The sequence below is a fragment of the Priestia sp. SRI_019 genome, assembly GCF_057586255.1.
Genome location: NZ_JBYCZN010000002.1, coordinates 746585 through 977270 on the forward strand (window position 1 = coordinate 746585; position 230686 = coordinate 977270).

Sequence of the window (230686 nt, forward strand, 5' to 3'; positions counted from 1 at the left end):
AACCCTTCTACCCGTCCAGCATCAAAATCTTTTCCGCCATACATAAACCCTGTTACCGTAAATAATACTGCCGTAATGAGGTAAGCAGGAATATCTAACACTAACATTGCTTTTACGTGATCAATAACGTTCACTCGGGCCATTGACGCAGATAAAATGGTACTGTCAGAAAGAGGAGAAAGCTTGTCTCCAAAATAAGCTCCTGAAATCACAGCTCCAGCTACCAAAGGAAGCGGCATACCTAGGCCTTGTCCGATTCCCATCATCGCGATTCCGGCTGTACCAACCGTTCCCCAAGATGTTCCTGTTGAAATCGAGGTAATAGAGCAAATGATAAGTGTAGCAAGTAAAAAGAATGTTGGATTAATAAACTCTAATCCAAAGTAAATAAGAGAAGGAACAACTCCTCCGGCAATCCATGTTCCAATTAACGTACCGACGGCTAATAAAATTAAAATAGCTTCTAAGCCGTTTGATATTCCTCTTGTAATGGCCCCTTGCAGGTGATTATACGTATACCCAAGTCGTACTCCTAGCGCCATAACAATAAACCATGAAATAAATAAAGCGAGCTGAATAGGTAAATCAAAAACAGTTGCAAATGAAATAACAACAGCTAAAAATAAAGCAAGCACAATCATTATTTCCCACATAGATGGTAAACGGGTTGTGTTCAAACTAGCTCCTCCTAAACTGGTATGTAGATTCTGGAATGTGGTATCGTTTAAGAGCAAAACGTCCTTATTTTTTAATTGTTCCTCTTACTGCTCCAACGTATGTATTTCTATGAGTGCTTAAACAATAAACTGCATCTTTTTAAGAACATAAAATAAGGATACTCGCATAAACAATAAGCCATTTTTCTTTTATCCAGTGGTCATAATACCATAAGAGCGTGCTTTCTTACAAGACTCGTTATAAAGCGCTTTCTGTTTGTTTATACATTTTAATATATAAATATATTTTCATTTATTTTATTCAACGAAAAGAGGAAAGTAACATGAAAGAATATGCAACGTTTGCGGGAGGGTGCTTTTGGTGCATGGTCGCTCCTTTTGATCAGCTTACAGGAATCCTCAGTATCCGCTCGGGCTACGCTAGAGATGAACAAATCAGTTCTGAAGCTTCTGCTCTTGTAAAAAAGGAAAACGAGTACGTAGAGGCCGTACAAATTGTATGGGATCCTTCTCACATTACGTTTGAAGAGCTTCTTAACCTGTATTGGCAGCAAATTGACCCTACGGATTCCGCCGGACAGTTTTCAGACCGCGGACCGTCATACCGTGCCATTATTTTTTATCATAACGAAAAGCAAAAAGAAGCGGCTCTCGATTCTAAAAGAAAGCTCTCCCAAAGCGGACGTTTTAAGAACCCTATCGTCACACCTATTTTACCTTTTTCTTCTTTTTACGAAGCAGAAGAGCAGCAGCAGGATTATTATCGAAAAAACGCATTTCACTATAAATTATACAAAGAAGGCTCGGGTCGAACTGATTTTTTGACACAGCATTGGCCAAAGGACCGCTCCTATCTAAAAAAGGTCCTAACGCCCATGCAATATTTTGTTACGCAGGAAAACGGAACCGAACCTCCTTTTACAAATTTATATTGGAATAACAAAAACCAAGGAATTTACGTTGATCTTCTAACGGGAGAAGCACTGTTTAAAACGTCAGATCAACTCCTTTCCCATACAGGGTGGCCGGTTTTTAAACGCCCTCTTTTATACGGAAATATAAAAAAAGTTCCGATGCAGCATGAAACAGCACTAAAAAGCAAAGAAGGAAATAACTATTTGGGTTTACTATTAACCGAAGAAAACAGCGAATACTATCAAGTAAATTCCGCGGCTTTGCGCTTCATTCCAAAAGAGAAGCTTAAAGAAGAAGGGTATGAAGACTTTTTAATTTTGTTTTGATACTTATACTTTTTTAAAAGGATAAAAATAAGCCGTGACTTGATTCGCATAGTGCACAATTAAATCGCGATTGTCCGCCGGACGCAAAAAAGGCTGAGTAATAGAATCATCTCTTATTTCACACTCTCCTTTTTGCAGTTCCCAAGGATCATGATAAAGGTCTCCTCTGTAGACGTTTCCTTGATGAGTGGTAAATAAGCAGTAGCGCTCTGTAAGCCAATGAGCTAATTCTCCTTTTCTACTGCGATAGGACGGAGAAGTACCTCTATATGTAAGCTTTACTCGCTCTTTTTTTGAGTCTCTGTGCGTGCGAACTGACCGAAAAGAAATATGGTTCTGAGTTTTGTTGAATGTCATAGCAGCATGGTAATAAGGCAAATGAAAAAACTGACGAGCAATCCATACCCCTAGCGGATTGCTTGCGTCTAAACTAAAAAAATAAACGCCTTTTTCCCCTTTATATGTAACATATGTACGCACATTCAGCTCATATAGTCGTGAAAAGATGGGAACTGCGGGCGTTCCTTTAAATCGAATGTCTGTCATCGTAAAAGGCACAAGTGCAATCCATCCTTGACCATCATAGGTGTCAGGCTCTAACTGACTAGGCAATAAAGAAGCCAAAAATGCCGGATCTACAGGCCAATGAATAAACAGTAAATCTTTCCACGTTTGTTTCATTATCCAATTATTTTTCACTTCTTGGTCCCTCCTTTTTCTAGATGTTCTTTCCAATTAATTCAGCGGCTGCCGATTTCCCTGACAAATATGCGCTCTCTAACCGTGAGTGATTCGTCTCGTCTTCCCTTCTTAAAAAAGCATCTCCTGCCACCAGTAGCGACGGCATAATTTTAGCAAAGGGCTGATGAAGAACTTGTTCAACCTCTGCATAGCGCCATTTCTTTAACTGAATGCTTTTAATATGATTTGCACCTATCCATTCTTTTATTTCATTTTTTATTGCCCGCAGCAGCTCATGTTCTTGTTCATCAAAATGTTTTTCTGACCAGTCTTTATTCATATATACGCTAAGAACAGGCGTCTTTGATATTCCTTTTTGCTCATGATTAACGATTCTTTGGATTGTGCCAGAAGGATTCGTGATTTGACCATGATCACCATACAGCATCTCTGTGTAAAGCTCCACGATAGCAACCAAGCACGGACTAAATTTCAGTGTTCTAAGAATTGATTGGTCCGCTTGCAGCTTACTATTATTAAGTACCTCAATAACCTGAGGAGACGGAGGTGTAAGAATGATATCAGTCGCTTCAAACATCTCATTTTCTTCCGTATACAGCTGATACCTTCCGTTTTGAAAATCAATGGCTTGAACTTTTCGATTCACGTATACGCGTAGATCTTCAGCTAAATATTTAGCTAGCGCATTCATGCCATTCGGACTTTGATACCGAGGGTGATGGTCACCAAACCACTTCTTAACCTTTCTATCAGCTATCCATTTATTTACGTCTTGTTGAAATTCATCGGATCTCACTGTAAAAAATTGAGCTCCGTGATCTGCTTTTCCCTCTCCTACTCTTCGGGTAGCCATTCGTCCTCCTACACTTTTACCCTTATCAAGAAGAAAGACCTCTATTCCGTCTTTTTGTAATTCAGCCGCCGCTGTAAGGCCCGTCATTCCAGCACCTACTATTCCTACTCGTCTCATTTTTTCCTCCTTATTTAACGCATTTACTTACAGTATAAAAAAAGCGGAATGATTGAGCTAATTTAAACTGTCTTTTTCATTTAACTGCGTTTCTGCTTGTCTCAAAAAAGTAGTCTACGATTCCTTTCAGCTGAGTATACTTGTTGTATACAAATATACCTTTACCTGCTAGCACGTCTATAGATAGGAGGACTGTCATATGATGCTCTATGATATTAAGCACAAAGTATATTACGAAGTATTTAATACAGCTCGCCCTAAAATGAAGGACGCTCACCAAGGCCGAAGCTGGGGATATGTTTATAAAAATCTCAATGGACAACCTACAAAGTTTTGGATTGATTTTACGCACGGACGTTTTATGTACTTTCAAGTTGAAGACAAGTGGTATCGCGTGCAATATTTGCAGTCCAATGATAAGAAAAAAACAGCGGATGTCTTTAAAGGCGCTCTCATTGACTTGATTTTAGATGGAATGGATCTCAAGTTAGTACGAGGAAACTTTGAAAAGAGAAGACTTTTAGCTTTATAACACATAGAAAAACAGCCGTAAAAGCAGGACTGCTTTTACGGCTGTTTAATTGTACGAGGAGTAATCAATATTTCAACCCTTCTATTTTTCGCTTGCCCCTCTGCTGTATTGTTAGATGTCACCGGTTTGAACTCTCCAAATCCTTTTGCACTGAACATACTTGGATTAAGCTTATCGTTTTTTAAGATAACTTTCATAAAGTTAACTGCTCTCATCACGCTTAATTCCCAGTTGGATTCAAAACCAGCGTTGCGAATGGGTACGTTATCAGTATGACCGCTAATAATGATATTACGAGGAGGATCAATCACCAAAAGTTCTGAAATATCATTGGCGATTTTTGTATCTTCACTTCGAACCTGCGCTCTTCCCGAATCAAACAATACATTATCTCGAATGGAAATTAAGAGACCTTCATCAGTTAGCGAAGTCTGTAATTGATTTGTTAGGTTTTTCTTTTGAATATACGCATTAATTTTAGATTGAATTTGCTGAAGCTCTTCTTGATCAGCTTCTCGAATGGTTTGCTCCTTTTGTTCGCTCGTTAACGATTGTGAAGAAGCAGGAGACTGATTAGGAGCTGTCTCCACTTCATTTGTTTTTTCCGTACTTTTAGCTGCAGGAGTATTTGAAGGCTGAACCGCTTCTTCAGATTCCTCCAGAGATTGAAATTCCATCACGCCCGTTCCTCCAACGAACGCTTCATTAAATGCGCGAGAAAGATTCTTGAATTTTTGTGCATCCACTGAGCTCATTGCAAACAATACAATGAATAAAGCAAGTAAAAGTGTAAGCAAATCTGAGTAAGGAAGCAGCCAGCTTTCGTCAACATGGTCCTCTTCATGCTTTCGTTTTCTGCGTCTACTCATTTATGCCCACTTCACTTTCTTGAAGAAGCTTTTTACGTTCCGCTGTTGGCAAATAAGAAGCCAGCTTTTGCTCAATTACTTTTGGTGTTTCTCCTTCTAGGAGTGAAAGCACTCCTTCGATCATCATATACTTTACCTTTACTTCATGTTTCGATTTACGCTTTAGTTTATTTGCAAACGGATGCCATAGTACATACCCAGTAAAAATACCAAGAAGCGTAGCAACAAACGCCGCGCTGATCGCATGTCCTAGCGTATCTGTATCTTCCATGTTCCCAAGCGCAGCAATTAACCCTATAACAGCTCCAAGTACACCGAGAGTTGGAGCATATGTACCTGCTAAAGCAAAAATACTTGCACCCGTTTGATGTCTTTCTTCCATCGCATCAATTTCTTCAGACAACACGTCTCGTATATAATCCGCACTTTGACCATCAATAGCTAAATTCAAACCATTTTTTAAGAAAGGGTCATCTACATCAATAATTTGGGCTTCAAGTGATAGTAACCCTTCTTTTCGAACAACTTGTCCCCATTCAGAAAACATGGATACTAAATCAACGGGCTGCAGCATTTTTTGTTCTTTAAACAGGACACCAAACAGTTTTGGGACTCTTTTGATTTCATTTGAAGGAAATGCAATCACTACTGCTCCGACGGTTCCCACAATAATAATTAAAATAGCAGCCGGATTTCCTAACACAGATGGATTAACCCCTTTGAAAAACATGCCTACAATAAGAGAGGCTATTCCTAAAATCAGTCCAATAAAAGATGTTTTATCCATATGTAATTCTCCTATCCTTAACTTCCTGTTCTTTCTTTTTGTGTATTTTATCCTCATCTTTTATTTCGACTATTTCATAGAATTTTTAAGCTTTTTATGAATCATATTTACAATTACAGCTTTTCTCTTATTATAAAAACACTTTTTTCAACTTTTCATACAGAATATCTGAAGGTCCAGCTATAATCGCTACAATTTGATTTTCCACATAAATAGCAGCCGTCATCTTATTATCAATATCAGCTAAAATGGCAAATCCGACGTTAATGTTCAACTTTACTCACCTCTATCACGTTCTTGTTTATTCAACATATAAAAAGAACAGTCTTACCATTTATTTTTCCGTGTTTTATTGACATTTGTAAATTTTATATTAAGATTATGTAAATGAGTTGACAAAATGGAGGTGATATTATGCTATTAGAAAAATACTGTAAAGACACTGATTTAATGATTATCCAGTTTACAATCGAACTAACAAAAGACATTCACGCTAAAATCTCCGCACGTACTTTATTTTATGAAGAACAGGTGATACGTTATGCTGAAAAAAGAATACGTTCTTTCTTACATCCTCTTTCTCTTAAACATACGCTAAAATTTGTCTATCAATCTGAAATACTACAAACCATTCTATTCAAATTAAAACCAACTTTTGAGCAGCAGCATGTATTGCGCTGTATTTCATCTTAAAAAGGAGTTTCCTTTAGCGGAAACTCCTTTTTGATTTGATTCTACGATATAGACGATATGCTTTTCTGATCACGTTTAAAAGCGGATACGGCAAGCGGATATGGTACTTATCAATAAACGGATAAAAGGTGTAATAAGCTTTTACAAGGTCTGTCCATTTTTTATCAATACCTTCCTTATAAAAGTCAGAGATATCCACCACATACCCTCTTCCATCTTTCATCATGACATTTTTACCATGCACATCATACGGGTTTAAACCTTGGCTTCTTGCATAGTCCAAAGCTGCGTTCACATCTTTTATGACTTGTTCTGGAATCTTTATTCCCCGCTGGACGGCATCATACAAGGTAACGCCTGTAAGTCTTTTTAAAATCAAGTACGTCTTTCCCTCATGAAAAAGTTGAGAATAAGCTGGGTGAACGCCCAGCTTTCTATACACTTGCGCTTCTTTCTTTACACCATAAATTTCTCTTCCGTATACTTTTACGACAAATTCAGGATAATTTTCGTGCGTAAACACACCGGCATAGTTTCCTTTACCAATAAGTACCCACTCTTTTGTTTTGTTCGTAACTTCAACTGGATCATAGTCACTTTCACTTTGAATCGTAACTTGCGTTAGTAATGATGTTTCAACTAGCGACACCAACTGTTTAATTGTTTTATCCATAGTCCCCTCTAAAAACCCTTCAGTAATCTCTATCAAATATTACCCTATGATAAATCTCAATGCAGGATGTGTCAATAAATTGACAGCCTGATATAAAGAGGGAAAGTATTCCCGTTCATTCAAGACTGGGTGTGAACTTTGTGAACATTCACCTTCAGTTCTTCTTTCATATTCAGCATTACGCCCGCCATCGGAGCAATAGATTCGGGCTTAGTCAGCTGAAATAAAAAGCGCTTTGTCATTTCTGACAGAAAAATGGTTACTATTTCAGTGATATAGTCCATGCCCCTTTCCGCTTGATGCTCAATCCCAAGCGGCATATACATATAGCTTGGGACATCAATGGACCCTCCTTTTTCAAAACGGTCAGGTAAAAATTCACTTGGCTCTAAAAAATAATCTTCATGGCGATGCATCATATAAGGGCTAATTAACATAATCTCCCCTTTTTTAATACTGTAGCCATCTATTTGTATGTCTTCACATGCTTGACGCCCAAATAGCCAAAGAGGCGGATATAATCTCATGCTTTCAGCAATTATTTTGCGCATATAGGTCAGATTTTTGGTTGAAAGCGATTCGCCGCTAGCATAGGCTTGAATTTCTTTATGCAGCTGAAGGTGCTCCCTAGTATTTTGAGACAGTAAATGAATAGACCAGCTGCATACGTGCGTAATCATTTCATACATCGAAAGGAATATAGAATTTAGCTGTTCGTATATTTCTCTTTCATCGCTGTCTTCTCCGCAAGAATTCAATATATACTGCAGTAAATCATTTCCTTCGGTTTTGTTTTGAACACGCATTTGAACGCGTTCAAAAAGGAGTTGTTCTAGCTGCTCATCTAAGTCAGGCTGGTGCAAAGGCAGACGAATATAAATTTTGCCTAACTTTTCTTTTTTTCTCATAAGCGCTTGAACGTAGTGAATTTTATCTTCATCCTGAATCGAAATGCCAAATACAAGTTGAAGGAGTACAGCTACGACTATCTGTCTTATGTCTTTTACTATCGTTCGAAGCTGCCCTTCTTCCCACGTTTCCGTATGCTTTTCAATTATTTTTGCGATTGCTTCCTTATTATAAGTTAGATGTTGTTTAAGTTGTGAGGGTTGAATGGGGCTCATGTATAATGCTTCATCTGTCCATAACATTTCTTCGCCTAGCAGCGTTTTAAACATGTGCGTTAGTTTAATTTTTTGAAACGCCTTGCTGTTTGTAATGACTACATCTTTAATAAGTTGAGGGTCTCTCGTTACATAAAAGCGTTTGTGCGCAACTCTAAATGTTGCAATTTCTCCATACTGAGTCAAGTTTTCCAAAAAACCCAGGGGGTTCTCTCTAAACTTTTGCAGGTGACCGGTAAGCTTATACGACGAGGGGCCCTGTATAACCGGCAATGTTATCACTCCTTTTCTAAAAATGCGGGACTTAAACAAATAAAAGAGTAGTCCACTAAAGACTACTCTTTTTCACACAAAGATATGCTATTGATTTTCACAAAAATTCTTACTTATTATTCCATATTGATCCATACGCTTTTCACTTCAGTGTAGTTATCAAGCGCATAGCTTCCCATTTCACGGCCAATTCCCGACTGTTTATAGCCTCCAAACGGGCTTGCTGCATCAAATACGTTGTAACAGTTCACCCAAACTGTACCTGCTTTAATACCATGAGCAATATAGTGTGCTTTCTTTAAATCCTGTGTCCAGACGCCCGCTGCTAGACCATATGCTGTATCATTTGCTTTGGCAATCAAATCATCAAGATCGTCAAACGGCATAGCAGCTACAACCGGACCGAAGATTTCTTCACGAGCAATCGTCATTGAATGATCGACATCTGCAAAGATAGTCGGTTCTACGAAATAGCCTTGATCAAATGGAATGTTTCCTCCTGCGAGTACTTCCGCTCCTTCTTCAATTCCTTTATCAATATAGGTTTTCACTCGTTTTTGCTGCTGCGCAGATACAAGAGGACCCATTGTCGTCTCATCTGCTAATCCATTTCCTTGTTTAATAGATTTCGTTTGAGAAACTAAATCAGCTACGACATTATCATATAAGCTTTTTTGGACATACAGACGACTTCCAGCACAACATACTTGTCCTTGATTAAACATAATACCTGAAAGCGCACCAGGCACCGCTTTTGTTAAGTCTGCATCCGGCAGGATAATGTTTGGTGATTTACCTCCAAGCTCTAACGTCACACGCTTTAAGGAGTCGCTAGCTTGCTTCATAATTGCTTTTCCGACAGCAGTAGATCCCGTAAAAGCAATTTTATCGACAAGATCATGATGAACGAGCGGTTCACCTGCTGTTTTCCCGTAGCCTGGCACAATGTTTAGCACGCCTTTTGGGAACCCTGCTTCATCTGCTAGTCGAGCTAAGTAAAGTGCAGAAAGAGGGGTTTGCTCGGCTGGCTTGAGCACAATTGTACATCCAGTTGCCAAAGCGGCTCCGAGCTTCCAAGCGGCCATTAAAAGCGGGAAGTTCCACGGAATAATTTGGCCTACAACTCCTACCGGCTCATATCTTGTATAGTTAAAATACGCTCCTTGCACAGGAATAGTTTGTCCAACCATTTTAGTTGACCACCCAGCAAAGTAGCGGAAATGTTCGATTGCTAATGGAATGTCTGCATTTGATGTTTCACGAATTGGTTTTCCGTTATCAAGCGTTTCAAGCTGCGCAAGTTCCAATTGATGTGTTTCCATTAAATCAGCTAATTTATAAATAAGTCGGCTTCTTTCAGCTGCTGACATCTTTGTCCAAGGTCCATGATCAAAGGCTTCTCTAGCCGCTCTGACGGCACGATCAATATCCTCTGGATTTGCTTCAGCTACATCTGCCAACTTTTCACCCGTTGCTGGATTTACTGTTTCAAACGTTTTTCCTGAAACAGAGTCTACCCACTCGCCATTAATGTATAGCTGTTTAACTCCTTTTAAAAACTCCACTACTTTCGGACTCATTTCAACTTTTTTCGCTCCAAGATTTTGCATCAAATACATACCTCCCCACGAATTTCGAAAACGCTAACAATGAATATTTTACCATGTTATCTAGTAAAATCAACAATTTTACATACAATATTCTGAATTTTTCTACATGTATTCTAGCTATCTAAAACTTATCTTACTAGTACAAATGTCGAAAGAGGCGAAACGTTTACTGTATTTCCTTTCACCGTACGGAGCGTTTTTGTTCCTGCCTGCTCGCCGTCAACAAGTAATCTCCACGTTCTGTTAGAAGGCAGATGAACCGTTTGAGCTTGTTTATTTGCATTATGAATCACCATTATTTGGTTTGCTTTATCTTTATTGGCTTTAGCATTTAACGTATAGCCTACTACGTTTGCTGGTGCGTCAACAAAGCGTAAATTTTGATGAATAGCCTGTGCACTCGTCATTCTAAATGAGGAATATTGCTTTCGAAGCGCAATAAGTCCCTTCATATAATCTACTTCTTGGCTGAAAGCTGCTCGGCGCTTCCAATCTAGCTGATTGACAGAATCGGGTGACTGATAGCTATTATGATCTCCGCCTTTTGTTCTCATAAACTCTTGACCTGCATGTATAAAGTTCATTCCTTGAGATGTTAAAATAATAGAAGAAGCAAGCTTATGCATCTGCTTTCTCGTTTGCTCGGTGTCAGCAGGGTTCGTCAGCTGAAGCTTATCCCATAACGTATGGTTATCGTGGGCTTCTACATACGTCACAACTTGATCCGGGTCTTCATACGTGGCAGTTGAATGATCATAATCTATTCCAGCTGCTATACTTTGCTGTATGAGCTTTTCTTGACCCTGTTTTCCATTAACAAATCCGTTTTCACGATCAAAAAACACGCTGCCTTTAAGACCATCTCGCATACCATCATTGAAGTGAGCGATGCGCTTCATATCCTGAGCGTTTTTCTGATTAGCTTTTAGCTTAGCATCAAGCTCGGTTCCTAGATCCCAGCCCTCTCCTAAGACGATAATAGAAGGATCAATTTCATCTAATTTCTTTCTCACTTCATTCATTGTCTTTGTATCGTGAATCCCCATTAAATCAAATCGAAACCCGTCAATGTGGTACTCTTTTGCCCAATACGCAACAGAATCTACAATAAACTTCCGAACCATCTTCCGTTCAGACGCCGTGTCGTTTCCAACACCTGTTCCGTTGGATAAAGTTCCATCTTCTTTATAACGGAAGTAGTAGCCTGGAACTAGTTTATCAAAGCTATGCTCACTCACTGCATACACATGATTATAAACCACGTCCATTACCATACGAAGCTGCTTGTCATGAAGCGTTTGAATCATTTGTTTAAGCTCAATAATTCTCGTCTTAGGATTATATGGGTTTGTTGAATAAGAACCTTCTGGGACGTTGTAATTTTTTGGATCATATCCCCAGTTAAACTGCGGCTCGTTTAATTTCGTTTCATCCACCGTACGATAATCGTAAATAGGCAGGAACTGAACGTGCGTCACACCTAAATCTTTAATATGACTGAGTCCTGTTTTTACTCCATTTGGTCCTTTCGTATTCCACTCCGCTACGCCTAAATATTTTCCTTTATTTTTGATACCGCTCTCTTTTTGAGACGATAAATCTCGTACGTGCAGTTCATAGATAATCGCATCTTCTGGATTTTTAAAATTCGGCTTATTTGCACTCCACTTTCTCGGATTTGTCTTAGCCAAATCTACGACAACTCCGCGATCTCCATTCACCGTTGTTGCTCGTACATATGGATCAACCGCTTCGTTCCAGCTGTTCCCAATTTTTACTTTGTACGTATAAATTAGTTCATCTTGGTTTCCTTTTAACTCCGCTTTCCATGTTCCTTTTTCACTTTTAGTCATAGAAATTTCTTTTACAGCTTTGGAGTTCCAGGACGCATAAATCACTAGCTTGGCTTCGCTTGCAGTTGGAGCCCATACGCGAAAATTTGTTTGTTTCTTAGAATACGTGTTTCCTAAATCGTTTCCGCTATATGCATACTTTTCGTCAAATTCTTTCGTGCGAACGACATTTCCATTGACTACATCAGCTGAGCCGTAGCCTTTTTGCTTAACTCTATACGTTTTTGTAACATCCAAAGGCTGTTTTGTTATGATTTTAACTTTAGTAGTAGCAGCGTCTTCTCCCTCTTTATAAGGTATCACTTTCTCAATTTGAGCTCCGTCAATTTCAATGTCTCCTACACTCTTAGAAGAGTCAAACGGCACGTTTGTTTCTAAGGTGATTTGATTAAATGTATCCATAGTCGCTTTCGTGATTTTCCGAGTGATATCTACTCCTGCTCTATCATAATAAATTCGATTTTGTCCTTGAACAATCCATACTTCTACATTCCCATCTTTACCAACCTTGGTAATAAAGTGGTCTCCTCCATCTTTATTTTCCCAATCGCTGTCACTAGTAGAATGGCGTACAATAAAACCAATTTTGTCAAATAAATTGCCACTTCCACTGTTAATGGCGTAAGTCGCTCTCTTCCCAAAATTCGTGTCTTCCGTAAATTCGATTTGCTTGCCTGCTTTTTCATCACCTGGCCATGTCCAAATGTTCCACCCGCTGTAATCTCCGTCGTACCGATGATAATTTAAGGTAACGTTTACTTTATCAAACTTCGGTAAATCTCGGTATTCACCGTCAGGAGGAGACGTATATGTATGTTCATCTCCACTTTTCACCCATACTTCTCCTTCACCGTTCTCCACCGAAACGAAGCGGTCTCCTCCATCTTTTTCCCACGACTCTGTTCGAACAATAAAACCTACTTTGTCATAAGTACCGGGTAATTCAACTTCCGCTACTTTTCCAAATTGATCTTCCCCTGTAAATGCGTAAGGCTTCCCTTCTCCTCCTTCAGGAAAAACCCATAATCCCCATTCCTTTGTATCATTTGGAGCAGGCTGATAGTGAATCGTGATTTTTGTTGCGTCTGATGCAGATGCAAACGATTGCATAAATGGGCTAAAAAAAGAGCTTACTAGTAAGAGTAAAGCCGTCAGTACCATTGCATATTTAGTCCAACTACGTTTCAATGAAAACCCTCCCGTAAAATAAAGTACGTACACATTTTTCACTATAACCTTTTTTGGAAGCGTTATCATAAGTATTTTTTCCTATTTTATGTTGATAAAGAAAAAAAATCCATAGTTAACAATGTTAACTATGGATGACATATCTCTTTTACACTTCTGCTGTTTCAGATGAGATGGTTTGATCGTTGTATACGTTTGTATCTAGCTCTTTTGTTAATTTACTAGTGACGACTCCGGCTGTCATGCTTCCACTTACATTAAGCGCCGTACGCCCCATATCAATCAATGGCTCTACTGAAATTAATAAGCCTGCTAGCGCTACGGGCAAATTCATAGAAGATAATACAAGTAAAGCCGCAAATGTCGCTCCTCCGCCAACGCCTGCTACGCCAAACGAACTAATGGCTACAATGGCAATCAACGTGAAAATAAATGAAGGCGTTAAGGGGTCAATACCTACCGTTGGTGCAATCATAACGGCTAACATAGCTGGATATATTCCAGCACATCCGTTTTGACCAATTGTAAGACCAAATGAACCTGCGAAATTCGCAATTCCTTCTGGAACCCCTAACTGTCTTGTTTGGGTATTAACATTCAAAGGTAATGCTCCAGCACTTGTACGGGAAGTAAAGGCAAAAGCCAATACAGGAAATACTTTCTTAACATATGTGATCGGATTTACACCGATGATTGTTAGAATAACTAAGTGAACAATAAACATAGCTGCCAATGCGACATATGATGCTACAACAAATTTTCCAAGTTTAACAATTGCATCAATATCACTCGTTGCTACTGTTTTGGTCATAATTGCAAGTACCCCATAAGGAGTTAAACGAAGAATTAGCGTCACTACACGCATTACAATTGCATAAAGCGTATCAATAATTTTTGAAAATAACGCCGCTTCCTCAGCCTTTTTACGCTTCACGCCTAAATACGCAATTCCAACAAATGCCGCAAAGATGACAACGCCAATCGTGGAAGTTGAACGTGCGCCTGTTAAATCAAGAAACGGGTTAGCAGGCAATAATTCTACTACTTGCTGCGGGATTGTTTTTGCTTCTAAACTAGATAAATTGTTTTCTAAGTCCTCTCCGCGCTGAAGTTCTGCTTCCCCTTTTGTGATTTGGACAGATTCTAAATTAAAGCTCGTTGTTGTAAAAATACCAATTGCAGCTGCTATCGCTGTTGTGACAAGCAAAATCCCAATAATTAAACTACTAATCTTTCCAATATTGCTCGTCAATTTTAAGCGAGTGAATGCCGCTACAATCGATACAAATACAAGCGGCATAACAATCATTTGAAGAAACTTAACATATCCGCTTCCTACGATGCTAAACCAATCGGCGGTCGTCATCGTTACTTCATGAGTCGGACCATACACCCACTGAAGGGCAAAGCCAAAAATAATCCCTAGTCCAAGCGCTGTAAACACACGCTTTGAAAATGATACATGTTTTTTCTGCATCATAAACAGCCCCGCAAGCAATGCAAGCATAATAAGGATGTTTAGGATGACTAATAAGTTATTCATAGATGTTTCCCCCTGTAATTTTTTCCATAAATTATGTCTCTATTACTTATAATATAACAATACCAATAAGTCAACTAGGTTTTATATTTTTTCCTGAAGACAGTTTTTTTGAATAATTTTGACAAAATAGAAAGCTAAGGATTTTCCTTAGCTTTCTATTTTACGCCTGTATGTACTTCAGTGGTCTTTTGCTCCATTACCAGTGATGGCCTTTCTTTCATCAGACCAGATGTACTACAATTCATATACATATATAGGATTACATTTCATATAATTCATTTAGCCATTTTACAAACAAATGTCTGGGTAATTCTAGTTCGTGAAGCTCGACATATTGAATATCAGATAGCGTCGTTCCTCTAGCCATATAAAAGTACCACTGCCAGCCAATATCTTTAGCAATGGCATAGGATTTAGCTAGATCTTGCCTATTATCTGTCTGCTGCATATCATTCATCCACTGCGTTTCATCCGCTTCATACTCATAATAATGGAGAGTATATTTATCACACCAATACGTAAGGTCCTGATGGGAAAACGGATTTTCTCCGTCACATACTTGAAGCAATAGCATTCTTAAATTTTCCGGTGTATACGGTAATATAATTTTTTGATCTGCACGTCTCATTTTGCTACCTTCCTGACATGTTCGTTTCTTTTATTACATCATGTACGGCTGCGTTTAGCAATAAGAAATGGATGACGTTTTCATTACTTTTCGTGTACAACATTTCATTTGCTTGCAAAAACCGCCGTATCTTCGACATACAGAGGCAGTCGGATTTTAACAATCGTCCCTTTGTTTTGCTCACTCTCAATCTGCAGGGTACCGTGATGATCATGAATAATTTTGGAGCTGATTGTTAATCCAAGCCCCATTCCTTTTTCTTTTAAAGTAAAAAACGGTTCTCCTATATGTTCTAGACGGTCTTTAGAAATTCCTACTCCTTCATCTCTAACTTCTATAAAAATATAGTTATCCTGCGCTGTTTTGATTGTAATGTAAATATTTCCAGGCCTATTCATGGCTTCAATTGCGTTTTTAAAAACATTAAGTAATACTTGAATAAGGTGATTTTTATTTCCATACACACTAGCGTTATTTGTTTGTTCATCGTATAAGAAGTCAATGTTTTTCAATAAAGCTTCATGGGAAGTTAAACTCATTACATACTTAACCGCTTCTGTAAGAGAAAACACGCGAAAATGTTCACTTTCAGGTTTTGACAAAAGGAGCATTTCACTGACAATACCATTAACTCGTTCCAGCTCATCAAGCATGATGTTAGCATACCCTATTGCGGATCGGTCTGTTTCTTTCATGAGCTGAACAAACCCTTTAATACTCGTAAGCGGATTTCTAATTTCATGAGCAATTCCGGCAGCTAGTTCGCCTACTACAGAAAGCTTTTCCTTTTTTATGAGAAGCGCTTCTGCGAGCTTTTGCTGAGTGATATCTCGTCCAATCGTGATAAGGGCTTTTCTTGAGCCATCATCAAAGAACACAGGCACTTTAATAACATCAAATGTTTTGACCTCGCCGTTTGGTATTTCAAATGCTTCTTCCGTGCGTACCTTTTCCTTTTTTCTCCATGCTTCTTCATCCGATGAAATACAGTGTAAGAAAGCGGATTGAAAAAAAGGCACAAGTTCCCCAAGTTCTGCATCGGTTTTACCCCTGTAATCAATACCCTTTAAATGATAAAGTTCTCTTCCAAAATCATTCACCGCCACCCATTTGCCAGCTCCATCTTTAAAACAAATAAAATCTGGCATTGAATTTATTAATGTAGCAAGCTGATACTGTTCATCAGACACCTGGGTATGAACCGAACGCTTATGAAGTAAATAAAACGTGCCAGCCGTTACGCCCACTAGTAAACTATCTTTTATCAAACTGCTAAGAGCATATGCTCCTTTAAAAAATGCCATTGTTTGAAAGACGATGTACACCCCTACAAGCAGAAGACCCGCTACCGCCGCTGCTTTTCGTACACCCTCCCTATTTTTTATCAATATTTCCCACCAGCCTTTGTTTTTTACGTGAATACTCTCTATGTCTCATCAATTAAGTTCTGAATATTCTTCTTACTTTTAAACTAGTTTACCTTATTTTTTTATTCTTATCTAATACCTTTTTTTATTACTTTTGACACAGTTTCTTTTATCCTCTTTATTTGTTTTTGCATTTTCATTTTATTTGAATTATTTTCTCTATCAAAATAGGAATTTAGATACGGAATATCCTGGAACATTTAGGTAATAATACTCTTTTTTGTATTTTCTTAATATTGTAAATTCGAGTAGTACCAACTACATCGATAAATTTAGGGGGATTTTAATGAAAAAAACCGTGATTTCTTTGGCTGTAGCAACAAGTTTGACTTTATCTTTTACAAGTGTACAAGCTTCTACTTCTGCAAATGCTTCTCACCATCAAATTTCTGAACAAAAAGTATTAAAAAAAATCAATGCTGAGAAAATTTATCAAGACATTGCGTATCTCTCAAAAAAACCTCGTGTGGCAGGAACTGAAGCTGAACGCGAAGCTGCTACATTTGTTCAAAAGCGTTTATCTAAACTAGGCTATAAGAGCGCAGTAGAGCCTTTTACCTTTACCGGTTACACACCAGCAGCTAGTTTTTCACTAAGCGTAAACAGTACCAGCTACTCTCCAACAACTTTTACTTATAGCACCAATGGAAATGTCACAGCTGAAATTGTAGATGGAGGGCTGGGTACAAAAGATAATTTAGCAAACAAAGATGTGACAGGTAAAATTGTATTAGTTCAGCGAGGCACTATTACTTTTGGTGAGAAAGTATTAAATGCTGCTGAAAAAGGGGCTGCAGCCGTCATTATTTTTAATAATACAGACGGTGAGCTAAACGGAACGCTTGGCGGCGCTAATGACAACTACATTCCGTCTCTTGCTGTTACCAAAGAAGAAGGTGAAAAGATTCTTACTTCTATTCAAAAAGGCGAAAAGCCTTCAGGTACAGTAAAAATTGAAGGAGCTGTCGTAAGTGAGCGAACATCTTATAATGTAACCGCTACTAAACCTTCTACTTTTAAGAAAAAAAGAACAAATGATATTATTGTAGTAGGTGCTCATCATGATTCTGTGGCCGGAGCGCCGGGGGCAAATGATGATGCTTCTGGAACAGCAATGGTGCTTGAATTAGCTCGCGTATTTAAAACTCTTCCTACTGCTACAGAACTGCGATTTGTTACATTCGGAGCTGAAGAAGTAGGCTTACTAGGATCCGAGCATTATGTTAGTGAGCTATCTGAAGATGAGAAAAATCGTATTGTTGGAATGTTTAATTTAGACATGGTAGGAAGTCGAGATGCGGGAGATTTGGTGATGAATACAGCTGATGGAACACCAAATCTTGTCACAGAATTAGCTCAAGCTTCAAGTACAAGATTAAATGGATCACCTACGCCATTCCAAGCTGGCGGCCGCAGTGATCACGTTCCTTTTGCAGAAGCAGGAATACCGGCTGCTCTATTTATTCATAGTCCGTCTGAACCTTGGTATCATACGCCTGAAGATAGCCTTGATAAAATAAGCAAAGAAAAACTTCAAGATGTGGCTGAGATTGTTGGAACAGCTATTTACGATCGTTCCCGTCCCGACCAACAAGGTTCTTCAGTTAAAAAGAAAGCAACATTTAAAGCTCCTCATCTTTATCACGAGCAAGATGTTAAATAAGAATCTATCCCTGTTATTCATACATGATCAAAAAAAGAGATGTTTATGCATCTCTTTTTTTGATAAGCAGATTTCTCAAGGTTTTAAATCCATTATGCTACAATTATTATAGAAGAGCCTCACTTATTGCTTACATAAAAATTTTGAACAAAAGAGGTGTATTTTTTGGATTTTACGGTAGACCATTCAATTCTTTTACTATCTATTCTCCTTGTCATAGGGGTACTTACTGCAAAGTTCTCTACTCGCCTTGGAGTTCCTTCGCTTGTACTCTTTATTATTGTAGGAATGGTTGTTAGCCACTACATCTACTTTGACAATGCTCTTTTAACACAAGGATTCGGAATATTAGCGCTTATCATTATTCTTTTTGATGGGGGCGTGCAGACCAAATGGAAAGATGTTAAACGCGTTGTTCGCCCTTCCGTTTCATTAGCTACTTTCGGAGTCCTCATTACGACAGTTTTAACGGGTGTACTTGCCAAATATATTTTAGGTGTTACTTGGCTTGAAGGCTTTTTATTTGGGGCAATCGTTGGCTCTACAGATGCTGCAGCCGTGTTCTCTGTACTAGGGACACAAAATATCCGCCAAAAATTAAACTCCACGCTAGAAGCAGAATCTGGTTCCAATGATCCGATGGCCATCTTCTTAACCGTTTCTATTATTGAAATAATTCAACATCCGGACTCTCCTATCCTCTTGTTAATCCTTAATTTCTTTTGGCAAATGGGAATCGGGCTGGTACTTGGTTTAGTACTCGGAAAAGCATCCGTCTGGATTATTAATCGAATTAATTTGGATTCTTCAGGTCTTTACCCTGTGCTTACATTGTCATTGGCCGCCTTAACCTATGGAATTTCCACATTTGTAGAAGCAAGCGGTCTACTTGCTGTATATGTAATGGCAGTGGTAGTAGGGAATGCAGATCTAACTTATCGTCACACAATTGTCCGCTTTAACGAAGGTTTTGCATGGATGATGCAAATTTTAATGTTTATTTTACTCGGCCTTCTTGTATTTCCTAATCAACTGCTAGATATCATTTGGCAGGGTATACTGTTATCTCTTTTACTTATGTTTGTCGCTCGTCCACTCGGCGTATTTCTTTCGATGATGTTTGCTAAATACTCACCCAAAGAAAAACTGTTTATTTCTTGGGCCGGTTTAAAAGGGGCTGTTCCAATTGTATTGGCTACTTATCCTATGATGGCAGGTTTGGAGAACAGCACGCTCATTTTTAACGTCGTTTTCTTTGTTGTCTTAACTTCCGCTCTTCTTCAAGGAGCAACAATCGCTCCTTTAGCCAAATTTCTAAATCTTTCTCAAGGTGAAAAAGAGACGGTTCCTCACAGTCTCGAGCTTGTTTCGATGGGCAAAACCAAAAATGAAATGATTGAGCTGAAGCTCGTGGAACATGCAGATATATCAGGAAAATCGCTTGAAGAACTTCACCTCCCTGAAGACATTTTAGTGACTGCTGTTATTCGAGATGATAAACTACTTACTCCTAGAGGAAATACACAAATTTTTGCAGGGGATACATTATATATTCTTATTTCGAAGAAAAAACGGGATAAAGTAAAAGCATTTTTCCAAAAAAATACGTCTGATGGGGACGAAAGAGAAGGAAAAACCAGTTAAAAAATTGGTTAAAGTCTTTACGAGAAAAAATACAGCACCCGATTATTGAACGGAGTGCTGTTTTTGCTGTTGCATCAAATAAAGAGATTTATAATTGGGGTGATGTTTTAAAAGTTCTGAGACCGTTACAAATTTATACCCCTCTTCCTTTAACTTCGGTAAAATTTGTTTTAATGCTTCAATGGTTTGGGTTCGATCTCCTCCCGTATCATGAAACAATACAATATCTCCTGACCTGGCATGGTTAAGCACTTGACTTACAATTTTACCTACGCCTGGATTTCTCCAATCAAATGTATCTTGATGCCAAGACCAAAGAATAATGGTATACTGCTGATTTTTAGCAGCTTTTACTACCCTATCGTCATAATAGCCAGTAGGTGGACGAAACAGGTAAGGTTTTATTCCTGTAATAGCTTGTATACGTTCATCCGCTTTTTCGATTTCTTGTTCAATTCTCTCTACTTCCTGGCCCCTTACTTTCAAATGGCTATATGTATGATTGGCAAGTTCATGCCCTTCACGAACTTCTCTTTGAGCAAGCTTGGGAAACGACGTTACTCGATCGCCGACTACAAAAAAAGTTGCTTTGGCACCGTACTCTTGCAATAAGTTTAAAATGGTCGGCGTATATTTAGGATCTGGTCCATCATCAAATGTGAGCGCAATCAACTTCTCGTCTTTCATGGGAACTTCCCACACGATATCTCCTTTTTTTTCATAATAAAATCTGCTCTTCTTTGCAGCATCCGCCTGAATACCATAGAAATTAATGGAAACAATAATGATAATTGACAAGCACCATTTCACTCAATGACCTCCTTTTTTGTCTAGGTGTGATTCATGCGTATTGTCAATAAACGCTTTGATACCAACTGCAAATAATCGTTCATCACCCAAACACACGCGCTGTTGACGGCGATTAGCTGCAGAAGTTGATTTACGGTTTTTCATAGTCTTCTCTCCATTACTAATTGATTGTGTTTTTAGCTTTACCAAAAAGTCAAAAATAAACCTACAGGTTCTAACATGGCGAAAACATTTTTTTATAGTAACTACACGCTGTCTAGCGTTTTGAATAGGAGATATATACATGCGAAAATTTTATTTAGCGCTTCTGTTAATGATAAGCATAACCATGGTTATACTGCCTTCTGTTAAAGCAGTCAGTGAAAGCAATAAGGAACATCAGCAGCTCACCGTAAGCGAACAAGGATATTCTCTTTCATTGCCCAATGAATATACGCTTCAAAAAGAAGAGGATGGAAAAGATATTCTTTTTTCAACCAAGACTCCCTATACGTGGATGCGAATTGAAGTCCTTTCCGCGAAAGAAAGTACAAGCAAATCATATCTAGAGCGCTCAAAAGAATTGTTTGATGACCAGTTTGGAAAATCGTTAAAAATTTCTTCTACATCCCTATTTCTTCAACCTGTTATGTTTGCATCTACATCAGGGAGTAAAAAAGAAACGGCAAAGCTGTATGTACTAAGAGAAACAAAGGGGCACCCTGCTTTAAAAATCACGATGGTTACAGCTGAAAATTCTGATGATGAAAAAAAGTTAATTTCAATTGTGAACTCAGTAAAAACGCATGAATGAAAATAGATAAGGAAGCCAACTATGAAAAAAAAGATATTTCTTGTTTGCTTTATATGTTTGATGGGTGGCTGCTCAACTGCTTTTCGTGAAGAGCTTATTAACACACAAGAAGAAATTCCAAAAGAACGCTTGCCACAGCAAAAGTTCACCTATCCTTACAAAGGAAGCAGCAGAACAGATGCGGGTTATCTTAAAAGAAGCACCAATCAAAACTATACGCTTTACGTACTAGAAGGATACGAGTTTACAGAAGAAGAGCCACGAAAAGATGTCATTTACAACAAAAAAAATGATGCTTTGTGGATGCGGATTGAAGTGTTTCCCTCAAATAAAAGTGTAGAGGAGCTCAATAAAGAAACAAAAGAAATTTTAAGAGCTGGCTTTTCGGAAGTGGCTTCTCTTGATACACACCTCATTCACCATAACTTAGAGATAGAAGCTGCGTACAAAGCGTCAGATGATAAAAGTAACGCATACGGTTTTCTCGTTCGAAAGCAAAATCAACACCCTACTTTCCGGTTAACGATCTTTGCTCCTAAATCCGAAAGGGATTTAACGCCGTTTTTTGAAATGGCGAGAACGCTTCAAAATGCATAAAACAGAGAAAAAGTCGGTTTACAAAGTGTGTAAACCGACTTTTTCTTTATTTCATATCTAACAGTTTAGTTTTTAAATCTTTTTCCATTTGATACAGCTCTGATTCTGCCTCGGTACGCTTCGTACGTCCTTCTTCTTGTATCTTTAGCACTTCTTCTAACGTGGTAATCAAATCGGACTGCGTTTTTTTCAATGTTTCGATATCGACAATCCCCGCCTCGTTTTCACGAGCTACTTCAATCGTGTTCTGCTTGAGCAGCTCTGAATTTTTAGTAAGCAAGTCGTTTGTTGTCTTAGATACTTGCTTTTGGGCTTCCATTGCTTTCTTTTGGCGTAATAAAGTGGTTGCGATTACTACTTGATTTTTCCAAAGTGGAATAGCCGTTAAAATAGAGCTTTGAATTTTTTCAACAAGGGTCTGATTGACTTCTTGAATTAATCGAATCTGCGGTGCACTTTGAATGGCAATTTGACGGCTCAGTTTTAAATCATGCACTCGTTTTTCTAGCCTATTGATAAATTGATTTAAATCATTGACTTCCTGAGCCATCAAGTAGTCATTTTTTTGAGATGCTGTTTGCTGAAGCTGGGGCAGCGTTTCATTCTGCAGCCCCACTAACTTATATTCTGCCGCTGCAATGTAGACGTTAAGCGCCTCGTAAAACTGTTTATTTTTATCATATAAGCTATCTAACATCGTAATGTCTCGATACAGCATTTGTTTTGAGCGCTCTAACTTATCTGCAATTTTATCAATTTCAACATTAATGCTTTGATATTTTGTTAATAAATTTTGAATAGGCCTAGAGACTCCTGAAAACAATCGACCGATGACTCCTTTTTTCTTTGCAGAAAAATCATCGGGATTCACTTGGCGAATCTTACTCATTAAATCTCCTATAACGTCTCCTACTGGTCCCGTATCTTTCGTTTGAACATGCTGTAGTACAGATTGAGAAAACTGAGATAGTTCTGACTGAGCTGCTACCCCGTACTGTAAGATAGCCTGCTGATTTTTATAATCAATTTGATTTGCGATTTTCTGTGCTTTTTCCTGATATTCCGGTGTCAAATCATCGTATGTGTTTCTTTTTGCAGCGCGAGAGTCCGATTGTACCTGCGGGGTAGGCGACGCAAAAGGGTCATCAAGCAGCGCATCTAACGATTGATTTTGATTATATTCTTTCATCATAAAATCCCATCCTTTGCATTTACGTTACTTTGTGCGATTAGTAGCTGTCGGTATATACGGCTGCTCTTCTTCAAATGCTTGTTTTAGCACTTTAAGCTCTACATCTAACGTCAGCTTATCTTGTGAAAGAGCATTTGTTAATAAATGCTCATACTTTCCTGATAACCCGCGCAGCATGTCTTCCGCTTCATGAAGACTTTCTTTGACTTCTATGCTTTTCGTTGGTTTTGATAATAAAAACATATACCTTTCAATGACGGTAACCGTTGATTGTAAGTAGTTCGTAAAAAAGGGCTGAACATCTTTATATCGTGCGGGCTCTTTTTCTACCATTTCAATGATGCTTTTACCTACTTTGTATAGTTTAGAAAGTTCTGTCCACATATGAACAGATCGAATTTTAAAACGATAGCTTCCAATGGTTCTTAATTGCTTTCTTGCCTCTTTTACTTGATGACGAACGTATGCAATTTCTTCTCTATACGGATTTTGATAATGACGTCGAGCACTGCTCATAATAAAAAACAGGCTCATCACGACCATTACTCCTACACTAATGCCAAAGGATTGAATCATCGTGGTACTAAATCCAAAATAGCTGACCGGAACGGCTACTGCTCCTGTTACCCAAATGGCAAGAATCTTTTTTATAATTCGAACGACTTTCATCGCTTTCACTCCTATCTCAAATGTGACCGAACTTTTAAACGTATACATATTATACCATTGTCTTCCCGTCTCTTAAAACGATTACTGTTATAATTTATATACGGATAAAACCTTTAAAGGTTTCACAAAACAAAAAAACAGGCAGCTATTAAAAGCTGCCTGTTTTTTATTGATCTTCGCGCTTGTTGTAATCATACTTCGAGCGTTCAATTGGTTTGAACCCTTCTGGCGTATGAAAGCGGAGTAAATCTCCGTAAACAAGTTTATCTGATAGTTCTAGCTTTTTCTTAACTAGTTCATCATACTTATCATACTGTTTCGCTTCCTTATCTGAAAGCTGCTTGCCCGTTGCGTTGTCATACACTTTCTGATCAACTTTTGTTACCTTAGGTGTAACAAAGTCACCGTTACGGAAAGGTACAACTTGCTGATGTTCTTTTGATAATAAGTCTGTACCAAAGTCAATATAGTCTTTTGTATCAAGACCTAATAAATGCATCACTGTTGGACGAACATCTACGTCTCCACCATACGTATGATTTACGCCGCCTTTAAGGCCTGGTGAAGTAATAAATAATGGTACGCGCTGCAGCTGAGCTTGTTCAAAATCATTGATGTTTTTACCCATTACTTTGCCCATTGCACGCTTATGGTTTTCAGAAATACCGTAGTGGTCACCGTACATCACGACCATCGTATTGTCTGCTAAGCCAGAGGCCTGTAAATCCTCAAAGAATTGCTTGATTGATTCATCTAAATAACGAGCCGTTTGGAAGTATTGGTCAACTGACTTATCTCCTGTATTATGAGGTCCAATCGTTTGGTCTTCCTTATCTAGCGGATAAGGGAAGTGGTTTGATAACGTAATGAACTTCGCGCTAAATGGCTGCTTTAAGCCTTTTAGGTACGGCATTGATTCTTTAAAGAATGGCTTATCTTTTAAACCATAGTTCAACGTATCTTCGTCTGACATATTGTAATAAGCTGAATCAAAGAATTTTTCTACACCCATTGATTTATACATTTCGTCACGGTTCCAGAACGATTTTCCATTTCCGTGGAACACAGATGTTGTATAGCCTTGCTGATCTAGAATACCAGACAGCGACTGATAGGTGTTATTTGCTTTTGTTGTAAATACAGAACCTTGAGGTAAGCCGAATAATGAGTTCTCCATCATGAATTCAGCATCTGACGTTTTACCTTGCCCTGTTTGATGGAAGAAGTTATCGAAATACATTGTGTTCTGATCTTTTAATAGTGAATTTAAGAATGGCGTTACTTCTTCACCATTTAACTTATAACCAATCATAAATGACTGAAGTGACTCTAATGAAATATAGATAACGTTTTTGCCTTTTGCTTGACCGAAATATTCTTTGTTCGGCTCAGCATATGTTGCTTTTGCATAGTTCTCTACCTCAGCCACATCACTGCTATCTGCTAGCGCGCGCTGTGCTGAAGATTTCGAGCTCTGGATGATGTCATAGATCGTATAGTTATACGTTCCTAAATATTTTACTAAATAGTTGCGGTCAAATGTTCTTGTTAATAGTTGAGGACGATCCATTTCCGCTAGTGCGATGTTGGCACTTAAGAATAAAATCCCTGATAGAAATACACCTGTCACAGTACGTCGACTAATTGTTGCTGGTAAGTCAACTTTTTTCCATAGTACTAAAACTAAAAGAATAAAGAAATCTGTGAAGTATAAAATATCAGTTGGGCTAATTAAAGCCATGGCACTGCCGCCTAATTGACCAAAGTTGTTTGACTGAGTCAATACAGGAACAGTAATAAAATCATTAAAGAAGCGATAGTATACTACATTTGCGTACAGGATGAATGAAAGTAAGAAATTCATTCCAAGCAGTGCTCGTACTTTTCCGCGCCCTTTAAATAGTAATGCAATGGCAAAAAAGAAAATTGCCGAACCAATTGGGTTTATGAAAAGTAAGAACTTTTGCATAAAATTATCTAGCCCTAAGTTAAATTCGATACGATAAACGGTATACGTTTTAATCCAAAACAACAAAACTGCAATTAGAAATAACGGCAGCTGTTTCGAAAAAATATTTTTACCGTTTGTCATGAGCTGTTTCATATTCCCACCTCTGTCTCTATTGAAATTTAAGCTCACTTTTATTTTTATAGTAAATGTAAAAAGAAATCTCTCTTACAAAAAATGTAAGAGAGCTAATCTGTTCTTTCACATTTTAACTCTTTTAAAAAAATTGTCAACACCGTTACGTATAATTTTCACCAAACGTGAGAAAATAACTACTTTCTTATTCCCAGCTCTATCGGCTTTCAAACACAAATGTATTCTGTGCTTTTTTCTTCTCACTATTTAATACGGACAGCTTCTCTTTAAGTTTCACTATTTTATATTTATTTTTTATTTTGTCCACTATACATATAAATTTAACACTTGCCTTAGTTTTCCTTCTACTTTACAAGAGAATGCATAAAAGCACTTGTGAATATTTGTTATATCAATCCCTCTTATTTTCTTTTCTTTCTACAGTAAACCACATATTTTGAGTTATTTCTTTCTTTAAATATGAAAAAAATGTGTCAGTTTGCATCGAAAATTTTTATTTTTTTACCTTTTTGTTTATAATATAAATTATAAATATTATTTGAAATTTCAGATCTCTTTAACGTCTGATCTAGAAAGTGCATTTTTTATATAAAATTGGAATGAGTACGGGCTATGCATGCGTGTATGCCTAGCAGTTTAAACGTCTTACATTTTTATAAAGGAGAAAAAATGAAAGAATGTATTGTTTTCATTACAAATATTATTAATGTATTGCACGACGGATTAATTTATATTTTTTATTTACTAGGATTTTCTCTTTCAGATAAAGAACTTCACTTCTGGATTATCGGTATTATTGGACTGCTCACGTTTTTAAGCGTTTATATGATCTTTAAATTATTGTCAAAGTGGAAATTTAGTATTACAGCTATTTCTTTTATCTATACCCTTACCGTTATGCTTGTCTTAGTTTTTGCCATTGAAATTCAGCAAGGAATTACCACTCGGGGCAATATGGAATTTGATGATGCTATAGCAGGTTTATGGGGGTTTTTAGTCTTTTTTAGTATTTATATCGCCTTTGCTTCTTTTTTTCTTTTATCCAAGAAGTTATTGTCTTCGAATAAGGAGAAAAAAATAAAAACCGAGGCCCCTACTCGGAGCCAAAGGCACGTGAATTAATTTCATTTGAGTTTCAAAACAACTTGATGAATTCGTATTCGATTATATCGTTGAACCAAAATAAACGGGACGTTTGCGACAATCGCATAAATAACCATCCAAACACCTATAGAAGGAGAGTTCCATGTAAAAAAAAGAATAGAAGGAAGTATGCTGATCCAGTGAGTTAACTCTGCTCGATTTGTTTCAATTAAAAAAAGCTGTGCATATTCCTTCGTTCTACTCTCCCATTTCTTTTTATAAAATCCTCGTTTAAATAGCTTTCCTGCATCAGGAAGCCACGTTTTCCATCGGTGTACCCCGAATTTTTTATATATCCCAACTGTTTCCCAGCTTTGAACCTTAAACAGCGCAAGGTCCTTTTTTAAATAAAAGGCAGAAATTTTTGTGCATCTGTAGGCGATGAACATGTGAATCACAAACCATGCCATGATATTAATTAAGAGCTGAACACCTGTCATTTTATCACTTTCTTCTTTTTTTCTTCTTCTATAGATATGCTGCGTTCTTTCCATTTAACTTTCTTTCTCACCGCTGTTTGGATGAAAGACCATACGAATAGACCCAGAAAAAATAGCACATGAATAGGAAATAAGCATAAAGAAAAAAAAGGAAACGAACCTATTTTTCTTAAGCTATTAAATAAGAGACTTACATAGCAAACATAGCTGCTAATTGCCAAGCCTGCATGTTGATTCCATAGAGTAGGTAAAAAAAGGACATAATTAATCATGCTAGTAAGCCACAAACTTATTAGAAATAAATAAATGGCTTCCGTTTTCCCCGCACCTGAAGCAAAACTTTTACTCCACCCTCTTATAAGGCTTTTCATACCATTTGGATACATACGCATGGAAAGAGCTCCCTGTCCACTCATACACGTAATAAATTCACCTTGTTTGTTCATTTTCTCAACCAGCGCCATATTTTCAACCACTTCTTTTTTTACCCCTTCGTGGCCTCCGCTTTGAAAGTAGGAGGCTGCGCTGCAAAGCAAGCACTGCCCGAAACCGACAGAAGGACTTTTCCAATTTTTAAAGGGGTGAAACGCGCCAATCGATGCAAACGTAACATAGTGAAATAAAGCAGAAAACATTTCATAAGGCCTCTTAACAAGGTGATAAGGATGAACCGACAGCACACCCCCTTGCTGTTGGTAATAGAAAAATACTTTTTCAATTCCGTCTTTCTCTACTGTAATATCAGCATCTAAAAACAAAAGCACCGAGCCTTTTGCTTCTCGTGCTCCATTCCAGCATGCCCATGACTTTCCTAGCCATCCAGCTGGAAGTGCGCCCGGGTGCACTACTTTTACGCCAGATGCTTTGGCTACCCTCTCAGTATTATCTGTTGAATTGTCATCTACAACAATCACTTCAAAGTCAGCATTCTCTAACTGGAGTGACTGCAATAAAAAGGTAAGGTTTCTTTCTTCATTTCTAGCTGGAATAATAATGGACAAACATGACATATCGTTTTTTACTATTTTTACACGTTTAAATGTAGGGATAGTGATGACAAGCGTACCTGTCAAGACAAGAGCAACCAGTAAAAAGGACATCCTTTTCTCCTTTCCTTTACGTATGAAAATTAGCGAACTGGACAAAATAAAAAGTTGTAGACCTATTTTTATTTTGCGTGAAGTCATTTTATACACATTGTTGACAACTCGCTTTGGTTTTATAAGGAGGAAAAAGATGAAAAAGAAAGTAATTGTTGTAGGCGCAGGTTTAGGTGGTCTGTCAGCTGCTATTCGTCTGTCAGCTGATGGATATGATGTAACAGTCGTTGAAAAAAGCGAGCGAATTGGCGGTAAGTTAAATATTCGCAGCGGCAAAGGATTTTCTTTCGATACGGGACCTTCTATTTTAACGATGCCGTGGGTGCTAGAGCAGCTATTTGAAAGTGCGGGCCGCAATATCCACGACTACTTAACAATAGAACGAATTGAGCCTCAGTGGAGAACTTTTTTCCAAGATGGAACACAAATTGATTTGACCAGTGACCTTCCTGGCATGCTTCAGCAGCTTCAAGAGCTTGCTCCAGAAGACATTGAAGGTTTTTTTGACTATTTATCTTATGCAAATAAAATGTATGAATCGAACTTAAAAAGTTTTTATAAAAAAAGTTTATCTGGACTGCACGACTTACGAACGATGCACACAGTAAAAGAACTGCTTCAAATGGATCCAATGAGATCTATGGATGCTACTACACGCAAATATTTTTCAAACAAACATTTGCGTCAATTGTTTAATTTTTTAATTATGTACATCGGTTCTTCTCCTTATCATGCACCGGCTGTATTAACACAGCTTGCTCACGTTCAGCTAGGATTAGGTATTTATTACGTAAAAGGCGGAATGTACAAAATCGCTGAAGCGATGGATAAGCTTCTTCAAGAACTTGGCGTCACTGTGCATCTAAATACGCCGGTAAAAGAAATCACAACAAGCGGAGCAAAGGCAACTGGAATTACACTAGAAAATGGCGAGAATCTATCAGCAGATATTGTGGTATCTAATCTAGAAGCAATTCCAACTTACCGCTATTTATTAAAGAATCATGCGCAGGCAGCTAAGCAAACTCAGCAGCTTGCTAAATTCGAGCCTACTGTTTCTGGGCTTGTTCTTTTATTAGGGGTTAACAAACAGTACAAGCAGCTTCAACATCATAATTTCTTCTTCTCAAAGGATCAGAAAGAAGAGTTTGATACAATCTTTAACAAAGGTCAAGTAGCTATGGATCCGACAATTTACATTGGCGTATCGTCTAAATCAGACCCTACGCAAGCTCCTGAAGGAAAAGAAAATCTGTTCGTTCTTACTCATGTACCTCCTTTAAAAGAAGGCGACGACTGGGCTGCATTAAAAGACCGCTACCGGGATGTCGTATTGAAAAAGCTTGAGGCAATGGGATTAGAAGACTTACGTTCAAGCATTGAGTTTGAATATACGTTTACTCCTAACGATATCCAGGAGCTTTACGGTGCTAACGGCGGGTCCATTTATGGCGTAGCGACTGACCGTAAGAAAAATGGAGGTTTTAAAATTCCGGCAAGAAGTCAGCTTCTTTCTAACCTTTATTTTGTAGGCGGCTCTACACACCCTGGAGGCGGGGTGCCAATGGTGACATTATCTGGTCAGCTTACAGCGGACGCAATTAACGAAGATTTTCAGATTCCCCGTATGCAAAAAGATATTGGATAATGAAAAAGTGCAGGAAATTCCTGCACTTTTTTTAAAAGTTCATTTTTGACTGCCCACCGTCTACGTTTAACGTCGCACCCACTATCCATGAAGCTTGAGAAGATGCTAAAAAAGCAACGGCGTTTGCCACTTCTTCCGGCTCTCCAAAGCGCCCTGCTGGTATTTCGTTTTCAACAAACTGCTTAATCTTTTCCGGATTTTCATCCATTCTTTTTTTCCAATTACCCGTTTCATGCAAAATGCTTCCCGGCGCTACTCCATTTACACGAATTCCTTTAGAAATCATTTCATCTGCAAACGACTTTGTAAAGCTGATAAGCGCTGATTTTGCGTTATTGTACGTGACTTTCCCTCCACTTTCTCTCCCGAAAATAGACGTCACATTAACGATTGCCCCATCTTTTGTCATACGAGCTGCTGCTAGCTTGCTCAAGTGGACAGCTGAAAAATAGTTAAGCTCCATCGCTTCTTTGAAAAGGGATAAATCTGTTTCCATTGCCTTGCTTCCATTACTTCCTCCAGCGTTATTAATTAAAATATCGATGCTTCCAAAGTCTTTAATGAATTTCTCGATTAATGCAACTCTGTCTGATTCGTTTGTTAGGTCTGCTGTATATGTACGTACGTTTTCTAATTCTGACTGTGCATCCTGTAGCGCTTCCTCTCCTCTTGCCGCAATTCCAACGTTTGCTCCTTCTTGAATAAACAAGGCAGCAATAGCTTTCCCAATTCCTTTTGACCCGCCGGTAATAAGTACATTTTTATTTTGCAACTGTAAATCCACACGTATCCCTCCACGCTAAATGATAATTACTATACTTTCTATCATAGCTCACTGCATGTCAAAATTAAAATCATATACTGTTTTACCTTTTTACTCCTTTTAAATCGCTGCGTTTTATGGATACGTTCTTTGAATTTATTGTCAGAACTCTTAGCAAAAACAAACCACGGCGTGATATAATGCTTTTTGGTGTAAATGTTTTCAAATTGGGGGTTTTTTAATGCAACAAACGTTTTCAACGTCTCAAAAAGTTAAGCAGTTCGTTTTTATTTTATTTCCGATATTGGTCACCCAGTTTGGAATGTTTTCAATGACTTTTTTTGATACGATGATGTCAGGAAGAGTTAGCGCAGACGACTTGGCAGGGGTAGCAATTGGTTCAAGCTTATGGGTACCTGTTTTTACAGGGCTAAGCGGAATTTTAATGTCTATTACGCCAATTGTTGCACAGCTTGTCGGAGCTAATCAAAAGAAAAAAGTTCCGTTCTCCGTCATTCAAGGGCTTTATGTCTCCATTTTAATGGCCGTTGTGATTATTTTAATCGGCTTTTTTGTTGTTGATCCTATTTTAAAAGGGATGAATTTAGAAGCAAACGTAATGCGCATTGCCAAACAGTATTTAATTGCTTTATCTTTTGGTATTATTCCGCTTTTTATTTATACGGTTTTACGAAACTTTATTGATGCTTTAGGGCAAACTCGTACGTCTATGCTTATCACCATTTTAGGGCTTCCGGTTAATGTAGCTTTGAACTATGTATTAATCTTCGGTAAGCTAGGCTTCCCCCACTTAGGTGGAGTAGGCTCTGGTTATGCAACTGCCGTTACGTATTGGTGCATACTCATTGTATCCATTGTAATTATTCATAAAAAAGAACCTTTTTCTAACTTCGATTTATTAAAAAGATTTCACCGTATCTCTTTTTCTAATTGGAAAGAAATATTAAAAATTGGTTTACCTATCGGTTTTTCGGTCTTTTTTGAAACAAGTATTTTTTCAGCCGTCACGCTGTTTATGAGCTCATACAATACCATTACAATCGCTTCTCACCAAGCAGCTATTAATTTTGCCTCATTTCTCTATATGATTCCGCTGAGTATTTCTATGGCTTTAACAATTGTTGTAGGATTTGAAGCGGGTGCTAAACGGAATCAAGATGCACGAAGCTATAGCAGGATCGGTATAACAATTGCTGTTGGCATGGCTTTTGTTTGCGCATGTCTTTTATTTACTCTTCGAGAATCTGTAGCATCTTTATATACAAAAGATGCAGAGGTACTCGCATTAACTTCTCACTTTTTGATTTATGCAATTTTCTTTCAGCTTTCTGATGCTCTTCAAGCTCCTATTCAAGGCGCTCTGCGAGGATATAAGGATGTAAATGTTACCTTTTTAATGTCCTTGGTATCTTATTGGGTAATTGGTCTACCTTTAGGGATTGTTTTAGCAAAATACACCGATTTGCAGGCGTTTGGCTATTGGGTTGGACTAATTGCGGGGCTCGCTGCAGGAGCAACAGGACTTGCGTATCGTTTGATAAAAATACAAAAAAAGCAGCTGCTAGAGGAGGATAAATCTTCTCGAACGGCTTAAACAAAAAAAGAACGTTCTCAAAAGAACGTTCTTTTTTTGTTTAAAGATGGATCGATATTCTTCCTTATACTAAGGCCTAAAACTTCTTATTTATTTAAGGTACGCTCTAACTCTTGTAAAAGCTGTTCCGCACCTTTTTTACTTAACACAACGTTTCCATTCCCAAAGGTTAAGTTTTCACGCGTAATTTCCCCAGTTACTAAGCAAGCACCATACGGGCTATACTTTTGTAAAATAATAATATCTTCATCAACATATATTTCTACTGGATCACCTGTGTTGATATTTAAAATGCGGCGCAATTCAATAGGAATTACTACGCGACCCAATTCATCTACTTTTCTTACAATTCCTGTAGACTTCATAAAATCCATTCCTTTCATAGTAAACAAATAATATCTTCTCGATACAAATCTAGTCAAATTCGTCAGAGTTGCTAAAACCAAAATGCTTCAATGATGGTCTGATAACGGTTTATAAGTTCTTAAAATATGGCAAATAACGCATTAAATAGATTTATATACACTTTGTATCATATCAATTCGTACACTATTTATGAATAGTGCATAATCTTTAAAATCGAATTCATCCATATATGTTAAAAGTGTGTATTTTATCCATAATATAACTATATATCCATCTTTTACACTACTTTGTACCCATTTTATAACTTTTATTCCGACATAAGACGACAAAATCAGCTATAGAAAAAACGTGTCTTTTCTAACTAAAGACACGTTCATTTGGACCCGAAGTTGTCACGAATAGCTTTTTGAATCATAGCTTCACACCGCTCCAGCTCTACTTTTAATTGTTTTTTATATAGTTTAGCTTTCTCTTCTCCCTCATTTGTAAATGTATAATAAACCACTTCTTGAAGCTTCATTCCTTCTTTTTTACGCTTCACCTGTTTGAGGACACCGTCTTCAATCAAGTCATGAAGGGCTTTGTATACTTCAGAATGATTAGGTTTGAACCCAAAAGGTCGAAATTCATCTCTCAACACATCTAATAACCGAAGGCCATACAGACGCTCTTGTTCTGTCATCGTAATCATATATAATTTTAAGAAAGCACGTTGTTTTAATAGAAAACCACTGGATGTACGCTTTTCTCTCATCTCAACTTCCTCCTTCACATACTTGCTTTCATTCAGGAAAATAGAAAGCTCTATACGTAATTATACTTTTTTTATTCTACATAATCCTTCTTTTTCACTCAAAATCTCTTTTTTTTTCTCACATTTTTTCACTTATTTACGCGTTTTTCTCATTCTTTGTAAGCAGGCATTGAATTTTCTTTTTTTCATATATATAGAAGGAATTTACGTGAATATAAGGAGGGGTTCCTTTGAGTAAAAAATATGAAGAGATTGATTGGGGTTCGATTCAGCATAAGGTAGAAGATATGCTTGGAAATCACTTTTGGAGCGATTTAAATCACATCTTACCAAAGCGATTTCCAAACGTCGACTTATATGAAACCGATAAAGAAGGCATTATCGTCGTTGAGGTTCCTGGACTGCATTCAACTAACGACATTCAAATCAAGTTGGACGCAAATATATTAACAGTTGAAGGGAACATTCCTTATGCTTATGAAGCATCTAAACAAAAGTTAAAGCTCAACGAACGCCATACAGGCGTATTTTCTCGCACGGTCAAACTTCCTTTTCACTACACAGACGAACCAGTTCGCGCTAAGTACAAAAATGGATTATTGGAAATTCGACTGAATAAGATAGAAAATGACCAAACCATTGCCATACAATTTGAAGATGATTAACTGCACGTAACAAAACCCTTCTGTTAGCAGAAGGGTTTTTGTTAGAGCGCTGAACTTAACACAATGTTTCCTTTTGGCGTCTTGTTATTCGCATTCGGTTCTAAAGTAATGGCCATAACATCCCACTTTTCAGTCTGTTCTTTTTGACTCATCGTATAGACCACTGTCCCGTTTCCATTTTTATCTGTTACAAAAGCACCTGCCGGATGAGGCTTATCACCTTTTATGAGCCACACCTGATAAACTTCATTTCCCTTTACGTTTTTCAAGTTATTCGCTTGAATGACCACATTTAAATTTCCACCTTTTTTCGTAAGAGATGCTGTTGCTTCACCAGAAACGTTCGGCTCCGCCTGCAGCTTCATTGTTTTTTCAGATGTAAGAGGTTCGTTTTGAGGAGCAACCGAAACATTTGGTTCTTGTTTGCCTTTGTCTCCATCTTTCAACAGAAAGTAGCTGTTTCCTGCAAGGGATAAAAGAAGTGCCGCAGCTAATCCAATAATGATGGATTTTTTATTTGATTTCTTAGACGCAGCATGTTGTTTTTCACTTTTTAAAGCGATTGGTTCTCTCTTTGTCTCATCTTGATCTTCTTCAAATACGTTCGCAAGTATTCGCTGTTTCATTTCTGGCGGAGGAGATTGTGCTGGTGTCAAATACGTTAGATCTCCAAGAACTTCCTCCAGCTCTCTTAGTTCTTCTTGACAGCTTTGACAGTTTTTTAAGTGCATTTCAAACTCTTTTTTCTCATGGGAAGTCAACTGATCATTATAGTAATCAATTAGTTTATTGCACATACTCATGAATCAGCTCTCCCTTCTGCATCAGTACCTAAATATGTTTTTAATTTCCGCAACGCTAATCGCACCCTACCCTTTACTGTTCCTAATGGGATTTGCTGCTCTTCTGCTACTTTTTGCTGCGTTAATCCCTTAAAATAAACGGATTGAATAATCTTTTTTTGGTCTTCAGACAATTTTGATACAGCGTGCCGTACTCTCTGCTGTTCTTCTTTCCACTGAAGCTGCTCGTCAATCTGAGGATGATCATCTTCAATAAAATCAAAAATTTCTTCTGAGAACATAGGATCGTTTTTTCTTTTTCTTACAATATCAATCGCGGTGTTTCTTGTAATCGTAAACAGCCATGATGAAAACTTCCCTTTTTCATCGCTGTAAACTCCCTTTCCTCTCCACAGCTTAATAAACACTTCTTGAACAGCTTCTTCAGCAATATCAGAGCTATTTGTTAACCGGTATATAAACGAATAAAGAATTCGCTCATACTTGTCATACAGCAGTTCAAGGGCTTTTTTGTCTCGTTCTTTTATTCTATTGTATAAGACAACGTCGTTTTGCTCTTTCATACCCTTCTCCTTTAACTCTTATGAGTCCTTATTGTATAATCGAATTACCTTTGAATTTGGATCACTTTCACATCTTTTAAACGTACCTTTATTTTTCAAAAATGACAAGTAATTATACTTTTTTTATGGAATAGGAGCGAAATCGTCCAATGAAACATTTAATTCTTTTTGATGGTATATGTAATTTATGTAATAGCAGTGTTCAATATATTATTAAACATGATGAACAAGCTTTGTTTTCTTTCGCTTCTCTTCAATCAGATTTCGGAAAGCAGCAGCTAGCCTCTCACGGTTTACTTCCTGAGCAATTAGACAGCATTGTATATATTCATGGAAACCAAAGATATATAAAATCAACGGCTGCTTTAAAAATCGCCAAGCGCTTAGATGGACCCGTTAAATTTTTATATGCTTTCATTATCATTCCTGCACCTATTCGAGATATAGTATACAACTGGATCGCTCGCAACCGATATAAGTGGTTTGGTAAACAGCAGCACTGCATGCTCCCAACTTCTGATATGAAAAAGCGGTTTGTTGATGACTAAAAAAATTTGGGACATAGAGAAAAAACAGCTCCAAAGAGGAATATATGTATGTTAAGGAAGTCTATTCATTAAAAAATCCGAACTGATTCAACATTCTAATGAAAGAATGCTGAACTATAGTTCGGATTTTTCAGCTAACATATGGTTGTACGAGTTTTTTAATTTCCACCCATTGCTTTTTTATTCGTTGCTTCAATTGCCTGTTTCATTATTAAAGAGAAGTCCTGTTCTTTCATCACTTTTAACCCTTCGGCAGTAGCGCCGCCTGGAGTTGTTACTCGCTCTCTTAAAGACGCAGGATCTTTGGTTTCATGCAGCATTTGTACAGAGCCATACATCATTTGAATAACTAAATCTTTGGCTGTTTTTTCATCTACACCGTAAGCAGTAGTTGCATCAATTAACGATTCTGCAAAATAATATAAAAACGCAGGTGCACTGCCAGTTACAGCCGTTAACTCATGTACTTCTTTCTCTGAACACTCATGCGCTTCACCAATTCCTTTTAAAATCATGTGAAGCACTTCTTTATGCTCTTTTGTGGCAAAAGTTCCAAGTGTATACAGTGACATCGATTGTCCAATCATAGCAGCTGTATTTGGCATAATCCAAGCGACAGGCGTATCTTGCGGAAGGTGATTTTCTAAGTAACTCGGACCAATTCCTGCCGCTAACGTTACGACAAATTGTTGATTTAAATGAGTTGAAAGTTCCTTGAGCACGGAAGGATGGGCCTCAGGAGGCATCGCTAAAATAATAACATCCGAATTGTCAACTTCTTGGCGCCAATTTTGCGTCGTTTGTACGCCGTACGTTTTTTCAACACGCTGTAACCGCTCAATATCTCCGTTGTTTGACATCACCACTGCCTCAATACTGTCAGCGCTGCTCGTAACCAAACCAGCTGCTACAGCTTCAGCCATTCGTCCTGCTCCAATAAATAAAATTCGCTGTTTTTTCATCTGTTACTCCCAGTTATATGTCCAGAATTCTTCTCTAGTTAATAAACGTTCCATTTGCGGATAGTCAGATAAGCGGTCGAAGTCAATTGCGTTCATCATTCCTTCTGTTTGAGAACGATGGGCTTTTAACGCTTCAATTTTTTTATCTTTCATCGCTGTTACATCAAAAATAACATCTGGTTCTCCAATATGTTCAATACGATCTTTTGAAAACGCATGACACCAAACCACCGGACGCTTTTCTTTTGGCATACGTTTTACTGCTTGAATGGTAGCTGCTCCTGTAGCATTATGATCAGGGTGTACCGCAAAGCCAGGGTAATGCGTTAAAATGTGAGTCGGCTTTACATCGTTAATGATTTCTTCAATTTTATCTGCAAAAACATCAATATCAAGAAATTCCAGCGTTTTATCACGAAGCCCTAGCATACGCAAGTCTTGAATATCTAAAACGTTCGCTAAATCCAAAAGTTCTTTTTTTCGGATTTGAGGTAAAGTTTCACGGTTAGCAAACAGCGGTCTACCCATATTTCGTCCCATTTCACCTAGCGTAACACAGGCATATGTAACGGGCGTTCCTTTTTGTCTCGCTTGCGTGATCATTCCTGCTGCTCCATATGCTTCATCGTCAGGATGCGGAAATACAATTAATAATCTTTCTTCCATGTTCTATTCTCCTCTCTTTTCTGTTATGAAAACGGATGTTCACTTAATTGAAGGGCAACTGCTAAACGACCTTCAAAGTCATGCCCAGCTAGAAGAAGTCGGCCTTCTTCATCAATTTCCCAATCTGTTAATCCCTCTGCATAAATCCATCCTAAGTCAATTTGAAGACCTACACGATAAGGACCTTCTCCAGTTATCTTTCCGTTTGAAATAGTGACTTTACCATTGCGAATAAAAGCCCCAACTGTCATTACTTTTTCATTTACGTGTGAAGCATATGCACCGTTTGTCGTTTCAAGGTGTACATATACGTCTTTATTTAAAAATGTTTGTATTTTTTTTTGGACTGTTTCTTTATGAATTGGTTGCACGCTTGTTACTCCTTTCTCATGTTCATAAATTGTATTGTACTAAAAATCATGAGCGAATCCTAATGTTTAGTTCTAGACTTTGAATTTCTTTATTCCATCGTTCATAATCATACATAAATGTTAATTCTTCCCAAGTAAACATGCTGATTTCTTGAATGTCTATAATAATCTCAGCAAGTTCACGACTAAGCATACCTAGTTCTTTTCCTTCGACCAGCTTTTTTTTGTACCGATTAAAAGCTGGATCTAATTGTTCAATTTGTGCATAAATTTCATGGATAGAGCCATATTGTTGAATAAGAGGCAGTGCGGCTTTTTCTCCTACACCAGGAACGCCCGGAATATTGTCAGATTTGTCACCAAGCAATGCTTTTACGTCCACCCATTGACGAGGATGAATATTGTATTCTTCTTGAAAGTGCTTAAAGCCATAAACAAGATCTCCCACCTGCTTTTTAGCAATAATTTGTGAAATATGTTGATCTAGGAGCTGAAGCAAGTCTCGGTCGTTGCTGTAAATATATCCTGGGCTTTGCTTTTCTTTGCTCCACTTATTTGCCAGTGCGCCGATTAAATCATCTGCTTCATAAGAAGACAATGACATTTGATAAATCCCGACGGTGTCAAAAAACTGCTTTAACGTTTCGTACTGCTGAATCAGCGGCTCAGGCAGCTCTGCTCTTGTTTGCTTATATAGGGCGTATGTATCTTTACGTTTTGTATCCTCGCGCTTAACATCCCAAGCGACGAAAATATGGGTTGGCTCATATTGGTGAATCAATGCATGCATTTTTTGAATCGTTACTCTCAGGGCATTCGTAAATTGACCCTTACTGTTTCTTGTCAACGCTGCTTCATCTCTGCCATAAGAAGTAGCAAAATAACAGCGGCTTAATAAATTAAATCCATCAATTACTAATAGTGTTTCGTTCACATAGTCACGTCCTTTGAAAACTTTGCTCCTTTAGCTTTTAGAGCAAACATACTATAGCACTTGTTCTTTGCACGCGTCAATGAAGGGCACAAAGCTCAAAACACGCCCATTTTTTTCTCTCAATGTAAATGTAGTATAAAGATGTTAAATTGTTGTTATGATTTATTCGTTTGACTTTTAGAACTTTTGACTATCCTATAAAATGAGGATGAAAGATCAATCCTACAAATGAAGGTGAAAAAAGTGAATAAAAACACGATGATTAAAACATTAAAAGTTATATCTGTTGTGTCGCTTCTCGCTTTGTTATTTATCATTGCTTATGATCGTTCCATGTCTACATCCATGATTATTTTGTTCAGTTCGCTCATTTTCTTTGTATTTGTACTTAGCGACTTTTTTTTCGATCGCAAGCCATGGGGATTAAAAGGCCTTCAATTATATATATCACTGATGTTATTCATCATTGCCATTTTTGAAATGCATCAAGTTGTCAGTTCACTTTGCGTTATTTCCATTATGGCTCTACCAAAAGTTATTGACGAATTAGCTTAAGTGTGAATGATAAATGATAAAATCCATGATCACAATGATCATGGATTTTATCACGTTTTGAGTAATTTTTCAGAGATACGAAGAGCTTCTTCAATGCCAAATTTACGCACTAAACTGATGGCTTCCTTTATTTCTCGTTTTTTCAAATCATGGATCGGATTTAAATTTAACAACACTTGAATAACAACTAAATCCCGCATCGTAAACATTATATTCTTTTTCATATCTCGCTGAAATGTATACTGCTCTTTTAAGAGCCGGTCACTTATTGCTAACACTTTCGACTCCGGAAGATGTAGCTGCGCTCCTGCTTCTTGACAAGACCACAATTTTTTCACTCGATCTTCAGCATTCATATTTGCCACTCGTGCATATGTAATATCGCTGTTTTCTTGACGAATCTCTATCTCTTTTAACGTTGGCTTTAGCACCGTTTTTCGCTTGGAGGCTTTTTTCTTATCAACTCCTGTATCCTTGAGGCTTCTGCCGTGAACGGTGTAAATGTCGTATTCATTTTCTCTTTTTACATCTTGTTTATTGTATTTTGGAAAATAACCATTTACAAGCATCGTTCTCAGCATATCCAATTCTTTTTTTAATCCATGAACTTCAATATATCCAACAGCATAAATCTCTTTGTGAAATTTTTTTGTGTTGCTAACGCCTTTTCCTGCAACGTGAGCTCTTACTCTTTCTAATAGAGAGCCCGTCGTTGTTCCGATATACAAAAGCCTGCCGGGTTTATCAAAGAAAAAATAAATGCCGGGAGCGGAAGGCAATTGTCCTATTTCTGCTGTACTTAGCAGCTTCTGCAGTACCTGCATGACTGCTAAATCAATTTTCACTGTCATTATTTTTGATAACCTTTTAACATTTCTTCATACACTTTTAGATGCGTATACACAGTTTGAAGAAGAGGTACGTGTATAGACGATTTTTCAGCTAATGTCAGCAAATATCCTTGAAGGTGGTCTCCTTCAATTTGAGAACTTTTTTCCATATCACGCTGCATCGATGACTTCATGTCATACGTCATTTTGTCCATCGTATTCATATGCTGTTCAATAATCCCTTCAGCTAATGGGGCATCGTATGCCATCATAATATTTTCAACTTCTTTAAAAAGCTCTTGTACGAATTGACGCCCTCCTTTTGCCGCTAGCACTGGGCCAACAGGTGCGCGCATAAGAGTAGTCATGCCTGACATAACCGTAATAAATAAATACTTATGCCACATATCCTGTTCAATATATGAACTTTTTACAAACGAAGCTTTTGTACCACCGAACGCTTGCTCAATCAGTTGTAATCTTTCTGTTTCCTTCTGCTTAAATTCACCAAATACAAGTCTGTGAGCAGGACTCGTCTGGACGACATCTCCATCTTTGTTTAACGTTGTCTCAATAAAGCACAGTCCCCCAATGACTTTTTCTTCCCCAAAAGCTTCTTGTAAAGGACCCACGTGAGCCATACCGTTTAACAAAGGTACGACAACTGTCTGATTCCCTATAAAAGGACGCACATCCTCAATTGCTTGTTTAAGATGATAAGCCTTAGTTGTGAACAAAATAACATCATAAGGCTCTTTCATCTCAGATTTTGTAATAGCTTGTACAGGTGAAGTGAAGTCACCGTGTATGCTCTTGATAACAAGTCCATTTTGTTCCAGCTCTTTTTTTCTGCGATCTCTGACAAGGAAAGTCACATCCTCTCCTTTTTCCACAAGCCTGCCTCCAAAGTAACCTCCAACGCCGCCTGCGCCTAAAACTAATATTCGCATAACTTTTGCTCCCCTTTTTCTTTTTCTTTTATTGTAGCACAGCTAGTTTGAAATTTTATAATATTCTTATTTCATTGTGTATTTTGAGTTTTTTACAAAAGATAGCCATAGCGCTTTTAAAGTTGTTATAATGAATACAAAAAAGCATAAAAATTTACTCTTAGATATTTATCCCCTCTTGGATATACTATTTACCAATCGGTAATCGGAAAAGTTTCGATTTAAACAATGTTATTTACATAGGAGAGACTGAAATGAAAACAGAAATCTACATTTTATCTGGATTTTTAGGCAGTGGAAAAACAACGTTACTTAAACAGCTGCTTCAGCAAGAAAAAGATCGTAATCGCAACATTGCTGTTGTGATGAATGAGCTTGGCCAAGTTTCGATTGACTCAAATGAAGTAGAAAAAGACACGCCGTTAAAAGAATTGCTAAACGGCTGCGTGTGCTGTACTATTCAAGGTCAATTTGAAACTCAGCTTCATTCACTTCTACAGGAGAACACATTGGATGCTATCTATATAGAAACAACCGGAGTTGCACATCCCATTGAAGTGTTGGATGCCTGTATGTCTCCTCTTTTTGCGCATCAAGTCACGATTAAAAGTATTATCACCACACTCGATGCAACAAGGTGGGAAGAACGTGGGTCCTTAAGCATTCAACTTCAAAAACTTCTTCAAGAACAAGTAAAACATGGGGATGTAATTTTATTAAATAAAACGGACATGCTGTCTGAGTCAGAAAAGTCTTCCCTGCTTTTTGAGATTCAATCCATTAACCCAAGTGCAAGGACGTTATTAACGGCATTTTCCCGCGTGAAGCTTGATGTGATTCAAAAAGCTCAGCTGTCTCAAAAACAGCCGCACCATAAGGCTCATGTTGAAGATCATCTTCATTTGAAAACATTTGTATATGAGTTTACAAAAAAAGTGGATCTTGAATTATTTGAAAATTGGCTGCGCCAAATGCCAGATACCATCTATCGTATTAAAGGCTATATGCGCTTTACTCATTCGAACGATACGTATTCGTTTCAATATTCATACGGCATGCCTCTATATATGAAAGAAATGATGAAGCTGCCCACCACTCTTGTCTTTATAGGGGAAAACCTCAATCATGCTAAGATGAAACAAGAATTATTTACTCTTGAACAGCAATCTCATTAAAAAATCCCGCTCTAGGCGGGATTTTTTTATTACTTATAAACAGGCATTTTGTACTCTGCGCAAAATTTCATATGCATGATTTCCGGCTAACTCTGTCAATTCTTCAAATTTTTCATCTCTTTTCAAATCAAGTTCAATAATTTCTTTTGCCAGCTCAATAATCTCTTCTTTTTTCAATTGTTGCACAGCCATTTAAAACGCCCTTCCCTTTTAGAATTTATGTATATTCTCACATTTATTTTCTATTCATCATTTTGAAAGCAAGTGATTAACCACAAGGCTTTATCCTGTATGGTTAACCACTTGGGATCGAGTTAATCATTAGTTTATAGGACTCTTTTCCCTATTTCATTATTTATGTCACTTTTTCTCACATAGTAATTCAAAAATATAACATATATATGTTAGAATGTATTACATGTTATAATTTTTTGTATTTTTTTCCTTTATAATAATAACATACTACTACGTACTCAGGGGTGAGGGAGATTGTCTACGAATGAAGCGTCATATCGAGATAAAAAAGTCATGTCTATTGGGATTGTAAAAGAATTAACCGGTTTATCAGAAAGGCAAATTCGCTACTACGAGAAAAGAAGCCTGCTCTTTCCGGACCGAACCAATACGGGTATCCGGAAATATTCGTTTTCAGACGTCGAACGATTAATGGATATTGCCGATCGCATAGAAGAAGGAGTTCAAACAAGTGAAATACGCACAGAACTGGCCAAAAAAGATGAAGCGAGAAAAATGAAAGAAGTAAAAAACCAAATGCTTCAAGGTCAGTTGAACGCTCATTTCAAGCGGAAGCTATAAAGTATACATACGGTGACTTTCCCGTCTCCGTTTTTATTTCTTTACGGCAGACAAAAAAGCGCATATCTAAAGATATCCGCTTTTTTGTCCGTTAAGCTGAGCGCCCTTTAAAGAATTTCGGCTGATGAGAACTCATGAACTTAGTTTTAGATAAAATGAACATAACCGATCCGCCCCAAATGAACAAAAAGGCAATCATCTCTACGCTAGAAAACGGTTCATGATACACGAATACCCCTAATAAAAGCGTCATGGTAGGAGCAATGTACTGTAAAAAACCGACCATCGATAGCGGAATAAGCGGCGCTCCTTTAGCAAAATACAGTAGTGGCATAGCTGTAGCGACACCGCCGCCAATTAAAAGAGCGCTCAGATCAAGCGACTGAAGAGAAAAACTTGAAGATCCTTTCACTAAAAGAAAAATAAAATAAATAACCGCAATAGGTGCAACCATCATCGTTTCAATCGTTAATCCTACTTTTGCTTCTAATTGAATCGTCTTTTTTACAAGACCGTACAAACCAAAGCTAAACGCTAAGCTTAATGATACCCATGGGATATGCCCGTATGTAACTGTCATAACGATAACACCTATAGCAGCCAATCCAACAGAAGCACCCTGCCAAAAATTAAGCTTCTCTTTTAAAACGACTATACCAAGCAAAATACTAACGAGCGGGTTGATGTAGTAACCTAAACTTGTTTCAATAATATGATTATGGTTAACCGCCCAAATGTAAACGAACCAGTTGATGCTGATCAGCACTGAAGCCACAAATAAAATGACCGCTTGTTTCGTATTACGAAATAATAAACCAAGCATCTTCTTTAAAGCACTCATTTGCTTTGTCACAAGCAAAAGTAAAAGCATAAAAACAAATGACCATATGACACGGTGAGCGAGTATTTCATTCGCATTCACTTCGCCAAGAAGCTTCCAGTAAAGCGGAAAAAGCCCCCACATAACGTAAGCGCTGGCTGTATAAACAATACCTGCTCGTTTAGAATCTTGATTCATTTCTCAACCTCTTTTCTTTATCTCTCTGTCTCTTATCATTATAGATGCATTTACCTCTTTTTTATAGCTTTATTTTGCCTATCGAAATAGCTCATAAAAAAAACGATCGCTTTTAGCTCGACCGTTTTTTATACCTTATTTTTTAGGCTGTTTAAATACTTTAGCACTGCGAATATACTCTACATCCTGTACATTTTCTCGCGCGTTAGCGATTCGAGCCGCAGCAAAAAAATAATCGGATAAACGATTTAAATACTGAAGCACCGCCACATTAATTTTATGCTCACGCTGCACGCCAACAACAAGCCGTTCTGCGCGGCGTGTAATCGTCCGGCAAATATGAAGCGTTGTTGCTGCAGGTGTGCCTCCAGGTAAAATAAAACGCTCAATGGCCGGCGCTTCTGACATATAGACATCAATGCGTTTTTCAAGTACTGATATCATGTCGTTTGTTACTTTGTACGGATGATCATCTTTTGCAAATGCTAAATCACTTCCACAGTCAAAAAGCTCATGTTGAATCGTAATTAGCTCTTCTTTTACATCTTTTAATGCTGCTTCATCCAGCTGATAAATTGCTTGACCTACAAAGCCATTTAGCTCATCAATCGTACCGTATGCTTCCACTCGAATATCGTCTTTATTTACTCGTCCTCCAATTAAGCTTGTCTGCCCTTTGTCCCCTGTTTTTGTGTAAATGTTCATTGTATTTCCTCCTTCAATCGATTAGCAATTCCGTACCAAATGTGATCTACTTTCCGGGCATGCGCTGCTAAATACTGATACGCATACCCGCACTCATCTCTCCACTGCCGCTCTGTTGGATCTAAAGGAACAATCCCTCTGCCGACTTCAGTTCCAATCACTATCAACTGTTCCCATACACCGCTGTCTCTCCACTTCTGTATCAACTTTTCAACAACAAGGTGCGGAGACTCCAGCTCGCTATGTATTAATTCCTTAACATAGTGCTCAAATCCTTCTAGCACTATGTAACTTTCTTCGAACTCAAGCGCTGGTAAAACAGGGTCTTCATACAAACAATGCCATTTTACCGACTCACTGGCATAATGCTGCTTCACCCATTTTCTTTTGCCGGTAAATGCACCGCCGAATACGAAATGCATGCTCTTCTCTCCTTTGCCTGTTTGTATGTACACGCTACTGAAAAACCTTCTCCATAAGAAAAAGAAACATCCCAAAGCGACGCTGTCTGTTTAAAATGGGATGCAAGTAAACGCAGTGGTCCGCCGTGCGAAACAATAGCAATGTGACGCAAATGCCGACTGGCCGCCAAATCGACCGCTTCTTCCCACGCTCCCCAAACTCGGTTTGAAAAGCTTGAGAAGCTTTCACCCTTCGGAGGCGTATGTTCTGTCCAGTGATCAATCCAATTTCTATACGCCCGTATGTTTTTTAAATCTTCATACGTCTTCTCTTCCCAATCTCCAAAATGCAGCTCACGCCAATTTTTACTTTTAACCACCTGAGATTTTGGAAAAACAACTGCACTTGTTTCTAGCGCTCTTTTTAAGTCACTGGAAATAACGAGCTGAGGTTCTAGAAAAAGCTCTTTTAATTCATTTTTCCCTTCTGTACTTAAAGACGGATCACTCCACCCTATATATTTTTTCTGTTGATTTTCAAGCGTCATGCCGTGACGAATACATGTGATAACCAAAGAATTATCCATAAAAACGTTTCTCCTCCTTCAATGGTTGCCCCTATAACATCTCCTGTTACGCCCCCAAACTGCGAACGATAAAACCGTATCCACAGCCATAAAAAACCGGCAAAGAAAAGAATAATGAATTTATTGTCCATAAAAACAGCGAAAATAGCAACTAAGAATAGGCTCATGACGATAAATACATAAATAGACCGTTTGGTGACTCCTTTTTGAAAATAAGCAGCCAGACCCGTATCTTTAGCGGGCTTATCTCTCATCAACAAAAAGGCTGCTCCAATTCTTGGAAGGGTAAAGACAACTAAGCATGCCCAAATTGATAAAGAAGAAAGAGACGCTAATTCATAGATCGCACTAAAACGCAGCAGCAGAAGAACCATAAGAGAAAGAATAGCAAAAGACCCAACGTGCGGATCACTTAAAATCTGCAGTTTTTTTTCCTTTGACTGATGAGAAAAATACGCATCGCTTACGTCCATCCAGCCGTCTAAATGAAGACCACCCGTTAAGATAAGCGGTAAAAGCAAAACTAAAATACTATCAACAATCGTAGTGATAGGTGAAGATTGAAGCAGCTGTAAAAAGCTATAAAGCATCAAGCCTAGTAACATACCAATCCACGGCAGCACAAAAAGTGAGCGTGCCGTTCTTTTTTCAGTCCATTGAACCGTTTTAGCCAGCGGTAAAATCGTAAAAAACTGGAGAGAAATTCGTAGTATGGCTATCCATTCTTTCATATATCTACACATTCCTTTCCTTTTTTAAAACGATAAATTCCCGCTTCTACACAAATAGCCACATCTGCTTTTTCTACAATATACTGATGTAATTTCCCTAACATCTTCATATAGCTATATGTGGGCTCCTCTAATACGCCCGCTTCAAACAGTTCATTAGATACTAGCACAACCGTCTGAGACTGCGCAAACAGCTTATCGAGCGCTTTGATCATATGACGAAAAACCTCTTGTTTGCCCTCTTTTGTTTGCCACCTTTTTTCTGTTAAAAAAAGCTCATTGGCAAGCCAGTTCGTGACACAATCCAAAAGTATAGCATCATCACTTTGAAGATTTGGCAGAATTTGTTGTAAATCTACAGACTGTTCGATCGTTACCCAAGGCGTGTTCGCTGCTTGGCGTTCTGTTTGATGAAGCTGGATACGTTTTTGCATTTCCTTATCTGTTTGCCTGCTTGTGGCAATATAAACAGCGCGCTTTGTACAAAAAGTTTGAACCATATTCTCCGCTGCACGTGATTTTCCACTTCGAACGCCTCCGCTAATAAAGATGATCATATTTCATCAAGTCCTTGTTTGATTACGTTAAGTAAATAGTCATTTTCTTCTTTCGTTTTCACAGCCAAACGGATATAGCGTCCATTTAAAAATGGGAAGTTTTCAGTATGCCGGGCTACCACACCGTGGCTTGCTAAATAGCCAAGCCATTCACGCGTTTTAATAGAAGACGGAACGCTGCAAAGATAATAGTTTGTTTGAGAAGGAGAAACCAAAAGCCCCCATTCCTCTAGTTGACTCAAGATTCGTTTTCGTTCTTGTTTAATATAATGTACGGTGTTTTTCACAAAATCTTTTTCATCTACACATATCATCCCTACTTGCTGCGACAATCCATTTACACTCCAAGGAGGCTGTTTTTTAGACATCTCGCTAATGATTTTTTCATTTGCCAAAATATAGCCAAGGCGAAGCCCGGCAATATTAAACATCTTCGTCATAGAACGCACAATAATGATATGTTCATAATCCAGAATAAGAGAATCAAATGAAGGCTGATGTTCGACAAAATCAACAAATGCCTCATCAATCATTAAGTATGTACCATGATGAGCAGCAGCTTTTACTACTTTCATCCATTCCTCATGACTATACATAACGCCTGTTGGGTTGTTTGGATGACAAATCCAAAGTACTTTTATATCCGGAAGGATGCTCATAATTAACTCTATATCCCAGCTCCAGCCGTTTTCTTCAGCTAAAGGAATGTACGTCACTTCACATCCATAAGCTTTACTTGCCTGTTCATATTCAACGAAAGTCGGCTGTACAATCCCTGCTTTCTCTCCTGAAAATAACGAAGCAATAAGGAAAAACGCTTCAGCGGCGCCATTTGTAGGCAGCACTTGAGCAGCTGAAACATCATGATGAGCTGCTAGTTTATTTTTCAGCTCTGTTACTTGAGGGTCAGGATAGCTAAACGCAGCATCCTTGAATTCGTTCCACTTTTCGTGAAGCACAGGGGGAGCCCCTAAAGGATTTGTGTTCACACTAAAGTCTTTTATGTGTGACAAATTCTCGGTCCCTATTGCTTTTAAAAAGACAGTAGGATTAGCTCCATGTGTAGGTAATAGCACTAATAACTCCTCCTAACAAAAGATATAATAACCACGTAGCATAGACCGTCCTTTTCATAATGAAAACAGCTTGTTCAATATGACCGGCTTGCAGAGGAATGAACGGTTCGCCCATTTTTGCACGATTAGATTCTATGCCTTTGTATGTATTAAGTCCGCCGAGTTGAATACCTAAAAGAGCAGCTACTGCACTTTCCCCGTATCCGCTATTTGGACTTGGATGCTTCTTAGCATCACGTTTAATCAAACTCGTTACATGCCCAAGAGAATACTGGCTTTTTGCTACATTAACAGCCGTCATCACCACTGCAGTTAACCGACTTGGAATATAGTTTAATACGTCATCGGTTTTTGCACTAAAGTAGCCGAACAGAAAGTAGCGGTCATTTTTGTACCCAACCATCGAATCACATGTGTTAATAGCCCGGTAAAAAAACGCTAGGGCTCCTCCTCCTATAAATGCATAAAAAAGCGGAGCTGTAATACCATCACTTGTATTTTCAGCCACGGTCTCTACCGTGGCTCTGGCAATTTCTCCTTCTGACAAACGATCTGTATCTCGTCCCACAATCATGCTTACTTCATATCTAGCTTTCTCCATATCTCCTAGCTGAAGCGGCTTTTGTACCTTATAAGCAGCTTCGCTTAAAGAACGAGTGGATATAGTAGTCGCAATCATTACGCCCTCTACTAAAACACCTGCTATAAAATGAACTTCGTATAAAGCATGAAGGAACAAAAAGGGAACAACTCCTGCGAGCACAGCCATACTTATCACAAGAAGCAATCCTTTGAATCGTTTTCCTGCACCTTTATTTAATCTGGAATCCATCCAATAAATCCATTTGCCAAACCAGCGAACGGGATGCGGCCAATTTTCAGGGTCGCCTATAATTCGGTCAATTAGTAAAGCAATCGTCATGGCCGTCATGTGTGCAATTATCGCTTGTGTAATACTCACTTCTTCACCTCTTTCCCTTAAGTCCCTGCTCTAAGCTTATTTTCACCAGCTTGGCTACCGCTTGCCCTAAAGCGGTCATAGAGCCTGCATATTCATATAATGGTCCTTGCTGAGACGCTGCAACTGAGATGCTGTCCGTAGATGTTCCCGTAGCAATCGTCTTTGTAGCCGGATCTATGACACCCAGCTGTGACAGCGTTTTTGTTTTAGCTTCTGTGGCCGCAACAAAAAGCTGTAAAAACGCTGCATCCGTAAGCGTACCTTCCACGAAAAAAAACATATTAATTGTACCGGGAGAGGAATAGAACGGGACAGCTTCGTCAGCTATAATATCTACTGCGTTTCCTACTCCAGCCGTTATCACGGAAGCTACTCTTACTCCGTAGCCTTCATAACAGTAAACCGCTCTTTCTTTTAACCAAACGGCTGTCATCAACCCTACGATTTGCTCATGGCGCACATTTTCTTTCATCAAATATTGCTCATACTCCAAAGAAGGAGTATCTGAATAATAGTCTTTGTGAACAAATCGATTGTAAAAGGTGTCCGTTTCCGTAATGCCTGTTCCTAAAACCCCTGAGCTGTATGTTTTATAAGAAGTCTCGGTTTTCATGATTAAAAGCTCAGGCCGTTCTTCAATTTTAAGATGTGAAAAGGGACCAATCCCCTTTTCAATTCGAACTGGAATATGGTCCCTCTTCTTATTTATTGTACACCTCAGGGTATACTGCTTTTGCTAAGTCCTCTAAGCCATCTACAATACGAGGTCCTAAGCGGTTGATTTTGTTTTGATCAACCTTCTCGATGTTACCCTCTTTTACAGCAGTCATGCTGCTCCAAGCGGGACGCTTCATAATCTCATTTTTGTCTGCATCATACGTTGCGATAATAACGTCAGGGTTTAACTTAACAACTTGCTCTTCAGAAAACTTAACCCAACCCTTTTCACTAGCCGCTACGTTATCAGCACCGATCATAGTAAGCATTTCGTTCATGAACGTACCTTTTCCTGTTGTATAAATCTCAGGAGCTCCTGATACCTCTATCCATACTTTTTTACGATCTTCTTTTGAAATCGTTTTTGCTTTTTTCTCAATTGAAGCTACTTTTTCTTTCATGTCTTTAATTGTTTGATTAGCTTCTTTTGTTTTACCCGTTAATTTACCGATTTGGGTAATAGAATCATAAACCGTATCAAACGTTGTTGAATCTTTTACAACAAATACCGGAATCCCCGCACTTTCAATTTGTTTAAATACTTCATCCGAAACGCCCATACTTGAAGCGTGTGCCAGCACTAAATCAGGATTTAAAGCAATAACTTTTTCTGCATTAACGTTCATATCTCCTACCTGCGCTTTTTTCTTTACGCTTTTAGGATAATCATCGTTGCTTGTGACACCTACTAATTCTTTTTCAAGGCCAAGGGCATATACAATCTCCGTATTACTTGGCATTAGTGAAACAATTTTCTTAGGCTGTTTTTTCAACGTAATTTCTTTATCACGCGCGTCTTTTACCTTCACAGGAAATGCAGCTTGTGACGTTTGTGCTGTATCTTGCTTCGTTTTTTTATCACTGTTGCTTTGGCTGCCTGCACCGCATGCAGCAAGTACGATGACTAACAGTGCAATAATGGAATACGAAAGCCATTTTTTCATCTAAATACTCCCCCTATATATTGTTCATTGTGAATACGAAACCTCCACGTTAAAGAAAAAGCAAATGATCATGCAAAAAGCAGCGCTATCCCGTTTTTCCGCTTTGACTATGTATACTGCTCGCAGGCAGCTTCAAAATAAAAAAGCTTTACTTTCAATTGAAAGCAAAGCAGGTAACGTCAAGATAAGCAGGAAAAGAATCCGTTCACTATACTTGATATGTATGTTCATTACCCTGCTTCACCCTTCCTCGAAGGTTTCACAGTTAACAATAAGGCAGGTCTCCTGACTTACGCACAAAGCGCTTACAGTGGCGGGACCGCGCTGGCTTTTCACCAGACTTCCCTTTTCACTCAATCTTTAAATTGAGACCTTATTGCTTTACGATTATTCACTTGTCCTAGTATACCCCACTCATGGAAAAATGGAAATAGCCATTCTCACAAAAAAAAGCTGCAAGAATGCTCTCGCAGCTTAGGGAATTAAAGAGTTGCTAAAAATTCACGGACCGCTTCAGGCGTTTTAGCATTTGCACTGTGCAAGTGTGCAATTTTTTCACCGTTTTTATATACAAGAAGAGAAGGAATACCCATTACATTGTTTTCAGCAGAAAGTTCTTCAAACTCATCCTTGTCAATTTTAAACCATGCTTTATCTGTATTTTCGTCAACGATTTCATCAATGAACATATCCAAACGTTTGCAATCAGGACACCACGTTGTCGTAAAAATCCCAACGCTTAGTGTTTCGTTCTTAATTTGTTCGCGAAATTGTTTTTCTTCCGTAAATTGTTTCATTGTGTTACCTCCAGCATCTATTCGTTCCTTCTCCCTATTCTATGGTAAGAAGTCTGACTTCATTATAAACGATTTTTTTATCGTTGTGCTAATGTTTCAGCTTATTTAGACCATAACGGTTTTAGACGTAAAAAAATGCTAGCTTAAAAAAGCTAACATTTCGAAATCACAGAATGTTGTGTCTATTATCAGCTAAACCATTTAGGCGGCATGTTTCGGTTCCAATAAATTTTCCCTAAATCATAATGCTTCTGAAAATTATCTGCAGCCGCATGATAGTGAAAATTAAACCAGTATCCATCTTTTGGAGGATTTTCACGCCGTACATGAAATCGTATTAAGTCCTGACCGGTTTCCCGGTCATATACATGGAAAATCTTTTCACCGTAGCCAGCAGCAGGATGCTCGCTTATCTCGAGATTCTGAATCGACTGTTCACGCTCAGTGCCAATGTCGGTCAGCACTTCTTCAATTTTAGGTAACACTGCTTGACGAAATTCATCTTCAATGACAGGTCCAATTTTTGTTCCGAATTTTTCCACTGACTGTTTTTCAGCTGATTCCATTGCATACGTAACAAATGATGAAACGTCTTCATATTTTGGTTCTTCATATGGCAAATGAATATCTTCTATAACAGCTGTGACAGGAGTTGTTTCTCTTACATACCCTGCTTTATGTTGCTTGTCCGCTTTTGCATCATCAACGTATAAATATTCTGGTGGAGTGACAAGCCCAAATGTAAATACTGTAATAAATACAATTAGCATTCTTTTTATCCATCTAGGCATTCGTATCTTTCCTTTCTCATCTTTTCCCATATGGTCTTTTCATATCGTAAAATTCATTGTTATAACTCACTAGGTATTGTAACATACTTATTAATTTTTTACCTATATTTGCTTATTCATTTATGCTGCCTACGGGCATTCGACGACTTTTTAGTTAGCACCTTCCTTCTTCTGTTTGAGCTTGTCACACCGAGCGGAAACCTATACAAGATATTCCTTTTTTGCTGGATGCTTAAACACAAAAGTATTTTTATGTTCAAAAATATATCATACTTTTATGAACTTTAGATGAAATTCATAAAAAAAACTTCCAAAACTTTTTAATCCCTAAAAGGTTTTGGAAGTCTTTTCAATGATCGGGATTCATTTTACTTTTTTGTTTATTATTGTATATCAATTGTCCCGTAATGAAATTTTGATGTTTTTCGTTTTTGTACGGTAAATCCATGTTCTTCAAAACGAGTGCTTTTCCAATGATCTTTTAGCACGATCTTTTGTTTGGCTACTCTTTTTGCTTCTTGTATAGCCATTGGCGTCAGCGTAGTATAAAGTGCTATTGCTTTAATACCGTTAATTCCATTCGATTCATCAATTTGCTCTTGAAACATAGGATCAAAGTAGACAACATCAAAAGAATTATCTTCACAACAAGCCAAAAACGCTTCAAAATTTTGATGAACCACGTTTATACGCTTCATTGCATCGTTCAACTCTTGTACGTCACTTTCCCAATTTAAAAGCCCTTGTTTGACTAAATAAGCTACATAGCGGTTGCCTTCTAGTCCGACAACTTTCCCGCTTTCCCCTACCGCTGCGCTCGCCATCATACTATCCGATGCAAGACCAAGTGTACAGTCAAGCACGCTCATTCCTTTTTCTAAACCAGCAGCTTCAATAAACGGATCACGTTCTCCCCGCAGCCATCTCTTCACTCTAAACATAGCGGAGTTTGGATGAAAAAAAATAGGTTCCTCTTCGTTTTGAACGTGCAACTCTACTCTATTCTTACCGACAACCAGCACATCTGCAGCTTGAAGATTCTGAAGATCTGCAACGGATTTCTTCTCTCTTACTACAAAAGGTATACTTAAATCAGCGGCTACTTGTTTGGCTTTTACAATCATCTGTTCATTTGTTCGACCAGCAGTCGTAACAATCACTTTCATAACTCCCCCTACACTGTTTGGCTATTTACATAAAGAAAAAGGATGCCGATAGACATCCTTTTTCTTATAAAGTATATGCGATTTTTCTCTAAAAATCTATATACTAGATGTGACAAAAGCAGGACATTTTATGAACAGTGCTGCTTAAAGCCATTTAAAATGTTTTCAAAAATAACTTCTAACGGCTGACCTTCAATTTCATGTCGAGGAATAAAATGAACGACTTCTTTTCCTTTTAAAAGCGCCATAGACGGTGATGAAGGCTCAATGTCCCCAAAATATTCACGCATTTTAGCTGTTGCTTCCTTATCTTGGCCAGCAAAAACAGTTACCACTTGATCTGGTTTTTGCTCAGACTGTAAGTACGCTTGCGTTGCTGCAGGACGTGCTAAACCAGCAGCGCATCCACAAACTGAATTAACGACAACAAAAGTTGTGCCTTCTACGTTTTCCATAAAATCAACTACGGCTTCCTCTGTTGTTAATTCTTCATAACCAGCTTGAGTTAATTCTTGACGCATTGGTTTAACTAACTGACGCATATATTCTTCATATGCCATTGACATATTAACATTCCTCCTAACAATCATTCACGCTAAAAGCATACTATAAAAACCAGGAAAAATCTAGCTACTCACTCTTCAAATCCTTATCGCTGTCCCGTTCTCCTTTTCCATTTGACAAAAAAAGATTAAAACCGGGTCATATCATCTAATTTTTTTCCATAAAAATGTCGATTTTTACTATTAATATTCCATTTTTTGTACTATAGTAGTAAATAGTAGTTTAGTAGAAAGGATTTTCAAATTGAACCAGCGATTTAAACCGAACAAGCGATTTAAGCCAAACAAACGATTTTATGCATTTTTGTCTTTAGTGTTAGTGATCGTCGCTTCTTTGTTTTTTATTACAGAAGCCAAAGGAAGTGAATCCGCTGCATCTCAGCAAGTATTAGCATCTACTGCGTTGCCGCTGAAAGAAGCTACATCTTCAGCACAGCCTGAGAAGCTGCTTAATACACTTCATCATAATATGTATGTAGGAAATACGGTGAACGATCAAAATCAAGCTCTTACACAGCCTGTTTACCTTACGTTTGACGATGGTCCAACACCTGATACTCTTCATATTTTAGATGCTTTGCGTCAATATAACGTAAAAGCAACTTTCTTTATGTTAAAGCATCAAATTGACGCTCACCCTGAAATTGCTAAAAAAGTAGCACAGGAAGGACATGCCATCGGCTGTCACGGCGTCTCTCATGATATTCATGTCATGTATAGTGAAGACGGCGCCGCGTTAAAAGAAATGCAGGAGTGTCAAGCGACAGTGAAGAAAGTAACCGGTGTTGACAGTAAGTTAATCCGCGTTCCTTACGGCAGCGTTCCTTATTTAAAAGAGCCGCACCGTACAGAGTTGCTAAGCCACTTTAAATTATGGGACTGGAATGTAGACAGTGAAGACTGGGCACTTCGTTCTGCACCTAGAATTATTCAGGGCCTTGAACCTCATATTCAAGGGGTTAATTCCAATGGAAGAACACCAGTCATTTTATTTCATGATAAATCCTTTACGGCACAATCCCTTCCTGCTATTTTGACTTACTTAAAGCAGTCGGGCTATCAGCCTATTAAAATTGATAACACCATGCAGCCTATGCAGTTTCCAATTCCCGCTGCAAAACAGTCGTAAAAAAAGATCATTCAAGTGAATGATCTTTTTTTTATGCTTTTCTGCTTTCCGTCATTTGTTTCCAAACAGAACCTTTTGCTTCTTCTCCCCCTTCGATACGTTCAATTGCTAGCTTGATTTGTAAATCTACCTCAAATTCTTTATCATTCTCTGCTGCTTTTAATGCAGAAAGAGCCGTCTCGTCCCCTACCTCGTATAAATACATAGCTGCACGCCAGCGAACAAGCTTGTTTTTATCACCAAGAGCTTCACACATTGCCGGAATACCTTCTTCAAAACCTAAATCTGACATGCAGTCTCCAGCAGTACGGCGCACAGTGACTGATTTGTCTTTTAAGGCTTTGTATAAATAAGGCAGTACCGCTTTTGATTCAATCATTCCTAAGTAGACCGTAGCTAAGCGGCGAATAGATGCTTTTTCATCATCAAGCGCTTTATTTAAAACGTCTAAATCAGCTTCTGTTGGATCCATTTGTTCTAAATGGGCATAGCGCACTGACCAATCGTTGTCTTCTAGCATTTCTTCTGTAACTTTATAGGTTTTACGCGGTTGTACAACTTTTCCGCCTTCTTTTTCTTCTTGTGCATTAGCCACAAGGCGAGTTAATCTTTCTTGCGGATATGCTGCTGCTAGCTCTTCCACTACTTCGTCTCCGATAGCCGCTAACTCTCCGTAACGAACGCCTTGTTCTTTCCATTTCCGTTCTAATACCACATTATCTGAAAAACGTTGAAGTTCTGCTACCGCTTTTGCGAATCGTTCGGGGAGACCAAAGCGCTTTTCTTCATTTCCGTCCGTTAGCTTGACTTGCATCGGTACATTTTTGAACATTTGAACTGACACATTGACCTCACCAAAATGCTCATTCATTTTGTGCTGCTCGCTGCTGCTTTGCAAATCTTCACCAAACGCTGCACGAACTTGCGGCAAAATTTGCTTCCAGTCATATTTGGCATTTCGCTCTACTGCTAAGAAGTCCGCTACGTGGTAGACTCCTTTTACCCCTTCTACTTTCAAGATGTCTTGAACAACTTCAGGCGCTGCTTCAGCATTTTTTTCCGTATAGTTATTGCTTTTTCCGCCTGATAGCACTTCGTCTAAATTAATTTTCATTGTATTCGGACTTGGCGTTGGCTCAATTGATTTAATGTTCATATCGTATCGTACTCCTCTCATTAAAATTGTAGCATGTGCTTTATACTCAGTCTAACGACTTGTTTACGCGTTTTCAATTTCTTCAATCAGCTCTGAAAGCTCTGCCCAGCGATCAAGCAGTGCATTTAATTCTTCATTTGCTTTTTCTTGTTCTAACGATAGGTTATGCGCTTTTGTATAATCGCTGCCCACCTGTTCAATTTCACTTGTTAAGCGGTCAATTTCTTCTTCTTTTGCTGCAATATTATCTTCGATTTCTTCCCATTCTTTTTGTTCTTTATACGTTAAGCGACGCTTTTTTGTTTTCTCCGGCTGTTTTGGCTTTTCTTCTTTCACTTTAGCCTGCTGAACCATTGCCTGCTTCTTCTTCATCGCTTCTTCCAATTGATCTGTATAAGCGCCAAAATAAATCGAAATGTTTCCTTCTCCTTCAAAAACTAGTAAGTAATCTGCTACTTTATCCAAGAAATAGCGATCATGCGATACCGTGATCACAACACCTGGAAATTCTTCGAGGTAGTCTTCAAGCACCGTTAGCGTTTGAGTATCCAAATCATTAGTCGGCTCATCTAGAAGCAAAACATTTGGCGATGTCATTAATAATTTCAATAAGTATAAACGACGGCGCTCTCCTCCGGACAATTTTTGAATCGGTGTTCCGTGCGTATGTGAAGGAAATAGAAATCTCTCAAGCATTTGCGACGCAGAGATCATTTTTCCATCCGTCGTATGCACAACTTCTGCCGATTCTTTAATATAATCAAGCATGCGTTGATTCAAGTCCATATCATCGCTTTCTTGGGTATAGTAAGCAACTTTAACCGTTTGTCCTCTGTCAATTTCACCGCTGTCCGGCTCAATGCGTCCTGCAATCATATTCAACAGGGTAGACTTTCCGCTTCCATTTTTTCCGACAATTCCAATTCGATCTTGTTTTTTCACGATGTGCGTAAAATCTGAAAGAATGATTTTATTTTCATACGTCTTAGACACATCTTTTAATTCAAACACTTTTTTCCCAAGGCGACTGCCTGCTAAACTTAAATCCAGTGATTCTTTTTCAGAGGAATCGATTTTCCCTTCTAATTCATCAAATCGCTGGATACGCGCTTTTTGCTTAGTCGTACGCGCTTTTGCTCCTCTGCGAATCCAAGCCAATTCATTGCGGTATAAGTTGCTTAATTTTGCTTGAGTTGCTTTTTCCTGCTCTTCTCGAATCGCTTTTCCTTCTAGAAAAGCACCATAGTTTCCTTTATAGCTATATAAATTCCCACCGTCTAATTCAAAAATTCGGTTTGTAACAGCATCCAAGAAATAGCGATCATGAGTAACAAGCAGCACGGCTCCTTGATATTTGGATAAATATTCTTCGAGCCATTTAACGGTCTCATAATCTAAGTGGTTAGTCGGCTCATCTAAGATCAGTAAATCAGGTGTTTGAATTAGGCTTTGCGCAATGGACACGCGCTTTTTCTGTCCACCTGAAAGCTCACCAATTTTTGCACTCATATTTGAAATTCCAAGCTTTGTTAAAATCGACTGTGCGTTAGAATTGGCTTCCCATGCGTTCATCGCATCCATTTTCTGCTGTAAATCATACAATGTTTGCTGATTTCTTTCGTTTGCAGAGTCTTGCTCTAACGCATACAGAGCTAGCTCATAGTTTTTTAATAAGTTAAGAAGAGGCGTATCTCCGCTGAAAACTTGCTCCAGAACCGTTAAGTCTTCATCAAAATCCGGATGCTGCGGTAAATATGTCACGCTGTAGTCTTTAGCATGAACAATATCTCCTTCGTCTCCGAGCTCTAAACCTGCGATAATTTTAAGAAGCGTTGATTTCCCTGTTCCGTTTACACCGATTAAGCCGATTCGCTCATTTTCCGTAATGGTAAATGTTAGTTGATGAAACAGCTCTTTTTCTCCATACGTTTTTGTTAAGTTTTCAACAGTCAGCATTTTCATAATGATAATTCCACTCTTTCTTAAATTGAACTAAAAATTCTTTCATATATGTATGTCGCTCTTGCGCTAGAGACCGTGCTGTTTGAGTATTCATTAACGCAGTGAGCTTTAATAACTTTTCATAAAAGTGTGCAATAGCCGTTGATTTGCCGTGTCTATATTCTTCTTCCGTCATCTCACTTCGTACAGCAATGTTTTCATCATACAAAGCCGTGCCTTTAGCACCTGCATACGTAAACGTACGTGCGATACCAATTGCACCAATCGCATCTAAACGATCTGCATCTTGAACAATTTCACCTTCAAGCGTATCCATAGCCGGACGGTTTCCGCCTTTAAATGACATCGTTTGTAAAATGTGAACGATATGCTTGCAGTTCTCTTCTTCTACCTGATGACTCTTCAGCCACTCCCACACTTCTTCGTACGCCTTTTCAACATCTTCCACTAGCTTATCATCTACAACATCGTGTAAAAGTGCGGCTAGTTCGATAACTTCCCGATTGCCGCCTTCTTTTTTATATAAAAGCACTGCATTTCGACGCACGCGATCGATATGCTGCCAGTCATGACCCGTTGTGTCATGCGCAAGCTTTGCTTGAACCCACTTTTCCGTTTCCACTATTTTATTCATTTGCTCACCTCAATTATATCCACCATTATTTTAGCACAAAGTGAGGCGCTCGTCTCACTGACAGCGGATCACCGTCTGAAAACCCTTGCTTAAAAATAAAAAACAGATGGAGATCCACCTGCTTTTACAGCAATTCTTTTATATCTTTTTGAATATCTTTTGGTGCAGTTTGAGGTGCGTATCGCTTCACAACTTCACCTTGACGATTCACTAAAAACTTTGTAAAATTCCACTTTATCCCTTTGGAACCTAGTAGGCCCGGTGCTTGTTCTGCTAAGTATGTAAATAACGGGTGTGCATGCTCCCCTTTTACATCTACCTTTGCAAACATCGGAAACGAAACGCCATAGTTTAACTCGCAAAATTGTTCAATATCATTTGAACTTCCTGGCTCTTGACCACCGAACTGATTGCAAGGAAAACCTAGAACCGTTAGACCGTTTTCTTTTTCTTCTTCGTACAGCGCCTGCAAATCTTTATATTGAGGGGTGAAGCCGCACTTGCTAGCTGTATTTACAATCAACAGCACGTCACCTTGATAGTTAGATAGCGATACGTTTTCGTCTTTAATTGTTTTTGCCGAGTATTCATACACGCTCATCAAAACGCCTCCTTTTCCCTATTGTAATTCACTTTATTTCGGAAATACAACTGAAACGCTCTTATGATTTGTCGTAAAGAACCTTTAGCTGATCAGTCGTTTGCAGCATGTAATCAATCATCTCGATTAAATCTCCTACTTGGTCTTCGTAAATAAACCGGTTAAAGGTTACCTCAATATTGTTTTCATATTCGCTTCCTCCGACTTCATGAGTAATACGCTGCTTCACAACTCTTGTTGTTCCCCAGATCCGCTCACACATTTCCTGGATGTTTTGAAACTCAGCTTCTTCAAACGGTTTTTGTTTTTTTAGCTGAAAGTGAATATAAACTGTACACCCTGGTTTTTCTACACGGGAAGGCGTTAATTCAGCATGAATGTTGTCTAAGTCGGTTGATAAAGTTAGCGACGCGGTACAGCAAAAATGCTGTTGAAAAGAAATGCGGTACGTTCGAGTAAACTGAGCTAAGTCTACAAAATCTTCGCGATTCGTAACAGATACTTGCCCAGACAAGTCAAGATCATAGATCTCTCCTTCTACAACAACTTTTAAATTATCAAATACAATTGGATCAAACATTTCAACTACTTCCTTTTTTATAAAATACGAACAGTCAGCTCTTCTTCTTTCTTGCCAAATTAATTCATAACATACCTGTTATTTTGTTTTATATTGCAAGAAAGAGATTGAGACACAACTAAGTCCACCCAATCTACATCTAGAAGCCACTACACCCATGAAACTTCTTTTTACCATAACTATGAAAAAATCCGAACGAGTTTGATTCTTCATCAAGAATCTTGCTTCATCGTTCGGATTTTCCTTCAACTAAAACACTCTTACCCTAGCCTCTTCTCTTAAAAAATCCCTAGTGCATGTCCATTCTCGTCAATATCCATATTGAGCGCAGCAGGTTTTTTTGGAAGGCCAGGCATTGTCATAATTGAACCTGTTAGCGCCACGAGAAACCCAGCTCCGAGTGAAGGACGGAATTCCCTTACCGTAATCTTAAAATCAGTTGGTCGCCCAAGCTTCGTCTGATCATCACTTAACGAATACTGCGTTTTGGCCATACAGATTGGCAGGTGATCCCATCCGTTTGCTTCAAATTGCTGTATTTGCTTTAACGCTTTTGGAGCAAAATCTACGCCTTGTGCTCCGTATACGGTTTTAGCAATAGCTTCTACTTTTTCTGGAATCGAAGCTGACACATCGTAAAGAGGAGAAAACTGACTTTCTGTCTCGTTCATGACTTCAAGAATTTTTTCAGCAAGCATGATGCCGCCTTCTCCACCTTTTTCCCATACTTCTGTTAAAGCAACTGGAACATTCTTTGAAGCACACCAATTCATAAGCGCTTCTACTTCACCTTTTGAGTCCGTCACAAAACGGTTCACGGCTACAACGTAAGGAACGCCGAATGCCTGAATCGTTTCAATATGTTTTTCAAGATTTTCAATTCCCGCTTCTAAAGCCTCAATGTTTTCTTCATTTAAACGCTCTTTAGGAACGCCCCCATGCATTTTCAGAGCGCGGATTGTCGCAACGATTACTACCGTTTCGGGTTTAATATCTGCCATACGAGCTTTAATATTTAGGAATTTTTCTGCGCCTAAATCTGCCCCAAATCCCGCTTCTGTTACTACATAGTCGCCTAGTTTTGCAGCCATTTTTGTGGCAATGACGCTATTGCAGCCGTGGGCAATATTAGCAAAAGGACCTCCGTGAATGAGGGCTGGAGTGTGTTCCAACGTCTGTACAAGGTTTGGTTTAATCGCATCTTTTAAAAGAAGAGTAAGCGCTCCTTGTGCACCTAAGTCTGCAACCGTTACAGGCTCATTGTCCATGTTATAAGCTACCACAATAGACGCTAAGCGACGCTTCAAGTCTTGTAAATCTGACGCTAAGCAGAAAATAGCCATAATTTCTGATGCCACCGTAATATCAAATCCATCTTCTCGAGGAACACCCTGCATCGGACCGCCTAATCCAATGACGACCTGACGCAACGCGCGGTCGTTTAAATCCACCACTCGTTTCCAGGTGATTTTACGTGTATCAATACGCAATTCATTGCCTTGATGTATATGGTTATCTAAAATAGCCGCCAGCGCGTTGTTAGCTGTTGTGATGGCATGCAGGTCTCCAGTAAAGTGTAAGTTAATATCCTCCATCGGAAGCACTTGAGCATAACCGCCGCCAGCGGCACCTCCTTTAATTCCCATTACCGGACCAAGAGATGGTTCACGCATGGCGACAATCGCTTTTTTACCTAATCTATGTAATGCCTGAGCTAAGCCGACTGTCACTGTCGACTTCCCTTCTCCTGCTGGAGTTGGATTAATAGCTGTAACTAAAATCACTTTTCCATCTTGTTTTGTGTGTAAACGTTCCATAACGGACAAAGAAAGCTTGGCTTTATAATGTCCGTACGGCTCTAGCTCGGTCTCTAAAATATCCAGCTGCTCGGCAATCTCTTTAATCGGTTTAATGGTTGCCTCTTGTGCAATTTGCAAATCACTTTTTATTTGCTTCTTAGTTGTCATATAAAAACCCCTTTTCTGCTGAGAATTCTTTTTAAACACTTCATCAAAAAAGGATAAAATCCATTTTCTGGGGGAGATATGAAGTTTAATGAATACAGGATGCGCTGTAAATTTTACTGAGTTTCAGTCAAGCAAAAAAAGCACAGCGACGCTCCAGTTTAACCTTATTGTACCATTTCATTTTAGCCATTACGCACATTAATGCTCTTTTTTTTCAAAATTCAATTGCTTAATATTCTGTATATTCCTATAATAGTATATTGTACATAAATGTTGAACCTCATTTTCACGTGAGAAAGAACATTTATACGCGTCATTACTTCGAAATCGAATAGGAGGAATTTTATTGCCTATTAATATTCCACGTGATCTTCCGGCAAAAGAAATTTTAGAAAAAGAGAGAATTTTCATCATGGACGACGTGCGCGCGGTTAACCAAGAAATTCGCCCGCTTAATATTGTTATCCTAAACTTAATGCCGGAAAAAGAAAAAGCTGAAACGCAATTATTACGTTTACTCGGGAACTCGCCGCTGCAAGTGCATATTACACTTCTTTACACAGCAAGCCATAAAGCAAAAACAACGAGTAAAAATCACCTAGATCAGTTTTATAAAACGTTTGAACAAATTAAAGAACGAAAATATGACGGAATGATTATTACAGGGGCACCTGTAGAACATATACCATTTGAAGAAGTAAACTACTGGAAAGAACTTCAAGAAATTATGGATTGGTGTAAAACAAATGTGACTTCTACCCTTCATATCTGTTGGGGAGCTCAAGCCGGACTTTATCATCACTTTGGCATTGACAAGCGACCTCTTTCTGATAAATGCACGGGTGTATTTACGCATGTGGTATCGAGTGAAGAACCGATTAAGCTGCTGCGAGGATTTGATGATGTCTTTTATTCTCCTCATTCTCGTCACACCGACGTCGACATGAATGAAGTAAAAAACCATCCTGGGCTTGAGCTTCTTTCCTACTCTGAAGAAGCTGGTGTTTATATGGCGATGTCTAAAGACGAAAAGTTTGTTTTCGTTACAGGTCACCCAGAGTACGACGTTCAAACACTGCAGGAAGAATTTCTTCGAGATACAGAAAGAGGGCTAGAACCAAAGCTTCCGGAACACTATTTCCCAAACAATGATCCTGACAAAAACCCTTTAAAAACATGGCGTTCTCATGCCAACCTGCTGTTTATGAATTGGTTGAACTATTATGTTTACCAAGAGACTCCATATCTGTGGGAATGAAAGAACCGATCTGTCCCAGTATTCAATTAAATTACGCATGCTCTTTTTTGTGTTAAAACTGCAGCAGCCGAGAAACAAACTAAAAAACCTGCTACTCCAAACAAGTAGCAGGTTTTCTATTACTAATTCTTCTTTATTCCGCAATTAAAGCTTCCTTTCAGAAATTCAGCATCAACAACACTGCTTTTGAAATCCAACATTCACATACTATTTCTTATTCCCCCTTTTCATCTTCATTTAGTTTTGTTTCATCCATTTCCTTCGTTTGTTCTTCTATCATTGTGTCCAGCCACTGGGGCGGCTTACCGTCTTGGCTTTCATTGTATACTTCCGATATACCTTTTTCTTCCAAAGAGGATAAGATGTCATGAATGTCATTTTGATTACCTAAAATATTGCCGAATCCTTGACTCACTTTTTTATGACTTCTAAAGTTTGTCGGAAAGTTATTGCCAAAATTCACAGCTGAAGCATCTTCGATTGTGCCAATGTGGATGTCACCTATGCTAAAAGTGGATTCTAGAGCTTGATCAGGCTCCCTCATTTCTTCCGTATGGATTAGTCTGTAAGGAACGCTTCTTTCATTAATTTTAACTGATATTTCAGAAGGGCCCTTTTCTTTATTTTTTGCTTTATTATTTTGACTACCCGATTTCCCATTAACATCAGAGTCATTTGTTGTTTGTTTACCTTTCTTTACCGGCGCTTGATATCGATTCGTTTGCGCAGGAAAAGTATTACCAATATTCAACGTTCCACTGAGTTCCTTTACATCAATATGTTCTAAATAATAAGACAGTTCGTCCAAGTTCAGTGTTTCAACGTTCTTTATATCCAAATGAAAAGAGTGGACCTTTTCTTTTGAAAGTTCATGCAGGTTTTTTTCTAAACTTGTGAGCCTTTTTTCAATGTTTTGGAGTATATTCAGCACCTTTTCATCCATAGAGTTTGACCCCTTATTTGATTTAACACTTTTAGCCCATTTACAACATATAGTAGTGTATTAGATAACTTGAACTAATGTCTCATATGTATCGGGAGGAATTATGAAAATACACCTTTGTTCTCCTCAAATCGTTTTTGATGATCTCACCGTAAATGCGGTTAAAAACAACGCAGGAGTTTTTATAGGGAAGAATGTTCAACAAAATTGGGAAACTACGATCAGCAGCAGTAATTCAGGTTTCGGCACAATTTCGGGAGATGATAATCAACTATCCTATAACACACATCTTGTTCTTGGTGAAGATGATGTAAATGATTCTTTTGAGCAAGTCGCAAAGAAAGCTTAACTCTACGTTCTTATTCATCATTCTTTTTAGGGATTTTCGCCACGGTGGTATTATTTAAAATTTTATTAGAATCACCAACTATTTTTCCGAAACCGTCAGAAATTCGACTTTTATGACTCCATTTATATTGAATATTAACGCCATAAAATAGGCCTGAACTGTTTTGAATTTTATTTACTTTGATGGAATGATAGTGAATATTAGACATAAAAACACCTCACAGACAGCAGTTTACTTCATCACATTCAATATAAAACTGAAAATACATTATCTTATGTTTAAATTCTTATCTGTTTACCTCAAATTGAACGTCTCTTTAATCATTTGAGCTTTTACGTCTTTTCTATGATACTTACTCCGTTTACGATAAAAGTATTCCTGTCATTACCTTTTGGTCTATGTTAATAGCTGCGATTACATCCTAAAATAAGCTAGCAAAAAACCATCTGTATAAAAGATGGTTTAACTCTATTACTAATCTATTCTCGCCACTCTGACAGAATAATAAGAGTGCTTAAAGGGGTATTTGCAGAACCCGTTTTTCCTCATTTAACTTTGTGTAACAGGGGCGTTGTTGACATCTATATTTTCAGAAAAATAGGAATCAACGACGTCATTATCGTTAATAACATTTACCATTTGAGAGGCAAAGTTATTATAGCCAATTATTTCACCAAACCCCGTATTACTTTTCCAATTCACTTCCCAATCTGATTGAGTATTTTCTCCTGTGAAAATACCAGAGTTATTAGAAATATACGTAACATTAAGATTAGTAAATTTTATAATCAACTTTTCTCAACTTCTTTCATCTTCTTTTCCTAGAACTGAGAAACTGGCTGAGGATTAATATTTTCCGGCTGAGTAATTGGCGTATCACAAACATCCTGATCATTAATGATATTTGTGCTGCCCAATATAGCTGAATTTATAGCAAAACCGTTTCCTAAGTTAAATTTACCTTGGGAATTCCAATCTGGCTGGCTATTTTGACCTGAAGCAATTACTGAATTGGACACCATACTTACCACGTTTATTTGGTTGAAAATGACGGAAACAGGCATTAGTCAATTCCTCCGTTTTCTAAAATTTTAATATAGTGTATGCTTCCTTTTAAAGTATGGTTCAATCGATTTTCTGCAATCAAAAATGTTAGTTAGGTCTTACAATTAGTCATTATACCTACTCTTCTTATAAATCGTTTTGCACTTGCCCTAATCAGCAAGCCTGAAGGGCGAAATTTATTGATTATCCTTAGGAAAAAAATTATTTAGCTATCTTTTTGCACAGCTATGTTTTTCTTTTTAATTTTCATTTAGAACATAGTTTTATCAAATAAACAGAGAGATTGAGACATAACGAAATCGATCTACAGACAAACAAATGAAATAAATGGTCTAATATGGATCGCTTGTTTCACCACTGTTGATTTCCGTACAAGACTTCGCTTTCCGCGGGCGGCCGATGAGCCTCCTCGCCGCTTCTGTTCCTGCAGGGTCTCACCTTTTCCGCTTTTCCCCAGAAGTCTTCACCTTACCCTCCAATCAACAGCTAGAAGCACCTACATACTGCCTACGTTCACTCTACCAATGAAAAAATCCGAACGCGTTTGATTCTTGGTGGAGAATCAAACGCGTTCGGATTTTCTTGTCCCAGCTTTTTTAAAGTTCTTTAATATATTCAATGACCGAATCTGGAAATTCGTTTCGAATTCCGCAATTCCCACAATAAAATCCGCTATATTCGTCTGTCGCAACGTACTGTCTTAAAAGAAACAATGTTAACCTGTTTGGGAGACCGCATTCTGTGCAAAACGCCAGGTATTTGCTGCGCTGTCTGTTTGCTGACATACGTTTCATCCTTTCGATTAACTATAGAAAGCGTTTTCTTATTTATATGGAGCTTTCTTGTTAGTTTATGACAGCAATTACGGTCTATCTCCAATTATTGTCGCGACGAGAAGGGCGGAATAAACGCAGAATTAAATTAATTATAAGCACAATAGCTAAAATGTTAATTAACAACCCAAAAATCCCGCCCAGTGCACCCATATGACCAAGCAAACCGCCAAATAACATCCCTGCCAGGCCGCCATAAAGCAGTCCACGAGCGAATCCTCCTCGTTTTGAACGGGTAACGCCTCGATTTACAGTTCCATTTCTGCGGTTTGAAAAATTAGACCTCGGCTCATTTTGTCTAACACTTGGCTGTCTATTAAACGACCGCTTCCCCGAACGATACGACCTTGCACTTGCGTTATAGTCATCATGATAGGAAATATATTCAGCTAAGGGAGATAAACTTAGCGAAAAAATCAATGCTACGGCAATCATTATTTTTTTCATCTGCTTTTTCCTTTCTTCACCTAATAGTAACTGTTTATTATAGTACGCTGTTTCATTCATATCATACGCTTTGACACAAAAGGGAAATTCAGCTTCATACAAAATTTTTAATCGGGTATCATAACGTTATACTTTGCCCTAGAAAGGAGCGTGCATGTACATGATACGAAAAATTAGCGTACTGCTTTTCACACTGTGTTTCTTATTTAATGGAGCCCTTCCTGCACTATGTAAAGCGGAACAAGTAAAAAATGTAGCTGTGCGTGACCGTTTGCTTTATCAAGGTAATAACCAACTAAAGCAAACCGCCCTAACATTTGATGATGGACCGGATCCGCGCTTTACTCCACATGTATTGGATCAATTGAAAAAGCATGGTATTAAAGCAACCTTTTTTCTTATTGGGGCAAAAGCTCACGAACACCCTGAGCTGGTGAAAAGAATGGTAGCCGAAGGTCATGCTGTTGGGATTCATACCTATTGGCACCCCAATTTACTAAAGGAATCTACTGAAAAGTTTCACTGGGAAATTGCCAAAACTCAGGCTATTATTAAAAACATTACCGGTTTTGAAACACAGCTGTTTCGTCCTCCATATGGAAATTTAACGAAAGAAATGATCAACGAGCTGCCAAATGAAAATGTCTATGCGATTAACTGGTCTTCTGATTCATTAGACTGGAAGCAAATCCCAGAAACAGAAATCACCAATAATGTATTTAAGAACATGCATGCCGGAACAATTGTTTTGATGCACGACGGCGGCCATTGGACCATGGACCTTTCTAACACCGCAAAGTCACTGGATACCATCATTCCTAGACTTAAGCAAGAAGGATATCATTTTGTGACCGTCCCAGAACTTTTGCACATCCCTTATCCAAAAAATTAAGCTCCAAAGAGTTTCTGATTTAGAAACTCTTTGGAGCTTTACGATTTCCCTTGATAGAAAGTAAATATGCCTCTCCTACAAAAAGAGCGTGTCAAAAGATCTAATTCAAATCCATCTTAACACTCAAAAATATGCCTTATTTCTTCAAAACATTATCATACTAAAGATACAAAAAGAGACATTCTTTTTTTGTTCCATCCCTCTACAATAGAGGGAATTTACGGATAACCTCTAAAATAGGTTTTAAGTTGCATGATTAGGAGTAAATATTACTATAACTACTCTCATATTTTTAGACAAGCTGCATATATATAAAATGAGAGAGTCGAACGCATTCCACATATCCCTAAATTTCTTCTTCTCACAAAAAAATTGACGAACTTTTTTTGTCAACAGGTGCGTATAGATATGATAGAATTCCTATATAATGACCTGGATTCATTTCTAAACAAGGAGTTTTGACTATGATTAATGAACAAGAGACGTTGTTATTTATTAAAGAACTTGGCCGCTTGTTGAAAGACTATCAAAACTGTTCAAACGCCTCTGTAAAAAGTGAAATATATAAAGATATCGTGTTGTTGAGCAATGTTATCCAGTTAGATCACGTGAACGTTTCTTACGCTTAGAAAATCCTTTTTATTTCTTTATAAATTTCAGTTTTTCTACTATAACTACAGAAAAGGAAGAAAGGAGACGATTTCCATCCATCTCCTTTCTTCCTTTTCTCGTTATCGGTTTTTATGGTTATTTAGAACATAGTTTTATTAAAATTATTGTAGAGCTTTTCGAGTGTTTTCGGTCCAACTATTCCATCTACCTGCAGATAAAGTGCTTGTTGAAAAGCTTTTACCGCTTTGAAAGTGGAAGACCCGAATATACCGTCTGCGCCTCCAAAAAGAGAATAACCTAAGTGAATAAGCATACGCTGAATTAACTGTACGTGATTTCCTCGATCTCCGTATTTAATTAACATGCTTGAAGCCTTTGGCGTCTGTTTTTTAGGTCCTTTTCCACTTCGAAGCTCCGACAAAGATAAACCGAATGTATATTGAAAATGAGGGTAATCTTTTAAGCTTGTCCAATCTCCTCCCCATTCCAACCCAATCCTTTTTCCTATCTCTCCCGCTTTGTCCCATCTTCGATCAATGGTCCAGTCAACTTTTCCGTCGTTATCGAGCAGCGCAATGTCAAAAGCTAGTCCATAGTTGTGATAAGAATACCCGCCTTTGGCATTAGTCACAATACTTCCTGGTGTTGTTCGGCCTTGTGAATATAGTTTGTGCTGATGCGCTATCGATCTAAATCCTTCAGTGATACTAACAAATATGCTTTCTTTATATGCTTGCCCAATGAGCTCGTACGCTTTTTCCTGCACTATTTCATGTACATCTTGCAACTTATTTTCTGCTTTTTGTAACAGCTTGTCTAATGATAAATCACTCATACTCCCCACTCCTTAACTAGATGGCTTCTCCTTATATATACGTATAAGACGAACTCTAAGGGAGGCATCCAGTATCAGTTTATGCGGGAAGCAGTTAAGTTGTGCAACATGGAGAGCTGCTGTTATTTCAGCACCCAGTGGCTGATAGCCTTCGCTACTCCGTTATTGACATTTGTATCTGTCACCCAGTCCGCTGCTTCTTTTACAGCTTCCTGAGCATTTCCCATGGCGATTCCACACCCTGCCGCTTCAATCATAGCCATATCATTTAAGCTGTCTCCCATGGCAATGACTTCATCCATTGAAATGCCCAAACGTTCACATACGGTCATGATCCCTTTTGCTTTGTTAATACCAAGTGCATTAATTTCTAGATTCGTTAAACTAGAGTTGCTAATTTCAAAATCTGAAATGCCTGCTATTTGTTTCAGCACATCTTCTCGTAAAGCATCATCTGGAATATCGTAGCCAAACTTCAGCCATTCCTGTGAGGCAATATCTTCTGGAAATTCGTCTCTCCATACTTTATCCGTAGTCACCGCCCAAAAGTTAAGCTTATGCTCTTGCGTTAAATTCCACATCTTCTCTATATAAGCAGCATCAATTAACTTTCGTTCTACAAGCTCTCCAGATTCATCCCAAATTTCACTTCCGTTTACTGTAATAAGGTAAGAAGATAGCTGAAGAGACTGCGCATATTCACGGCATGTTAAAAGAGATCGTCCCGTGCTTAGCACCACATGAACACCTTGTTCTTGAGCTTTAGCAATGGCATCACGATTTTCTTTAGAAATTTCTTGCTGATTGTTCAGCAGCGTTCCATCCATATCTAGTGCGATCAGTTTAAATTCTTTCTTTTCATTTGTTTGCATCTTTCTCTCTCCTTCTCTTCAATAGTAGGTATGACATTACGCTGAGCATTTGACTTACACTATGTAACTCTTATTATAACTGTAGCACAGGAGCATTTCGCTCTGCATCAGATAAGCGTTAAAATGGTCAATTATTCTACGGGGAATAATTGAAGGAAAACAAAATAGCTTTGCCGTAATTTACATATAACGCTTTTCATTTTTAGTTATTTCAACTAGAATTTTGGTAAAAGGATGTGAATGTTATGAATACTATTATTTCACCAGCAGACTTACATACTGCATTACAGCAACCTCAACACTCCATTGTGTTGCTTGACTGCCGATTTACCCTTGGAAATTCTGAGGCAGGCGCAAGCGCTTATCAAAAGGAGCACCTCCCGCATGCTCATTACTTGGATTTAGAGAAAGATTTGTCTTCTGCAGCTGCTTCTCCCGGAGGCAGACACCCGCTGCCTGACGTTCAAAAGCTAGCTCAAAAGCTCGGCAGCTTAGGAATTAATGCTGATTCAAAAATCGTCGTTTATGATGAACAAAACGGAATGATGGCTTCAAGAGCATGGTGGCTACTGCGATATATAGGAATTGAAGACGTGAAAATTTTAAATGGAGGTTTTAATAAATGGAAGCAATCGGGATATGAAACAACGAAGAACGTACCAGAAGCTTCTCCTCAAACGTTTGTACCTTTCGTTCAACAAGATTGGGGACTCGCAGGAGTTGAATACGTAAAAGAGAATCTTCATAACCCTAATGTTGTTCTTATCGACTCTCGTGAAAAAAGGAGATATCTCGGCTTAGAAGAACCCATTGATTTTGTAGCAGGACATATCCCAGGCGCCATTCATTCTTTCTGGCAAGATGTGTTAACTTCAGAAGGTTTGTGGAAAACAGATAAAGAGTGGAAGGAAATGTTTTCAGCTATTGATTCTCACGCTGAAATCATTGTATACTGCGGATCGGGTGTATCTGCTTGCCCGAACGTTTTAGCTTTAAAATCAGCAGGTTTTCCAAATGTAAAATTATATGCCGGCAGCTGGAGCGATTGGATTAGCTATCGTGACAATCCAATCGAGAAAAACAGATAGACAAAGAAGGCTCAGTCTCACCAAAAGTATAGAGGCTGAACCTTCTCTTTTTGTATTCTTCTTATTAGGCGCATGTTATTTACTAAGCCTTAACATAAAATCATGAAGCCGCTCTAAGGTAAGCAAATTTTGATTACATGCTTCGCTATCTTGACAAATATAATTTCCTCGTTGTGTAAATGTCCCTTGAACAGTTCCTTTGATTTCAGCAGTGAACATACCGACTTCCTCGTAGCTGTGGCAAAGTGTGCATATTCCCTTCTGGTTGATAGGTTTAAACGTTCCTTGAATACCTTTTAACTTCTGGGTATCCGGATCCTGCGCTACGATAAACTTTCTGTTTGAGCCTTTATCGATCCAGCTGACATAGGAAATGCTCGTTAGATCAATGCTATCAGCAGAAGGGACTTTTAACTTTTTCACTTTTGGAAACAGCTTTTTCACGCCAGCTTCTGTAAAAGATTTAAATGGAATCACGTAAGGCTTTATCGTTTCTAAAAACACCTCTGCTTGCTCCTTATTTCTAACCTCAGCAACTGACAGCAGTAATTCTTCCTGTTCATCGCTAAGAACATCAAACACATTTAATACTTTTTCTTTTGCAAGAGCTTTTAAAGCCTGCAGCACATCAGAATTGTTTACTGTTCCATGCCCATTGATAAGAATTTGCGCTTGGCTTTTGATAAAATTATATTGATCATTTCTTATAAACGCTTCCACGTTCTTCACTCCTTCTTCATTTAATCAGCTACTTTTTACTTTACCGTACGGATTCCTTTTATGAAATGTAAAAAATAAATCAGAAATAAACTATACCTAAAAAAGCGCAGGCATTCAGTTGCCAGCGCTTGATTTCTACCGTTGCTTTTTATATACAATTTTTTTGATGGTTTCGGTTGATAAAAAGTATTCACGGGCTAGTTCCTCAATTGAAGTTCCTTTTTCAAACAAATTCTTAATCCGTTCGTTTCGCTCGTCAATCAACTTTCTTCCACCAGAGCAAGTTCCCCATTTTCTTTTTGCCTTCTGCGGCTTTGGAATATAAATGGTTTCTCCTTGAATGTATTTTTGAATTTCACTAATCAGCTCTTCAGGTAAAATATTTGTTGCTTTTACATACGTCATTTCTGCCAGCTCCTTATGTGGTTTTGCTTATACAATAAGGGGCAAAGCCGTATATATTAGAAATGAGATATGCGCGGTTAGGCGATGTCTATTACTAAACCGTCCACCCCATGCAAAGTATCGCCTTTCTAATATCAGGCTTTGCATGAGACGCTGCAGTATCCGGTAAACATCTTTTATTTACCATTTATTACACCTCCACTTTACATCGAATGTAAACCAAACTTGTATAAAATTACAATTATTGGCTCAGATTTTATTATAAGCTATCTATAATCTTGCACACAATACCTTCTTATTTATAAAACTGACCCCATAAATAAAACGAACTTGCAGGGAGCTCGTTGTTCTCCCTGCAAGTTCGTTTTATTTTTGTTATGAACGCTTCTGCTTTTTGTTAGCTGAACTGCTTTGAACACCTTGTTCAGAAGTGGTCGTCCCTTGTCCTTCTACATTTGGTGAACCCAGCTCTGATTTTGAGCGGTCTTTTTTAATTTTACTCATGTCACTCACCTCCAGTTTGTAGTGTACCCTTTGTACAGCTACATATAAGGAGAGGTGTGCTGTTTTTATTGTTTCTTGAGCATAAATAGCCATAGAAACGTTAAGGCTTGCTTTAATTCATTTGGGAGCTGTCCAATCAGTTTATCTGTAACATTTCGCTTATATACACCTTCGCCATCGATTACTTCCCATCCATTTTCTTTTGCAAGCTGTTCAAACTCCCACGGCATCATCGTATTGCAAATAACGTCTTCACCATATAGTCTTTGAAAACTATTGGTACGAGGCTGAGCAGTTGGTCCAAGAATACCTACACATGCATATCCTCCTGTTTTTACAACTCGGTGCAATTCCTTCAAAGCTAATCGCGGGTGCTCCGTCCATTCTAGGGCGTTGATTACCATAACCCCTTCTACTGATTCAGAAGACAGCGGAAGCTGCATAATATCAGCTTGAGCGAACGACAAATTTTCACTTTTATGCAGCTGGGATGCTTTTTGAATCATTTCTTCTGATAAATCAAGACCGACTGCTTTATATCCAGAAGCAGCTAGAAGAGACGTTCCAAACCCATCACCGCAGCCCACGTCTGCCACTATACCACCTGATTTAAGATGTTTTTGAATAAATGGAATCACTGTTTTCCGACTTCCGTTTTTCCACATCTCTTCACTTCGGCTATTCCAAAATGAGACTTTTTGATTCCATTCGTCTTGAGCTTGATCATGCCAATTAAATGTTGTCATTTTTTATCCCCTTTGCACTCTTTTCTTTACCTTATCACTTTTTATAATGAATAAAAACGACTATTTCAGCAACCATATAGATGTAAAGGAAGGTGTTTATTTGTATGAAAGAACGTTTCGTTGCAGTACGTAAAAATGCAGACGGTGACCTCTTAGAATTCCAAACGGCTTCAGGAGACGTTTTAACCTATGAAGAAGCGTTAAAGAAAGTAGAAGCCGGGGACGTTGAGCATGTGAGTACCTTTGTAGGGAAAGACGGCGGTACGTATATTCGCAGTATTCCTGATCATGACAAAACAAATAATCTCGATGCATTGCCATCGTTTTAAAGGAGAATGAAGATGACTAAAAAGAATAACAAAGGAAGCGCTAATCAAAGTAATCCAAAAACGCAGCACCATCTTGTTGAAATGGGTGAAGAAATTTCAAGCGGGGATAATTCAAAAGGAAACAAACGCAACAAAGATCAGTCAAGTAAAACACAATAAAAAAAGCCGTGCTTCTTAGCACGGCTTTTTTTATTAATGTTGGCTTGGAAGACCTAATGTTGAAAAATCTCCTGTTGCTACGCTTGTTCCAACTGAAGCAACACCTGCTACTAATGTAAACGCTAATGCCATACCGACTAATACTTTTTTCATAATTATTTCCTCCTCTTTCTTTGATTTGACTCTAGTGTATCACAGGATAAAAGTAGATGAATTCCTTTCTATCAGCATTTATCCCCTTAAAATCATGGATTTCCTCCATTTTAATAGAAATTTCTCAAAAATTATAATGATAGGAATATTTTAAACAAATAGAGCTTCAAGTTCTTTTTCTACTAGCTTGACAAATCGCTCATTTCGTTGCAGGGTGAAAATGGTCATAGACTTTTCCATATATTCTTTACCTTGTTCAATTTTACCTAATTTGATTAAGCTCTCTCCTGCTTGGTAATGAAGTTCTCCAAATAAATACATTGATTCATTACTAATGCACAAATCGATTCCTCGGTTGCTATATATTAATGATTCATCATAGTTACTCATATCTCCAAGCGTTTTGGCAAGTGCATTTAGAATTCTAATTTTTATATTTTCGTCTTTTGTTTGGGGCAACTCATTTAAGCTTTTGAGTGCTGTTTGATATGTATCTAGAGCCTGTTCATACTCTTTCTCTTCATAAAGAATAATTCCAATGCTATTTAAAATTTCAATTTCTCTTTCTTTATAAAACGTTGCCGATTGCTTAGTAAGCTCGATCGCTTGGTACATTTTAGATAGCGCATCTTCTTTGTTATGATGAATGTAATACACGCAAATACCTTCGTGCCACATTAAAAATTGCTTGTTCAGCGGATTTTGAAACAGCGGACTTTCTTTTTCTTTTACAATGATATTATGAATAGCATCATAATCTCTCTGACGAATATATTGACGAATTAACGATTGAACCGCATCTACGTAATCAAGTCGAGGTGATTCGACACTATCAAAAAAGTAGTTAACATCTACGCCAAGGCGCTTAGAAATTTTATAGAGGGTAATGCTTGATGGATATTCTTCACCGTTTTCAATTTTGCTGATTTGCGCTTGTGTACAAATGTCTCTTGATAATTCTTGTTGTGTCAACCCTGCCATTTTACGAAGGTCTCTCATAACACTCCCAATTCTATACTCTCTCATCTCTTTTCTCACCCTTACTTTCACATAATATATTCTCTCTATAAACATATAGTGCTTTTATTTAGATAGTCAACTGTAAACACGTTAAAAATTTATACGATGTTTCGAAATTGACCATTCCCTATAATAGCAAATTAATCTATAAGAGTAAAATAGTGTATGATTCCTCTTATCCAAAAAACCCCATAAAAAAACGAGATTGAGACATAACTACATCAATCCAATCTAAAGACGAACAAATAGGATAAATAATCTGGACTACTTGTCACACCACCGTTGATTTTCGTGCAAGACTTCGCTTCGCCCTCCAATCAACCGCTAAAAGCATCTGCATCCATGAAACCTATGTTCACCATAACAGCAAAAAATCCGAACGATAAATCGCTCGGACCTTCCTTCAACTAACATATTTTTGTTCCAGTCTCATTCACATTTTTATTTATAAACAGGATATCCAACAAATTTAAAGTCTTTGCCGATTGACGTCACAGAAAGACGCTCCACGTCCACTGCGTCCCACATTTTCTCTACGCCTTTTCCTTCTAGGAAAGTAGGAGCTTCTTTTCCTCCTGAAAGCTTTGGAGCCATATACAGCACCAATTTATCAATTAAACGATTTTCCACGAATGCGGCATTCACTTCGCCCCCTCCTTCAATTAAAAGAGACGACACAAATTTCTCACCTAGTATAGAAAGCATATCTTCAAGATTTACTTTGTCCTCACCGCTTGTAACAAATACTTCGACGCCTTGCTTTTCGAGCTGTTCTTTTTTTTCTTTTGAATAGCCCTGACTTGTAAATATCCACGTTGGAGCTAAAGAATCCGTTGCTAGCTTAGATTCAAGCGGCATGCGCAGCTTTGAATCCATCACAATACGAATTGGACTGCGGCCGCCTTCAATGCGAGTTGTCAGCTCGGGGTTGTCCTTAATGACCGTATTCACCCCTACTAAGATACCCGCTGTTTCATGACGCAGCTGATGTACATCCAAACGAGCTTCCTCAGACGTAATCCACTTGCTGTGAGAAGAAGCAGTTGCTATTTTACCGTCTAACGTAATCGCTGACTTTAATGAAACAAACGGCTTCTTCGTTACAATATACTTATTGAAGACTTCATTCATTTGACGTGACTCTTCTTCACATACACCTGTTATAACTTCAATGCCTGCGTTTTCTAAAATTTCAACTCCATTACCTGCTACTAAAGGATTCGGGTCTAAAGTTGCTATGACCACTTTTTTTACACCGGCTTCAACTAGCGCTTCAGCACAAGGACCTGTACGTCCGTGGTGTGAACAAGGCTCTAGCGTTACGTAAGCAGTCGCTCCTTTTGCTTGTTCGCCAGCCATTCGCAGCGCGTGAATTTCAGCGTGCGGTTCGCCAGCTTTTAAATGCGTACCAATTCCAACGATTCGATTATCGTTTACAATGACCGATCCTACAAGCGGATTTGGCTCTGTTTGTCCTTTTGTTGATTTTGCGTTTTGTAAAGCTATATTCATATAAAATTCGTGATTGATCAAAGAAGAACCTCCTCTTTTAAATGTCCTGAACGTTTAACTTTAGTATCCAAATACTTTTCATTAAACTGCGATACATCTCCCCAAAGTGGAACGCGCCCTGATAAAAGTGCGCCGTTTTTCTCAAGCGCGATTAGCTTTTTTGGATTATTGGTAATCAGCGTAACCGGTTTTTGGCGCAGCACTTTTAACACGCTGATGGCATCACTATAGCTGCGAGTATCATCTTCAAATCCTAACCCTTCATTCGCTTCTACCGTATCAAATCCGTTTTCTTGAAGAACGTATGCCATTGCTTTGCTGAATAGGCCAATGCCGCGTCCTTCATGATTTGCTAAATAAAATAGCGCTCCGCTCCCATTTTCGACGATCATTTTCATTGATTGTTTTAATTGAAAACCGCAGTCGCAGCGTTTGCTTCCGAATATATCTCCCGTATGGCAGATACTGTGCATACGAATGAGTGCCTCATGCGATTCTTGAAAATCTCCGTACACAAGAACACTCGATTGCTGCATGTCAGCTAAATTAGCTCCTTGCATTTTTTCAATAAGCTCTTCCGTACTTAAAGATCCTTCTTTTACATTATCAGAACGCAGCCATGAATACCAACTAAATACTTGTGTCTCACCATCCAGATTCACAGGGAGCGTAATAGGTCCTACTATATAAATAAAATGGTCTTCATTTTTTACTACGTTAATTTTATCTTTTAAAATTGAAACAACTTTTTGGTTAATCACAGTCATTTCCTCCTCTTATGTGTCTTTCACTTATCTACTATTTTCACATTGTGCTCAATCTCTCACATGAACAACTGTTTTTTTTAGCACTTCACTACATTTATCTTTTTTAATTGATGTATTAGCTTACTAAAAGTAAGTAACTTTACTTGCTTAAAGTATTATATGACGATACATTTATCTTGTAAAGCTTTTATGCTCTTTTTGTTACTTTTAGTAATTAACTTTTATAATTATATAAATTATATAATCAAAATATAAATACGTAAAGTGATTTATAATCTTTAAGTAATTAAATTACATAACACTAGATAAAATGCTGACTTTGTTTTATAATAATAGGAAGAGAATGGAGGTAATAACATGGACGGTTTAGCACTCTGCCCACGTTTTGAAAAGGCTGTTACTATACTAACGAAACGTTGGACGAGTTTGATCATTTTTCAGCTGCTTTCCGGCTCACAGCGGTTTTCTCAAATGCAAGAAGCACTTCCAGTAAGCGGAAGGCTCTTATCCGAGCGCTTAAAAGAATTAGAGCATGAAGGAATCGTCATTCGTACGGTTATTCCGGAAACTCCTGTTCGAATCGAGTATTCATTATCCGACAAAGGATTAGCACTAGCGCCGGTAATTCAGGAAATTCAGACATGGTCCAGTGAGTGGATTACAAAAGAAGAAGTGATTACAAAAGAAGAAGTGGAATAAAAGAAATCTCTAAAGAAATCAGGAGGCTTCTATATCGATATGCTCACAGCCGTTTTCGTTTTCTTTAGAGCTCCATAAATAAAAAAGGCATGCTCCCCTTGAGCACGCCTTTTTTTATTTATGTTATTTTCCTAATGATTCATTTTGAGAAATAATGCGCTGTTTCTGGCTTTTTCGACCGTGCAATACAAGGTATACTGCTATAGCTAAAAGAGCAACAATGGAACAGAATACATACATTCCTTTATACCCGGCTGCTGTGGATAAAATGCCTAATAAAAAGGACCCTAAACCCATTCCAGAGTCAAAAAACACAAAAAACGTAGCTGTGGCGACACCTCGGCGATGAGGAGAAGCTTTTTTTACAGCAATGGATTGAAAACTTGATGTAATCGTTCCAAAGCCTAATCCAATCAATGCTCCAGCTAATAAAAACACCCAGCTTGTCGTCGCTTGGCTAAGCAAAAAGATACCGATGGCTAAAGATAAAATGGACGGATATACCACGCTGTTTTCTCCGTATTGATCAAACCATTTTCCAGTAAAAGGTCTAGAAGCTAATAAGCACACCGCGTAGACAACAAAGAAAAAGCTTGAAGCTTGCGTAAAGCCCATTTCTTTTGCATAAATAGACACAAACGAAATAACACTTGCATATGAAAAAGCTACCACAAGCCCAGCAACAGAAATAGGCAGCGAACGGTATTCAAAGAACGCCGCAAGACCTTTAGCTGGCTGTATTTCATTTGTTGCAGAAGAAGCTTGCACCTCAGGTACACGAAGTACTAGACTGCATAATACTGCTAAAACAGAAGATACAACCGCAACGGTAAAAACCGCTGTATGACTCAAAGTATTTGTTAACGTTAAGCCTACAAACGGACCTACTACCATCGCTAAGTTCATGAACGTCGCATAGTACCCCATCCCTTCGCCTTTTCTCTGTTCTGGGATTACATTTGCAACGATTGCTCCTGTAGCAGTTGTGCTCATTCCAAAACCAATACCATGAAGCACACGCAGCAGCAGCAGCGCAGATAATGAGTGAACGTTCATATATAAAATAGAACCAATTAAAAAGATAAAGACACCTATCAATAGCACTTTCTTCTGTCCTAATGTTGTCATCCACTTACCGGCTAGCGGTCTGAACACAATACCGGACACTAAAAAAATTGTCACAATTAACCCTAGGCTTTGTTTACTTGCATGAAGTTCATCTGTTGCAAACAGCGGCAATGTGACAGTTAACATATAAAAAATGACAAAAACAAAAAAGCTGGTCAATGAGACCGCTAAAAAATCTTTTGTCCATAATTTCGATTTCTGCATGATTTTCCTCCTTTTATTTGTTTATTCGTATCTATTTATTAAAACAAACTAAATCATAGTCTAGAAATAATATGTATACGAATTATCTCAACTCAAACTATTATAGGGTTCATATATGTAAGTGTCAACATGTATTTATCGATTTTGATTTCCGGGCAAGACTTCGCTTTCCGCGGGAATATTCGCCTTGCCCTCCAACCAACTGCTAGAAAGACCTACACACATGAAACCTACGTTTACCACAAAAAAACAAACCATGAATCAAACACTTTGATCAATGGTTCGTTTTTCACTTCGTCTAATATTCTTTTGTCCTAGCCTCTTTTAGAACCTTCACTTCTTTAAATGAGAAATAATTTGATTCGTTACTTCACTAGTAGTTGCGCTGCCTCCAACATCTGGTGTAATGATACCCGATTCCGTCACTTGTTCGATAACCTCTAATAAATGACTGCCTAATTCTTGTTCACCAAAATGATCCAACATCATTTTAGCCGTCCAAATCTGTCCGATTGGGTTTGCAATGCCTTTTCCGACAATATCAGGAGCAGACCCGTGCACCGGTTCAAACATCGAAGGATATTTTCCGTTCACATTAATATTTGCAGCAGGAGCAACGCCAATACTTCCCATAATAGCAGCTCCGATATCTGTTAAAATATCTCCAAATAAATTGCTTGCCACAATTACATCAAAACGACTTGGATTTGTAACAAAAAAAGCCGCCAGCGCATCGATGTGCTGTGAGTCTGTTTCAATATGAGGATAACTCTTGGCAACATCTTGAAACACTTCGTCCCAAAACGGCATGGAATGAACAATTCCATTTGACTTCGTTGCGCTTGTAACTTTTGCTTTTCTTTTAGAAGCTAATTCAAATGCGTAGCGCATCGCTCGTTCTGTTCCTTTTCGAGAAAAAACCGCATTTTGAATAGAAATTTGATCTTCTCCTTGATAAATCCGGCCTCCTACTTCACTGTATTCTCCTTCACTATTTTCACGAACAACAATTAAATCAAAATCTTTTGGGTTCATTAGTGGAGATGCAATGCCTTTTAATCTCTTGGCTGGACGAATATTAATTACCTGCTGAAATTCTCGACGAATCTTAATGAGCAGCCCCCATAGCGACACGTGATCTGGCACAAGATTTAAATTTCCTACGGCTCCTAAAAAAATTCCGTCAAAGTGTTGAAGCTGCTTTAGCCCATCTTCCGGCATCATCTGTCCGTACTTCAAATAATAATCACAGCTCCAAGGAAATTCTGTAAATTCAAATTTTAATCCCCCGTGAAGATCTGCAATCGTACGAAGGACCCTAACCGCCTCCGGCACAACTTCTTTTCCTACTCCATCTCCTGGTATGTTCGCTATTTTTAACGTTTTCATCAAAAATCCCCCTGCGTCTTTTTATATTAATCTTTACACAATACTTCATGCATCTACTCTTTTGATTATACGCAGGGAACATAAGCGCCTCAAGAAAATTCAGAATATACAAAGTATGAAAAAGACACCCCTAAAAGAGATGTCTTTATTAAATCGGCAAAAACACTCCAGGTGCTTCCCCATGTTCATCGTCATCGAGCCACCACTTAAAGCCTTCTTGTTCAACTAATTTCTGGGCTTCTTCAGGACCTTGTGAACCCGATGGATATTCATAAAGCGGCAGCATGTCAGCTTCAAATGCATCTAATACAGGCTGTACCCATTGCCAAGACAGCTCTACTTCTTTCCAATGAGCAAAAAACGTGGAGTCGCCGATTAATGCGTCGTAAATAATTCGTTCATATGCTTCTGGAACACTTTCTTCTTCTCTTGAAAACGTAATACGAACCGGCTCAATAACACCATTTTTTAATGGATTTTTGCTGTTAAGCTGCAAAGCGACGTTTTCGCTTGGACTAATTTCAATAATAAATAAGTTTGGTGCTACTTTGTCATAAGGAGTTTCGTACAGACCTTTTAAAGAATCTTTAAATTCTACGACGATGCGAGTTGATTTTTCTTTCATTCGTTTGCCCGTTCGAATATAAAAAGGAACACCTTTCCAAAATGGATTATCGATCCATAAACGTACTGCTACAAACGTATCATTTTTAGAGTCTGCTTCTACGCCAGGCTCTTCTTTGTATCCTCTAACAGATTTGTGATCGATTTCTCCGCTTCCGTATTGCCCTCGTACAACATCGCGAGCTACTTCTTCCGCTTGAATTTTCCTCAGTGACTCCATTACTTTTTGCTTTTCTTCTAAAATGTTTTCTGAGCAAATTCGTTTCGGAAGATGCATAGCTGTCATCATGAGAACCTGCAGCATATGATTTTGAATCATGTCGCGTATGGCCCCCGTATGATCATAATACCCTGCACGATTTTCAACACCGACTGTTTCACTTGCCGTAATTTGTACGTTCGCAATGTGTTTGTTATTCCACAATGATTGCAGCACGGGGTTCGTAAATTCAAGCGCTTCTAAATTTTGCACCATCGGTTTACCTAAATAATGATCAATTCGATAAATTTCTTCTTCTTTAAACGTACTGCTTAGCTTCTCGTTAAGCTCTCTTGCTGAAATAAGATCATGTCCAAACGGCTTTTCAATCATTAGACGCTTCCAGCCTCCAGTTTGATCTAAGCCGCTTTTTTTTATATGCAAAGCAATTACATCGAAGTATTCTGGTGCTACGGACAAATAAAACAAACGATTTCCTTTACTTCCATGAGTTGTTTCTTGCTCATTCACAAGTTTCAGCAGCTGTTCGTAATCTTCTGTTTTACTTGCATCTACTGCTTGATAATGAAACAGGGACAAAAAATCTTCTTCATTACTTTCCATTTTCCGTCTCGAAAAATCGTTTACAGATTGCTTTACACGCTCTTTGAAATCCTTATGAGACATCTGCTCGTACCCCGATCCAATAATAGAAATAGCATCAGGGAGCTTTTTGTCTGTAAATAAATTATAAAGAGCAGGAAAGATTTTTCTTTTTGCTAAATCACCCGTTGCGCCAAATAAAACAAAAGTTAAGGACTCCACTTTTTTTCCTCCCGTCAGGTTGTATGTATGATGGATTTTCTCTCCTCCTAGCTTACCTCTGTTTATTTGGGAATATCCTTTTTTCATCAAAAAGGACGCTCACAAGTGTGAGCGTCCTTTGCTATTTACATTAAAATGTTTGTCATTCCCCAAAGCAGCAAAAAGCTCAGCAGAATTGTCAGATTTGACACGGTGCCGACAAATTTTTGATCGTATTTGAATTCTACTGCGTAAGGTAAAACTGACCCCGCTACCGGTAGAATGAAGCAAACTAAGATTGTATACCGGAACATATCTTCAAATGGAAGCAGGAAAAACAGCGCAATTCCTACGCCGAGTCCGATTACGTAGCGGATACTTAAAAACATAATAATTTTTTTCAAGTAGCTTTTTTGGAACGAGAAATTTAAATATACGCCTAAAAGCAAAAGAGAAAGCGGCATATTCGCTTTCGAGATAATGCCTGAAACGTCTAATACGTATGATGGTAAATGAATGCCTATACTCGCAAGAAGACAAATGATTATATAGGTAAGAAGCGGCATTGATTTTAATACTTTATATAAAATCTTTTTAAATTCAATGTCAATGTCATCCCCAGAGTAGTAGCTGCCAATTACATAGCATAAAACAAAAATAACAAAGGCATTTCCGACATCAAACATACCAAAGTATTTAAGTCCTTCTTTTCCCCAGATGCCTTCTACTAGTGGATAAGCAAACATTCCAATATTAAAACCTGGAATCATCATCATCAGCATGCCTTTCACTTTTCGCTCATCTTTTCGAAAAACAAAAATTCCTACCGCAGCTAACAGCAAGCCATAGACAATTCCAATAACTAATAGTAAAATAAGCGATCCGTCAATTTTAATACTGCTGAATGTGACAATAATCAAGCAAGGCATTGTAATATTAAAAATAATTCTGGCTAAAGCTTCCCCGTCTTTTTGCTGAAGGAGGTTTGTTCGTTTTAGTATGTATCCTAATAGAATGATTGTAACGGAATACAAAAACTGAATGTTAAAGCTGCTCATAGACCTACTCCCTTGCCCTCTAAGATAAACGTTTTATAGAAACGTTCTTCATATCTTTTATACTTATTTAATCGATTGTTTTACCCTGTCTTTTTTAATCCTTGTTTCATTATAATATAAGCAGCCTAAAAAGAAACTAGAGAATTGGATGCACTTTACCTGTTTGTTAGACAAAAACAGCTTAGAAACAAATGAAAAAATTTCCCTCCAAACTAATTTTAAAACAGGACATTTTTCTTTTTTATGGAATTTACTTAAAAGGTATGAGTATTTTTATGAGGAGGAAAAAATGTGAAACGAAAAATGATAGCGCTTACTTTTTCTGCTGCTCTTTGTTTTTCTGCTTCAGGATCTCTTGCTGAAGCTTCTAACAAAGCAGAGGTCATTCCAAATGCTGATCAGTCGGCAGAAACCTATTTTGACGGAGCGAACGGGAATTGGCTGACGACTAAAAACCCCGCTCAGTATCAGCAGGCTACGCTCTATGGCAATATTGGGCTTACTCCTTATAACTGGGGGAAACCTGAAGATGAATCGGGCTGGTATCGAATCAATCAGCCCGCTGAGGTCAAAGGAACGCAAGTGAACGGAATTTTTGAAGACGCTCAGTTCGTTATCCGCGTTCCTGATAACTGGAACGGAAAACTTGTGGTAGCCGGCATTCCTGCCACGCGCAACGAAACGTCCACCGATTTATTATTCAGTGATTACGTTCTTAAAAAAGGCTATGCGTTTGCAGCCACCGATAAAGGAACGCAAGGAGAAAGTGATCCTACCGATCCTTTTGCTAAAGTAAAAAATGCACTCGCTAACGATGACGACAGCGTAGCAGAATGGAATATGCGCTATCGTCAACTGACAAAAGCTGCCCAGAAATACTTGACTACTCATTATTCGGATAAGCTAATCAACCCGGCCAATCGAAAAAACCCTGCAAGCGATTTGATTCGAAACGATCATAAAGTACCAACGTATGCAATTGGCATTTCAAACGGTGGATACGTCGTCAGATATGCACTTGAACACGATGATCCAAAGCAAACAAAAGAGCCTCGTTTATTTGATGGAGGCGTCGATTGGGAAGGCGTATTATGGAGTTCAAAAGCACCAAATTTAATTAGCTCACTAACACCTGTTGTCAACAACGCGGAAGAAGCGCTGTACGGAACGGCAAAAGAACAGAAAAAAGCCATGAAACAAATGTATAAAGCAGGTCTTCCAAAAGGATCTGAAAAATTGTGGAATTATCATGATCAAGTGTACTGGGCGGTCACATTAAACATTTACCGTGATCACTTTGATCCAACTGCTCCAGGAAGAACAAACTGGCACAACTATTTAAACTTTACTTCAGCAGGTCTACGTGATCGCTCATGGGATTATATCTTTGAAAATTATCGCTATCAAACCCGGCCAAAAAGCGTAAAAGAAAATGTAGCAAAAGTAGAAAATACGGGTGATATCGATGTACCTCTTATCAGTATGGCCGGCTCTCTCGATTCACTTATCTTCCCGTCTATTCACGCGGAAGGCTATGAAAAACTCGTTAAAAAAGCTGGCAAAGCAAATCTGCATCGTCTCTATACCGTTAAAAACGGAAATCACGTTGACAGCTTAGTATGGAATAAACAAACGGATCCAAATCAAGAGCTTCAGCCTCTGCTTCCATATGCTCATCAATCTTTTGATTTGTTAGTAGACTGGGTGGAAAATAAAAAAGCAGCGCCTGCAAGTAAAGATATTAAAGCACCTCAAAATAACCTTAAAGTAATCGACATAAAATCAGGGCAAGAAGTAGATCCTCGCTGAGGTTGAGAAATAACTAAATGAATCCAACCCAAAGACAAATCAATGAGATACATGAGCTGGACTGCTTATTACACCGCAGTTGATTTCCGTGCAACTGCTAGAAGGAACGAAACAGATAATACTATGTTCACATTCACAAAAAAACGAACCACTAATCAGACATGTTGATTAATGGTTCGTTTTTCACTTGGGCTAAAATACTTTTCTCTCAGCCTCAGTCTTCATAATAATCAAGATACAGATGACCTGCTGAGTCTGCTTGGCCTAAAAATACCTTATCCACTGCAGCATCTTTCTTTTGGAGTTGCTCCTTAACCCATGCTACGCTATACCCTAGCTCATGAACGGCTTCTTTCATTATATTTCCGTCCATGATAATCGTTTGAGGTAATCGTGTCGCCTCTCCTTTTATTAATAGATCTTCTCTCTTAACGTTTTGCTTTTCTTTTTTTAACAGCACGCTTAATTCGCCGTTGGTTTCAAGCATCGCAAAAGCTACGTCTTCCACATAAAAGATGTCTTTTTTACGAAGCTGCTCCATGAGCTCATCTACTGTATATTTTTCTTTTTTTACATTTTCCTCAAGAATTTTTCCTTCTTTAATGAGGATTGTTGTCGTCCCTTCCACCGCTTTTCGAAAGCTTATGCTTTTTAATGATACGTTTGATACAAAAATAAGAAAGGATGCCCACACTAAAATCGCGACTACCCCGTGACTTGCCTGTAAATCTACATCCATTGAAATTGTTCCCGCAATATCTCCAATTGTAATGCCAACGATATATTCAAAAAAAGAAAGTTTGGATAACTGTTTTTTCCCCAACAGCTTTGTAATAAAAAACAAGCCAAGTAAAATCAGCACTGAACGAAGTACTACTTCCATCCAATGATTCAACGCATGCACCTTCTTTACTAAAATTGATGTATCTTTTATTTTGTGCATATTTATATGGATCAAAGCAGATTTTCATCTTCCATTATTTACATAACTTTCATGGCAGGTTAGAGTAGAAAGAAGTAGGAAACAAATGGGGGTTTTATGATGAACGATGAAGTGTTAACCGTATTTAACGACCAACAGCAGCGCATAGGAACAGCGTCTCGCAAAGAAGTTCATGAAAAAGGCTATTGGCACGAAGCGTTTCACTGCTGGTTTATCAGCCGTGAAAATGATACAGACTATATTTATTTTCAAATTCGCAGCGAACAAAAACAAGATTATCCCGGTGCGCTTGACATCACAGCTGCTGGACATTTGCTTCATACGGAAACCGTTCAAAATGGAGTAAGAGAAATTCAAGAAGAGCTCGGCGTCAACATTTCATTTGATGAATTGCTTCCTTTAGATGTCTTTAAATACGAAGTAGCTCAGCCGTACTATATTGACAAAGAATTCGCACACGTATTTTTATACTACAGCTCCCACCCTCTTAGTGCGTTTACGTTGCAGCAAGAAGAGGTATCAGGCCTTGTAAAAGCTCCGTTTTCTCACTTTTGCGAACTGTGGCTTGGAAATCAAACAGAACTGACCGTTGAAGGGATAACAAATGAAAAAGAGCCAATTCACCGTATAGCACACAAAAGTGAATTTGCTCCTCATCCCAAAGCTTACTATGAAACGATTATTGCATTCATTAGCCAGCAGCTGAATTCAGCAAAAAAAGCTTAGAATCCTAAGCTTTTTTTGCTGAAAAAATCATATACGTTGCACTGCCAAGCGCAACAAGCTTTCCGCTGCTGTCTTCAATTTTCACTTCTCCAACAGCCAGCGTTTTGCCTCGGTGAGACAGTGTAGATTTAGCAACTAAATACTCACCTATACCCGGCCTTGTGTAATTTACTTTTAATTCAACTGTACTGGCACTTTCCTCTTCGGAAAGAGAAGACCGGACAGCTGAACCAACCGCCGCGTCAATAAGCGTGGCAATAACGCCTCCATGAACCGTTCCTCTTCCCTGCAGAAGCTGCGGCTGAATCGTGATTTTTAACTCTGCATATCCTTTTTCAAGCAGCGTTTCCTCAATGCCAATATAATCCCAAAACGGAATCATCCCTTTACTCGTTCGTTTCATCAATCTCATCCTTTACATAAATAAGCTATGTAAGAACTTCTAGAAGAGCTGGAGAAATCCTGTTTTTACATACAAAAAGCGCCTGCTCTTTAGCAAGCGCTTTTTATTTCTCTATTTTCCAAATAAAAACTGTACTTTGTTTTCTTTCCATTCTAACTTGGCATTAAAGGTCTTATCACCTTTTTTAAAACCTTCAATCAAATCTGTCTGTCCTTCACTTAACAGCTTTTTTAAATTAGCTTGAGTGACTGTTTTACCTAAAATCTTTTTCGATACGGTAAACGTGCATTTGGTTTTTGCATAGTTTGAGCATCCGTAAAATGAGCCTTTATCCACTACTTTTCCATCGCAAAGCTTACACGAACCAAACGATTTGGAAGAAAAGCTTTTACCTTTGCCCTTGCCTTTTCGCTGAATGGATTCAGTGTCGTATCCGCTGAAATTCCACTTGCTTTCGGCTTCGACAGCATCTTCGATAATTTTAGCTGACAGCTTCTTTGTTTGTTCCATGAAGGCACCGGCTGATGCTGTTCCTTCACCAATTTCAGCTAGACGCTGCTCCCACTTAGCCGTCATTTCTGGTGAAGCTAAAATTTTATCGCCAATCGCGTCAATCAATACCTTTCCTTTATCAGTCGCAAACACTTGGTTTTTTTTCACATCAATATATTTACGGTCTTTAAGCATTGTAATGATGCCGGCACGCGTAGCTTCCGTACCTAATCCTTCTGATTTTGCTAAAATTTTCTCCAGCTCATCATTATCCAAATGCTTACCCGCTGTCTTCATCAGTGTAATCAACTGACCTTCCGTGTAGCGTTTTGGAGGCTGTGTTTTACCTTCTTTTACGTCTACTTTAATAACTTTTCCTTCTTCGCCTTCTTGAACATTCGGAAGAATAACGTCGTCATCTTTCTCATTTTGAAAAATTACTTTACGCCAGCCTTCTTGGATTTGCTGCTTTCCTTTTGAAATAAAAGCTGCTCGCTTTTCCACGAGTGTCGTAATCGTTGTATAGTCGAAAATCGCTTTTTCATAGTGTGCCGCAATTAGACGCCTTACGACTAAGTCGTAAATTTTCTGTTCGTCTCCTGACAGTTTGCTCGGGTCCTTTACTTGTTCCGTTGGAATAATCGCATAGTGATCGCTTACTTTTTTTGCATTTACATAGCGTTTATTTCCCAGGACTGAAGAGTAAGGAAGCGGAAATAAATGTTCGTATTCAGAAAAAGCACTCAGCTTTTCTAAAATCTCAGGAAACGTTTCAGCTTCACCTTCTGTTACGTAGTTTGAGTCTGATCGTGGATAAGAAACAATTCCTTTCTGATACAGCCCTTGCAGCACATCAAGCGTCTTTTTAGGAGAAAACTTAAACGCTTTATTCGCCGTTGCTTGAAGTGATGATAAGTTAAATAATAAAGGCGGCTGGAACTCTTTTCGCTCCGTTACGAGTTCATGAACTTCCGCGTCTTTTCCTTCGCAAAACTGGGCAATTTTATACGCCATTTCTTTTTCTTTAAGACGCGACTCTCCGTCTTGATGCCATTTGCCTTCATACTTCTTTCCTTCAATATCAAACTTAGCAAGCACTTCCCAAAAAGGCTCTGATTCAAAGTTATCAATTTCCTTTTCACGCTTTACGATTAAAGCAAGCGTTGGCGTCTGCACGCGCCCTGCTGAAAAAACATCTGACATGCCATGCTTTTTTAACAAAATGCTATACACCCGTGAAGCATTCATCCCAACGACCCAATCTGCACATGCTCTTGTATATGCTTCATAATAAAGGTTACGGGTATCGCTTTCGTCTTTTAACTGTTGAAACCCATCATAAATAGCTTTTGGCGTTAAAGACGAAATCCACAATCGCTTCATCGGCTTATGCACACCCGACAGCTGAATGATATTACGAACGATTAATTCCCCTTCACGCCCCGCATCTCCCGCATGAATAATTTCTGTAACCGTGGGCTTTTTAAGCAACTTTTTTACCACTTGAAACTGCTTCGCTTTTGAGCGCGTCACTTCATATTGAAAACGGTCTGGAATCATCGGCAGCGTGTCAATTGACCACTTTTTCCACTCCGGCTTATAATCTTCCGGACTTACAAGCTGACATAAATGCCCCACTGCCCACGTCACATACGCTCCGTCTGTAAACACTTCATTCGGTGGAATCTCTAAATAGCCGTCGTGACGCTTCGGCTTAAACTGTGAAGCTAGAGTCGATCCTTGATCCGGCTTTTCTGCAATAATTAACTTCATGTATTTAATCACCTTACATTTCAAATTTCCATGTGAAACTTAGTCAGTTTTATCATTTTATCATAGAAAGAGCTGTTGGAGTATGAATGAGGAGAAAAGTAGTTTAGATGAGAGATACCTATCTAATTTTAAAAACGTGTCGCTATCCGTTATACTTTTTCAATAAAAAAGCTGTAGATCATTTTCTACAGCTTTGATACACATCTGAATTTTTCTGGCAACAGCCATTATCATATCAACTAAAACAAACCTCCTTTAGGACGTGTTATGAAATAATTGATAACCAAATATACAAACCAACAAGCGTAATAAACAATGTCGGAATCGTTAAGATAATACCTGTTTTAAGATACGTTCCCCATGAAATCTTCACGCCTTTGGTTGAAAGAACATGAAGCCATAAAAGCGTCGCTAAAGAACCAATCGGGGTAATTTTCGGACCTAAATCCGATCCAATGACGTTTGCATAAATCAACGCTTCCTTGATTGTTCCAGCTGCATGTGTTGCATCGATTGCTAGTGCATCAATCATAACGGTTGGCATATTGTTCATAATCGATGAAAGAATAGCCGCAGTGAATCCCATGCCAATTGTTGCTGCAAACAGTCCATGGCTGGCTGTTGCTTGGATCACATCAGCCAGAATTTCTGTTAAACCAGCATTACGCAAGCCGTATACAACGACATACATGCCGATAGAGAAAAAGACAATCGCCCATGGAGCTCCCTGTAACACTTTTTTTGTATGAACCGCTCGGCTTTTTTTAGCCATCATCAAAAACAGAATAGCAATAACGCCTGCAATAATCGAAACAGGGACGCTAAAGAATTCTCCAATTAAATAGCCTAGCACTAACAAAACTAAGACAATTCCGGATAACCGAAACATCTTTTCATCTTTAATGGCATCCACTGGCTTCTGCAAATCTGCTACATTGTATTTCTTAGGAATCCTTTTGCGGAAATACAGATATAAGACCATAATACTTGCAAAGAGAGACACCAAATCTGGAACAATCATGCGTGATGCAAATTCAGAAAAGCTAATACCAAAGAAGTCGGCTGATACGATATTTACTAAGTTACTAACAACTAGGGGCAGCGACGTTGTATCTGCAATAAATCCACTTGCGATAATAAACGGAAAAACCATTTTATCGTCGAACTTTAATGCCCGAACCATGGCTAGTACAATGGGTGTTAAAATCAGCGCTGCTCCGTCATTAGCAAATAGCGCTGCTACAACGGCTCCAAGAAGAGACACATAAACAAACATTCGCACGCCATTACCTCCTGCAGCTCTAGCCATATGAAGCGCTGCCCATTCAAAGAAACCAATTTCATCTAAAATTAAAGAAATAATAATAATAGCAATAAACGTAAGAGTCGCATTCCACACAATGCTGGTTACCTCAAGAACATCTTGAAAATCAACAACGCCTGCCAGTAAAGCAATCATAGCTCCCCCGCAAGCCGACCAGCCGATTGATAAATTTTTCGGCTGCCAAATAACAAAAATTAATGTTACTAAAAAAATCAATGATGCTAGTACAACTGATGCCACTTTTTAAACCTCCAATTATTCACAACAACTAATACGCAGTCCTTGCTTTTCCAGCTCTTTTAAACGTTCGTCCTGACTTGGTACAGATTCAAGTATGCCCAGAACAAACTCATAGTACTGGCTTTCTTTATTAAGAGAATAAAAAACCCATTGCCCTTTTCTTCTTTCCTTCACAAGCTCAGCATCTCTTAATTTTCGTAAATGCTGACTAATTGAAGGTTGGCTAGCTTGATAGATATCTACGAACTCACACACACAGCATTCATTGTTCTCTATTAATTTCACCATTGAAAGCCTTGTTTTATCTCCCAATAATTTTAAGATTTGGGCTGCCTTTTCAATACTATCTATAGATTTTGTGCTCATTAATGAATACCTCCTACTCCCTTTCAGTTGATAGATAATAATGTGCTTATGTATTAATGCTCATTACTATAATTGATTTCTAAATGTTTTACAATTTTTTAGTAAACTAAAAGTGATTTAGTAGTTGTCTAAGGATTTAAAGAAGTTATTTTTTCCCTACTAATCTAAACAAAATCTAGCACATAATACTATAGGTATATTTTCTCGTAAAAATGCTCCTAATGTCCTTGGACAAACATACATACTTATTTTGTCGATCCGCATAAAATATAGAGAAAAATAAGAAAGGATGATTATGATAAAAAAACATTATTCCTATTATAATCCTCAAGATGGTAAATATTATGTAGACAAGCCTTACTCTCTTAGAGACAATAAAGTATCCCCCTCTGCTTCTCCTAAAATCCCTTTGAAAAATACAGCCGACAGAGCTTTTAAAATCCCTGTATTCCTCAGCCACCCTTCTATGCTTAATACTACTCAAACAAGATTTCTTAATCGTTTAATTGATGAAATTGAACGTGCTCTTCTTTTCCCTCGTACACTGCCTGATACAGAGCAATATCCTAATAAAACAATAACAAGCGTTCGCCGAATGATACTCTCTAGCTATGGGTTGATCGCGGTGAATATGCAGCAAGTCTTCGCCAATTATACCATGACGAATATTCCCGGCGGTACACCTCCGCCACCATCATGGGAAGGTGCTCCGTTTTTACAAATAGAGCCAAGCATGGGTTACCAACGAGGCCTGCCTTTACTTCTTATCAAAGAATCAGGTGTCAACAGTATAGGCGTTTGGAATCCAGCAGTAGTTCCGTTCTTTATTATTGAATGGGATTCTACAAAACCGCTTGATGAGTTTTTTAACCGTGTTGAATGGAGAGAAATATTTCAAAACTGGGTGGCTCAAGTGCGAAATGGCTACTTTATTCAAACACAGCCTTCCTATCGATACGGCCCGGATGATCTATAGAAAGAATTTCAACCGAAGAGCACTTTCGAAAGCTGTTTCTATAAAACAAGTTAGAATGCGAGGTGAATATAATTGACTTTAATTAATAGTGGGACATGCGTAGGAGTTCTATATCGAGCTAATGCCGGTGCATCATGCAGAAACGGGTACTGTGTTCATAATGGAAGATTAGTAGGCGGCGTCATAAGCTCAAATGCTGGTACCTTAACGGTTACAAGAAGCATCGATAACACAAAGTTACAGACTTATAATGGTATTCTTCTTAGCCACCGAGCCGTAAACCGAACGACAGGGCAAGTCACGCAGCAATATTTGTATTTTAGAAAAAATCAGTTAGAAAAAGTAGAAGTTACGCCTTATACGCAATATAGTGACCCTAGCTGTCAAAGAGAGAATCATTATAATATCCGTGATATTATCTATCCTGGTGAATGTGTAGGAATCAGATATCGGATAGGAGATGAATGGCATATAGGAAACGGGCGATATCTATATTGGACAGGCCAAGTGAATCACTGTATATTTGATGAACGTCCACAAAGTACAAATAGACAATTTTTACGGCAGATTTGGTACGCACATTGGATACTCGATCCAAAAAATGAACGAAATATTATACCTCAAAAGACCTCTCGAGGACGTGGATCTCCAAGAGGTGAACGTAGAATTTATGCTTTTAAGAATCTGCTTCCAGCTAATGGTGAGACGGTCCTTGTAAAAGCTGCTTCTCCTGTAAATTCAGCTTCTTGGCCTTTTCGTATTATCTATCAGTAAGAAAAACAGAATGTAATCCTTAATGCTATTACAACTCCCATCCTCCACCTAGTTTCCTCTCAAAATTCCACAAATAGGCCGAGGTTAATTTGAACTGCCCCTCCAGTGGTTAACCATTGGAGGGGCAGTTTCTTATGATTTTCTGTTTTTATTTGTCCATACGCTTCTCTACTTTATTTCCTTGTACTGCTTCCCTTTTTCTCTTTTTTGCAAGAAAATAGAAGCGCTAATCCAAGAAGTAATCGGAATAATAATGGCTACACCAATGCCTCCGCTTAAAATAGAAATGACTTCTGCACAAAAGGTTTTTGAATTGATAATGTCTCCAAACGAATACGACAATCTCTTAAACCAGATAATTAACGTCAAATACCCGCCTACAAAGGCAAAATACAGTGTATTGGTTGTGGTGCCCAAAATATCTCTTCCGATTTTCAAACCAGAATTGAAGAGTTTTTTTTTAGTTACGGACGGATCATGAACAAATAACTCATTCATAGAAGACGAAATAGATAGCGAAATATCAATGATCGCTCCTATGGCTCCCATAATAATTGTACAAATGGCTATTTTAGCAAAGTCAATTCCAACGTAAAGTGAAAAAGCGTTAATTTCTTCTTCTTGTTCTTCTCCAAACCCTTGAATCATGGCATGATGTTCAATGATAAAAATAAAAAGTACTAAAACGGCTAAGGTAATAATCGTTGAAACAAACGCAGCAAGCGTTTTATGATTGAATTTATTAATATAAAATAAATTAATGCAGCTAATGATTGTACAAGCGATCACTGTAACAATAATCGTATTTTTTATAGACAGCATAAAGAGAATGGTTAGAAAAATAACGCCAAAATTCAAGAACAAAGCAAGGAAAGATCTAATTCCTTTTTTTCCGCCTACCATACTCATCAGAATAAATAAAATAAGAGCTAGCAACAGTAAAACGTTCACTTTCTGTTCCCCTTCCTAAAAATAAAAAGAATCGAAAGATAGAGTGTAATTGGAATCGTTAGCACAATGCCAATGCTGCCAGTAAGAGCACGGATTAACTCTAACGAGAAATTCATTGAAAACGTGTATCCTAAAGGAGAACCGTTCTTTAAATAAAGAAGGACCATTGGAATTGTTCCACTTATATATGAAAAAAATAAAATATTCGTCATGGCTCCCATGATGTCTCCGCCAATTTCCTTGCCCGATTTTAGTAAGTCTTTGTGCGCTATCTCTTTATTCTTTTCATATAGTTCATAAACAGAAGAAGTAATGGTAATGGCTACATCCATGACAGCTCCTAAAGATCCTATTAATACCTCACTCATAAATATTTTTTGTGGAGGAATTGTTACAAACTCCATTCCTTCATAATGAAGACCGTTCGAATCTGTTAGCTGCATGACTATGTATGCAATTAACAGAGAAACAAACGTACCTATTAAAGTTGAAATGATTGCTACATGCGTTTTTTCTTGATTACCGCTTACTAATAACAAAGAAATAACCGTAAAAAGAACGACCGCAACAATACATACAGCGAGCAAGCTCACATTCCCTAGTGCTAAATATACATTGAGAGCCCCGATTAAAAGGACAATATTAATAAGTAAGCTAATGATTGAATAAAAACCTTGTTTTTTTCCAATCGCCAGCAAAATTAATATAAATAAACCCGCGACGGCGGTAACCTGCGTGTCCCGCTTCACTCCTTCAATCGTGCCGCTTAAAGTATGCTGTGAATTCTTTTCTAAGGAGACAAAAAGATCTGTTCCGACAGTGTACTTTTGATCATAAGCACCTGAGTATGAGTACGTATTCTCTAAATGAATAAGCTTCCCTTTGTATTTTCCGTTCATGATTTTAGCAACAATTTTTTGATAATATACGGTATCTTTGTTGTGATTTAAATCAGTAGATTTATTTTGTTCTACAACATTCGTCTTCACTACCTCCGCTATCGGTTTTTTATAAAGCGAATAATTGTGGTTTGTTACTATTAGCGCTATACACAAACAGCAAATTCCTAGTATATAGAGAAAGATTTGTTTACGTGATAATTTATTAAACTTTTGCTTCGAAAAAAGATTCCTTATATGCTGGGAATACAGAGCTGACATCACATAATTCCTTTCTAGTTATTATTTGAACGCAGGGCTTTTGAACATGAAGAGACTGCAAAGAGGTCTAAATTCTTTGCAGTCTTTTCATTCGTTTATTGTGAGTGCTATACAGCAAGACACTCCACCTGCTATTTTTCATTCCGTACTGTATCAGAGAAAAGTGAAATTATAGTGAAAGCATAGAACAATTTATCTACTTCACTAGTTTTTTATGACTATCTTATATAATCATAGGAATATAAAAACAAAGAGAAAACTGTTTGCGCTATAATAAATTGACTTTATAGCTACTGATTAGTTATAAAACTCATGAAAAGCGACAAATAGTTGCTAAAAACAAGGAGGTTATTTCATGTTAACGAAAAAAACACTTGTCATGCTTTCTACTCTCACCCTTGTAACAACATGCGTAGCATTCAGCACTCCAACTACTGAAGCAGCTGCTAAAGATACCTACTCACAAAAAATTGAAACTAAAGCAGAAACAAGGCCTACGCTTCGTAAAGGTTCTCACTCTAGCTACGTAAAGGACTTACAGCAAAGCTTAAAAGATGTGAAGTATAACACATCAGTTGATGGAATTTTCGGTACGCAAACACAAAACGTAGTAAAAGAATTTCAAACCGATCACAGCTTGTCTCCAGATGGTATTGTTGGCCCCTTAACATGGGCAGTTTTAGATGAGAACAAGGTAGAAAGAAAGCAATTTCCTGTCAGCACAGCTATTACATTCGGTAAAAAAGAACTCGGTGACAACATTGTCTTCAGTACAGACGACCGCTTACGGAAAGATAACAACGATAAAGCTTACTACAGATTCGTAGCAAAAAACAAAGACTGGATGGATCAAGGCGGATCAGGTACCATAGGGTGGTATCACATTTACAAAAATGGAGATGTGATTGAAGGATCCAATTAAACCTAGTTACAAATAACGGTTCGAAAAAAGCCTTCATAATCACTCTTTTGAGTGATTTACTACTTCTCTTACAGAATGCTAAAATTTAAAAGAATCATTCCATAGGTATTTTACTTGAACAAGAACAGCTTTTTCTCCCCACAGCTGTTCTTGTTATTTTTTAATAAAAATGAAAAAAGCAGCATACTGAACATTCCACACGCTGCTTTTTGAGATCACAGGACTACTCTGCGGGTCGAGGTCCTGCTTCTCGTCCTGAGTTCTCTACCGTTAGTATTGGCCGAACGGTGATATCTTCATTTACACGAATTTGGCATGATAAGCGCAAGTGATCTTCAATTGAACTTTCTGAGTATGCATTTTTCTCTGCGTGTGTTAAATCACAATATTCGCCTTCAAGCACTTCTACCCTGCAAGTCGTGCATTTAGCTTTCCCGCCGCATCGATGAAGAATATTTATACCGTTGTCTTCGAGTGCCAAGACAAGCTTTTCTCCTTTTGCCACTTCAAAACTTCCGTATCCTAAAACGGTTACTCTTGGCATGTATATCCCTCTTTCCCTCTACTGTGTACAAGCGATTTGAATTACACTATATGCAGTTTCTTTTTATTGCATGCCTAAATCCAATTAAGAAGACCATCGTTTTGTAATACGGCAACTAAAACGACAATCCCAAGTATAATAACAGGTATTAGTGCCTTTAAAATTTGATACTTAGATAATTCTATGCGCTGAGGCTCCTTTAACAGATGACTTTGATTTAACTCAGTATTGTTTTCACTTTCTTTATGATTCATGTTCCTCTGCCTTTCTATTTTTTATATTGCGGTTCATATCTACTTCTGCTGACATCACAAAAATAGCCACAGAATTTCTTCATAAAAACCATCTTAACCTTTTTAAGAACATGCTATACCAACAATGCTATTTTAAAACAAGTCCCTATCATATGTTTCAAACAAATTCACCTTGTTTCTCTTCTTAATAGCGTTTCTCACATCACTAAACGCACAAGCAAGGTCGTTATTTATAATCAAAAGTAAAACCCCATAGCGAGTCATGGGGTTTTACTTCGTACGTTGGTTTTTTGGAATTTTAATTTGTTTAATATCTCCCAGCACATAAATATAAAAAATTAAGCCTAGCAACAGCACAATTCCCGCTACAATAAAGCTTAGATTAAAAGAACCGGTTTTATCCAAAAGATATCCCGTTAAAGCTGTAGCTATAATTCCACCAAACAAATTATTAGCTAAATTAACAATAGAACTGAGCAGAGAAATAGAGCCTGCAGGCGCAATTTCAGCAGAAATTGACCAGCCGATTGGTGCCGTTGCAGATATACCTGCCAGTCCAATCGAGATACAAATCATCGCTACTACAACACTATTGGTGAAAATAGAGCCTAAAAAAACAAACCCTAAGCATAATCCTACAACAATGATCGTGCGATATACTTTTTGACTGTTATATCCTTTTTTTATGAGGTAATCAACAAGCCAACCGCCAACTAAAATGCCAGCAAATGTAGCAATTAGCCAAGGTACTGCCGTAAGCAGACCCGATGACATGATATCCATACCGTATTTCTCTTTTAAAAAAGTTGGCAGCCACGTTAACAGTAAATTAAACGTATATCCATAGCCTGTAAACCCAATCATCAGCCCCCAAACTTTTCGATTCGTAAATAATACTTTTAAGGTATGTAAAAATTTTGATGTTTGTTCATCGTTCGCATTTAAATTATTTTCTTGAATATACTTCAACTCATCATCTGATATGCGTCTGTGCTTTTCTGGTTTTTCGTAATAAAACCAAAAAAGCAGCGTAAACAGCACGTTTATAATTCCAATGGATAAAAATGCTGTGCGCCAATCAAATTTGGTGATGAGAAACGCTACAAGAGGCGCGCCAAGTACATTTGAAAATTTGGCCGCTGAATCAAACAAAGAATTTGGTAAGCTTCTTTCGTTTGGAGGAAACCATAGAGACGTAGCTTTTGATGCTGCTGGAAAAGCTGAAGCACTCATTATTCCTATTAAAAACCGGACGATATAGAGAAGAAGTTTTCCTTGCAAAAATGCCATCGACATCGTTAATAAACTCCAAATTACCATACCCACTCTTGTTACCCATGCTACTCCGAACCGATCAAGTAAGCTTCCCGCAGGTATTTGCATGATCGTATAAGAATACGTATAAATAGAAAAGACAATTCCGAGCTCTGTTCCCGTTAAGTGAAATGCATCTTGTATTGCAGGAGCGGCCACTGACACCGCTACACGATCAAAATAATTTAAAATAATCATACTGCTTAACAAAGATGAAATAAACCATCGTGTACGTCCTGTTCGCTTTACTGAATGTTCACTCATAGCTAGCTCCTTTCATCAGTAGTTTGTTCGTTTTATTACCGTAGCATTCTACTTAATACCACAACTTCTTTTGAAAGAAACATGCGTTTTCTTCATCCACCATGTAAGAAATTCCTCATGATAAAACATAAAACAAAAAGAGATTGAGTCATAACTAAATCAATCCAAACTACAGCTAGAAGCCACCACCTACATGAAACCTCCGTTCACCATAACAATGAAAAAATCCGAACGAGTTGGATTCTCAATCAAGAATCTTGATTCATCGTTCGGACCTTTTTTACCTAAAATACTTTTGTACCAGCCTCTTTTTTCGCTAACAGTCTATTTGGCTGAAAGTTCACTTTCGGTTACCCACTTGTGATTTTTTACTTTCTCTCCGCCTGTAGTCGGTGCGTAGTCTACCATGTATACCGTTGTTTTTTCGGCTGAATCAATCGTTGCTTTTGCCCCTTTCATACCTTTCATATGATCTGCTTCAAGCGTTGCTTCGCTACCTGCCTTTAACTGCTCGTTACCCGCATCTTTTATTTCTTCTTGAATAACCCACTTATGATTTTTCACTTTTTTTCCGCCAGTCTTTGGCGTATACGAAACGGTATAGGCCGTAGTGTCGTAAGCACCGACAATGGTTGCTTCAGCCCCGTTCATGCCTTTCATATGATCTGCTTTTATAACGGCTTTATCTCCAACTTTATATGTTGGATTCTCTGCTTTTTTTAATCCTTTTGGAACCTCTCCTGAACTAGAGTGATTCATCTCTGAGTGATCGTGCATAGATTCGTTTTTGTCAGCTGAAGGCTTTTCATGACTAGAATCGTTTCCGCATCCGCTTAGTCCAATAATGACAGATGCACCAAGAATAAATAGCTGTTTTTTCATAACAGTCCCTCTTTTCCACATAATAAACTTTAAAATAAAAATCATTTAATCATTAGAAACAATTTATCTTTGCCTACTCTTCTTCTTTTCTTTATTGTAGCCAAAATTTGTGCAGATTTTGTGAAGATGAAGATAATTGGACACGAAAAATTCCTGTGCCTAAAAAAGGCCTTCGTATGAATCACTTACCACAAGGAAAAAGTATAAAAATAAAAGGAGGAAAGAAACATGCTAAAAATACGCTTTGCTCTGCCCTCACTGTTACTTGCGTTTAGCTTGGTGATGGGAGCGCCTTTTGCTTCCGCACACTCCACTCTCTCATCTAGCGTACAAAAAATAGAAGTAACGTCCATTAAAATGAAAACGCTCAAAACATTTATTGATGAACAAGATATGAATTCATTCACTAACAGTATAAAAAAAGCGCAGCATATGAAACTTCTCTTGGATGAAGAATCTGCTGGGAGCATCGATTGCAAAATGACTATTACCTATGGAGATGGTTCTAGCCGTCATTATTTCATTTGGATTATGGATGACGGACGTGATGTGCTAATTGCTCAGCAAAAGCATCCAGAAGACCTTCATCTTAAAGGGTATGAATTGAATCAAAAAAATTCCTTGCACCTAACAAAGCTGCTAAAGAATATTCTTTAGCAGCTTTGTTTTTAGATTACTTTCACCGAGAATAACTCGATGACTCCAATATTTTTTAGTTTATATTGCCAACATAGCATATACTGCTATGACTGCGAGCACGTACAAAATAGCTGAGACGATCCACTTTTTCATATCTTATAGCCTCACTCTCTGCAATCGCAGTGCATTTAATACAACCGACACAGAACTAAAGGCCATCGCGGCTCCAGCGACCCAAGGGGCTAACAGCCCAACTGCTGCAATTGGAATACCAAGCGTGTTGTAGCCCATTGCCCAGAATAAGTTTTGCTTAATATTAGAAATTGTTTTTCTACTCATTTCAATCGCATCTGCAATGCTCATCAAGTCTCCTCGCATCAGCGTAATATCAGCGGCTTCCATCGCTACATCCGTTCCTGTTCCGATGGCCATTCCAATATCAGCTAACGCAAGTGCAGGAGCATCATTAATACCGTCTCCTACCATAGCGACTTTTTTACCTTGCTGCTGAAGCTTTTTCACTTCTTCTGCTTTGCCTTCTGGCAACACTTCTGCTATAACGTGCTCAATACCCGCTTGCATCGCAATAGCCTGAGCTGTTTGACGATTATCACCTGTAATCATCATCACTTCTAAGCCCATTTCTTTTAACCTGGAAACTGCTTCTTTAGAAGTCGCTTTAATGGTATCTGCAACAGCAAGCATACCGGCATATTTTCCGTCAAGAGCAACGAGCATAGCCGTTTTTCCGTCTCGTTCTAAATTTGTCATTTCTTCTAAGGCTGTATCAATATTTACTTTATGTTGGTTCATAAGCTTTCTTGTTCCCACTAACAGCTCTCGCTCTTGTACAGTTGCTTTTACTCCATACCCTGGAATAGCTTCAAAAGATAACGGATCTTGAATCTCCATACCTTTATTTTTTATACCTGCTACGAGTGCTTGAGCGAGAGGATGCTCCGACAAACGCTCAGCCGATGCAACTAACTGTAATAGCTCATTTTCTTCGTAGCCTTGTGCAATACGTACATCGGTTAACTCTGGGGTTCCATTTGTAACAGTTCCCGTTTTATCTAAAAGAATCGTATCGATTTTATGCGTTGCTTCTAAATGCTCTCCGCCTTTAAACAAAATACCAAATTCTGCTGCGCGGCCCGACCCAGCCATAATGGAAGTTGGAGTAGCTAAGCCTAACGCGCATGGACATGCAATCACTAATACGGCAATAAGCTTCTCTAAAGCCGGTGCAAATTCGCCAGGCGCAATCCAGATATACCAAACAAAGAAAGTAAGAAGTGCAATTCCGACTACAATTGGCACGAATATACCTGAGATATAATCAGCTAATCGCTGAATAGGCGCTTTAGAACCCTGCGCTTCTTCTACTACTTTAATAATTTGCGCAAGCGCCGTCTCCCTGCCAACGTTTGTAGCTTTTATTTTCAGAAAACCATTTTTATTAAGTGTAGCTCCAATTACTTTATCTCCAATGTTTTTATCTACCGGTACGCTTTCACCTGTCAGCATGGACTCATCTAAGGCCGATTGCCCGTCAATAATCTCTCCGTCTACAGGCACTTTTTCACCAGGCTTAATAAAAATAACTTCGCCTTTTTGGACTTCTTCCACTGGAATTTCAACTTCCGCTCCGTCTCTTATGACAACGGCCGTTTTAGCCTGTAAGCCCATCATCTTTTTAATTGCCTCTGAAGAACGGCCTTTGGCATTTGCTTCAAATAATTTCCCTAAAAGAATCAGCATAATCAATATAGCGCTCGTTTCATAGTAAAGCTGATTCGTATGAGCAGATGACCCAAGCGATTTAAGAGAAGAGTATAGACTGTAGAAATAAGCTGCGCTTGTACCTAGTGCTACTAAAACATCCATGTTGGCGCTTTTGTTACGCAGAGCTTTAAATGCGCCTACATAAAATTGCTTCCCTACCACGAATTGAACAGGCGTAGCTAAAGCGAGCTGAACCCATGGATTCATTAGCATATGAGGTAAAGGAATAAACGACGTAAACGTAAAATGGCTAACCATTGCCCACAATAACGGTACGCTTAAAATAAATGCGAACCAGAACTTTCCTTTTTGTTTACTCAGTTCTTTTTCTCTATAGCTTTGCTCTTCTTCGCTTTCTTCCGACTTTAGCTTTGCTCCGTATCCAAGCTTTTCAACTCGCTGCGTTATATCTTGCGGAGCTATTTGAGAAGGGCTGTATTCAACAGAAGCCGTTTCTAAAGCAAGGTTAACACTTGCCTTTGTCACGCCTTCTAATTTGTTTAACCCTTTTTCAATACGAGTCGAACAAGCGGCGCACGTCATTCCCGTAATAGCAAATTCGGCTTTTTCACTTACAACTCCGTACCCAAGCTTTTCGATTTTTTCTTCAAAGACCTGTGGACTTGTTTTAGACGGATCAAATATGATAGTAGATCTTTCCAAAGCCAAATTCACGTTTGCTTCTTTTACACCTTCTATTTTTTTTAATCCTTTTTCAATTCGGTTAGAACACGCTGCACATGTCATACCTGTAATTTGCAAGGTGGCTTCTTTTTGTTTGTCACTCATCACGTTTCGCCTCCTGTTATATACCTATAAGGGGTATATATTTTTCTTAAATCAAGCGTGCGAAGGTATTCGCACGCGATGATGTTTATGCTACGTCATAACCTTGGTCATCAATAGCCTCTTTAATATCTTCAACCGTTACTTGACTTGGATCAAATGCCACTGTTACTTTTGCATCTTCTAAGCTTACTTCTACGCTTTTAACGCCACTAAGTTCGCCTACGCCGCCTTCAACAGCTTTGACGCAATGACCGCAAGACATTCCTTGTACTGATAATGTTACGTTTTCCATTTCTAGCATCTCCTTTATTTCATTAATCGTTTAATGGTTGTTAATAATTCATCTACTACTTCTTCATCACCATCTTGCACACGTTCTACAATGCAATGCTTCAAGTGACCTTCAAGCAAAATTTTACTTACACTATTTAAAGCAGACTGCGCAGCTGCGATTTGAGTAATCACGTCGTCACAATACGTATCTTTTTCAATTAATCCTTTAATTCCTCGAATTTGTCCTTCAATTCGATTTAATCGGCTTGTTAGATTTTTTTTCACTTCTGGAGAATGGTGACTTTTTCTTTCACTATTTATCGTACAACATTTTTCTTCACTGTTCATGTGATTCGCTTCGACCATCTAACATCCTCCCTTCATGACTTCATCATACTATACCCCCCTACCCTATGTAAAGGGAAAGAAACGCTTATTTTATCTTTTCACCAATTTCGATAGCTATGCTCATATCATTTTCAACTAACATCAACCCACTTATAGCCTATTCCCCATACTGTTTGCAGGTATTCGTCTACAGGAAAACCCGCTTTTCTAAGCTTATCCCGAACATTTCGCACATGGGAGTCAATAGTACGATCTCCAATCTCAGCCTCATATCCCCACACTAACACAAGCAAGTCGTCCCGGCTGAACACACGATTTAAATGCTGAAGAAGTAATCCCACTAATTCAAACTCTTTAGGGGTCACTTGAATGTACTGATTTTTATATTGTAATACGTGGTCTTCCTTGCTCCATACTAACCCTTTATAGGTGATTTCATTCTTTTCTTTTAAGGAACGCCTAAGAACCGCGCTGATGCGTGCAACCAATTCTTCTTCGCTAAACGGTTTAGTAATATAGTCATCTGCCCCTATATTTAATCCTTTTACTACATCTAACGTTTGGCTGCGGGCTGTGAGCATAATCACTGGTATATCAGACATTTTTCTTACTTCTTGGCAAATCTCCCACCCATCTTTGCTTGGCATCATAATATCTAATAGCATCAAATCTGCTTTTTTGCCTTCACAAAGATAGCGCAGCGCTTCTGTGCCATTTTCAAATTTTATACATGTAAATCCGTTTGGCAGCAGATAAAGTTCCAGTAAATCCAGCATCCTTGCTTCATCATCTACTAATAAAATAGTTGGCATCCTATCCATCCTCTCTTAATACAATCTCTACAGTCGTTCCTTTTCCGATCTCGCTTGTGAGTGTTATGTCTCCTCCATGAGCTTCTACAATCTCCTTTACAATTGATAAGCCTAATCCGTAACCTCCGCTTTTTCTCGAGCGAGATTTTTCCACTCGATACAGCTTGTCAAATACGTAAGGCAGATCTTTTTCTGGAATGCCTATTCCTTGATCTTTAAGAGTTATTGTCAATGATTCAGCTGATTTTTTTACAATTACATCAATTTTAGTCCCTTCTTTTGAATATTTCATTGCGTTATCAAGTAAATTGATAATCACTTGCTGAAATCTTTCAGGATCTAGTGAAATGTAAAGACCTTGAGGGCAGCTTATGTCCAGCTCCATCTCTTTTTCTTTTAAAGCTAAATGAAAATGCGCGCATATGGCGTGCAAATACGTAGCCAGTTCTACTTTTTGTTTTTGAATAAAAAATGTGTGCTGATCCAGCTGCGCCAGCTGAAACAAATCTTTGACTAGCTGTGAAATTCTTTCCGCTTCTTCTTCCACAATGGTAAGATATTTATCACGTTCTTGCGGTGTATTAGAAGGCCTTCTCGCTACGTCCGCATAGCCCTTTAAATACATCAAAGGAGTTTGAAGTTCATGTGAAATGCTGCTTAAAAATTCATTTCTCTCTTTTCGTAACCGCTGCAGCTCATTCGCTAGCGATTGAATGGACGTTCCTAATTGTCCAAGTTCATCTCTTGAATGAGCACCAAGCTTTACAGACAAATCCCCTTGACTCAGCTTCTCTGTTGCTTTTTTCATCTTGATTAAAGGAGCGGTTATAAATTTAGACAGAGCAAAAATAGTCACAATCGAAAATAAAATGGAAACAGCTCCCGCTACGTAAAAATGATGCTGTAGTCTCGCAATCATTTCGTGAATATCATTTGTGTTTTTGAACATATAAACCGTTCCAAACTGCTGACGGCCTTTTTCAATAGGTGATGCTGTGGCGATATAAGGTTTGCTTTTCCAGTCGCCTTGCATAATTTCACCTTTGTATGTAAGAGACTTTCCTTTCCATTTCTCTACTGCTTTTCTTGCACCTTGAATTAAAGGCCTAGATGAACTGATAATTTTTCCTGTTTTATCTGTTATGACAACATCAGTTTCTGCTTCAGATTCCATCAGTGCAACATGGTTAAGCGTAGCCGCATCATGATGCTTCTCTAATACTTCCCGGTGACTGTTTCCTCTTAAACGCAAACTTTCTAATTCTTCCGAAATTCGTGTGTTGGCAAGACCGCTATATAAGTAAAAAAAGAGAGCCGCTTCAATTAGTAAAATGAACATTAAAAATAAGAGTCCGAGCTTAATAGAAATTTGATTCATTTATTCACATCCTTTGCTTTCATTATAAAAGTAATAATTGAAGAAACTGTGCAGAATACAAATACGCCACAAAATAATTATCTTTATACTATGAAAAGTTTTCTAAGAAGAAGCTTCCTCTGTTGATACAACTGTACTGAATTGGTCAAATAAGCGTTATTCTCTGACATTTTACCATAGGTAGAAGGAACGGATACGTAAGCAGAACAGCATTTTAATGAACAAAAAAGGGATGTGAATGATCCCTATGGATACGCGTAAAAATGAAGGTTCTTTTAAATATCATTATTAAGCGAACTCTTTACTGTTTTTCTAATAAAAAAGGTTAATCAGCAAAAGCTAATTAACCTCGTTAAATAGTGCAATTTCACCCAGTTCTCTCAGTTGAACTGTCTCTCGTTACCTGCAAGTTTCCGGAGCGTTTTAATTTGTTCCACCCTACTTTTGTTCCTTTTAATGCAGCTAAAACTGCCTTCCAAGCTACCCATAGTAATAAGTAGCGATACACAATTCTTTGTATCACTAGAGCAATCAATGGTTTACTGCTTATTCGCTCTAATCTAAAGGCCACTAAGCAAACAAGAAAATCAACAATAAAGTAGCACCCGTATAAAAGAACCGAATGTTTAACATCTCCAGTACATAGCCTCAAAACAAATAAAAGGTCTAAAAATGGTGCAAATAAAGGAAAAATGAATTGAAACAGCAGCATATTAGGAAGAGCCATAAAACCTAATGCTTTATGCTTACGCCCTCCAAAAGCTCTTTTGTGCTTCCATAAGCACTGTAAAGTCCCAAAGTTCCAGCGATGGCGCTGTTTGAGAAAATCTTTACGCTTTTCCGGTGCTTCTGTATATGCACTTGCTTTCTCTTCAATTGAAATTTTATAACCGCTGCGCAATATACGCAGAGACATGTCTGTATCTTCAGCTAATGTATCGGCCGTAAAATACCCTAATTCTTGAACAAGTTTTTTTCGCCATGCTCCTATTGCGCCTGGAACAACCGTCACACAATTAAGCATGGAAAAAGCACGTTTCTCTAAATTAAAACCTGACACATATTCAATATGCTGCCATGTTGTTAATAAATTACGGACATTTCCTACTTTGATGTTCCCAGATACCGCTCCTACTTTTTCGTCGTTAAAGTGTCTTACCATAAGCGATATAGCTTCAGATGAAATAATGGTATCGGCATCAATTGACACAATAATATCTCCTTGTGCTTTTTGGATACCCAAATTGACCGCCGCAGCCTTTCCTCCGTTTTTCTTTCGAAGAAGACGAAACTTGTCATTGTTTTTAAAAGCTTCAGTAACAGTCTTTGACGTGCCATCTGTTGAACCATCATCAACCATAATAATCTCAAGGTTTTGATATGAACTCTTCAACACCGATTTAATTGTCCTGTTTATGACATTCTCTTCGTTGTATGCAGCGACAACTACGCTGACTAAAGGCTGATATGAAGCATCAAACTGCAGTTTATCCGCTTTTCTTTTATGTTTAAGAGCGAGATAAAATACAATAAGCAAACGCAGTGTAAATACAATTAATGTTCCATAAAACAAAACGAAAAAAACAGTATGCAGCGCAGCAATATTCACTAGAATCAATTTGATGTTTTGAATAATAGGATTCTCTGCTTTTAAAACGGCTGGCATTGTACTTTCCCTGCTTTTGTTAGTCAAATTACCTGCTGTTACAAATGTATACCCTTGCGCCTGTAGCTTTTCAATGATTTGAGGCAGTGCTTCTACTGTTGCTTCTCGGTTTCCTCCTCCATCATGAAGTAAGATAATATCACCGTTCTCTGCTTGCTTCATCACACGGTTTACAATTTCTTTACTATTTTTGGCTTTCCAGTCACTCGAATCAATATCGTAGTTAACCGTTATATATCCCATGTTCGTCGTATCCGCCATTTTTTGAAATGAAGCTGGGTCATATACCGTTTCATCGTAACCATTATAAGTGCTTTGATTATCTCCATACGGAGGACGATATAAAATAGATGAATGACCAGTTATACCTTGAATGACTCGTTCTGTTGCATTTACTTCATACTTTAGCTGATTTTTAGAAATATTGATTGTATTTGGGTGGGAAAACGTATGATTTCCAATTTCATGACCATCTTCATATACTTGTTTAACAATATCTTGATGAAATACTGCATTTTCACCAATCATAAAGAAAGTAGCTTTTACATTGTGAGCTTTTAAAATTTTTAAAATTTTCTCTGTGTATTTAGGATCTGGCCCATCATCAAATGTCAAAACAATTTCTTTGTTAAATATTTTGCTTAACCGCTCAATCTCAGGAGCTTGCGGCATTGCTGTGTACTCTTCCCCTGAAATAAATCCTTTCGAATCAAAAGCAAAACGTCTTTCTCCCGGAGAAGCCTCTGTTTTTGCATGAAGTATGCTTCCTTCTCCATAATTGTAAGCAATTTCTCCATTTTTAACAGTCTGAATCTCACTTACTTTATGTCCTTTTACTACATCCCATACAGACGGGTCTTCCGTTCCCAGTCTCCATAAAGCAACTCCTTTGGCACCGCTTGATGAAGCAGCTTTCCACTGGTTATAAAATGTCACGCTGTCCAAAAACCATAGCTCATGCGTACCCGTTCCGTCTTTATAATTTACATATGGCGTTTTGCTTTCATCATCCCACTCAACATTCAAGTGGGCTTTTTGAGCCATTCGCATGACGTCTTCAAATGATACAACCTCTCCTCCTTGCTTGCTTTTTTCGTTCCAGTCATATCCATAGTTTCCAAGACTAACAATCATCTTATCTTTTAACGATTTTGATAAATTGTTTTGATACCAAGAAAATGAAGCAATAGGACCTGGACTTTGAAAGTGCTCGTCGTACATCATTAAAATCATACGGTCATTATACTGTTCTAAACCACTATAATCGAATGCTTTATTAGCTGGAGGCACATCCATAGTTACCATTAAGCCATCTTCATGGAAGGCTGTATAAAGTTTCTTCATAAAATCTGTTAGTAACTCTCTGTCGCTGCTTTTGATATTTTCAAAATCTATATTTACTCCATCATATCCATTCTCTTTAATTTGATGATGTAAATTATGTATGAGTTTGGATTGTTCCTGAGGAGATTGCAGCAAGCGGTGAACCGTTTGCTCATCCCATTTTCCATTTGACTCGTTTGTGAGCAGCGGTAAAACCTTTGTATGATGCTTTTTAGCAAAATCTCCGATATCTTTTTGAACACTGCTTTTTAATTCCAAGTTCGAATTTAATGAAAACCATTGAGGTACAAGAACGTCAATTTGGTCAATATTATTTTTTAATGAACGCTCACTATTTTTATCCCAATTAACATAGAACGCATAAAAATCATCTTTGTTCACAATCCGGTTTTCTAAAAACTTTTTATGAGACTCATCTTCTGAAAAAGAAGAGAGCTGGCCGCTATCATTATCGGACGGATAAATAGTCGAAAATTCATTCTTTTCTTCAGTCCCCCATGTTGGCAAGACCGGATTAAAGTGAAGGCTTAAGCCTGAAACGAAAGCTGAAAAAAGAGTAAAAATAATTACGAGTATAAATAGACTTACAATAATATGCCATCGTTTTAAAGAACTAGTCTCAAAAATGAATTTTTTCTTACTTTTGTCCGTATGCGAACCAGCCGTCTTCTCACCTCGCCTGTTCTTTTTGTTGAATTGTGTTGTTTGCACATGCATACCTGCTTTCTATCCTTTTTAGCTATGATGTAAAGGAAAAAACGTTTCTACCTCTGTTTTTGTATCCTCTACGTATTTTTATCACTTTCTCTACACTTTTTAGTTTGCTAGTAGAAAAAAGAGTGGAGATCGCGTTGTTTTTGTAAAAAGTCATATACTCAAAAGAGCGAAAACTTTTATACCCCTGTGCGTCTGACACTATAAGTTTTTCTGCAAACAAAAGGATAACAGAAGTAAATCAAGCGGTATATATGCTAATTTATCGAATTTAGAGATAACTTATGGAAGTGTAAGGCTTTACAGCTATACCTTTTTCTAGGTCTTACCTCGTCTTATTAGTTATTTAGACATGTATTTTTTTCATTTTCTTAGAGCTTCTAATAAAAGTAGTGTATTGCTTAGAGAACTTCTGCGTTTTTACCGTATTAAAAATTCCCAACCAGCTAAAGCACTAGACGATTTAAAGGCGACACAGATTAACTCATAACAAAAAGCATGTTCTCCCTGGAGAACATGCTTTTTATTTAACAATGATAACAGGACATTCTGCGGATTGAGCAACTTCGTGACTTACACTTCCTAAAAATGTCTCTTTCACAAAGCCCTTTCCTCGACTTCCTATTACAATGACGTCTTGTTGATTGTCATGTGCGTATTCGATAATTTTCTTTGAAGCGGTGCCCTCTAAACCGTATGCCTCATATGGAATACCTGATTGAGTTAAATGATTGTGAGCTTCAGATAAAATATCGCGGTTTTCTTCTTCTATCAGTGCGTCTAAGTCAACGCTAAAAACAGGCTGCTGCAAGTGAATTCTTTCCTTAATATGTACAATTGTCAGCTTATTGGCATTTACGCTTTTAGCTAGTTTACTTGCATGTTGAAGAGCACGAATAGAAGGTGCCGAACCGTCAAAGGCGACTAAGATTTTGTTATACATATAAAGAACCCTCTCTCTTTTTGTTCTTTCATGATGCGTTACCATCTAGATGCTGTAGATGATAAAGCAAAAAATAATAAAGTAAGAGACTTCTTGATTTTTGCTTTATCATCCATACTATACTTTTACCGCTTTCAGAAAAAACAAAACATTCATCCGTTTTTTCCCATATAAAAAGCCTTTGCTCACTAGAAGCAAAGGCTGATTGTTTATGTTAGTAGGTTATTTAACAAACTTCTTTTAACTCTTCAGTTAAACGTAAAAAAGTTTCTTTATCTCTTTTTTCTAAAGACTGATCAATTTGCAGTAAAAGCTGTGCTTTTTTAAAGTCACGAAGAGATTTGTTTAGCACTAGTTGAGCTGCTGTCGCGTCTGATACTTTTACTTCTTCTTGTGTCATTTTGCGGGACGTATAGTTTTCCATTACAAGTCAACTCCTCATCCTTTTCGCTATTATATAAGAAATCATATAATTATTCAAATATTTTTTCTTATTTTTCATTTTAAATTCACCTCTCAAAATGAGCTTTGGACATACCCAAATCATTTTAATCCAAAGGCGAGCGAATTGAATGAATTGATTTCCGTGCAGGGCTTCGCTTTCCGCGGGCGGCCGGTGAGCCTCCTCGTTGCTTACACTCCTGAGGGGTCTCAACTATTCCGCTTTTCTCGCAGGAGTCTTCGCCTTGCACTCCGATCAGCAGCTAGAAGCAACAGAATACACAAAATCCACGTTCACCATCACCATGAAAAAATCCGAACGAGTTGGATCCTTTACCAAGAATCTCGATTCATCGTTCGGATTTTCTTTCAACTAAAATACTTTTGTCTCAGCCTCTTGTTATCACAACCACTCTGGGCGTGAAGAACCTCGAGGAACCAGAACCGTTTTATATTCCCCTGGAGTTTCCGACATTTCGATTTGTTCTGTAAGCCCTTGGTACAATCCTAAAGGTGTTTGGGCCGTAAAGAGATCCGGTGCAATGTACTCATGCTTCTCTGACGAACCAGCTGTTTGATGAGCGTACGCTTTCTCATAGATGCCCATTGATAAAATCCATAAAGATACGCGATCTAATGATACACGCACGCGGTAGCTGCCTCCTTCTTTTGCTCTTCTTTCCAGTGCCATCAAAGCACCGACTTCAAGCAGCCAAGAAACCGCATAATCATTGACCACTACAATAGGAGGCAGCTTAGGATTTTCTGGCGATCCTTCTAACGCCATGACTCCCGTTACGCTTCCCGCTGTTTGGTCAAATCCATTTCTTTTTGCCCACTCTCCTTGCGTTCCATGCAGGTTGACCGTGCAGTGGATGATTCCTGGTTTTAGTTCGGCACACTCTTCAGCTGTTAGACCGTATCTCTCTAGAAATCCGTATCGACGGTTCGCAAAAAAGATATCTGCTTCTTTTAGAAGTTCAACCATTTTTTCTTTTCCTTCTTTTTCACCGATATCCAGCGTTGAAGAGCGCATACCGATATTAGACGTAGCGTAAATCGTATCATGCTCCCAATCCGTTGGCTTCCAAATATTTAAGACGTCCGCACCGTGTAAAGCAAGAGCTCTACCAAATCCTGCTCCTGCAATAACATGACCAAGGCCTAATGCTCGAACACCATCTAGCGGCATTTTAGGATTCTTTGAAAAAGGAATCGGCTCACTTTCTCCAATCTTTTCAATTTCAATTAAAGGAAGCTGCGCTACTTCTTCATACACGGGTTCTTTCATAAACTCTTCAATTGTCCGCACAACAGGCATGATAACTCCTCGCTCCGCTGCAGCTTTTTCTAATTCTTCTGCATTCCAACCGCGAATGGCTTTTGCCACTGCATCAGGGTCTTCTATACAATTTAACAGCTTTAGCGTTTCATGCTTAGAGCGTGGATATGGATTCAGCGGCATCACCCATTTGTCATCTTTTGTTTGATAAAAGCGAAAGCCTAATGGGTTATATGGATCATTTGCTTTACTTGGTGCGTACCCATTAAGCTTTTCCCATTTTTTATCGTAAAAAGGTGATAACCTTCGGATCGCTTTTCGTAAATCCATATGAATATCTTGACCTTTTCCTCCGCGTATTCTCCAAATTTTTGAGACAGCTACTGATTTAGCAACTAGTGCAATAGCTGCTGCTGAGGCAAGGCGCAGCGTACTAGGAACAATCGGATCTTCTCCGTAAAACGTAATGCTTCCTCCGCTGTCTTTTGCTGATAAGCCGACTCCTTGAAGCACATTTTCTAGCTCTTGATAGATATCAAAATCACTATTATCTGTTAAACGATTTTCATTTGCTTTCACAATAGATTTTGTTAGCTGGTCTTTCGTAATGTTGCTCACGTATAGTCCCTTCTTTCCTCATATAATTACCTCATTATGTCCCTGCTTGCTGAAGTTATGCCCTCATCGAGTTAAATCAAAACACTCCTAATATAACCTTTACGTTAACGTTAATATTATCTTAAAACGAATGTATCATATATCACTCATGCGAACAAATAATTTGTTTCACAGACAAACAAAAGCGCTTTATGTTTTTGTACATAAAACGCTTTTTCCTATTTCATATTTTCTTTTTCGAACTACTTTTCAATTGGTTTTTTTAATGCATGTAAATTTTCTTCTGCAGAAAGCATGACTTGGTTCATAATATCTTCTGCATCTTTAATTGCTTGGTTATAAAAGTGAGGACCGATATGTTCTTTAATAAACTCTAATACATTTTCTGCTGCAAATTCACTGATTTCTTCATCTCGTTCGTTATAAAAAAACGTTTGAATTTCATTCAGCATTTTATCTTTGTCTTCTTTTGAAAAATTAATAAACATAAACAAAACTCCTCTTTACATTGATATCTGTCTACCTGACATCATAGCAAGAGGAGCTGAGAAAATGCAGTCTTTTTTTCTTGTTGTTTTTGTGTACAATGCTTATGCTAATTTTTAATTAGCTAGACACTTTTATAGCCGGTTTTTCTTTTATGCGGCCTGAGCGCTTTTTCATATCTTGTAAAATTTCTAAATATCTCTTTTCCGTCAACTCATATTTTGCGAGTGGGACAAGTGATAACAAGCAAAGGATGCCTGGAATGATCGTAAAGATTAAAGCAATCCAAATGAGTGTGCTGTGTGACTGAATTTGATTTGGCACGTACCCTACTGCTGAAAGGATGTACCCGCCTACTGCTCCACCCACTGCTGAAGCAACCTTTGTTTTGAAAATATTCGTAGAAAACACCATTCCTTCCGCTCGGTTCCCCGTTTTCCACTCGCCGTATTCTACACAGTCAGCGAGCATAGATGTTTGAGCAATGTTGCTAACTCCACCGCCGAAAGAAGCTAAAAAGCTTAAAACCATCACCGGCATAACGTGAAAACCGGTTACAAACATTGTAAGAGTGGCTACAGCATTTAGCGCAATTCCCCCTATTGCTGCGCGTTTCTTTCCAAATTTATTTGAAATGAAAGGAGACGCAATCGCTCCTACAATTTGTGCTGTAAAAAATAAGGTTAAATAAAGAGACGCGATATTCTCTGCATTTAAATTGTATTTAAAATAGTAAATAGAAAACGTAGTTCGAATTGTTAAAATCGTTTCAACTAAAAGCATCGAGAAAATTAGATAACGCAACGGTTTATTTTGAATAAATAAGTTCCAAACTGCTTTTGGCGTCTGCTTTTCCTGTCTTTTTACGGTATAGTTTTCTTTTACTCCTGAAAATGTAATAATCATTGTAATCATTAAGATACACGCATAAATAAGACTAAGCATAAACCAGTTTCCAAAATAATGAGCTAATGGAAGAGTTAATAAACTAGCAAATAAAGACCCTACTGCTGCAATGGTTCTAGGAAACGCCACTACTTTATTTCGTTCTTTTACATCTTGTGTAATCGTTGCTGAAAGCGACCAATAGGGAATATCCATAATAGCAAAGCTTGTTCCCCATGCGATATAGGTGATATAAGCGTAAATTAATTTTCCTGTATGAGAAAGATCAGGACTAATAAAACACGCTACTGTAGCAACAGCTGCAAAAAATCCGCCTATTAAAAGATAAGGCCTAAACTTACCAAATCTCGTTTCTGTATTATCAACAATCATTCCGATAATAATGTCTGCAATCCCATCCCATATCCTAGCAATAAGAAATAAAGTTCCTACAGCTGCGGCATTTAATCCTACGCTGTCCGTATAAAAAATCATTAAATATGTACTTGTTAATGCATAAATAATATTGTTTCCAAAGCTTCCCATTCCGTATGATAGTACGGTTTTCAGAGAAACTTTTGACTGTACCCCCATGCTCATATAACCTAACTCCCTTCTCCTATAAAACGCTTTCATATCATATTATGAGTGACTAGAATCTCATTGCTTTATGAGATTCTAGTCTCCTGTTGCTGCTACATGTTTTCTACAACTCGACTTTCGTAAGGCTGCAGAACAATATCTTTAAATACTTTTACTTCTGGCGTATGGTTCATAAGGAAGTAATAACTTTTCTCTCCAAGCTTGCGAGGATATACTTCAACTCCATCTTCACTTTCCGTATGCTCAATCTGCTGCTGTTTTACAATATCAAGCGTAATTTTTTCAAACGTTTGCCCTTCAATTCCACAGCCTACATAATAAACCGTCCCGCGACCAAACTGATTTTTTGTTACAGCGGCTTGATTATAGAATGGATCATCATACTCATACAGCACTTCAGCTGTTACAGGTGTGACAATGTCTCTCCACACGGACGCACTTGACTGTTCTCCTTCATACGGTCCTACCCCTTTAATGGCTGCTTTTTGAGTAGAAGACAGTGCTTCCACTTCATGAATTTCGATGCCTGTTATTTCTTTTACATATCCAGGCAGCGTCTGTTTAAAGTGAATATTATTTTGTTTGTCTTTAATGCCGGTTCTAAACGTAAAAACGATGACGCCTCCGTTTTCAGTAAATTCAGTAAATCTCTTGCCTAGTTCTTCATCAATTATTTGCAAAGCTGGAACAACCAGTACTTTATAGCTTGAAAAATCTCTCGCAGCAGGAATAACATCAATAGGTGTATTCAACTTATAAAACGGTGTATATCCTCTAAGAAGCTCTTGCGTAAAGTCAAATCCTTCACTTTGCTGCTGAAAGCGCCATGACCATATATTTTCATAGTCATACAAAACGGCAACATCGGATTTAATATCAGACTCGAGTACATGTTCATAATGAACGATTTCACTAAATAACGACTGAACTTCTTTGTAGCGTCTTCCATAGTGATTATCGTGACCTACAACTCCATAGCAGTACTGCTCGGCTCCTCTTGTCATTCCCCGCCAACGGAAATACAGCATATTCGTACATCCATGAGCAAAAGCCTGATAAGACCACATCTTTGCCTGGTTAGGTCGCGGAAGGTAACCGATGACATCATGACCTTGAGCGCCCATTAACTCCTCTACAATCCAGAAGTTTTTATGCAGCAAACCTCTATTAAAATCATGCCCTAGTGCAATATGAGCTGGGGTAATTGGCTCTGTTTGACCGCCCCATACCGGATAATTGTCATAAGATACAAAGTCCATTACTTCTAGATTTTCTTCATGATCAAACCATTTATCAAAAAAGCCCCCTGATACGTTTGTTGTCAACAGCTGGTGATCACCTTTATATTTCTTCACAATTGCTGTTTGTTCGTGAGCGTATCTGTTTAACGAAAAAGAGCGAAAGCGCGCCCAGTCAAGCTTTAACGAAGGGCTGTGGGTCGTAATTGTTTTTACAGGCATAGGCACTTCAGTAAACTCGTTATATGTTTGTCCCCAGAAAATAGTCCCATACTTTTCATTTAGCTCATTAATATCTTTATATTTTCTTTCCAAAAACTGCTGAAACTCTTTATGACATTGTTCGCAGTAACACATGTCACTACCTTCATGGCCAAATTCATTATCAACTTGCCATGCTACAATTGCGTCTTCTGAGCTGTATTGTTTTACTAATTGTTCTGTAATCTGAGCGCTATACTTCCGGTAAAGAGGCGAATTAAAACAATATTGACGTCTTCCTCCGAAGGCTCTGACCGCCCCATTTTCATCTTTCGATAAAATAGAAGGATGCTGTTTCGCAAGCCAAGCCGGAAAAGTGGCAGTAGGTGTACCAAACATAACATCAATATTTTGTTTTTTAAGCTTATTGATAACGCTATCAAAAAAAGAAAAGTCATATTCACCTTCTTTAGGCTCCATTAGATGCCAAGCAAACTCTCCTATTCTCACCATGTTTGATCCTAGCTCTTTAATGCCTTGGATATCTTCTTCTATCATATTCTCTGGCCAATGTTCAGGGTAATAATCGACACCGATGTACATTTTTCTCTACTCCTATCTATTTCTTTATTTCATTAAATGAACGATTTGCTGCTACTTATTAAGGTCTACTCGGAAACGGTGATCAAAAGCAAAAAAATCACATTTATTTTCTTCATAAATAAATCTCTATTCAACTTTCAAGATACATACTTCCTAATCTTTTAAAACGCTTACAAGTTTATTTTATGAACTTTATTCAAAATATTCAATGGTAAAAATTTAGAGAAAAACATCCTTTTTTTGCTCTTTATTAAAATAAAGAATAAAACGCTTACAAAGACAAATGTTTTTATAATTCTTTTATATATCTTCGCTCACACTTCCTATATCCACATTTAGGTAATAAATTGCTTATAAAACAATTGTCAAAAGTAATTTCTTTCATACATGTTATCTATCAATTAGTAAGAGTCATTTGACTTATCTATAAAACAGTAAAAATTACAGAGCAGGTTTTTACCATTATTAACACACTAAACCTACGTTCATCATCACAACAAAAAAAGACCGCACAATTAATCAATAATCTCGATTAATTGTGCGGATACTTCTTGGGCTAAGGTACTTTTGTTCCGCCTTTTACTTGCAGCTGATTATAAACACACCTTTTACCGGTTTGTGTTCATGCAGCTTCCATTTATACAAAGCTCTTCAAACTTACATAGAGCTTATACAAGGGTGTAATAAGGCGAACAACTGTCTTTAATGCTATAATTAATTTCGTATGCGAAATATCACTACTAGCATTTAAATCGTACATAGCCGCTGCACCTTGTTTTCGTATCATTTAAAATAAAGGAATTTTAAAGAGAAAAGTGAATAGTATAAACATGCACTTTATTTACTATCTCTTTTTAATTTTCATATATTCATTGCTTTTAAAGGAGAGGATATCATGCCAGGAGCCACAAGCATGGTCGTAATCGGGATTACTGCCTTAATTGTATTTGGACCAAGTAAATTGCCGGACATAGGACGAGCATTTGGACATTCCCTGCGAGAATTTAAAAATGCAGCAGAAGGAATTATACAGGATGACGACAAAAAAACTCCAGAGGATACTACTGAAAATAAAGAGGAAAAATCCTAATTTTCATGTAAATAAAAGTTATACAGACTAAAAAGCCCACTTTTAACGTGCAGTGGGTTTCTTTTTTGATGTATGATAGTAAAAAATAGTAAAGAAAGAGGGTACCTTTTTGTTTAAATCGAAACTGCATTTTTGGACATTAGAACTATTAATGATTGCTTTACTGATTTACATTTGTAAACATATTTCGTTTGTTTTTCTACCAATCGGTGTGTTTATCTCCACTTTGTTTTTCCCTATTCTCGTAGCTGGTTTTCTTTTCTTTTTATTCGAACCAATTGTGTCATTTCTCACAAGAAAAAAAGTGCCAAAAACACTGGCCATTTTACTATTATATGTTGTTTTTATCGGCGTAATTGCTTCTATTGTAGGCGGTGTGGGACCTACTTTATCTAAACAATTAACTGATTTGGCTAAAAATATTCCGTCTTATATTGTAGAAACGAGAGAGTACATAAATGATTTATCTAACTCAAGATGGTTTAACTGGCTCGTTGAACAAAAATATGTTTCGCTCGATCATATTGAAGAGTCACTTTTAAACTACGCGTCTACTTTACCTACGAATCTCACAAACAGTATTTCATCTGTTTTAAGCGTCGTAACCAATATTACACTTACGGTTGTAACCGTTCCTTTCATTCTTTTTTATATGCTTAAAGACAGCCATAAACTTCGTAAAAATACGCTGCGTATGGTTCCTGCTTCTTACCGAAAAGAAACGTTACGTACAATGAAAGAAACAACAAATACGCTAGCTACTTATATTCAAGGCCAAATGCTCGTTTGTTTGTTTGTCGGTATTAGTACATTCATTGGTTACCTCATCATCGGGTTGCCTTATGCATTGATACTCGCACTAATAGGAGCCCTTACTAATATTATCCCGTACGTCGGCCCTTTTATTGGCGTAGCACCTGCTTTAATCGTAGGTTTATTATACTCTCCTACAAAAGCGATATTAGTAATTATCGTCGTCGTAATCGTTCAACAGTTAGATGGGAACATTATTTCTCCTCTGGTAATTGGAAAGAAATTAAACACTCATCCTTTAACGATTATTATTTTATTGCTTGTTGCGGGTAACATTGCAGGAATACTTGGAATGATCTTAGCGATTCCGGCTTATGCTGTAACAAAAACAATTGTGATAAATATTGTAAGAATGATTCAATTTAGAAACAAATCTGTCAAGCTGTAAAATGCAAAGGCAATACAATAAAAGGACCTTCTCTTGAAGGTTCTTTTATTGTTCCGTAGGTTCAGCATTCAAACACCATAAGATGATTTCCATCTGGATCTTTAAATGTAAACCAGTGATTGTGTTCAATTCCTGTCGTTAGCTCTACTTTTTTCTGTTTCATATATTCATAAGCTTCTTTGATATCGTTTGTATTCAAATGAAAAGCTGGCGTTTTAAAAAGCGTATTTTTTGAATAAGTTTTGCTATCTAATACAATTCCGGTTCCATTCATAGGTATCACATATAAATGATCATATAAAATGTCTCCATCTGCTATCAAACCTAGTATGTCACAATACCAATCTCGTGCTTTTTTTATGTCCTTTACAGGAATAAAAACTGTGCCTACTTCATTTAGTATAGGGTTCATTTATGACCTCCGGTATGGATTTAGTAGTTTTACAAAGTATTCTCTTTTAATCGCTGATAACCTTTTATTTTGAGATGCTTTCTATCAGTCCATTAAACTCGGTAGCAGAATTAGCAGTCTTGCGGACACGGTTATTCTCCATACATAAGCTACACGGCAAATGTAGATGCTTCATGACAAAATGTAGATGACTAAAAAAGAAAATGAGAAAATCTCCCCCTTCTCCTGCTTTGCACGTGTATAATGAAAAATAGACTATAGATAGTAGCCGTCTTTTGTTTGTAGCATCGAACTTTCGTGCATTACAATAGATTTAAAGCCACTATCCAACTAAGAATTAAAATGACTAACTTAAGGTTAAGGAGGTTAGATGTATATGGATTATTCATCTTTACTCATACGCGAAGTCATTGATAGAGTATCTAAATTACGCCTCTTATCTGTTTATAATGAAAGCATAAAAAGTGATTTAGAAAGCACCATCCTCCCTCTTTATCAGCAGCACTTTGAAAATAAAGATGTAAACGAAGCGTTGAGGATTTTAAAAAAAGACTTTCTCAATCGTACGAAACGCAGATGGTTAGATGCTGCTATACGCGATTATGAGCAAAAAAAGCCTAAGAAGAATAAAGAGCTGATTGGAGAATACAAAGCGCTAACAGCTTATTATAAAACGAACGGAAAAGAACTCTTTTGCAAACAGTTTGAAAACGTATCATCTCCGGAAGAAGTCATTGATAAACGAATTGGTATTCTACGTGAATGGAGTCAAGAAGATAGCTTCTTCTTAACGGATTATCCTTATATTCATCAAAAAACCAAGACTCAGCGAGAAAAAGCAATCCATACGGATATATCTATTATTATTGGGCTGACCATACTGGACCCAAGCTTCCAAAACGGAAATCATAGTATTATTGAAAGCCCTTTTTCAACTGTAGAGAACCCTTTTTTCTCTAACTCAAGAGCAAAGCTTCTCGTCGAGCAACCCCTATTAGAGAAAGAAGGAAAAGAATATTTCTTAAGTACTTATAACTCTGAAGACGGGACAGATTACGAATTGTTAATAGAAAAAGAATACGCTGAAGAAAATGGAAACAAGATTAGTGATTTAGATCGGTTTGATTATAAAGTGTTTTTAGAAATCATGAGCCAGCGCGACGAGTTGTTCGCTACACAGAAAATCATTAACGTAAAAATTGGTGACCTTGTGAAAGCACTTTATAAAACAGACAGTAAGCGCAACTATCAAATGATAGAAGAAAGAATTACAAAAATGAAGCACTACAGCATGACAAAAGTACAGCATAATAAGAAAATTGCCTACGGTATTTTTGACTTTGTGGATATTACTACGATGCCGAACGGAACGCGAATTGCTGAAATTCACGTCAACGAAGTGATATATAGAGACTATATTCAACGCCAAACGGTGCGTATTTATAAAAATAAAGTAGAAAAATTAAGTTTAGACGCCGCTTATCATTTGCTATTCGTTATGCAAAAAGAGCGTCTCATTTGCTATGAAACAAAATCTTCATACAATGTCACAAGAGATTATTTATATTTTTCGACAAGAGTCCGCTTTCGGAAAAGACGAAAAAAAGAAAACCTTGTCGAAATTGAAACAGCCTTAGATGAGCTAGTCGAACAAAAACTAGCTGTCCAATCCTATAAAAGAGTAGGCCAAGTGTTTCAGATTACCTTTATTCCTGTGGGAGAAAGTGAAGTAAAAGACTTATTAGCCGGTGATTACGAATATGCTCCCCTTTCTATTTATCAAAACGTAACAAGTTCTATAGGCTAAAAAAGAATGCCCTTATAATCTTTATAAGGGCATTCTTTTTATCTATCTACTATTAGTTACTGCACTTTTTGCTCCACATTTCCGTGCAAAAGTGTTTTTTTGCTCCAATTCTCCATGTAAACATATTATTTCCCCTGCTAATATGGCAGTTAAACTTCACCTTTCTCGTCATTTTGTGAACTTTTTGTGTCTAAAAAAATTGTTATAATTGTTTTTTGCTCCAGATTTCCGTGCAAATGTGTCGTTTTTCTTTCTATACTGCATTTACTATAAGTTTGGCTCCAATCTTCCGTGCAAATATGCCACTTTTACATAAATTTTCTTGTGGCAGCGATTTTCCCTCTTCATTTTCTCCAATTTTTGCTCCACATCTCCGTGCAAAAGTGTTTTTTGCTCCAGATTTCCGTGCAAACATGTCATTTTCTTAAAAAAACACTATTTTCTCTGCAAATGTTTGTTTATCCCCTCTGAAAATGTGAACTTTTTGTGTCTCAAAAAGGGCATTTTTCTTTTTTTTGTCCCTATTTTCCGTGCAAATGTGTCACTTTCTTACCTGAATCTTTACTTTTATTATTTTTGCTCCTATTCTCCGTGCAAATATGTCATTTTTACATCAAATTTTTTTTGAATTTGTCGCATTTTGTGTATTTCATCCGTCACAATACGACATTTAGCTTAAGAATGCTGTTTTATCAACGTTTATAAAATATAAAGCTATTTTTGCTCCACATCTCCGTGCAAATATGTCACCTTGTAAATAGATGTTTCATCCCTTGGTATCACTAGTCTTCTTAAAAAATGCACCATTTTCCCGTGCAAATATGTCATTTTACAGCCTATATGACTGTGTCTATACTGTAAAAGACGACGTATATAGTTTTGGAAAGGAGGTCACTACATGAGTATACAAAAGCTGTCACTAAAACGGCACACCCTTATAGCAAATAAGCTGCTGATTGTCATGAGCGGCTTAAATAGAAACACGAAACGAGACAATAGCTATTACTATGAAAAACATTCATTTGGTCTTGCAAAAAACTTTGTAGATATAAAGTGGACAGGTTCTCTGATGAAGCAAATTGTAGCTTACGTAGCCAAATGTAACAGCCAGGGTCATATTTCAATTATTTCTGAGCAAGAACTGGCTAATACAATCCAATGTTCCGTTCGGACCGTTCAAAATAATAATAAGCTTTTAGAAGACTATGACATCATTCGCTGGGATCGTTTATGGGGAGACTATATTCAAGTTTCTTTAAACAACTATTTAGAGGATTTTTTAGATTTACATATAAAAGAAGCTGCTGATGTTCAAAACATATCATATAATCCTGAAATGCTTGACGAAGATCACAATACATATACTTCAAAAGGTGGTTATACTTCTGTTTCGATGGAAGTGATTTATCAACTGCTGGCTATTAAAAATATCAACATGCTGCGCCTGGCTTTACGTGCGTTGTACGTATACGAATCTGATGTAAACGTAAAGAAAGATTCAGAAGCCCTTTTATCTTACACTGAGGTAAAACACATTCTTCCGAAATACATTGGCTATAAAGCTGCTATTAAAGAAATGGCTAGTAAATTGAGTAAAATTTTCTGTATCGATGTACTAGAAAAAAATGATTGTGTCAAAACATTATTAGAAGAAAAGCAGCCAAGAAAATCAATTATTGAAAAAATCAAGGATGGTTTTATTTTAAGTTTCAATTTAACTGGTGCTCATGATAGTAAAAAACAAAAAGAAATCGAAAAAATCCGTGGAGAGCATGCATTTGCTCAGTTTAAGAATTTCTTTAAATCTTTTGGCCATTATTCCATTAAAAAAGAAGATATTCATTCCATTGTGCATGAGTTTGGTTTAGATATAATCGAAAAATCATTAACGTCCGTTCAGCGTTACCTACAACAAACTTACATAGAAGAAAGTATGGATGCATTTCGCCCTCTTGTGCATGAAATGGAGTCAAATTTCTTTACGTATATCCGCAAAATTGCCAACGGGTATTATCAGGCAAAAATTAACGCTCTATAATACTCTTTTTTGTTATGCCTTTTTTTACTCATTTCTACTCTATTTTCCTTCCATTCTTTCTTTCTCTTTCACTTACTAAAACATACATGTCTCTCAGCTATAATAAACCCCTTTAAATGATAATGATTTTCGTTTTCATGAAAAAAATCAACTAAATGAACAAAAAATACAATAAATAAACGTTATTTTCCGATCAACTGCGTAGAAAATATGGCTGTTATAAAAAAATCCTTTATTTTTTCGTGAAAATTCTTGTTGTTAACTGCAGTTTTTTTGATTCCTTAATACCCCTTAAACTCAGTCAGCAGAAGGCTTTTACCAATATAAGTTTTAACAATGTTTATAATCTCTTTAATTTCTTTTTAATCTCTTATAAATGTATAGTAATTTCTTTAAAATAAAGAGCAGCGAATAAATATCATTCATATATCTGGATGCATTAAATTAAAATATATAACTCACTGAAAAAAGCGATCCTATAAAATGGAAAATCTCTTTCTTACTTCATGTATCTGTATCACTTCATAAAAAAACACACAAAACAAATTCTTTACATCTGCTTTGTGTGTTTTTTTTATTTAGTAGGATTATATTGTTTAAGAACTTTATCACGTACATATTTAAGATGATGATACATTTTCTTGAATGCATCATCTGGGTCATGATTAGCTAACGCATTATAAATAGCGGTATGATGTTCTACAGTAAGTGCTGGTTCTCTAAAGGTAATTTCGCTATCTGTTTTTTCATGAGTGAAAAGCAGGGAATTAATCATACCTTCTACCACCGGATTATCCGCGCTAACAGCAATAATTCGATGGAATTCCTTATCCGCTGCACCGTAATTGTTATCTGTGCTCTTTTTTATTTCCTCGATCGTTTCTTTTAACTGGCTTAATTGAACATCGTTTATTTTTTCCGCTGCCATGGTTACTAGGCCCAGTTCTAGTGCCATGCGCGCCTCCACTACTGCAGGTAAATTATCGATTGATAACGCTAACATAACGGAAAAAGGATGTGCTCCTATTTTGTTATTAAAATACGTACCTCCACGAGTTTTTCGTGTAATTACACCAAGTACTTCTAATGCACTCAAGGCTTCTCTCAATACAGGGCGACTTACATTCAGTACGTCTAATAACTCCATTTCAGTTGGCAGTTTGTCTCCTGGCTTTAATTGCCCGCTGACCAATAACTGAATAATACGGTCGACTACTTGTTTTGCCAGCGTATTACGATTAACGGATTCAAATGACACTTTTTTAGTCGAACCACTCATCTTCATCCACCCTTTTCTGAATATTGTTTATTTGTAAGACTAATTATATCATATAGAATTTTTTTATGTATTACCAACCACTACTTCTTAACTATTCTTATTTCTTATCTACATAAGATTATGTATTAAACTGCTCGTTATTATAAAAACAGAAGCTCGAACAAAGACGTAGAATTGTTCGAGCTAAAAGCACCCTATAATTATTTTTGAAAAAATTTTTAACGTACCAGACAAGGACGTTTATTATCAAAGCTCCAATTTTTAATTAAATACTGCATAGCTTTTGAATCATCACGTGCTCCTAATTGCATTTTCTTATATAGCTGATGTGCTTGCTCGATTCGTTCTAAATCCACCTCTATGCCAAGTCCTGGTTTCTTAGGTACTGTTACTCTTCCTCCCTCAATTTTAAAAGGATCTTTTGTCAATCGCTGACCATCTTGCCAAATCCAATGCGTATCAATAGCCGTTATTTTTCCAGGAGCGGCAGCAGCCACATGAGTAAACATGGCCAGTGAAATGTCAAAATGATTATTTGAATGTGATCCCCATGTAAGACCCCAATCATGACACATTTGAGCTACACGAACTGAGCCTTGCATCGTCCAAAAATGGGGATCTGCTAGAGGAATATCTACAGCGTTTAACTGGATAGCATGCCCCATTTGACGCCAGTCTGTAGCAATCATATTCGTAGCAGTTGGCAGTCCAGTTGCTCTGCGAAATTCCGCCATTGTTTCTCTTGCTGAATATCCATTTTCGCTTCCGCAAGGGTCCTCTGCATAGGCCAATATATGATGTTTATTTTTACATAGTTGAATAGCTTCTTCCAAAGACCAAGCTCCGTTGGGGTCTAAGGTAATGCGAGCTTCAGGGAATTTTGCAGCTAATGCTGCTACCGCTTCTATTTCTTGCTCACCTTGAAGTACACCGCCTTTTAATTTAAAATCATTAAATCCATACTGCTGATGAGCTGCCTGTGCAAGTTTTACAATTGCTTCAGGAGTCAGAGCTTCTTCATGACGAAGTCGGAACCACTCCACTTTTTCATTTTCACCACCTACATAGTCCAAGTCGGTTTTTTTGCGATTTCCAATATAAAATAAATAACCTAGCATTTCCACATATTCTCTTTGTTGTCCTTCTCCTAATAATGCTGCAACTGGTACATCAAGAAATTTCCCTACTAAATCTAATAACGCCGCCTCCAACGCTGTAACAGCATGAATAGTCGTCCGTAAATCGAATGTTTGAAGGCCTCGCCCTGCCATATCTCGATCTTCAAATTTTTTACGTACTGTATTTAAGATGTTATTATAATTTCCGATTGATTGACCTACTACAAATGTTTTCGCATCTTCAAGCGTTTGACGAATGTTTTCACCTCCAGGTACCTCTCCCACCCCTGTGCTTCCGGTACTGTCTTTTAAAATAACAATATTTCGAGTAAAAAAGGGACTGTGAGCTCCGCTGAGATTAAGCAGCATACTATCATACCCAGCCACTGGTATGACCTGCATATCTATAATTTGAGGCGTAGACGATTTTTTTTCGTTTTGAATTTCACTATTTGTAAGGACATAATTGTTCATGATTTCCACTCCTAATTTAGGTTTTATTGTATCCGCTTACATATTAAACGTACTTTCATCCTTTGCGGGGATATTCTTTAGTTCTACTCGTTTAATCTCTCCCACTAAAAGAAGATAGCAGAGAATAGCTACAAGAGCGTTAGCGCCCACAAAAACCAATGCTCCATTAAAAGAGCCTGTTGCATTGACAATGTACCCAATAATAATAGGTGTTGTAATAGAAGCAATGTTTCCAAATGTGTTAAAAAGCCCGCCGCTTAAACCCGCTATTTCTTTAGGGGAAGTGTCAGCCACAACAGCCCATCCTAATGCTCCAAATCCTTTTCCAAAAAAAGCAAGTGACATAATTACTACAACAATCCATTCAGCATCTACATAATTGCAAGCAACCATGCTACAGGAAAGCAACATGCCAATAACAATAGGTGTTTTACGTGCAAACGTTAATGAACGACCTCTCTTTAAAAAGAAATCAGATACAATTCCCCCTAACACCCCTCCTAAAAATCCGCATATAGCAGGTAGAGAAGCAATAAATCCAGCTTCCAAAATTGACATTCCGCGTGCTTGAACTAAATAAACGGGAAACCATGTTAAAAAGAAATAAGTGAGCGTCGTAATACAATATTGTCCAATATAAACCCCTAACAACATTCTGCTCTTAAGAAGTTGTTTAATTTGATTCCATCCCGGGCCGGTATTTTTCTTTTTTTCTATTTTTTTATCATCCATATCAATGAGCCCGCCGCCCTGCTGGATATAATTTACTTCTCCTTTTGTAATGCGAGGATGTTTGCTTGGACTGTAGATCACTTTCATCCAAACAGCAGCTAAGATTACCCCTAAGACACCCATAATAATAAATACAAAATGCCAGCCGAACCTGTGAGTGAGCCATGCCATAATAGGCGAAAATAATACTAGTGCAAAATACTGAGCCGAATTAAAAATCGCAGAGGCTGTCCCCCGTTCAGATTTTGGAAACCAGGCCGCTACAATACGGCTATTTCCTGGAAAAGAAGGGGCTTCAGCTAACCCAACCATAAAACGAAGCGTAAATAAGATAATTATAGCAGCACCGCCACTAAAAAAGCCGATAAATCCTTGAAAAAAGGTAAAAATAGACCAAAAAAATACACTGCATGCAATGATTATCTTTGATCCGAATTTGTCTAAAAACCAACCTCCAGGAAGCTGACCAATTACATAAGCCCATCCAAATGCTGAAAAAACATACCCCATTGAAACTGAATTTAAGCCTAATTCTTTTTGAACAGAGTCTCCTACAATGGACAGCGTCGCTCTATCCGCATAGTTAATCGTTGTCAAAACGAAAAGCATAAATACGACAAACCAGCGTACATGGCTTTTTTTGCTGCTTTCCGCTTCCAATTTTGGTTTAGCTTGCATAATCACCTATTCCATCCCCCTCTTATCGTTTTGTTCTTTTCCTATGTTTATCTCTCTTAAAAAGAAGGAATTTTCCTCCTTTTCAAGAGAATAAAAGGTCATAATACAATAAAGGTACTTAACTTTTTATAAAAACAGTTTTAATAGCAGTGAAAAACTCCTTAGCAGCCTCCCCTTGTTCTCTAGAGTGAGAACTTGATTGTTTCATGCCTCCAAACGGTGCCTGAAGTTCAACGCCTGCGCTTTCCGAGTTAATTCGAATAAGTCCAGCATCCATTTCATTAATAAATGAAAGCATATGAGAAATATTTGTAGTGAAAATAGAAGCGCTTAGCCCATATTGAACATCGTTAGCTAGTGCTAATGCTTCCTCGATGGATTCAACTTTCATCATCGCTATGACAGGACCAAAAATTTCTTCTTGTGAAATCGTCATATTCGATTCTACGTTTTCAAAAATAGTAGGTTCTACGTAAAATCCATTTTCGTATTCCCCGTCAGTTAACTGACGTCCTCCGTATAAAAGAGTTGCACCTTCACTTTTTCCTTTTTCAATATATGACAATACGGTCTGTAACTGATTTTCGCTTGCACATGGCCCCATCCACGTTTCCACGTTTAACCCTTCTCCAACGGTAATTTCTTTTGTTTTTGCTAATAGCTTTTGTTTGAATTTTTCATATACCTCGTGCTGAACAATTACCCGACTAGTCGCAGTACATTTTTGACCTGTCGAACGGAATGCCCCGCTGATTGTACCTTCTACTGCTAAATCTAAATCTGCATCCGCCGCTACAATTACAGGGTTCTTCCCCCCCATTTCTAACTGATATTTAGCTCCTCGAACGAAAGCCTTTTGACCAATTTGTTTACCTACTCGATCGGAACCTGTAAATGTAATCGCATTAATTTCTGGATGTTCAGCAATAGCTTGACCAATGATTGACCCTGAGCCAGTAATCATGTTTACTACACCCGCTGGAATTTTTGCTTCTTCAAAACATTCGATAATCTTAGCACACGTAATAGCTGTTTCGGTAGCTGGTTTAATTATGATAGTGTTTCCGTAGACAAGTGCCGGAGCTATTTTCCATATAGGAATAGCAATAGGAAAGTTCCATGGGGTGATAACTCCAACAACGCCTAACGGCACTCGAGATGTAAACATCAATGCTTCAGCATCGGTAGAAGGAATTACATCTCCCATTTTTCTCATACCTTCTCCCGCATAGTATCGAAGAATAGCTATTCCGCGAGCTGTTTCTCCTTTTGTTTCAGACAAGGTTTTTCCCATTTCACGGGTAGCGCATTCCGCAATTTCATCTAGTCTATTTTCCATAATATCCGCAGCTTTGTGAAGGTACTGTCCGCGAGCTGCGCCTGACAAGCGCTTCCATTTTTCTTGAGCTTGTTGAGCTGCTTTTACCGCTAGATTTAAATCTTCAAGAGTTGATTTTTGTACATATCCTACAGCCTCTTTCTTGTTGGCTGGGTTTAGACTTTCCATCATCTCTTGAGACGATGATGGCACGCCTTTTCCGTTAATAAAATTTAAATATTGTTTGTTTTGAACACTAATTGTCATATGAACTCTCCTTTTTATAAAGCGTTTACATTTTATTGGTTAAGATAAAACTTGTTTAGAGGATTTAGGATATTGATCAAATGCTCGTGTTAAAATCTTTTCGAGCTGTGCGTAATGTTCTTTATCTACTGAAACAATAGGAGGCCTTACTGTATCTGTAACAGGTAGACCTATAATTTCCATCCCTGCTTTAATCAATGAAACAGCATATCCTTTTTTCTGCTTGCGAATATCGTTAATTGGAAGAATTATATTTTGGTAGAGTTCACTTAGTAACTCTTGATCGTAACTTAATAAAGCGTTGTAAAACATTCTTGATATGTGCGGAATATAGTTAGAGATTGCTGACGAATAAGAATCAAATCCAATTGGAGCGTATGCTGGCATCGTTACTTCAGCCATTGGCATTCCGTTTAGCCAGCTTAGTCGTTTCCCTAAAGACTGGGTTAATTCTATATTTAATTCCATATTTCCATATCCGTCTTTTAATCCTACTAATTGGTTTAATTCTGTAAGTTTTTCTAAAGTTGGCAACTGTAAAATGGCATTGTCTCTTTGATAAACAATTGCGTTTAAATGTGTATGCTCAATGATTGCTTTTAGATAGTTGTAAAGGCCTTCTTGTTCACCTTCAATTAAGTATGGAGGTAAAATTAAATAGCCGTCTGCCTGTTTTTCCTCTGAAATACGAGCCCACTCTAAAGCTGTAGAAAGATTACCGCCCACACCTGTATAAACGGGAACTTTTCCGTTGACGACAGATATAGCTACTTCTAACATTGCTGTATATTCTTTTGTATTTAAGGATTGAAATTCCCCTGAACCGCAAGCGATGAAGATAGCCTCTAATCCTTCGTCTAATAAAAATTGAATATTTGTTTCTAAAGCTTTTTCATCTAATTTTCCTTGGTTATTAAGGGGAGCAACGGGAAAACCTAAAATTCCTGTAGGTGCTTTTCTATTCATATTCACATGCATATCCTCCTATAAATTTTCAGATAATTTTTACATTTTTATTGTAAGACAAATTAAATTGTTTGTCAATAAAATAAATAAGCTTAAATTATTAAATAAAGAATTTTAAAATAGAAACAAAACACACCTCTAACAAAGAGGTGTGTTTTGTTTCTATTTATACGCTTTTTTTATTTCAATTTCATAGTTTCTCAACTTACGGTAAAGTGTACTTCGATCAATTCCCAACAATTTAGCTGCTTGAGATATATTGGAATGGGTTTCCCTTAGAGTAAGCAAAATTTGCTCTTTTTCAGATTGAAGATGATTGTTAGTTTCCGCTTCTTCACCGATGTAATTTGTTTCAAAAACATTTTCATTTAGCTGCTCTTTCATATCCTGAGCCGAAACTACATTATTTTTACTGATCACTACTAATCTTTCAATAAAATGCATTAATTCTCTTACATTTCCTTTCCATTCATAGGTAGTTAATTGTGAATAAGCTTTTTCTGTAATTTCTATATTTTTCTTTTTATAGAGATTAGTGTAATAGACTAAAAAATGCTGAGCAAGATAACGAATATCATTTTTTCTTTTACGGAGCGGTGGAATATTTATAGTTAAGACCTTAAGCCTATAGAGTAAATCCTCTCGAAATTCGCCTTTTTCTACGACTTTTAATAAATTTTTGTTCGTTGCTGCAATAACTCTTACATCTACAGGAATATATTTATTATCACCTAAGCGCATAACCTGTTTTTCTTGTAAAACTCTAAGTAAGCGCGATTGTCCATATGTATCCATCTCAGAGATTTCATCCAGAAAAATCGTTCCTCGATGCGCCATTTCAAACAAACCTTGCTTTCCTTTTCTGGTCGCCCCAGTAAAGGCCCCTTCTACATATCCAAATAACTCACTTTCCAGTAAATTAGGCGGAATGGCGGCACAATTAACAGCAACAAAAGGACCGTTTTTCCGCAAACTTTCTGCATGAATACTCTGAGCAAATAACTCTTTCCCAGTGCCAGACTCCCCATAAATTAGAACGGTTGCATCTACCGAAGACACTGTCTGTCCAATCCGTTTGGCTTCACAAATATGCTTAGAATGTCCTAAAATATCAGAAAATGTGTAGCGTGTCTCGAACTTTCTTGACAGTACTTCCCCTCTAATTTTAGCTTCCATTTCTTGAATACTTGTAATATCTTGAAAAGTTATCATTGCTCCAATAATGTCTTTCTCCACTTTAATTGGAGCAATATTAAATATTAAACTTTTATTTTTGATTTTTTTGATTATACCTAGATGCTCTTCTCCTTCAAAACAATTTTTAATAGGCAAAAAAGGCATAGCAGCATCGATCTGCTTTCCTAGCACTTCTTGCCTTTTTAATTCTAGTAAATGCTCAGCAGCATGATTAAATACTTCTACTTTTTTATTTCTATTAATACTAATAATTCCTTGTATAGAATAATCAATAAGGGCTTTAACTGTTTGGGAACGCTCTTTTTCAATTTTTCTTCCTAAAGAAATCTTTTTAGCTTCTAAAAATGCTGTTCTAACAGCGGAGTTTCCAGATTCAATAGGAATTGCCTTAAAGCCTTTCCTAAGCGATAAAGTAGTTGTTTTCATTCCGCCAATAACAATATCTGTTTCTACTGAAGAAAGTTGCTCAATACAAGTTGGAATATCTTCAACTGAATTAAGAGGATAAATAGAAAGGTTGATACCCAAAATATCTGCTAAAATTTCCACATCATTTTTCATATTCTGAAACGCGAGCATGGCCACTTTAGGATTCTCTAAGCCTGTTGCCTTCTTGCTTTTATAAAAGGCTTGAGCTAAATCTTGTCCTGTAATTGGAATTTCAACTAGAGGAATTCTGCTTACAGAATCAGTAATTAACCTTGCAGTCCCTCCTCTGCAAACGATAACATCACAACTGGATTCTAATTTATTGGCGAGTTTTACGGCGCGACTTAACCTTGCAAGATAGATTTCAACCTCTCCTTGTAATCCTAACTCTTGAATTACTCTTCTCCCTTGTAAAAACAGTTGTTTATCTGGAGCAATAAAAGCAATTTTTGACATATTCGTTCCCTCCTTATTAGTTAGAATATTCTAGTTATTATAACGCATTGACACAACAATTGTTGCTTTATGTACAACAATTGTTGCTTTATGTACAACAATTGTTGTATATTTCATCACTTTTATTCGATATAAAGGCTTTTTTTACCCGTTAAAGCACTTGGCATGCTTATTGCAATAAATAAAGATGAACATGTTTAGAAAGAAATTAAAAGCGATTAAGGAGAGATGAATCATGTCTTTGCAAATCAATCAAACGGAAAAACCCCTTTATATCAAAGTAAATGAAAACGATAATGTTGCTACTATTGTAAACTCAAAAGGATTGCCGAAAGGAACTGTGTTTCCATCTGGGTTAGAGTTAAAAGAATATATCCCTCAAGGGCATAAAGTTTCATTAAGAAACTTTGAGAAAGATGACAAAATTATTCGCTATGGAGAAATTATCGGAACTGCTTCCTCACCAATTTCTCAGGGAACTTGGGTAAAAGAATCATATGTTACCCTGCCTGATCCTCCTATTTTAGAAAAGTTGCCTTTGGAAACTAAAGTTTTTGCCCATTTACCTCCTTTAGAAGGTTACACATTTGAAGGCTATAAAAATACAAATGGAAGTGTTGGAACAAAAAATATACTTGGGATTGCGACAAGTGTTCAATGTGTAGCAGGAGTACTTGATTATGCGGTTAAAAAAATCAAAACAGAGCTTCTTCCTTCTTATCCAAATGTAGATGATGTAGTAGCTTTAACTCATAATTATGGCTGCGGAGTTGCCATTAATGCACCGGATGCCGTCATTCCGATTCGTACATTACAAAATCTTTCTACCCATCCAAATTTCGGGGGTGAAGTTTTAGTAGTTGGCTTAGGGTGTGAAAAGCTTCTTCCTGAACGTTTGATTCCCCAGGAGGATTCAGGAAATATAACACGTTTGCAGGACCAGACCGGCTTTAAGCAAATGGTTGCTACAATCATAGAGATGGCAGAGGAAAAATTAATTAAGCTAAATAATAGGACGCGCGTAACCTGCCCCCTATCTGATTTAACGGTAGGTTTACAATGTGGAGGAAGCGATGCCTTTTCCGGTGTTACTGCCAATCCAGCAGTTGGATATGCGGCAGATTTACTAGTAAGAGCAGGCGCTACTGTTTTATTTTCTGAAGTTACTGAAGTTCGAGATGCTATTCATTTGTTAACACCACGAACAATTAATGAAGAAGTCGGTCAATCTCTAATTAATGAAATGAAGTGGTATGATCAATATTTAAAAAGAGGCGAAGCTGATAGAAGTGCAAATCCTTCACCTGGAAATAAAAAAGGCGGACTTGTAAACGTAGTAGAAAAAGCACTTGGCTCTATAGCTAAAGCAGGAACAACTCCAATCGTCGAAGTTTTATCGCCTGGAGAAAAACCGACTAAAAAAGGCTTAATCTATGCAGCAACTCCGGCGAGTGATTTTGTATGCGGAACATTACAGTTAGCTTCTGGGATGAACATGCATATTTTCACAACAGGGAGAGGAACTCCATATGGCCTGGCAATGGCACCTGTTCTTAAAGTATCTACTAGAAGTTCATTAACTGAGCAATGGGATGATTTAATAGATTTAGATGCAGGAAGAATAGCACAAGGAGAGGCAACCATTGAGGAGGTGGGTTGGGAACTTTTTCACTTAATTATAGAAATAGCAAGCGGCCATAAGAAAACGTGGAGTGATTATTGGGGGCTGCATAATGATTTATGTCTTTTTAACCCTGCTCCTTTAACTTAACAACATAACGAGAACCTGTTTCTAAACTGGTTCTCGTTGTTTTATGACGCGTTGAGTAACTAGTTGGAGTTTAAATGATCTCTGTCTACCGCTTCAGGCGGTGTTTCCATCCAGCCGTTTTCCATCATAATAGCTGCAGCATCATATACAAACCTTGAGATATTTGTCATTGATTTTCCATATAACAGCGCCAAATCATGCCTTCCATTGACGGCTACTGAATTTCCAAAAGCTCTCATTTTCATTGAGAACATATCCATTTTGTGAAACAGCATCAATTTATCCGAAAATGGTGAAAAAGTAGAAGTAGTGACTAAATGATCAAGAAAAGATGGCGCTGGTAAATTAGCTCGGTGAAGCTTTTCGATATAGCGTTCTACCGCTTTATTTGTCAGATCTTCACCTTTTACAAATAATGCGCGGATTTTTTCACTTTTAGCAACTTGACTAAATGCCAAAATTAAGGCTTTGCTTGTCACATTATTCTCGATGTTATCATACAAATGAGCAATTTCTAATGCATGCAAAGGTCGAACATCTCCTATAAACCCGCTTAAATAATGAGTATTAGCGATGTTCACTTTTTCTGGTGCGGGAATAATTGGCGGCTTAATAATAAATCCTTTATCCATTAAGATTGCCTTTATTTGCTCCATAAGTTCCATTGTAGCTTTCATACAATACGTTAAAAATGTTTTTACATCTTCTCTATACATTAGGGGCAGTGCGATACTGTAAATGCTTAGTCCCGCTTTAGCAGCATATTTTAAATAATGCACGTAAAATTCATCTTCAAACAGCTTTGGAGCGCCTAGGTTCACGTCTTCTTGCGTAAATCCATATGGAATTGGCACATTCTCTTTTGTGAAAATGTCTTTTACGGTACTTTGAAATTCTTCCGTTAGGCCTTTTGCATGTTGTAACAGCTTTTTTATATCGGGATCTTCAACGTGTTCAAGAAAATAACTTAAAATATACGAAGACATGCTGTTGCCCATATAGGTTGCCCAAAGTTTACCCATTTCGGGGGCTGTTAATTTCTCTTTCACGCTTGTTTTTTTTGAACCTATTTTAATTGGTTTGATTGTTTCCATCTATAATCTCCTAATTCGATTTGTTCTTAGGTTGGTCTTTTCTATTTTATCTATTCCTCCACTTTTGTCCTTTGTTTAACGAGTTAACATTATCAGGTGAGATATGCAGGTTTTCAGTATTTTAATCTAAAGTCGCACCTATTCTCTGTTTGTTTCCGTGCTTAACCTGTACGTTGACCTTCACATTTATTGAGTCTTGTGTTAAAGGAATTGCCCCGTTGCTTTGAACAGCTTTCCATTTACGCAGTTCTTTTTTGTAAAGAACATGAGAAAGCCTGTAAACATCGCTGTTTATACTTAAGCCTCGCTCATACGTTTCAATAATTTGTTTCTTAATTTTCTGTTCAGCTTCTTTTTTTATAGTTGATAGTTTTTCGTCCTGCGGCATAACTAAAATCGTTGCTTTTGCCCGAACTTTTATATTAAATGTTAGATTACTACCTTTTATAACAGGTTCAATTTTTACTTTTTTCTTGTCTACCACAAGATCAATATCGGAATGATCAGGCAGCCTTACCCGTAAACCAGCTCGTACAAATTCATCCGTTATCCATCTAAGCCCTTTGATTTTATTCTCAGAAAAAACTCCTTTTAATTCAGATGATGTAATAGCCACTGCTCCGTTTACCTGAATAGCTGTTTCTCTTTTTTGATCCGTTGTTAAATGTTCTTTAGTCTCAACTAAAGGAATGTTTACTTCATGACTTGGTTCGTTAAGATGGATAATGAGCTCTCTTAAATCGATGGGTGGAATAAATGAGTTTTGCTTAAAAATCACTTTAGGATCGCTCAAGCGTGAAAGAGCGTTAGATACTTCGAACATAGGGGTAGCTAACAACGTTTTTTTCAAAGGGCTTTTTGTAGCATACATCCAGATGTTGTATCTCGTTTCCCGATAACGATCTAAAAAATCCACCGCAGATTTGACAGCGCCATGCTTTAACGCATCGTCTGTTAAAACAAGGAAAGCTAAGTGCCCAAAAAAGATTCTGCGCTGAGAAATTTGATAATACCTAAAAATAGCTTCATCAATGGTTTTTCCTGTTGCATAGCCAACTTCTACTTTGACTTGACCAGCGCCAGCACCGCTTGCCTCGGATTTTGCCAGTAAACTTAAATTGATTGTCTGCAGGTAGAGAACGTAACGATTATCTTTAAAATCTACCCCCATTCCCTGTGCGTATACCATTTGTTCCGGTTCATTCGTATCCCAGCACCCCGAAAGAAACAATAAAAAAGAGCTCATAACAAATATAAGTAAGTTCCTTATGGTTCTTTTCACTAACTTCCTCCTTCTTCGCGGGTGGAATCGCTTGGGTTAAGCATACTAGCTCTTGTAGCTTTTTTACTTTCGGGCAGGCGGAAGAGAGATTTTAAAATGTTTTTCGCGTCTAACCGGGTTGCTAATTCGAAATATGGCACACCAAACGTCCGAATGTTTGTAATATAAATCATGACTAAAAAGATGGATATAAAAAAGCCAAAAAAACCTAAAATGCTGACACAGATAATACTAAAAAAGCGGATCAGTGAAATGGTTCCTATAAGGGACTGATTTGCTAGCGTAAACGTAGCAATTGTAGAACCTGCAATGACAACAAGCATGGCGGGACTTGTTAAACCGGCTCTAATGGCTGCATCACCGATAATAAGCCCTCCGATTACACTGAGGGTCTGCCCGACGGAAGTCGGCAGTCTAAACCCTGCCTCTCGAAATAATTCAAATAAAAGAAGCATTAATATTGCCTCAAGAGAGGTAGGAAACGGGACACCTCTTCTTGCTTCAACAACCGTAGCCAACAGGCTGAGCGGAAGCTGATTTTGATGAAAAGCCGTCATTGCCACCCAAAAACTGGGCAAAAAAGCAGCGATAGAAAGCCCGAAGATTCGAAGAACACGCTCAAAAGAGCTGTATAAATATGTATTTTCTTTATCCTCAGATCCCTTTAATAAGTAAAAAAGGTTAATGGGTGTAACATACGCATATGAAGTTCCATCAATTAATATAATGAACCGGCCATTTAACAGAGATTGAACCGCAAAATCAGGTCTCCCTGTATAAGCGTGGCGAGGAAAAAAACTATACGGATTTTTATTAATGAGCTCTTCTAGCTGTGTTCCGCTGAAAATACCGTCTATATTGATATTCCCTAACTTCTTCATAATTTCGTCAAGTATCTTCTTGTCAGCTACGTCTTCCATGTATAAAATGCTTACTTTTGTTTTTGTTCGTTTTCCAATCTCTAAAGATTTTGTTAACAAGGAAACCGATTTAAGACGCTTCCGAATTAAAGCAATATTGACAGGTAAGTCTTCAATAAAATTATCTCTAGGACCCAATATGGTTACTTCATTTTTCGTTTCTTCTGGGCTTCTTTGAGGACGGTCCGAAATATCGATAGACACAACAGATTGTGGTGATCCAAAATCAATGAATAATTTCCCAGAAAAAATTTCTGAAACTGCCTGTTCTTCATCTTGAACGATAGAAACTGAGGGAAGATTTAATAATTTTATGATCTTGTCTCCTTCTACTTCCCCCTCTAGCTTAGCGCAGCATTCCTCTAATTTTTCAGGAATCATTTCATAGAGCATTTCCGTACTAACTAGACCGGTACAATAAATCATAAGCACTCGTTTGTTATAAAAATAAACGGTCTCAAAGTTAATATCGCTGCATTTTCCAAATAAATCTCTTAACGTACATTCATTGATTATCTGAGTACGAGAAGAGCTTTCTTTTAAAAGGCTTTCCGTCTCTTGTTTTTTAGAGCTGTCTCCTTTTTTCTTCTTAAAAAATTCCACTCTTATCCCTCCTTGTTTTATGAGAAAATAGAAAGACTATGACTACTAAGAAAAGAGAGAAAGCAACAAATAACCAGAAAGTAGCCGGTATGATTGTAAAAAATAAAAGATTTGAAAAAGCAAAGTCCGTTATAGGAGCCAGCGTACATACAGTGATAACCACTAAAACGAGTAAAAGAAACCTTTTTTGGCCTTTTTGAAACGGAACTAATTCTTTCATAATAAAAAGAAAGGTCGAAATGCGGATAAAGGTACCCGACAACCACTGATAAATAGATAGAAAGTCAATATGCTCTATAAACTTTCCAAGTGATGCAATTCCCCATTCTTCATAGGGAGGGAAACGTTGCTTAGAGGCTTCTACAGGGCCAAATTCAGTAATTGCTCCAATGAGAGGCCCAATCGTAAGGCCTGTTAAGAGAATTGCAGCCACCGCTAAATGCTTATAGCGTATAGGCTGCGGTACTTTGTGCTGCAAAAAAAGCAGCAGCAGCAGCTCTACCATCCCCGATCCTTGAAATACAATACTTTTAATAACAGGAAAATAGCCATTTTCTAAAACTGGCTGCAATAAAGAATAATCTTTAAATTGAAAGTTTGTAAAAGAAACAAAGAAACCTAATAGTACAATAAAAAATAAAAGAAATACGTTTACAATGCTAATCGTTCTAATACTCGTAGCGGCAAGTAAGCAACAGGTAAAACCAAATAGTAAAACGAGGATAATTAAAGGTGTTCGCTGAAGAAAAATAATATTAATCCACGTAATTGTCTCTCGTAAAGTGACGATCTCCATAATGGTCAAATAAGCAATTGTAAAAAAAATAACGACATTGGTAAATGACTTATTCATATGTTTTTTCATCCATTGAAAAAGATGTTCGCCTTTTGTTTTTTTATTTACATATACGAGTAAAGGAACCCATATGAGCGTTAAAAGACAAGTAAGAAGAACGGTAATCCAAGCATCTCGTCCTGCCGTTTTAATTAATGGAGATATGAGCATCACATGAGTTTTTAAGCCAATAAACGTCATTGAAAGAAGGATCAATTGAAAAACAGAAATTGAGTCTGACTTATTCATGGTAATCACTCCGTCTCTTCAGAAAATTTACTACTGGTAGCTTATCCTAAATTTCTCATAATATAATAGAGAATCATTATTCCAAAAATAAAAAAGAGCTGTTTTATACGTCGTATTTCTCACGTATAAAACAGCTCCGCCTGTTATTCACTGCGTTCAATTACTAGTTAGCTGGACTTCTTTCTTATCTTCATTTTCTTCTATTCCCTCTTCTTCTATATTCACAAAAGGTTGGTCAGCAACGGTCACTAGCTCGCCGCCGCAAACGTGGCGAACAACGGTTACGAGCTCTGGAAAATCGGGAAATTTGCCGTATAACGTTTTTAAAGGAAGTGCGCCTTTGCACACCTTACTGTTATGTGGTTCATACCCTTTGAGCGTATCAAGTAATAATTGTTCTCCGCTTTCAGTTAATTTGATGTAGGTGTTTCTTTTATCATTTTCTCTTTTGGACAAATGCAGATATCCTTGATTTTCTAATTTTTTCGAAAAATTAAACGCTGTAGAGATATGCATAGCTCCTAAATGAGCTAACTCTGACATCGAGATTTCTCCCGTGCTGCTAGCCAAACATAAAATATGATGCTCATTTACATTTAGACCATAAGGTTTCACCCATTGCTCCCAGTCATCTTCTGCAGCTCTCCAGATGGCTTTACTTACCTGCATTAATTTGAATCCAAACAATGATGCATCTTTTATTGTGTATTCACTTTCTTGTTTCGACATACTATCATTCCTTATTTGTAGGCTATTGTAAGTTAGTTTATTTTTAAAGCGTGTAAAAACATTTTATTTCATCTAATTTATCAGCATACCTACAAAATCAGACGAAAAAATACACGTGCAGTTTAATTTATCAGCTTTATTCCACAACATCTCTGCAATTTTGAAGAAATGTCTACCAGCTAAAAAGAGTTGCTTATCTTATTTTTATTTAAAAAAGTAATACATGTCTTTTTAATTACTAATAGATGATGCGGATTCTAAGTGAGCAAATGCTTGCTCTAAGTCTGCAATTAAATCTTCCGTATCTTCAATTCCTACAGATATGCGAACCAGTCCTTCGGATATTCCAAGAGCTTTACGTTCTTCAAGCGTACATTCTACGTGACTAGTCGTTCTTGCCGGGCCGTAAATCGTTTCAACCGCTCCTAAATTGCCGGCTTTATTTGCATACGTTAACTTTGGCAGCAAAATTTTAATAGCTTCCATTTCTCCTTTTAAAACAAAGCTTAATATTCCGCCAAAGCCTTTCATTTGTTTTTTGGCAATATGATGATGAGGGTGTGTTTCCAATCCAGGATAATAGACGGCTTCAACAGCTTCTTTCTTTTGAAGAAATTTAGCAATTTCCAAAGCGCTTCGTTCTTGTTGACGTATACGTAATTTTAACGTTTTCATTCCTCTTAAAATAAGATACGCTGACATGGGATCCATGGTCGCGCCATTGATCTCACGGTAGTGATACACCTGCTGCATTAATTCTTTAGAGCCGCATACTGCCCCTCCTAAGGCATCCGCATGTCCGCTTAAAAATTTTGTTGCGCTGTGAATGACAAGATCTACCCCTAATTGAAGAGGGTTTTGATTAATGGGTGTCGCAAACGTATTATCAATAATGACGACTGCCCCTACTGCTTTTCCTGCTTTTGCTATTCTTTCAATATCAATAATTTTCATCGTAGGATTTGTAGGTGATTCTAAATATAGCACTTTACATCCTTTATTTACTTCCGCTTCAATTTCTTCATGATTTCCCGTATTGCATAAGGTTACATCAACTCCGATGTTAGGAAGGAACTCGGTGAAGATTTTATTTGTTCCTCCATATGTATCTTTTACAGATACGACGCGGTCTCCCGGTTTTAAAAACGTGTATAATGTGCTGCTAATAGCCGCCATGCCGGAGGAAAATGCGACCGCTTCTTCTGCTTCTTCAAGTATCCTTACTTTTTCTTCAAAAGCTTTAACCGTAGGATTACTCATGCGATTATACGTATATCCTGGTTTGTTTCCTAACGCAACTTCTTGCCATTCGTCTACATCATCATAATTGTAAGCTACGCTGAAGACGACAGGAACTTGGGTGGCATTGTAAGCAAGCGATTCTTTTTCTCCTGCCCATACCGCTTTTGTTCCGTCTTGTACATTTCTAAACTGTTTGTCTGTCATTCACTCATCACCTCTGATTTTATTAATTAGATTATATATTGTATACAATATACTGTATATAGTACAGAATAATCTGATAATAAAACAGCCATATTTACCTTATTACATTTAAAGAGGTTGAGATATAACGAAATAAATCCAATCAACTGCTAGAAGTACTTAAACAATCGAACCTACGATTAACATAACAAAAAAATGAACCGCTAATCAAAAATCTTGATCAGTGGTTCATTTTTTACTTCATCTAAAATACTTTTGTCCCAGCCTCTTTTTTTATTCGGCTTTCACTAAAATTTTCACCTGTTCTTTTTCTTTTAACAATGTCTCAAAACCTTCTTCAATCACCTGTTCTAGTTTAATACGTTTTGTCACCAATTTATCAGCAGAAAAATAGCCTTTTGCCATTAAACTAATAACCGCTGGAAATACATCGCGGTAGCCAATAATACCTGTTACTGTACGCTCTTGTAAAACGATTGTTTGGGGATGAATGGACGCTTCTTTTTCAAATATACTAACAATCATTGTCTCTCCGCCACTTTTGGTAGAATTAATGGCTTGAGTTAAAACTAAGGGAACACTTGTCACTTCATAGGAAACCTCTACACCTCCGCCTGTGCGCTTATGTACTTCTGCTACGGGGTCGTATTCTTGCGGGTTAATGGCAATCGCCCCAAGTTCTTCAGCTTTCTGTCTGCGCTGTTCCGATAGTTCAATCGCATAAATTTCAGATGCACCCGATGCTTTCAACGCTTCAATAACTAACAAACCGATTGGCCCCGTCCCAAATACAGCGGCTTTATCTCCTACCTTTAGTTTGCTTTGACGCACAGCATGAAGAGCCACAGCTGAAGGCTCTACGAGAGCTCCTTGCTCGTAAGACACCGTTTCCGGTATTTTATGAATCATCTCTACGGGTACAGAGGCATACTCAGAAAAACCTCCGCCCCCTCCTGCAAGACCATAAAACCCCATTTTATTACAAAGATTATACTTTCCTTGTTTACAGCCTTCACACTCTCCGCATGCATAGATAGGTTCTACCACTACTCTGTCTCCGACTTTTACATTGGTAATACATTCTCCGATTTCTACAACTTGTCCAGAAAATTCATGACCCAGCACAACCGGTGCTTTATCTTTGCTTAATGGATGAGGTTCTTCTGTAGGAATAAAAATGGGTCCTGCCGTGTACTCATGCAAATCACTTCCGCAAATTCCACACCATTCTACTTTAATTTTCACTTTCCCTTGAGAGACGGTAGGTTCTGAAATATGTTCTAACCTTACATCTTTAACGCCATGCCATCTTAATGCTTTCATTCTACTCAGCTCCTATCCTTATTTAAAAATTTAAAACAGCTACAAACTTTAAGCTTACAAATTGAATTTTTTTAATCTGTTGTAAAATGTACTTCTTGGTATATCCAACAGCTTAGCGGCAAGTGACACATTTCCCTGCGTTTTACGTAAAGCATCCATCATTAAGTCTTTTTGAACTTTTTCACGAAATGTGAGTGCGGGTAAGGACGTAAAATCATTTTCTTCTATTTCTTGTGAAGTATCAAAGTGGGAGATGCTTTTCTGACTGCCAAGATTTAAAGAACTTAAATAATTCAATACCTTCTCTTTTTCTACTTCCGTGTTTAGTGAGATTTTCAAGCGTTCAAGTACATTAAATAATTCTCGAATATTGCCGGGCCACTGGTAATCTATTAATTTATCCACTAATTCTTTAGGGAAATTCATATTCCAATCATTTTTTTGACAAAAGTAGCGCATCAGATGTGGAATATCTTCTTTCCTTTCTCGCAAAGGCGGAACATGCACGGGATACACGTGAAGCCGGTAATATAAATCTTCTCGAAACTTCCCTTCACTGACAAGCTGACGAAGATCTCGATGAGTAGCGGTAATAATCCGGATGTCTACCGGAATTTCCTGATTGCTTCCAACAGGCGTTATCTTGCGCTCTTGCAGTACTCTTAGTAAAGAAACCTGCATAGAATGAGGAAGCTCACCTATTTCATCAAGAAAAATCGTACCGTGATTAGCCTGCTCAAACTTTCCTTGATATCCTTGACGCCGTGCTCCTGTAAATGCTCCTTCTGCATAGCCAAATAATTCACTTTCCATAAGTTCCTTCGGAATGGCACCACAATTAAGAGCAATAAAAGGCCCGTTTTTACGCGAGCTGTTTTCATGAATTGTTTCAGCTATTACTTCTTTTCCGGTACCTGTTTCACCTAAAACATAGACAGTTGTATCCGTAGGAGCCGCATGCTTTATTTCTTCTAGTGTTTGCTGAAAGGAACGGCTTATGCCCGCTTCTCCTTTAAAAGAAAATGATTGAGCAGGGATCTGTGTAGCAGTTTGGTTATGGTGCGCTTCTTCTGATAGATAAATAATCTTTCCAATAGAATGACCGTGTCTTTTTGAAATTACAGGCACTTCCATCACTATACGAAATCCCTGTTGTACAATCGTATTTAACTGCAGGCCTGACCATTTTGGTATACATTCTCGTACGGTTTTGCTTGCTCCCACAATCACTTCTTTGTAATTGCAAAGCAGCAAGAGCTGCTTGCTATCGACGAAATTCATAGAAGCATGAACCAACTCAATTTCGTCTTTGTGCATTCGAATGCTTAACTCCCGTTCAATTGTATATGCAATGGACGTAACCATTCCAAGTGTATAAGGGTGAGCTCTGTTTACAGGACAAGAAATATTAATAATCCCAATTAAATTTCCGTCGTCATTTCGAACAGGCGCTGCCGAACAGCTCCATTGATGCGAAGCAATTGAATAATGTTCTGTACCCGTTATCATAATGGGCTCTTCCGTTTGCAGAGCCGTACCGATTGCATTTGTGCCTACTTCTTTTTCTGTCCAACAGGCACCTTCCACAAAATTAATTTTCCTTGCTTCATTCAGTGTAAGTCTATTTCCTGTAATAGATAAAATATAGCCTTCTGGGTCAATTAATAAAGCAACCATTCCTAAGTCCGCCGCTGATTGTCTGATTCTTTCTAAATGCGGCAAAGCCGTCTCAAGAAATAAAGAGTTCATTTGTTTTCGAGAATGAAAAGCTTCGGTTTTTAAAATCGATCTGCCTTTATCTAGGTAAGGATTAACATCTGCGCTTTTACAGCGGTGCCACGATTTCACAATGATGTCGTTTAACCTTGAAGATTCAAGTGCTCCTTCGTTTACAAAACGTTTCCATGTGTTTAAAGAAAGTGTGGATTCCATTTCTTACCTCTCCCCTATAAACTTAATTGAATATAGTAAATCAAGGCTTGTTACTATTATTATAAACCACAAAGAAAACGTTATCATTACTAAAGAGAGATTCTTAAACTTACGTTATGTAAAAAGTATAGAAAAACTAGACGAGGATGCAGGAAAACTCCTATCGCTCTTGCATGATTCCTTCATCCTCTAGTTTATCTTTTTAAGCCCTTCATTTTTACTTTTCATTCTTAAAGGGCTTAATCACTTAGGGTATTTGTATAGTTAAGAGTGAACGGCCTGACCCGCTGACTGCAAAAGAGCTTCGTGAATGGCTTCAGATAACGTAGGATGGGCAGCGATAAAGTCTTCCATTATATCTGTAGTCAACTCTCCGTGCATCATAATGGTTCCTTGGCCAATTAATTCTGTAGCATGTGAACCTACAATGGAAAGCCCAATAATTTCATTAAACTGCGGTTCTACGATTACCTTCACTTTTCCAACGGACTCATTGGCAATCATTGCTTTACCATTTGCCGTAAACGAGAATTCTCCGATGCGAATATCGCCGTATTCGCTTCGAGCCTGCTTTTCTGTCATACCGACACTTGCAATTTCAGGGTGAGTATAAATGCAACGGGGCACAGCTCGATAATTTACGCTCTTATCTTTTCCACATGCGTGTAAACCGGCAACTGTGCCTTCATGAAAGGCGACATGAGCAAGCTGAATTCCGCCAACTACATCTCCACAAGCATAGATGTTAGGTATATTCGTTTGCATATGCTCATTAACATCAATTCCTTGTTTTGAAAAATGTACGCCAACCTGTTCTAAACCTAAACCTAGCACTCTAGGTTTTCTTCCAATTGAAATTAATGCATACTCAGCCTGCAGTTCATGCAGCTCTTCTTTATGTTTAAATAGAGCTGTTTTATCTTTTGGCTGCATTTCTGTTAGCGAAGAGGATGTATAAATTGTCACGCCTTTTTTCTCTAATTCTTCCTGTAACGTAAATGCGATGTCGGCATCTTCACCAGGAAGCAGCTGGTCTGCCGCTTCCACAATTGTTACTTTTGTTCCCATTTGGCTGTAAATGCTTGCAAATTCACATCCAATTACACCCCCTCCTACTATTAAAAGAGATGAAGGGATAGCAGGCAGCGACATTGCTTGTTTACTGTGAATGATCCACTCTCCATCAAAAGGAGCAAATGGCAGGCTAGCAGGTTCTGAACCCGCAGCAATAATAAACTGTTCAGCCTCTATCTCTTCTACGTGATTTTCGTTTCGCACGGATAGACAATGATTTGTCAAAAAAGAAGCTTCTCCTTTTATGACTTTAATACTGTTCTTTTTCATCAAATAGCCAATTCCCCTGACCAAGTTTTTTACAATGGCTGTTTTATGATGCTGAACGCCATCCCAGTTAATTTTCACTCGTTCTAAAGGAAGAGTGATGCCTAATTGCTCAGCTTTCTTAATTTTCTCATAGGCTTCCGCGCTTGCTAATAGCGACTTTGTTGGCATACAGCCCTCATTTAAACAGGTTCCACCTAAATCTTTTTGTTCGATTAACGTAACTTGTTTTCCTTGCCGGGCGGCAGTGATTGCCGCCACATATCCTGCTGGACCGCCGCCAATGACAACTAAAGGTTTCACGGAATGCACCCCTTTCTATAAGAGTAGTAAAATAGGCTGTTCTAAGTATTGTTTAATGGTTCCAAGGAAATTAGCTGCAGGTGCTCCGTCCAGTACGCGATGATCAAACGTCAGGCTTAAAGGCAGCAAGTTTCTTTTTTGTAATTCGTCTCCTTTATACATCGGTACATCTTCAGTAGCTCCAACACCAAGAATTCCTGTTTCAGGCGGGTTTAATACAGGTGTAAAATACTCTACTCCGTAAGCACCGAGATTAGTAATAGTGAATGTAGAACCTTGCATTCTATCAGTGCTCAGCTGACCTTGCCGAGCATCTGCTGCTCGGGTTTTGATCTCTGCAGCTAATTCAACTAACGACATCTTTTCAGCATGCTGCATAACTGGAACAACTAACCCATTTTCTAAAGCTACGGCCATTCCAAGATGAACATGGTTATAGAGTTGAATTTCGTTATCAATATAGGCACTGTTCATTTGTTTGTGTTCTTGAAGTGAAAGAACAACAGCGCGAGCAATAAAATCAGTTAGAGAGATTTTCACCTTATGGCGTTGCTGAGTCACATCTTTAATTTCTCGTTGAAGAGACAGTAAATCCGTCACGTCAGCTTTCATATTAATCGTTAATTGGGCACTGTTTAATAAACTGTTATGCATTCGACTTGCAATGACTTTCCTCATGCCCGCTAAGGGAAGCGTTTCTTTGTTTATAGCGGGGTTATCTCTTTCTGCCGGTGGGTGACTCGCTTCTGAAGCTCTTTCCGCCAGCACTTTCTCTACGTCTGCTTTGGTGATTCTTCCTTTTGGTCCTGTGCCTTTAATCGTTTCAACATTAAGGTTTTCAGATTCTGCTATTTTCCGTGCAATTGGCGAAATGCGCACAGTTTCTTTATTCTTTTTTGATGGAGCTGCGTTTGCTGGTGGCTCTTCTAAAGAGGTAGCAGCCGCTACCTCGTTTTTAGGCGCTTGCAGCTCATTTGCTGAACGGTTCTGCTCAGTGAGCTGCTCGTTTGGCTTTCCAACATAACAGATAATCGTTCCAGGAGGCACTCCTACATCTTCTTGCACAAGGATATCAAGAATCACACCGTCCTGCGGCGCTTCAATATCCATTTCGATTTTTTCAGAATTAATGCTTGCAATCATATCTCCTTTTGAAACGGAGTCTCCAACTTTTTTGTTCCACGTCGAAACGGTTCCTTCTTTCATTGCCATCCCTAGTTTTGGCATTACAACCTCTGCAGCCATTTGCTTCCTCCTCCTTTTCTTTACTTACACACTTAGAAGCGATTTATCTCCTAGTAACTCCGATACAACTTCAATTACTTTTTGTGGTGTTGGCAGATAAATATCTTCTAATGGAGGTGAAAATGGCACAGGTGTATGCGGTGCTGTAATTCGTTTAATAGGTGCATCAAGCATGTCAAATCCTTTATCAGCAACTAGCGCAGCAATATCTGTTGCGATGCTGCATCTTGGATTGGCTTCGTCAATGACAATTAATCGATTCGTTTTTTCTACAGAAGAAAGAATGGTCTCTTCATCAAAAGGTGATAGACTTCGCGGATCGACTACTTCTACATCAATTCCCTTGTGAGACAATTGATCTGCTGCTGTAAGTGCAGTATTTACTTGTTTTCCAATGGCTACAATGGTTAAATCTGTTCCTTCGCGTTTCACGTCAGCTTTCCCTAGCGGAATTGTATAGTAGCCTTCAGGAACCTCTCCTTTCATGTTGTACAATGTTTTGTCTTCAAAAAAGATAACCGGATCATTGTCTTCAATAGCTGCTAACAATAACCCTTTTGCATCGTAAGGGTTAGAAGGTACGACTACTTTAATGCCAGGAATGCTAGTAAACAAGGCGTACAAGCTCTGAGAGTGCTGAGCTGCAGCCCTAAATCCAGCTCCATGGGTTGTCCGAATCGTGACGGGCACTTCAGCTTTTCCTCCGAACATGTATCTAAATTTCGCCCCTTGATTCAGCACTTGATCTAAACAGCAGCCAATAAAGTCATTAAACATTAATTCTGCAACCGGCCTTAACCCTGTAGCTGCCGCTCCCATTGCAGCTCCTATATAAGCTGCTTCTGAAATAGGCGTATCAAGAATTCGTTCACGTCCAAATTCTTGCACAAGCCCCTTTGTGACTCCAAGGACCCCGCCCCACGCCTCATCATCTTGCAGATGGTCAATTTCCGCTCCGCCAGCTACATCTTCTCCCAAAAGAATTACATTCTCATCTTTTCGCATCGCCAGTTTCATTGCTTCATTAATAGCTTCAGACATGCTTAATTTTCTAGTCATTTTCTTTTCCCCCTTTAATTAGTAAGATACATAAACATCCGTTAATAGTTCCGAAGCATCAGGATAATCGCTTGTTTCTGCTAGCTTAACTGCACGTTTTACTGCTTTTTCTACTTCACCTTCAATGTCTCTAAGCTCTTGTTCTGTTACTACTTGTTCTGAAAGCAAGTAATTTTCAAAAAGAGCGATCGCATCTTTTTCCTGGAGATGTTCTTTCTTTTCATTTCCTGATTTATACGTTTGTGCGTCACCTTCAAAATGTCCGTAATTTCGATACGTTACACATTCAATTAACGTTGGCCCTTCCCCTCTGCGGGCTCGTTGAATAGCTTCTGCAGCTGCTTCATAAACTGCCATCACGTCTTTTCCATCCACTCGTACCCCAGGAATGTTATAAGATGCGGCACGGTCTGCAATCGCACTGCAGCTCGAAGCATAAGAAAATGGAGTTGCCTCTCCGTAGCCATTATTTTCAGCAACAAAAACAACCGGCAGTTTCCAAATGGCTGCTAAGTTAATTCCTTCATGAAACGTCCCTTCATTGCCCGCTCCGTCTCCAAAAAAGCAAACGCTTACATCTTTTGTCTTTTTATACTTAGCAGTTAAAGCAGAACCGCATGCAAGCGGGAAGCCTCCTCCTACAATGCCATTTGCTCCTAAAATTCCTTTATCTAAATCTGCGATATGCATAGATCCGCCTTTTCCTTTGCCTAACCCGGTTACCTTTCCAAAAAGCTCAGCCATCATTCCATCTAAATCGCCGCCTTTCGCAATACAATGACCGTGTCCGCGATGAGTGCTCGTAATACTGTCACTGTCATTAAGATGAGCGCACATTCCAACCGCTACCGCTTCTTCACCTGCATACAGATGAACAAAACCAGGCAGTACACCTTTTGCAAAAATTTGATGTACTTCATCTTCAAATTTTCGAATTTCTACCATTTTCTGATACATCCAGCTGGCTTTTTCTTTCGTAAGCTTTTCTGTTTTGTTTTGAGCAGTTTTCATTATGGTAAGCCTCCTCATTTGATTATCAAACTTCACTTAACTACTATTGCAAGTACCGTGCCAATAGTAAAATCGCTTTATACTAGCAATCTATTGTTGGATTTGGCCTCATAAAGTTAGACAAAGTTGGACGCTGTTCCAACTTTGTCTAACTTTGTCCAATCTTAGGGAAACCAATTATGTAAACTGAATTTAAGGTGCATAATAAGTGTGCAGGAGGAAAATCGCATTGAATAATCAATAAGAAAGCTTTTATATAAATATGATATAATGCTGAAGGAATCGTCTTCATTTTGAGGGATACTAAAGCTTTTAAAGGAGGTTGGTTAAAGCAAAACGGGCTTTATAGAAGTTTTACCGTAAAGTTGGATGTAAATTAAACGATGAAAGATGAGGTGAAAACCTGGAAAACATCCAAAGTTTTTGTCATCTACACTTCGTGATGTCTAGATGACATATCGCCAGGTTACTGTTATGCACAATGCAATTCAACACATTACAAGTTTTCATGTATACGCAGCCATTATTATATTTATCATTACATATTTTTTGATTATGACCGAAAAGATCAATCGCGCTTCGGCAGCTCTTTTAGGCGCTATATTGATGATTTTGTTAGGTATTGTTGACTTTAATAAGGCCATTATGGAACACATTCAGTGGGAAACGATTGTCCTTCTTATGGGTATGATGATTTTAGTCGGCATTACAAACAAAACAGGCGTGTTTCAATACGCAGCCATCAAGTCTGCTAAAATCGCTAAAGGTGACCCTGTTCGAATTCTAGTTATTTTATCAATCTTAACAGGCGTCGGATCAGCATTTTTAGACAATGTGACAACCGTGTTATTAATTGTTCCCGTTACATTTTCCATCACTACTATTTTGAATATTAATCCTTTTCCATTTCTTATATCAGAAGTGCTGTTTTCAAATATTGGAGGAACGGCAACTTTAATAGGCGACCCGCCTAATATCATGATTGGGGCAGCGAATCCTCATCTTGATTTTAACGCTTTTTTATTAAATTTAGCTCCTGCAGTACTAATTATCGGTGTTGTTACACTAGGAATTCTTGTTCTTATTTATCGTAAAAAATTAAAAGTAGAAGATAGTAAAAAACAAGAGCTAATGAGTTTAAATGAAAAAGATTATATTCAAGATTCCGCTTTAATGAAAAAATCGTTAACGGTATTAGTATTAACGATTCTAGGTTTTACCCTGCACTCGGTTTTACATATCGATGCAGCTATGGTAGCCATTACGGGTGCAGCTGTATTATTGGTAATTGGATTACGAACTCATGATGAAGTAGAAAGTGCGTTTGATTCTGTTGAATGGACAACCATTATTTTCTTTGCTGGTTTATTTATTCTTGTCGGAGGATTAATCGATGTAGGCATTATTAAAAAGCTGGCTGCCGGCGCGTTGAACGTTACAGACGGCAATATCGCACTGTCAGCCTATCTCATTTTGTGGATTAGCGGAATTGCCTCAGCTGTTATTGACAACATTCCTTTTGTTGCTACAATGATTCCGCTTATTCAAGATATGGCTCATGGAATGGGAATGAGTCCTGATTCTGCTCAAATCAGTGTACTATGGTGGTCACTGGCTCTAGGAGCATGTTTGGGAGGAAATGGTACGTTAATTGGAGCGTCTGCCAATGTAATTGTAGCTGGCATGGCTGTAAAAAAAGGACATAAATTTTCGTTTATGGATTTTTTGAAAATTGGAGCTCCAATCACGCTCGTATCTCTTTTAATTTCAACGTTATATATCTTCCTTCGCTATCTTTTATTTCTGTAAGGGAAGAAAAATTAAAATCTACGCGAACAGTAAAAAAGACTTCTCAGCTGAGAAGTCTTTTTTACTGTAAATACATGCCTCAAGCAGCCCAGACGAAGTTGATAATAAAAGCAGCGCTAATGATGTACATAATCCAGTGAATTTCCTTTGCCCTGCCGGCTAATAATTTAACGAATGTATAAGATAAAAACCCTAGCGCTAAGCCTTCGCCGATACTAAACGTTAACGGCATCAAAATAATGGTACAAAAAGCAGGCACAGCATCTGTTATCTCGTCTAAAGGGATGTTTTTGATTTCCGTTAACATGAGAGCTCCAACCATAATTAAAATAGGCGCTGTAGCAAAAGCAGGAATAATGCTAATTAATGGCGTAAATAAAAGACTCACTAAAAACAACATGGCAACGACCAGTGCTTTAAGGCCTGTTTTGCCTCCTTCTGCAATTCCCGCAGCATTTTCTACATACGCGTTCATTGCGGTAGATCCCATAGCAGCACTGGCTACTGTCGCAAGAGAATCTGCCATGAGCGCTTTATCTAACCCTTTAATTTCTCCTTTTTCATCCATTAATCCAGCTTTTTTAGATAATCCAATCATCGATCCTAAATTATCAAATAGCTCCACAAGTGTAAATGAAAAAATAATAGAAAAAAGACCGTAATGAAGAGCTGATTTAATATCCATTTGTAAAAAAGTTTCTGACATGCTCGGCATTGAAAATGACACAACGCTGCTAATGCTTTTAGGTGCTTCTACTATGCCCAGCACCATCCCGCCAATTGATACTAGCAAAATGCTAATCAGGGCAGCTCCTTTAATTTTTCGAGCAGTTAATACAGTTACCGCGATAAAACCTAATAAAGCAAGTAATGGACCCGGTTTTGTAAGCTGACCAAGGGCTACTAAATTTTCTTTGTTGCTTACAATAATTCCTGCTTGCTTAAAACCGATAAAAGCAATAAATAGACCGATTCCCACAGAAATAGCACTTTTTAAAATAGCGGGTATCCCTTCAATAATCTTCTTGCGTAAGCCCGTTATGGTTAAAATAAAAAATACAACGCCTGAAATAAATACGGCTCCTAAACCTGTTTGCCACGTTAGCCCTTCACCCAATACCACTGTATACGTAAAAAAAGCGTTCAGCCCCATTCCTGGTGCTACTGCAATAGGCATGTTCGCCCATAATGCAAACAAAAGAGTAGCAAAGACAGTGGCAAAAATCGTCGCTGCAATTGCCGCTTCTTTTGGAATGCCTGCATCTGCTAAAATCGTCGGATTAACAAAGATAATATAGCTCATCGTCACAAAAGTAGTAATTCCAGCAAGAATTTCTGTTTTTACATCTGTTTTACGTTTGGTTAAATGAAACAGCTTATCCAACCATGAAGGGTTAGGTGCTGATTTTTTTATTAGTTCCATATGCTGAGCTTCAACTTTTTCATTCATCGCCACTTACTTTTCACTCCTTTAATTTTCGATTCATCTTCTTTTCACTCGCTTTTACAGCTCCTCTATAAAACAGTGTGTTTTTAAGCATTTCCCCTCTCTTTTTTATGAAAATATCTATAAAAAAAGCCGTGAAAACAGAAGGAAATCCTTCTATCTTCACGGCTCTTTGCTTCTGTAAACAGAAGATAAGCATCCGTTTTTTACGTGTTTTGCACAACAAACGATTTCATCGAACGTTTTGCCATTTATATAGAGAAGTTATTTAAAGCAAATAACCGTACAAGAATTCTCTGTAACAGGATCATAGTCTCTAAATAAAGAAGTGACCTGGATATCAAATAAAAGCTCCACTTTTTGCTTTAGCATTTTTTTATATTTAGTCGACAAAGCGGCATCAAGAGACATCACTAATTCTCTATATTCTTCACTAAGTGCTTCTAATGCCGGCATTCTTTTTGATTGAGCTAGTATAAGAATTTTATTATCAATAATATCTATTTTTTGAGTATTCACGCCTACATTAAAAATTTCTTGGCTAATTTGAGTATACAAAGTAGCTATCTTCTTTTTAGAGATCGGCTCCATATGCTTCACCTTTTTCATTGTTAAAAATGTAGTTTTATTATATTGTTTTCACTTGATTATTGTCCTTTGACCAACTGCCGACAAATTCAGGCTCATCATAGTCAAAGAAATTAGTTAAATTCTCATGGCGATTATCAATAAAAAGCTGATTGGCGACTTCTGAGACGAGCTTTGGTATCGCATATTTTAGCCCTGAAAGAGCGGATGCAGAAATTCCACAGCTAATTAAAGCGGAATAATTAAAAGCAAAAAGGCCATATACCATTTTTTGACCTTCCCTATTACGACTTAAAAAAGCAAAGCCGTTACTAAGGTAAGGATGGGCATCCAATACTGGGTTGGCGATTTCATGCGGTGCTTTGTAATGATCGTTCCAGCGGGCGATGTGTTTTTCAACAAGTTGCAATTCTGGACGCAGAGCCGGATCTGTTAGAAGTCCGGTGCTAATAATTAAATAGTCAAACGTAAACGTTCCCTGAGGAGTGGTTACAACTGCTTTGTCGTGTTTTTCCTCGACGTCGAGCCATGGGGCATGTACGTGCAAATGAAAACCTGGCCATGAGGAAGCGCGTCCAAATGTATCATTCGTAGGCGGCTGATTGTATTCGAAAAAATGAGCCATCACTTCATATTTTTCAGCATCTGACAGAGCATGGAAACGTTCAATCATTCCTGAATCTTCCATTTGTCTAATTGGATTAATACGGGGAAGTTCTTTTCGGCGAACAAATACATGAGCTTCAGCAACCCCTTCGGAAAGCGCATAGTTGGCGTTATCAAAAGCGGAAGCTCCTCCTCCTAAAACAGCTACTTTTTTGTTCTTCAACGTAGTAAAATCAATAGTTTTTGAAGTGTGAGAATAAAGATGAGGCGGCAATTTTTCAGAAATCATAGGCGGAACATGCCATTCTCCTCCTCCTTGAATTCCTGTAGCTAGTATAACTTTACGTGCCATCAGTGTAGGACACACGGCTCCATTCCCTTGAATATGCAAGCGATGGATACCTGTTTCTGCAGGCTCAATTAACGTTAATTTTATTTCATTTGCCACAGGAAGGTTAAGAATGTTCCGGTACCAGCGCAAATAATTCATCCAGTCTCCTCTTGGGATTTTGTCAAGAGCTTCCCAGCCTTCTGAGCCGAATTGTGCTTCCCACCACGCTTGAAACGTCAGTGAAGGAATTCCTAGATCGACAGACGTTAAGTTTTTGGGTGTTCTTAGCGTAATCATTCGTGCATATGTTTCCCACGGACCTTCTGAACCCGAACGGTTTTCGTCAATAACAAGAATATTCGACACGCGTTCTCGCAGTAAACCAAAGGCCGTTCCTAAACCGCTTTGACCTCCTCCAATAATGATTACATCGTATACGTGTCCGCTCTTAGGGGTAATTGGCTGTGCTTCTGTTGGTTTCCTGAAGGAAAGGTAAGACAGATCGGTTTCTACTCTTTTATTTAAAGCTTCTAAGCTCATCGTTATCTCTCCTTTCAACAAAGTTTCTTTCTAATAAAAAAGTTTATTTCACACCTTACATAAAATGATAGGTTTTATAACATTGTTTGATTTATATCTATATTATCACTTTTGGAATATGATTGTATCTCTATTCTCTCTAAAGTTTTTTTTGCAAATTGTATAAAATCACTAATATAATTTTTTTATATCTTATGTAGGGAACCATATTTACATCGTTTAAAAGGAAAAAACCATTACAAAGTTTAAGGAAGAAAGCTTTTCTGACATCAATTTTAAGGGAAACATGTGCGAGTTTGTGACAGTTATTTGTTAATTACGCTCTACTACTTGACTATCGTATTCATCAAATCTATAGTCATAATTAGTAACTCAGCAAAGGGAGTCAACGTATGAGAAATTTATTTAAAATAACAGCTATATTTACAACGATTGTTATGTTTATTTTGATGATTGCCGGCAGTCTGGTCACAACCACAGGATCTGGATTAGGATGCGGAAACGAGTGGCCGCTGTGCAACGGGCAGCTAATACCCGAATACGCGGTAGCAACAATGATTGAATATACGCATCGTCTAATTACCGCATTTGCCGGTCTTCTTGTTTTGGCATTTTCTATTTGGGCTTGGATTCGTTACCGCAGAAACCGTGAAGTGAAAATTTTAGCGATTATGAGTATTGCATTTATTGTTATCGAGTCATTGCTCGGGGCTTCTGCCGTTATCTGGCCTCAGTCAGCTGAAGCGCTAGCGCTTCATTTCGGTCTTTCGCTTATTGCGTTTACCGGTGTATTTTTACTTTCAATATTTGTTATTCAAAAGGACCGTTCGGATCATTTTATTAAAGGAGCGGTTACAGGCAAATTTAAATGGCTCGCATGGTTTACGCTTATATTTACCTACTGCGATATTTATTTAGGTGCATATGTGCGTCACAAAGGTGCAAGCTTAGCGTGTACAAGCTTTCCGGCTTGTTATGGCAACACTCTTATTCCAAAGCTATCAGGAACAACAGGCATTCACTTTGCTCACCGATTTGCTGCTCTTGTGCTGTTTGTTCTTATCATTTGGATTATGGTATCTGCTATCAAACAGTATAAAGAAACTCGCCGTGATATTTACTATGCGTCCATCATTGCAGTTGCTTTAACCATTGCTCAAATATTTAGCGGTATCTTTGTTGTCATGTCTCGTTTAAATGTCTTTGCTACACTGTCTCACTCGGCGTTTATTACAGCGTTATTCGCTACGCTTAGCTACATTTGTGTACAGACGTTAAAAGGTAAAAGACGATAAAACAGAAATAACTCTACAAAAAAGCCACTTGCAGTTTATAACTGCAAGTGGCTTTTTTAAGTTAAGCTAGTTCTATTCCGCCTGTAATTCCGTAAACTTGAGCTGTTACGTAGCTTGCATCTGTTGAAGCTAAAAATACGTATACATTCGCTAACTCTAACGGCTGACCAGCGCGCTGTAACGGTGTATCTTGTCCAAAGCCTGGAATAGCGTCGCTTGGCTGCCCTCCAGAAATTTGCAGCGGCGTCCAGATAGGTCCTGGAGCAACGGAGTTAACGCGAATACCTTTTGGAGCTAATTGCTTGGCTAGTCCGCGAGTGAATCCGTTAATGGCAAACTTTGTAGCTGCATAATCTAATAAATTAGGACTTGGGCTATAGCCTTGTACAGAACTTGTGGTAATAATAGAAGCACCTGCCGGTAAATAAGGCAGCGCTGCTTTTACGGTCCAATATAAAGAGAATACATTTACTTCAAAGGTTTTGCGCAGCTGGTCCGTTTCTAAATCAGCAAGATCTTCTACTGCCTGCTGTTTGCCAGCTACGAGCGCTAGAACATCTAAACCATCTAATTCTTTATAAGCTTTTTCTACTAGCTCCTTGCAAAAAGATTCTTCGCCTACATCACCAGGTATGAGTACTGCTTTTCTTCCTTCTGCTTCAATAAGCTTTTTTACTTCTTCTGCATCAGCTTGCTCTTGTGGCAAGTAATTAAGCGCAACGTCCGCTCCTTCTCTTGCGTAAGCGATCGCTGCTGCTCGGCCAATACCTGAATCTCCACCTGTCACAAGAGCTTTTCTGCCTTTTAATTTACCTGCACCTATGTAACTGTTCTCCCCGCAGTCTGGGATGACGTTCATTTCTTTTTGTACACCAGGCGGTTCTTGATACTGTTTTGGATAGTCTTCATGGAAATATTGAGTTAATGGATTATTTAACTTTGACATATTCGTCACTCCTTCATAAATCAACCTTAACCAACTAAGGAAAAGCTTTCTATATGCTTGTTCTTCCCGTCTTCTTCCTTAGTAAACATGTTTGATGTGCTCTATTAGCGCCTCGCTTTTCTTTCATTGCCTTTCTCCTTCAATCAACAGCTAGAAACAGCTGCATACATGGAAAATACATTCACCATCACAATAAAAAAATCCGAACGAGTCAAATTCTCCCTTAAGAATCTTGACTCCTTGTTCGGATCTTCTTTTAACTAAAATACGTTTATCCCCCCTCTTTAAATAAATGGTGAGAGCTTTGTATTTTGCTGTGCACAACAAGTTTTATTTCTCGTCTGTGCCTGGCTATTCTGTTAGTTCCACTTGTAAAGGCTTTGTTTCCTCCTCAGCTTCTTTAGGCGTGCGAACGATTAACACATCACATTTGGCATAGCGCAAAATATGCTGAGATACACTTCCGATTAAGATACGCTCTACCGCGTTTAACCCCGTTGCACCGCATACAATTAAATCAACGTGCTTATCGGGAGCAATTTTTTTAGATATTTTTGTTTTAGGAGAACCGTGTTCAATTAATGTCTCGACTTTCGTTACGCCAGCTTTGATGGCTAGGTTACGATAGTTGGTCAAAAGTTCTTCAGCAAATTTCTCTGCATCTTGAAAGCGTGTATCTGTATAGAATGCATAAGGTGATGGACTTAACGCCTGTATGTCGATAACGTGACAAATTATCAAATGAGCGTTATTTTTTTTCGCACTGTTAACTGCTTTTTTGAATGCCCACTCCGCTTCTACGGAACCGTCTACTGCTACGAGGATGTTACGATAAGCCATATTCATCATAATCTCTCCTTTGTCTTTCGTTTATAAAGAACTTTCCTTGCTACACTTTTATTTTACTTCTTGCGCAAACGAAAGTATGTGATTTTTATCACAATTTAGAGAAATTAATAAAAGTGGAGCCGTGTGTAGTGCACGGCTCCATTTTTATTGAACTTGAGAGTTAAAAGTCATTATCCAAATCGATCCTGCTACAATCGTAATAACAAAAACGATTCCAAGTATTAAAGCCATCACATTATAACGAGGCTTCTCTCCGTCTTTAATATGCATGAAGAAAAACAGTTGAATGAAAAATTGAAGCACGGCCATTCCTAGAATGCTAGCTAGTACTATATTTTTAGCAAATACATGGTTTAATACCAGCATCAAAGGAATAACGGTTAAAATAATCGAGAAAATAAATCCTAGTGTATAAGCTTTTAACGACCCATGATTCTCCATCTACATCACCCCCATTAAATACACAACCGTGTAAAGGAAGATCCAGACAGCATCAAGAAAATGCCAGTATAAGCTGATAATCGTCACTTTTCGTTTTGTTACAGAGGTAATTCCGTATCGTTTTAATTGGATTGTAATTGAAATCATCCAAATGATGCCGACAGAAACGTGCACCCCGTGCGTACTAACTAGCGTATAGAAAGCTGTAAAAAATGCGCTGGTGGAAATGGTTGCTCCTTCATGAACCATTGTTTGAAATTCATGAATTTCAAGGCCAACAAAGCACATACCTAAAAGCAGAGTCACGATTAGCCAGCCAATTAAATGCTTTATTTTTCCCTTGTGCATGCTCAGCACAGCTAATCCGCTCGTAAAGCTGCTCGTTAATAAGATAAACGTTTCAGAAACAAATCCTGGAACTTCAAAAAAATCTTTTCCTGTAAGACCTCCCGCAGTATGATTAACAAGAACGGCATACGTAGCAAATAATGCTCCAAATAAGATGCAGTCCGTTACGAGGAAAAGCCAAAAACCCATAACTTTGATTCCTTCATCATGGTTATCATGATGTTCTTCGTGGTGCGCTGTCGCATAAGCCATGTCAGCCAACCCTCCCTACTGAATCTTCTGTATGTCGAATTTCATCCACCGGAATATAATAGTCCGAGTTGTATTGAAAAGAACGAGCTAGTAAACAAGCTCCGACTCCTGTCAAACCGAATATCGCCATCCACACCCAGTGGAACGTTAAGCCAAAACCAGCAATGAACCAGAAAACGGACATGATAAATGGAATACCTGAATTCTTAGGCATATGAATCGGAGAGAAAGCAGCTGTTTCCTTCGCTTTTTTCTTTTTTCTTTCTTCTTTTATTGTCCACCACGCATCTTGCCCCGCTACTGTTGGAATCACTGCAAAATTGTAGTGCGGCGGCGGTGAAGGGATGGACCATTCTAATGTACGTCCATTCCAAGGATCCCCTGTTACATCTCGTTCTCCGTACTTAATGCCATGAAGAATCTGCCATGCTTGAAAGATAAACCCTATGCCCATAAAGAAAGCTCCGACTGTAGAGATAACGTTCAGCGGTCCCCATCCCATGTCAAAGTCATACGTATAAATACGGCGTGTCATTCCCATAAAACCTAATGCATACTGAGGCATGAAGCATACATAAAAACCAATATTCCACGTCCAAAACGCCCATTTACCAAGACGGTCATTTAGTTTGAAGCCAAACATTTTTGGCCACCAATAGTACAAACCTGCAAAAAAGCCGAATACAACGCCTCCGATTAACACTTGGTGAAAGTGTGCAACTAAAAAGTAGCTATTATGATACTGATAGTCTGCGGGAGCTGCTGAAAGCATAACACCCGTTGCTCCTCCCACAACAAAACACGGGATAAAAGCAATTGTCCATAGCATTGGCTGCGTCATTTGAATACGGCCGCGGAACATCGTAAATAACCAGTTGAACACTTTAACACCCGTTGGAATTCCGATAGCCATCGTCGTAATAGCAAAAAACACATTCACATTAGCACCTGCACCCATCGTAAAGAAATGATGCACCCATGTGAAATACGATAGAACGCTAATAATCATCATTGAAAAAACCATAGACTTATAGCCAAATATCTTCTTTTGAGAAAACGTTGCAACGATTTCAGAAAAAATGCCGAATGCAGGAAGTACAACGATATACACTTCAGGATGTCCCCACATCCAAATTAAGTTAATGTACATCATCGGATTTCCTCCGCCGGTCATAGTAAATAAGTGTCCGTCAAAGAAGCGGTCAATAAACAATAAAGCAAGCGTTACGGTTAATACAGGAAACGCGAAAATGATAATAATACAGCTTGCTAGAACGGACCACGTGAATAGCGGCATATGCATAAGTTTCATGCCCGGCGCACGCATTTTTAAAATAGTCATAATAAAATTAATTCCAGAAGCCAAGCTGCCAATACCTGATATTTGAATACCCCAAATATAAAAATCTTGACCTGGTCCAGGACTGAACTGCATGCCAGAAAGCGGCGGATAACTCAACCATCCTGCATCTGGCGAGCCGCCGATTACAAACGACAAATTAAAAAGCATGGCGCCAAAGAAAAATAGCCAAAAGCTTACCGCGTTTAAAAAAGGATAGGCGACATCTCTTGCTCCAATTTGAAGCGGCACAACAATGTTAAAGAAAGCAAACATAAGCGGCATTGCCATAAATAGAATCATAATAGTTCCGTGCGTAGTAAAAATTTCGTTGTAATGATTAGAATCTAGAAAATGCCACTGAGGGAATGCTAGTTGCATACGCATTAATAATGCATCTACTCCGCCTCGAAACAGCATCAATAATGAAGAAAGCATATACATAATTCCAATTTTTTTATGATCCACCGTTGTGAGCCACTCACGCCATAGCCACTTCCATTTTTTAAGATACGTAAGAACAAAAATAATACCGGCTAGTGTTAACAAAATGGCGACATCTGCTCCGTAAATCATAGGTTCTCCTGTCACGAAAAAATGAGATGAAAAATCTTTTAATTTGTCTAACAACTTATTTTCCTCCTTCCTGGTGCTCATGCTGTGTATGTACTTGTTCTTCAGAAGCCACATTCATAGTCTTCATGTCTCCATTTTTCATATGGTGATGCTGACTATAATATTGACCACCGTTTTTAATGACAATTTCTTGGAATAAGCCTTTAGGAATGGTAGAATACGATTTTTCTAGAGAAAGACCTTGTTGGGCAAGATTGCTATAATCAGCTTTTGTTAAAGCTGGTGATGTTTCTTTCACTTGCTTTACCCATTGATTAAATTCTTTTGTCGATGTAGATTTAACTTTAAAGTTCATATGAGCGAACCCTTCACCCGTAAAATTCGCACCCGAACCAAAATATTCTCCCTTGTGATCAGCTTGCAGCCAAAGCCCCATTGCCATTCCCGGCATGGTATATAATTGTCCTCCCAGCTGGGGTACCCAAAAAGAATTCATAGGTGCATCTGACGTTAGCACGAATTGAACGGGCACATCTTTTGGAATTTTGACATAGTTCACTGTCGCAATATCTTGATCCGGATATTGAAATAACCATTTCCAGTCAAGGGATGTTACTTCAATCGTTAGCGGCTTTACATCTTTTTTCGGCGGATCTGCTAAGTCATACGTCGTCTTGGCCGTAGCGAAACCTAAAATACCAATAATAATAATGGGGATGCCCCACCAAATAAATTCAAGACGCTTACTATCGTCCCAATCTGGCCGATACGGAGCCTTGTTTCCAGGCTTATCGCGGTAGCGTAAAACGATATACACAAGCAGACCTAAAACAGGAATAACAACAATTGTGCATAAAATTATGGAAAAAATAATTAACTGGTATTCTTTTTGAGCCACCGCCCCCTGCGGATTTAAAATCAAATAACGACTATCACAGCCTGCTAAAAAAATTGTGATGAATACGGAGAGAATGATTAACTTGCTAATATGCATTGATTTTTGCTTTCTCACCTAAGTTCAGGCTCCCTTCCTCTAAATCTCTGTACATAATAATGGTATATAAACGTTCATATTAGAGATGCATCTCAACAGATCAAAAGGCTAAAAACCTCCTAACATATTGAAGTTTGTCATGACATATTGCTTACTCCTAAAAAATTATCATGTTGCGTTGTTAAAGGGTGTGATATTTATCACACTTGAAGCGATTTTTATCTAGTTTAAATGGCTTTACCATAATTTCGTCACATATTTGGGTAAATGTGGTGTGAAATGCCTTGCTCCTAGCGCGTAGATTCTGATAAAAGCAAAAAGCTCTTCCAGTTCTTATTAACTGGAAGAGCTTTTTAGGAGTAATGAAGTATGGAGCTTTATTTCTTACTAGTTTGTTTGCTTCACATGCTGAAACATCCAATCAATCATTTTTTGTTAAGACAGTTATGACTTCTTTATATTCCTCTAACTCTTTGGTCTGTGCGAGGGTATTGATTTTCTCTAGCGATAAAAGAGAGCTCTGAATAATAAATGTGCGAGGTTCCGTATCATTTTGCAGTAATTCATCAGAGATAAACGTCACAAATTCCAGACTCTTCTTTTGCTCCTCTTGATTTGTTAGTTTATTTTCAATCACCCGTTTTAACTTCGCGGTTACGCGCGTAAGCTCAGTCGAAAAATGACTTTCTCTTTTCTCATTAAATACCGCAGAGTAAACGTAGGGATTAAATAACTGTTCTTTTTGTTCTGCTACTTCGATTACGATTTCCTCTATACGCTTCATACAATAACGGACAATTTGTTCAATAGGCAATGGATAGTTTAGTGCTTTATTCATTTTAAATATATTGTTAAGCATTCCTTCTAGCAGCACAGCTCCATCAAATAAATAAGGAGAAGTCTTAGACGGGAAAATCTGCTGCAAACGTTCATATATCCAGTTGAATGTTGCTGTTTTTAACTCCTCTATATATTGAAATGTTTTGATCTCATTTAAAACGAGTGTACTTTCAATCATTTCAGGAATTTTGTTTTGCTCTGCAAAGTTCAGCATAAAAATTATCTGTTCTTCAAATACCTTCTGATTGTCTCCTTTATATTCAATGGCTACTTTTTCTCTTTGTAGAATAAGTGATTCTTGCAAAGACGAAAGTAATGAGAGAAGCAGTTCGCTTTTAGATGAAAAATATTTATAAAATGTTCCTTTTGAAATCCCGCTTCTTTCTAATATATCTTGTACCGAAGTGTCTACGTATCCTTTTTCCATAAAAAGCTGGTGCGTATGCCCTAAAATATCGAGCTGTTTTTGATTCATTGCTGCTACTCCTCTGTTTACAATTTACTTTTTATTTAGTATAACTTATCTGCTTTTTCCTACGTGAATTTTATCCTTTTTCCTTGATAAACAACTAAAAATAATTATATACTATCAGTACATTTTTATACATATAGTATAAAAATGTACTGATAGTATAGGTTAATTCAACAAAGTAATTTCTAGCAAGTAACAACTACTAAGCGCTATGTAGTTAGTAGATTCCAAATTTATACCTATTCTGAAGGAGGAATAAGATCATATGAACAAAGAAGTCATTCCCGTTACAGACATTCCAAAATTCCAATCACGTGCAGAAGAGTTTTTCCCTATCCAATGGTATAAAGAAATGCTGAACAACCATCCTGTTTATTTTCATGAAGAAACAAACACATGGAATGTATTCCAATACGACCATGTTAAACAAGTCTTGAGCAACTACGAATTTTTTTCAAGCGATGGACAAAGAACCACTATTTTTGTTGGGGATAATAGTAAGAAAAAAAGCACATCTCCAATTACCAATCTTACAAACTTAGATCCTCCTGACCACCGGAAAGCGCGATCTTTGCTTGCTGCAGCTTTTACTCCTCGCAGTTTAAAGAACTGGGAACCGCGAATTAAACAAATTGCAGCAGACCTTGTAGAAGCGATACAAAAGAATTCAACTATTAATATTGTTGACGATTTATCTTCTCCTTTTCCTAGTTTAGTTATAGCAGATCTATTCGGCGTACCGGTAAAAGACCGATATCAGTTTAAAAAATGGGTAGATATTCTGTTTCAGCCTTATGACCAAGAAAGATTAGAAGAGATTGAACAAGAAAAGCAGCGTGCAGGAGCTGAATATTTTCAATACCTCTACCCGATTGTCATTGAAAAGCGCTCCAACCTTTCTGATGATATTATCTCAGACTTAATTCAAGCCGAAGTTGATGGTGAAACATTCACAGATGAAGAAATTGTACACGCTACCATGCTGCTTTTAGGTGCAGGAGTTGAAACCACAAGTCACGCCATTGCAAATATGTTTTATTCTTTTTTATATGACGAAGAGTCGTTATACAGAGAGCTGAGAAACAATAAAGAATTAGCTCCAAAAGCAGTAGAAGAAATGCTTCGATATCGGTTTCACATCTCCAGACGAGATCGGACGGTTAAACAAGATAACGATTTATTAGGCGTTAAGCTAAAAAAAGGAGATGTTGTTATTGCGTGGATGAGCGCATGTAATATGGATGAGAATATGTTTGAAAACCCTTTTTCTGTAGACATTCATCGCCAAACTAATAAAAAACACTTAACGTTTGGGAACGGACCTCATTTTTGTTTGGGCGCCCCTCTTGCTCGACTTGAAATGACAATCATATTAGAAGCCTTTTTAGAGGCCTTTTCTCATATCGAACCATTTGAAGATTTTGAATTAGAATCGCATTTAACTGCTTCAGCTACGGGGCAATCTTTAACGTATTTGCCGATGACGGTGTACAGATAAAGGTTATGTACATGATAAAGTAGAGAAACATGAAAGAAGTTTATCTTCTCTCATGTTTCTCTTTTCTTTTATTATCTCGTTTAATTATTTATGTACCAAGTTTAGGAGGCCGTTAATATGATTTAAAGCAGACAGTACCGAAATTCAAGTGACGATGAGCTGGTTAACGAAATATCAGCTATTGCCTTCTCTGCCTTAATACATCTTCTATAAAATGCTGATACAAATAATTAATAAGAGCAGTCGCAATCGAGATGGCAAAAAGTTGAAAACGCGTCATGTTGACCATTTTGTATACCTTTAGTTTTTCTGCCAGACTCGTCAAAGGATAAGCAAATAGATAATCAAATAGAACGTTAATCAGCAAATATTTTTTGAAATTTCCATAGGTCAGCTTGAATACCCAAAAATTAGCTACAAAAAATGGTCCAAAGATAAAAGATATATCGCTTGAAAGTTTAGGAAAAAGAGGTTTTCTCACTTTCCACCAAGTAAAGCTTTTAGATAACTCACTTATAAAAGCAATAACTAATGAACTAAATGTTAAAACAGGTAGGTATCTTTTAAAGACAAATTTATCAACTTTTACTATAGACAGCCAAGGCAATAAAAGTACTGCCAAAAGCGTTAACTTTCCTTTCATTATGTACCCAACTCCTGCCGTTACGAAAATGTAAGCTAGATCATATCCTCTTTAGTTTGTGTAATACGCTCTTTTTTATGTGCTTATTACACTGCGTTAGTTTTTTATTCGCCTTTTATTACAAGATTTTTTGCTTTCAGGAAATTATTGATTCTCATATTCTGCATGTGCATGGAGAAAATACGGAGGTGAATGTTTAAAAGGAGGAATTAAAAATGACTACAGTACGTGAAGTTATGACTAAAGATGTGAAAGCTTGTGCACCGCACGACCCAGTAACAGCAGCTGCAAAATTAATGCGTGATATTAATTGTGGTTCTGTGCCGGTGTGTCAAGAAAATCGAGTAATGGGAATGATCACAGACCGTGATATCGTATTAAACTGCGTGGCGGATGGAAAAGATTGCAGCACTGTGCATTGCCATGATTGTATGACTAAAGATGTAATTACGTGTTCTCCGGATACGGATATTCACGAGTGTGCACGTATGATGGCTGACCATCAAATCCGCCGCATTATTGTAGTGGAGAATAATAATAATATGGTTGGAATCTGCGCAATCGGCGACCTTGCGACAGTGAACGTATATGTTGATGAAGCTGGTGCAGCATTAAGCGAAATTTCTAACCAAGTTCATTAAAACTTTTCAGCATATAAATCCTTAATGCTTGTACAAAATAACCCTGTCTGCAAGGAGGTGCTAACATGCCAAATTTAAACGATAACAAATTTAAAAAGATTCAGTCTGAGAGTCAAAAGCAAGGAAAGTCTCAAGAAGAATATGCGGCTGAGCTTGACGCTAATCGTGCAAAAAGCCAAAAGAAAAAGTAAGAATAAAAAGGGATTACAATCGGCAGAGGCTCGTTTGTAATCCTTTTTATCATCCCGTTTTGTTACAGGCTGCGATCAGTTATAAATGTATAGTGAGTATATGCTTCATACTTTTCACCTGGCTTTAATACACAAGAAGGAAAATGCTTATGATGAATAGCGTCCGGTAAACCTTGTGTTTCTAGGCAAACACCAAGGTATTTCTCTGAATGAACTCCTCTAATTTTGAATTCTTCGTCTAGATGATTTCCCGTATAGAGAACGATTGAAGGCTGATCCGTTTTGACTTCTATTTTGCGGCCGCTTGCAGGATCAAATAATGACATCTGATTTTCAGCTTCTGCTTCTAAAAGAAATGGATGATCGTATCCTTTACCCACTAATATATTTTGCAGATGTGTAGATTCGACTCCTTCCTTGAGACTATGTCCTTCTCTAAAATCAAATGGGGTATCTGTGACGTTTAACACTTCTCCAGTAGGTAAAAGATCATCATTCAACTCTAAGAATTCGTTACTTTTCAGCTTCAAAACATGATCCAACACCGTTTCTTTTAGATTTCCGCTTAAATTGAAATACGTATGATTTGTTAAATTAATAAGAGTATCTTGATCTGTTATTCCTTCGTAAGAAATATGGAACTCATTTTTATTCGTTAATGTATACGTAACTTTCACTTCAAGGTTGCCGGGATAGCCTTCTTCTCCGTCTTTACTTACATATGTAAATTCAACGCCTACATAATCACTTGCATCAATTGTTTTGGCATTCCATATTTTGTGACTAAATCCTTCTGCTCCGCCATGCAGATGGTTGTTTCCTTCATTTTTCTCTAGACGGTAGGTTTCATTATTAAGCTCAAACGCTGCTCCGCCTATACGCCCTGCTACGCGTCCGACCACAGCTCCGAAATAAGGAGAATACTTTTGGTATTCTTCTATTGAATCAAATCCCAATACAACACTTTCAATCTTCCCTTCAGAATCCGGCATTTCAATATTTGATATTACACATCCATAGTCAAGGCAGGTGATTTTAAGCCCTTCATCATTTAATAAGGTATAAGCATGTACAGCTTGATTGTTTAGTTCGCCAAATTTCTCTGAGTTCACTTTCATTTTTAATCAGTCCAATCCTCTTTTTATTCATAAATTGCTCAACGAACCCTGCATGTTATAAACATCGGATATGTTGTTATAGTTCCCTCTGCAATCTTTCCTGAATCTTCATTATTCTCATTTTATTGTAATCGTGTACATTTCTTAATTCAAGCTTGAATGATAAAGGCTGGCTACCGTTTGTTATTGCTATTTCTTCAGTATTCCTAAGTATTCTTCCCAAGGTCCTACATCTTCTCTATATCGTTCTGCCATTACTCGAACAATTTGCGCAATATGGGTTAAATCGTGAGCAACCCAAGTCGAGAGCAGCTCTCTGACTTTTACTTCCCCAAACTCCGGGTGTTCTCCTCTCACTTCAAGGTGCTTTTCATGCTTAACTAGCAGCTTTAGTTGATGTAAATTCTGTATTCTTACCTTTTTGAATTCAAGAAGCTTCTCTTCAATAGAACTAGTAGATTCCTTGTTTAAATGGGCATAGCGGTCAAACGGAGGAAAAGCTCCCTTTCTTCCTTCTTCAAGAATAAATTCTAGCCTTGGTATCCAATTGTTTTTTTCTGCTTCTATTAAATGTTCTATGACTTCGGAGGTAGTCCACGTTCCTTCTCCTTCATTGGATTGCAGCCACCCTGCAGATAGACCAGACAAAAGTTTTTCAAGCGTTTGTGGCGTATGCTCAAGTATTTCAATCGCTTCTTTTAAATTAAAATTCATATCAATTCCCCTTTCTCAACGTAATGATGCTGAGCTGTCAGTTATGTAAATCCTTTAGAGATTATAGTCAATTTTACCATAATTCGCTTCTATTAAAGGAGCCAACTATTTTTCTAATTCCTTTTATGATGACTAAAACAAGATAGGAACACATGTTTGGTTTTTCTCTAGAAATATGATAAAATATATATAGGCTAAAACGCAGTGAGTATCAGTCTGAATAGGCACTGCTCATTCGTAAAATAGATTGCTAGCAACTTTTTCATCTTGAGCTTTCCGTGTGAATTGGAGTGAGACAACAGTGAGTAAAAATCAAAAACGATGGACAAAAGAAGAAGATAGATTTCTTATTCAACACTATGGCGCTATGACGCTTCAAGAGATGGGTAAGCATTTATATAGAAGCAAGGAATCGGTTAATAAACGACTTACTCGATTAAATCTTCGTGCTTCGGATACAGCTTTACGTAAAAAATGGACGCTTGAACAAGATGCTTTTTTGCAGGAGAACATTGATATCATGAATAACCGTGAAATGGCACACTCCTTAGGCAGAAGTCCTTCTTCTATTGCTACGCGCATAAAAGTTTTGGGACTAACACGAAAAACGGCGATGCGAAGATGGACGCTGCAAGAAGACGAATATTTGCTAAGGTATTACGGGATAAAACCTCTTTCACACATATCAGCTAAATTACAGCGAAGTGTGCAAGCGCTAGAATCGAGGTTGAACCGTTTAGAAGTGTATGGAGCGAAAGCACACGTAGGACACATTACAGCGTGTGAACTAGCAGCCTGCCTTGAAGTAGATGTTCATACAATTTACAAGTGGATTCATAAAGAGAATCTATCGTACAAAATGATCATCGCCAAGACCAGAACATTTATGGGAATTGACATTCAATCTTTTTGGAATTGGGCTGAACAAAATAAATCGTGCCTTAACTTTTTTAAAATACCTAAAAATACGCTTATTCCAGAACCAGCGTGGGTGAATGAACAAAGAAAACTAGACTATGTAAAGCGCCCTAAATACGAGCATAAAAAGTGGACAGCAGAAGAAGATGCCAGATTGTGGCGTATGTTTTATCAGGAAAAGCGCAATCAGCGAGAAATTGGACAGCTGCTCGGGCGTTCGAGAAATAGCGTGCAGCGACGCTTAGAGCGTTTACGTAAAAAGAAACTAGTTAGTTAAACGATAAAAAGCTTGGAATAAGCTATGCTTACTCCAAGCTTTTTTTATTGATATGACTTTTTGTTAAGCTTTAACTGCTTTTTCCCAATCTGCTGCAAATTTTTCCATTCCTTGGTCAGTTAACGGATGTTTTGCTAATTGCTCAATAACAGCGTATGGAATTGTGGCAATATGAGCTCCTGCAAGTGCTACACGCGTTACATGATCCGGATGTCTTACAGATGCCGCAATAATTTGAGAGTCGATGTTTTGAACGCGGAATAACTCAGCAATTTTAGATACCAGCTGTACTCCGTCTTCTGAAATATCATCAAGACGTCCTAAAAATGGAGAAACATAAGTCGCTCCAGCACGAGCTGCTAAAAGCGCTTGGTTTACTGTAAAGATCAGGGTTACATTTGTTTTTACGCCTTTTTTAGCAAGGTAGCGCGTCGCTTCCAAACCAGCTAATGTCATAGGCAGCTTAATCGTAATGTTTTTATCTCCGTCGTTAATTTTAATCAGTTCTTCAGCTTGAGCAATCATGTCTTCAGCAGAAAGTGCGTCAGGCGTTACCTCAGCGGAAACGGATTCAACTTCCGGTACCATTTGAAGAATTTCTTCGATGCGGTCTTCAAATCTTACGCCTTCTTTTGCTACTAAAGATGGATTGGTTGTCACACCAGCTAGAACACCTACTTTGTATGCTTTTTTAATATCTTCAAGGTTTGCTGTATCAATAAAAAATTTCATCTCACTATTCCTCCTTATTATTATACATCAATCTGCATTTCAACTCGCGCGAACTATAGCCTAGCCAATTTGCTGCAGGGCATATAGATTTTCCATAGAAGCGTTTTCAATCTCTTTTGCAGTTAATACCTTTAATTTTTCTAAAAATTGTATAGCGTCTACTCGGTCTTCGATGTCTTCCTCTGTACGAATATTCTCCGTTTTAATCTGATGGATACATTCGTTGATGACTTCTTTGTACGCATTCGTTTGGATAAACCATTCTGCTAATAGCGTTTTTGTTGCTTCTCTTTCTTCTTCACTTTTAACTGCAAACAAACTCTCTGTTTCCGTTTCACTCAGCATAAGGCTGCTAAAATCGTGATTCATACAAAGCCAAAAATAACCTTTTTGGCTATCGTAATACTTTCCTTCTCTTAAAAGAAAATACTTGATTCCAAATTTAATTTTATGAGATTGGTTCTCTGAACTCGGCATATGAATTTCTTTTATTTCTACGCTTTCTGACACATCCAGATATGTTTCTAAACCGTACTTTGTATTCACTACTTTTGCATCCAATATGTCCATCCTCATTCTCCTTTTCTCAAATTCTATTTATTTTTATAAAAACAGAGGTCTGATTTTATGTAATAACGAATCTAGTTTTTGTGGATGTTTTTCTTAACCAACCGACATGTTTTACTGTTTACGCTTTCATTATATATCAGATTATTCGAAAAATCATCAAAAACAATCAAATTCATTCAAAAAAAGTCATAAAATCGTAAAAAAGTAGTCAAAAAAGGTCATTGTTCATTAAAAATAGATGAACTTTTATGTTGATTGCATGCTTCAATGTATCTTAAGGTAATTACCTTTTCTAAAAAAACGCCTTTTATTACATACCCTTTCTGGAAAAATATACTCATTCGTTTCACCATTTTTTCACTTTAACATGATATCCTGTAGTATACTTTTGTTTCACGTGCTAATTCCCATGATTTTTTGCTATTTAAGGTTATTCATTTTTATTAGTGGGAAAGTTACATAAATACAACACGTTATAGGGGGACTTTAACATGGATAAGAGAATTGAAACATTAAAAGAAAAACTGCCTGATAATCATAAGGAGGTTGCTGTTCTGACCTCTCATATTTTTGATGCGCTTGATAAATTAACAACTGAACATCGCAGATATGTTGATATTTCGGCAGCAGCCAAAATAAAGCCGAATCCGGATGAAGAGAAAGCTTTTTTTGATACCATTTATCAAGTGAAAACACTCATTATGTCAGAGCTTGAAAAAACCGTTGAAGATATCGAGCATAAAGGTGATAAAAACTGGCATAAGAACTATAAAGATGGAATCGAGTGAAGTGATAGGTAAATAAAACATTTAAAAGCCTGTGCTTTTTGGAGCACAGGCTTTTTCCCATGAGATTCTCTACACTCTACTGGCTTGATTTGGAGAGCTCTTGGAATTCAATCATTGAAGATTTAATACCGTTACTTTTTCACGAGTCATGGATTCAATACTTTTACGAATGCCTTGAGCACCCATACCGGATCCTTTTACGCCGATAAAAGGAAAATGATCAGGACCTCGTTCTGTGCGGCCGTTGATTTGAACGGAGCCGACTTCAATTTTATTTGCAATTGAGAAGGCTTTATTAATATCTTTTGTAAAAACGCTTGCTTGTAAGCCAAATTCTGATTCGTTTGCTATATCAACGGCTTCTTGATCCGAAGCGACGCGGATAATTGGTAACACAGGACCGAATGGTTCTTCCCATGCCACGCGCATAGTATCATTCACCTCATCTAAAAGAGTAGGATAGATAAGGTTTCCTTCACGCTTGTTTCCAGTCAAAACTGTTGCACCTTTTCCTAGAGCATCTGCAATTAAAATCTGAATAAAGTCCGCTGCTTTGCTATCAATTAATGGAACAATCGTACATCCATCTTTAGGAGAACCGACTGATAGTTTATGTACTTCTTCTTTTAAAATATTCACGAGCTCGTTTGCCACTTTTTCATGCACAAGTACACGTTTAATAGCTGTACAGCGCTGACCGGAATAAGAAAATGCTCCGCTTATAATATGTTTTGCTGCTTCTTGTAAATCTGCATCTTCACATACAATACCCGGGTCTTTTCCTCCAAGTTCTAGTACAAGAGGAATCATGCCTGCCTTTTTAGCTAATTGAGTACCCGTATTTGTTCCCCCGGTAAATGAAATCATGTTAATGCCTTTATGTTCAACTAAATAATCCCCAATAACAGATCCGCGGCCCGTCACGACGTTTACAAGACCTTGTGGAATACCTGCTTGATGAAGAGCTTCAATCATCTTAATACCGCTGATCGCTCCTTGCGTTGCGGGTTTGAAGATAACTGCATTTCCTGAAATAAGCGCAGGCGCCAGTTTAGCAGCTGCTAAATTTACCGGATAATTAAAAGGAGGAATTGCGAGGACCACCCCTAAAGGCACGCGTTCAACAATGGCAACTTTAGACTTAGAACCGCCAGGAAAACTATCTCCCTTCATGCTTTCTCCGTTCATATGAAGGGCTTCTTCAACTGTATAGCGAATGAAATCTGCTGTGCGCACTACTTCATTCCTTGCATCTTTTAAGCTTTTTCCAACTTCCTTCATAATAATTTCGGCAATTTCACTTTGCATTCTTACCAGCTCATCTGCCCAGTTGTATAAATACTTGGCACGTTCTTGCAGAGAAATTTCTGCCCACCCTTTCTGAGCTTTTTGCGCGGCATGTACTGCTTCATCGACCTCTTCTTTTATGATAGCCTGCACTTTTCCAATCACGTCATGACGGTATGGAGAAACAATGTCAATTGTCTGCCCTGATTTACTTTCTTTCCACTCACCGTTAAGATAAAAAGAATAAGTTGATACATTTAATACCGTTGTTGTCATAAAAAGTCCCCCTTAATAAAAGTGAAATTATTATCAAAATTTTCAGTCTTTTTCACGAATGAAAACTCTGTGAATATCTGAGCAAAAAGAATTCTAGATGCATCCATTTCTATACCTTTTTATATCGCTTGCAACTTCCTTAAACTCGTTGCCTTTAAAACAGCAGCTTTTCTCTTTTCGACTCAAAACCAAAGCACCATATAATTTAATGAATATTTTGTATTTTTAATATATATAAATTTCTTTCATTCGTACAATACAAAAAAGTTATCTCAACGATTAATAATGTTAATGATTTGTGTCCCCCATACGAAAAAAATTTATGGCTTCCTACTTTTTTAGGGGAAATGGGAGTTTTAAGCTCCCTAGATTATATTTATTTTGAGGGAGATATTGAGGAGATGCACTACTCTTTTTGTTCTATGTGTTGAGAAAATAAAATAAGGGTATATAATAAATATAGGAAAATGAAGATAAAAGTAGAATATATATTCTAAAGGGAGGGATTTATTGTGATTGTTACTTTAGGTTTTGCGGCATCAATTATTGCTTTGTTTATGCTTTTTACTAACCGGACGTCCAATATCCCGGAAGAAATAATCCATGAAACAACAAATGTTAAAACAAATGTTAATAAAGACGAGCAGTATATGTATTATATATAAAGCGTCTTAACAGACGCTTTTTTGTTGCGCTTTTTACAAAGTCTATAGCAGTTAGAAACGGCCCTCACCTATCATTTATCTTTATTTGTCAGTGCCTGATAGCCATAAATAGTTAAGCAGAAACTAATAAACGAAAAAAAGATATGTTTTGGCTTAAAGTTAACTAACTTAAATAAGTCCAATCTTATGTTAACATGCCTAAATATAATCGGATTATGCCTATGTCCAAAAAACCGGATAAGCTCTGTGGCTCTGTGAGTTATTTACAACCGGTGGAACAATTACAATTAAGACAGAGCATAGCTTCCAGCCAAACGTTTAAGAGCTAATTCTTTTTAAATGAAAATATCTGAATTCAAAATACGACAGACTTCGACACTATCTATTTGTTACTATATTTTTTAGGTTCTATTTTTAAATTGGAACCATTTTTACATAAATAATTCAACAATTTAAGCCTTTAAAATGACGTGGCAAGTGGAGGAAACTTAATGTGTTTCAAATGTAGACTACTGCTGATAAAGATAGAATTTATACGAAAAATGATGATGATGATTGCCCTAGAAGAAGGGTTTACAAGTAGTAATACGATTAAAATCAGTCAGGATCTCGATGTATTGTTAAATCGGTTTGAAGCTACCTGTTAAAAAATTTTCGTTGATAACAGAAAAAGGATCTTTCGATAAGATCCTTTTTTGCTGTTGGTAGACAATTATTTGTTTCAAAAAAATGAAGGCTGATGTTATTTAGTAGTACGTCTTGATCGCTCGTTCATACTCTATCTAATCGTTCTGTGCTTCAAAAAAATCCCACATCATTTTTGAAGCATTAGGACCTTTTGAATCAGTATCTGATCCATTGTCATTTCCTCCTGACCATGCATGCCCCATATCCTCTACCATAATTTTTTTCATCCAGATTTTATTTCCTGCATCTATGTAGTCAGACATTATGTAGCTATAATGCTTTCCGTTGTCTTGTGACGTATAAAAAGCAGCATTTTCATGTAGGTTTATACCGAAATTCTTATATGTATAAATCCACTGCTGAATTAATGTAGACGCATTAATTGGATGGACTGTTGTATCTGATTGACCATGAAACGTAATGATGGGAACAGGCCGTGCATAAGGTCCCATTTTTTTATAAGCTTCATCACCGTCAAGCTCAGGATTTAAAGAGCCGTATAGCATGACTTCTCCAGCTGTGATGAGGTCTACGGCATACGCATTACTGCCTGCTGAATGAATGCCTACTGCTTTGAATACATCAGGATAAGCAATAGCCATCACATTTGCCATAAAGCCTCCAGCTGACATACCAGCAAGGTATATATTAGCAGAATCAACAGCATATTTAGCGGTTATGTGATCAATCATATCTTTTATTATGTCTGGCTCTCCATTACCGCGAAACTGGTTATACTCATAAAACCAATTCCAGCATCCGTTGGAATTAGCAAAGTAATTCATTTGAGGATAGAGAACAATAAAGCCTCTTTCTTCCGCTAGCTTATTCATCTCCGTACCTGCAGCAAAATCATCTGCATCTTGTTGGCATCCATGAAGCATAACGATTAATGGTACTTTACTTAACCCAGTATATGTACTCGGAACATACACCTTGTAGGTAAAATAATCATCATAATTATACTGTTTCCAAATAGGTTGAAAGAACACGCTCTGCAATTCTATTAAAAACTTAGAAGCAGTTAAAACTGGGTTCGTAAAAAAGGAATATAAAGTATTCATGAAGTTTACCCTCTCTCTATTTCTGATGTATATACTCTTTATTTCGTTATATCACAAAATAATCCTTTTATTATGGCGCTGATCTTTTTTATGCGACTGTAATCATTTTCCTATTCATGCTTTAGTCGTACAAATTCATAATGCAAAACTATAGAAAAAAGAATTCTATAGCAAGAACAGTCACTTAGTACGTTTAATACATGTATACGCGCGGAATACTAGAAAAGGACTGGCTATAAAAGCCCGTCCTTTTTTATGTTATCAAACGATTATTTATTTAACCAAAATTAAAAACTGATATTATTTGGCGGTACATTGTCTCCTTTGTCCTCTTTCTTGAGCTCAGATTCTATATATGAATCTTTAGAGGATTCTCCCATACGCCAATAAACAAGAAAGCTGATGGCAATACACCCTGCTACATAGAAAAAGAAAATTGATTCATGGCCAATACTTTTTAGCCATAGGGCGATAAATTCTGCTGTGCCTCCAAATATGGCAACTGTAAGTCCATACGGTAATCCTACACCAAGAGCTCGAATTTCTGTTGGGAAAAGCTCAGCTTTTACAATAGCGTTAATCGATGTATAACCTGTTACAATAATAAGTCCAACTGTCATTAATAAAAAGGCCATGACTGGGTTATGTGCTTGTTTCATAAAAAGAAACAGCGGTACAGTCAGCAATGTTCCCAAAATACCAAAGCTCATTAACAGAGGTCTGCGTCCAATTTTATCCGATAGCATACCTGCTATTGGCTGAATAACAACAAATACAAGCAGCGCACAGAAGTTAATCCAGCTTACGACCCCTTTATCTAGTCCTACACTGTTTACCATAAATTTTTGCAAATACGTTGTATACGTATAAAACGCAACCGTTCCTCCTAATGTTAAGCCAATAACGGTCAACACCGCTTTAGGATGCTTCATAAGTGCTTTAATTGTCCCTGCATTTTCACGGCTTTCAGAGTCCATTTTAGAAAATTGCTCTGACTCATCCATCGTACGGCGCAGCCATAAAACGCTTAGCGCGCCGATTGCTCCAATAACAAAAGGAATACGCCAACCCCATGAAATCATATCTGCTTCACTAAGAACGTTTTGCAGAATAATTTGAACACCTAATGCCACCAGCTGACCAGCAACAAGCGTCACATACTGAAAGCTTGAATAAAATCCTCTTCGCCCGCTGCTTGCCATTTCAGAAAGGTAAGTTGCAGAAGTTCCGTATTCTCCTCCTAAGGAGATTCCTTGCAGCAAACGCGCTAGTACTAGAATAATAGGAGATAATAATCCTATGGTGCCATAGTTAGGAGTACAAGCGATAATAAAAGAACCGCTCGCCATAATGGTAATAGATAAGGTAAGCGCAGCCCGACGACCATATCGATCCGCGTAGCGCCCCATTAATAAACTACCGATTGGACGCATTAAGAAACCGACAGCAAAGATTGCCGCTGTGTTAAGCAGCTGACTTGTTGAATCACCTTCCGGGAAGAATTGCGATGAAAAATAGACGGCAAAAGCAGAGTAAACGTACCAATCGTACCATTCAATTAAATTCCCAACAGATCCTTTAAAAATATTACTTGTAACACGCCTGTTGTTTGCAGCTTCACTGGTATGAGCCATGAGTGATCCCTCTTTTCTTTGAGTGTTTAATGTTGGTTCTCCTGTAACATGAAGTAGTAAGTAATTTACCAGCAAATCTTTTTAAACAGCTAGATTGTATTGCTTTCTATAAAACCTATTCAACCAATTACTTATATAATGAGAGCGCTTAAAAAAGGTTGGATAATTCATTTCAATATCATTTATAGATAACAAAATAAGCGGTTTTAAAAGCGGCTGCTGTCTATTACATATGTAGTGTTAATCCTCCCTTCTATTTATATATTGTACTATTGATTTATTAGAAAATATAATATTTTCTAATTATTTATACAAAAATTTTACAAAGTTCGACTTTCTAATTTATATGACAAACAGAAAAAAAACATGTTCTTTCAGTGAGAACACGGTTAAGAAAATACTCTTATCAACTTGTGACTGTAAGCTGCTTACATTTACATAATATGTAGAATAAACGTAACTTGTACTAAGCTCTAACCTAAATTTAAGGTAATTATCGAATTTTAATCTTGTCCTCTATTATATATACAATCATGGATGCTCTGTAATTTTGTTACATGGGCGACCTTAATTTGGCTCATTTGATTTTAAATTCACACAAAAAGCGTTCTATCCCGAGAAATTTTTCACCTAAGCTTGTTATTTGGAAACCAAACTTAGAATAAAAGTTTACTGCCTCTATATCTGTCTCAGCAAAAACAGAATGTATATCATGTTTCTTACAAAGAAAATTAATCATGCTGCTTCCTATTCCTCTACCTCTTTCTCTTGGTAAAACAGCTATATGTTTTATAACAGCTTCTTTGGAGTTAAGAAGTTCAACTCCTATACAACTAACGGTTTCTTCGTTTACTTCCATACTGTACAATTTCCGACTTGGCAAACAAACGTATTTTTTATATTCTTCATCAACCTTCTCTTCTAAAGCTGCATAAGATAACAGTTTTTTTATGGACGGACTTACCGCAGATGAAGTGATTTCTTTCATACTAGCTCCTCTTTCCCCCTATTACCTAATAATTAGTTTGTTTCTTAGGGATCTTGCTGCTTGCCCTTATTATGAAAGAAAATGACTATACAAAATAATGAATGAGAAGAAATACGCCGAGAACTGGAGCCGCAGCTAACATGAAGTTTATAGAATTTCTAATTCTCCACTTCTTGTCTGTTTTTGATTCCGCGGCCAGATTAGCTCTCATTCGATCACCGCTTACAGCTGCTCCAGATATAATAATGGCTAGCCCTACTAGTATAATGAACACTGCCAAAAATACTGTTTCTGAATTTACGTTAGCTATTGTACATGCTACTAAAAGAATAAAAGATAAGACGAACCCACCAATAATGGATTTAATCATTTTTATTTTCCTCCTAGTCCTTTTATAAAGCTTCTAAACATTAACTATATAATATCATTTTTTCTATATTTTTACTTTTACTTTGTTGTTTTAACAGATAAAAAGACAGTAATTAAGGGAACTAAAAAAGCGAAACGCTCATGTCGGAGTGCGTTTCGCTCAAGGGAACTGCATTTCAACTATCTTTTGTGATATCTGCTAAACCTATGCGAATTACTTTTGATAAGTCACTTAACGTTAACTGTATTTGGTGACCTACACGTCCACCTGAAAAGTAAATCGTTTCACAGTTTTCTGCTGTAGAGTCAATGAAGGTTTCGAACTGCTTTTTCATTCCGATAGGAGAACACCCTCCGTGAACATATCCTGTAAGAGGCAACAGTTCTTTTTGAGGAATCATTTCCAAAGACTTTTCACCAGCTGCTTTTGCCGCTTTCTTTAAATCAAGCTCCTTTTCAACCGGTACCATGAAGACAAAATGTTCTTTTGATTTCCCTACGGTCACCAGTGTCTTAAAGACTTTAGCAAGGTCCTCTCCGAGCGAAGTAGCTACCTGTACCCCACTCAGCTTTTTAGTGTCATAAGAATAGTAGTTGTACTCAATTTTTTTCTGATCTAAAATTCGCATGACATTCGTTTTATCTGCTTTTTTACCCATAATTATCACCGATACTATCATAACACGTTTTGTTTTTATATCTCCATATATTAGGATAGGTAGGTTAGTAAAGACTGTTCATATCTTTTATATAAAAATGAATCTAATACGCTGAATAATGACTTTTCACCACCCTTTAAATCCGCTATTTTCACACAAAAAAGCCACTAGAGGCACTAGTGACTTTTTCATTTCTATTTATTCAATTATGCTGCTGCATCAATACGCTTGTTTTCTCTATCGCCACAGCTTTTCACCTTAACTATAAAGATGACATTTTACTTTATGATGGCTGTCAATCACTGTATCTTCAGGTGTTTCTTTCATGCAGCGGTCAAATGCGAACGGGCATCTTTTATGAAACGCACAGCCTGAAGGTGGATTAAGAGGAGAAGGAATTTCACCTTTAACCTCAATTTTTTCGCGTTTTTCATGTTCGTGAATTGCCGGGACAGATGATAAAAGAAGTTTTGTGTAAGGATGACGAGGATTTGAAAAGATCTCATCTGTTGGCCCTTCTTCTACTAATCTTCCTAAATACATCACGCCAACGCGGTCTGCAATATGTCTTACGACGCTTAAATCGTGGGAGATAAAGAGATATGACAGCTTCATTTCTCTTTGCAAACTGCGCAGTAAGTTTAAGATTTGTGCTTGAATGGATACGTCCAGCGCTGAAACCGGCTCATCACAAATGATAAGCTTTGGGTTTAAAATCAATGAACGCGCAATGCCTATGCGCTGGCGCTGCCCCCCTGAAAATTCGTGCGGATAGCGGTTGTAATCTTCTTCGTTAAATCCAAGCTTTTTTAATAACTCAATGACAAGCTGCTTTCGTTCGCTTTTTGCGCCTACATTATGAATTGTTAATGTTTCTTGAATGGAAGCACCAATTTTTTTTCTTGGATTAAGAGAAGTATGCGGATCTTGGAAAATCATTTGTAAATCTTTACGAATCGTTCGTAAGCGTGATGCTTTAGATTCGAAAATACTTTCTCCATTAAACTGTGCTTCTCCGCCCGTTGGTTCTACTAATTTTAAAAGCGTGCGCCCTGCTGTACTTTTCCCGCAGCCAGATTCACCTACTAATCCGTACGTTTCGCCTTCATAAATATCAAAGGATAAATCTTGAACTGCTTTGATTTGGCCTTTCGCTTTCCCTAAAGCAGAACGAACCGGATAATATTTTTGCAGGTTGCGAACTTCAAGCAAGGGCTTGGCGCTTTGCTGCTTTGCTTCACTAGACATACGCAACCTCTCCCTCTTGAATTTTTTCATAGTGCCAGCATCGAATGCGATGCGTATCATCGGCATGCTCTAAAACAGGTACTTCTTTATGGCATTTTTCCGTTGCAAATGGGCATCTTGGTGCAAAACGACAGCCGTCTGGCACGTTTGAAAGCGGCGGCACCGTTCCGGGAATGGACGAAAGCTCTTGTGTTCTGTCCCCATCTAAGTGAGGAACCGACTTAATTAGACCCATTGTATAAGGATGAAGCGGCTTTGAAAACAACGTTTTAACGTCCGTTTCTTCCATCACTTGTCCTAAATACATCACGGCTACTTTTGTACAAATATTAGCTACAACGCCTAAATCATGAGTGATGAAAAGCACGCCCATGTTGAGCTTTTCTTTTAAATCCATCATGAGGTCAAGGATTTGCGCTTGAATGGTTACGTCTAAAGCTGTTGTTGGCTCATCGGCAATCAGAAGCTTTGGCTCACAGGCTAAAGCCATCGCAATCATAATGCGCTGCCTCATTCCACCGGAAATTTCATGCGGATACTCTTTTGCTCGCTGTTCTGGAGACGGAATGCCAGTTAGTCTCAAAAGCTCTACGACTTTCTTTTCCGCTTCTTTTTTGGAGACTTTCTGATGCAGACGAATCACTTCAGCAATTTGTTTTCCAATTGGCATAACGGGATTTAATGACGACATTGGATCTTGGAAAATCATTGAGATTTCGTTTCCTCTTAGCTTCTGAATTTGCTTTGAAGACATGTCTAATAAGTTTTTTCCTTCAAACAAAATCTTGCCGTCGTAGCTTGTTAGGTCTTCATCTAATAGCTGAAGAATAGATTCGGACGTTACGCTTTTTCCAGATCCAGATTCACCGACAATCCCTAATACTTCTCCTTTATTTAATTGAAGAGATACATTGTCAACAGCCGTTACTTCTCCGCTATACGTTGTAAAAGTTACTTGTAGGTCTTCTAATTTTAAAAGGGCGTTACTCAACGTTTTTTCCTCCTTTTCTTCAGCATTACGTTTTTCGGATTTAGCCAATCGCGCAGACCGTCACCAAATAAATTAAGGCCAAGTACAATTAAAATGATGAATACACCCGGAAACACGGTCATCCACCACGCGTTGTAAATCGCAAGCTTTCCGTCATACAGCATATTTCCTAAGCTCGGTGTCGGCGCAGGAATCCCGGCTCCTAAAAAGCTTAGCGAAGCCTCAGTTAAAATCGTTACGGCAAACACGTATGTTACTTGAACAATTAAAGGCGATAAGACGTTTGGCGCCATATGAGAACAAATGATTCGAAGTGAGCTTGCTCCTTGAGCTTTTAGCGCTTCAATAAACGTTTTTTCTTTTACAACAAGCGCAGCTGAACGAACAATTCTCGCAATCGAAGGAACAAATACAAGGCTCAGTGCGATAATAACGTTGCTTGTTTTAGGTCCTAAAGCAGACATGATGGCAATTGCCAGTAAAATAGATGGAAAAGCAAACAAGCCGTCACAAATTCTCATTAAAATATAATCAAGAATTTTATAATAAGAAGATAGAAGTCCAACGATTAAACCAAGTACAGTAGCAATAATCGTTACTGCGGCTCCAATCATTAATGATATTCTGACGCCGTACATTGTCCGGCTAAATACATCTCGTCCAAAGTTATCCGTTCCAAACCAGTGCGTGCTTGACGGCGGTGCTAATCGATTTGCAGGATCGATTTGTAAGCTGCCAAAAGGAGAAATGAGCGGAGCAAAAACAGCAATCAAAATAGATAATAAAATAAGTATCGCTCCTCTTACTAGCAAACGATTTGAGAAAAAGCGCGCTGCCGCTGGGTTTCTTTTTTTCTTTGCAGTTACTGAAATGGTCTCTGTATTTTGTTGTGCGTTCACATTCATCACCCTCCTTTAATCATGATAAGAATTGCGTACACGCGGATCAATCACGGCATACAGCAAGTCAACAACTAAATTGATGACCACATAAGCAACCGTAATTAAAAGTACGGCTCCTTGAATGAGTGCGTAATCACGGCGTTCAATTGATGAAACAATCAGCTGACCTAGCCCTGGAATGTTAAATAATGATTCTGTTACCGCCGCTCCGGTCACAAGTCCCGCAAATGATTCTCCGATAACTGTTAAAATCGGTAAAAAACTCACGCGCAGCGTATGCTTGAGCATAATTGTGCGTTCATTTAATCCTTTTGCTTTTGCCGTTTTAACAAAGTTCTCAGAAATGGTATCGAGTAAAGATGAACGCGTCATACGCGTAATTAATGCAGCTTGAATTGCTCCAAGCGTAATCGTTGGTAAAACTAAGTACTTTAAATACTCAAATAATCCAGCATTTAACGGAACGTATCCTGAAACAGGAAAAATTCGAAGCTGTACCGCAAAAAGCAAAATAAGGAATGAACCGAGAAGAAAGCTAGGAATGGAAATACCTAAAAGGCTGGCTCCCATAATGCTTTCATCACGAATCGTTCCTTTATGTTTAGCTGCATATATACCAAATAGTAAAGCAAACGCCACACCAAAAATTTGCGCGAGTATAGCTAGAGAAACCGTAGGACCTACATTATCCCAAATTGCCCCGAGCACAGGTTTATTTAAAAAGTAAGAATAGCCAAAATCTCCGTGAAAAATGTTAGATAGCCAGATAAAGTATTGATTAATAACAGGCTCATCCAATCCCATTTCTTTGCTCAGCGCTGCAATTTGTTCCGGACTTGCGCCTTGTCCTAAAATGATTGCTGCGGGACTCCCAGGCGTTAAGCGCGTAATTAAGAACACAACAATAGACACAATGAATAAAACAGGAATTAGTGCAAAAAGTCTTTTAAGTGTATAAGCTCCCATCGTAAACTCCTTTCTAAAACAGAGAGCATAAGCCCTCTGTTTATTAGATTAATAAGATATTATTTTGTTAAACTCATATTGTAGAAAATTGGACCTAAATTATACTCATAGCCTTTTGCGTTGTTAGAAACGGCATTGATGTTCACTTTATGACCAATAAGCGTAAACGGAAGCTCGTCCCATACGTATTGCTGAATTGCATCAATGTCACCGCGAGCTTCTTTAACAGAAGGAGCAGCTTTAATTTTGTTTAAGTAGTCCATTGATTTTTCAACTGATGTACCTTTTGTAGTCCAGAATCCTTGGAAGATAGTAGAACGAGCGTTCCAGTCAACAGGATAGATATCCCATTGGCTTGTATCACTCATTTTATCGCTGAATGTCGCCCAGTCGTATACTTCGAGTTTTACATTCATACCGATGTCTTTTAATTCTTGTTGAACAACAACAGCTGTATTGTATTGATCTTGGTAATCACGAGACGCCATTAAGCGAATTTCTTCCCCGTTATAACCAGATTTCTTCAAATATTCTTTTGCCTTTTTCTTATCATGCTGGTTGTATTCTTCTTTTCCAGCTGTACTGTAGTAATTTGGATACTCTTTGTTCACAATGGATGAAGAAAGCTTGTAATAATCTGAGCTGCCGTAAGAACTGTCTAAGATATCTTTTGAGTTAAGAGCTGCGTTAACTGCTTTTCGTGCATCGATGTCTTTAAAGACGCCTTTATCTGCGTTGTAGAAAAGTCCCATAAATCCGCCTGGTGATGTTTCTACTTTTGCATTTTGGCTGCCTTCAACTTGTTTGGCATTATCACTTGATACAGATAGCGCAACGTCAAATTGTCCGGTTGTAATACCAGAAATCCTAGTTGACTCATCGCTTACGAAACTAATCTTAATTTCATCGACGTGAGGAGTTTTCTTAACTTCACGGCCTTTTGAAGAATAATCTTTAAATTTCTCTAATAAAAGATATTGATTTTTCTTCCATTCTTTTACTTTATATGGACCTGTTCCTATGTAGTCTTTGATCCCTTCATCAGATGCATTATCAACCACTTCTTTTGGTAAAATAGCTGCTGCGGGGATTGGATCAGCTAATAAAGAAAGCGTGTTAACATTTGGTGATGGTAAATGAAGTTCTACCGTATAATCACCGGTTTTGGTCATTTCAGCACCAGAGAAGTTTGTTTTTCCAAGGGATGATAGCTTAATCCAGCGGTTAATAGAAGCGACAACGTCATCTGCAGTCATTTCTTTACCATTATGGAATTTAACCCCTTTTCTTAATTGGAACGTGTATGTTTTTTTATCATCGCTAATATCTACTTTAGACGCTAAGTCAGGCTTAGGATTTCCTTTGTCGTCTAAAATCATTAGTCCTTCGTAGATACTGCGCGTTGCGTCTTTCACATCTGAGTCCCCAGTAATTTGAGCATCTAGCGTTGCTGGCTCACTTTGAGACGCGACGTTTAGCGTTCCGCCTTCTTTTCCTTCTTTTTCATTTGAAGAATTTTTGCTTGCGTTACCACTGCACCCTGCTACCATGAGGACAATGGTTAAAAGAGAGATGAAAAGTAAATAAGTCCTTTTCACTAAAATCACTCCTATTTCCTTGTATAAAATTTTAATCCGACTATAATAAGAAGAATAGTAGGAATGTGAACAATTGTAGCACTACCTTCTACCTTTGGCAATTAGTATTTTTGACACACAGAGGCTATTATACCATTTTCTATTAAATAAATATGGTATATATGTATAATAGTTGAACAAAAGAACCATTTATTTCTTATAGAGCAAGCGGTTGAGAACACTTTATCAGCGCATTACAAAAGAAAAAACATTTCAAGAAATGGTAATTTAACAAAAAAGGAGAAAACAACAGTGGGATTTTTAATTGGTATATCAGGAAGCATTATTGTGGATCAAGGAGGACGCTTTCCAGGCTATAAGCGAGCGTATGTGAATAACGACTATATCGAATCAACAGCGCTCAGCGGCGGAGTTCCTTTCATCTTGCCAGTGCTAAAAGACGAAGAAATGATTAAAGCGCAGGCAGAAAGTATAGACGGGTTGATTTTATCAGGTGGACAAGACGTTAATCCCCTTTTATACGGAGAAGAACCGACAACCAAAACGGGTTCACCTTTTTTAGCACGAGATCAGTCTGAACAGCTATTGTTAAAGCATGTGATCGATCAAGGAAAGCCCGTGTTAGCAATTTGCCGCGGCTTACAAATTTTAAACGTTGCTTACGGCGGCACTCTTTATCAAGATATGTCAGACATTAAAGAGGCATTTATCAAACATGATCAATACAACAATACAAGCGACCCTTCTCATTCCATCATGATTAAAGACGGAACACGCCTGCATGACCTTTACGGTAATCAAGCTCTTATTAATTCATTTCACCATCAAGCTATTAAAGACGTAGCGCCAGGTTTTGAAGTTTCTGCATGGGCAAAAGATGGAGTTATTGAAGCCATTGAAAAACAAGGAGAGCAATTTGTAGTCGGCGTCCAGTGGCATCCAGAAATGATGGCAAAAGAACATACTTCAATGCTAAACTTGTTCAAACTGTTTATGGAGCATGTGCAGCAGTCGGCTGTAAAGAAAGTCAGCATTTGACGTTCTACTGGTTCACCAATATGAAAAAGGCAGGCCGTTATAATGGCCTGCCTTTTTGTATTGACTGAAGATACGTATAGGAATCTAGACAAATTTTCATCTATTAATTAGGTAAAAAGAAGAAAAACAGCGCAAGCATCTTTAGCTTTTACAATAGTTCAATATACCCTTCTGTTCCATGTACGCGAATTCGCTGTCCGTCTTTTATCAGACGAGTAGCATTCTCTACTCCGACAACCGCTGGCAATCCATATTCACGTGCAATGACTGCTCCATGAGTCATCAGTCCACCAACTTCCGTAACAAGCCCCTTTAGCCCTACAAATAACGGGGTCCAGCTAGGGTCAGTAAAGGAAGTGACTAATATATCTCCCTCTGATAGATTAGCATCTTCCATGTTTAAAATGACGCGCGCGCGCCCTTCTATCACTCCTGAAGAAACCGGTAAACCTACAATTGCCTGGGACGGAAGATTTTCTCGTTTGTACGCACCTGTAACAATTTCGCCATGAGACGTGATGACACGCGGAGGTGTTAGCTTTGTGTATAATTGGTATTCTTCTTTTCGCTTGGTGATGATTTGATCATTCACTTTATGTGTGCGCACGACTTCTTGAAGTTCGTCAAACGTCAGATAGTAGATATCTTCTGTTTCAGAAATAACGCCCGCTTTTACAAGCTGCGCGGCTTCTTTCAGCAGAGCCTGCTTATAAACAAAATAACGGCTAATCATGCCGTATTTGGGATATTCACGATAACCGATAAAATTCCGTATGAGATTAATCTTTTCTTTTGTTTCTTTAGCTTTTTGTTCACCATCCGGCAATTGCTTTAATCGATTTAATAACTCTTGCTCTTTTTTCAAGGCTTCCTGCAGACCTTTGTTAAATTTTTGTTTGCTAGCGTTAGCCTCAAAGTTTTTAATATTACCAAGAATCACAGAAATAAGTGCAGCCGGTTTTTCGCTCCAGCGAGTTTTCGTAATATCGATTTCGCCGGGGCATCGCATTCCGTATTTGCTGAGATAATCATAGATAGCGTCTTGAGTTTTCTCTCCGCCTTCAAACTTAACTAGTTTCTCCAAAAAATGATCATCTTTTCCATGTTTTAAATAATGAATTACTTCTGGATAAGGACGAATCACATCTGCGACATCCAATAGCGCCAGACCCATTTCTGAAGTAATATTGTTTGGTACGGATTGAGAAAGCACGTCTGCTGCGTTTTTTTCACCTAGCCACGTCTCCATTTTTTCATTGATCCACGATGAAGCATCCATAGCGGCCATAAACACAGCTGTACTTTGTGGGTCAAATAAAATCTTCTTTAATGTCCCGATATCTTCTGAAATAAAATCGACTAATTCCGAACCAGATTTCGTTTGGATGGTTTGCTTTAGCTCTTCTATTGATGCTTGATTTTTCTTGATCAAGTCAGAAACGATTGTCGAATCGTTTTCGATTTGTGCCTTAGGCTTCGTAGGCGGCACGCTTTTTTTGCTTTTACCAGAACTTTGATCATTTGGTAAAGGTTTTATAAAGTCTCCTCGCTCTATTATGCTTGTAAGTGCGTCTTTCATGAGCGGATCATGTTGTCCCATGGCGCCTAATATCATTTTTCTGCTGTTAGGTGAAGCCAGCATAGGGGTGACATCAACAAACAGCCTTCCACCGGCTGTACGCATCGATGCATTAGTCGTTAACAGAAAAAAAGACAATCCCAGTGGTTTCATGGCATCGGTCATCATTTGCTGGTGTCCAACAGATACATAAACGCGATTTTCCTGATCATGTGCTTCAGGAATTGGATATAAAGTAGTGATTGGACGACTTTGAACAATATAAAATGTATCATCAGCCAAGCACCATTCAATATCTTGAGGACAACCAAAGTAAGCTTCAAGCTGTCTGCCAACGCGTTCTAGCTGTAAAATTTGAGAGTCAGTGAGCGCTTGCGTTTTTTGCAGATCGAAATGAACTTCCTTCGTTTCTGTTCCGCCTTCTTTTAATCCGTAAATAGCTACCTTTTTAGCTGCTATTTTTTTATCGACGATTTCGCCTTCTTTTACTTTATAGCAATCGGCAGAGACCAAACCTGACACTAGCGCTTCTCCAAGTCCAAAGCCTGCATCGATTGATAACAGATTTCGGTTAGAAGTAATTGGGTCAGCGGTAAATAAAATACCTGAAGCCTGGGGAAAAACCATTCGTTGAACAATAACCGATACGTGCACTTGACTATGATCAAATCCATTTTTAATCCGGTAGGTTACCGCGCGATTTGTAAACAGGGAAGCCCAGCATTTGCTAATGTGCTCAAGGATAGCTTTTTTGCCTCTGATGTTTAAATAGGTGTCATGCTGACCAGCAAAAGAAGCATGTGGCAGATCTTCAGCAGTCGCACTTGAACGAACGGCATAAGCATGCTCTTCCCCAAACTGAGAGAGAGAATGAATAACTGCTTTTACAACGTCAGAAGGAATTTTTATTTCCAGAATGATTTGGCGAATTTTTTTGCTAATTTCACTAATTTGATCTCGATCATCTGCTTTTAGCATCGTCAGCTGATTCAGTAACGCTTGAAACGTTTCATTTTGTTCAAGAGCTTTTTGATACCCGGCCGCTGTCACACAAAACCCTTCCGGTACTTGTATTCCTTGAATTTTTGATAACGCCCCTAAATTTAAGCCTTTTCCTCCAACAAGTGAAAGCTGTGTATCTTTTATTTCTTGAAAGCTAAGAACTAAAGAGTTCATTCAACATCTCTCCTAACCAGTAATGTTTTATTGATTTTACCAGCAGTAAATGAGAATAAACAGTCTATATCGGCGTTTTTTTATATGGTATAATTAAAATAGGAAGAGAAATACATACCTTTTTGTTTGCGGTTACATATTTAAAAGTTGTATAACTAACTTATCTAATTGATTCATATCCTTTTTAAAGCAGGTAAGTACACGTTTGAAGGATTTGTTGATCTTCCTCATTTAACACTTTCTTTTTAGAGGATAAAACTTCAGCAGCTCTCCTCATTTTAACCCTTCTTTCATTTGGTCACCTGAAGAGTCTAGCTCATTAGATGATTAACTCTCTTTTTTTGAACTATTCCGAAACCATAGTATTACGAATGTATCTCTTCGCTCGTTTTCGAGCAAGTGTATAAATAATTACCTGCAGCACTAGCGCTGCAAGGCTTATGAGTACTACTTGTTCGACAGAATTAAAGGGCGAAAAATATTTCTCCCATTTAGAATCAGGAAGCCTTAATGCGTTATAAAAATATGAAGTACTAAAAGAAATTATATTTCCTAAAATAAGTGATAAATCCGCTCTAATAAGCCCACTTAGATAAGACAGTGCTAGTGTAACTATGGCCATGATTATATAGTTTACCTTTGAATCATCTTCAAAATCCTTTCGCATAGATAAATAAACATATGGAATGCAGTAAATGGTAAAAATTATAAAAGGGAGTATTCTTCTCATATAGTAATCTCTCCAATATTTAGGATTCGACATAGTTTTCTACTATTATAAATTACCGAAGAGAATTTTTTCCAGTTTTTTGTACGCAGAGAGTGTAGAAATACTTATATGTATCATGATCGTTTGTAGAATCATTCCTTAGGGCAAAGTAAAAAAGCACGCTTATGAGTGCTTTTTTACAGCATATTTATTTAAACAGTACGTGTGTTTTAATCGAACATTTTCTGTTTACTGGCAACAATTACTTCTTTATTTTTCTCCTAAAATGGCTACAGGGCTAAATACCTCGTAATGAATACGTTCGTTTGGTATATCCCATCTATGTAGTGCTTTAAGAATAGCTTCCATAAACGGAATCGATCCGCAGAAATAAAAGACAGCTTCTTTTGAGGGAACAACGGATTGTAACAATTCTAAATCAATATAACCCTCTTTATCAAAATCAGTACCAAGTCGATCCCCTTGATTAGGCGAGCTATAACAGACGAAGGAGGTAACATTTTCGTTATTTCTATTTAGTTGAGCCACATGTTCTTTAAAAGCATGCGTTTTCCCATTAATACTTGCATGAAGAAAGGTAACCTTACGTGTAGGTTGTTTTTCTACAATGGTATTCAGCATACTAAGCAAAGGTGTAATACCTATACCTCCACTAATTAGCACAACGGGAAGTTCACTGTGATCAAGTACAAAATCTCCAGCGGGAGCTGAGAACTTATTTCTCTCCCGGAACATTTGCTGCTAATGTAAGGTATTGTCCTGCTTTATAAGAGGCAATTCCTTTCTCATTTTTAGCTCTTAAGTAAAAAGATGTTACATTGTCACTTTCTTCTACCTTCTTATCTATATAAAAGCTTCGATATCCTTCCCAACCTCCATGTTGACTCTCTGTCTCTTCGTAGAGAGCTTCTTCTAGCTCAATAAAAGCATTGGCAATATATCCGTACGCTTTTCCCCATGCTTCAATAATCTCATCTGAAGCTGTATCTCCTAAAACATCCTTTACTGCTTGAAGTAAGGTTTCACCAACGACTGGATATTGTTCTGCCTTTACCCCTATCGCACGATGTTTTTGTGAAATTCGTTTAATTACAGGTTTAATGGCTTCTAAGTTTGTAATATGTTCCCCAGCAGCATACACGGCATAGCCTAATGCTTCCTGCTGAATCCCTCTTTTTTGATTCGTTTGGTTGAACATATTATACAAATCTGGCGCTTTTTCAAATAACAATTCATAAAATCTCTTTCCTATTTGTTTACTATGTTCTTTCAAAACTGGCACTGTTGATTGGACAATTTCAATCGTTTTAGAATCAAGCATATAACATCCACCTTTTAAGAATTTTTCATATGTATTAATCTTTTTCGGCACTACAACTTAATATAGCTAAATTTGGATTATCCTATACGGGAATGAAAATACTAACTCTAGTTACCGTAATGAATAGGTTCTTTAAGAAACAAAAGAACAATCTCCCCTTTTTGTACATCATATTTTCTGTGGTTAAACAAACTAATAAAAATTTGTTGAATTAGAATTAAATTAGAAAGGTGAATATCTCTATGACCAACACTTTAAGATATACCTTATACATTATTGGCATGCTTTTGATCATTGTAGCCATATACTATTCAATTGTTAGCAGTATTCAACGATAAAAGAACGCAAAGGATATGAATGCCTTTGCGCCTTCGTATATCGGTAATACAGAAATCGATTCCTACCATCAGTCCCTTCCTCTACATTCTTTCTAAGTTTAATAGGTACTAAAAAAGAGGACAGTTAGGTATATACTAAACTACTATCTGTCCTCTTCTAGCCGTACTTTTATCAAAATCTTTTAACGAAGCAATAATTAAGTAACATCTTCTACAAACTCTTCTAGAGAATCATACATTTCTAAAGCTTCCCATTCGCCCATGCCATGTTCAGCTGTAAAAACTGGGTAATCTACATTCACTATATCAATAAAGAGCGGGTCACCGCCTATTTCTTCATCATACCCTATGACAAACCAGTTTTCTTGCCAATCTCCTTCTTGATTTCCTATAAGGGAATTTGCTTCTAAATCTTCTCTGTAACCTAATTGTCCGTCTAGAAACTCGCTTTTAAGGTAGATATAATAAGGAGTAGAAAGAATTTCTCCCACTTCATCTTCAAATTCTACTTTCACCGACGTACCTGGAAGTGCTTTGAGAATTTTATAGATTTTCTCTATATCAGGTTTTATCATTTACTTCACCCCTTTAATGATCTGTATGATTTATCGTGGCTATTACCCATTCCTCTAAGCTGTCCGCTATTACTTCACGCTGTTCCCAATCGTGCCAAAAGGTGATAATTTGGCCAATTCTCCCTCCTTCATCAGGATCCAAGTCTATACAAATATCATCTCCTCCTCCATTCGTGGCAATCGAAATCCAACGTGGGTTCCACCAAAATTCTTTTTTTACTGGTCCAATAGGTTCAATTTCTGGAAAATCTTCAAATTCTCCTCCCTCTAAAAGTTCTTTTAATGTTTGCCACGTATACAGAATCTCCTCTAAAGGTAGTAGCGTATAATTGTCGATAGCTGCTATATATTCATCACGCTGTCCATTATGTATCATTAACCAGTCTTTAAGGTTTTTGGGGAATGTTAGGCCCATCTTTTGTTCAACCTCTGCAATTTCTGCTTCAGTAGCAGCTTCATTAAGCGTTCCTACTGCTTCCGGTCGATGTATTTTCAACCACTGCTCAAACTCAGTCCAAACCTGCTTCATATTAGGAGCCTCCTTATATAACATCTTTAAATGAATCTATGAAAAATGATTAAATACTTTTTAAGCTTATACTAATTATGTATGGAAATCTTATGTAAATAAACTGTTTTATTATTTTCTACTACACGAAACGAACATCCATTAGCTCGCTTAACCTCATTTTTTCCGTTTGCTTACATCCTTCATCTATAAATACAAATAAACCTCCAAGGGAATCTACAAATTGAATAACGCCTGTTTCCGTTATACATTGCCCGTGCTTGTAATACGTAAGGTATACTTTTTTATGTGTATGGAGCGCTTCGATCAAGGTAAAATTAATTTGTTCCATTTGATCTTCTGTTAAAAAAGGTTGAGGTATTTCTGAGTGCTTTTTTATAACTTCTTGTAATCCTCTGTATTGCTCTGGCATAGTGGCAAATGGTCGCCACTTTTTCATTCCTCTGTTTTGCATATCATCTTCCTCCTTTATGCTTTATGACCTCCTAAAAGGCCGTTTCGATAACGAGCTGTTGAATGCTTGAGATGGCTTGAAGCTCGCAAAACGCTATTCTTCCCATAACGCATCTGTATTTCATCAATTGTTTTAGCAAGGGCATAGGCTTTTTCACGCTGATCAATATCTTCAAATAAACTCATTTGCTCTTCTTCTTGAATACTCGTGTTCGATAAAGAAATTCCAATCGATCGAATGGGCATTCCGCTATCAAACGTGTGTAGTATGGTTAAACAATAAGGAAAGATATCTTGACTTAGGTTCGAAGCCCGCCCCATTTTCTTTTGTCTTGAGAAGCCGCCACCTGTTTGTTTGCTGTAGCCAATGGATAAATGAATAGTTTGTGCCACGACTTGATGCATACGTAAACGAAAGCACACATCATCTAACAGCTCTAATAGCAACAATTCCACTTCTTTTCGATTTGTATAGTCTCGAAATCGAAACAGAATTTGACTCTTCCCGAATGATCGAGAGCTCGGAATATACACGTCAGAAATGCGACTAAAATCAATTCCATTTGCATGTTGGTGGATTTCTTCTCCCAAGACACCAAATTCTTTACGTAACATCTCTACAGAAGAAAGAGCGAGTTCTTTGATGGAGTGAATGCCCAAACGATTTAAGCGTCTTTCCGTAGCGGATGAGATTCCCCAGAAATCCTTCATTGGGTGAATCGACCATAACTTAAAAGGAATATCTTCGTATCGCCAATAAGCAACCCCTGTTGGGCTATTCTTGGCCTCATGATCTAAGCTCACCTTAGCCAGTAAGAGATTCGGACCGATTCCTGCCGTGGCTGTAAGCCGTGTTTTACGATAAATCTCGTTGATGATTTTACGGGCTAATTCGTCTGGTGTACGAGCGAATAAATGTAAAGAAGCTGTCGCATCAATAAACAACTCATCAACGCTATATGCATGGAAATCTTCAGGAGCGACATACTGTAACACTAAACTAGAAATATAGTTCGAGGCCTTGACATACCTTTTCATGGATGGGTTTACGACATGGATATCTTTCCTTCTAGGAATGTCGAAAAGACGGCTGCCTGTTTTGATCCCTTCTTTCTTTAATAAGGGTGTGGCAGCTAACACAACTGATCCCGACCGCTTTGTATCTCCTACAACTGCCAACTTTGTTTTTAATGGATCTAGCCTACGTATCACGCATGAAACAGAAGCAAAGAATGCCTTCATATCAATACAAATAATGACTCTGTTTGGAAGATATTCATAATCCATTGGAATAACTCCTTGAATAAAGAACGTTTGTTCTCTATTATATACGAACAAACGTTCTTTATTCAATAAAAAACTCTAAATTTTTCCCGATTATTGTTACTATAATAAGTGAAAAGAGCATCACATATAAACGGGAAGAACGGAGGGGTGACCTATGAATAGAAAAATGCCTAATTATATTATCTTTTCATCATGGTTTTTGTTTTTAGTTCTTTTATGGATTATCTTCTCATTTTTTAAAGGTGAAAATGGACAGTGGTGGTCTATGTATCGTTTAAATATAAAAAAATATGGTCCTTGGGCTTTAGAGGTTTCTTACATAAAAATTAGTTTTGCTGCTTTTATCTCTTTATTAATAGCTTATATGATGAGTTTTGGCTTCAAAAAGAAAAGATAAAAAGACCTTAATTAATTTGTTAATAAGGTCTTTAAGGAAACAGAAACGTTTGTGATTCTAGACAGTGATTTTACATTAGAAAAGTACTATGTCTAGAGATAAGCTGTTGATTGTCAAATTACTAGCTCAGGAGATAAAAGTAAGCGTTCTTTATAAGACTTAGAATACTCCATTTCTTGAAGCAATAAATCAACTACTTTTTCCTTTCAGATGTTTAGCTGATATTAAAAAGTTTTATAAGTTTCGTAGTACTATATTTACAAACTTTCTTGACTTACTTGCATATCATTCAATCAAATTAATTAAAAGAATAGTATACGCGATTAGAATATGATTTATAAATTTTTTTAAAAAAAACCGTTATTGACTCACTTAGCGTACGCATTTTGAATAAAAATCTGGATTTTTAATATTACTTTTATTTTAATAATGGATAATGAACGGAAGATTGATAATTTTTAAAATTTTATTAAAAAAGTTTATTTTTTATATTGAAATATGTAATTTGACTGTTTATAATACAAAAAAGATAAGTTATTTACAGTTTAAGTTGTCTGAAAATTTAATTTTTTATGAAGAATATTATTAATGGGGGTTTCACCGTGTCAAACAAAGTACCGTTTTCTTTTATAGTAATCATTGGTTTAATGTTATTTGCATTATTTTTTGGAGCTGGAAATTTAATATTCCCTGCCATGCTTGGTCAGTCAGCGGGAGCAAATATCTGGTCAGCAAATGCGGGTTTTTTAGTTACTGGAGTAGGCTTACCCTTACTTGGTGTACTAGCTTTTGGATTCTCCGGAAAGGAAGATTTACAATCATTAGCAAGTCGCGTACATCCTATCTTTGGTTTAATATTTACAACTGTTCTTTATCTAGCTATTGGACCTTTATTTGCTATCCCACGAACAGGTAACGTCTCTTTTGAAATCGGACTTAAACCTTTCATTTCTGAAGGCTCTAGTTCTATGGCTTTACTCGTGTTTACTATTATATTTTTCAGTATTACATGCTTTTTTTCTCTCAATCCGGCGAAAATTGTCGATATTGTCGGAAAATTCTTAACGCCAATTAAATTAACATTCATCGGAATTCTAGTTCTAGTAGCTTTTATTCATCCTATTGGAAAATTTCAAGCACCTACAGAAAAATATGTAACAAACTCTTTTTTCAATGGGTTCCAAGAAGGATACCTAACAATGGATACTCTTGCATCTTTCGTTTTCGGAATCATTATTATCAATGCAATTAAAGAAAAAGGCGCTAAAACAAAGAAGCAAATTATAACTGTTTGCCTAAAAGCTACAGGAATTGCTGCTATTATTCTTGCAACTATCTATTCTGCTCTTTCATACATGGGCGCTTCAAGTGTAGAAAAGCTTGGGCATTTAGATAATGGTGGTACGGTGTTAGCGAAAGTTTCTGATTATTATTTTGGAGAATATGGAGGTTTACTGTTAGGCTTAATGATCACAGTAGCTTGTCTGACAACTAGCGTAGGGCTTATTACTTCATGCTCTTCTTATTTCCATAAATTATTACCTTCTATTTCTTATAAGAAAATTGCGATTAGCTTATCCGTGTTTAGCGCAATCATCGCAAATGTTGGATTAAATCATTTAATTTCTTTTTCAGTACCTGTTTTAACAGTGCTCTATCCATTAGCAATTGTTCTAATCTTTTTGACTTTCCTTCATTCTTTATTTAAAGGATGCTCTGAAGTATACCAAGGTAGCCTATTCTTAACATTTGTTGTAAGCCTGGTAGATGGATTAAATGATTTTGGCTTACACATCCCTGGTATTGACCAATTATTTACTTACTATCTTCCTCTTTACCATATTGGATTAGGTTGGATATTCCCTGCAATTATTGGAGGTCTTGCAGGTTATGGAGTTAACTTATTTAAAAGTAAAGAGCAATTTACTTCTAAATCAACAAGGTTAAATAAATAATAATTTTACTTTAATTATCTTAAATAAAGCAAATACAAAAAGAGTCTTTACTTTTTATAAGTTAAAGACTCTTCTTATGAGTTTCCTATATATATTTAGATGATGCTCCTTCTTTTGTACTTTTATAATTAAGTTAAATTAATATTTATATTATTACGAAAATAAGTTCGTTAAAGTCTATGTTTTTAGAGGACGTTTATATGTCATCTTTAAACTTAAACGAACGGTAAAAATAATAGATTTCTTATGTAAATGATAGGTTCGTAAAGGTATACTTTTACGGTCGGTACGTTCAATTTTCTTCAAAAGTTATAGAGGTAAAGTCTAGAATCTTATTTGTAACTTTTTAACGCTGTATAAATAAAAAGTAAATTACTCCTTCTGATCATTTGTAAAATTAGAACATTCCCCTCTATAATTATTGATAATTTTTAAATTGCAGAATATAATAATAACAAGAGTTTACCACAAGAAACTTTTTAGCGTACGGTAAATAAGCGTTTCATCATTTAAAAATGATTCCCTCATTATGAATAAAAAGAGTGAGAGTTAGCCTGGAACTATCCCTCACTCTTTTTATCATTATTTTACTTGTAATTCAGCAATCATATCTTCTAGACGCTCTTTCTGTGCTTGAAGCTCTTCCATAGAAGGTTGATAAGATGAAATAGTTTGTTGTCCACCATATGCCTGTTTAGGTTGAACCAAACGTTGTAATTGCCCACCGTTTTGTTCATATAAACGGTAGCCTACTGCGCCTACCACTGTTCCTGATACAAATCCCATTAGAAAATCGCGATTAATCATTATAAAACTCCCCCATAATCCTAAGTTTTTTATATCAATTCATACAAAAGGTATGAATGAATATCTTACGTAATTGTAGATAGCTTTTGTGATTGCACTTTCTGCTTTTCATGTAACAATTCCAACACATTCACAATCCATGTAATCATCGCTACATATAGCATATTTGATGGCCCTAGAGATAACATCGTAACAATGCCGGTTAAAATATCTGGGTGCCTCATTTTATTGCTCGTACCGTGGGATAAGACCGTATAGCCTGTTGCAACTACTGCTCCATATACGAGTGCATCTGGTTTATAAAAAGATGATTTTCGAATACCTGCCAATAGAAGTAATCCCCCAGAAAACAATGTACGTAGCCAATCATTTCGTGTGGCAGGATCCATTTGAATCATAATATCATCTAATGGATCTAAACGCGTTTGCTGAAAAAAGATAGATACATAACGAAAAATGGTATTGCGAGAAAGTTGTGAAACATCATAGTAAATAAGCATGGTTTGAATGGTGGGTTCTATTCTCACACTCGTTATACCTTTTAAAGCAGAAAACATATGCTCTATTTCCACATGATTTTTCTTATCTCTCAATGCTGGGATATGAAATCGAATACGACCTGGTATATCATGCAGAACGTAGAATTTGGGATTCATTAGTTTCCCTCCCTAACCATAAAATTCTTGCACTATTTATTACTACACCAATAGTGGCCGCATTATGAATAGCTGCTCCCACAATTGGAGAGAAGATACCTAAAGCACCGAATAAAATTGCAATACCATTAATAGCAAACGTGGCAATAAAGTTTTGTCTAATAATGTTCATGGTCTTTTTAGATAGTCCAACTAATTCAGAAAGCATTTCTGGGTTATCAGACGTAATAATAACGTCACTGGCTTCTGAAGCAATGTCTGTTCGTTTAGCACCCATCGTTACACCTACATGAGCATGAGCTAAAGCTGGTGCATCGTTAATGCCGTCACCTACCATCATGACAGCTCCTGTGCTCCCATACTTCTTCACATAAAAGGCTTTATCATCTGGCAAAGCCTCTGCATGATACCAGTTCAGTTTTAAGCGACGCGCCATCTCTCTTGCAACCGTTCTCTTGTCTCCAGTAAGCATAATGATGTCGTTGATACCTTGATGTCGAAGATTATTCACTGCGCGGTGCATACCAGAACGTATTTTGTCAAAAATGCTAACTACTCCTACAAGTGTTTGATCATAAGCTACATAAATCACATTTTCGTCGTTTTGCATGTGTTGAAGTAAGTTGGTTGTTTTGACTTTTAATTCATTCATAAAGCGTAAACTTCCAACAACAACTCTTTTACCATTTAGCCAAGTGGAAATTCCTTTTCCTACCGTTGTTTCTACTTGAGCATTATTGTCTCTAATAGGAATTAAAATGTTCCATTCTTTCGCTTGCTTCATAATTGCATCAGCAATAGGATGGGTAGAATTTTTCTCAGCTGCTGCAGCTAAACGAATAACATCTTCTTGATTAAAGCCTTCAGCAGCAATTACTTGCTGAACCACAGGCGTTCCTTCTGTAATAGTTCCTGTCTTATCAAGAATAACTGTATTTAGTTTAGACATCTTTTCAATATGATGACTGCCTTTAACAATAGCCCCTTCTTTTGCAGCACGTCCGATGGATGCGTATAAAGCTGTTGCCGTTGATAATTTAATCCCGCAAATAAAATCAATAACTAACATACTCATCGCTCTGTTAAGGTTTCGAGTGAAGAAAAATGTAAGCAGTGCCAAACCAAAAGAAACAGGAACCATTTTTTCAGCTACTGTATCGGCTATATTTTGAATAGGAGCGCGTTTATCTTGTGCTTCCTCCAACAGTTTCACAATTTTAGAGAGAGATGTATCTTCTCCTACTTTTTCAACTGTTACGGTAACATGTCCACTCTGCAAGACACTTCCAGCGTACACATTATCTCCACCACTTACCTCTCGCGGCATATACTCCCCAGTAACTGAGGCCTCATCTGCTGTACCGTTCCCCTCTATTATGATTCCATCCACGGGGATCATTTCTCCAGTAAAAACTACAACCTTATCACCAACTTGAATATCCTCGACTAAAACCTTTTCTTCAACACCCTTTTCTTTTACTCTCCAGGCATATGAGACATCTAATTTTAGAACGGAGTGAATATAATGCTTGGTTTGTTCAGACGTATAGTCTGTTAATAGCTCACTAATAGTAGACATCAAAGTGATAATTAAAGCCGATCCTGGATTCTTCATATACAAAGAAGCGAATATAGAAGCAGCTGTTAATGTATTAGCATTCCCTTTTCGTTCTTTTAGGACATGAAGAACACCATCTTTAATTACATCATAGGAAGTACTAATAGCAGTAAAAGTGCTAACCCAATAGGAAAGTACTTTTACTATAGCAGGATACGAAGAACGTTGAAGGTACCAGTTAACTAAAAAAATAGTTCCACAAGCTATGATAGGTATAGCCTTTTTCCATGAACATGCTGCTTGCTTGAGTGTATGTTTATATTTATGGATGAACGATTTTAGACTGTATAAAGAGAGAGTAATATGATGATAAATGAGTAGACTTCCGGTTACTTGATTATAGTTTGCAGAATATACCCCTGGAAAAGAGCGTAACCAAGTTTCAATATGGTTTGTCTCTAGCTGTTTAGGTATATAAAATCGGGTTCTTCCAGGGAGAGAATGAGCTAACTTTACCCCGAACATCATCACCTATTCTTTTCCCCCTTATCCTTAATGATGTTGTATGACCAATAAAGTAAGCTTGCAGAGAAAGCAGGCGCACTTCCAAACGTCTGAATTCCTTTTCCTAATAAAAAGAGAACAAATAAACTATCAAAGTCAGCAAAGCCATTGGTTTGCTTTTTAATCCCTTTATCTATCAATCTAAGTGTGTTAGTCATACCATTCATTAAGGTAGCATCTTTGTTTAAAATGGCGTTAGATGCTATTTGTACGATATAACTCATCAGTTCGTCTAGCTCTTCCTGGTTAATATGCGGTACAACAAATTGAAGCACTAAACTTCCGGTTAGTTCTGAAGCTTCCGATGTTAAAATAAGAGGATGTTTTTTTACTTCTTCCGTTAGAGCATGTGCAATGATACGGTGCTTCCAACTGTCACATTGTATACGCAGTCGCCCCGGCATCGCATGCAATACTTTTATTTTTTGATCACGGAATTGAGACATAATTTTTGGAGCAATAAAAGAGGCACCTAAACCAATTATAGTAGGAAGCATGCTCATCCCTCCCTTTCCTTAAGCTCTATATTCTTCTTGATATATTTGTTCAATAAGTTGAAACCACTCTTCAAGCTCTTTGTTATTTGTCATATAAGAAGCGTTATATGTAATAAGTAAACTCCCGGTATCTGGTGTAAATACTGCGTCATAGACAAGGGTTTGAGACTTCAAATTTAAAATAATTAATTTAACTAGTTTTTCATTCTCTTTCCAAACAGTTGAACGAAGTCTAATTCTTCCTGGAATAAAATGCACAAGATCAATTTGTAACTTATGTAGTTTTCTTTCTACATGCTTCATCAGTATCTTCTCTTTAATGCTCATCAATGTTTAGCTACCACCAATCGTTTTTCTTTATTTTACCAACTTATATATTTTATAACAATATAAGTATTAAAATATTGTAAATTTTATTACGTACAAATCAGTACTAAAATTTACAGTATTTTAGTACTGATTTTCAATAATAAGATAAGAAATTGTAAAACTAAACGTATCTATATTTCTCAGTTCTATACCTTATGCTTTTTACATAACATATATCAAATCGTAAACATTACGTTTTGATTAAGGGATAATTATTATTTTTAAGGTTTTTATCTTTTAAATATTTTTTATATTAACTCTTTCTTATTAGCTGCATAATGTGTTTAAACTTTATCATATAGTTCTAGTAATTGGAGGTGAGATGATAGATTATGACAACTCTATCACAGTTAAGTAAAGACCTAACAGGTGTGCTGTTACTAGTGCTTTTTGGTTACTGTTTTTTCTTTGTTGATATAAATACAAAAGATTTAGCCATTCCAGCATCTCTATTGAATGTAAACTCAATCTTTTTAAGTATTGTACTTGAAGCTATCCCTTTTATCTTGCTTGGAGTATTTGCATCTGCTCTTATTCAAGTATTTGTCTCAGAAGAACTTGTTCAACGTCTGATTCCAAAAAATCCATATATTGCGCTTCTACCTGCTGTTTTAGTAAGCGCCCTTCTACCCGTTTGTGAATGTGCCATTATTCCAGTTATAAGGCGGTTATTAAAAAAAGGAATGCCTCTTCATATCGGGGTTGTCATTCTAGTGGGGGCCCCCATTTTAAATCCCGTTGTCTTTGCTGCTACTTTTTATGCCTTTCAATCAAATACATCCATCGTCTACAGCCGTATGGGACTAGCTGTTGTTGCTTGTCTATTAATTGGTCTATCCGTTTATTTCTTTTTTAAAAATTCGAATCAGCTACGACATGTACACGTTCATGAACATGAGGACGCAAAAGTAGGTAATAAGTTAAAGCAAACGTTGTATCATGCTAGTGATGAATTTTTCGATATGGGTAAATATTTATTATTCGGGGCGCTTGTGGCAAGTCTATTTCAAACCTTTTTAGATAGACAACTATTAACGAACCTTGCAAGCAATGACTATATGTCTTCTGCCGTTATGATGGGATTTGCTTATGTACTGTCACTTTGTTCAGAAGCAGATGCTTTTGTTGCTTCATCTTTTTCTCATACATTTTCACCTACAGCTCTTCTTGCCTTTCTACTATATGGGCCTATGATGGATTTTAAAAACACAATTATGCTATTGTCTTTTTTTAAAAAACGTTTCGCATTTAGCCTTATTTTTATCATCACTGTGATTGTGTATCTCGTTGTCATGACTTATGGAATAGTTAGTAAGTAGATAGGAGAAGTGGTATGAAAAAAATTGATCAGCAGTTTGTTCTCTATATAAGGGGGATATTACTAATTGGCTTTTCACTACTTATGTTTAAACTTATATTAACGGGTAAAATCGTTCAATTTATCGCGCCCAAAATGATGCCTTTTATATTATTTTCTTCTGGCACCTTTTTTTTGTTGGGCATTATCCAAATTTGGCGAAGTAGCGTAAATAAAAATCTAACTTGCGAATGCGGTCACGATCATGCGGAAAAAGGCAAAATTCGAACAACGTTTATTTACTCTTTATTTCTATTACCTATTATGACGGGCTTTTTATTTTCTAATCACACACTTGACAGTTCCGTTGCAGTAAAAAGAGGATTAACTTTTTCAGTTACTGAATCTGATACTCAGCAACAAACCAGAAGTGATAAAAACATTGAAGCCACTAATTCAGAACTAGAAAAAGATACGAATGATTTATTGTCTGGAAATTCAGAGGAAGCACCAAAGAATGTTCCAACAACACATCAAAATAGTCTTGCTGCTAAAGTGGCTCCTAGAGGTTTCTATGAATTACTTGAAAAGAAGCTAGTCAAACAAACGAAGATTTCTATAAATGACACCGATTATATTCCAGTTATGAATATTATTGAAAACAACACAGAGCAGTTCATTGGGAAAAAAATCGAGGTCAATGGCTTTGTATATCGTGAAAAAGGATTTAAAGATAACCAATTTGTTGTTGCTCGCTTTGGGATATCTTGTTGTGCAGCAGATGCATCTGTATACGGTTTATTATCTAAATTGGAAAATGCGTCAACATTAAAAAACGATAGCTGGGTTCGTATAAAAGGGATAATACAAAAAACTACGTATAATGGAGAAAATGTCCCCTATATTCAGGTTCAACAGATTGAGTCCATTGACCAGCCTGACAATCCGTACGTATATGAACTTTATCAAGGTGAACAACTGATAGGCCCTGAAGAATAAAAAGACTATAAGATATATGTATGATACCAAGGGCCAACTACACGTAATTTATTCGTTATGTTAGATACTTGGGAAATACAAAGGTGTCTAAAAAACTATACTTTTAAGGACTGTAAAATTTCTTATTCTATTTAATAAGTGGAGAAACGTTCTCAAAGGAGATTAACTTTAATTTTACATAGAACAAGAACAATTAATGCGAATCTCAGCGCTTTAAATTTTTTTGATTTTTACTATCATCGATCCTTCAAGATCCTGTTACCATAAACATGATTATTAGAACAAAAAGAAGGTTCCTTGTCGAATGTTAAGGAACCTTCTTTTTGTTCATTATCTCAGTTTCTTTTCAACAATTTCATCCTGAAGTTTTTCAATAAAGTTATCCAAATTGAACGTTTCAGACTTTTCCTCTCCGTGTTTTCGTACATTTACGGAGTTACTTTCCATTTCCTTATCTCCTAATACCAAAATATAAGGAACTTTAGCCACTTGAGCTTCTCGAATCTTATATCCGAGCTTTTGTTCTCGATTATCTAACTCTACTCGAATTCCCTTCTGTCCTAACGTTTCTTTAATTTGTTGTGCATATTGCTGGTGAGCTTTCAGCGATACGGGAATAACCTTTACCTGTACAGGTGCCAACCATGTTGGGAAGACACCTCCAAAGTGTTCAATTAAAATCCCAAAGAAACGGTCAAGAGATCCAAAAATTGCACGGTGAATGACAACTGGACGCTGTTTTTCGTTCTTTTCGTTAATATAATTCAAATCAAATTTTTCTGGAAGCTGGAAGTCTAATTGAATTGTTGCACATTGATGACTTCTTTTTAAGGCATCTTTAATATGAAAATCGATTTTAGGACCATAAAATGCTCCGTCGCCTTCATTCAGTTTATAATCAAAGTTCAATTTTTTTAATACGTTTTCTAAAGAGCTTTCAGCAAGTTCCCATAAGCTATCTTCTCCCATGGAGTCTTCTGGTCGAGTTGAAAGTTCAATATCATATTCAAAACCAAATGTTTTGTAGATATAATCGACTAATTCAATGACCGATTTAATTTCACTCTCAATTTGTTCAGGAGTAACAAAGATATGAGCATCATCTTGACAAAACGTACGTACTCTTAACAATCCATTTAGAGCCCCACTGAATTCATGACGATGAACTTGGCCGAATTCCCCCATGCGGATTGGTAAATCTCTATAGGAATGGAGCTTATTTTTAAAGATAAGCATATGACCAGGACAGTTCATAGGCTTTAGGGCAAATTTAGCGTTATCAACTTCTGAAAAATACATATTATCCTTGTAATGATCCCAATGACCCGATTTTTCCCATAATTGTTGGTTCATCATAAAAGGTGTGCGTACTTCTTCATATTGATGCTTTTCTTGAACGGATCGTAGGAATTGCTCCATCTGATTTTTAACGATTTGCCCATTAGCTAAATAAAAAGGCATTCCAGGTGCTTCATCAGAAAACATAAATAATTCTAGCTCATTTCCTAACTTTCGATGATCTCTTTTCGCTGCCTCTTCTAGAAACAATACATACTCATTTAACTGTTTTTGAGAACGAAAAGCTACGCCATATACACGTTGTAACACTTGATTATCACTGTTACCTCTCCAGTAAGCTCCCGACACTTTTGTTAATTTAAACGCCTTAACCATTCCAGTAGAAGGTAGGTGAGGGCCTCGACATAAATCAAAAAACTCTCCTTGCTTATAAATCGTAACTGTTTCATTCATAGGGATATCACGTAATAACTCGAGTTTCAACTCGTCATTTATTTCGCTAAATATTCTTTCAGCTTCACTGCGTGTCACTTCAGTACGTTCAATAGGATGATTTTCATTAATAATTTTCTTCATTTCATGTTCAAGTTGTAGCAACTCATTAGAAGCAATCGTTGTAGAAAGATCCATATCGTAATAAAATCCATCTTCAATAACCGGTCCTACACCTAATTTCACATTCTTATGTACTCTTTTTACTGCCTGAGCAAGTATGTGAGCTGTTGTATGCCTCATAATTTCTAGACTTTCGTCAGACTCTAATGTTAAGATTTCGATTTCTGCATCTTGATTAATAGATCGATGCAAGTCATATAATTCTCCATTTACTTTACCCGCAACGGCTTTCTTCTTTAGGCTAGAACTAATCGATTCTGCAATAGTATGTAGCGTAATACCTTTTGAGAACTCTTTCTCATTTCCATCTAAAAAGCGAATTTGAATCAAATCTTTACTCATAATAACCTCTCCCATTTAAATAAAGTCAAAAAAAAAAACATACTCGTCCCTAAGTAAGGGACGAGTATGTTTTCACACGTGGTACCACCCAAATTCCCATCAATATAAAAAATAGATTGATGGCTCTGGTGCTGTAACGTCGCAAACGTTATTAATTACTACTATTTCACTAATAAAGCTCCAAGGTGGTAAATTATCTCTCTTTCTTAAGGGCTCACAGCCAAAGACCCTATTCTCTGTAAAGAAATATAAAAATAATTCGTGTCCTTTTCAACGCTCAACATGTTTATTTCCAATAAATGAAATTATAATTTATATTATTTGTAAATGTCAACACTTAATTCTAAATATGTAATTAGTTAGATATTTTCACTTAAAAAGATGGTTTATTGGTAGGGCTATTTTTATCTATGTTTTTTGTATTGTACACTAGTAAATATCCAAAAATACTTATAATACCAAAAATAACCCCAAACATTGTGAATATGATTTCACCTCTTAAAACTTCTAGTAATGTACCCGACAAAATGGGGCCTATGGACATACCAGTATATCTGACAAAGTTAAATACTCCCATAGCACTAGCTCGGTTTTGCTCAAATTGATGAGTCAATATAGTTGCATAAGAAGGTGTTAAAATGCCAATTCCCATTCCATAAATGAATAGGCTTAGCGACATAAGGGATAAAGAAACAGTATGTGTGAGTCCAAACCCTATAACACTAAAAGCAATTAAAAAATTAGTAAAGGTAAATACATTTATAAGAGAAATCTTCTTTTGAATGTATTTAAATAATAGACTTCCGGCTATAAGACTTATCGTCATAGGCAGATAAAGCAAACCAACAAGCTTTAGATTTAGATGATAGTGGCTTGTTAATAATACGGGGAGATAAACTAGAACAGAAAAGTAAATCAAAAAGTTCAAGAAGCTTAATGACAACAATATACTTCCCATCTTGTCCTTCACCATTACACGATAAAAATGAAGCCCGTTCCTCTTGCTTGTCTTGTGTTTTTTTGGGTCTTTAGGAAAAAACAATATATTGATAATGAGTAAAAGAATAGATGTACCCACTAATGACCAGAAAACACCCTCATAATTGTATCGGTCTCCTATGAATCCGCCTAAGATGGGAGCTACTGCGGGAGCAATGGATAACAAGGTTTGATAAGTTCCCATAGCACTTCCACGTTCTTCCCCATCAAAAAGATCCGTTATTGTAGCAGCCGCAATCAATGGAATAGCTGCTGTTCCGAGGGCTTGCAAAGATCGAAAAATGAGAAACAACGTAAAGTTACTTGTAACAGCGCACCCAATACTAGCCAATACTGTAAGCATAAGACTAGGGAGAAGAATAAAACGACTTCCTTTAAAATCAAGAATGGTACCGTAGACTATTTGCATAATAGCTGTAATAAAGATGAACAATGAAACAGTTAGATTGACTAATGTTGTGCTCACATCAAATGAATCCTTAATTAACGGAATAATAGGCGAGTAAATATTTTGATTTAAAGATGCAAAAAATGCACTTATAAAAACGACGTATAAGATAAAAATAGGTTTTGTATTTGTATGTCCCATATAAATCTCCTACCTTGTAAATAAGTTTTTCCATATAAAAAGTATGTTTGACATTCTAAAAGCACCTAATTTGGTTATTCTTGTCTTAATCCATTAATCATCGTTTCAAGGAATTCTAATATAATTTTTTGTTTGTCATCAGAGAAATCATCAATTAAATTATAAAATTGTCGTTTCCTCTTGCTATGTAGTTTTTCGTGAAGGTCGAAAACTTGTTTTCCTTTTGCTGTTAACTTAAAGTAAACCTCTTTCTTATTGTCTGCTAATTGAAATCTTCTAATTAACTCATCTTTCGTTAATTTTCGGGTAATTTTTGTGATATTTGCTTTAGATAAATTCATCCTAGTCGCAATCCCTATATTATTTATAGGTCCATTATTTCCGATGCATTCAATCACGTGGATGCTGCTCATATTACTGGGTAATGCTCCTATTTCGTGCAGTTCTTTTTCATCAAGATAATCAAAAAATGTTTGGGAGACTGAGTCAGCTTTTTGTTCATTCAAGTGTAATAATTGCAAATAATTTTCGTATATTAACTGTTTAGATAATAGAGACATATTGGTTCCTTACCTTTCTAATGTATAAATGATTAATGTTTACTAGTAAACATTATACTACTAACAAGCTATTAAATGAATGTAAAATCTCATTTTCATACAATAAAATGAGATTTCATAGTAATTAAAACCTATTATATTTGCAGATAAAACACTTATTTATTTACAAAATAAAGAAAAAATGTTGACTTTTACAAATATTTGGATTTAAAATAGTTTTTGTTTACTAGTGAACATTAACTGTTTAATTGTAGGAGTTGAAATAGCTATGTCACAAATTCTTTTAGAAAAAATAGCTAAGCCTTTATTTGCTGTTGAACCTTTATCACAAAATTGCCAGCGAGGGGAATTGTGTCTCCCCTTCTAGCTAATATCGCCTTATGCGGTATGGAAGAAGAGATTGGTATTGTCTATAAAAAGACGTACAAATCAAACGGAGGATATAAAATCGATCCCAAATGTAAGGTAGGACGTGTTCTCTACGCTGATGACTTCGTCATCGTAACCGAAACGAAGGAACAAGCTAAAAGTATGTATCAAAATCTAATTCCTTATTTACAAAAACGAGGAATTACACTCAGCGCCGATAAAACTAGGATTACACATATCGATAATGGGTTCGATTTTCTTGGCTTCTCGCTGCGTCAATACGAAACAGGACAAGGAAAGAAGTTATTCATTAAACCTAGCAAAGATAGTATTAAAAAAGCTAAAAACAAGATAAAAGATACGTTCACAAGGATGAGAGGACGACCAGTAAAAGAAATTATACGTGTCTTAAATCCTATTATTAGAGGTTACGGACAGTATTGGAAACATGTCGTTTCCAAAAAGACGTTTAGTTATATGGACCATTATGTTTTCTCTAAGTTAATCAAACATCTTAAACAATTACACCCAAAGAAGTCGTGGAAGTGGATTACTAAGCGTTATTTTAAGAAACCCAACCACGGTGGAAATAATAAATGGACTCTCACCTGCCCACTTACTAATATTCAATTGTTGAAGATGGCCTGGATTAAAATAGAAAGACACGTGATGGTAGCCTATAAGAACAGTCCAGATGATCCGAACCTAAAAGGATATTGGGAAAAGCGAGACCGTAAGGTCTTCAATAGCGAAAATACGCTAGACAGAATGAAACTCGCAAAAAAACAAGGTTATCGTTGCGCATTATGTAAACACACTCTACAAAATGGCGAAGAAGTTACAGTGCGAAACTTAGAAACTTCTATAGGTAAAGCTGCTAAATTAGTACACGTACCATGTATTAAATAAGTTGTTCGGATAAAAAGAAGGCTTGAGCCGTATGACGAGAAATCTGTCACGTGCGGTTCTTAGGGGGGCGGGCACTCGTGAGAGTGCCTGCCTACCCGACTAAACTAGCAATGCATATGATATACATAACAAAGAGCACATATATTGTTATAAAAATGTGCTCTTTTAGGCAAATTTTTTTAATTTATTATTTGGTAAGTTCTTTTGCAGATAGCCCTAATATGTCCGTATTTTTAGGCGTATGCCCAAGTAGACGTAACATAGCTACAATTTGTCCTTTATGATGTGATTCGTGAGTAATTGAATGTACAAGCAATTGACGAGGTGTTTTTCTTATAACACCACTGTTTGCTCTCCAAGCAAGTTCTTTTTCGATAGATTCATCAAATTTATCTGTAAATTGCTCGAATACCTTTTCTACGTAGCTATCAGCTTGTTCAAAATAACGTTTAATATCTTCTACCTGCATAGTGTTAATGACTTCTTTTGTAAGTAGTGGTGATGAGGTTTCTGAAAGAACAAAAGAACCTAACCAAGCATGATAGCAACCTGCTACATGAACTAAAGAGTCTCTAATACTTTGAAACCCAAATTCAAACTCTTTCGTAAAGTCATCTTCATTTAATTCTTTACACTGATCTAGTAAAATCTGTCTTGTTTGTTTTACCCATTCATAGTCTAACTTTTCCATAGCAATCACACCTCTTAGATATATAATAAAAAATTATTCTTTACTATACACTAATTGGAAATATTATCAAGACTACTCCTACCTATAAATTCCATTATGGTAACTGAAAATTTATGAAGTATAAAGCTTAAATATAGATAAATACTGCTTTCGTATAGTAATTTTTCTGTTACGCAGATACCTTATGATTGAGTACTAATGTCTCAACACATCTTGATTAGTTTTATTTATATGTAAATATTTACTGTTTTTATCCTAACATTCTAGGTTCTTTTGCAGGATAAAGTGTTATCTTTTACATACATTTCATAATGTCCATTTATGTAACTTGATACTTTTAAATTAAGTAAAAGAGCCTTGAGATTAATTGTTTCTTCCGTATCTAATCCGCACTCTTTTGCTAGCTCTTCAATTTCGCCTTTACTAATTTGTATGTTATTTTCCAAATCAGTTACTGTCTCTTTACTGTATTGGAAAGGAACTTCATCTACAACTTCTGTAATTAGTTGATCCTGTCCTTCATATTCTAATCTCCCTTTGGCTGCAGAGTGTTTTCCAATTAATACAGCCTGCTCTTTTATATCCGAAAGGAGAATCATCAATCTAATTCGTTGATTCACAAGAATACGTTGTTTATCAAAAATAGAGATAATTTTGGTTTGATAATCATCCATAGTTAGGTGAAGTTGATACTTCGCTTCTCTTATTACTTCTTCACTGTTTTTAATAAGTATCATATTTAAATCCTCTGCCCCCCGTATTATATGTACTTTCATTATAACAAACTAAAAAAGGAACATCATTCCCTCTAATTAAATCAGCAATCCACCGATTGGCTCTGCGAATAGCTTTAAAAATAAATGTTGTAACCTTATCTATTTTCGATATTTTAATAAGTAAATACTAAAGTACTTCATATATTATTTAGGTTTTATCATTTACACTAACTGACGACAAATAGCGTATTTTTCTACAATCTATGTAATAGTTAACGCTATTTTTAAATAAATACATTACCTATTATATCTCATAACTACATTAATTTAATTTTTTATAAAACAATAAGGATTACATGACACGATTAAAAACTTTTTATTTTTTGTTATATTAGTTGGAAGTAACATAATAACTATTCTTTATGAGTTAGTTTATACGTTTATATCTTTTCATAAAATATTTTTCTTGATACCTTTGATAAAACCAAATACATAGTGCAAGCCAAATACCACTAGCAAGAAAACCACCAATAATGTCACTAGGGTAATGTACACCTAAATAGATACGACTTATTCCAATCATTAGAATTATTACACTACTAGTTAGGATTAAAGCTATGCGTCCCCACCTTGTAGAGATATCATGCCATAATAGAAATGAAAGAGCACCATATACAGCAAATGCACTCATAGCATGACCACTTGGAAAGCTATAACCATCGATTTCAATTAACCTATGTAAATTAGGTCTATCTCTTTGAAAAGAAACCTTTAATAATTGATTTAATATGACATGTCCTCCAACGATGGCGATAAATAAAATAAGCTCTTTTCGATGATGTAATGTAATACTTTATATAGAAAGAAAAGACTCAAAAGAGAAAGAGTAACGACAGAAGGTGTAGACCCTATAAAAGTAAAGGTATTCATGACAGATGTTACTAGAGATGATTCGAACCCTTGAATAAAAGATATAAGGGCATAATCAAATTGAGTCAATATCTGGTGGTGCATAAGTACAGATAAGATGCCAAAACAAATAACAAATAATATACATAAGATAAAGCTAAGAGTAAATCGACAGTGAGCATTCATACAAGTAAACATCTCCAATTTAATATCTACGTAAATAATGTTCATATAATTAAAAGTGTATAGATAAATTATGATTTAGAGTTATCTAGGCATTTATTAAAGTTAATCAATGTACTTTAACTAAAAACAATATGCTTATTCTGTATGTAAAAACAATACTTTCCTTTATTGTTGGACAGAGAAACGCTAAAGTTTGGGATTCTCATACTTTTTCTAAATAGCCAAACCGGTTGCATAATAAGAAGAGCCTTCCCCTTTAATGGTAAAAGGGAAGGCTCTTCTTATTATTACCGTTTTAAATTTTTTGTTATCTCTATTTTAATTAAGGTCTATGAAAATTGACGGTTTTATCGTCATCTCCTGTACGTTCAAACCATCCTCTAAAGGCCCAGTTATCATATCCTCCGTCGCCTTCGTTAATAAACGTACCTTCTTCAAATATCCAAACTCCAAACGTAATACCATCGTAATCTACAGTATCAAAATATTGTACACCTTGTAGTTGATCAGAATTATAACCTTGACTTAAATTCATTACCATTACATTGTACTGTTGACCCGATTCAAAGAAAGCTTTTTCCATTGCTCCTTTAACAAATCCACTTCGATTGTCAGCTGTTTTAGCTGCATCTGCAATCGCTTGTCCAATCGCTACTGGATCAATCCCTACGTCTGCTCCAACTTCTGCAGCTGCCGCAGAGCCAGCAGAACCTCCTAAATTCGGTAGAGCTAATGGTGTCGCTAACATAGCTATACCTACGGCAGAAGCTACAACAGCTTGTTTCGCTCTTCTCATTTGATCTCCTCCTATTTTAGTTGATTCTTAAAACATTTACCCTTTTTTTACACATTAAAACAAAAATACCATAATTAAGTTAAAATAGGATTACTGAGTAAATACGAGATAGGGGTAGAGTATCGCTTAATTATTTATTACCAAGTTGTTCTGCCAAACCAATTAAAAGTCCTTCTACTCCACGGATGTAGCAGAGCCGATACGAGTCCTCATACTGAACCACTTCGCCAACGAGCTGAGCACCAAGCCTGATGAGTCTGGACACCATCTCGTCAAGGTCTTCAACTGTGAACATAACGCGTAGATAGCCCAGAGCGTTTACAGGAGTATTTCGGTGATCTGATACAATAGATGGGGTGAGAAATCGCGAAAGTTCAATCCGGCTGTGGCCATCTGGAGTAACCAACATCGCAATCTCTACGCGCTGAGAACCCAATCCCGTTACGCAGCCAGCCCATTGACCTTCGACAGTGGTGCGCCCTTCGAGACTCAAGCCAATCTCTTCAAAAAAAGAAATTGCGTCATCAAGGGATTCTACAACAATGCTGACATTGTCCATTCTTAGTAAGTTGTTTTTTCCATGGTTTTATCTCCTTATGTGTGAAATTTTATTATCTGTTCATTTTCATAATGATTCTATTAAAAAGTTACAAACTCCTTTCAAACAAAATATTGTTAAGCTGTCACTAGGTCTTATTTGTTATATGGTTTATATTTTTTGTAGAAAAATGATTCACTAAAACATTTATTTTCAAGTATATCTGTATATGAATCTACAAATCTGGCCAGACTAATAACATATTCCCCCCATTCCAATAAATTTAAAAACCCTTTGCCTTTATCAGCAAAGGATTATTTTTATATTAATTCCTTTTAATGGTTAATAGAAAAGACGCTGTTAAGCATCCATTTAGAGAACGTTGCTAAAATTGTAAATATAAGAAAACACTAATTTTTTGTTTTTTTACATAAATTTTTTCTATACGGATCAAACTACTTAAGACGCCGTGAGGTATCTACCACTAAAATCATATTCGTATTCCCAACAGAACAACCTACTGTACAGGAGCAGTAGGTTGTTCTGTTTTACAGCTGTATATTTTATACTTATTTAGTTAACATAAAATATTTTTCAGGAAAAGATAAAGCAGTCTAATAACACTTAGGCTGCTTTAACATTCGTTCTTTAATTATCTATTAAATCCACTCACTAACTATACATGTTTATGTCTGGATATTAACTCACTCATTAATCTGTTTAAAGCAATGTCTATTATGTCATGTTCTGTATACTCTTGTACAAAAGGTAACTTCCTTGTTTCTTTTTTTATTAACAACTTTCTAATCTCATCACACAAGTGAATTTGAGAATTCTAAAGCCTTATTACTTGTATATCTTTCATTTGTTCAGACATGAAATCAACCCCTTTATGATTTTTAAGGAACCTATTCTGCTTTAAAAAGGAAAAACCCTTTTGCTAATGTGCTATTCACATAAAGGTATCTTTCTCCACCCTATTATGTTAGTGTCAGGGAAGAAACAAATAAAACAAATTATTTGGTCTCTTTGCACCTGATGTTTCCTTATAGTAGAAAGGGATATACCTATTTATGAGCATAATCAAAATTGAAAAACTGCTCGTAAAGCTTTACATATAATCTTAAATTCTATAAAAGAAGAGGATCTTTAACGTGGCCTTCTTCCCTTTATACAGTTTTAGTTAGCATAGTGGGTTTTATAAGAACCATAAGCATTTGAAATAAGGTTAATTGGATATTATTCTTTTTGGTAAAATAATCTAATTTAGTGAAAAGGGGGAAGTAAGAATGAGCACAACGGAAATCATATTATTAAACATAAAAGAGATTAGAAGAAGAAGTATAAAAATATGGGAAGCAATTCCTCAAAGTAAATTGAATTGGAAGCCAGATAAAGAAGCTATGACATGCTTAGAAATGATTCGACATGTCTTAGAATCAGAATACTATTATTATCTAGCTATTAAAAATAAAGGGAGCTTAAAAAAATTTGACTCTCCTTTCGAAAAAAAACCATTAATTTCTGTAAGAAGTGAATTAGAGTTTGCAGAAACATATCATCAGCAATTTTTAGAAATGATAAGTACTTTTTCGAATGCAGATTTAACAGATATTCAAATAGATCGCTCAGATGTCGGCTACGTTCGTTCTTTAGGAGATATGTTAATGCGCATAGGTTATCACGAGTCCGTACACGCTGGACAACTCTTACAATATTTAAGAACAATGGAGGTTGATCGTCCCATAGTATGGGATTAAATCAATTAAACACTGTGTATACCCTATAAAGCAATAATTACTATCGTGTTTTTTCTGTTTGTGATCTTATTGTGATCTTATGCTCTATTGAAGTATAGTACATTGTCAGTATGTATAAATTATAATATCGCCTGAAGAAAGATTAACAAACTAAGTATGATATAATGAAAGGAGCCCCCTGATCGTGAAACGGTTAGAGGGCTTTTCTATTTTAAAGAGAAATATATAGTATTTCCTCCATTTTAAGACGTCTAAACAAGTAGATTTATCTCATAAAAAAAGACCAATACGATTATTGGCCTTTTTTATATTTCGTATAACCACAACACTTTTTATATAGAAACCATTATATCTTTTAGATTTACGTCATTTTTTTAAAAACTATATAATATATATTACGATCAGAAAAAGGCCTTATTTGTCGTTACTAATTTTAAATAGTAAAACTATTGATCTCAACGAGCTACTTTACTATTTACTCAACAGAATCAGTTTAATTAACAAAGACCTATTGATCCACTACTCTAGAGGTTATGGATGTAAGTGTGTTAGTCTAAGGAAAGCCAAATAGAAGACTGTCTTCTGTGATCTTTTTTTAACTGTTAATAACAAATAATTAGATATAAATATATAAGCACAACTGTAATTAAACAGGATTTTGATACCACTAAAGGATTTCAAAAAAAGTTCTTTATAGAACCCCCTTTTTATTTTTAAGATTTAACCTTTAATCTCTACGTAGAAAAATATGTTTTACTTTCGGTTTGTCTTTTTTCCTAAAATGCTTTATGGTCGTGCTGTTTAAACAATTTATTCTCTATCCACTAACCCTTTCTTTTAAATAACCTAGAAATCCATTTTGGACTTTAACTATATGGTCACCTATCCAAATACTATTGACTCTAAAGTAATACCAACTTCGGGATTCACCTAAAAATTCTCTAACGCTATAACCTTCTTTGATTAAATGAGCTTGAATTTCTTCTTTCCAATCACTAAACATCTTCTTCCCTCCTATTTAAGGTTGTTAAGACTGTCCTTTTACTAATCCCCATTTCATTCAAGGAGAAACCAATCATTCCTATTATTCATATATGTTAGTAATATCTATGTCATATAAGTTTTATAGCAATTTCAACTACGCTGCATTGATCACCTTCAAAAGATTTGTAGAGGGTAACATATCTCTTGAAACGTATGGGCAATTACTATAAAAATGAGGTAGTCTATAAATATATAAGGCAGTTAAGAACAGCGAAGGGTAACCTCTAATTCAAGTGAGCTTACTCTTTATATCCATGTGTATAATTTTATTTCATAAAAACAAACTTTGGTGGGTACATCAGAACATGTGTGCATGACGGATAGAGTATAAAACGGGATTTGAAATAGAAATAAGGTCTAATTAATATAAAAAAAATTATTGTAGCTGTTCTTTAAAACATTGATATTAACAGCAGTGACTACATGTAATTGATGCAAATAATTAAGCTGATAAGCTCTAATACTGAGTTTTAAAAATGATAGACGTTGATGTGGTTGGTGATAAGAAATAGTTTGACAACTAAAGGTATATATAATATACATCTTTTGGGGTGAAAAATTACTTCATCGACAGTGATTTTACGATAACAACGTGTAATTCCACAAAAGAGAGCAATGCATACAAGTAAATAAATTCAACTGTACAAATACTATTTTTAATACTCATCCCTATAAATTTTTTCATATTATTGGCCCCTTCCCCATATAAGCTATTCGTTTCAACTTATTTAAATGTAAAAGTATTAATCTTGAGTGAGGTAATAACAATTGCTGCTTAGCTGTGAAGTTATCAAGTGGAATTTGTAGAAAAGTAATAGTGAATTAGTCTACAATCTTTTATTTGCTTTACGAATACCTTTTCCTCTTTTATAAAAATCATCCCGAATTTCTCGAGTGAGCACGCCCTCTTCTATTTTTTCTGCAATATCCATTAGTGTTTCAATGTCAGAAAAGGAATATCTTCGGGTGCCCGAAGGTGTGCGTGCAGGAAAAATAAGCTTTTTGGTTTCATAATAACGGATTTTCCTTTCAGAAAGTCCTGTCATGTCAGTAACAATCTTCATGGTCATTATTTTTTTGTCTCGATATGCGTAACGTTTCTTCAAATCATCTTGCTCCTTTGTCTAGTTTGTTCATTGTAAAACAGAAATATAGTTATTAGTTAACTAATTTGTGTACTTCACTTATTGTTCAGTTGTACATATATCTGAATTATCAAATAATTATGTTTACATTAGCAGTAAAACATACAAATAATCTACAACTTGGTTATAACTCCTGACATATTAAATATTTAATTATGACTTTTTCTCCAATGTTAAACAAAAAATAATACATAAAAATCTTTTTATTCTTACTATATTGCTTAGAGAAAATAGTTCAAAATTCCAGTTGAATATACTTATATATAGTCAAAGAAAAGGCCCTTGCTACATTAACAGCATAAGGGTCTTTTCTTAATTGAATTAAACATTTCCATTCAAACTAATTAACTTTAAAGGATAAATAGGGATAGAAAAAAGCACCCTCATCGTTAATGGCATTGAAGAGTAAGGGTGCTTTTTGGGAATTTAGATTTTCTATACTAAAATATAAGAAATATTAGATCTGTAGTCATTGTAACATATTATTTGAAAGATTGTCATACAAATTTTGTTGTGAGAAGGGAAAACTTGTTATTTGATTACAGAATTGCTCTTTATCAGGCTCATATATATCCATGTGTGAGACAAATGACTTTTACCATTTTACCCCTTCGTATACTATCTTTTTTAGAAGAGTATATATCTATAAGATGCACTTTTTATACATTGCTTTCATTGCCTGGATTAACAGAATAAGTATCGTTTCAAAAATGTATAAAAATCTGCATGTTTCATAACAAGAAACTCCTTGAGAACCCTTGCCTTCCTATTATTCTCTTTTTTGTATGTTCTGGAAAGAGATTTTATGTTACCTAAACGCGTATAAGATATACAGTTATAAATCAGAAAAAATTGCTATCGGTGAAGAAGCAGTTCTTCTGTTCTTGTTTAATGGTTGTTTTTTATTAAATATAACGCTGCTTTTTTGATAAAACGAGAGTAGAGATACCAATCAATCCTACACCCATGATTGCCGGAGTAGTGTGGCTAACTACTGAATACAACTGACCGCCAATAATTGGTCCCATGAACCGGGCTAAAGATTGAATACTTTGAGCTCCCCCTAGTATATGACCTTGATCACTGTCACTAACAGATTTTGAAAGCATACCATTAAATGATGGCCCAAAGACCGAATCACCCAGTCCGAAGAAAACCATCCCAGCAATAAAGACTAAATAAAAAGCTGTAAGGGCTGAAATCGCAATAAGGATAAAGCCAATAATTTGACTTATCATGCCTAAAAGAGCAATTTTTTTATCCGTCAAAAATTCGAGTAGCCGTGGCATAATGATTGCTTGAGAAAAGATATCCAGTACACCTATTACAGAAAATGTCAGACCAATAAATATAGGCTGCCATGCAAATGTATCTATTGAAAACTGAGAGAAGATAGCTTGTAATGATCCGTTAGGAATCCAAATTAGGAACCCAGCAATTAGCAGCCATTTAACAGATTTAAAGGAAAAAACCTTTGATAATTGTATAAATGGATTAAGGTGTCTAACAGATATACTGGAAGAGCGTCTGGACTTCTCAAGACTCTCAGACATGAAAAAATAGCCATATATGGCATTAAGCAATGTGATAACCGTACCAGCATACATAGGAACACCGTTTCCGAAAGTTGCAAGTGCACCACCAATGATAGGGCCCAGAGCAGTGCCAATCCCAACAACAGCACTAATCCAACCAAAGTATTTAGTGCGTTCATTTGAATGGGTGATATCTGCAAAGTAAGCAAAAATCGCTGAAATTTCGCCACCTGTCAAACCTTCTATGATACGACCAAGGAAGAGAATCCAAAGTGCACCTCCAAGTCCAAAGATAAAATAACCAAGAGCAGAACCAATAAGACTAATAATTAATACTGGACGACGACCATATCTATCGCTTAACGCACCTAAGACTGGTGCAGCCAAAAAGACAGAAAGAGCGTATATAGACGTAAGTAATGTTACTGCAGTAGCCTGACTATTGGGACTACTAGTATAAGTCTTTACTAAAAAAGGTAAAACAGGGCTAACTATAGTCAATCCAAGACCAGTTAAGAAGACAGTGATAAACCCAAACGTTAGGGCATGTTTATTTATTGAAGTATCCATGATAGTTCTCCTTCGGATTTATTGTTTCTAAGGAAACAAATATAAGTTTACTTCTTTATTGTTTCCTCGTCAACAATAAATCATCGTAAAAAAAACACCACTTACTCAGTGATATTTTTCAGATGATGTCTATATCGACCAATGAAACGAAAAATAGTGTCAAATTCCTCATCGGTCATGTACTTAAATACTTCTTTATCACGTTCAAGAAAAGATTGGTGTAATTCTTGATGGACATCATTTATTTTTTGTCCATTGGTTGTTAGGCGAAAATATATTTCCTTTTTATTTTCAACACTTTGATAACTCTCAATCATATTTTTAGCTATCAGCTTCTTAGTAAGCTTACTTATAGCACCTCGAGTCATGTAGCTTGCAGCTGCAAGCTTTGTTACATTTGCATTTGGGATCAGAGCAATATTTTCGATTAATTCTATTTCACTCAACTTATAGTCCTTTAAAGCCAATTCTACTTCCGGTTTATTACGCCAGATTATTTCATTACACAAATCCATAAGTTCACTCATTAACTGCTGTCTTTTATCCATAATGACTCCTCCCTAATTTGTATACAGTATAACGAGTTTTGGTTTCTTTCACAACAAAACGAAATAAAGCATTATAATGTTTATTAAGAATATGTAATAAACGTTATTTTAATGAGAAGCAACTTAAACTCTTTTATGAAAATTGACGGTTTTATCGTCATCTCCTGTGCGTTCAAACCATCCTCTGAAGGCCCAGTTATCATATCCCCCATCCCCTTCATTAACAAATGTTCCACCTTCAAACACCCACACTCCAAATGTCCCACCATCATAATTTACCTTATCAAAGTACTGAATGCCTTATAGTTTCTCATCGTAACCTTGACTCAAGTTCATTACAATTACGTTATATTGCTCACCTGCTTTATAGAAAGCTTTTTCTCTTGCTCCTTTGACAAAACCGCTTCGATTGTCAGCCGTTTTAGCTGCATCTGCGGAACCAGCAGAACCTCCTAAATTCGGTAGAGCTAATGGCGTCTAACATAGCCAAAACTACAGTTGAAGCTATAACAGCTTGTTTCGCTCTTCTCATTTGATCTCCTCCTATTTTAGTTGATTCTTAAAATGCCTACCCTTTTTTACATATTAAAACAAAAATAACATAGTTAAGTAAGTTTGTGATAACCGAGAAAAAAGAGATGAGGGTGTTAAAAAAGCTGTCTCTACTCTCGAGTAGAGACAACTCAAGAAACAATTAGCTATTCAGCAGGAGTTTGTCGTGTCTTATGAGCAGATACTTTTATCACATACCTAATAAGGAAATGCTACCCATTATCTAATTTAATCTTTCACTTTTTCGACATAATAAGTTCACTCATATATTGAAAACCATATAACAGGAGTTGTCTGACAGTCAAAATGGTTACATACTGAAACGGATTAATTCTCTTCAGCGTAAAGATGTTTGTCTTTTTTAATTTGGGTACAACTACGAATGTGAATGTAGTATGTATCATAAAATTTACAGCTATATACAGAGGAAACTTGCGGTATGTGGATTTAAGCACCCATATAGATACGGTAAAAAAGGGCCCCCATGTCCACACATCTTCACCAGGAATTTTCGGATGTATACTGCGTTTAAAAGACCAAAAATTCTTCCTCTTAGCATAACAATTAAGGTATTTAGTCACCATGCAGATAGCAATGGATGCTGGAAGAAAACGTTTAAAATCTTTGCTCTTCATAAATGAAAAGCTGGACCAACAAGTGATAACTAACAGTATTAAAAATAGCCTATTCTTTTTCATGATTCTATACACCTCTCTATTTTAAGGTGTACATCTATTCTAAAATTACACAAAGAATTCTTGTACATGTTACCTGATAGAACGACCTGCTGAGAGTGACAGCAGGTTGTTCTATTTTTAGCTTTAAAACTTAATGTTGATTACTATAGCTTTTAAATACGTTCTGATTCCTGATAGCGATGTGCCCAATATCTTCTGAAATTTTCAAGTTTTTCTTACCAGGTAATTCTAAGGATACTGGCTCTTCACTTGGATATATTAATTCTTGTGGAGGTGATAGTAATGGAAAACAAATACTCTAACAAGACTGCTTCAGGAACAGACGTACAACATGTGAAGCAAAAAAATGCTCAAGCATCTTCTGGTAAATACGGTACAGAATTTGCAAGCGAGACTGACGTACAACACGTGAAGCGTCAAAACGCTCAAGCAAACAAAAAACAAAAATAATTTTTAAAAGGGTTCTTTCATAATCGTTGAAAGAACCCTTTCTTATGCTTAATCTCCCATTAGCTTGTATCAAAGTTTATTCTACAGATATATCTTAAAAACTTAGTTAACATAATGTTTCTTTATCGGTAGCAACATAATAAAAAGCCCTTTTTAAGGGGTTTTATAGCTATCTACTTATTTTTTATTTTTATTATTTATTCGACTCTCGCCAATCCCAATATGAACTATATAATTCATCATGTAAAAAATCTTCTTCGTCCTCCTCTTCCTGCTTTTCCACCAACTTTAAGCCAAACCATATGTCATCATCATTTTCCAATACAGGATCACTTACTCCATCAAGTAAACAAAAAGCACTATGAAAGGCGCCCATTATGTTATCTCTTACGATTTTTTCAATTGCACTAATACTTTCATCTGTGAATTCCTGGGCCTCTAAAGAATTTATTTCATCTTTAGTTAAATTGAATTCTTCCCACGGTAATTCCTTAGGAGGTTGTTTTAATTGTTCCCCTATTTCTGAATATTCTTTGATAATATTATGTATTTCTCTTAAAAATAATTGCTTAGAATCCATCTTCTATTCTCCTATATGTACGTTATATGTTAGGGGTTTTTATGACATTAATTTATAGTACCATAAAAATATTAACGTTCATTTTCTTACATTGTTCGATAAGGCATAAATGTTCCGCCCAAAAAATAACCCCATACTACGAAAAGGACAGCAAATAAAATGAACAAGAACCAACCTCTGGCATAAGTGTTTAATTCTTGTTTGCTTTGTGTCTTTTCTCTGTATTTTCGTTGGATATCATGATGTTTCGATATATTTTTCATTACCATCCCTCCCTTGAATATTGACCAAACAATTGGAACCAGTGTTATGAAATATAAAGCATAATGTACATTACTTTTTTTCCTTATAACTATATTTATGAAAAGTGGTCTTTTAGGTTGAAGCAATCTTTGCACCAGAACCCCAAAGACTTCAAGGAATCAGTGAGCTCTTATTACGTTCTCCTTTGCTATTCATATCCATTATCACTTCTAACAAAAAGAGTAGAAAGACAGCTATAAGCTCAGTTATAGAGGGAATAGTAATGCTTCTAATTAATTCATCAGCAGTATGTATAGAAAACCAAGAAAAGCTACAGTCAATAACCAGTCTCACAAGGAATTTTCTTTTAGAGTTTTTAATTTGTTGGGAAAATGTATTAATGAGAAATATTGATAATAAATCAACTATAAACCCAATAATAAAAAACATTAATAGGAATATTAATAGAGATAGAAATGAATCGTATTGCACCCCAAATATTTCAAATAAACCAATAAATCCAAACACAAATGCTCCTAACATTAATAAAATAGCAATAATAACAATTAAAGTTATAAAAATAACAGTAAATGCTTTAACAAAAAAATTAGATATATTGTGAGAGGGGCCAGTTTTCTTTGCTTTCAAGGTAAACATTCACATCCCTTGCTGCTAATTTTTCTTCACTATATTTATTTTACTAAATATTACCTTAATTATCCAAGGGGAAAATGTAGATCAAATTATAATAAATACATAGTGAAATTTTATAAATTCAGGGGTATACAAATATAATTGATTTACCTAGATATTAATCGAAATAGAGAAGGATCAAGAAGCTATTTGTCCTCATTTTATATAAAGGATAAAACTAATAAATTTAATAAGATACTGTATCATTTACTTAACATAGACACTCTTTCCGGAACACACGCAAAAAGAGAACCCTTGGAAATGGACCGAACCCAAAAAGTTAGACGATTTATATTTAAACAACGTAATTGGCATAAGTACAGTATTCGACTGGACCCATGCCTTTTAATTTTTCCTTAATTCGAGTGTTATTATAGTAGTGTATATATTCTTTTAGCTCTCTCTCAAAATGGTCCATATCTTTAAATTGTTGAAGGTATAAAAGCTCTGGCTTCAGTTTGAAAAATAAATTGATAACAAGAAAATGAAGGTTCTACAACGCCGAAATTTGCGTTGAATCAGGAATTATATAAAAAAATTATATGAAAAACAAAAGTTAATTTTGTCAGCGAGCAGTTCTCTGCATTTCAAAGTCTTTGATTAACTAGGTTTTTATTTATAAATGAGTGTGACGAGAAAGCACCTTTCTATTTGTACGGGAGCTGCTTTTTCGTTTCTTATAAAAATATAAAAATGGAGGCACGAAAAAAAGGCCCAATTTCTCTAGTTTAATACTTAGGAATTGGGCCTTTTAATATTAGAATTCCCTTAACGTTGTAAATCCGCATTTCCTGACGCTACCCTTTTTAGATAGAGGAGAAACTACTCTTCTATATCCCTTTCATATAAATATAACATATAATCAGTCATAACACCGGGATGGCCCAGTTGCCTTAGCATAGCTGTAATATTGCCACGATGATATGTTCCATGATTGACAACATGTTGTACTACATCAGATAAACGGGTTTCGAGTCGTCCAGCAAATGAAGTTTCAAGCACAAAGGCGGTTTCTATATCTTCTTGACGATTGAGAAACGCTTTGTACCGGCCAGATAAATCGAAAAACATTGTTTCTACTTCCTCGATTCTTTTCGTTTCAATCTGTTCGCTCAATTGATTAGCCGACGCAGATGCTTCATCAAACTTTTTACCAGAAATACAATCTAACCATATGTTGTCAGAAACATAAATGTGCGCCATCAACTTTGATATAGAAGGAAAAACGCTCTGAATTTCCTTTTCGTAAATGTCCTCAGAAAGTTCTTTTAATCGGTCGAAAATTTTTTGGTTTGCCCATACATGGTAGTCGTACAATTTTAATGAGTGATGTGACATTTGAAACTCCTCCTATTTCCCAATTCATTATCGACATTACACAAGGTATCAGTAGTCAACTTAACTATACTTCTATAAAAATATCCTCCAGACCTTTTGTTTAAAGAAATTTTTTGTTCACTTAATATGAATTATAAGAAGTAACAAAGCTTTAAAATTCCTATTGTTAAAGGTTTGGTATATGTGTAATTCAAATGTTGTAAAAGAAAAGAATAACTCTTGCATTGTTCTATTCTTTAGGATAAAATACGATACTGAGATATTTTCTCACCATTTTTATTCTGATTTGAAAACCTACTGTACTCTTGTTTGCACAGTAGGTTTTCTATTATAGAAAAGCCTACAATTCAATCACAGTACAAACGAATAGAAAAGGAATGATTAACTACTAAATAGTGGTAATTATTATTTTTATGTAAAATCTAATAACTCTTCTTATAGCTGTAAATAGATAAAAACATATTGACATTTAATTTCAAACTAACTAAGATGATATACATTACATACACTTTAATTTAATAAACAAAAGCTAAGATAGGATCTTAAGTAATCCTAATCTCCCTGTTATAGCGAGCTGATAATTGGTGGAAGTCAGTACAAAGATTAGAGATGAAATTCACTCCTAGAGCTTCCTCTTCTAATGGTGTTTTAGAGAGGACGGATAAAACCGTTATGCTAATTAAGAGGTAAGATGTTTTTACAATATAGGGTGGTACCGCGAAATTTTCGTCCCTGCTGAATAATTCAGCAGGGACTTTTTTATGTTAAAAGGAGGGCATCATGAAAGAAAATACCGTATCAAAGAATACGTTAAAAAAACAGTTATTACCGCGACACATTCGAATGATTGCTATTGGAGGAATGATTGGAACAGGAATTTTCAAAGGAAGTGCTGATACAATTGGATTAGCAGGACCTTCGGTTATCTTTTCGTATCTATTTGCTGGACTATTGCTTCTCATTGTAATGGGAGCTTTGGCTGAAATGGCTATTGTATACCCATCTCACAATATGAAAGATCTAATTCAAAAAGCTTTTGGAAGACGTTTTTCTTTTGTAACGGGAACTACTTATTGCTTTATGTGGCTTACTGTGTGCGTTATTGAAGTCATCGCTGCAGGTAGTTTTCTGCAATATTGGTTTTCTTCTATCCCTTTATGGATTCTCTGTCTCATTTGTTCAATTGTACTTATTTTAATTAATGCTACAAGCGTAAAGTCTTTTGGAGAAATTGAGTTTTGGTTTGCTGGTATTAAAATCTTTGTTATTATTGCTTTTATTTTATTAGGTATAGCGATACTATTTGGAATTATGCCAAGTAATAATTCATCTTCTCATTACCTTCACAATTATAGTGATTTTGTGCCAAATGGCTGGAAAGCCGTTTTTTCTACATTACTTGTAGTCATTTTCTCGTATGGAGGATCAGAACTCATTGGTTTAACTATTACGGAAACAAAAGATGCTGAAAAGGTATTGCCAGGGGTAGTTAAAGGCGTTATGTGGAGAGTAGTTCTGTTTTATACCTTGCCTATTTTTATTATCTGCGGCTTGATACCATGGGATAAAATTGATGCAAATGCTAGCCCTTTTGTCCAAGTATTTGAAACAGCCGGGCTTCAAGGGGCTTCTCATGTTATGAACTTTATTTTATTAACAGCTGTCCTTTCAGCAGCCAATTCAGGTATTTATGGCTGTACAAGGATGCTTCATTCTTTATCTCAGTCGGGAGATGCTCCTAAAAGTTTGTCCTATGTAAATAAACAAGGCGTACCTGTTTACAGCTTAGCTTTCAGTGTCTTATTTTTATTATTGGGAACGTACCTCGTATACTTATATCCTGAAAAAGCTTTTTCTTATTTATTAGCTATTCCTGGATTTACAGTTTCTCTTATATGGATTAGTATTTGCTTAGCTCAGCTAAAGCTACGTCCTCAATATAAAGAAAAACCATATTTTAAACTTTGGGGCTTCCCTTATTTAACGCTTTTTGCCGCATGTACATTAATTATTAGCTTCATAGTCTTTCTCATAGACAGTGCGAATAAGTTGAGCTCTATAGTTTGTGTAGCATTCGTTCTCGTAATGGTAATTCTTTCATTTTTCAAAAGGAACACCAAACCTACTTCTCTTGAAGTACCGAATGATACCAATTAGATTTTACATTCTTCAAAAACTTAAATCAAAAAAGCTACTTTTTAAAGTAGCTTTTTTGATTTATAGAATCACTTGCTTCATCTGACAGCATTTTTAGTGATTTAACTCACGATTTGTTTTTGGGATTTTTGTTCTTCATTCCAAGCATCTGAGGTTTCAAGGCCTGGTAAGTGTAAGATACTCTTTGCACCTCCTTATAGTTGTTTTCGCTGTGAGTGTAGTTTATCCCTTTAGCGTAATATGCCATATTCGTTTTGAGCACTTCTTTCATTTTCTGCATAGCTTGTAGATTACAATAAGCAACATCGATTCCCATTAAGTGCCCAAAATGGTGATGTACGATTGTGTTTGACATACCTTTGTTATCCACACTGTAAATTCGTTAATCATGTTAATTAACTCACGAATGTACTTGTTTTTGTGATGATCAAACTGTTTGTACGTTCCCTCTACTTTGCTAAAATCAATCCATTTCTTTAGTTTAATCATAGGCGGATTAGTGCTCAAAAAATACGCGAGTTCTTGCAGCTGATTACTGATCCTCAGCCATGTTTCTGCTTTGATTTCTGTCACTTGGGTAGGTTGATACTGTGGCACATACTTGCAAATCGTGGTGTAGAAATAAGCAAAAGCTTCATCAGCAAAATAGACCGATTCTTTATTCCAATACTTTGCATTGTACTCCCCTGGTTTCACTTCTATATAATAAGCATTTTCGACCTTGTTCACATTTGTTATCATTTCAAAAGGAGATTCCATAGCAACACCTCTTTTTTAGATAACGTTAGTATGTCCTTTTTTATTAGTGATTTACCTAAAAATCACTCCCAAGTTAATATCATGTACTTTTATTTTTTAAATCATTTATAAAACATAGGTATGATTGCCTTTCCTTTGAATAGGTTAGTTGTAAAAAAACATATAGCCGAAAGGAAGTAGCAATTATGCATATAGAAATAAATATCTTATTTACTTTAGGTTCTTTACTGGGTTTATTAGTAGGAGGAGGACTTCTCAAATTAGTAAACCATTTGGCAAGGGGGAGAATCCAATTTATGTATGCTATATGCGGTGGAATCTTATTGGGCTTATTGTTCTTTGATATCCTTCCGTCTACTTGGCATCTATATGATTTAAGAGGCGTTTTATTAGGAATTGTAGTCGGATATATCATCATGCTATGCATTGACCTCTTTTTGCATAAACAAAACAGCGAAATTTCACCCTTACAGGCACTTATCTTATTAACGGTTGCTATCTTTTTTCATAATGTCATCACAGGTATTACATTTGGAATAACAGATATGCACCAATCAGCTTCTGTATTCGCAGCTACCCTTTTACATCAGGTCCCAGAGGGGATGGCAATTATGACAGTCCTCTCTATAGCAAAAATACCTAACATCTTCTTTTTACTAATTGTAGCCATTCTGTCGCTGTCTTTAGGAGGCAGTTTATTCATTGGTGAAAGTGTACAAGTTTCCTCACTTAAACTACAAGCTTTATCGACTGGCGCAGCAATCGGTACACTGTCTTTTGTTATCTTTCATGAAATAATTGGAAATACCATCAAGCACTTCAGGAAATTGCATGTATGGCTATTAATTTCGCTAGGATTCGTAATTATTTATGTTTATCAATATTCCCTTTCATTATTTCATGGCCATTAGAATGATTAAGTATAAGTGGCAAAAAGACAACTGCAAGTGTATGCAGCTATACCTCACTCTGATCATTTATAAAAGAAGAACATTTCATAGAATGTTCTTCTTTTACATTACTTCCTAGAGTCATGATTATGGTAACTAGAAATAACTGTTTAGAATCCATATTTCATTCTCTTATATGTAAGCATCTGTATGTTACCACTCTTCTGTGATATCCTCTTCAGTCTCTAAGGCAGCTGCATTTGCGGCTTTAATGATAAACTCGCAAAGTTCTTCTCTTTCTAACGTTTCGTTGAAATAGTCAAATTGTTCATTTAACTCATTTAATCCTATAACTATCTCTTGTACATATTCTAAAATATCTTGTTCTGACATTTTATCTACAGAACCTTCAAGTCTATTCATATAAGCATCAAGGATTTCATCAGTGGCTTTAATATTCTCTGCAGTGAAAATCTCATCATCTTCCATTCTTTGTTGCCAAGCTGCTGTCGGTTTATTATTTTTTAGGTCTTGCATTATTGTAATATCTCCTTAGGGTCATATTTCCATTTAGCTATAAGCCTAATGCTAATCTGATTATATATCAAAATTAACCTAGAAGATTGTAGATACCCTTTTTATTTTTAGTTACTGTGAGACAGGTGATTATGGATATAAAAAATGTGCTAATTAAATGTGCTAATTAGTGGATGAATCCTACTTTTCACTTAAATAAAAGGTCAATTTCTCCTCGATCATAATCCAAAATCCAATTATTATATTCTTCATAAAGAAAGCGTATAGATTCTTTACTTGAGGCTAAGACATCACATCCGCGATCATCATACAAATGAAAAATCATTTTTTTAGAGAGATTAATAAAGTAAATATCATAACTACTTTGGGAATTACTCTTCAGAATAGTAGATGGATGAGCAAAGTCTTCATAATTAATAGCCTTTAAAAGCTGCGCATATCTTAATTCTGTTTTCTTACAAGAAAGTCCAAAGCGATGGGTCAAAGATTGATCATCGTCTTCATCTTCATCCTGAAATATACTCGGCAAACAGTGATGGTTTAATTGATATAGCCGCTGTTTATCTTTTATGTATTTTAAATAAACGTTTAAAGGTCTTTTTTGAAGGAAACGATCTTTGTTCGTAGTATGCACATCCGTAACAAAAAGAATCTCATCTCCCTCTCCAAATACCCTTTGAAATAATGTGATTGATCGATGAAAAGCTTGATTCAAACAATCTTTTTCGTGAGATGAAATTAATGGATCTGATATTTCAAAGCGAATGCTATATTTCCACGAATAAAACAGAGCTGCACTTAAAGTTAATCCTTCAAAGTATTTTTCTAAAAATGAAGGCAGAGTGTTAGTGCTCATGTATTTTTCTCCATATTTTTTAGTTTTTATAGTTTATAAGTAACTTTTTTTACTTAAACATTAAGTAATTGTTTTAATTCTTTTTTTAAAAGCTTTTATAGTGCCAATTAATATGGTCAAGTTCTAACTCTATTTCAATTAATTGTTCTATAACTTTCTCTTTATCTAGTGAAGAGCTAAGAAGAGCTTTAATTAACCGCTCAATTTTATTACTACTCTGAGAAATGTCATTTAAATTTAAATCAGTCTATTTATTAAAATAAAAAGCACCTCAATTAATAGATGCCTAGTTTTTATTATTATTTTTCTTCTGTAATCATAAACTGTACCACATTATTTAAATTGATGTGCACTAACTCTTTTTCATTCAAAATGAATCTTTTATATTTTGTTATATGACTAATGACTTCTTTCTTTGATGCGGCTTCGAATTTTAATTCCTTTGTCCTGCCATTTATAAATTCGAAAATAACTTTAAATTTAAGCATAGGTGTATCTCCTCATTATCTACTTATTGTTCTTGTTTCATCAATTCTTCTTCAAAAAAATACTTGGATATTTAGTAACCGTATAAGAGTATCTTTTCATGTTTTTTACATAATGACTTTTTAAGATTGTTACTAATTCATTCGATACTCTTATAGTTACTGTTTTTCCATTACTAAATATTTTCACGTTATATCCTTCATCTTCTCTCCTACGTTCTGTTCTTGCCTTTTTAGTAGCGAACAGAGCCAAGGAACGTTCGGTATTAATGATGAGGGAGAAAAATGTGTCAGTCCTTGGTCATTGCTATTATCTTTGGGCTAACGTTTACATACGCATCAATGCGCCATTAGGCTTTGGTAACTCCTCAGCTGTTATCAGATTCATTTTACAAAAATGTTCAAAAAATTGTTGTGCCAGCTCTCTTTCCTTTGCGTCACTTTTCAACTCAGCTATATCAAGCAAAATTTGAGCCATCCATAAATTATCAAAATAACGGTATTTACCTGTATTCCATGTCATTTTTTGTGATGCTCTTTCATTTGCATAATATTTCCAGAAAGGCATCTGATCCGATTCCTGTTCTGTAAGCTGGAGTCTGTATTTTGAATGAGCAGGAATATATCCATCTTCACAAAGCTTACCGATAAAATCTTCATTCACCATATAGACGCCTAAGATACGTCTGTCTTTTTCAGGCATACTGGAATCTATTGCTGTTAATAAGACAGCACTATTTTGGTGCAAAC

224 protein-coding genes, 2 pseudogenes, 1 riboswitch and 2 other annotated features (2 of these 229 cut by a window edge) are annotated in these 230686 nt (G+C 37.1%); of the genes and pseudogenes, 54 read left to right on the forward strand and 172 right to left on the reverse strand.

The window, feature by feature from the left end:
• Nucleotides 1-677 carry the 5' end (the start) of a Na+/H+ antiporter NhaC gene (nhaC, locus tag AC2YJL_RS14110; RefSeq protein ID WP_230932486.1) on the reverse strand. It extends 730 nt beyond the left edge of the window, so only the first 677 of its 1407 coding nucleotides appear in the window; the start codon lies at nt 675-677; its stop codon lies off the left edge, out of view.
• Nucleotides 678-1000: 323 nt separating this feature from the next.
• Here nhaC and msrA point away from each other — a divergent pair, with 323 nt between their 5' ends.
• A complete protein-coding gene (msrA, locus tag AC2YJL_RS14115) occupies nt 1001-1918 on the forward strand; it encodes a peptide-methionine (S)-S-oxide reductase MsrA (protein WP_251567964.1) in 918 nt (305 codons plus the stop codon).
• A 3-nt stretch (nt 1919-1921) separates the two neighbouring features.
• Here msrA and AC2YJL_RS14120 read toward each other — a convergent pair whose 3' ends face one another.
• On the reverse strand, nt 1922-2617 hold the full coding sequence (locus AC2YJL_RS14120; RefSeq protein WP_251567961.1) for a YqjF family protein: 696 nt from the start codon (nt 2615-2617) through the stop codon (nt 1922-1924).
• A gap of 19 nt (nt 2618-2636) precedes the next feature.
• The gene (locus AC2YJL_RS14125; protein ID WP_251567958.1) at nt 2637-3590 is read right to left on the reverse strand and encodes an NAD(P)/FAD-dependent oxidoreductase; all 954 of its coding nucleotides are present in this window, start codon (nt 3588-3590) and stop codon (nt 2637-2639) included.
• A 199-nt stretch (nt 3591-3789) separates the two neighbouring features.
• Here AC2YJL_RS14125 and AC2YJL_RS14130 point away from each other — a divergent pair, with 199 nt between their 5' ends.
• Nucleotides 3790-4122, forward strand: a complete 333-nt coding sequence (locus AC2YJL_RS14130) for a hypothetical protein (RefSeq protein WP_013056747.1) — start codon at nt 3790-3792, stop codon at nt 4120-4122.
• Between the two features lie 35 nt (nt 4123-4157).
• Here the strand turns inward: AC2YJL_RS14130 and AC2YJL_RS14135 are convergent, their stop codons facing one another.
• The 3 genes from AC2YJL_RS14135 to AC2YJL_RS14145 all read right to left on the reverse strand — a co-directional run bounded on the left by AC2YJL_RS14135 (nt 4158) and on the right by AC2YJL_RS14145 (nt 6052).
• Nucleotides 4158-4991 (reverse strand): flagellar motor protein MotB, encoded by an 834-nt coding sequence (locus AC2YJL_RS14135; RefSeq protein ID WP_028408764.1) that lies wholly within the window; start codon nt 4989-4991, stop codon nt 4158-4160.
• On the reverse strand, nt 4984-5778 hold the full coding sequence (motA, locus tag AC2YJL_RS14140; RefSeq protein WP_013056745.1) for a flagellar motor stator protein MotA: 795 nt from the start codon (nt 5776-5778) through the stop codon (nt 4984-4986). Before motA ends, AC2YJL_RS14135 begins: the two co-directional genes overlap by 8 nt.
• Nucleotides 5779-5908: 130 nt before the next feature.
• Nucleotides 5909-6052: a hypothetical protein gene (locus AC2YJL_RS14145; RefSeq protein ID WP_014460421.1), complete on the reverse strand. Its 144-nt coding sequence runs from the start codon at nt 6050-6052 to the stop codon at nt 5909-5911.
• A gap of 140 nt (nt 6053-6192) precedes the next feature.
• On the opposite strand from AC2YJL_RS14145, the gene AC2YJL_RS14150 reads away from it, so the two are divergent.
• Nucleotides 6193-6471: a hypothetical protein gene (locus AC2YJL_RS14150; RefSeq protein ID WP_014460422.1), complete on the forward strand. Its 279-nt coding sequence runs from the start codon at nt 6193-6195 to the stop codon at nt 6469-6471.
• A gap of 13 nt (nt 6472-6484) precedes the next feature.
• Here the strand turns inward: AC2YJL_RS14150 and AC2YJL_RS14155 are convergent, their stop codons facing one another.
• The 7 genes from AC2YJL_RS14155 to AC2YJL_RS14185 all read right to left on the reverse strand — a co-directional run bounded on the left by AC2YJL_RS14155 (nt 6485) and on the right by AC2YJL_RS14185 (nt 16751).
• The gene (locus AC2YJL_RS14155; protein ID WP_025752067.1) at nt 6485-7144 is read right to left on the reverse strand and encodes a serine/threonine-protein kinase; all 660 of its coding nucleotides are present in this window, start codon (nt 7142-7144) and stop codon (nt 6485-6487) included.
• A 119-nt stretch (nt 7145-7263) separates the two neighbouring features.
• Nucleotides 7264-8550, reverse strand: a complete 1287-nt coding sequence (locus AC2YJL_RS14160) for a cytochrome P450 (protein WP_195697062.1) — start codon at nt 8548-8550, stop codon at nt 7264-7266.
• 107 nt (nt 8551-8657) lie between these two features.
• Complete coding sequence (locus tag AC2YJL_RS14165) at nt 8658-10151, reverse strand: aldehyde dehydrogenase family protein (protein WP_013082880.1); 1494 nt, start codon at nt 10149-10151, stop codon at nt 8658-8660.
• Nucleotides 10152-10279: 128 nt separating this feature from the next.
• Nucleotides 10280-13261 (reverse strand): type I pullulanase, encoded by a 2982-nt coding sequence (gene pulA, locus AC2YJL_RS14170; protein WP_230932482.1) that lies wholly within the window; start codon nt 13259-13261, stop codon nt 10280-10282.
• A 79-nt stretch (nt 13262-13340) separates the two neighbouring features.
• Nucleotides 13341-14735 carry an L-cystine transporter gene (locus tag AC2YJL_RS14175; RefSeq protein WP_230932481.1) on the reverse strand — a complete coding sequence of 465 codons (1395 nt, stop codon included), beginning with the start codon at nt 14733-14735 and terminating at the stop codon, nt 13341-13343.
• Nucleotides 14736-14994: 259 nt separating this feature from the next.
• A complete protein-coding gene (locus AC2YJL_RS14180) occupies nt 14995-15363 on the reverse strand; it encodes a hypothetical protein (RefSeq protein ID WP_013082877.1) in 369 nt (122 codons plus the stop codon).
• A 104-nt stretch (nt 15364-15467) separates the two neighbouring features.
• Nucleotides 15468-16751 carry an ATP-binding protein gene (locus AC2YJL_RS14185; RefSeq protein WP_251567954.1) on the reverse strand — a complete coding sequence of 428 codons (1284 nt, stop codon included), beginning with the start codon at nt 16749-16751 and terminating at the stop codon, nt 15468-15470.
• 325 nt (nt 16752-17076) lie between these two features.
• Here AC2YJL_RS14185 and AC2YJL_RS14190 point away from each other — a divergent pair, with 325 nt between their 5' ends.
• Together AC2YJL_RS14190 and AC2YJL_RS14195 are read left to right on the forward strand one after the other, a co-directional pair.
• Nucleotides 17077-18453: a M28 family peptidase gene (locus tag AC2YJL_RS14190; protein WP_230932479.1), complete on the forward strand. Its 1377-nt coding sequence runs from the start codon at nt 17077-17079 to the stop codon at nt 18451-18453.
• Nucleotides 18454-18618: 165 nt separating this feature from the next.
• Nucleotides 18619-20097 carry a potassium/proton antiporter gene (locus AC2YJL_RS14195; RefSeq protein WP_251567952.1) on the forward strand — a complete coding sequence of 493 codons (1479 nt, stop codon included), beginning with the start codon at nt 18619-18621 and terminating at the stop codon, nt 20095-20097.
• 42 nt (nt 20098-20139) lie between these two features.
• On the opposite strand, the gene AC2YJL_RS14200 is transcribed toward AC2YJL_RS14195, so the two are convergent.
• Complete coding sequence (locus tag AC2YJL_RS14200; protein WP_025752060.1) at nt 20140-20907, reverse strand: polysaccharide deacetylase family protein; 768 nt, start codon at nt 20905-20907, stop codon at nt 20140-20142.
• The gene (locus tag AC2YJL_RS14205; RefSeq protein ID WP_013056734.1) at nt 20908-21051 is read right to left on the reverse strand and encodes a hypothetical protein; all 144 of its coding nucleotides are present in this window, start codon (nt 21049-21051) and stop codon (nt 20908-20910) included.
• 139 nt (nt 21052-21190) lie between these two features.
• Between AC2YJL_RS14205 and AC2YJL_RS14210 the strand changes: the two genes are divergently transcribed.
• Together AC2YJL_RS14210 and AC2YJL_RS14215 are read left to right on the forward strand one after the other, a co-directional pair.
• Nucleotides 21191-21700, forward strand: a complete 510-nt coding sequence (locus tag AC2YJL_RS14210; RefSeq protein ID WP_230932477.1) for a hypothetical protein — start codon at nt 21191-21193, stop codon at nt 21698-21700.
• 21 nt (nt 21701-21721) lie between these two features.
• Nucleotides 21722-22297, forward strand: coding sequence for a hypothetical protein (locus AC2YJL_RS14215; protein ID WP_251567950.1), 576 nt, complete (start codon nt 21722-21724; stop codon nt 22295-22297).
• A 46-nt stretch (nt 22298-22343) separates the two neighbouring features.
• On the opposite strand, the gene AC2YJL_RS14220 is transcribed toward AC2YJL_RS14215, so the two are convergent.
• The 3 genes from AC2YJL_RS14220 to ltaS all read right to left on the reverse strand — a co-directional run bounded on the left by AC2YJL_RS14220 (nt 22344) and on the right by ltaS (nt 26262).
• Nucleotides 22344-23489: a toxic anion resistance protein gene (locus AC2YJL_RS14220; RefSeq protein ID WP_050690000.1), complete on the reverse strand. Its 1146-nt coding sequence runs from the start codon at nt 23487-23489 to the stop codon at nt 22344-22346.
• A gap of 24 nt (nt 23490-23513) precedes the next feature.
• Entirely contained in the window at nt 23514-24158 is a 645-nt protein-coding gene (locus tag AC2YJL_RS14225; RefSeq protein WP_230932473.1) for a 5-bromo-4-chloroindolyl phosphate hydrolysis family protein, read from the reverse strand.
• Nucleotides 24159-24324: 166 nt separating this feature from the next.
• A complete protein-coding gene (gene ltaS, locus AC2YJL_RS14230; RefSeq protein ID WP_013056729.1) occupies nt 24325-26262 on the reverse strand; it encodes a lipoteichoic acid synthase in 1938 nt (645 codons plus the stop codon).
• Between the two features lie 669 nt (nt 26263-26931).
• Between ltaS and AC2YJL_RS14235 the strand changes: the two genes are divergently transcribed.
• The gene (locus tag AC2YJL_RS14235) at nt 26932-27384 is read left to right on the forward strand and encodes a hypothetical protein (protein WP_013056728.1); all 453 of its coding nucleotides are present in this window, start codon (nt 26932-26934) and stop codon (nt 27382-27384) included.
• A gap of 2 nt (nt 27385-27386) precedes the next feature.
• Here AC2YJL_RS14235 and AC2YJL_RS14240 read toward each other — a convergent pair whose 3' ends face one another.
• Both AC2YJL_RS14240 and AC2YJL_RS14245 read right to left on the reverse strand, forming a co-directional pair.
• Nucleotides 27387-27899, reverse strand: a complete 513-nt coding sequence (locus AC2YJL_RS14240) for a glycosyl-4,4'-diaponeurosporenoate acyltransferase CrtO family protein (protein WP_251567949.1) — start codon at nt 27897-27899, stop codon at nt 27387-27389.
• Nucleotides 27842-28945, reverse strand: a complete 1104-nt coding sequence (locus AC2YJL_RS14245; protein WP_251567948.1) for a glycosyltransferase family 2 protein — start codon at nt 28943-28945, stop codon at nt 27842-27844. The genes AC2YJL_RS14240 and AC2YJL_RS14245 overlap by 58 nt, the downstream gene beginning before the upstream one ends.
• 136 nt (nt 28946-29081) lie before the next feature.
• Here AC2YJL_RS14245 and AC2YJL_RS14250 point away from each other — a divergent pair, with 136 nt between their 5' ends.
• Nucleotides 29082-30593: a phytoene desaturase family protein gene (locus AC2YJL_RS14250; RefSeq protein ID WP_195694336.1), complete on the forward strand. Its 1512-nt coding sequence runs from the start codon at nt 29082-29084 to the stop codon at nt 30591-30593.
• A 31-nt stretch (nt 30594-30624) separates the two neighbouring features.
• Here the strand turns inward: AC2YJL_RS14250 and AC2YJL_RS14255 are convergent, their stop codons facing one another.
• Nucleotides 30625-31377 (reverse strand): SDR family NAD(P)-dependent oxidoreductase, encoded by a 753-nt coding sequence (locus AC2YJL_RS14255; protein ID WP_195694338.1) that lies wholly within the window; start codon nt 31375-31377, stop codon nt 30625-30627.
• A gap of 220 nt (nt 31378-31597) precedes the next feature.
• Between AC2YJL_RS14255 and AC2YJL_RS14260 the strand changes: the two genes are divergently transcribed.
• Nucleotides 31598-32971, forward strand: a complete 1374-nt coding sequence (locus AC2YJL_RS14260; protein ID WP_251567946.1) for an MATE family efflux transporter — start codon at nt 31598-31600, stop codon at nt 32969-32971.
• 86 nt (nt 32972-33057) lie between these two features.
• On the opposite strand, the gene AC2YJL_RS14265 is transcribed toward AC2YJL_RS14260, so the two are convergent.
• Together AC2YJL_RS14265 and AC2YJL_RS14270 are read right to left on the reverse strand one after the other, a co-directional pair.
• On the reverse strand, nt 33058-33336 hold the full coding sequence (locus AC2YJL_RS14265; RefSeq protein ID WP_025752053.1) for an AbrB/MazE/SpoVT family DNA-binding domain-containing protein: 279 nt from the start codon (nt 33334-33336) through the stop codon (nt 33058-33060).
• Between the two features lie 374 nt (nt 33337-33710).
• Nucleotides 33711-34091: a replication termination protein gene (locus AC2YJL_RS14270; RefSeq protein WP_013056721.1), complete on the reverse strand. Its 381-nt coding sequence runs from the start codon at nt 34089-34091 to the stop codon at nt 33711-33713.
• A gap of 230 nt (nt 34092-34321) precedes the next feature.
• On the opposite strand from AC2YJL_RS14270, the gene AC2YJL_RS14275 reads away from it, so the two are divergent.
• A complete protein-coding gene (locus AC2YJL_RS14275) occupies nt 34322-34756 on the forward strand; it encodes an Hsp20/alpha crystallin family protein (RefSeq protein ID WP_251567944.1) in 435 nt (144 codons plus the stop codon).
• Between the two features lie 41 nt (nt 34757-34797).
• On the opposite strand, the gene AC2YJL_RS14280 is transcribed toward AC2YJL_RS14275, so the two are convergent.
• Nucleotides 34798-35559, reverse strand: a complete 762-nt coding sequence (locus AC2YJL_RS14280; RefSeq protein ID WP_195694343.1) for an anti-sigma factor — start codon at nt 35557-35559, stop codon at nt 34798-34800.
• A complete protein-coding gene (locus tag AC2YJL_RS14285) occupies nt 35556-36122 on the reverse strand; it encodes an RNA polymerase sigma factor (RefSeq protein WP_251567941.1) in 567 nt (188 codons plus the stop codon). Before AC2YJL_RS14285 ends, AC2YJL_RS14280 begins: the two co-directional genes overlap by 4 nt.
• Nucleotides 36123-36271: 149 nt before the next feature.
• Between AC2YJL_RS14285 and AC2YJL_RS14290 the strand changes: the two genes are divergently transcribed.
• Entirely contained in the window at nt 36272-36670 is a 399-nt protein-coding gene (locus AC2YJL_RS14290) for a thiol-disulfide oxidoreductase DCC family protein (protein WP_251567938.1), read from the forward strand.
• Nucleotides 36671-36828: 158 nt separating this feature from the next.
• Here AC2YJL_RS14290 and proC read toward each other — a convergent pair whose 3' ends face one another.
• Genes proC through AC2YJL_RS14310 form a run of 4 tightly spaced genes read right to left on the reverse strand, consistent with a single transcriptional unit; the run spans nt 36829 to nt 39603 of the window.
• Nucleotides 36829-37632, reverse strand: coding sequence for a pyrroline-5-carboxylate reductase (gene proC / locus AC2YJL_RS14295; protein WP_251567936.1), 804 nt, complete (start codon nt 37630-37632; stop codon nt 36829-36831).
• A gap of 3 nt (nt 37633-37635) precedes the next feature.
• Nucleotides 37636-38298, reverse strand: coding sequence for a bacillithiol biosynthesis deacetylase BshB2 (gene bshB2 / locus AC2YJL_RS14300; protein ID WP_013056715.1), 663 nt, complete (start codon nt 38296-38298; stop codon nt 37636-37638).
• Between the two features lie 23 nt (nt 38299-38321).
• Nucleotides 38322-38669, reverse strand: a complete 348-nt coding sequence (locus tag AC2YJL_RS14305) for a YojF family protein (RefSeq protein WP_013056714.1) — start codon at nt 38667-38669, stop codon at nt 38322-38324.
• Nucleotides 38670-38715: 46 nt separating this feature from the next.
• Complete coding sequence (locus AC2YJL_RS14310; RefSeq protein ID WP_251567934.1) at nt 38716-39603, reverse strand: 5'-3' exonuclease; 888 nt, start codon at nt 39601-39603, stop codon at nt 38716-38718.
• A 243-nt stretch (nt 39604-39846) separates the two neighbouring features.
• Between AC2YJL_RS14310 and AC2YJL_RS14315 the strand changes: the two genes are divergently transcribed.
• A complete protein-coding gene (locus AC2YJL_RS14315; RefSeq protein WP_016763842.1) occupies nt 39847-40158 on the forward strand; it encodes a hypothetical protein in 312 nt (103 codons plus the stop codon).
• Between the two features lie 50 nt (nt 40159-40208).
• Here the strand turns inward: AC2YJL_RS14315 and AC2YJL_RS14320 are convergent, their stop codons facing one another.
• Both AC2YJL_RS14320 and panE read right to left on the reverse strand, forming a co-directional pair.
• Nucleotides 40209-41009 (reverse strand): GIY-YIG nuclease family protein, encoded by an 801-nt coding sequence (locus AC2YJL_RS14320; RefSeq protein ID WP_251567932.1) that lies wholly within the window; start codon nt 41007-41009, stop codon nt 40209-40211.
• Entirely contained in the window at nt 41009-41938 is a 930-nt protein-coding gene (gene panE, locus AC2YJL_RS14325; RefSeq protein ID WP_251567928.1) for a 2-dehydropantoate 2-reductase, read from the reverse strand. Before panE ends, AC2YJL_RS14320 begins: the two co-directional genes overlap by 1 nt.
• 254 nt (nt 41939-42192) lie before the next feature.
• Here panE and AC2YJL_RS14330 point away from each other — a divergent pair, with 254 nt between their 5' ends.
• The gene (locus tag AC2YJL_RS14330; protein WP_195694352.1) at nt 42193-43113 is read left to right on the forward strand and encodes a CobW family GTP-binding protein; all 921 of its coding nucleotides are present in this window, start codon (nt 42193-42195) and stop codon (nt 43111-43113) included.
• 33 nt (nt 43114-43146) lie between these two features.
• On the opposite strand, the gene AC2YJL_RS14335 is transcribed toward AC2YJL_RS14330, so the two are convergent.
• Nucleotides 43147-43305 carry a hypothetical protein gene (locus AC2YJL_RS14335; RefSeq protein ID WP_165592300.1) on the reverse strand — a complete coding sequence of 53 codons (159 nt, stop codon included), beginning with the start codon at nt 43303-43305 and terminating at the stop codon, nt 43147-43149.
• A gap of 297 nt (nt 43306-43602) precedes the next feature.
• On the opposite strand from AC2YJL_RS14335, the gene AC2YJL_RS14340 reads away from it, so the two are divergent.
• On the forward strand, nt 43603-43929 hold the full coding sequence (locus AC2YJL_RS14340) for a MerR family transcriptional regulator (protein WP_013082852.1): 327 nt from the start codon (nt 43603-43605) through the stop codon (nt 43927-43929).
• A 91-nt stretch (nt 43930-44020) separates the two neighbouring features.
• Here the strand turns inward: AC2YJL_RS14340 and rarD are convergent, their stop codons facing one another.
• From rarD to AC2YJL_RS14410, 14 genes are all read right to left on the reverse strand, one after another.
• Nucleotides 44021-44947 (reverse strand): EamA family transporter RarD, encoded by a 927-nt coding sequence (gene rarD, locus AC2YJL_RS14345; protein ID WP_230932467.1) that lies wholly within the window; start codon nt 44945-44947, stop codon nt 44021-44023.
• Between the two features lie 135 nt (nt 44948-45082).
• A complete protein-coding gene (locus AC2YJL_RS14350; protein ID WP_230932466.1) occupies nt 45083-45652 on the reverse strand; it encodes a cob(I)yrinic acid a,c-diamide adenosyltransferase in 570 nt (189 codons plus the stop codon).
• Nucleotides 45649-46074 carry a bifunctional adenosylcobinamide kinase/adenosylcobinamide-phosphate guanylyltransferase gene (locus AC2YJL_RS14355; protein ID WP_230932465.1) on the reverse strand — a complete coding sequence of 142 codons (426 nt, stop codon included), beginning with the start codon at nt 46072-46074 and terminating at the stop codon, nt 45649-45651. Before AC2YJL_RS14355 ends, AC2YJL_RS14350 begins: the two co-directional genes overlap by 4 nt.
• On the reverse strand, nt 46026-46640 hold the full coding sequence (locus AC2YJL_RS14360; protein WP_230932464.1) for a histidine phosphatase family protein: 615 nt from the start codon (nt 46638-46640) through the stop codon (nt 46026-46028). The genes AC2YJL_RS14355 and AC2YJL_RS14360 overlap by 49 nt, the downstream gene beginning before the upstream one ends.
• Nucleotides 46598-47371 carry an adenosylcobinamide-GDP ribazoletransferase gene (cobS, locus tag AC2YJL_RS14365; protein WP_230932463.1) on the reverse strand — a complete coding sequence of 258 codons (774 nt, stop codon included), beginning with the start codon at nt 47369-47371 and terminating at the stop codon, nt 46598-46600. The genes AC2YJL_RS14360 and cobS overlap by 43 nt, the downstream gene beginning before the upstream one ends.
• Complete coding sequence (locus AC2YJL_RS14370; protein WP_050690015.1) at nt 47368-47928, reverse strand: bifunctional adenosylcobinamide kinase/adenosylcobinamide-phosphate guanylyltransferase; 561 nt, start codon at nt 47926-47928, stop codon at nt 47368-47370. Before AC2YJL_RS14370 ends, cobS begins: the two co-directional genes overlap by 4 nt.
• The gene (gene cobD / locus AC2YJL_RS14375; protein ID WP_230932462.1) at nt 47925-49004 is read right to left on the reverse strand and encodes a threonine-phosphate decarboxylase CobD; all 1080 of its coding nucleotides are present in this window, start codon (nt 49002-49004) and stop codon (nt 47925-47927) included. The genes AC2YJL_RS14370 and cobD overlap by 4 nt, the downstream gene beginning before the upstream one ends.
• Nucleotides 48979-49965 carry an adenosylcobinamide-phosphate synthase CbiB gene (gene cbiB, locus AC2YJL_RS14380; RefSeq protein WP_230932461.1) on the reverse strand — a complete coding sequence of 329 codons (987 nt, stop codon included), beginning with the start codon at nt 49963-49965 and terminating at the stop codon, nt 48979-48981. The genes cobD and cbiB overlap by 26 nt, the downstream gene beginning before the upstream one ends.
• Nucleotides 49966-49969: 4 nt before the next feature.
• A complete protein-coding gene (locus AC2YJL_RS14385) occupies nt 49970-50686 on the reverse strand; it encodes an adenosylcobinamide amidohydrolase (RefSeq protein WP_487374874.1) in 717 nt (238 codons plus the stop codon).
• On the reverse strand, nt 50667-51626 hold the full coding sequence (locus tag AC2YJL_RS14390; RefSeq protein ID WP_014460464.1) for an ABC transporter substrate-binding protein: 960 nt from the start codon (nt 51624-51626) through the stop codon (nt 50667-50669). The genes AC2YJL_RS14385 and AC2YJL_RS14390 overlap by 20 nt, the downstream gene beginning before the upstream one ends.
• A gap of 258 nt (nt 51627-51884) precedes the next feature.
• A riboswitch (cobalamin riboswitch) is annotated at nt 51885-52017 on the reverse strand.
• Nucleotides 52018-52108: 91 nt separating this feature from the next.
• A complete protein-coding gene (locus tag AC2YJL_RS14395) occupies nt 52109-52423 on the reverse strand; it encodes a thioredoxin family protein (protein ID WP_013056696.1) in 315 nt (104 codons plus the stop codon).
• Nucleotides 52424-52611: 188 nt separating this feature from the next.
• On the reverse strand, nt 52612-53214 hold the full coding sequence (locus tag AC2YJL_RS14400; protein ID WP_028413645.1) for a YpjP family protein: 603 nt from the start codon (nt 53212-53214) through the stop codon (nt 52612-52614).
• A 383-nt stretch (nt 53215-53597) separates the two neighbouring features.
• Complete coding sequence (locus tag AC2YJL_RS14405) at nt 53598-54374, reverse strand: class I SAM-dependent methyltransferase (RefSeq protein ID WP_230932815.1); 777 nt, start codon at nt 54372-54374, stop codon at nt 53598-53600.
• 134 nt (nt 54375-54508) lie between these two features.
• A complete protein-coding gene (locus AC2YJL_RS14410; protein WP_013056693.1) occupies nt 54509-54946 on the reverse strand; it encodes a BrxA/BrxB family bacilliredoxin in 438 nt (145 codons plus the stop codon).
• A 241-nt stretch (nt 54947-55187) separates the two neighbouring features.
• On the opposite strand from AC2YJL_RS14410, the gene AC2YJL_RS14415 reads away from it, so the two are divergent.
• Nucleotides 55188-56072: a polysaccharide deacetylase family protein gene (locus AC2YJL_RS14415; RefSeq protein ID WP_230932458.1), complete on the forward strand. Its 885-nt coding sequence runs from the start codon at nt 55188-55190 to the stop codon at nt 56070-56072.
• Nucleotides 56073-56103: 31 nt separating this feature from the next.
• On the opposite strand, the gene AC2YJL_RS14420 is transcribed toward AC2YJL_RS14415, so the two are convergent.
• The 6 genes from AC2YJL_RS14420 to AC2YJL_RS14445 form a co-directional block, all read right to left on the reverse strand.
• A complete protein-coding gene (locus AC2YJL_RS14420; RefSeq protein ID WP_097823632.1) occupies nt 56104-57228 on the reverse strand; it encodes a conserved virulence factor C family protein in 1125 nt (374 codons plus the stop codon).
• A 63-nt stretch (nt 57229-57291) separates the two neighbouring features.
• Nucleotides 57292-59190: an ABC-F family ATP-binding cassette domain-containing protein gene (locus AC2YJL_RS14425; protein WP_230932457.1), complete on the reverse strand. Its 1899-nt coding sequence runs from the start codon at nt 59188-59190 to the stop codon at nt 57292-57294.
• Nucleotides 59171-59824 carry an HD domain-containing protein gene (locus AC2YJL_RS14430; protein WP_195694374.1) on the reverse strand — a complete coding sequence of 218 codons (654 nt, stop codon included), beginning with the start codon at nt 59822-59824 and terminating at the stop codon, nt 59171-59173. The genes AC2YJL_RS14425 and AC2YJL_RS14430 overlap by 20 nt, the downstream gene beginning before the upstream one ends.
• Before the next feature lie 124 nt (nt 59825-59948).
• The gene (locus AC2YJL_RS14435) at nt 59949-60425 is read right to left on the reverse strand and encodes a glutathione peroxidase (RefSeq protein WP_029714486.1); all 477 of its coding nucleotides are present in this window, start codon (nt 60423-60425) and stop codon (nt 59949-59951) included.
• Between the two features lie 61 nt (nt 60426-60486).
• Nucleotides 60487-61005: a hypothetical protein gene (locus AC2YJL_RS14440; RefSeq protein WP_025752028.1), complete on the reverse strand. Its 519-nt coding sequence runs from the start codon at nt 61003-61005 to the stop codon at nt 60487-60489.
• Nucleotides 61006-61283: 278 nt separating this feature from the next.
• A complete protein-coding gene (locus tag AC2YJL_RS14445) occupies nt 61284-62972 on the reverse strand; it encodes a formate--tetrahydrofolate ligase (RefSeq protein ID WP_251567920.1) in 1689 nt (562 codons plus the stop codon).
• A 346-nt stretch (nt 62973-63318) separates the two neighbouring features.
• Between AC2YJL_RS14445 and metA the strand changes: the two genes are divergently transcribed.
• A complete protein-coding gene (gene metA, locus AC2YJL_RS14450; protein WP_043982019.1) occupies nt 63319-64230 on the forward strand; it encodes a homoserine O-acetyltransferase MetA in 912 nt (303 codons plus the stop codon).
• A gap of 214 nt (nt 64231-64444) precedes the next feature.
• On the opposite strand, the gene AC2YJL_RS14455 is transcribed toward metA, so the two are convergent.
• Nucleotides 64445-65173, reverse strand: a complete 729-nt coding sequence (locus AC2YJL_RS14455; RefSeq protein ID WP_251567917.1) for a hypothetical protein — start codon at nt 65171-65173, stop codon at nt 64445-64447.
• 103 nt (nt 65174-65276) lie between these two features.
• Between AC2YJL_RS14455 and AC2YJL_RS14460 the strand changes: the two genes are divergently transcribed.
• Nucleotides 65277-65522, forward strand: a complete 246-nt coding sequence (locus AC2YJL_RS14460; protein ID WP_050690031.1) for a hypothetical protein — start codon at nt 65277-65279, stop codon at nt 65520-65522.
• 10 nt (nt 65523-65532) lie between these two features.
• Here AC2YJL_RS14460 and AC2YJL_RS14465 read toward each other — a convergent pair whose 3' ends face one another.
• The 5 genes from AC2YJL_RS14465 to AC2YJL_RS14485 all read right to left on the reverse strand — a co-directional run bounded on the left by AC2YJL_RS14465 (nt 65533) and on the right by AC2YJL_RS14485 (nt 67867).
• A complete protein-coding gene (locus tag AC2YJL_RS14465) occupies nt 65533-65730 on the reverse strand; it encodes a hypothetical protein (RefSeq protein ID WP_230932455.1) in 198 nt (65 codons plus the stop codon).
• A gap of 341 nt (nt 65731-66071) precedes the next feature.
• Complete coding sequence (locus AC2YJL_RS14470) at nt 66072-66314, reverse strand: hypothetical protein (RefSeq protein ID WP_050690033.1); 243 nt, start codon at nt 66312-66314, stop codon at nt 66072-66074.
• 29 nt (nt 66315-66343) lie between these two features.
• Entirely contained in the window at nt 66344-66544 is a 201-nt protein-coding gene (locus AC2YJL_RS14475) for a hypothetical protein (protein ID WP_223260161.1), read from the reverse strand.
• 639 nt (nt 66545-67183) lie between these two features.
• Nucleotides 67184-67372, reverse strand: a complete 189-nt coding sequence (locus AC2YJL_RS14480) for a hypothetical protein (RefSeq protein WP_014460480.1) — start codon at nt 67370-67372, stop codon at nt 67184-67186.
• Nucleotides 67373-67456: 84 nt separating this feature from the next.
• Nucleotides 67457-67867: a hypothetical protein gene (locus tag AC2YJL_RS14485; protein ID WP_025752021.1), complete on the reverse strand. Its 411-nt coding sequence runs from the start codon at nt 67865-67867 to the stop codon at nt 67457-67459.
• 160 nt (nt 67868-68027) lie between these two features.
• Between AC2YJL_RS14485 and AC2YJL_RS14490 the strand changes: the two genes are divergently transcribed.
• Together AC2YJL_RS14490 and AC2YJL_RS14495 are read left to right on the forward strand one after the other, a co-directional pair.
• Nucleotides 68028-68759, forward strand: a complete 732-nt coding sequence (locus tag AC2YJL_RS14490) for a polysaccharide deacetylase family protein (RefSeq protein WP_230932454.1) — start codon at nt 68028-68030, stop codon at nt 68757-68759.
• A 464-nt stretch (nt 68760-69223) separates the two neighbouring features.
• Entirely contained in the window at nt 69224-69388 is a 165-nt protein-coding gene (locus AC2YJL_RS14495; protein WP_013056680.1) for a hypothetical protein, read from the forward strand.
• A gap of 122 nt (nt 69389-69510) precedes the next feature.
• Here AC2YJL_RS14495 and AC2YJL_RS14500 read toward each other — a convergent pair whose 3' ends face one another.
• On the reverse strand, nt 69511-70206 hold the full coding sequence (locus tag AC2YJL_RS14500) for a peptidoglycan-binding protein (RefSeq protein WP_251567914.1): 696 nt from the start codon (nt 70204-70206) through the stop codon (nt 69511-69513).
• 122 nt (nt 70207-70328) lie between these two features.
• Nucleotides 70329-71078 (reverse strand): Cof-type HAD-IIB family hydrolase, encoded by a 750-nt coding sequence (locus tag AC2YJL_RS14505; RefSeq protein ID WP_195694393.1) that lies wholly within the window; start codon nt 71076-71078, stop codon nt 70329-70331.
• Between the two features lie 245 nt (nt 71079-71323).
• On the opposite strand from AC2YJL_RS14505, the gene AC2YJL_RS14510 reads away from it, so the two are divergent.
• A complete protein-coding gene (locus AC2YJL_RS14510; protein ID WP_195694395.1) occupies nt 71324-72166 on the forward strand; it encodes a sulfurtransferase in 843 nt (280 codons plus the stop codon).
• 75 nt (nt 72167-72241) lie between these two features.
• Here AC2YJL_RS14510 and AC2YJL_RS14515 read toward each other — a convergent pair whose 3' ends face one another.
• The 4 genes from AC2YJL_RS14515 to AC2YJL_RS14530 form a co-directional block, all read right to left on the reverse strand.
• Nucleotides 72242-72886 (reverse strand): FusB/FusC family EF-G-binding protein, encoded by a 645-nt coding sequence (locus AC2YJL_RS14515; RefSeq protein ID WP_230932452.1) that lies wholly within the window; start codon nt 72884-72886, stop codon nt 72242-72244.
• Between the two features lie 135 nt (nt 72887-73021).
• Nucleotides 73022-73291 (reverse strand): CD3324 family protein, encoded by a 270-nt coding sequence (locus AC2YJL_RS14520; protein ID WP_025752015.1) that lies wholly within the window; start codon nt 73289-73291, stop codon nt 73022-73024.
• A gap of 375 nt (nt 73292-73666) precedes the next feature.
• A complete protein-coding gene (locus AC2YJL_RS14525; RefSeq protein ID WP_013056674.1) occupies nt 73667-73795 on the reverse strand; it encodes a YuzL family protein in 129 nt (42 codons plus the stop codon).
• A 65-nt stretch (nt 73796-73860) separates the two neighbouring features.
• Nucleotides 73861-74541, reverse strand: coding sequence for a class I SAM-dependent methyltransferase (locus AC2YJL_RS14530; protein ID WP_050690040.1), 681 nt, complete (start codon nt 74539-74541; stop codon nt 73861-73863).
• Nucleotides 74542-74645: 104 nt separating this feature from the next.
• Here AC2YJL_RS14530 and AC2YJL_RS14535 point away from each other — a divergent pair, with 104 nt between their 5' ends.
• The gene (locus AC2YJL_RS14535) at nt 74646-74870 is read left to right on the forward strand and encodes a DUF3892 domain-containing protein (RefSeq protein WP_013056672.1); all 225 of its coding nucleotides are present in this window, start codon (nt 74646-74648) and stop codon (nt 74868-74870) included.
• A 12-nt stretch (nt 74871-74882) separates the two neighbouring features.
• Nucleotides 74883-75029 carry a hypothetical protein gene (locus tag AC2YJL_RS14540; RefSeq protein WP_013056671.1) on the forward strand — a complete coding sequence of 49 codons (147 nt, stop codon included), beginning with the start codon at nt 74883-74885 and terminating at the stop codon, nt 75027-75029.
• A gap of 303 nt (nt 75030-75332) precedes the next feature.
• Here the strand turns inward: AC2YJL_RS14540 and AC2YJL_RS14545 are convergent, their stop codons facing one another.
• The 3 genes from AC2YJL_RS14545 to AC2YJL_RS14555 all read right to left on the reverse strand — a co-directional run bounded on the left by AC2YJL_RS14545 (nt 75333) and on the right by AC2YJL_RS14555 (nt 78475).
• The gene (locus AC2YJL_RS14545; RefSeq protein ID WP_014460489.1) at nt 75333-76208 is read right to left on the reverse strand and encodes a helix-turn-helix domain-containing protein; all 876 of its coding nucleotides are present in this window, start codon (nt 76206-76208) and stop codon (nt 75333-75335) included.
• A gap of 435 nt (nt 76209-76643) precedes the next feature.
• The gene (gene ribD, locus AC2YJL_RS14550; protein ID WP_025752013.1) at nt 76644-77735 is read right to left on the reverse strand and encodes a bifunctional diaminohydroxyphosphoribosylaminopyrimidine deaminase/5-amino-6-(5-phosphoribosylamino)uracil reductase RibD; all 1092 of its coding nucleotides are present in this window, start codon (nt 77733-77735) and stop codon (nt 76644-76646) included.
• Entirely contained in the window at nt 77732-78475 is a 744-nt protein-coding gene (locus AC2YJL_RS14555; RefSeq protein WP_016763807.1) for a GTP cyclohydrolase II, read from the reverse strand. Before AC2YJL_RS14555 ends, ribD begins: the two co-directional genes overlap by 4 nt.
• A gap of 363 nt (nt 78476-78838) precedes the next feature.
• Between AC2YJL_RS14555 and AC2YJL_RS14560 the strand changes: the two genes are divergently transcribed.
• Complete coding sequence (locus tag AC2YJL_RS14560; RefSeq protein WP_230932449.1) at nt 78839-79180, forward strand: winged helix-turn-helix transcriptional regulator; 342 nt, start codon at nt 78839-78841, stop codon at nt 79178-79180.
• A gap of 123 nt (nt 79181-79303) precedes the next feature.
• Here the strand turns inward: AC2YJL_RS14560 and AC2YJL_RS14565 are convergent, their stop codons facing one another.
• The 4 genes from AC2YJL_RS14565 to AC2YJL_RS14580 all read right to left on the reverse strand — a co-directional run bounded on the left by AC2YJL_RS14565 (nt 79304) and on the right by AC2YJL_RS14580 (nt 84586).
• On the reverse strand, nt 79304-80512 hold the full coding sequence (locus tag AC2YJL_RS14565; protein ID WP_251567912.1) for an MFS transporter: 1209 nt from the start codon (nt 80510-80512) through the stop codon (nt 79304-79306).
• Nucleotides 80513-80845: 333 nt separating this feature from the next.
• Nucleotides 80846-81901 (reverse strand): tartrate dehydrogenase, encoded by a 1056-nt coding sequence (locus tag AC2YJL_RS14570; protein WP_251567911.1) that lies wholly within the window; start codon nt 81899-81901, stop codon nt 80846-80848.
• Between the two features lie 148 nt (nt 81902-82049).
• Nucleotides 82050-83549, reverse strand: coding sequence for a glucose-6-phosphate dehydrogenase (zwf, locus tag AC2YJL_RS14575; protein WP_230932446.1), 1500 nt, complete (start codon nt 83547-83549; stop codon nt 82050-82052).
• A gap of 125 nt (nt 83550-83674) precedes the next feature.
• Nucleotides 83675-84586, reverse strand: a complete 912-nt coding sequence (locus AC2YJL_RS14580; protein WP_251567909.1) for an AEC family transporter — start codon at nt 84584-84586, stop codon at nt 83675-83677.
• Between the two features lie 291 nt (nt 84587-84877).
• Between AC2YJL_RS14580 and AC2YJL_RS14585 the strand changes: the two genes are divergently transcribed.
• The gene (locus AC2YJL_RS14585; protein ID WP_195694419.1) at nt 84878-86395 is read left to right on the forward strand and encodes an alpha/beta hydrolase; all 1518 of its coding nucleotides are present in this window, start codon (nt 84878-84880) and stop codon (nt 86393-86395) included.
• Between the two features lie 214 nt (nt 86396-86609).
• Here the strand turns inward: AC2YJL_RS14585 and AC2YJL_RS14590 are convergent, their stop codons facing one another.
• Nucleotides 86610-87299 carry a DUF421 domain-containing protein gene (locus AC2YJL_RS14590; RefSeq protein ID WP_230932814.1) on the reverse strand — a complete coding sequence of 230 codons (690 nt, stop codon included), beginning with the start codon at nt 87297-87299 and terminating at the stop codon, nt 86610-86612.
• Nucleotides 87300-87434: 135 nt separating this feature from the next.
• Between AC2YJL_RS14590 and AC2YJL_RS14595 the strand changes: the two genes are divergently transcribed.
• Nucleotides 87435-88064 carry an NUDIX hydrolase gene (locus AC2YJL_RS14595; RefSeq protein WP_195694423.1) on the forward strand — a complete coding sequence of 210 codons (630 nt, stop codon included), beginning with the start codon at nt 87435-87437 and terminating at the stop codon, nt 88062-88064.
• 4 nt (nt 88065-88068) lie between these two features.
• Here AC2YJL_RS14595 and AC2YJL_RS14600 read toward each other — a convergent pair whose 3' ends face one another.
• From AC2YJL_RS14600 to AC2YJL_RS14615, 4 genes are all read right to left on the reverse strand, one after another.
• Nucleotides 88069-88467: a PaaI family thioesterase gene (locus AC2YJL_RS14600; RefSeq protein WP_098626762.1), complete on the reverse strand. Its 399-nt coding sequence runs from the start codon at nt 88465-88467 to the stop codon at nt 88069-88071.
• A 111-nt stretch (nt 88468-88578) separates the two neighbouring features.
• A complete protein-coding gene (locus AC2YJL_RS14605; protein ID WP_251567907.1) occupies nt 88579-90732 on the reverse strand; it encodes a DNA topoisomerase III in 2154 nt (717 codons plus the stop codon).
• 265 nt (nt 90733-90997) lie between these two features.
• Nucleotides 90998-92296 carry an arsenic transporter gene (locus AC2YJL_RS14610; RefSeq protein ID WP_251567905.1) on the reverse strand — a complete coding sequence of 433 codons (1299 nt, stop codon included), beginning with the start codon at nt 92294-92296 and terminating at the stop codon, nt 90998-91000.
• A 15-nt stretch (nt 92297-92311) separates the two neighbouring features.
• Nucleotides 92312-92662: an ArsR/SmtB family transcription factor gene (locus tag AC2YJL_RS14615; protein ID WP_013056623.1), complete on the reverse strand. Its 351-nt coding sequence runs from the start codon at nt 92660-92662 to the stop codon at nt 92312-92314.
• A 466-nt stretch (nt 92663-93128) separates the two neighbouring features.
• Here AC2YJL_RS14615 and AC2YJL_RS14620 point away from each other — a divergent pair, with 466 nt between their 5' ends.
• Both AC2YJL_RS14620 and AC2YJL_RS14625 read left to right on the forward strand, forming a co-directional pair.
• Entirely contained in the window at nt 93129-93638 is a 510-nt protein-coding gene (locus AC2YJL_RS14620) for a hypothetical protein (protein WP_034276068.1), read from the forward strand.
• 72 nt (nt 93639-93710) lie between these two features.
• Nucleotides 93711-94412: a hypothetical protein gene (locus tag AC2YJL_RS14625; protein ID WP_195694433.1), complete on the forward strand. Its 702-nt coding sequence runs from the start codon at nt 93711-93713 to the stop codon at nt 94410-94412.
• Nucleotides 94413-94580: 168 nt separating this feature from the next.
• Here AC2YJL_RS14625 and AC2YJL_RS14630 read toward each other — a convergent pair whose 3' ends face one another.
• Together AC2YJL_RS14630 and AC2YJL_RS14635 are read right to left on the reverse strand one after the other, a co-directional pair.
• Entirely contained in the window at nt 94581-95363 is a 783-nt protein-coding gene (locus AC2YJL_RS14630; RefSeq protein WP_251567903.1) for a YibE/F family protein, read from the reverse strand.
• Nucleotides 95360-96523, reverse strand: coding sequence for a YibE/F family protein (locus tag AC2YJL_RS14635; RefSeq protein WP_285852703.1), 1164 nt, complete (start codon nt 96521-96523; stop codon nt 95360-95362). The genes AC2YJL_RS14630 and AC2YJL_RS14635 overlap by 4 nt, the downstream gene beginning before the upstream one ends.
• 355 nt (nt 96524-96878) lie before the next feature.
• On the opposite strand from AC2YJL_RS14635, the gene AC2YJL_RS14640 reads away from it, so the two are divergent.
• Nucleotides 96879-97445 (forward strand): peptidoglycan-binding domain-containing protein, encoded by a 567-nt coding sequence (locus AC2YJL_RS14640; protein WP_251567899.1) that lies wholly within the window; start codon nt 96879-96881, stop codon nt 97443-97445.
• A 223-nt stretch (nt 97446-97668) separates the two neighbouring features.
• Here AC2YJL_RS14640 and AC2YJL_RS14645 read toward each other — a convergent pair whose 3' ends face one another.
• The 4 genes from AC2YJL_RS14645 to AC2YJL_RS14660 form a co-directional block, all read right to left on the reverse strand.
• Complete coding sequence (locus AC2YJL_RS14645) at nt 97669-97989, reverse strand: 2Fe-2S iron-sulfur cluster-binding protein (RefSeq protein ID WP_251567896.1); 321 nt, start codon at nt 97987-97989, stop codon at nt 97669-97671.
• 74 nt (nt 97990-98063) lie between these two features.
• Nucleotides 98064-98243 (reverse strand): hypothetical protein, encoded by a 180-nt coding sequence (locus AC2YJL_RS14650; RefSeq protein WP_013082801.1) that lies wholly within the window; start codon nt 98241-98243, stop codon nt 98064-98066.
• A gap of 270 nt (nt 98244-98513) precedes the next feature.
• Nucleotides 98514-99821, reverse strand: a complete 1308-nt coding sequence (locus tag AC2YJL_RS14655) for an MFS transporter (RefSeq protein ID WP_217599437.1) — start codon at nt 99819-99821, stop codon at nt 98514-98516.
• A 324-nt stretch (nt 99822-100145) separates the two neighbouring features.
• Nucleotides 100146-100703, reverse strand: coding sequence for a YdhK family protein (locus AC2YJL_RS14660; RefSeq protein WP_230932437.1), 558 nt, complete (start codon nt 100701-100703; stop codon nt 100146-100148).
• A 228-nt stretch (nt 100704-100931) separates the two neighbouring features.
• On the opposite strand from AC2YJL_RS14660, the gene AC2YJL_RS14665 reads away from it, so the two are divergent.
• The gene (locus AC2YJL_RS14665) at nt 100932-101360 is read left to right on the forward strand and encodes a hypothetical protein (RefSeq protein ID WP_195694445.1); all 429 of its coding nucleotides are present in this window, start codon (nt 100932-100934) and stop codon (nt 101358-101360) included.
• A gap of 138 nt (nt 101361-101498) precedes the next feature.
• On the opposite strand, the gene AC2YJL_RS14670 is transcribed toward AC2YJL_RS14665, so the two are convergent.
• The 12 genes from AC2YJL_RS14670 to AC2YJL_RS14725 form a co-directional block, all read right to left on the reverse strand.
• Nucleotides 101499-103916, reverse strand: a complete 2418-nt coding sequence (locus tag AC2YJL_RS14670) for a heavy metal translocating P-type ATPase (RefSeq protein WP_487374789.1) — start codon at nt 103914-103916, stop codon at nt 101499-101501.
• An 85-nt stretch (nt 103917-104001) separates the two neighbouring features.
• A complete protein-coding gene (gene copZ, locus AC2YJL_RS14675; protein ID WP_195694450.1) occupies nt 104002-104208 on the reverse strand; it encodes a copper chaperone CopZ in 207 nt (68 codons plus the stop codon).
• 14 nt (nt 104209-104222) lie between these two features.
• Nucleotides 104223-104555, reverse strand: a complete 333-nt coding sequence (locus tag AC2YJL_RS14680) for a metal-sensitive transcriptional regulator (RefSeq protein ID WP_013056612.1) — start codon at nt 104553-104555, stop codon at nt 104223-104225.
• Nucleotides 104556-104668: 113 nt separating this feature from the next.
• Nucleotides 104669-105349: a response regulator transcription factor gene (locus AC2YJL_RS14685; RefSeq protein ID WP_251567894.1), complete on the reverse strand. Its 681-nt coding sequence runs from the start codon at nt 105347-105349 to the stop codon at nt 104669-104671.
• Between the two features lies 1 nt (nt 105350).
• Entirely contained in the window at nt 105351-106727 is a 1377-nt protein-coding gene (locus AC2YJL_RS14690; protein ID WP_251567893.1) for a sensor histidine kinase, read from the reverse strand.
• 367 nt (nt 106728-107094) lie between these two features.
• Nucleotides 107095-110448, reverse strand: coding sequence for a trifunctional glycoside hydrolase family 18/polysaccharide deacetylase/glycosyltransferase family 2 protein (locus AC2YJL_RS14695; protein ID WP_251567891.1), 3354 nt, complete (start codon nt 110446-110448; stop codon nt 107095-107097).
• 526 nt (nt 110449-110974) lie between these two features.
• Complete coding sequence (locus AC2YJL_RS14700) at nt 110975-111394, reverse strand: universal stress protein (RefSeq protein WP_060747452.1); 420 nt, start codon at nt 111392-111394, stop codon at nt 110975-110977.
• Between the two features lie 226 nt (nt 111395-111620).
• A complete protein-coding gene (locus AC2YJL_RS14705) occupies nt 111621-111818 on the reverse strand; it encodes an IDEAL domain-containing protein (RefSeq protein ID WP_013056608.1) in 198 nt (65 codons plus the stop codon).
• A 420-nt stretch (nt 111819-112238) separates the two neighbouring features.
• The gene (locus AC2YJL_RS14710; RefSeq protein ID WP_251567890.1) at nt 112239-113735 is read right to left on the reverse strand and encodes a CoA transferase; all 1497 of its coding nucleotides are present in this window, start codon (nt 113733-113735) and stop codon (nt 112239-112241) included.
• Between the two features lie 242 nt (nt 113736-113977).
• Nucleotides 113978-114223, reverse strand: a complete 246-nt coding sequence (locus AC2YJL_RS14715; RefSeq protein WP_013082790.1) for a DUF2164 domain-containing protein — start codon at nt 114221-114223, stop codon at nt 113978-113980.
• 118 nt (nt 114224-114341) lie between these two features.
• Complete coding sequence (locus AC2YJL_RS14720; RefSeq protein WP_251567889.1) at nt 114342-115706, reverse strand: glycoside-pentoside-hexuronide (GPH):cation symporter; 1365 nt, start codon at nt 115704-115706, stop codon at nt 114342-114344.
• Nucleotides 115707-115801: 95 nt separating this feature from the next.
• Nucleotides 115802-117751: a beta-galactosidase gene (locus tag AC2YJL_RS14725; RefSeq protein ID WP_369360673.1), complete on the reverse strand. Its 1950-nt coding sequence runs from the start codon at nt 117749-117751 to the stop codon at nt 115802-115804.
• An 895-nt stretch (nt 117752-118646) separates the two neighbouring features.
• On the opposite strand from AC2YJL_RS14725, the gene AC2YJL_RS14730 reads away from it, so the two are divergent.
• Together AC2YJL_RS14730 and AC2YJL_RS14735 are read left to right on the forward strand one after the other, a co-directional pair.
• Nucleotides 118647-118841, forward strand: coding sequence for a twin-arginine translocase TatA/TatE family subunit (locus AC2YJL_RS14730; protein WP_043981948.1), 195 nt, complete (start codon nt 118647-118649; stop codon nt 118839-118841).
• Between the two features lie 109 nt (nt 118842-118950).
• Nucleotides 118951-120042: an AI-2E family transporter gene (locus AC2YJL_RS14735; RefSeq protein ID WP_016763781.1), complete on the forward strand. Its 1092-nt coding sequence runs from the start codon at nt 118951-118953 to the stop codon at nt 120040-120042.
• Nucleotides 120043-120103: 61 nt separating this feature from the next.
• Here the strand turns inward: AC2YJL_RS14735 and AC2YJL_RS14740 are convergent, their stop codons facing one another.
• The gene (locus AC2YJL_RS14740) at nt 120104-120454 is read right to left on the reverse strand and encodes a VOC family protein (RefSeq protein ID WP_369360676.1); all 351 of its coding nucleotides are present in this window, start codon (nt 120452-120454) and stop codon (nt 120104-120106) included.
• A 376-nt stretch (nt 120455-120830) separates the two neighbouring features.
• Here AC2YJL_RS14740 and AC2YJL_RS14745 point away from each other — a divergent pair, with 376 nt between their 5' ends.
• Entirely contained in the window at nt 120831-122261 is a 1431-nt protein-coding gene (locus AC2YJL_RS14745; protein WP_014460532.1) for a hypothetical protein, read from the forward strand.
• A gap of 898 nt (nt 122262-123159) precedes the next feature.
• Nucleotides 123160-124299: a hypothetical protein gene (locus AC2YJL_RS14750; protein WP_369360678.1), complete on the forward strand. Its 1140-nt coding sequence runs from the start codon at nt 123160-123162 to the stop codon at nt 124297-124299.
• 574 nt (nt 124300-124873) lie between these two features.
• On the opposite strand, the gene AC2YJL_RS14755 is transcribed toward AC2YJL_RS14750, so the two are convergent.
• The 6 genes from AC2YJL_RS14755 to AC2YJL_RS14780 all read right to left on the reverse strand — a co-directional run bounded on the left by AC2YJL_RS14755 (nt 124874) and on the right by AC2YJL_RS14780 (nt 133213).
• A complete protein-coding gene (locus AC2YJL_RS14755; RefSeq protein WP_369360680.1) occupies nt 124874-125578 on the reverse strand; it encodes a FadR/GntR family transcriptional regulator in 705 nt (234 codons plus the stop codon).
• Between the two features lie 218 nt (nt 125579-125796).
• Nucleotides 125797-127170, reverse strand: a complete 1374-nt coding sequence (gudD, locus tag AC2YJL_RS14760; protein WP_025751969.1) for a glucarate dehydratase — start codon at nt 127168-127170, stop codon at nt 125797-125799.
• A 36-nt stretch (nt 127171-127206) separates the two neighbouring features.
• Nucleotides 127207-128580, reverse strand: a complete 1374-nt coding sequence (locus tag AC2YJL_RS14765) for an MFS transporter (RefSeq protein WP_251568354.1) — start codon at nt 128578-128580, stop codon at nt 127207-127209.
• Between the two features lie 118 nt (nt 128581-128698).
• Nucleotides 128699-130165, reverse strand: coding sequence for an alpha-ketoglutaric semialdehyde dehydrogenase GucD (gucD, locus tag AC2YJL_RS14770; protein WP_251567885.1), 1467 nt, complete (start codon nt 130163-130165; stop codon nt 128699-128701).
• A 39-nt stretch (nt 130166-130204) separates the two neighbouring features.
• A complete protein-coding gene (gene kdgD, locus AC2YJL_RS14775) occupies nt 130205-131137 on the reverse strand; it encodes a 5-dehydro-4-deoxyglucarate dehydratase (protein WP_047751151.1) in 933 nt (310 codons plus the stop codon).
• Between the two features lie 156 nt (nt 131138-131293).
• Nucleotides 131294-133213 (reverse strand): sigma-54-dependent Fis family transcriptional regulator, encoded by a 1920-nt coding sequence (locus AC2YJL_RS14780; RefSeq protein WP_098525186.1) that lies wholly within the window; start codon nt 133211-133213, stop codon nt 131294-131296.
• Nucleotides 133214-133448: 235 nt separating this feature from the next.
• On the opposite strand from AC2YJL_RS14780, the gene garD reads away from it, so the two are divergent.
• Nucleotides 133449-134984, forward strand: a complete 1536-nt coding sequence (gene garD / locus AC2YJL_RS14785; protein WP_230932426.1) for a galactarate dehydratase — start codon at nt 133449-133451, stop codon at nt 134982-134984.
• Nucleotides 134985-135043: 59 nt separating this feature from the next.
• Here the strand turns inward: garD and AC2YJL_RS14790 are convergent, their stop codons facing one another.
• From AC2YJL_RS14790 to AC2YJL_RS14845, 12 genes are all read right to left on the reverse strand, one after another.
• On the reverse strand, nt 135044-136078 hold the full coding sequence (locus AC2YJL_RS14790; RefSeq protein ID WP_025751963.1) for a DUF3231 family protein: 1035 nt from the start codon (nt 136076-136078) through the stop codon (nt 135044-135046).
• A 121-nt stretch (nt 136079-136199) separates the two neighbouring features.
• Nucleotides 136200-137360: a Ger(x)C family spore germination protein gene (locus AC2YJL_RS14795; protein ID WP_251567884.1), complete on the reverse strand. Its 1161-nt coding sequence runs from the start codon at nt 137358-137360 to the stop codon at nt 136200-136202.
• Nucleotides 137360-138883 (reverse strand): spore germination protein, encoded by a 1524-nt coding sequence (locus AC2YJL_RS14800; protein ID WP_487374790.1) that lies wholly within the window; start codon nt 138881-138883, stop codon nt 137360-137362. Before AC2YJL_RS14800 ends, AC2YJL_RS14795 begins: the two co-directional genes overlap by 1 nt.
• Nucleotides 138870-139967, reverse strand: a complete 1098-nt coding sequence (locus tag AC2YJL_RS14805) for an endospore germination permease (protein WP_251567883.1) — start codon at nt 139965-139967, stop codon at nt 138870-138872. Before AC2YJL_RS14805 ends, AC2YJL_RS14800 begins: the two co-directional genes overlap by 14 nt.
• A gap of 156 nt (nt 139968-140123) precedes the next feature.
• A complete protein-coding gene (locus AC2YJL_RS14810; protein ID WP_230932424.1) occupies nt 140124-140696 on the reverse strand; it encodes an HTH-type transcriptional regulator Hpr in 573 nt (190 codons plus the stop codon).
• A 231-nt stretch (nt 140697-140927) separates the two neighbouring features.
• Nucleotides 140928-142142 (reverse strand): cystathionine gamma-synthase family protein, encoded by a 1215-nt coding sequence (locus AC2YJL_RS14815; RefSeq protein WP_028408869.1) that lies wholly within the window; start codon nt 142140-142142, stop codon nt 140928-140930.
• Between the two features lie 273 nt (nt 142143-142415).
• Nucleotides 142416-143465, reverse strand: coding sequence for a 2,3-butanediol dehydrogenase (locus tag AC2YJL_RS14820; RefSeq protein ID WP_230932422.1), 1050 nt, complete (start codon nt 143463-143465; stop codon nt 142416-142418).
• A gap of 54 nt (nt 143466-143519) precedes the next feature.
• A complete protein-coding gene (locus AC2YJL_RS14825; protein ID WP_195694483.1) occupies nt 143520-145397 on the reverse strand; it encodes a sigma-54-dependent Fis family transcriptional regulator in 1878 nt (625 codons plus the stop codon).
• 264 nt (nt 145398-145661) lie between these two features.
• Nucleotides 145662-147041 (reverse strand): dihydrolipoyl dehydrogenase, encoded by a 1380-nt coding sequence (gene lpdA / locus AC2YJL_RS14830; protein WP_369360689.1) that lies wholly within the window; start codon nt 147039-147041, stop codon nt 145662-145664.
• Nucleotides 147042-147056: 15 nt separating this feature from the next.
• On the reverse strand, nt 147057-148286 hold the full coding sequence (locus AC2YJL_RS14835) for a dihydrolipoamide acetyltransferase family protein (RefSeq protein WP_369360691.1): 1230 nt from the start codon (nt 148284-148286) through the stop codon (nt 147057-147059).
• A 24-nt stretch (nt 148287-148310) separates the two neighbouring features.
• Entirely contained in the window at nt 148311-149345 is a 1035-nt protein-coding gene (locus tag AC2YJL_RS14840; protein WP_013082775.1) for an alpha-ketoacid dehydrogenase subunit beta, read from the reverse strand.
• 18 nt (nt 149346-149363) lie between these two features.
• On the reverse strand, nt 149364-150356 hold the full coding sequence (locus tag AC2YJL_RS14845; RefSeq protein WP_439332241.1) for a thiamine pyrophosphate-dependent dehydrogenase E1 component subunit alpha: 993 nt from the start codon (nt 150354-150356) through the stop codon (nt 149364-149366).
• A gap of 474 nt (nt 150357-150830) precedes the next feature.
• Here AC2YJL_RS14845 and AC2YJL_RS14850 point away from each other — a divergent pair, with 474 nt between their 5' ends.
• Nucleotides 150831-152165 (forward strand): ArsB/NhaD family transporter, encoded by a 1335-nt coding sequence (locus tag AC2YJL_RS14850; RefSeq protein ID WP_014460545.1) that lies wholly within the window; start codon nt 150831-150833, stop codon nt 152163-152165.
• A gap of 79 nt (nt 152166-152244) precedes the next feature.
• On the opposite strand, the gene AC2YJL_RS14855 is transcribed toward AC2YJL_RS14850, so the two are convergent.
• The 3 genes from AC2YJL_RS14855 to AC2YJL_RS14865 form a co-directional block, all read right to left on the reverse strand.
• Nucleotides 152245-153621, reverse strand: coding sequence for an NCS2 family permease (locus tag AC2YJL_RS14855; protein ID WP_195694491.1), 1377 nt, complete (start codon nt 153619-153621; stop codon nt 152245-152247).
• Nucleotides 153622-153876: 255 nt separating this feature from the next.
• Nucleotides 153877-154203, reverse strand: a complete 327-nt coding sequence (locus AC2YJL_RS14860) for a Na-translocating system protein MpsC family protein (protein ID WP_013056580.1) — start codon at nt 154201-154203, stop codon at nt 153877-153879.
• A 37-nt stretch (nt 154204-154240) separates the two neighbouring features.
• Nucleotides 154241-155677, reverse strand: coding sequence for an NAD(P)-binding domain-containing protein (locus AC2YJL_RS14865; protein ID WP_195694492.1), 1437 nt, complete (start codon nt 155675-155677; stop codon nt 154241-154243).
• A 392-nt stretch (nt 155678-156069) separates the two neighbouring features.
• On the opposite strand from AC2YJL_RS14865, the gene AC2YJL_RS14870 reads away from it, so the two are divergent.
• On the forward strand, nt 156070-156972 hold the full coding sequence (locus tag AC2YJL_RS14870; RefSeq protein ID WP_195694493.1) for a COX15/CtaA family protein: 903 nt from the start codon (nt 156070-156072) through the stop codon (nt 156970-156972).
• Between the two features lie 61 nt (nt 156973-157033).
• Here AC2YJL_RS14870 and AC2YJL_RS14875 read toward each other — a convergent pair whose 3' ends face one another.
• The 7 genes from AC2YJL_RS14875 to AC2YJL_RS14905 form a co-directional block, all read right to left on the reverse strand.
• Nucleotides 157034-157918: an SDR family oxidoreductase gene (locus tag AC2YJL_RS14875; RefSeq protein WP_195694494.1), complete on the reverse strand. Its 885-nt coding sequence runs from the start codon at nt 157916-157918 to the stop codon at nt 157034-157036.
• Nucleotides 157919-158269: 351 nt separating this feature from the next.
• A complete protein-coding gene (locus AC2YJL_RS14880; protein ID WP_195697066.1) occupies nt 158270-158764 on the reverse strand; it encodes a universal stress protein in 495 nt (164 codons plus the stop codon).
• Nucleotides 158765-158911: 147 nt separating this feature from the next.
• Nucleotides 158912-159208: a cytochrome o ubiquinol oxidase subunit IV gene (gene cyoD / locus AC2YJL_RS14885; protein WP_195694495.1), complete on the reverse strand. Its 297-nt coding sequence runs from the start codon at nt 159206-159208 to the stop codon at nt 158912-158914.
• Nucleotides 159209-159808 carry a cytochrome o ubiquinol oxidase subunit III gene (cyoC, locus tag AC2YJL_RS14890; RefSeq protein ID WP_369360697.1) on the reverse strand — a complete coding sequence of 200 codons (600 nt, stop codon included), beginning with the start codon at nt 159806-159808 and terminating at the stop codon, nt 159209-159211. It lies immediately after the preceding gene.
• 1 nt (nt 159809) lies between these two features.
• Complete coding sequence (gene qoxB / locus AC2YJL_RS14895; RefSeq protein WP_336075547.1) at nt 159810-161777, reverse strand: cytochrome aa3 quinol oxidase subunit I; 1968 nt, start codon at nt 161775-161777, stop codon at nt 159810-159812.
• A gap of 1 nt (nt 161778) precedes the next feature.
• Nucleotides 161779-162717: a cytochrome c oxidase subunit II gene (locus AC2YJL_RS14900; RefSeq protein WP_269067605.1), complete on the reverse strand. Its 939-nt coding sequence runs from the start codon at nt 162715-162717 to the stop codon at nt 161779-161781.
• Between the two features lie 421 nt (nt 162718-163138).
• Nucleotides 163139-164032, reverse strand: coding sequence for a TetR/AcrR family transcriptional regulator (locus tag AC2YJL_RS14905; protein ID WP_195694498.1), 894 nt, complete (start codon nt 164030-164032; stop codon nt 163139-163141).
• A gap of 262 nt (nt 164033-164294) precedes the next feature.
• Here AC2YJL_RS14905 and AC2YJL_RS14910 point away from each other — a divergent pair, with 262 nt between their 5' ends.
• Nucleotides 164295-165527: a cytochrome P450 gene (locus tag AC2YJL_RS14910; protein ID WP_369360699.1), complete on the forward strand. Its 1233-nt coding sequence runs from the start codon at nt 164295-164297 to the stop codon at nt 165525-165527.
• A 178-nt stretch (nt 165528-165705) separates the two neighbouring features.
• On the opposite strand, the gene AC2YJL_RS14915 is transcribed toward AC2YJL_RS14910, so the two are convergent.
• Complete coding sequence (locus AC2YJL_RS14915) at nt 165706-166170, reverse strand: hypothetical protein (protein WP_195694500.1); 465 nt, start codon at nt 166168-166170, stop codon at nt 165706-165708.
• A gap of 215 nt (nt 166171-166385) precedes the next feature.
• Between AC2YJL_RS14915 and AC2YJL_RS14920 the strand changes: the two genes are divergently transcribed.
• Both AC2YJL_RS14920 and AC2YJL_RS14925 read left to right on the forward strand, forming a co-directional pair.
• Nucleotides 166386-166811, forward strand: coding sequence for a CBS domain-containing protein (locus tag AC2YJL_RS14920; RefSeq protein ID WP_230932410.1), 426 nt, complete (start codon nt 166386-166388; stop codon nt 166809-166811).
• A 65-nt stretch (nt 166812-166876) separates the two neighbouring features.
• The gene (locus AC2YJL_RS14925) at nt 166877-167002 is read left to right on the forward strand and encodes a hypothetical protein (protein ID WP_013056562.1); all 126 of its coding nucleotides are present in this window, start codon (nt 166877-166879) and stop codon (nt 167000-167002) included.
• A gap of 62 nt (nt 167003-167064) precedes the next feature.
• Here the strand turns inward: AC2YJL_RS14925 and AC2YJL_RS14930 are convergent, their stop codons facing one another.
• Both AC2YJL_RS14930 and AC2YJL_RS14935 read right to left on the reverse strand, forming a co-directional pair.
• Nucleotides 167065-168120 (reverse strand): aldose epimerase family protein, encoded by a 1056-nt coding sequence (locus tag AC2YJL_RS14930; protein WP_230932409.1) that lies wholly within the window; start codon nt 168118-168120, stop codon nt 167065-167067.
• A gap of 189 nt (nt 168121-168309) precedes the next feature.
• Nucleotides 168310-168834, reverse strand: a complete 525-nt coding sequence (locus tag AC2YJL_RS14935; protein WP_230932408.1) for a DinB family protein — start codon at nt 168832-168834, stop codon at nt 168310-168312.
• A 301-nt stretch (nt 168835-169135) separates the two neighbouring features.
• Here AC2YJL_RS14935 and AC2YJL_RS14940 point away from each other — a divergent pair, with 301 nt between their 5' ends.
• Nucleotides 169136-170029, forward strand: coding sequence for a sigma-70 family RNA polymerase sigma factor (locus tag AC2YJL_RS14940; protein ID WP_369360704.1), 894 nt, complete (start codon nt 169136-169138; stop codon nt 170027-170029).
• A 63-nt stretch (nt 170030-170092) separates the two neighbouring features.
• On the opposite strand, the gene fsa is transcribed toward AC2YJL_RS14940, so the two are convergent.
• Both fsa and AC2YJL_RS14950 read right to left on the reverse strand, forming a co-directional pair.
• Nucleotides 170093-170761, reverse strand: coding sequence for a fructose-6-phosphate aldolase (gene fsa / locus AC2YJL_RS14945; RefSeq protein ID WP_013082751.1), 669 nt, complete (start codon nt 170759-170761; stop codon nt 170093-170095).
• A 60-nt stretch (nt 170762-170821) separates the two neighbouring features.
• Nucleotides 170822-171331, reverse strand: coding sequence for a hypothetical protein (locus AC2YJL_RS14950; protein ID WP_230932406.1), 510 nt, complete (start codon nt 171329-171331; stop codon nt 170822-170824).
• A gap of 491 nt (nt 171332-171822) precedes the next feature.
• Between AC2YJL_RS14950 and AC2YJL_RS14955 the strand changes: the two genes are divergently transcribed.
• Nucleotides 171823-172119 (forward strand): hypothetical protein, encoded by a 297-nt coding sequence (locus AC2YJL_RS14955; RefSeq protein WP_013082749.1) that lies wholly within the window; start codon nt 171823-171825, stop codon nt 172117-172119.
• Nucleotides 172120-172230: 111 nt separating this feature from the next.
• Here the strand turns inward: AC2YJL_RS14955 and AC2YJL_RS14960 are convergent, their stop codons facing one another.
• Nucleotides 172231-173682, reverse strand: a complete 1452-nt coding sequence (locus AC2YJL_RS14960) for an NADP-dependent glyceraldehyde-3-phosphate dehydrogenase (RefSeq protein WP_369360707.1) — start codon at nt 173680-173682, stop codon at nt 172231-172233.
• A 512-nt stretch (nt 173683-174194) separates the two neighbouring features.
• Between AC2YJL_RS14960 and AC2YJL_RS14965 the strand changes: the two genes are divergently transcribed.
• Entirely contained in the window at nt 174195-174347 is a 153-nt protein-coding gene (locus AC2YJL_RS14965) for a hypothetical protein (protein WP_369360709.1), read from the forward strand.
• Between the two features lie 491 nt (nt 174348-174838).
• The gene (locus tag AC2YJL_RS14970) at nt 174839-174994 is read left to right on the forward strand and encodes an aspartyl-phosphate phosphatase Spo0E family protein (protein WP_016763750.1); all 156 of its coding nucleotides are present in this window, start codon (nt 174839-174841) and stop codon (nt 174992-174994) included.
• A 135-nt stretch (nt 174995-175129) separates the two neighbouring features.
• On the opposite strand, the gene AC2YJL_RS14975 is transcribed toward AC2YJL_RS14970, so the two are convergent.
• From AC2YJL_RS14975 to AC2YJL_RS15020, 10 genes are all read right to left on the reverse strand, one after another.
• Nucleotides 175130-176098: an extracellular catalytic domain type 1 short-chain-length polyhydroxyalkanoate depolymerase gene (locus AC2YJL_RS14975; RefSeq protein WP_195694507.1), complete on the reverse strand. Its 969-nt coding sequence runs from the start codon at nt 176096-176098 to the stop codon at nt 175130-175132.
• Nucleotides 176099-176385: 287 nt separating this feature from the next.
• Nucleotides 176386-177732 (reverse strand): MFS transporter, encoded by a 1347-nt coding sequence (locus AC2YJL_RS14980; protein WP_195694508.1) that lies wholly within the window; start codon nt 177730-177732, stop codon nt 176386-176388.
• Between the two features lie 577 nt (nt 177733-178309).
• The gene (locus tag AC2YJL_RS14985; RefSeq protein ID WP_195694509.1) at nt 178310-178720 is read right to left on the reverse strand and encodes a GNAT family N-acetyltransferase; all 411 of its coding nucleotides are present in this window, start codon (nt 178718-178720) and stop codon (nt 178310-178312) included.
• Between the two features lie 85 nt (nt 178721-178805).
• Entirely contained in the window at nt 178806-179090 is a 285-nt protein-coding gene (locus AC2YJL_RS14990; protein ID WP_195694510.1) for a DUF5316 family protein, read from the reverse strand.
• Nucleotides 179091-179265: 175 nt separating this feature from the next.
• Complete coding sequence (gene ybaK, locus AC2YJL_RS14995; protein WP_098249963.1) at nt 179266-179748, reverse strand: Cys-tRNA(Pro) deacylase; 483 nt, start codon at nt 179746-179748, stop codon at nt 179266-179268.
• Nucleotides 179749-180006: 258 nt separating this feature from the next.
• Nucleotides 180007-180996: an ABC transporter ATP-binding protein gene (locus AC2YJL_RS15000; protein ID WP_195694511.1), complete on the reverse strand. Its 990-nt coding sequence runs from the start codon at nt 180994-180996 to the stop codon at nt 180007-180009.
• Nucleotides 180989-181987 carry an ABC transporter ATP-binding protein gene (locus tag AC2YJL_RS15005; RefSeq protein WP_195694512.1) on the reverse strand — a complete coding sequence of 333 codons (999 nt, stop codon included), beginning with the start codon at nt 181985-181987 and terminating at the stop codon, nt 180989-180991. The genes AC2YJL_RS15000 and AC2YJL_RS15005 overlap by 8 nt, the downstream gene beginning before the upstream one ends.
• Nucleotides 181984-182892: an ABC transporter permease gene (locus AC2YJL_RS15010; RefSeq protein ID WP_369360714.1), complete on the reverse strand. Its 909-nt coding sequence runs from the start codon at nt 182890-182892 to the stop codon at nt 181984-181986. The genes AC2YJL_RS15005 and AC2YJL_RS15010 overlap by 4 nt, the downstream gene beginning before the upstream one ends.
• A 9-nt stretch (nt 182893-182901) precedes the next feature.
• Nucleotides 182902-183855, reverse strand: coding sequence for an ABC transporter permease (locus tag AC2YJL_RS15015; protein WP_050691645.1), 954 nt, complete (start codon nt 183853-183855; stop codon nt 182902-182904).
• A gap of 59 nt (nt 183856-183914) precedes the next feature.
• Complete coding sequence (locus tag AC2YJL_RS15020) at nt 183915-185453, reverse strand: ABC transporter substrate-binding protein (protein ID WP_251567867.1); 1539 nt, start codon at nt 185451-185453, stop codon at nt 183915-183917.
• Nucleotides 185454-185744: 291 nt separating this feature from the next.
• Between AC2YJL_RS15020 and AC2YJL_RS15025 the strand changes: the two genes are divergently transcribed.
• Nucleotides 185745-186491 carry a gamma-glutamyl-gamma-aminobutyrate hydrolase family protein gene (locus AC2YJL_RS15025; RefSeq protein WP_028408913.1) on the forward strand — a complete coding sequence of 249 codons (747 nt, stop codon included), beginning with the start codon at nt 185745-185747 and terminating at the stop codon, nt 186489-186491.
• A gap of 148 nt (nt 186492-186639) precedes the next feature.
• Here AC2YJL_RS15025 and ppsA read toward each other — a convergent pair whose 3' ends face one another.
• The 6 genes and pseudogenes from ppsA to AC2YJL_RS15055 all read right to left on the reverse strand — a co-directional run bounded on the left by ppsA (nt 186640) and on the right by AC2YJL_RS15055 (nt 194479).
• Nucleotides 186640-189246 carry a phosphoenolpyruvate synthase gene (gene ppsA, locus AC2YJL_RS15030; RefSeq protein ID WP_369360719.1) on the reverse strand — a complete coding sequence of 869 codons (2607 nt, stop codon included), beginning with the start codon at nt 189244-189246 and terminating at the stop codon, nt 186640-186642.
• 979 nt (nt 189247-190225) lie between these two features.
• Nucleotides 190226-191297, reverse strand: a pseudogene (locus AC2YJL_RS15035) (globin domain-containing protein).
• A 535-nt stretch (nt 191298-191832) separates the two neighbouring features.
• Nucleotides 191833-192210: an SMI1/KNR4 family protein gene (locus AC2YJL_RS15040; protein ID WP_369360720.1), complete on the reverse strand. Its 378-nt coding sequence runs from the start codon at nt 192208-192210 to the stop codon at nt 191833-191835.
• Between the two features lie 13 nt (nt 192211-192223).
• Entirely contained in the window at nt 192224-192739 is a 516-nt protein-coding gene (locus AC2YJL_RS15045; RefSeq protein WP_195696256.1) for an SMI1/KNR4 family protein, read from the reverse strand.
• 121 nt (nt 192740-192860) lie between these two features.
• On the reverse strand, nt 192861-193193 hold the full coding sequence (locus AC2YJL_RS15050; protein WP_230932397.1) for a YolD-like family protein: 333 nt from the start codon (nt 193191-193193) through the stop codon (nt 192861-192863).
• A 14-nt stretch (nt 193194-193207) separates the two neighbouring features.
• The gene (locus AC2YJL_RS15055) at nt 193208-194479 is read right to left on the reverse strand and encodes a Y-family DNA polymerase (protein WP_251567863.1); all 1272 of its coding nucleotides are present in this window, start codon (nt 194477-194479) and stop codon (nt 193208-193210) included.
• 154 nt (nt 194480-194633) lie between these two features.
• Between AC2YJL_RS15055 and AC2YJL_RS15060 the strand changes: the two genes are divergently transcribed.
• Both AC2YJL_RS15060 and brnQ read left to right on the forward strand, forming a co-directional pair.
• The gene (locus tag AC2YJL_RS15060; RefSeq protein ID WP_369360724.1) at nt 194634-194876 is read left to right on the forward strand and encodes a hypothetical protein; all 243 of its coding nucleotides are present in this window, start codon (nt 194634-194636) and stop codon (nt 194874-194876) included.
• A gap of 602 nt (nt 194877-195478) precedes the next feature.
• On the forward strand, nt 195479-196831 hold the full coding sequence (gene brnQ, locus AC2YJL_RS15065) for a branched-chain amino acid transport system II carrier protein (RefSeq protein WP_251567862.1): 1353 nt from the start codon (nt 195479-195481) through the stop codon (nt 196829-196831).
• Nucleotides 196832-197413: 582 nt separating this feature from the next.
• On the opposite strand, the gene AC2YJL_RS15070 is transcribed toward brnQ, so the two are convergent.
• From AC2YJL_RS15070 to AC2YJL_RS15090, 5 genes are all read right to left on the reverse strand, one after another.
• Nucleotides 197414-197638, reverse strand: a complete 225-nt coding sequence (locus tag AC2YJL_RS15070) for a hypothetical protein (protein ID WP_011106165.1) — start codon at nt 197636-197638, stop codon at nt 197414-197416.
• Nucleotides 197639-197703: 65 nt separating this feature from the next.
• A complete protein-coding gene (locus tag AC2YJL_RS15075) occupies nt 197704-198294 on the reverse strand; it encodes an HMA2 domain-containing protein (protein WP_029714746.1) in 591 nt (196 codons plus the stop codon).
• The gene (locus tag AC2YJL_RS15080) at nt 198266-200380 is read right to left on the reverse strand and encodes a heavy metal translocating P-type ATPase (protein ID WP_487374875.1); all 2115 of its coding nucleotides are present in this window, start codon (nt 200378-200380) and stop codon (nt 198266-198268) included. Before AC2YJL_RS15080 ends, AC2YJL_RS15075 begins: the two co-directional genes overlap by 29 nt.
• Nucleotides 200380-200913, reverse strand: coding sequence for an HMA2 domain-containing protein (locus AC2YJL_RS15085; protein ID WP_195694586.1), 534 nt, complete (start codon nt 200911-200913; stop codon nt 200380-200382). The genes AC2YJL_RS15080 and AC2YJL_RS15085 overlap by 1 nt, the downstream gene beginning before the upstream one ends.
• A gap of 18 nt (nt 200914-200931) precedes the next feature.
• Entirely contained in the window at nt 200932-201216 is a 285-nt protein-coding gene (locus AC2YJL_RS15090) for an HMA2 domain-containing protein (protein WP_050691359.1), read from the reverse strand.
• A gap of 398 nt (nt 201217-201614) precedes the next feature.
• On the opposite strand from AC2YJL_RS15090, the gene AC2YJL_RS15095 reads away from it, so the two are divergent.
• Both AC2YJL_RS15095 and AC2YJL_RS15100 read left to right on the forward strand, forming a co-directional pair.
• The gene (locus tag AC2YJL_RS15095) at nt 201615-202601 is read left to right on the forward strand and encodes a permease (RefSeq protein WP_230932394.1); all 987 of its coding nucleotides are present in this window, start codon (nt 201615-201617) and stop codon (nt 202599-202601) included.
• A gap of 14 nt (nt 202602-202615) precedes the next feature.
• The gene (locus tag AC2YJL_RS15100; protein WP_195694588.1) at nt 202616-203578 is read left to right on the forward strand and encodes a TIGR03943 family putative permease subunit; all 963 of its coding nucleotides are present in this window, start codon (nt 202616-202618) and stop codon (nt 203576-203578) included.
• A 330-nt stretch (nt 203579-203908) separates the two neighbouring features.
• On the opposite strand, the gene thrS is transcribed toward AC2YJL_RS15100, so the two are convergent.
• From thrS to AC2YJL_RS15115, 3 genes are all read right to left on the reverse strand, one after another.
• Nucleotides 203909-205834 carry a threonine--tRNA ligase gene (gene thrS, locus AC2YJL_RS15105; protein ID WP_487374791.1) on the reverse strand — a complete coding sequence of 642 codons (1926 nt, stop codon included), beginning with the start codon at nt 205832-205834 and terminating at the stop codon, nt 203909-203911.
• 53 nt (nt 205835-205887) lie between these two features.
• Nucleotides 205888-206117 (reverse strand) — a binding site (T-box leader).
• Between the two features lie 90 nt (nt 206118-206207).
• Nucleotides 206208-207422 carry an MFS transporter gene (locus AC2YJL_RS15110; protein WP_487374792.1) on the reverse strand — a complete coding sequence of 405 codons (1215 nt, stop codon included), beginning with the start codon at nt 207420-207422 and terminating at the stop codon, nt 206208-206210.
• Nucleotides 207423-207496: 74 nt separating this feature from the next.
• On the reverse strand, nt 207497-207982 hold the full coding sequence (locus AC2YJL_RS15115; RefSeq protein WP_487374793.1) for a MarR family transcriptional regulator: 486 nt from the start codon (nt 207980-207982) through the stop codon (nt 207497-207499).
• Nucleotides 207983-208333: 351 nt separating this feature from the next.
• On the opposite strand from AC2YJL_RS15115, the gene AC2YJL_RS15120 reads away from it, so the two are divergent.
• On the forward strand, nt 208334-209260 hold the full coding sequence (locus AC2YJL_RS15120; RefSeq protein WP_487374794.1) for a group II intron maturase-specific domain-containing protein: 927 nt from the start codon (nt 208334-208336) through the stop codon (nt 209258-209260).
• A gap of 187 nt (nt 209261-209447) precedes the next feature.
• Here the strand turns inward: AC2YJL_RS15120 and AC2YJL_RS15125 are convergent, their stop codons facing one another.
• The 5 genes from AC2YJL_RS15125 to AC2YJL_RS15145 all read right to left on the reverse strand — a co-directional run bounded on the left by AC2YJL_RS15125 (nt 209448) and on the right by AC2YJL_RS15145 (nt 213117).
• Nucleotides 209448-209951 (reverse strand): DinB family protein, encoded by a 504-nt coding sequence (locus tag AC2YJL_RS15125; RefSeq protein WP_195694592.1) that lies wholly within the window; start codon nt 209949-209951, stop codon nt 209448-209450.
• A gap of 263 nt (nt 209952-210214) precedes the next feature.
• Nucleotides 210215-210688 carry a hypothetical protein gene (locus AC2YJL_RS15130; RefSeq protein WP_164797703.1) on the reverse strand — a complete coding sequence of 158 codons (474 nt, stop codon included), beginning with the start codon at nt 210686-210688 and terminating at the stop codon, nt 210215-210217.
• 406 nt (nt 210689-211094) lie between these two features.
• Nucleotides 211095-211517 carry a phosphatase PAP2 family protein gene (locus AC2YJL_RS15135; protein WP_487374876.1) on the reverse strand — a complete coding sequence of 141 codons (423 nt, stop codon included), beginning with the start codon at nt 211515-211517 and terminating at the stop codon, nt 211095-211097.
• Nucleotides 211518-212084: 567 nt separating this feature from the next.
• The gene (locus AC2YJL_RS15140) at nt 212085-212558 is read right to left on the reverse strand and encodes a stress protein (protein WP_230932390.1); all 474 of its coding nucleotides are present in this window, start codon (nt 212556-212558) and stop codon (nt 212085-212087) included.
• A gap of 130 nt (nt 212559-212688) precedes the next feature.
• Nucleotides 212689-213117, reverse strand: a complete 429-nt coding sequence (locus AC2YJL_RS15145; protein ID WP_487374795.1) for a VOC family protein — start codon at nt 213115-213117, stop codon at nt 212689-212691.
• A gap of 1268 nt (nt 213118-214385) precedes the next feature.
• On the opposite strand from AC2YJL_RS15145, the gene AC2YJL_RS15150 reads away from it, so the two are divergent.
• Nucleotides 214386-214856: a DinB family protein gene (locus AC2YJL_RS15150; protein ID WP_230932388.1), complete on the forward strand. Its 471-nt coding sequence runs from the start codon at nt 214386-214388 to the stop codon at nt 214854-214856.
• Between the two features lie 817 nt (nt 214857-215673).
• On the opposite strand, the gene AC2YJL_RS15155 is transcribed toward AC2YJL_RS15150, so the two are convergent.
• The 4 genes from AC2YJL_RS15155 to AC2YJL_RS15170 form a co-directional block, all read right to left on the reverse strand.
• Nucleotides 215674-215859: a hypothetical protein gene (locus AC2YJL_RS15155; RefSeq protein ID WP_230932387.1), complete on the reverse strand. Its 186-nt coding sequence runs from the start codon at nt 215857-215859 to the stop codon at nt 215674-215676.
• An 868-nt stretch (nt 215860-216727) separates the two neighbouring features.
• Nucleotides 216728-217006, reverse strand: a complete 279-nt coding sequence (locus tag AC2YJL_RS15160) for a MerR family transcriptional regulator (RefSeq protein ID WP_050688991.1) — start codon at nt 217004-217006, stop codon at nt 216728-216730.
• A 944-nt stretch (nt 217007-217950) separates the two neighbouring features.
• A complete protein-coding gene (locus AC2YJL_RS15165) occupies nt 217951-219150 on the reverse strand; it encodes an MFS transporter (protein ID WP_230932386.1) in 1200 nt (399 codons plus the stop codon).
• A gap of 101 nt (nt 219151-219251) precedes the next feature.
• Nucleotides 219252-219698, reverse strand: a complete 447-nt coding sequence (locus tag AC2YJL_RS15170) for a MarR family transcriptional regulator (protein ID WP_098113792.1) — start codon at nt 219696-219698, stop codon at nt 219252-219254.
• A gap of 1532 nt (nt 219699-221230) precedes the next feature.
• Here AC2YJL_RS15170 and AC2YJL_RS15175 point away from each other — a divergent pair.
• Nucleotides 221231-221398: a gamma-type small acid-soluble spore protein gene (locus AC2YJL_RS15175; RefSeq protein ID WP_053074040.1), complete on the forward strand. Its 168-nt coding sequence runs from the start codon at nt 221231-221233 to the stop codon at nt 221396-221398.
• 193 nt (nt 221399-221591) lie between these two features.
• On the opposite strand, the gene AC2YJL_RS15180 is transcribed toward AC2YJL_RS15175, so the two are convergent.
• The 5 genes and pseudogenes from AC2YJL_RS15180 to AC2YJL_RS15200 all read right to left on the reverse strand — a co-directional run bounded on the left by AC2YJL_RS15180 (nt 221592) and on the right by AC2YJL_RS15200 (nt 224252).
• Entirely contained in the window at nt 221592-221978 is a 387-nt protein-coding gene (locus tag AC2YJL_RS15180; RefSeq protein ID WP_230932385.1) for a hypothetical protein, read from the reverse strand.
• A gap of 86 nt (nt 221979-222064) precedes the next feature.
• On the reverse strand, nt 222065-222241 hold the full coding sequence (locus AC2YJL_RS15185; protein WP_487374796.1) for a hypothetical protein: 177 nt from the start codon (nt 222239-222241) through the stop codon (nt 222065-222067).
• 151 nt (nt 222242-222392) lie between these two features.
• Entirely contained in the window at nt 222393-222878 is a 486-nt protein-coding gene (locus tag AC2YJL_RS15190) for a YrvL family regulatory protein (RefSeq protein WP_098333349.1), read from the reverse strand.
• 331 nt (nt 222879-223209) lie between these two features.
• Nucleotides 223210-223386, reverse strand: a pseudogene (locus AC2YJL_RS15195) (IS3 family transposase); the annotation flags it as partial.
• Nucleotides 223387-223736: 350 nt separating this feature from the next.
• Nucleotides 223737-224252 carry a DinB family protein gene (locus tag AC2YJL_RS15200; protein WP_230932383.1) on the reverse strand — a complete coding sequence of 172 codons (516 nt, stop codon included), beginning with the start codon at nt 224250-224252 and terminating at the stop codon, nt 223737-223739.
• 522 nt (nt 224253-224774) lie between these two features.
• Nucleotides 224775-224989: a binding site (T-box leader), on the forward strand.
• A gap of 43 nt (nt 224990-225032) precedes the next feature.
• Here AC2YJL_RS15200 and AC2YJL_RS15205 point away from each other — a divergent pair.
• Complete coding sequence (locus AC2YJL_RS15205; protein WP_195694764.1) at nt 225033-226409, forward strand: amino acid permease; 1377 nt, start codon at nt 225033-225035, stop codon at nt 226407-226409.
• A gap of 315 nt (nt 226410-226724) precedes the next feature.
• Here the strand turns inward: AC2YJL_RS15205 and AC2YJL_RS15210 are convergent, their stop codons facing one another.
• On the reverse strand, nt 226725-227168 hold the full coding sequence (locus AC2YJL_RS15210; RefSeq protein WP_195694765.1) for a hypothetical protein: 444 nt from the start codon (nt 227166-227168) through the stop codon (nt 226725-226727).
• A 185-nt stretch (nt 227169-227353) separates the two neighbouring features.
• On the opposite strand from AC2YJL_RS15210, the gene AC2YJL_RS15215 reads away from it, so the two are divergent.
• Nucleotides 227354-228079 carry a ZIP family metal transporter gene (locus AC2YJL_RS15215; RefSeq protein WP_230932381.1) on the forward strand — a complete coding sequence of 242 codons (726 nt, stop codon included), beginning with the start codon at nt 227354-227356 and terminating at the stop codon, nt 228077-228079.
• Between the two features lie 192 nt (nt 228080-228271).
• Here the strand turns inward: AC2YJL_RS15215 and AC2YJL_RS15220 are convergent, their stop codons facing one another.
• The 4 genes from AC2YJL_RS15220 to AC2YJL_RS15235 form a co-directional block, all read right to left on the reverse strand.
• On the reverse strand, nt 228272-228595 hold the full coding sequence (locus AC2YJL_RS15220) for a hypothetical protein (RefSeq protein WP_230932380.1): 324 nt from the start codon (nt 228593-228595) through the stop codon (nt 228272-228274).
• A gap of 187 nt (nt 228596-228782) precedes the next feature.
• Nucleotides 228783-229451 carry a DUF3885 domain-containing protein gene (locus tag AC2YJL_RS15225; protein WP_230932379.1) on the reverse strand — a complete coding sequence of 223 codons (669 nt, stop codon included), beginning with the start codon at nt 229449-229451 and terminating at the stop codon, nt 228783-228785.
• A gap of 299 nt (nt 229452-229750) precedes the next feature.
• Complete coding sequence (locus tag AC2YJL_RS15230; RefSeq protein ID WP_487374797.1) at nt 229751-229939, reverse strand: hypothetical protein; 189 nt, start codon at nt 229937-229939, stop codon at nt 229751-229753.
• 325 nt (nt 229940-230264) lie between these two features.
• A protein-coding gene (locus tag AC2YJL_RS15235) for a malate synthase (RefSeq protein WP_195694770.1) crosses the window boundary here: on the reverse strand, nt 230265-230686 show its final stretch. 433 nt of this gene lie beyond the right edge of the window; 422 of the gene's 855 nt are visible here — the last part of the coding sequence; the start codon falls outside the window, past its right edge — the gene reads right to left on this strand; its stop codon occupies nt 230265-230267.

Bases quoted from the DNA above. Each gene is read 5' to 3' on its own strand.
- msrA (WP_251567964.1), top strand. From the start codon at position 1,001: ATGAAAGAATATGCAACGTTTGCGGGAGGGTGCTTTTGGTGCATGGTC.
- AC2YJL_RS14125 (WP_251567958.1), bottom strand. From the start codon at position 3,590: ATGAGACGAGTAGGAATAGTAGGTGCTGGAATGACGGGCCTTACAGCG.
- AC2YJL_RS14130 (WP_013056747.1), top strand. From the start codon at position 3,790: ATGATGCTCTATGATATTAAGCACAAAGTATATTACGAAGTATTTAAT.
- AC2YJL_RS14135 (WP_028408764.1), bottom strand. From the start codon at position 4,991: ATGAGTAGACGCAGAAAACGAAAGCATGAAGAGGACCATGTTGACGAA.
- motA (WP_013056745.1), bottom strand. From the start codon at position 5,778: ATGGATAAAACATCTTTTATTGGACTGATTTTAGGAATAGCCTCTCTT.
- AC2YJL_RS14150 (WP_014460422.1), top strand. From the start codon at position 6,193: ATGCTATTAGAAAAATACTGTAAAGACACTGATTTAATGATTATCCAG.
- AC2YJL_RS14155 (WP_025752067.1), bottom strand. From the start codon at position 7,144: ATGGATAAAACAATTAAACAGTTGGTGTCGCTAGTTGAAACATCATTA.
- AC2YJL_RS14165 (WP_013082880.1), bottom strand. From the start codon at position 10,151: ATGCAAAATCTTGGAGCGAAAAAAGTTGAAATGAGTCCGAAAGTAGTG.
- pulA (WP_230932482.1), bottom strand. From the start codon at position 13,261: ATGATAACGCTTCCAAAAAAGGTTATAGTGAAAAATGTGTACGTACTT.
- AC2YJL_RS14175 (WP_230932481.1), bottom strand. From the start codon at position 14,735: ATGAATAACTTATTAGTCATCCTAAACATCCTTATTATGCTTGCATTG.
- AC2YJL_RS14180 (WP_013082877.1), bottom strand. From the start codon at position 15,363: ATGAGACGTGCAGATCAAAAAATTATATTACCGTATACACCGGAAAAT.
- AC2YJL_RS14190 (WP_230932479.1), top strand. From the start codon at position 17,077: ATGAAAAAAACCGTGATTTCTTTGGCTGTAGCAACAAGTTTGACTTTA.
- AC2YJL_RS14205 (WP_013056734.1), bottom strand. From the start codon at position 21,051: ATGAAAAACCGTAAATCAACTTCTGCAGCTAATCGCCGTCAACAGCGC.
- AC2YJL_RS14210 (WP_230932477.1), top strand. From the start codon at position 21,191: ATGCGAAAATTTTATTTAGCGCTTCTGTTAATGATAAGCATAACCATG.
- AC2YJL_RS14215 (WP_251567950.1), top strand. From the start codon at position 21,722: ATGAAAAAAAAGATATTTCTTGTTTGCTTTATATGTTTGATGGGTGGC.
- AC2YJL_RS14220 (WP_050690000.1), bottom strand. From the start codon at position 23,489: ATGATGAAAGAATATAATCAAAATCAATCGTTAGATGCGCTGCTTGAT.
- AC2YJL_RS14225 (WP_230932473.1), bottom strand. From the start codon at position 24,158: ATGAAAGTCGTTCGAATTATAAAAAAGATTCTTGCCATTTGGGTAACA.
- ltaS (WP_013056729.1), bottom strand. From the start codon at position 26,262: ATGAAACAGCTCATGACAAACGGTAAAAATATTTTTTCGAAACAGCTG.
- AC2YJL_RS14235 (WP_013056728.1), top strand. From the start codon at position 26,932: ATGAAAGAATGTATTGTTTTCATTACAAATATTATTAATGTATTGCAC.
- AC2YJL_RS14240 (WP_251567949.1), bottom strand. From the start codon at position 27,899: ATGGAAAGAACGCAGCATATCTATAGAAGAAGAAAAAAAGAAGAAAGT.
- AC2YJL_RS14245 (WP_251567948.1), bottom strand. From the start codon at position 28,945: ATGTCCTTTTTACTGGTTGCTCTTGTCTTGACAGGTACGCTTGTCATC.
- AC2YJL_RS14250 (WP_195694336.1), top strand. From the start codon at position 29,082: ATGAAAAAGAAAGTAATTGTTGTAGGCGCAGGTTTAGGTGGTCTGTCA.
- AC2YJL_RS14260 (WP_251567946.1), top strand. From the start codon at position 31,598: ATGCAACAAACGTTTTCAACGTCTCAAAAAGTTAAGCAGTTCGTTTTT.
- AC2YJL_RS14265 (WP_025752053.1), bottom strand. From the start codon at position 33,336: ATGAAGTCTACAGGAATTGTAAGAAAAGTAGATGAATTGGGTCGCGTA.
- AC2YJL_RS14270 (WP_013056721.1), bottom strand. From the start codon at position 34,091: ATGAGAGAAAAGCGTACATCCAGTGGTTTTCTATTAAAACAACGTGCT.
- AC2YJL_RS14280 (WP_195694343.1), bottom strand. From the start codon at position 35,559: ATGAGTATGTGCAATAAACTAATTGATTACTATAATGATCAGTTGACT.
- AC2YJL_RS14285 (WP_251567941.1), bottom strand. From the start codon at position 36,122: ATGAAAGAGCAAAACGACGTTGTCTTATACAATAGAATAAAAGAACGA.
- AC2YJL_RS14290 (WP_251567938.1), top strand. From the start codon at position 36,272: ATGAAACATTTAATTCTTTTTGATGGTATATGTAATTTATGTAATAGC.
- proC (WP_251567936.1), bottom strand. From the start codon at position 37,632: ATGAAAAAACAGCGAATTTTATTTATTGGAGCAGGACGAATGGCTGAA.
- bshB2 (WP_013056715.1), bottom strand. From the start codon at position 38,298: ATGGAAGAAAGATTATTAATTGTATTTCCGCATCCTGACGATGAAGCA.
- AC2YJL_RS14320 (WP_251567932.1), bottom strand. From the start codon at position 41,009: ATGACAGTGAAAATTGATTTAGCAGTCATGCAGGTACTGCAGAAGCTG.
- panE (WP_251567928.1), bottom strand. From the start codon at position 41,938: ATGCGAATATTAGTTTTAGGCGCAGGCGGCGTTGGAGGTTACTTTGGA.
- AC2YJL_RS14330 (WP_195694352.1), top strand. From the start codon at position 42,193: ATGAAAACAGAAATCTACATTTTATCTGGATTTTTAGGCAGTGGAAAA.
- AC2YJL_RS14335 (WP_165592300.1), bottom strand. From the start codon at position 43,305: ATGGCTGTGCAACAATTGAAAAAAGAAGAGATTATTGAGCTGGCAAAA.
- rarD (WP_230932467.1), bottom strand. From the start codon at position 44,947: ATGAATCAAGATTCTAAACGAGCAGGTATTGTTTATACAGCCAGCGCT.
- AC2YJL_RS14350 (WP_230932466.1), bottom strand. From the start codon at position 45,652: ATGAACATTTACACAAAAACAGGGGACAAAGGGCAGACAAGCTTAATT.
- AC2YJL_RS14355 (WP_230932465.1), bottom strand. From the start codon at position 46,074: ATGCATTTCGTATTCGGCGGTGCATTTACCGGCAAAAGAAAATGGGTG.
- AC2YJL_RS14360 (WP_230932464.1), bottom strand. From the start codon at position 46,640: ATGGATAATTCTTTGGTTATCACATGTATTCGTCACGGCATGACGCTT.
- cobS (WP_230932463.1), bottom strand. From the start codon at position 47,371: ATGAAAGAATGGATAGCCATACTACGAATTTCTCTCCAGTTTTTTACG.
- AC2YJL_RS14370 (WP_050690015.1), bottom strand. From the start codon at position 47,928: ATGATCATCTTTATTAGCGGAGGCGTTCGAAGTGGAAAATCACGTGCA.
- AC2YJL_RS14390 (WP_014460464.1), bottom strand. From the start codon at position 51,626: ATGAAAAAATGGCTTTCGTATTCCATTATTGCACTGTTAGTCATCGTA.
- AC2YJL_RS14395 (WP_013056696.1), bottom strand. From the start codon at position 52,423: ATGAAACAATTTACGGAAGAAAAACAATTTCGCGAACAAATTAAGAAC.
- AC2YJL_RS14400 (WP_028413645.1), bottom strand. From the start codon at position 53,214: ATGCCTAGATGGATAAAAAGAATGCTAATTGTATTTATTACAGTATTT.
- AC2YJL_RS14410 (WP_013056693.1), bottom strand. From the start codon at position 54,946: ATGTCAATGGCATATGAAGAATATATGCGTCAGTTAGTTAAACCAATG.
- AC2YJL_RS14420 (WP_097823632.1), bottom strand. From the start codon at position 57,228: ATGAACATTAAATCAATTGAGCCAACGCCAAGTCCGAATACAATGAAA.
- AC2YJL_RS14425 (WP_230932457.1), bottom strand. From the start codon at position 59,190: ATGAAAATGCTGACTGTTGAAAACTTAACAAAAACGTATGGAGAAAAA.
- AC2YJL_RS14430 (WP_195694374.1), bottom strand. From the start codon at position 59,824: ATGAATAAAATAGTGGAAACGGAAAAGTGGGTTCAAGCAAAGCTTGCG.
- AC2YJL_RS14435 (WP_029714486.1), bottom strand. From the start codon at position 60,425: ATGAGCGTGTATGAATACTCGGCAAAAACAATTAAAGACGAAAACGTA.
- AC2YJL_RS14440 (WP_025752028.1), bottom strand. From the start codon at position 61,005: ATGTTTGATCCAATTGTATTTGATAATTTAAAAGTTGTTGTAGAAGGA.
- AC2YJL_RS14445 (WP_251567920.1), bottom strand. From the start codon at position 62,972: ATGACAACTAAGAAGCAAATAAAAAGTGATTTGCAAATTGCACAAGAG.
- AC2YJL_RS14455 (WP_251567917.1), bottom strand. From the start codon at position 65,173: ATGGATGAAAAGGTGCTGAATATACTCCAAAACATTGAAAAAAGGCTC.
- AC2YJL_RS14460 (WP_050690031.1), top strand. From the start codon at position 65,277: ATGAAAATACACCTTTGTTCTCCTCAAATCGTTTTTGATGATCTCACC.
- AC2YJL_RS14465 (WP_230932455.1), bottom strand. From the start codon at position 65,730: ATGTCTAATATTCACTATCATTCCATCAAAGTAAATAAAATTCAAAAC.
- AC2YJL_RS14475 (WP_223260161.1), bottom strand. From the start codon at position 66,544: ATGGTGTCCAATTCAGTAATTGCTTCAGGTCAAAATAGCCAGCCAGAT.
- AC2YJL_RS14480 (WP_014460480.1), bottom strand. From the start codon at position 67,372: ATGTCAGCAAACAGACAGCGCAGCAAATACCTGGCGTTTTGCACAGAA.
- AC2YJL_RS14485 (WP_025752021.1), bottom strand. From the start codon at position 67,867: ATGAAAAAAATAATGATTGCCGTAGCATTGATTTTTTCGCTAAGTTTA.
- AC2YJL_RS14490 (WP_230932454.1), top strand. From the start codon at position 68,028: ATGATACGAAAAATTAGCGTACTGCTTTTCACACTGTGTTTCTTATTT.
- AC2YJL_RS14495 (WP_013056680.1), top strand. From the start codon at position 69,224: ATGATTAATGAACAAGAGACGTTGTTATTTATTAAAGAACTTGGCCGC.
- AC2YJL_RS14500 (WP_251567914.1), bottom strand. From the start codon at position 70,206: ATGAGTGATTTATCATTAGACAAGCTGTTACAAAAAGCAGAAAATAAG.
- AC2YJL_RS14505 (WP_195694393.1), bottom strand. From the start codon at position 71,078: ATGCAAACAAATGAAAAGAAAGAATTTAAACTGATCGCACTAGATATG.
- AC2YJL_RS14510 (WP_195694395.1), top strand. From the start codon at position 71,324: ATGAATACTATTATTTCACCAGCAGACTTACATACTGCATTACAGCAA.
- AC2YJL_RS14520 (WP_025752015.1), bottom strand. From the start codon at position 73,291: ATGACGTATGTAAAAGCAACAAATATTTTACCTGAAGAGCTGATTAGT.
- AC2YJL_RS14525 (WP_013056674.1), bottom strand. From the start codon at position 73,795: ATGAGTAAAATTAAAAAAGACCGCTCAAAATCAGAGCTGGGTTCACCA.
- AC2YJL_RS14530 (WP_050690040.1), bottom strand. From the start codon at position 74,541: ATGACAACATTTAATTGGCATGATCAAGCTCAAGACGAATGGAATCAA.
- AC2YJL_RS14535 (WP_013056672.1), top strand. From the start codon at position 74,646: ATGAAAGAACGTTTCGTTGCAGTACGTAAAAATGCAGACGGTGACCTC.
- AC2YJL_RS14540 (WP_013056671.1), top strand. From the start codon at position 74,883: ATGACTAAAAAGAATAACAAAGGAAGCGCTAATCAAAGTAATCCAAAA.
- AC2YJL_RS14545 (WP_014460489.1), bottom strand. From the start codon at position 76,208: ATGAGAGAGTATAGAATTGGGAGTGTTATGAGAGACCTTCGTAAAATG.
- AC2YJL_RS14560 (WP_230932449.1), top strand. From the start codon at position 78,839: ATGGACGGTTTAGCACTCTGCCCACGTTTTGAAAAGGCTGTTACTATA.
- AC2YJL_RS14565 (WP_251567912.1), bottom strand. From the start codon at position 80,512: ATGCAGAAATCGAAATTATGGACAAAAGATTTTTTAGCGGTCTCATTG.
- AC2YJL_RS14570 (WP_251567911.1), bottom strand. From the start codon at position 81,901: ATGAAAACGTTAAAAATAGCGAACATACCAGGAGATGGAGTAGGAAAA.
- AC2YJL_RS14580 (WP_251567909.1), bottom strand. From the start codon at position 84,586: ATGAGCAGCTTTAACATTCAGTTTTTGTATTCCGTTACAATCATTCTA.
- AC2YJL_RS14595 (WP_195694423.1), top strand. From the start codon at position 87,435: ATGATGAACGATGAAGTGTTAACCGTATTTAACGACCAACAGCAGCGC.
- AC2YJL_RS14600 (WP_098626762.1), bottom strand. From the start codon at position 88,467: ATGAAACGAACGAGTAAAGGGATGATTCCGTTTTGGGATTATATTGGC.
- AC2YJL_RS14605 (WP_251567907.1), bottom strand. From the start codon at position 90,732: ATGAAGTTAATTATTGCAGAAAAGCCGGATCAAGGATCGACTCTAGCT.
- AC2YJL_RS14615 (WP_013056623.1), bottom strand. From the start codon at position 92,662: ATGAGCACAAAATCTATAGATAGTATTGAAAAGGCAGCCCAAATCTTA.
- AC2YJL_RS14620 (WP_034276068.1), top strand. From the start codon at position 93,129: ATGCTTAATACTACTCAAACAAGATTTCTTAATCGTTTAATTGATGAA.
- AC2YJL_RS14635 (WP_285852703.1), bottom strand. From the start codon at position 96,523: ATGTCAGCTCTGTATTCCCAGCATATAAGGAATCTTTTTTCGAAGCAA.
- AC2YJL_RS14640 (WP_251567899.1), top strand. From the start codon at position 96,879: ATGTTAACGAAAAAAACACTTGTCATGCTTTCTACTCTCACCCTTGTA.
- AC2YJL_RS14645 (WP_251567896.1), bottom strand. From the start codon at position 97,989: ATGCCAAGAGTAACCGTTTTAGGATACGGAAGTTTTGAAGTGGCAAAA.
- AC2YJL_RS14650 (WP_013082801.1), bottom strand. From the start codon at position 98,243: ATGAATCATAAAGAAAGTGAAAACAATACTGAGTTAAATCAAAGTCAT.
- AC2YJL_RS14655 (WP_217599437.1), bottom strand. From the start codon at position 99,821: ATGAGTGAACATTCAGTAAAGCGAACAGGACGTACACGATGGTTTATT.
- AC2YJL_RS14660 (WP_230932437.1), bottom strand. From the start codon at position 100,703: ATGAAAAAACAGCTATTTATTCTTGGTGCATCTGTCATTATTGGACTA.
- AC2YJL_RS14665 (WP_195694445.1), top strand. From the start codon at position 100,932: ATGCTAAAAATACGCTTTGCTCTGCCCTCACTGTTACTTGCGTTTAGC.
- AC2YJL_RS14670 (WP_487374789.1), bottom strand. From the start codon at position 103,916: ATGAGTGACAAACAAAAAGAAGCCACCTTGCAAATTACAGGTATGACA.
- copZ (WP_195694450.1), bottom strand. From the start codon at position 104,208: ATGGAAAACGTAACATTATCAGTACAAGGAATGTCTTGCGGTCATTGC.
- AC2YJL_RS14680 (WP_013056612.1), bottom strand. From the start codon at position 104,555: ATGGTCGAAGCGAATCACATGAACAGTGAAGAAAAATGTTGTACGATA.
- AC2YJL_RS14685 (WP_251567894.1), bottom strand. From the start codon at position 105,349: ATGCCAACTATTTTATTAGTAGATGATGAAGCAAGGATGCTGGATTTA.
- AC2YJL_RS14690 (WP_251567893.1), bottom strand. From the start codon at position 106,727: ATGAATCAAATTTCTATTAAGCTCGGACTCTTATTTTTAATGTTCATT.
- AC2YJL_RS14700 (WP_060747452.1), bottom strand. From the start codon at position 111,394: ATGTATAACAAAATCTTAGTCGCCTTTGACGGTTCGGCACCTTCTATT.
- AC2YJL_RS14705 (WP_013056608.1), bottom strand. From the start codon at position 111,818: ATGGAAAACTATACGTCCCGCAAAATGACACAAGAAGAAGTAAAAGTA.
- AC2YJL_RS14715 (WP_013082790.1), bottom strand. From the start codon at position 114,223: ATGTTTATTAATTTTTCAAAAGAAGACAAAGATAAAATGCTGAATGAA.
- AC2YJL_RS14720 (WP_251567889.1), bottom strand. From the start codon at position 115,706: ATGAGCATGGGGGTACAGTCAAAAGTTTCTCTGAAAACCGTACTATCA.
- AC2YJL_RS14725 (WP_369360673.1), bottom strand. From the start codon at position 117,751: ATGTACATCGGTGTCGATTATTACCCTGAACATTGGCCAGAGAATATG.
- AC2YJL_RS14730 (WP_043981948.1), top strand. From the start codon at position 118,647: ATGCCAGGAGCCACAAGCATGGTCGTAATCGGGATTACTGCCTTAATT.
- AC2YJL_RS14740 (WP_369360676.1), bottom strand. From the start codon at position 120,454: ATGAACCCTATACTAAATGAAGTAGGCACAGTTTTTATTCCTGTAAAG.
- AC2YJL_RS14745 (WP_014460532.1), top strand. From the start codon at position 120,831: ATGGATTATTCATCTTTACTCATACGCGAAGTCATTGATAGAGTATCT.
- AC2YJL_RS14750 (WP_369360678.1), top strand. From the start codon at position 123,160: ATGAGTATACAAAAGCTGTCACTAAAACGGCACACCCTTATAGCAAAT.
- AC2YJL_RS14755 (WP_369360680.1), bottom strand. From the start codon at position 125,578: ATGAGTGGTTCGACTAAAAAAGTGTCATTTGAATCCGTTAATCGTAAT.
- gudD (WP_025751969.1), bottom strand. From the start codon at position 127,170: ATGAACAATTATGTCCTTACAAATAGTGAAATTCAAAACGAAAAAAAA.
- AC2YJL_RS14765 (WP_251568354.1), bottom strand. From the start codon at position 128,580: ATGCAAGCTAAACCAAAATTGGAAGCGGAAAGCAGCAAAAAAAGCCAT.
- gucD (WP_251567885.1), bottom strand. From the start codon at position 130,165: ATGACAATTAGTGTTCAAAACAAACAATATTTAAATTTTATTAACGGA.
- AC2YJL_RS14780 (WP_098525186.1), bottom strand. From the start codon at position 133,213: ATGTCAAAAATTGCTTTTATTGCTCCAGATAAACAACTGTTTTTACAA.
- garD (WP_230932426.1), top strand. From the start codon at position 133,449: ATGTCTTTGCAAATCAATCAAACGGAAAAACCCCTTTATATCAAAGTA.
- AC2YJL_RS14790 (WP_025751963.1), bottom strand. From the start codon at position 136,078: ATGGAAACAATCAAACCAATTAAAATAGGTTCAAAAAAAACAAGCGTG.
- AC2YJL_RS14805 (WP_251567883.1), bottom strand. From the start codon at position 139,967: ATGAATAAGTCAGACTCAATTTCTGTTTTTCAATTGATCCTTCTTTCA.
- AC2YJL_RS14810 (WP_230932424.1), bottom strand. From the start codon at position 140,696: ATGTCGAAACAAGAAAGTGAATACACAATAAAAGATGCATCATTGTTT.
- AC2YJL_RS14815 (WP_028408869.1), bottom strand. From the start codon at position 142,142: ATGACAGACAAACAGTTTAGAAATGTACAAGACGGAACAAAAGCGGTA.
- AC2YJL_RS14820 (WP_230932422.1), bottom strand. From the start codon at position 143,465: ATGAAAGCATTAAGATGGCATGGCGTTAAAGATGTAAGGTTAGAACAT.
- AC2YJL_RS14825 (WP_195694483.1), bottom strand. From the start codon at position 145,397: ATGGAATCCACACTTTCTTTAAACACATGGAAACGTTTTGTAAACGAA.
- AC2YJL_RS14835 (WP_369360691.1), bottom strand. From the start codon at position 148,286: ATGGCTGCAGAGGTTGTAATGCCAAAACTAGGGATGGCAATGAAAGAA.
- AC2YJL_RS14840 (WP_013082775.1), bottom strand. From the start codon at position 149,345: ATGACTAGAAAATTAAGCATGTCTGAAGCTATTAATGAAGCAATGAAA.
- AC2YJL_RS14845 (WP_439332241.1), bottom strand. From the start codon at position 150,356: ATGAAAACTGCTCAAAACAAAACAGAAAAGCTTACGAAAGAAAAAGCC.
- AC2YJL_RS14850 (WP_014460545.1), top strand. From the start codon at position 150,831: ATGCACAATGCAATTCAACACATTACAAGTTTTCATGTATACGCAGCC.
- AC2YJL_RS14860 (WP_013056580.1), bottom strand. From the start codon at position 154,203: ATGGAGCCGATCTCTAAAAAGAAGATAGCTACTTTGTATACTCAAATT.
- AC2YJL_RS14865 (WP_195694492.1), bottom strand. From the start codon at position 155,677: ATGAGCTTAGAAGCTTTAAATAAAAGAGTAGAAACCGATCTGTCTTAC.
- AC2YJL_RS14870 (WP_195694493.1), top strand. From the start codon at position 156,070: ATGAGAAATTTATTTAAAATAACAGCTATATTTACAACGATTGTTATG.
- AC2YJL_RS14875 (WP_195694494.1), bottom strand. From the start codon at position 157,918: ATGTCAAAGTTAAATAATCCATTAACTCAATATTTCCATGAAGACTAT.
- AC2YJL_RS14880 (WP_195697066.1), bottom strand. From the start codon at position 158,764: ATGAATATGGCTTATCGTAACATCCTCGTAGCAGTAGACGGTTCCGTA.
- cyoD (WP_195694495.1), bottom strand. From the start codon at position 159,208: ATGGAGAATCATGGGTCGTTAAAAGCTTATACACTAGGATTTATTTTC.
- cyoC (WP_369360697.1), bottom strand. From the start codon at position 159,808: ATGGCTTATGCGACAGCGCACCACGAAGAACATCATGATAACCATGAT.
- AC2YJL_RS14900 (WP_269067605.1), bottom strand. From the start codon at position 162,717: ATGCATATTAGCAAGTTAATCATTCTCTCCGTATTCATCACAATTTTT.
- AC2YJL_RS14905 (WP_195694498.1), bottom strand. From the start codon at position 164,032: ATGAATCAAAAACAGCTCGATATTTTAGGGCATACGCACCAGCTTTTT.
- AC2YJL_RS14910 (WP_369360699.1), top strand. From the start codon at position 164,295: ATGAACAAAGAAGTCATTCCCGTTACAGACATTCCAAAATTCCAATCA.
- AC2YJL_RS14915 (WP_195694500.1), bottom strand. From the start codon at position 166,170: ATGAAAGGAAAGTTAACGCTTTTGGCAGTACTTTTATTGCCTTGGCTG.
- AC2YJL_RS14920 (WP_230932410.1), top strand. From the start codon at position 166,386: ATGACTACAGTACGTGAAGTTATGACTAAAGATGTGAAAGCTTGTGCA.
- AC2YJL_RS14925 (WP_013056562.1), top strand. From the start codon at position 166,877: ATGCCAAATTTAAACGATAACAAATTTAAAAAGATTCAGTCTGAGAGT.
- AC2YJL_RS14930 (WP_230932409.1), bottom strand. From the start codon at position 168,120: ATGAAAGTGAACTCAGAGAAATTTGGCGAACTAAACAATCAAGCTGTA.
- AC2YJL_RS14935 (WP_230932408.1), bottom strand. From the start codon at position 168,834: ATGAATTTTAATTTAAAAGAAGCGATTGAAATACTTGAGCATACGCCA.
- fsa (WP_013082751.1), bottom strand. From the start codon at position 170,761: ATGAAATTTTTTATTGATACAGCAAACCTTGAAGATATTAAAAAAGCA.
- AC2YJL_RS14950 (WP_230932406.1), bottom strand. From the start codon at position 171,331: ATGGACATATTGGATGCAAAAGTAGTGAATACAAAGTACGGTTTAGAA.
- AC2YJL_RS14955 (WP_013082749.1), top strand. From the start codon at position 171,823: ATGGATAAGAGAATTGAAACATTAAAAGAAAAACTGCCTGATAATCAT.
- AC2YJL_RS14960 (WP_369360707.1), bottom strand. From the start codon at position 173,682: ATGACAACAACGGTATTAAATGTATCAACTTATTCTTTTTATCTTAAC.
- AC2YJL_RS14970 (WP_016763750.1), top strand. From the start codon at position 174,839: ATGTGTTTCAAATGTAGACTACTGCTGATAAAGATAGAATTTATACGA.
- AC2YJL_RS14975 (WP_195694507.1), bottom strand. From the start codon at position 176,098: ATGAATACTTTATATTCCTTTTTTACGAACCCAGTTTTAACTGCTTCT.
- AC2YJL_RS14980 (WP_195694508.1), bottom strand. From the start codon at position 177,732: ATGGCTCATACCAGTGAAGCTGCAAACAACAGGCGTGTTACAAGTAAT.
- AC2YJL_RS14985 (WP_195694509.1), bottom strand. From the start codon at position 178,720: ATGAAAGAAATCACTTCATCTGCGGTAAGTCCGTCCATAAAAAAACTG.
- AC2YJL_RS14990 (WP_195694510.1), bottom strand. From the start codon at position 179,090: ATGATTAAATCCATTATTGGTGGGTTCGTCTTATCTTTTATTCTTTTA.
- ybaK (WP_098249963.1), bottom strand. From the start codon at position 179,748: ATGGGTAAAAAAGCAGATAAAACGAATGTCATGCGAATTTTAGATCAG.
- AC2YJL_RS15000 (WP_195694511.1), bottom strand. From the start codon at position 180,996: ATGTCTAGTGAAGCAAAGCAGCAAAGCGCCAAGCCCTTGCTTGAAGTT.
- AC2YJL_RS15010 (WP_369360714.1), bottom strand. From the start codon at position 182,892: ATGAATGTGAACGCACAACAAAATACAGAGACCATTTCAGTAACTGCA.
- AC2YJL_RS15015 (WP_050691645.1), bottom strand. From the start codon at position 183,855: ATGGGAGCTTATACACTTAAAAGACTTTTTGCACTAATTCCTGTTTTA.
- ppsA (WP_369360719.1), bottom strand. From the start codon at position 189,246: ATGAACTCTTTAGTTCTTAGCTTTCAAGAAATAAAAGATACACAGCTT.
- AC2YJL_RS15040 (WP_369360720.1), bottom strand. From the start codon at position 192,210: ATGATAAAACCTGATATAGAGAAAATCTATAAAATTCTCAAAGCACTT.
- AC2YJL_RS15045 (WP_195696256.1), bottom strand. From the start codon at position 192,739: ATGAAGCAGGTTTGGACTGAGTTTGAGCAGTGGTTGAAAATACATCGA.
- AC2YJL_RS15050 (WP_230932397.1), bottom strand. From the start codon at position 193,193: ATGCAAAACAGAGGAATGAAAAAGTGGCGACCATTTGCCACTATGCCA.
- AC2YJL_RS15055 (WP_251567863.1), bottom strand. From the start codon at position 194,479: ATGGATTATGAATATCTTCCAAACAGAGTCATTATTTGTATTGATATG.
- AC2YJL_RS15060 (WP_369360724.1), top strand. From the start codon at position 194,634: ATGAATAGAAAAATGCCTAATTATATTATCTTTTCATCATGGTTTTTG.
- AC2YJL_RS15070 (WP_011106165.1), bottom strand. From the start codon at position 197,638: ATGATTAATCGCGATTTTCTAATGGGATTTGTATCAGGAACAGTGGTA.
- AC2YJL_RS15075 (WP_029714746.1), bottom strand. From the start codon at position 198,294: ATGAATCCCAAATTCTACGTTCTGCATGATATACCAGGTCGTATTCGA.
- AC2YJL_RS15080 (WP_487374875.1), bottom strand. From the start codon at position 200,380: ATGATGTTCGGGGTAAAGTTAGCTCATTCTCTCCCTGGAAGAACCCGA.
- AC2YJL_RS15085 (WP_195694586.1), bottom strand. From the start codon at position 200,913: ATGCTTCCTACTATAATTGGTTTAGGTGCCTCTTTTATTGCTCCAAAA.
- AC2YJL_RS15090 (WP_050691359.1), bottom strand. From the start codon at position 201,216: ATGAAGCATGTAGAAAGAAAACTACATAAGTTACAAATTGATCTTGTG.
- AC2YJL_RS15095 (WP_230932394.1), top strand. From the start codon at position 201,615: ATGACAACTCTATCACAGTTAAGTAAAGACCTAACAGGTGTGCTGTTA.
- AC2YJL_RS15100 (WP_195694588.1), top strand. From the start codon at position 202,616: ATGAAAAAAATTGATCAGCAGTTTGTTCTCTATATAAGGGGGATATTA.
- thrS (WP_487374791.1), bottom strand. From the start codon at position 205,834: ATGAGTAAAGATTTGATTCAAATTCGCTTTTTAGATGGAAATGAGAAA.
- AC2YJL_RS15110 (WP_487374792.1), bottom strand. From the start codon at position 207,422: ATGGGACATACAAATACAAAACCTATTTTTATCTTATACGTCGTTTTT.
- AC2YJL_RS15115 (WP_487374793.1), bottom strand. From the start codon at position 207,982: ATGTCTCTATTATCTAAACAGTTAATATACGAAAATTATTTGCAATTA.
- AC2YJL_RS15125 (WP_195694592.1), bottom strand. From the start codon at position 209,951: ATGGAAAAGTTAGACTATGAATGGGTAAAACAAACAAGACAGATTTTA.
- AC2YJL_RS15130 (WP_164797703.1), bottom strand. From the start codon at position 210,688: ATGATACTTATTAAAAACAGTGAAGAAGTAATAAGAGAAGCGAAGTAT.
- AC2YJL_RS15140 (WP_230932390.1), bottom strand. From the start codon at position 212,558: ATGAGAAGAGCGAAACAAGCTGTTGTAGCTTCTGCCGTAGGTATAGCT.
- AC2YJL_RS15145 (WP_487374795.1), bottom strand. From the start codon at position 213,117: ATGGACAATGTCAGCATTGTTGTAGAATCCCTTGATGACGCAATTTCT.
- AC2YJL_RS15150 (WP_230932388.1), top strand. From the start codon at position 214,386: ATGAGCACAACGGAAATCATATTATTAAACATAAAAGAGATTAGAAGA.
- AC2YJL_RS15155 (WP_230932387.1), bottom strand. From the start codon at position 215,859: ATGTTTAGTGATTGGAAAGAAGAAATTCAAGCTCATTTAATCAAAGAA.
- AC2YJL_RS15165 (WP_230932386.1), bottom strand. From the start codon at position 219,150: ATGGATACTTCAATAAATAAACATGCCCTAACGTTTGGGTTTATCACT.
- AC2YJL_RS15170 (WP_098113792.1), bottom strand. From the start codon at position 219,698: ATGGATAAAAGACAGCAGTTAATGAGTGAACTTATGGATTTGTGTAAT.
- AC2YJL_RS15175 (WP_053074040.1), top strand. From the start codon at position 221,231: ATGGAAAACAAATACTCTAACAAGACTGCTTCAGGAACAGACGTACAA.
- AC2YJL_RS15180 (WP_230932385.1), bottom strand. From the start codon at position 221,978: ATGGATTCTAAGCAATTATTTTTAAGAGAAATACATAATATTATCAAA.
- AC2YJL_RS15185 (WP_487374796.1), bottom strand. From the start codon at position 222,241: ATGAAAAATATATCGAAACATCATGATATCCAACGAAAATACAGAGAA.
- AC2YJL_RS15190 (WP_098333349.1), bottom strand. From the start codon at position 222,878: ATGTTTACCTTGAAAGCAAAGAAAACTGGCCCCTCTCACAATATATCT.
- AC2YJL_RS15200 (WP_230932383.1), bottom strand. From the start codon at position 224,252: ATGTCACATCACTCATTAAAATTGTACGACTACCATGTATGGGCAAAC.
- AC2YJL_RS15205 (WP_195694764.1), top strand. From the start codon at position 225,033: ATGAAAGAAAATACCGTATCAAAGAATACGTTAAAAAAACAGTTATTA.
- AC2YJL_RS15210 (WP_195694765.1), bottom strand. From the start codon at position 227,168: ATGGAATCTCCTTTTGAAATGATAACAAATGTGAACAAGGTCGAAAAT.
- AC2YJL_RS15215 (WP_230932381.1), top strand. From the start codon at position 227,354: ATGCATATAGAAATAAATATCTTATTTACTTTAGGTTCTTTACTGGGT.
- AC2YJL_RS15220 (WP_230932380.1), bottom strand. From the start codon at position 228,595: ATGCAAGACCTAAAAAATAATAAACCGACAGCAGCTTGGCAACAAAGA.
- AC2YJL_RS15225 (WP_230932379.1), bottom strand. From the start codon at position 229,451: ATGAGCACTAACACTCTGCCTTCATTTTTAGAAAAATACTTTGAAGGA.
- AC2YJL_RS15230 (WP_487374797.1), bottom strand. From the start codon at position 229,939: ATGCTTAAATTTAAAGTTATTTTCGAATTTATAAATGGCAGGACAAAG.